Source organism: Cystobacter fuscus DSM 2262 (assembly GCF_000335475.2).
In the GTDB taxonomy this organism is placed as follows: Bacteria; Myxococcota; Myxococcia; order Myxococcales; family Myxococcaceae; genus Cystobacter; species Cystobacter fuscus.
Map to the genome: position 1 here is coordinate 1 of NZ_ANAH02000023.1, position 185,379 is coordinate 185,379.

Below are 185,379 nucleotides of genomic sequence, written 5' to 3' on the forward strand. Positions count from 1 at the left end.
CTGAGAGCGGGGCACGCAGACAAGAGGGTCCTCCAGGAACCTGGGAGGTGCTGACGACTCCACGTCGAAGTGGCCGGAGGGCAACCGGAAGAAAGCCCAGGCCCGAGGGAGATGGGCGCCCGACTCCCGCGGGAGCGAAGGACGGGTGGCGGTGGTAGCGCGCTGGCGAAGGAAACGAAGCCGGGCGTGAAGGTCGTCAGGAAGTCGGAGTGCCTCGTAGTACCGCTGAAGCAGGGGAACGCACCCGGGCGGACCCTGTGGAGGGAAGGGGGCACCGGAACATGGAACCGAGGGAGGGAAAGATGGCGGGGACACCGAGCCCTACAACCGTCTCAACGAAACTCCAACGGATAGCGACGCTGGCGAGCAGCTCATCCAGCGCAGGGTGCGAGAAGGGGTGTCACCGACTCGCAGCGAAACCATGAGCCGAGGAGCCGGATGCGGGAATTCTGCACGTCCGGATCTGTGGGGGGCCGGGGTGGGCAACTGCCCCGGTCTACCCGACAGGGGATGCGGCGCCGAAACGAGTTGTTTGACACCTTTCGCGGCGGGTCAAGCCGTGGGGGACTCCAACTGAGGGACTGACGGCTTTTCGCGCGGCACGATCGCGCCAACCCGGAAGGCGGCGGTGACCGCGGTGAATACCAGGGTGAGCAGCGAGGCCACCACCGCCGATTCATAGACATCGGCCGTGACAAAAGTGCGCCCGGCCACGGTCACGCTCCCCGCGGGCGCGAAGGCGAATTTGATCGGGTATTGGACCGCGCTCACGGCCCAGATGAAGCAAGGCAACAGCCAGTAGCTCGCCCGGGTCACGGCCGCGCGGTTCGGGGGGAATCGGCTCTCGACCAGCGCGAAGAGCTGGAAGAACACCCAACCGGTGAACATCCAGCCCAGGAAGTTCGTCAGAGGCACGCCGAAATAGCCGCTGGGAGAGCGGTAGGAAGCCCCCCCGAGGACGGTCGTGACAATCGGATCGAAGGTAAAGTCGTAGCCGGTGAGGATGAAGCTCGCGACCAGGGGCGTGGTGAAGCGATTGAATCCCCCGGTGTCGCAAGGGTGTTGTCGCACGAGGAGCCGGGCCAGGGTCCAGGCCAACCAGCCGAGAAACGCATAGCTGATCGCCACAAGGGGCGGCACGCCCAGCAACTTGAGACCCGTGGCGTTGTGCACGAAGAAGCCGAACGGGAAGCCCGTGGCGATGCTGCTCGCCTCGAGCACGAAGGCGACGGCCACGGCGAACACCAAGAAGAGTCCGGTCCCCCTCCAGCCGTTGGAAAGGGAGGCGTGGGTCACGACGAACAGCACGGTGCACAGGGCCTGCAGACCGAATGCGACTCCTCCGCCATCCGAGCCCGCCGGAACGGTCGACCCCAGGAAGAACAGGAGCCAGAGCGCCGCGAAAATCCAACACAGTCTCAGTCTAACCAGCGCCGGGTCTCGGCCGCCACCGCTCGTCCGCTGTTGTTCTTGCTCGTCCATCGTTTTCCCCTACCTCGAGGAGACGCCTGGCAAGACCGCTTCCTCGCCAGGGGGTTCTGACTGCATGATTGGCCTTGTAGGGCCGGTGCCGAAGACGGGCGTTGGCCGCGCTACTGCGCGACGATGTCGATTGTCTTCGTTTGGAGGTCCCTGTCGCGCATCACTTTCCTGACGAGCGGGCCCACCACGCGATTGCTCATGAGGCGGATGCCCACCGCGCGAACGACCCGCTGCGCCTCGTTGGCGGGAGTGAAGAGCTGCCTCGACTTCAGCGAGTCGCGCTGCATGTTCTCGACGAACGGGCGCAGCTTCGCCTCCCACTGCGACAGCGCTCGTTCCAGGTCGTCCGGGTGCTTCTCCAGCATGTTGCCCAGCAGCTCTCCCCCGGCCAGACCGGTCGACACGCCCATGCCCGAGTACAGGGTCAAGCACCACGCGGAGTCGCCCACCAGCACGACCCGCCCCTTGTGCCAGCTCGGCATGCGGACATGGTTGGTCGAGTCGAACAGACGCTCGTCCGCGGCCTCGAACTCATTGAGCAGATGGCTCAGCACCGACCCCGGCTTTTCCGGGCCGTACGCCTTGCGCAGCGAGTCGATGGGACGGCCGCGGAACTGCGCGGCCACGTCCTCGACGCGGTAGGAGAAGAGCAGGGTGGGGTTGTGGTTCGCGAAGGGAAACACCCACGCCGACCGTCCCGCCTCGGCCAGGACCAGCCCTTCGTGCGTGGCGTAGCCCTGCACGGGATTGCGTAGGACGCAGGCGGCGATCATGTAGTTGAGCGGGTGGAGGAAGTCCTCGTGCGGACCAAAGACGAGCTGCCGGACGGTCGAGCGCATGCCGTCCGCGCCCACCACGAGGTCGAAGCGTTCGGTCGTGCTCGTCCCGCTCGTCTTGTGGGTCAGCGTGACGTCCACCCCGCGCTCGTCCTGCTCGATGCGGGTGGGGACCGTCGCGAAGCGGACCTCCACCTCCTTGGGCAACGCATCGAACAAGGAATTCTCCACGTCACCGCGCAGCAGCGGGAGCGGCGCGCCGGGCGCGTCCACGAAGGACATGCCCTTGGTCCGATGATTGGCCCGGTCAATCTCGTAGGTCGCCATCATCGGGGAGTTGCGATCGACCAGGGTGTCCAGCACCCCGAGCCGACTGGCCGACGCCTTGCCGGTACCGAACAGGCCAATGAAGTAGCCGCCCTTGCGGCGCTCGGGTGCCCGCTCGATGAGCACGGGCTCCCAGCCGAGCTTGTGAAGCCGGATGGCCGTGGCGATGCCGCTGATGCCGAGTCCAACAACCAGGACGCGACGACGAGGTGTCGTGGAGTTCGTCATGATGTCCAGACAGTAAAGAGCGGCGGCACTCGTCACCAGAGCGCGGCTTGGGGCGGAAATCGGCTTGGATTGGGGTCAGCGGCGGTGCTGCTCTCGCCAGGCCCGGGGGGTCCTGGCGTGGACGCGCCGGAAGGTGCGGATGAAATGGGTGACGTCGGTGTAGCCCACCTGGCCCGCGATGCTCTCGACACTGGCTTCCGTGTCCAGCAGGCGCCGCCGGGCCTCGACCATGCGGTGCTCGCGCAGCCAGTCACCCACCGTCAGCCCCGTCTCCTTGCGGATGACGTTGGCCAGGTGCGAGGGCGTGCACCCCACCGCCGCCGCGACGTCCTGGAGCGAGAGGGGCCGCAAGCAGTGCGCCTCGATGAAGGCGAGCGCATCGTGCACGAGCCCGCCGCTCATGGCCGGCGCGAGAGGCGCGTGCTCCTGCAACTCGCGCAGGAGCTCCGTGACCAGCAGGACGAACCAGGCGTACGTCGCGTTCTCCGCGCCCCACCGGGCTTCTCGCAGCTCGGCCTCCAGCTCGGCCACCCGGTGCACGATTCGCTCCCACCGCGCTTGTCCGGGCCGCAGCCGGAGCAGTCCCCGGACGAAGAGGCTTTGAGCGGGAGTGGGCTTCACCGCTCCACGGTTTCGAGGCGGTTCTGGCAACCACTCCGGTCCGAGCGAGCGGAGCAGCAGCGGTTCGAAGCCCACGAGCCATCCCTCGAGGTTGCCCATCTCGAGGGGCTGGTGCTCCATGCCCGGGGGGACGAGGTGGATGTCCCCCTCATGGACCTCGAGCGGCTCCAGGAGACGGGCTCGCCCCCTTCCCGCCGTCAACACGAAGATCATGAAGAAGGTCGAGACGAGTGGCCCGGGCGGAATCACGGGCCGCTGCCCTGGAATGCGAATGACACGCAAGGGCAGGCCGCCGGCGCCCATCGCGTCCAGGGTGAGGAGATGGGGAGGCGAGTGCTGAGGCGTGCGACGCATCCGCTAGGGGCAGTTCACCGGCTGCACGGTGTAGCGGATGGGGTTGGTCAGTCCCGGCGCGGTGATGGTCACCGCATAGGTATGGCCCGCCTGTGTGGTCCAGCCCTGGGGGTTGAAGCGGATGGCGTAGGCGGAGCCGTAGTTCGCGAGCAACTGCGTCACGGTGACCGGAGCGGGCTGCCCGTTGTCCGTGACGGTGACCTGCGCGCTCGCGAGGTTGGCGCTGGACGCGTAGGTCTGTACGGACCACCCGGTGACATCGACCGAGCTCTTCCCCGGGATGTGGATGGCACCGAGGGGGACGGGGCCCGGCGGTGGCCAGGCGGTCCAGGCGCGGTTGGCACTCCCGCTGCCGCCGATGACCCAGTGGCACGAGCCTCCTGTCGTTCCTCCAATCCCCACCGACCCGAGCTGATTGGAGAGGAACCAGCGGCGATGGCCGAGCGTGGTCGCGTTGCCGGAGTCCGACATGTACAGGTCGATGCAGCCCACGGCCCGGCCCGAGCAGATGTTGCTCTTGCCAGCGGCCTCCGCGCCACCGGAGGTGTAGCAGCTCCAGCTGGAGGGCGGACTGTGATTCAGGCTGTTGTTGGCGTCCATCATGAGCGCGCACTCCTGGGCCTTCTGATTGCGCGTCGCATCGGTGGTCACCGCGGGCAGCTCGGCGAGGAAGCGGTAGAGGTTGATGAGCCGCAGCGAGTTGGCGCGGGCGCTCGCCCCCAGGTCGCCCGCGATGCACCCGTTCACGGCTCCGCTCCAGGTGCCCTCGGAGAGGTCCGCGCGGTCACACTTCCAGCGCAGACACACCTGGGTGGCGCGATCGCCGGTGATGTTCGAGCAGGAGGGGGGGGAGCCCGCATCCGGAATCCCCGCGTCCGGCCCCGCATCCGGAAGCTGTGAGCCCGGCCCCGCATCCTGAAGCTGCGAGCCCGGCTCCGCGTTTCCGGGCGCGTTGACTCCGCTGTCCACCTCGTCTCCTTCTCGGACTTCCCCCACGCAGGCGGAGGACTGCACCGCGGTGGCGGCGACGAGGCACAACATCCGGAACGGGCCCAGGCTTGAGAGGTGGCGCATGGGGTCAGGATATTCGATCTCCGGCTCGGGTCCCGCGTTTCGAATCCTTTGACACCTTCCCGGGGGGGTAGAACATGGGCGCCATGTCTCTCGTTCTGCCCTCGTTGCTGTGGACGCTCCTGGGCGCGGCGCCCACGGCGTCCGATCCGCTGTGCGCCGGACGCGCGCCCTGCCAGGTCGTCGAGACGCTCCATGGAGGCAAGGATGCCCGGGGCCAGCCCCTGCGCGTGGTGCGCCTGGACCTCGGGTGGTTCTCCTCCGACGATGCCCCCGAGGAGAAGGGCCGCAAGTTCGGCGCGGGCCGCCGCGCCAAGGGCAGCCTCGTGGAGGATGACTGCGCGGCCTCCGAGTGGTGGTTGGTCTCGCCGGACACTTCCCAGCTCCTGCTCGCGGTGTGCAACGACGGCTACGGCAGCGCTCAGAAGGGCGAGGACGTGGTGAAGGTGAAGAACGGCCTGTTCTCCCACGTGCAGTCGGGGGGCGACAGTCAGCGCTGGCTCCACACCCGCGTGTGGCGGCTGTCGCCGCTGGAGCGGGTGCGCGAGGGGCACGTGAACTTCCTCATGGGCCAGGACGACGTGGAGGATCGGACCGCGTGGGACTTCAGCACGCTCCAGGGCAGCCGATTCCTCGGGCCCGAGACCTGCCAGGATGGCCCGTTCGCGCCCAACAAGCGCACGCTGCCCTATCTGCCCCGGGTGCCCCTGGATGCGGCCTACGTGGACGAGGGGTGGAAGCGGGTGGGGCTGGGCACCTGCGCGTTGCAGGCGAAGAACGTGACGCTCGGCAAGCTCAAGGGCGCGCGGGACGCTTCGCTCAAGGCGCTGCTGGTGGCGCCGGGCACGTTGATCCTCGAGGTGCGCGACAACCTGTGGGTGGGCACGGGCGGCAAGACGTGGCGCGAGGAGGACCACCTGGAACTGTGGCTGGGCGCGAAATCCCCGGAGGCGCTGACGGGGTGTGGCAAGCCCGAGGCCGATGAGCGGCTGGTGCAATGGGGCATCAGCATCACCACGGGACTGGTGTTCCCGGGGTATGGGCCGCCGCGTGGGGAACTGGGAGTGGAGCGGGTGGAGTTGCGCGGGAAGTCCGGTGAACTCGAGGGCTACCGGCTCAAGCTGACGCTGCCCGGGCGCTTCGCGGGCATCGGCATCGCCTATAACGACAGCGACGAGAGCGGGAAGCCGGAGCGGACGCTGGCCACCAGTCCGTTGAAGTTCTCGCGGCCGGAGACGCTCAACATCGTGCGAGACGTCCCCCGTGCGGAGGGCACCTGCGTGGTGCGGGGCCAGGCGTTGGAGGTGGTCGTCGCGCCCCCTCGGCTCCAGGGGCTGGAGGTCGCCGTGCTACCCTCGGGTCCGTCACCGTCCGTTGCTCATGGGCGATGAAGGAGGGCACATGCCGCGCGTCTCGAGCCACCGCAGGAACCTGGCCAGGTCCTCCACATGGAACGACGCGGAGGCCGCGGCCTGCTTCCGCCCCCGCAGGATTTGTACGGTCGGTATTCCCAGTTTGTTCCCGGCGTCTATCTCCGAATGGGGATTGTCTCCCAGAACGACGACCTCCTCTGGTCTCAATCGACAGGCTTCGAGGAACTCGCGGAAGATCGCCTGCTTCCCTTTGCGCTCGGGCTCACCGAGGGCATCGACGATGATGCGGTCGAAGTAATGAGCAATCCCAAGACATTCTATCTTGCTCTCTTGCAGGCGCCGGAATCCCGTCGTGACGAGGATGCGCAACCCGGGGACCTGTTCGATGATTTGAATGTCAGGATAGGGCATCAGCTCGCAGTTCAAGCGAAATCCCGCGAACAGACCTCCGAGCCTGTCCAGGACTTCCGCCGAGAGACCATGGAGCCTGGCGATCTCGTCGAGAGGACGATCCCATACCTGCTCCATGATGTCGGCGATCCGCGCGGCCTTCAATTCACCGCAACCCTCGAGAACTTCCCGCAGCGCGGTGAGCATCGGTCTGGCCGCTTCTTCGGGAACGCTCCGCGCCGGAAACAGCGTGTCGTCCAGGTCGTAGATGACTGCTTTCAACATGGGGTCGGTTCCGCGGAGAGGGTGTCTGAGGACTCGAGCTTCGACACCCCTCTCGAGCGAGCTGGGCGGAGGCGCGCGCGGGACTACCCGGCCTGCGAGCACCCATTCAAATCCACGTCGCTGTACACGCCCTTGTTGAACATATAGGCTTCGATGAAGTCATGGTGACGGCTCACGAGCCGGTTGATATACAACTCGAGCCCCTCGGACGGCGTCCCCTTGACACCCAGGGCCACGGCTTCGAAGGAGAAGTCACCGGTTTGTGGACTGTTCACCACGGAAACCAGCCCATAGGTGAAGTGACAGCCTCCCACGACGTTCGACCCGGACACGCGCACACGCGAGCCATCCGGGCACTCCGCGGGCAGGTATCCCGCTGCGAGCAAATCCGTCAGATTGACCGCGTAGGCATTGTTCTGCGCCAGGATGGACTGTTGCTTCTCGACCAGCGCTTTCAACTCACGAATGGCTTCGCATTCGAGGCTCCCGGTATTGAACGAGGGGTCCTCTGCTAGTGCGGGAAGCGCCCACGAGAAGGACAAACCGACGGCCACGGAGAACGAGCGCATTGTACGACTTCGCATGGAGTTCCTCCCTTTTTGCTCTTAAGGGTATTACTGCCATCCCCGCGACGCTGCCATCCCCCAATCCCGCGAGGCGGCTCTCCCCCATCCGAGGGAGGAGGTGGAACCCGGACGGTCAGGATCGTGCCAGGCAGGCCTCTTCGTAGTCCCAGCGGTCCTGCTCGCGGCCTGTATTCAACACCCGTTTCAATTCATCCCATGAGACGGAGGGCGGCACATCGATGGCAATCAGACCTCGAAGGTGGCTCTGTTCCGTCAAACAGCCCAGTTGCTTGAATGTTTCACGCACTTCGGGAACTTCGTCGTGATTGTACACGACGACACGGAACGTGCTGTGTCCCGAGGGGTGGACGACCTCCTTGTAGAGAAGCTGCCCCGCCTCCAGCTCCGCCCGGACAACGTCCTCCACGGCAATGCCCGTCGCGAAGAAGGGAATGTTGTCGAGCTTGTAGAGATTTTCATCCATCGTGATGGCCCAGAGCGTTTCCGCACTGACGGGAGGATACCCATCCTCATCCTGCTCGAGACGGAAGAGGATCTTGACGTGTTGAGCGGTTGATGTCCCTGTCATGATGTATGTGGCTCACGGCTCTTTGTCGCTCTTCTTGATATTGCAATCCCTGCAGAGGACCTGGCCGTTATCTGGCGCGCCTTCGCCTCCCTTTGCTATTGCGGCACCGTGTTGACCCCTGCGCAGGGGCCATCTGCGCCTATCAGGGAAGGGCGAGGTTCTCCACGGTGATGGAGCGCGGTCCCTCTTCGCTCAGCGTCAGGGTGAGACCCTCGAGCGGGGCTCCCGCCGCGGCCCTCGCCTCGACGAAGACGGAACCAACCGCTCCGGGGAGAATGGCTTGTGAGGGGCCAAATTGGATGCCTTCCAGCGGCATCCCTTCGTTCGCCACCAACAGCGCTTTCACCACTCTCCACGGTTCCGTCCCGGTGTTCTGGACGGAGAGCCGCACGGCCACGCTGTGGAACGAGCGGAAGAGCACCCCATCCGACATGGACAGGGAGCTCTCCGTGCTCCTGGCCTTGTCAGCACCGAACACCTTCTTGCGGAGTTCGTCGAAACCCAGTTCTCCGTTGAGGAAGAGCCTCAGCAGCCCTCCATGCGCCTTCAATTGTCCGTGAAGGGATTGGTTCTCCTCGTCCAGACGTTGACTCCTCGCTCGTTCCTCCTCGAGTTCCTGCCAGAGCGATGCCCGGGAACGCTGGTCATGGAACACATCGATCTGATGGGTCACCTGTTCCGGGTGGGCGACCAGCATGAAGGTCACGCCTTGCTCGGGAGGGTCCTTCTCGAAGTGCACTCTGAGCCGCAACCGCTCGCCCGGAGCCAGATCCGGTGGAGGAATGAAGCTGATACTGCTTCGTCCCCGAAGCACACTGCCGAAGCGGACTTCCTCTTCCAGGTCGACCGAAGCGGGTTGGTCGAAGACGAAGCCCGTCAGACTGCCGCGGTGGATGCAGATCTCCGGCGTCTGCGCGGCGGACTGTCGTGACAAATCCATGCGCTGCCTGTCCGGACAAGAACGTGGGGGGCTCGATGTCGCCTCGGGAGTCGCGTGTCGCAGCGCCAGCGAGAGAAACAGATACAGGGAGGAGGGGTGCATGGAAGGCGCAACTCCAACATGCCATCAATAGGCGAAGTGACTCACGGTCTCCACATACTGCAAGGCGGTGATGACGGCCTTTCCTGGCCGGCTTCCGGGTTTCATGGGGACCCCCCTCCTGTCGTATTCCGCCGCCAGACGAATGCAGACCGGCAGGCTCTCACCCGTGTGAAGGATGATTCGGGTGAAGTAGCCGTGAACCCGGTCGCCTTCGAAGAACAATTCCCCATAGAGCTTCGTCAGAGGCGGGATTTCCTGCCATTGCGAGGCAATCACCGCGGTGGTGTAGGGTCCTTCCTGAACGGTGATGGTCGTGTCGCCTGTGATGATGCGATCGAGCGGGATCATGGAGATCCGATTCCAGTCACGCCGTTCGAAGCCGAAGCGCTTGAGTGTCTCTTGATGGCCCGGGGGGCACTCGGGGGAGGGGCGGGGTCGGGGGGGCGGCGCGCTCGCGCACCCCGCGCTCACACACGCGGCGGAGACCAGGGTGGATTTGATCAGGGAACGGCCCGGATGGGATTTGCGCATCGGTTCTTCCTCGCGGTGTGTCGCGTTGGCGGGCGCGGGGGGCGGTGACTCCAGAAGTTCCGCGCGTGGACCAACTTCGGCCGTCTTCGAGGTGTCTGCCAATTCCTGGCGGAACCCGGCCTCGTGTGGCGGGAGGGACATGGGCAACCCAGTGCGTGGGGTGATGGCCCGCGCCTCCGAGGGAAGAGGCTGGGGGCCTGGTGGGAGGACCAGCGCCGCGAACAGGCTCAGGAGCAGGGCGCGGCTCCTCCCGGACGTGGCCGGGGGGACGGGCGCCGCCAGGGCGCGGGGCGGCTCGGAAACCGGTCGCACCGGCTCCTCGGCGAAGAGCGGCACCCGCCAGGTGTCGTCGGCCCGGGCGAGGGCCTCGTCCACGGCGCGCGCGAGCGCCTGGGCGTCGGCGTACCGGGCCTCGGGTGCCTTCTCCAGCATGCGCAGGCACAGCTCCCCCAGGGCCTGGGGGACGCGGGGATTGCGCACGTGGGGCGGCTCCGGCGTGTGCTCGAGGATGGTGCGCGTCAGGGGCCCGTGCCGGTCTCCGAAGGGCAGGGTGCGCGTGAGCAGGACATAGAGGGTGACTCCCAGGGCCCACCAATCATCCGCGGGCTGGGCGTCATAGCGCTCTCCTTCCCACTCCCGGGCGAAGCGCACGATCTCCGGGCTGCGGTACTCGGGCGTGCCCGGCGGCAGCCGCATCGTCAGGCGTGGGGCCCCCTCGTAGCGGGCCGAGCCGAAGTCCACCAGCACCGGCCGCCCGTCCTCCCGGCGCATGAGGATGTTGGCCTCCTTCACGTCCCGGTGCACCACCCCCGCAGCATGCACCTGCCCCAGGGCTTCCACCACGGGACGCAGCACCTGCCGCGCCAGTTGCTCCGCGGTACACCGGTTCTCCCTTGCCCAGACATCCAGCGGCGGGCCGTCCACCCACTCCAGGGCGAGCACCAGGAAGCGCGGCTTGTCCTCGGGCCACTGGCCATAGCCCAGCAGCCCCACCACCGAGGTGTGCCGCACCCGGCGCAGCGCATCCACCTCGCGCTCGCCCCATATCCCCATGGGCACCAGCTTGAGGGCGAAGCGTCTCCCTCCGCGCTCGGCCCGATACACGCTGCCCGAGCTGCCCGTGGCCAGACACTCCTGGAGGGTGAACCCCGCCACCTGGGTGCCCGGAGCGGGCTCGTTCCCCCTCCACCCACCCCCATCCTGTTCGCCGCGTTCGACGGACATCCCACCTGACCTCCGAAGGCCGCGGAGGCTACCAGCGAGATGATCACATTCCCTGGACCCATCAGGTAGGCGGTCGCGAGGCCGACCCCATCAGAGCACTCGTCTCCGCCTGGAGGAGGCTACCCGCCGGCCCCGCGCTCCACGGCCTCGAGATGCCCCAGGAGCGCCGCCGCGAGCGCGGGCACGAGGACGCGGGGAAGCGCATGGCCCATGCCCTCGAGGGTCACGAGCGTCGAGTGGGGCAGGTTCGCCGCCAGGTGCCGCGCGTTGGGCGCCGGATTGATGGGATCCTCCGGGGTGGCGATGACGAGCGTGGGCACGGTGACGTGGGCCAGCTCCGCGCCGCGCTCCAGGCCGGTGGTGCTGGCGCGCGCGTGGGCGCCCGGGTTGTCGTGCCGGCCGGCGTGGCGGATGATGCGGCGCTCGAGCGCGCGGTACTCCTCCGCGTCGAAGGGCAGCACCCGCCCGTGGAGCCTCCGCCAGTTCTCCACCCGCCAGTCGAGCTCCGCCTCGAGGTCGCGCGGCTCGAACATGTGGCTCCAGAACTCGAGCAGTCCCTCGTCGATGGGGATGGGCGCCGGGCCGTCCGCGAGCGCTGGCGTGCCACCGAGGGCGGGGATGCCGAAGACGGTCGCGCTGAGCAGCCGCTGGGGATGGTCGAGCAGTAGCAGTTGCACGAGCAGGCCACCCAGCGACATGCCCACGACGTGCGCCCGGGAGATGCCGAGCGCATCGAGCACGGCCACGGCGTCCTCGGCCAGCCGGGTGATGGGATAGGGCTTCGTGTCGAAGGCCCAGGTGGAGGCCCCGGTGTCCCGGTGATCATAGCGGATGACCCGGTGCCGCTTGGAGAGCAGCGCCATGAGCTCGTCCGGCCAGGCCAGGCCCGAGGCATTGGCTCCCATGATGAGCAGGATGGCGGGAGCGTCTTCCGGTCCCCAGGTCTCGACCCAAAGAGAGACCCCGTCGGCGACTTCGACGAAGCGTTGCATGTGGCGCTTCCTCCTGTTTCCGAGACACCAAGGGCCCGCCCCCGTCAGGTGATGACGTGAAGCGGGCCCTCGGGCCGACGCGCTCCGCCCGGAGGGGCGGAGGCAGCTCAATTCCTCACAACTCCTCGAGGAACTCGTCGTTGTAGGTGTAGCGGCTGAGCCGCTTGACGAGCGCCTCCATGGCCTCCACGGGCTTCACCGCGAAGAGCATCTGGCGCATCTTCTTCACCTTCTCGTATTCCTTGTGGCCGAAGAGCTTCTCTTCCTTGCGCGTGCCCGACTGGCCGATGTTGACCGCCGGGAAGATGCGCTTCTCCGCGAGGAACCGGTCCAGGGTGACTTCGGAGTTACCCGTGCCCTTGAACTCCTCGAAGATGACCTCGTCCATGCGGCTGCCGGTGTCGATGAGCGCCGTGCCCACGATGGTGAGGCTGCCCGCCTCCTCGGTGGCGCGCGCCGCGCCGAAGATGCGCTTGGGGCGCTCCAGCGCGCGGCTGTCCACGCCGCCCGACAGCGTGCGTCCCGAGTTGTCCACTTCCTTGTTGTAGGCGCGCGCCAGCCGGGTGATGGAGTCCAGGAGGATCATCACGTCCTTGCCTCCCTCCACCAGGCGCCGCGCCCGCTCCAGCGCCAGCTCGGCGATCTTCAGGTGATCGCCCGTGGGCCGGTCCGAGCTGGACGCCAGCACCTCGGCCTTGATGTTGCGGCGCATGTCCGTCACCTCCTCGGGGCGCTCGTCGATGAGCAGCACCATGAGGTGGATCTCCGGATGGTTGGCCACCACCGCCTGGGCAATGCGCTGCAGCATGATGGTCTTGCCCGTCTTGGGCGGCGCCACGATGAGCGCGCGCTGCCCCTTGCCGATGGGCGAGACCAGGTCCAACACCCGCGTCACCATCTCCCGATGGCCGTTCTCCAGCTTGATGCGCTCGGAGGGGTCCACGGACGTGAGGTCGGCGAAGTGCGGCAGGCGGCTCATCAGGTCCAACGGGCGGCCATCCGCCTGCTCCACGCGCTGGATGATGCCCTTGTTGCCCTTCATCTGGGCGAAGGCATTGAGGTACTGCCCCGGGCGCAAGCGCAGCTTCTGCACCAGGTTCTTGGGAATCTCCGCGTCATCCGGAGAGGGCAACAGGTTGCGCTTGAGCTGGCGCAGGTAGGCGTTGGGCCCCTTGGCCTCGGTGTCGAGCACCCCTTCCACCGGGGCGAGCGAGGGCTGGGCGGACACCGGCGGGGGCCTCTGCTGCCGCTCCCCGTGGTGCTGCTGCGGGGCGTGCTGGGGCGCCTGCTGTCCGTGGTGCTGCTGGCCCTGCTGTTGCTGCTGTGCCAGGCGCTGCTGGTACTGCTGCAACTCCTGCGGTGTGAGGAACACCTGCTGGGGCTGGCCGTCCGGACCGGCCACCATGCGGTAGGCCTGTCCTTCGGGGGTGAAGAGCACCTGGGCTCCCCGACGGCGGCGGCGGCGGCGGCGGCGGCGGCCACCCGGTCCGGGCGGGCCGCCCGCGGGCTGTCCAGGCGAGGCCGAGCCCTCGCCGTCATCGGGTCCCTCGTCGCCCTCGTCATCACCGTCATCCACGTCCTGCGCGTCGGCGCGGGCGGCCATGGGGGAGGGGAGCTCGGAGGGATCGCGGTTATCGGTTTCGCTCATGGTCTACTGGGGTGAGGCGCGTTCCTTGAGGGAGGAGTCCCCGCGGAAGCCCTCGAGGTGCAGCGGGCTGTGGGACAGGAGCCCACCGCGGGATCCCCGGGGACGACCTCGCGCGCCTGGCGCGAACCACCCGATGACCGAACCGCTGGCTCCTGGAGCGTCCCGGTGGCCTGGGCCTACCGGGAAGCGCGAGGTGATACTACCAAAGGACACACCGGAAGCCGGGAGAATTTCGTCTTCCGGTGTCGTCCTGTCGACGTCAGCGCACGCTGAGGGTGTAGGGCTGGACCGCCTTGAGTCCGGGTTCCAGCATCCAGGGGGATTCCAGGCCCGCCTCCCGCAGGAACGCTCGCACGGTGGGCGGGAGGAGGGGCTCGGGGGCCGGTGTCAGCGCGGCGCTCACTCCGGGCTCGCCCCCCAGGGAGGAGAAGAAGCCCCGGGCGTCCCCCATCACCTTGAGGTCCACCTCCTCGTCGGCGGGCACCCCGGCCCGCTTGCGCGCCGCCTCCACCGCCTCCATCAGGCCCCCCAGCTGGTCCACCAGGCCCCGCTCGCGCGCCGCCACGCCCGTCCACACCCGCCCCCGGGCGATGGTGTCCACCCGGGCCTTGTCCAGTTTGCGGGACTGCGACACCTGGGTGATGAAGTCGTCATAGGCCGAGTCCACCCAGGCCTGCATGGCCTTCTGCTCGGGCTCCGTCCAGGGCCTCCACAGGTTCACCAGGTCCGGCATGGGGGCGCGGCCGATGGTCTCCGTGCTCACGCCCAGCTTGTCGCCCAGCAGGCCGCGCAGCGCGGGCTTGAGGAAGAAGACGCCGATGCTGCCCGTCAGCGTGGTGGGCAGGGCCCACACCTCGTCCGCGCCCATGGCCGCGTAGTAGCCCCCCGAGGCCGCCACGTCGCCCATGGAGGCGATGACGGGCTTGTGCTTCCTGGCCTCGAGCACGGCGCGGTACATCAGGTCCGAGGCCAGCACCTCGCCGCCTCCCGAGTCCACGCGCACGACGATGGCCGCCACGGACGGATCGTGCTGGGCGCGCTCCAGGGCGAGCACCACCGTCTCCGCGCCCACGGACAGCTCGCCGCCCAGCGGTGACTGGCGGCTCTTGCCCCCGACGATGGTGCCGAGCACCGGCACCACCGCGATGCGGCGCCTCGGGCTCCAGCGCTCGTCCCGCTCGTCGCGCGGCGAGTAGCGGGCGTCATAGCGGGCACCGGGCACCAGCGCCTCCAGCCGGGTGTCGAACTCCTCGGGCGTCAGCACCCCATCCACCAGCCCCAGCTCCTTGGCCCGGTTGGCGGTGAGGATGCCCTCGCTCCACGCCTCCCGGAGCCGCTCGGGCGTCAGGCGGCGCGCCTTCGTCACCCGCTCCACGTCGTGGGCCGTCTGCGTGTCCAGGTAGGCCTCGAGCGTCTCGCGCTGCGCGGGGCTCAGGTCGCGGCGGGTGAGCTGCTCGGGCGCCGTCTTGTAGTCGCCCACCCGCGCCACGTCCCAGCTCACCCCCAGCTTCTCCATCGTCCCGCCCAGGTACGTCACCTGGGCCGACAGGCCGTTGACGAGCAGCGAGGAGGCGGACAGGGCATACACCTCGTCCGCGGCCGCGCCCACGAAGTAGGCCCGGTCATCCACCTGGTACAGCACCGCCATCACCCGCTTGCCCGCCGCGCGCAGCCGGAGGATGGCCTGGTGCAGCTCGTCCGCCTTGCCCCAGTCCACGCCGGGCAGGCCCGCCACCTTGAGCACCACGCCCCGCAGCCGCTCGTCCCGCGTGGCCCCGTCGAGCCAGCGCATCAGCTCCAGGTAGGGATCGCTCCCCACGCCGCCGAGCAGCGCGCCAAGCCCTCCTCGTGCCACCAGCCGATCATCCAGGTCCAACAGCGCCACCGTGCCTCCGCCGAGCCGCGGCGCCGGGTACTTCTGTCCCGACAGGCGCACCGCCACCACGTGGTCCGCGCCGCCGCTCGTGACGCCGCCGGCCGCGTAGGTGAGGCCCCAGTGTGCGCTGTCCAGGGTGGCCGACAGTTGCAGGGCCAGGGGGCCGGCCGCCGGGCCCAGCCCATGGGACACGCCCGCGCCCAGGCTCACGCCCGGAATCACCGTGGCGCGCGCCGTATAGGAGAGCTGTCCCGTGCCCCAGCGCCCCTCGGTGGCGGCGTAGTCCACGCCCAGCGTCACGCGCTCGCCCAGGGGCCGCACCCCCACGGCGAGGTTGTAGACGCGCGGCAGGAGGAAGTCGCCCTGCCGGGGCGCGTTCACGTCCCGCACCACCGCGCCCACGGACACGTGGCGCGAGGGGCGCAGCGTGAGGCCGAGATCGAAGCCGGACAGCCGGGAGAGCGTGGCGTCCGCCGAGGAGATGTCGTGGTAGCCCACCCCGAGCGACAGCGCCCCCGCGCCGAGCGCCAGGCCGAAGGACGTCTTGCGGTAGTCGGGCAGCCCGCGGCCCCGCATCCACTCGAGGCTGAAGCCCGCCCCCAGGCCCCCGCCGAGCGAGGTGCCCAGGAAGAGCCCATCCGCCACCTGGTCTGACGCGAGGTTGCGCTCGTGCAGCCAGGTGAGCTGTCCGGGCCCCACCAGGCGCAGGCTGGCGGGGTTGAGGGCCAGCGCCGTGGCCTCGTCCACCAGCGCGGCGGACGTGGGCGGCAGCGTCACCCCGCGGGGTGGCACGGCGGGCTGGAGGATGAGCCCCGTCTGGGCGAGCACGAGGCTGGGAAACAGCAGCGACAAGGCGGAGAGGGCTCGCATGGCCCGCGGACTCTAGGAGGCGCGGGGGCCCACACAAGCGCCTTGGCTCACCAATCTTCGGTACCGTTCACTCCGTCCAGCGGATCGCCCCCCTTGGACTTCTTCTCCTGGGCGCGCCGCTTGCCGCCGCGATCCTCGCGGTTCCACTCGTCCATGCCGTGGGAGTTCTCCAGTGGATCCGACGACTTCACCACCTTCTCCGCGCCCCCCTCGGAGTTGTTCATCAGGTGATTGACGATGCGCGACAGCTCCGACTTGAGCTGGCCGAACTCATCGCCCTGCAGCACCACGCGCCGCACCCCGAGCCGCTTGCCGCTGCTCGTCTCGTACAGCCCCAGCACCAGCTCGGTGGCGCCGTTCTCCTTCATGTCGCGCAGCGTGCCCACCAGGGCCCGCTCCAGGCCGAGCGCCTTGCCGAGCGAGGACACCGCCGGGCTGCCGCCCTTGTCCGCGCGCATCACCTCCGTGGCCACCGTGTCCATCCGGGCGTCGAAGGCCTTGTACTCCTCGGTGGGCCGCAGCTCGGTGCTCGTCTCGACGTCGTCCGGGCCCACCTCCAGCACCTGCCCGGCCACGCGGAAGCCCGGGCGCTCCAGGCGCAGCAGGTGCTTGCCCACCGAGAGCGTGGGCACCGTCATCGGCGTATAGCCCTGGAACTCGTTGTCGATGAAGACGCGTGCCCCGGCCGGCCGCGACTTCACCGTCGCCGTGCCGCGCAGCGCCGCGTTGATGCCCGCGGCCACCTGCACCCGCAGCGCGATGAACTCCCGGTTGAAGCGCTTGGCGTTCAGCTCGAAGGTGGGGTGGAGTGACAGCAGGTCCAACAGCGCGAGCTTCGCCTCCTCCACGTCGCCGCGCTGGTGCATCACCGCGGCATAGAGCGCGATGGCGTCGCACAGGGGAGTGCACGAGGCCGTCATCGCCGCGGCGGCCGCCTGCAACTCCTTGAGCGTGGCGCGCAGCTTGCGCTCGGCGTCCTCGTAGTCCTTCTTCTCGAAGGCGGCGAGGCTCTCCTGATAGCCCTGCTGGCCCCGCTTGAGCGAGGCCTCCGCCTCTCCATCCCGCGGCAGGCCCAGGAACTGCTCGGACTTGCTCACGGTGAAGCCCTGGAATTGTCCCAGGGCCTCGTTCATGTAGCTCTCCATCTTCGGTCCACCCGCCTCGGCGACGGAGTCCATCGGCACGAGGATGGAGGTGATGCGCCGGGGCGCGCCGGGGGGGGCCGCCAGGGCGAGGGAGGGAAGCAGCAGGAGCGCCAGGATCTTCATGTGATGTACCTCTGAGAACGGGCGCTACCAGCCCGCGCCGAAATTGCCCAACCGCGCCCCGAGGGGCTTGCTTCCCTGGTTGGCCAGCAAGATGCCGGCGGTGGTGGCCACGGCCACTCCGCCCACCGCCGCCCAGAACCAGGGCTTCTTCACCACCGCCACCACCTCGGGCGGGATCGTCAGCCCATTGGAGAACCGGCCGGTGACGAAGTCATTGACCTGGCGCACCACGCGCTGCTGCTCGGTGGCGGAAGCGGGGTTCCACTTCACGCCGCGCAGGCGGTTCTTGCCCTGCACGTCCCAGGCATCCAGCGTGGCGCTCGGGGCGCCCGGCCCCGTGTGCTCTACCCGGGCGAGCACCACATAGCGCGCGCCAATCTTCTGTCCCAGCGCGATGACCTCCGCGGGCGGCGCCCCGGCCGGAGGGGTGTCGAGCGTCTTGGACGTGGCCACCTGGGTGGCCTGCCCCCGGAACTCGCCCAGGCCGGGCACGGGCGTGAGCGTGGGGCGCACCTCCGCGCGCTGTCCCGAGGCCACCTCCTGGAAGGTGCCGAAGGGCAGGTGGCCGGGGAGGGTGATGACCACCTGGTGCGGGCCCGGCGGCAGCTCCACGTCCTTGAGCGGCGTGGTGCCCAGGGACTCGCCGTGCACCGTCACCTGCGCGCCCTGGGGCACGGAGTCGATGGCGAGCGTGCCCCGGGGCGCGCTGGCCAGGGCCGTCTTCGCGGCGGTGAAGGCGTCGTCCACGTCCTGCCCGAACAGCTCGGACTCGGGCTTGACGTTGGGCTCGGCGAGCAGCGCCCGGGTGAAGAACTTCTGGGCCCCGGCGGTGTCTCCATCGAGCAGGCGCGAGGCACCCAGGAAGATGTAGACGCGCGCCAGGCGCTCCGGCTTCGTGTCCACCGGGAGCCGCTGGTAGTAGGAGGCCAGCGTGGTGAACTTCCTCGCCGCGCCCTCGGGATCCAGGTTGTCGTAGAGCCCCTTGCCCTCGTTGTAGAGGACGTCGCCGCGCTCGAGCGCCAGAGGAGGGGGCGAGGGAAAGCGCTCCACGGGATTCAACAGGAAGACGTTGGCCTGGCCGACGAGCGCCTCGTTCAGCGACGCCTCGAGCCGGGAGGCGTCGAGGGCCTCGGCGGCGGTGGCGGGCACGGCCAGCACCACGGTCCTGCCGGCCCACGGCGTGGCGGGCAGCTCGGGCAGGGCGGGGGGCGCGGGCGGAGGCAGGGGCTGGGGCAGCGGCTCCTCGACGGGCGGAGGAGGCTGGACCGGGGCCGCGGCTGGCTTCTTCTTCTTGGCCGCGGCCACGAGCGTGCCGGGGCCGGGGGAAGCCTGGGGGGCACTGGGGATCGCGCCGAGCAGCAGCGCGAGCGACAGGGAGAGAGGGGTCTTCAATCGCACGGGGCCCGATGCTATCCGAGCCGGGGGGCCGGGCACCATGGCCCCGGCGGGGGCGCCCTTTGGAGGCTCCTTTTGGGGGGCGCCCGGCCGCCCGCGCTAGACGTCCAGCTCCTCGACCTCGTTGGCGCTCTCCATGATGAACTTGAAGCGCGCGCTGACGTCGCGGCCCATCAAGTCATTGATGACCTGATCGGTCAGGAGGGGGTTGTCGATCGTCACCCGCAGGCTCTGGCGGTTCTTCGGATCGAGCGTGGTCTCCTTCAGCTCGTCCGGCGTCATCTCGCCCAGACCCTTGAAGCGCATGACGCTGGGCTTGGCGTTGCCCTTGGTCTTCTCGCGGATGATGCGGTCGCGGTGCTCCTCGTCCAGCGCCCAGTACGTCTCCTTGCCGATGTCCACCCGGAACAGGGGCGGCTGGGCGAGGTAGACGTGGCCGCCCTCGATGAGCGGGCGCAGGTGCCGGTAGAAGAAGGTGAGCAGCAGCGTGGCGATGTGGTGGCCGTCGCTGTCGGCGTCCATGAGCAGGAAGACGCGGCCGTAGCGCAGCTTGGTGATGTCGAAGTCGTTGCCGATGCCGCACCCCAGGGCACTGACGATGTCCGTGAGCTCCCGGTTGCCCACCACCTTGTCGGTGGAGGCCTGCTCGGAGTTGAGCACCTTGCCGCGCAGCGGCAGGACGGCCTGCGTCCTGCGATCCCTCCCCTGCTTGGCGCTCCCACCTGCGGAGTCACCTTCCACGAGGAACAGCTCGCTGCTTCCCGGCTCCGTGGCGGAGCAGTCCGCGAGCTTGCCGGGCAGGTTGAGCCGGTGGCTGACGGCCGTCTTGCGGCTGATGGCCTGTGACGCGGCGCGGCTGGCCTCGCGGGCGCGGGCGGCGAGCACGATGCGCGCCACCACCGCCTCGGCGATGGACTTGTTGTCGTTGAGCCACTTCTCCAGCGCGGGCCGGATGACGCCGTCCACCTGGGCCGAGGTCTCGGGGTTGTTGAGCCGCCCCTTGGTCTGCCCCTGGAACTGCGGCTCCACCACGTAGGTGGACAGGATGCACGTCATGCCCTCGCGGATGTCCTCCGCGGTGAGCGTGACGCCCTTGAAGGTCAGGTCGTGCGTCTCGATGTAGTTGCGCACCGCCTTCACCACCGCGCTGCGCAGCCCCGCCTCGTGCGTGCCGCCCAGGGGCGTGGGGATGCCGTTGACGTACGAGCGGATGTGCTCGTCCGTGGCCTCCGTCCACACCAGCGCCGCCTCCAGGCGCACCCCGTTGTCACGCGAGTGGTAGAAGTACGCCGTGCTGCCCGAGGGCACCACGGGCTTGCCGCGCTCGGCCACCACCTTGGTGAGGTACTCGGCGATGCCACCGTCGTGCTTGAACTCCTCCTTCACATGGGGCGTGGCCGTCTCGTCCTTCCAGACGACCGTCATGCCCTTGTGCAGGTAGCTCTTGGCCTCGAGCCGCTCGCGGATGAGCGCCGCGTCGAACTTGAGCTTCTCGCCGAAGATCTCCGGATCCGGCTCGAACGTCGTGGACGTGCCGGTGCCGCGCACGGCGCCGTCCGCCTTGAGGGGGCTGGTCGGCTTGCCCTTGCTGTACGTCTGCACGTGGCGCTTGCCGTCGCGCTTGATCTCCACCACGAGCTTGCGCGCCAGCGCGTTCACCACCGAGCTGCCCACGCCGTGCAGACCGCCCGAGTGGATGTAGTTGCCCTGCTCGAACTTGCCGCCCGCGTGCAGCGTGGTGAGGATGACCTCCACCGCGGGCTTCTTGTGCTTGGGCATGATGTCGATGGGGATGCCGCGCCCATCGTCCACCACGGTGATCGTCCGGCCATCCTTGTGCAGCACCACCTCCACGGTGGACGCGTAGCCGTTGATGACCTCGTCCACCGAGTTGTCGAGGATCTCCCAGAGCAGGTGGTGATAGCCCGTGGAGTCGGTGCCGCCGATGTACATCGCGGGGCGCTTGCGCACCGGCTCCAGGCCCTCGAGGACCTGGATGTCCGCGCCCGTATAGGTCGTCTTCTTGTTGCTCGTCGCCATGACTCTCCCCGGCTAATCCTTTACTTGGGCTCCGGCAGCGGGACGAACAGAGGCGCACGCTGCACCTCCTTCACCGCGTCCTTGCGCGACATCTCGTGGCCCTTGCCACCGCGGCCCGTCACTTCCGAACGGCCCGGGGTGAGCACGAGCTTGCGGCCCTTCTGCGTCTCGAAGCCAATCCCCGCGTCCTTGTTGCCCGGGGGCGCCACGACGAAGTCCATCACCCGGTCTCCCGACTCCACCTTGATGACACTCACGCCCTTGCCTGGACCCGCCAGCTCGTTGATCTCCGCCACCTTGCACACCAGCACGCTCGTGCGCTCGGTGAGCACGCCCACCAGATCCTTGTCCTCCACCGGCTGCACGCCGACGATCTCGTCGCCCTCGCCCGTCTTGGCGTAGCGGCGGCCGGCGCGCGTGGACACCTCCAGGTGCGGGGCGAGCGGGAAGCGCATGCCCTGGCCGTGCCGCGTGACACCGAGCAGCTTCTCCGGACGCCACAGCCGGCCGTCGAGCGACAGCGCGCCCACCACGCGCTCGCCATCGTCGAACTTGAACAGCTTCTGCACCGGATCCCCGTAGCCCGTGGAGGCGGGCACGTCGTTGAAGCGCGTGACGTAGGCGGTGCCGAAGTTGGTGAACAGCACCAGGTTGGCCTTGAGGCTGCCGGCCAGCACCGCCATCACCGCGTCGCCCTCGCGCAGACGCGTGGCGGAGGGATCCTTCACCTCGCGCATGCGCTTGATCCACCCGTCCCGGGTGAGGACGACGTGCGCGTCCTCGTCCGCGATGAGCGCCTCGGCGTCGAACACCATCTCCTCGGCGCCGCCGCGGCTCACCTTGGTGCGGCGCTTGCCCGAGGCGTACGCGCCCTTCACCTCGGCGAGCTCGTCCTTCACCGTGCTCCACAGCCGCGTGTTGCTCTTGAGCAGCGCCTCCAGGTTCTTGATCTGCGCGCGCTTCTCCTTGAGCTCGTTCTGCACCACGAGGATCTCCAGGCGCGCGAGCTTGTAGAGCTTCATCTCCAGGATGGCGTCGACCTGGACCTCGTCGATCTTGAAGCGCGCCATGAGCTTCTTGGCCGCGTCCTGCTTGCCCTCGGACTGGCGGATGATGCGGATCATCTCGTCCAGGGCGTCGTAGACCTTCTCGAAGCCCTCGAGGATGTGCACGCGCTTCTTCAGCTCGTCGAGCTGGTACTGCAGCCGCCGCTTGACGACCTCGAGGCGGAAGTCGAGGAAGTACTGGAGGATTTCCTTGAGCCCCAGCCGCCGGGGCGTGCCCACGTCCGGGTTCTCCGGGTTGGGCACGAGGCAGGTGAGGTTGACGTTGAAGTTCGTCTGCAGCGGGGTGTTCTTGTAGAGGTAGGCCATCACCAGCTCGTGGCTGGCCTCCTTCTTGAGCTCCAGGACGATGCGCACGTCCTTGGTGGACTCGTCGCGCACGTCCACCACGAGCGGCAGCTTCCGGTCGCGGACGATCTCCCCCATCTTCGCCACGAGCGTGGACTTGTTCACCGCATAGGGGATGGAGGTGATGATGATCTGCTGGCCCCCGCGCTTCATCTCCTCCAGGGCGTACTCGCCGCGCAGGCGCACGCTGCCCTGGCCCGTCTCGTAGATGTCCTGCAGCTCCTTCTGGGAGTTGAGGATTTCGCCGCCGGTGGGGAAGTCCGGCCCCTTGACCCACTTGAGCAGCTGCTTGGTGGTGAGGGTGTTGTCATCCACGAGCGCCATGAGCGCGTCGCACAGCTCGCCCAGGTGGTGGGGCGGGATGTTGGTGGCCATGCCCACGGCGATGCCCGTGGTGCCATTCATGAGCAGGTGCGGCACGCGCGCGGGCAGCACGATGGGCTCGGTGCGGGTGCCGTCGTAGTTGGGACGGAAGTCGACCGTCTTCTGCCCCAGCTCGTTGAGCAGCTCGCCGGAGAGCTTCTCCAGGCGGCACTCGGTGTAGCGGTAGGCCGCGGCGGCGTCGCCGTCGAGCGAGCCGAAGTTGCCGTGGCCGTCGACGAGCGGGTAGCGCAGGGAGAAGTCCTGCGCCATGCGCACGAGCGCCTCGTAGATGGAGGCGTCGCCGTGCGGGTGGTAGGGGCCCATGATGGCGCCGACGACCTGCGCGCACTTCTTGTACTTGGCGTCGTGCGACAGGTTCAGGTCGTTCCACATGCCGTACAGGATGCGGCGCTGCACGGGCTTGAGGCCGTCACGCACGTCCGGCAGGGCGCGCGAGGTGATGACGGACAAGGCGTAGTTGAGGTAGCGGCGACGCGCCTCGTCGGCGAGCGCGGCGGGCATGGAGCCATCGCCCCCACTGCCTCCCGAGCCCGCGGCGGCTCCGTTTCCGCCGCCGCCCGAGGCTCCCTGCTTCTTGCGCGTCTTGTTGTCCGCTGCTGTTGCGAGCGTGCTCATGTGTTCAGGCCAGGACTGGTGGTATCCCTCTAGAACGCGGGGCGCGGCTCACGCACTCCGGGTACCGGGACAGGTGAAGATGAGCCGGCGGGACTACCACGGCCCATCATGAAAAGGAACAAATTCGAGGGGTTGCGAAGCCTCGGGGGTAGGTTTCCTATACGTCCGTTCAGTGTTCGGGGCCACGAAAAGCCACGGGGAACGGCTCACTGGGTCATCTCATGGGACTGGCCTGCCTGGGTAGGGGCCGGGTTTCTCGCCGGACCGGTTCGCCCAGGCAGGGGGCCCTCGAAGGGGAGGGCCGACCTCGATCCGGCGACCATGGGCGGATACTGCACCGGGGGGCTGACATGACCCGTGGAGTTCGCCTGCCCGCCAGCTACCCGGGGGCCACCAGGACGAGGGGCGGCCGTGCTACCTGGGCTCGGCTTGGGGCTCGGGCGAGACGCGCGTGCCTCCCTGGGGCGCCTTGCCCCAGCTTCCGCGGCGGAAGATCATCACCTTGCCCTGGCTCGAGCTACCGGCCATGCCGGCGAGCGAGGCCTGGAGTGCCTTGTTGCCGGGGGGGTGGTAGACGATGCGGGCCTTGCGGCCCGAGGGCAGGTCGCCGCTCGCGTCGATGAGCAGGAAGACCGTGCTGCCCTCGACGTGGATGCGGTCGGGATCCTTGCGGTGATCGATCTCGGCGATGAGCTCTCCCTCGTCCACGGTCTTCGCCTCGTTCGACAACCGCCGGACCTTCACGCGCAGGTAGCTGTCCCCGCTCGCGCCGGAGAGATCTCTCGCGCCCTGGATGATGATGGCCAGGTCCGCGCCGTTCTCGGCCTGCTTGCCCTCGAGCTTCAAGCCCGTGCCGGCCGTGGCATCCGTATCGATCAGCAGGGTGGCGTTGGCGCAGCGCGTGCCGCACTCCGCGCCGAAGGGGGGCTTGTTGAAGGTCAACCGCAGCGCGAAGTCGTTGCCCTGCGGGCCCACGACGGCCTCGGTGATCACGGGGCGCTCATCCCCGGGCAGGGGCGTGTGGCGGAAGGTCACGCGGTCCTTGGCTCCAGCGCTCATGGAGAACAGGGCGAGGGCCAGGGTCGGCAGCATTCGTCTCAAGGGATGACCTCCTCGGGGTCGTCACGGGGGGACACATTCAAATGCGAACGGGTGTTGCGTCTCAAGCGCGACCTCCCGCCTTCGGGTGGGGCATAACCGCGAGCCGGACACCAGGAGGATGCCAATGCACGCGCTGTACACGCGCCAGTTGAAGCTCGGAGCCATGGACAACTTCGTCTACCTCGTGGGGCCGAAGGACTCCGACGAGGTGTTGGTGGTGGACGCGGCCTGGGACGTGCCCGCCATCGAGAAGGCCCTCGAGGAAGACGGCAAGCGCCTGGTGGGCGCCTTCGTGTCGCACTGCCACGGCGACCACACCAACGGCCTGCCGGAGCTGCTCTCGCGCCATGACGTGCCGGTGTACGCCCAGCGCGAGGAGGTGGATTTCTCCGCGGACCTGCGCGGCCTGGTGCCGGGCGCGCTGCGGCCGCTGGAGCCGGGCGCGCAGCTGGTCGTCGGGGGGAGGACCTTCCAGGCGCTGCACACCCCGGGACATACGCCGGGCTCGCACTGCCTGCTCGCCCAGGACGCGCTGGTGTCGGGGGATACCGTCTTCATCAATGGGTGTGGCCGGTGTGACATGCGCGGCGGCGATCCCGAGGCCATGTACCGCTCGCTGTCCCAGGTGCTCTCCAAGGTGCCGGACACCACCCGGCTGCTTCCCGGGCACGACTACGCGAACGTGCCGGTGGCGTCCCTTGGCGAGGTGCGTCAGCACAACCCCTACTTCGCCTTCCCCGACGTGGCCTCCTTCGTGGCCTACCGGATGCGCCCCCGGCGGTGAGCCAGGGGGCCTTTCACGCTCCCCGGGGGCGGGCCGAAACGATCGCCAGCGGGCGGAAGAAGCGATAGGGAAGGAGCCCCATGAAGAAGGCGCTCCTGTTCCTATCGCTCCTGTCCGCTCCGGCCCTGGCTGGAGAGGGCAAGTGGACCCCCCAGCAGGTTCTTCAACTCGACGCGGCCGCGCTCAAGAAGCAGGGCCTCCAGCTCCCGCCCCAGAAGCTGTGGGATCCCAAGCGGGGCACCGGCCTGCTGGCGGGCACGGTGAACGTGGGCGGGTGCTCGGGGGCCTTCATCTCCGAGGCGGGTCTGGTCATCACCAACCACCACTGCGCCTTCTCCATCATCCAGGAGCACAGCACGCCCCAGCGTGATCTGCTCACCCAGGGCTTCCTGGCCCGGACGCGCGAGGAGGAGCTGCCGGGCAAGGGCGCGCGCATCCAGGTGCCCCGGGCCTTCACGGACGTGACGAAGCAGATGCTCGAGGCGGTGCCCGCCGGGGCGGATGATCTCGCGCGGCAGAAGGCGCTGGAGCGCAAGGAGAAGGAGCTGGTCGCCGAGTGCGAGAAGCGCCCCGCCACGCGCTGCAAGGTGGCCCGCTTCGAGGGCGGACTGCAATTCACCCTGCTCGACTCGGTGGAGCTGGCCGACGTGCGCCTGGTGTACGCGCCCCCGCGCTCGGTGGGTGAGTACGGCGGCGAGGAGGACAACTGGATGTGGCCGCGCCACACCGGGGACTTCTCCATCCTGCGCGCCTATGTGGCCCCGGATGGCGCGGCGGCCCCGTTCAGCGCCCAGAACGTGCCCTACAAGGCGGAGTTCTTCTTCCCGCTGGCCCCCGAGGGCGTCAAGCCCGACGACTTCGTGATGGTGCTGGGCTACCCGGGCATCACCTTCCGCGCCATGCTCGCCGACGAGATGGCCGATCGCCAGTCGCGCTACTACCCGCGCGTCATCGACGTGTACGGCGAGCTCATCCGCATCCTCGAGGAGCAGGGCGAGAAGGATCCCTCGGGGAAGATCGCCGTGGCCTCCAACCTCAAGAGCCTCCACAACCGCTACAAGAACGCGGGGGGACAGCTCGCGGGGCTCAAGCGGGGCCACCTCGTGGAGAAGCAGCGCGAGGCCGAGGCGGCGGTGGTGGAGTGGGCGCGCCCGCGCGAGGAGTGGGCCGCGGCGCTCCAGGCGCGCACGGAGCTGCTGGCCCTGCGCGACGAGGACGCGAAGACCTTCGAGCGCAACTTCCTGCTCGACGCCCTCCGGGGCTCGACCAAGGGTCCGGGCCTCGCGGCGACGCTGGTGCGCATGGCGCAGGAGCGGGTGAAGCCGGACCTCGAGCGCGAGCCCGAGTTCATGGAGCGCGAGCTGCCCCGGCAGAAGGACCGGCTGGAGCGCGAGCAGAAGAACTTCTTCCCTCCGGCGGACAAGCGCGTGCTGCTCGCGCTGGTGCGGCGGGCGCAGGCGCTGGGCGCGGGCGAGCGCATCGCGGCGATCGACAAGGCCTTCGGCCGCGCGTTCTCGGAGAAGGACGTGTCCGCGAAGATCGACGCGCTGTACGCGGGCTCGAAGGTGATGGACCTGGCCGAGCGGCAGAAGATGGCGGGCGAGAGCGAGGCCCAGCTCCGGGCGCGCAAGGATCCCCTGCTGGAGCTGGGCTTCGATCTGGCGGCCGAGCTGGTGGCGTTGGATGACCTGCGCGACCGGCGCGAGGGCGCGGGCGTGCGGCTGATGCCCCAGTGGCGCCGGGCGGTGCTGGCCCACGCGGGCAAGCCGGTGGCGCCGGATGCCAATGGCACGCTCCGGGTGACGTTCGCCAAGGTGAAGGGCTATGCGCCGCGCGACGGTGCCTTCTACCTGCCGCAGACCACGCTCGCGGGCGTCCTGGAGAAGAACACCGGCGAGGAGCCCTTCAACGCCCCCACCAAGGTCGTGGCGGCGGCCGAGGCCCGCAAGTACGGCCCGTGGCTGGATCCCCGGCTCAAGGACGTGCCGGTGAACTTCCTGGCGGACGCGGACACCACCGGAGGCAACTCGGGCAGCCCCACCGTCAACGGCAAGGGCCAGCTCGTGGGCGTCAACTTCGACCGCGTGTGGGAGAACGTGTCCAATGACTTCGGCTATAATCCCGACGTGGCGCGCAACGTGAACGTGGACGTGCGCTACGTGCTGTGGCTGTTGGATCAAGTCGAGGACGCGGACGCCCTGTTGCGCGAGCTGGGCGTGCGCAAGGGCCCCAAGGCGCAGGAGCGTCGCTGATATGTCGGATGGCACCGGGAGCGTGCTGCCCCCTCTTCCGGTCTTCGGACCAGGGGAGAAGGTGTGCGGCAACTGCAAGCTGTGGGCGGCGCACTCGGTGGATCACCGCGGCTGGGTGGGCGTGTGCCGGTTGCAGTCCGAGCGTGGGCTGTTTCCGCCCTCGGCGCCCGTGTGCAACAAGTTCCTGCCGCGCGGCGTGGCCACCCAGGCGGCCGTCGCGGAGACGGCCCGGCGCCAGCGCGCGGTGCGCAACGTGGCGCCGGTGGTACGTCGGCGCGAGCACTCGCCGGACGAAGTGGTGGACCTGGAAGGGCTGGAGCTGAACATGACGCGCGCGGAGTTGATGGAGCTGATCCGGGAAGCGGTGGGCGAGGGTGGAGATGCCCCGCTGGCCAACAAGTGGGAGGGCGGTACCCTGCGGCTCGTCCCCGGCAAGGCGGACCTGCAGGGCCGCGACATCCCCATCGACACCTTCTTCCACAAGATCGTCATGGTGCGCGACAAGCTCCGGGTGATGGAGCAGAAGCTCAACTCCCACCCGAAGCTGTCGGACGCCGAGAAGGTGGAGATGCAGGGCCACATCACCCGCATCTACGGCTCGCTCACGAGCTTCAACCTCCTCTTCCGCGACAAGGACGATCAGTTCGTCGGGGCGAAGTCGGAGGACTGAGTCTCCTCCGCCTCCGCTCCCTCGCTTCAGGGCTTCTGGCCGCGCGCTTCCAGCTCGGCCTGGGCCCGCTGGCGGCCCCGGTGCAGGGCGCTCTTCACCGTGCCCTCGGGGATGCGCAGCAGGGTGGCGATCTCCGGGTAGCTGTAGCCGCGCATCTCCCGCAGCCACAGCACCTGACGTTGCTGTTCGCTCACGTGACGCAGCGCCTGCTCGAAGTGGCGCTGCATCTCGGTGCCCACCGCGCTCGCCTCGGGCGAGACGGCTTCCTCGGGCTCGTGCCGCAACCGCTCGCGGCGCCGCCGGGCTCGCAGCCAGTTGATGCTGCTGTTCACCATCACCCGGTGCAACCACGTGCTCGACGACGCGCGGCCATCGAAGCCGCTGGGCCGCTGCGCCAGGCGTATGAAGACATCCTGGACCACGTCTTCCGCGTCATCCGCATCCCCCACGATGCGGCGAGCGATGGCCAGTGCCCGTGTACGGTACTGTCGGTACAACTCGGTGAATGACGGAAAAGGGAGGACCGCTACATCCATGGTGTTGCCTCCTCGGCACCCTCATCGAGTGCCTGGAGGTTGCAACGGATGGGCCGGCAAAAGGATCTAATCGCCTTTTCCGCGACAGCTCAGAATAGAGGCCTCTCCCCTTCAGGGGAAGGAAATCCGTACTAACTGGAACTTTCTACGATTCCGGGTCTTCTTCCTGCCGGGTGAGGCCCCACTCCTTGAGGCGCTTGAAGAGGGTGGAGCGGGCCACTCCGAGTTCACGCGCCACGCGCTCGCGGTTGTTGTTGTAGCGGCGCAGGGCGGCCTCGACGATCTGCCGCTCCAGCTTGAGCAGCATCTGCTCGAGCGTCATGCCGGGAGGCAGCTCGGGCACGGCGACGCCCGTCTCGCGATTCACCTCCTGGTCGAAGGTGATGTCGCTCGGCTCGATGTTGGCGCCCTTGCGCAGCAACAGGCCCCGGTGCACCACGTTGCGCAGCTCGCGGATGTTGCCCGGCCAGGCGTGCTGCTGGAGCCGCTCGATGGTGGCCGGGGTCAGGCGCACCGTCTGTCCCCGGGGCGAGTACATGCGCAGGAAGTGCTCGGCCAGGGCGAGGATGTCGCCTTTCCGGCTGCGCAGGGGCGGCAGGTGCAGGGGCACCACGCACAGGCGGTAGTAGAGATCCTCGCGGAAGCGGCCGTCGCGCGAAGCCGACAGCAGATCCCGGTTGGTGGCGGCCACCACGCGCACGTCCACGTTGACGGGGCGGCTGGCACCCACGCGCTTGATCTCCCCGCTCTCCAGCGCGCGCAGGAGCTTGGCCTGCAGGTCCAGCGGCAGCTCGCCGATCTCGTCCAGGAAGAGGGTGCCACCATCGGCCTCCTCGAAGGCCCCCTTGCGCGCGTTGGTGGCGCCGGTGAACGAGCCCTTCTCGTGGCCGAACAGCTCGCTTTCGATCAGCTCCTTGGAGATGGCCGCGCAGTTGACGGGGATGAAGGCCTTGTCGGCGCGCTGGGAGCAGTCGTGGAGGGCCCGGGCCACCAGCTCCTTGCCGGTACCGGACTCGCCGAGGATGGCCACCGCGGCGGACGAGGGCGCCACCCGCTGGATGAGCTCCACGAGCTGCCGCACGGACGCGTCGTTGCCGATGAGGCCGCGGAAGGCCTGCTCGCGGCGCGCCGGGGTGACGGGCTCGAGGGTCAGCTCCGTCTGCCCGAGGCGCAGCGTGGTGGGCAGACCCACCTGCACCTCGAAGACGCGCACCGGGCCCAACCAGGTGCCATTGGTGGAGTTGGTATCCACCACCTGGAAGTGGCCGTCCCGGCGCACCACCTTGAGGTGGCGGCCGGAGATGAAGGAGTCCTGCACCACCAGGTCACACGAGGGATCCTTGCCCACGGTGAAGCTGTCGCCCTGGAGCTTGTGGACGGTCTCGCTGGCGCCCTGCTTGATGCGCACCTGGGCGGGCTGCCAGCGCGACACGGAGTCCTTGGATTGAATCTCCGTGCGCGAGCCCACCTCGGTGGGCCCCTCGGACTCGCCGCTGCCGTGGAGCCGGAACACGGCACGCCACTGGCCGAGCGAGATGTCCGCCCCATCCGCCAACTCTCCCTGGGTCACCGGGGTGTCACCCACCTGGGTCCCCTTGCCCGACAAGTCCTGCAGGGTGCATCGCGTCCCATCGAAGACGAGCGCCACCTGCTGACGGCTCACCTCCGGATCGGGAATGACGACATCACTCTTGTCGCCACGGCCGAGCACCATGCGCTCGCGTCCCAGTCCAACCCGCAGAACCTCCTCGCCCCGACGAAAGAACACCAACTCCGGCATGGCCGTCCTCGCTGACAAATCGAGCGCTCCTCCTATCCCGTGAAGGAGGGGGCTCGCAACTGGAGAAGACCATTTTTGAGGTAGACCCGAGCAGGCCGACTTCAACAGTCAGTTTCCGGGGCGGAGCGGCCCTCGCTCACGTGGACTCCGCGGCCATGGATGCACGAGGCGCGCCGCGGCCGATGCGCAGAACGAGCAGGGCGGCGGCCATGCAGATGGCGCCGGCGACCACCCAGGCAGGCGTGTACGTCGCCAGGTTCGTGCGAATCACGCCGGCGCTCAGGGCTCCGGCTCCGGCGCCCACCTGATGCGCGGCGACGATCCAGCCAAAAGCGATGGGTCCGTCCGTGGACCCCAGGGTCTGTGTCGTGAGACGGACGGTCGGAGGCACCGTGGCGATCCAATCCAGACCATAGAAGACCGCGAACACGGGAAGCCCCAGCAACGACATCCCGAACGCCGCGGGCAGGTAGAGCAGCGCGAGTCCTCTCAAGCCGTAGTACCAGAAGAGCAGCCACCGGTTGTCATAGCGGTCCGACAGCCATCCGCTCGTGGTCGTGCCCACGAGATCGAAGACGCCCATCACCGCCAGCAGTCCGGCGGCGCGCACCTCGGGAATCCCGTGGTCCATGCACGCGGGCACCAGGTGCGTCCCCACCAGTCCGTTCGTCGTCGCCCCGCAGATGAAGAAGCTCCCCGCGAGCAACCAGAAGTCACGGCTCCTGGAGGCGCGGCCCAGGGTGGCGAGCGCGTTCACCAGGGGATTGGTGGTGGGGGCTACCTGCTCCTCCTCGCCGGGCCGCGCGCCGTAGGGCCGCAGTCCCACATCCGAGGGGCGGTCCCGGACGACGAGCGCGACGAGCGGCACCACCAGCGCGACGACGGCGGCGATGCCGAGCGAGACGCTGCGCCAGCCGTGGCGCTCGACCATGGCCGCGAGGATGGGCAGGAAGATGAGCTGGCCCGTCGCCGTGCTGGCGGTGAGCAGCCCCATGACGAGTCCGCGACGGGCCACGAACCACCGGTGCACCACCGTCGCGCCGAGCACCATGGCGGTCGTCCCCGTCCCCAGCCCCACGAGCACTCCCCAGAACGCGAAGAGCTGCCACGGCGTATTCATGAGGTTCGTCAGCGCCACTCCCACCGCGATGACGACGAGCGAGACGAGCATCGTCCGGCGGATGCCAAAGCGCTGCATGATCGCGGCGGCGAAGGGCCCGACGAGCCCGTAGAGCACGAGGTTGAGGGACACGGCCCCGGAGACGAGCGTCCGGCTCCAGCCGAACTCCCGCTCGAGCGGGACGATGAACACGCTCGGGGTCGCGCGCACTCCGGCCGCGCACAGCAAGACGACGAACACGGCGGCGGCCACCACCCAGGCATGGTGCAACTTGCGCGGATTCATGAGCATTCCTCCTCGAGGCGCGCATCGCGGCGCGTCCTCTCCTTCCACATGAAACGGCTGTCACGAGTGGCTACACTCCGGTGTGGAGCGCCGACATGCCCCCCGACGAAGAGTTCACCCAGACCCCGTGTAACTGCCTGTCGTTGCGGCAGGCGTCTCGCCATGTCACCCAGTTCTACGATCAGGCGCTCGCGCCCAGTGGCGTTCGCACGACGCAGTACTCGATCCTCAACCGCGTGTTCACGCAGGGCCCGAGGACGGTGAAGCAACTCGCGGAACAGCTCTTCATGGATCCCTCGACGCTCACGCACAACCTCCGGCCACTGCTCAAGGAGGGGCTCGTCGAGCTCCAGGTGGGCACGGATCGCCGCATGCGTGTCATTGCCCTGACGCCTCGAGGCAAGTCCGTCCGTGAGCGGGCCCGGGTGCTCTGGCTTCGGGCCCAGGCCCGGTTCGAGCAGGAGTTCGGCGACACGCGGGCCGCCGCCTTGCGCGAGATGATGTCCGCCGTCGTCCGCACGCCGCTGGGAGAAGGGGAGGGCACCGCCGGGAAGGCCGCTGGGAAACGCCTCCGGTAGGCCAGCACCTGGCGGGTGGAGTGCGGTGGTCATTCAGGCGCTGGCTCGACGTACGCCACATACTAACTGCATATGCAGGTATTTCAACGCAATGAACGAGAGCCCCCCCTGACCGGAGCCATGAGGGCTCGGGCGGGAGGCTCGGTGTGATGGACTTTTCGGGGTGGGGTGGGCACCGCGAGGCGTCGAGCACCTCGGCGGTGCACCTCGGCGGCCGCGGGGACGCGGCGAGCGCCGACCGGGAACTTCGTGGACGGCGCGCCTAGCGCTGCACGCGGGCGGGGCCGAAGGTGGGCCGGTTGAGGAAGCCCGACAGGTGCGCCACGCGGAACTTCGGGTTGGTCTTGTCCGCGGGCAGGATGGTCAGGCCCGCGCCGATGAGCCCCAGCCGCTTGACGAACTCCGGCTCGGCGCCGAGCTTGATTTCCATGTCGGGCTGGCTCACGTCCAGCCGCTGGCCGAGCTTCAGTGTCCCCGAGCCCTGGACCTCCAGGTCCTCGCTCTTGGTCTGAAGGGCCTCCACGGTGCCCAGGCCCTTCTCGATGCGGATGCGCGCGTCGAGGTCGCCCAGGGCGATGCGCGGCAGGTCCATGGGCGTGGGCGTGCCGTACATGGGCACGGTGACGTTGCCGCCCTGGATGATGAGCCCGCGCGAGTCCAGCGACAGCTGGCCGTTGGCCTGGCTCAGGTCCGGCTGTCCCCGGGTCTTCGGCAGGGTGAGGTCGAGCGAGCCATTGAGCTTGCCCACCAGATCCACGCCGCTGAAGCCCTTGAGGTTGCCGCCCGAGGGATCCAGGTCCGACAGCTTCACCGCCACCTTCATGTCGCCCAGCCCGCCCACGCTGCCGCTGGCGCTGCCGCCCAGCAGGCTGGCGCGGAAGGCCACCCCGGGCGGAAACAGCGCCGGCCGCACCGCCACCGAGTCGATGGTCAGCGGCTCGCCGAGCTCCTCGGGGCCGGGCAGCATGGCCGAGTTGCTCGCCAGCATGTCCTGCAACTCGGGCGTCATGCCGTGGGGCACCTTGCTCAGGCGCACCTGGGTGGCCGTCAGTCCGAAGAGTCCGGGCCGCAGCGAGCCGATGCGCAGCGCATACCCCGCGTCCGCCGCCGCGCCCACGGCGCGCGCGCGCAAGGTGTCATAGGGGAAGGTGATCAGCAGGCACAGCACGAAGGCCACGAGCGAGAACGCCCCGTAGCCCAGCACCAGCTTCCAGCGTGCGATCTTGGTCTCGGTTGCCATGGTTATTGCGGCTTCAGCTTGTAGGTGGCGACGGTCGTCCACGCCGTCAGGTTTTCATTGGCGTCGTGGGGCTCCAGGCGCAGGTTCTTCACCTTCACCACGCCCGGCCCGCGCTCCACCGCCGTCAGGAAGTCATGCAGCTTCTGGATGTCCACGTCGGTGAACGTCAGCTCCACCGAGCTCTCGACGATCTGCCCGTCGCCCAGCGCCACGTCGTTCTTGGGCGTCATGTTCGGCACGGTCAGTCCCGCCATCGTGGCCCTCTCCTCCACGTAGGTCATCAGGCGCACGTCGCCGCCGGTGAGCTGCTGCTCCATGGCCTGGCGCTCCTGGGCGGCCTCGCGGTAGCTGGCCGCGAGCACCTGCACCTCGCGCAGCTTCTCCATCTTCTGATCCGTGCGCTTGCGGTAGCTGTTGGCCGTGTTGGAGAAGGAGAAGAAGATGAGGAACACCACGAAGGCCGCCACCGCGCCGCCCGTGGCCATCACCATGCGGCGCTCGCGGGTGCTCAGCCGCTCGAACCAGACGCGAGCGTCGTTGAGGAGTGTCTTGAGCTGTTCCATGTCCTAGCCCTCGCTCGCCTGCAGTTGCTCGGCGCACTGCACCTGGATGTCCAGGCGGAAGGAGACCTTGTTGCCCTCGCGGGTCTTCTCCACCTTGCCCTCCTTCACTTCCTTGAAGCAGCGGTGGCCCCGGAGCGCGGCGGCGATGGTGTCGATCTGCTTGGAGCTGTCCGTCACGCCGCGCACGCTGATGCGCTCCAGGTCGATGTCGATGCGGTCGAACGTCACCGCCACGTCCGCCGGCACCCGCTGCGTCAGCTCCGCCAGCAGGTTCACCGCCGACAGCTTCGGCAGCGCCGCGGCGGGGCTCTCCACGCCCTTGAGCCGGTTGAGCGCGATGTCGTAGTTCTTCTCGCACGAGCCGAGGATGCGCTGGGTGACGTCACACAGCACCTTGTCCACCTGTGCCTCGCGCCGCGCGAGCACCGAGTTGCGCACCACGCCGCTGGCGATGAGCAGCAGCAGCAGGGTGACGGCGAACGAGGCCAGAAGGCCCATCTTGTCCTTCAGGTAGTCGTAGTCGCCCTTGAAGGCGAACTCACCCCGGCGCAGGTTGAAGCGCGGGGCCTTGGCGCCCGAGGCCTGGCCCCGCAGCGCGAGCGAGTAGGCCTGCGCCGCCAGTGGCTGAGCCCCGGGAGGCACGGCGGACGCGACCTCCTGGGGCAGCGTCACCACCTTCGCGGGAATGCCCAGATCCCGCGTCAACTGCTCGGCGATACCGGGGATGCGCGCCGTCCCTCCACACACCAGCACCGCCGTCACCTGCCGGCGCGTGCGCGCGGTGAAGGACTTGAAGGACGGACGCAGCTCGCGCAGCACCGGCTGCAGGCCGCGCACGAACGCCGCCGCGGCCCGCTCCCCGTCCGGCCCCTGTGCCTGGGCCGCGCTCGCCAGCGCTCCGTGCGTCTCCTTCCAGTGGTGGGCCTCCTGCAGCGGCGTCTGGAACTCGGCGGCCAGCGCGCGGCTGAGGTTCAACCCGCCTCCGGAGAAGGTGCGCGCGAACTCCACGCCCATCCCGGGCCGGCCAATGGCCAGCGTCGTGCGCTCGTGGCCGATGTCCACGATGGCCACCGTCTCCTCGTCCACGCCCTGCTGCAAGAGCATGTTCTGGTAGGTGATGCCCGGGTGCGTCACCACCCGTGGATCCACCCCCACCTCGTTGAGCAGCCCCATGAGCGTGGCCAGCTCCTCGCGGCGCACCACGCCCACCAGCAGCTCGCTCCCCTTGTCCTTCACCTGGGTGGCGATCTGGTAGTCGTAGATGGCCTCGCCCAGATCGAACGGAATCTGGCTCTCCACCTCGAAGGGGATGGTGGCCTCGATGCGCTTGGGATCGGTGAAGGGCAGGGAGAGCTGGTGGGTGGCCAGGGTGGGGCCGGGTAGCGCCACCACCACCTGGTCGGGGTTGCTCAGCTCCTGGTGCTCGAGCAGCGCGCGCAACGCCTGACGCAGCGTCTCCTGACGGTCGCCCTCCGCGGCGCGGCGCACCTCGACGAAGGCCTTCACGGCCGCGGCGCCCCGTGTGCTCGTATCCAACAGCAGCCCCTTCACCGCGTGGCTGCCCAGGTCCAGACCCAGAATCCGGGCCATGTCTATTCCTCTCTCCAGTAGACGAGCTTGCCCAGCCCGTCGTCGAGCCGGATGACGGCGGTCAGGGTCTTCTGGACCGAACCCGCCTCACCCACGGACTTGATGGTGAACGTCGTCGTCTTGTCACTCAGGAAGCGGTTGCCCGCCACGTTCGCCTTGATGTTCGGATTGACGGCGATGCCCGCGGCCTCGATGGCGGTCACGAAGTCCGCCACGCCCATGCCGAAGAAGCTGAAGGCCCGCGCCGCGCGGATGCGCGAGATGAGCTCCTGCACGAACACCGGATCCTTCAAGCGGGGATCCGGCCGCGCCGGGTCCGCCGCCGACAGGATGGCCATGTGCATCATCAGCGGATCATCCGTGTTGACGTTGGGCTTGGCATTCATGTCCGGGTACACCGTGACCCGATCCCGGAACGCGGCCATGAAGCGGTCGTTCACGCCATGCACCCGGTACAGCTCATCCAGGCTGTCGAAGCGCGAGTTCTTCGGTTCGTAGCGCGGCTCGTAGCGGCTGTAGGGCGAGCCCTCGTCGGAGAAGCCATCGGCGAAGGGGCCCGCGGCCGACACGAGATCCAGCGCGGACTGCGTCTTGTTGTCGTCCATCCAGTCGCGGATGGCGATGACCACGTCCTGCGGATTGACGCGCACGCCGTTGGCGTCCTCGCGCGAGAACAGGAACTCGAAGCGCTTGTCGCTGAGCATGTCCAGCAGGCGCATCGCCGTGGGCAGGGCATCGCCCTGGCCCGCGTTGAGGCGCAAGAGGTTGAGCTTCTCCTCCTCGTCCTGGATGGTGGACAGGAAGCAGCCGCTGAAGCTGCCGAAGGAGCGCCGCGCGCCCGTGACGGCCAGCTCGGCGGCGCCTTCCGCTCCCTCCTCGTCCTCGTGGAGCGTGGGGGCGGGGGCCTCCTCTTCCTCCTCGGCGCCCTCGCCGCCACTGGCCACCATGCCCTTGAGCATGTGGCAGTCCACGCGCGCCAGCTTCCACAGCTGGATGTTGAGTGAGGACGCGGGCTGCTGCCCTCCGGGCGCCGCGGCGCCTCCTCCTCCGGTGAGGTTGCTGAGGATGCTGCCGATGTTGGGGATGGGCGTCTGGTCCACCTGCTTCTGGAAGCGCAGCAGCAGACGCGACAGCGCCACGCCCGAGCGGGCCATGTACAGGGCCTGCACCTCGTCGCGCTGGTTGGTGGCCAGCTGCAGGTCCACGCGCGTGTTGTAGGCGAACTCCGTGGCCACCACGGTGAGCAGGGTGATGGACACCACCGCGATGATGAGCGCCACGCCCCGCTCCCGTCGCTGGGACCGGGCGGAGCGGCGGGCTCCCGTCCGCTCGGCGTTGCTGTTCTGGGGGCTCGTCATCGTCAGAACCTGGGGAGTTCCGTGTTGAGCATCACACGGGTCTGGGTGGAGTAGCGCACTTCCTTGCCGTTCTCGTCGAGCGCCACCAGGGTGATGCGCACGCGCGTGGGGAGGATGGACTTCTTCTCCGTGCGCCGGGTGTCCCACTCGTCCTCCCACTCCTTGCGCTCCGAGTCCCAATATTCGAACTCCACCTTCTTGGCCCCCTCGAAGAGCACGTCCGTGGTTCCGCCGCGATCCATCCGGTCCCCGATGTTGGGGTTCTCCCGCCGCATCAAGTCCATGCGGCCATTGGCCCCGCGCTCCGTGGACGTCTGCAGCGAGTACTCCACCACGGCCTGGTCCGACTCCTTGGCGTCCGTGTACAGCCGCTGGTGCGCGAAGGTGCTGAAGGTCAGCGAGTCCGACTCACCGATGAAGTTGGTGGGCCGGTCGTTCTGGTCCCGGAAGCGCGAGCCGTCGTAGCGGTCGCTCACGTACGCCGAGCCGATCTCCCGCGCCATGCGGTTCATCGCCGCGCGCAGCATGCGGTAGTGGTCCGCTTCCGTCTCCACCACTTCCTTGGCGTTGAAGCCCGTCTGGAAGGCCATGCTCACCATCGCGCCCATCAGCGCGGTGATGGCCACGGCGATCATGATCTCCAGCAGCGTGAAGCCCCGTCGGGAAGCCCTTCTCATCGCGTCCTCCCTTGCAACTGGCCACCCGGCACGATTCCTCCCGCGCCTGGCTGTCCGCCCCGGCCCCCCGAGCGCGAGAGGAAGTCGGTGCGCCGCATCAGCGGCTGGCCGTTGGCCGGGTTGATCATCTGCCCGTTGGGGCCAGGGGTCGGGTTCTGCACGACGAAGCCCGTGGCCGGGTCCACCCACTGCTCGGACATCCCGGGCGGCTGTGTGCCGCTGTTGGGCTGGAAGCCGCCATTGCGGTCCGAGCCCGGCCCCAGCGACACCATGTGCGTGACGAGGTCCAGGCTCTCCACCTGCGTGCCCTCGCGCCAGTACACCGTGAGGTGCAGCTCGCGCACCGTCTGGGTGATCTGCTGCACCATCTGCGTGAACATGGGCTGGGCCATGCCCATCGCCGCGCCCGCCATGGGGTTGGCCGTCGTCTGGGAGCTGCTCGCGCCGTCCTTGCCCGTGCCCCCGCCGCCGAACATGGAGGCCAGACCGCTCAGGTCCCCGCCCTCGCCGATGGGCAGGTTGAAGATGGCGCCGATGAGCTGCTCGGGCGACACCCCTTCCGTCTGCGGGGCGATGATCTTCGCCCGCCACTTGAAGCCCTCCCACCCCTCCGCCGAGAAGTCGCCCGACTCCTCCTGGTCATCGTTGGAGAAGCCCTCGTCGTAGAGCTTCTGCTCCAGGTCCGTCATCTTCGAGCGGGCCAGGAGCGTGGCCACGGTGAGCTTCTTGGCGTAGGCGTGGTTGGCCACCGCTCCGGAGTTGATGTCGAAGATGGCCATGAGCGCGAGCGCCAGGATGGCGAGCGCCACCACCGTCTCCAACAGGGTGAAGCCACGTGTGCGTCTCATGACCGGGGAACCTCCAGCGCCTCGCCCACGATGTTGACCTTGCCCGTCAGCGGCGAGATGGCGAGCGTCCACACGTTCTCTCCCTGGCGCACGTACACCTGGGCCTTCTCCGTGAAGCCCTGGGGAAAGAAGTAGAGGTAGGCCAGGCCCTTGTCCGCGGGCTCGCGCTGGTGGCGCGTCCACACGGACACGCTCACCCCCGCGGGTAACTGCCGGGGAGAAATCTCCTCGCCGGTGAACTCGGAGAAGCGCGCGGCGTTCTCCACCCGGTCCTGCTCCTGGGCCATCAGCTCGTCCAGGCCGGGCTCGTCGTCGTCGCCCCGGGTGAAGTTGCGGCGCGGATCGTTCCGGGGCCGGCCCTTCTTCGCGTCCTCGCGGGCGGTGTCGTCCTCGCGCAGCAGCGTGTCGCGGTCGCGCGCGGTGGTCACGTTGCCCGCGGCGCACTCGGCGCGGTAGCGCGACACGCCTTCCTCGCTCTTCGGATCCGCCAGCTCGAAGACGAGCCGGCACGTCTTGCCGGTGAGCGCGGCGGTGTCGTACAGCGAGCGGATGACCCCGGCCAGCTCGCTCGCGGACGCCTTGGCCTTGGCGCCGGTGATGGCGCCCACGGACACGGTGACGGCGGCGAAGAGCACCGCGGCGATCCCCAGCGCGATGGACATCTCGATGAGCGTCAGCCCGCGCTCGCGGGTCCGGCGCACGGCCCGCGCGCGGTTCATCGTGCTTCCTCCTGCGCGGCCTGCTCTCGCTGCTGCTCGGTGCCCACCATGGCGTTGTCGAGCACCCCGCCGCTGATGAGGTCCGCCGCGTCTCCGCTCCCGCCCGCCACCCCGTCCGCGCCATAGGACATGATGTAGCCGTTGCCCCTGTCGCTCATCCGGTACTGGTACACATTGCCCCAGGGATCCTGGGGCATCTCCTTGATGAGCCCCACCTGCAGGAGCGGATAGAAGTTCTCCGCCTGCGAGGGGAAGCGCCCGGTGATGCGGTGGAAGGACTTGAAGTAGCCCTCCAGCCCGCGGATCTCCGCGCGCGCCTGACGCTGCAGCGGGCTGAGCGTCTTGTCGAAGGTGAGGCTGGCGATGCCGAAGGCCCCCGCCGAGGCCACGACGATGACGCCCGCGACGATGAGCCGCCCCGTGCGCGTCGGGCGTGCGGCGGCCGGCTCGGCGATGCGCGGGGTAGAGGTGGCGTGCTCGGTGGTCATGGGCGTTGGGTCCTCGTGACTTCCTTGCTACTTCTGGGCCGTGGCGTCGCGCGAGGAGATGTCCGCGTCGGACCCCTCTCCGCCCTGGGTGCCGTCGGCGCCGTAGGAGATGAGCACGGGCTTGCCGCCCTCGTTCATGTACACGTACTCGTGGCCCCACGGGTCCAGGGGAATCTTGTCCAGGTTCTGCGTCTCCACGAGGGCGCGCAGGCCGGTGCCCGTGTCCGGGTACTTGCCCTTCTTCGTGTAGTAGAGCTTGAGCGCGCTCTGGATGTTCTTGATGTCCAGCCGGGCCGTGTCCTGCTTGGCCTCCTCGAGCTTGGGAATCACGGACACACCCACCGCGGCCATGATGAGCCCGAGGATGGTGATCACCACCATGATCTCGATGAGGGTCATGCCGCGGCGGCGGCGCTGCTGCTGTCGCTTCGTCTTCGTGTCGCTCATGTCCATCCTCTCGTGACTTTTCGGCAATCCCCCGGGGGGGTTCAACGCCGTGTTCCTGTCAAAATGTCCTGGCTCCGGGCGCCGGCGTCCGGCGGGCCGGCCTTGGAGGGAGCGGCATACAACACGGCTCCCACCGTGAGCAGCGCCGCCGTGAGGGCGAGCAGCGCCGCGAGCGTGACGCGCTGGATCCACCGGTCGAGCGTGTCGTTCATCGCGAGAACCTCCGTCACCGGATGGCCGAGTTCACCTGGAGAATCGGCATCAGGACCGAGAAGGCCACGAATGCAATCATCACGCCCATGAACACCGTGAGCAGGGGCTCGAGCATGGAGGTGAGGGCGCCGATGCGCACGTTGACCTGGTTCTCGTAGTTGTCCGCGACGGACAACAACATGTCCTCGAGCTGGCCGGATTTCTCGCCAATCGCCACCATGTGGTAGACGAGCGGCGGGAACTCGCCCGAGCGCTTGAGGGGCGTGGCGATGCTCTCGCCCTCGCGGATGGCGTCGCGCGCCTTCTCCACCACGTCGGCCAGGATCGAGTTGGTGATGACCGCCTTGGTGATGTCCATGGCGGTGAGCAGGGGCACGCCGCTCTTGAGCAGGGTGGCGAGCGTGCGGGCGAAGCGGGAGATGGCCAGCAGCCGCAACAGCCCTCCGAAGATGGGGGCCTTGAGGGCGTAGCGGTCCCACACCGGCTTGCCCTTGGGGCTGCGGAAGTAGGACGTCAGGCCGAAGATGATGGCGAAGATCGCGGGGAAGATGATGAACCACCAGTCCTGCAGCATGTTGCTCGTCCAGATGAGCAGGCGCGTGGTCCAGGGCAGGGTGGCCTTCATGGTGGTGAAGATCTTGGTCACCTTGGGGATGACCACCACCATGAGCAGGGTGAGGATGCCCACGCCCACCAGCACCATGATGGCCGGGTAGGTCATGGTGCCGACGATCTTCTGCTGCAGCTTGGACTGGCTCTCGGTGAAGTCGGCCAGGCGCAGGAGCACCTTGTCGAGCGCGCCCGAGTGCTCGCCAGCGCGGATCATGTTCACGTAGAGCGAGCCGAACACCTTCTGGTGCACCGCGAGCGCGTCGGCGAGCGAGGAGCCCTCGTTCACCCGGCTCTTCACCTCGGAGAGGATGAGCTTGAACCGCTCCTTCTCCACCTGGTCCACGAGCGCGGTGAGCGCCTCCACCAGGGTGACTCCCGCGCCCAGCAGCGTGGCGAGCTGGCGCGTGGTGATGGCGATGTCGTCGGTGCTGATGCGGCCGCGCGCCATCTTGCCGAAGTTCACCTCACGGTCGGCCTGCGCCGCGTTGGTGCCCTTGCGCACCGCGGCCCGGTTGCCGTCAGCCTGGCCGATGACCTCGGTGAGGAACTTGTTGTCCTTGCGCAGCTGCGAGCGCAGGGTCTTGGGGGAGTCCGCTTCCAACATCCCGCGGATGGATTTTCCGGCCGAATCGAGGGCCTTGTACTCGAAGACTGGCATGGTGGCTCACTCGGTGGGGCCGCGCGCCCCACGGAGGGGGCCGCGGCGCGTCCCTTAGAGATCCTCTTGGGTGATGCTCAACACCTCGGCGATGGTCGTCTCGCCCAGGGCGATCTTGCGCGCGCCGTCATCCAGCAGCGTGTGCATGCCATTGCCCATGGCGGCCTTCTTGATGGTGGAGGAGTCCACGTTCTTCAGGGCGAGCTGGCGCACGGTGTCGTCCACGAAGAGCAGCTCGTAGATGCCCGTGCGGCCGCGGTAGCCGTTCTGGCTGCAGGACGTGCACCCGGCGGCCTTGTAGATCTTCTCCACCCCGTGGCGCTCCTTGAGCGTCGCGCGGTTGAGGCCAATCTCGCGCAGCTCCTCGTCGGTGGGCGTGTACTGCACGCGGCAGTCCGGGCACACGCGGCGCACCAAGCGCTGGGCGAGCACGCCGGTGAGCGAGGAGGCCACGAGGAAGGGCTCCACGCCCATGTCCACCAGACGGGTGATGGCGCTCGCCGCGTCGTTGGTGTGCACCGTGGAGAACACCAGGTGGCCCGTGAGCGACGCCTGGATGGCGATTTCCGCCGTCTCCTTGTCGCGGATCTCGCCCACCATGATGACGTCCGGGTCCTGACGCAGGAAGGAGCGCAGCCCCTGGGCGAACGTCAGGCCGATCTTCGGGCTGATGGCCATCTGGCCGATGCCCTTGAGCTGGTACTCGACCGGGTCCTCGACGGTGAGGATGTTCAGGTCCGGGGTGTTGATGCGCGAGAGCGCGCCATAGAGCGTGGTCGTCTTGCCGCTACCGGTGGGGCCCGTCACCAGGACGATGCCGTGCGGGCGCCGGATGAGGTGCTCCATCTGATCGAGCATGCTCTTGGCCATGCCCAGCTCGGTCAGATCCAACAGCGTGGTGTTCTTGTCGAGCAAGCGCATGACGATGCGCTCGCCATACGTGGTGGGGATGGTGGACAGACGGATGTCGATGTCGCGGCCGGCCATCTTGATGCGGATGCGGCCGTCCTGCGGCAGGCGCTTCTCCGCGATGTTCAGCTGCCCCATGACCTTCACTCGGCTGACGATGGCGCTCTGGTAGCGCTTGGGCGGCTTGATGATCTCCTGCAGCACGCCGTCCACGCGGAAGCGCACCATGAGCTCGCGCTCCATGGGCTCGATGTGGATGTCGCTCGCGCGCTCCTTGGCGGCGCGGAAGAGCACCGAGTTGACGAGCCGGATGACCGGCGCCTCGTCGCCCTCCACGTCGATGAGATCCTTGACCTCGTCGATCTCCTGGGCGATCGAGTCCAGGTCCTGCGCCTCCAGCTCGCCCACGAGCTGCTCGGCCTCGTTGGTGGCGCGGTCATAGACGCTGTTGATGGCGTCCACGATGGTGGAGGCCAGCGCGATGCGCGGCAGCACGTCCTGGCCGAGCAGCATGCGCGCGTGATCCAACACCGTGGTGTCCAGGGGATCCGCCACCGCGAGCGCCACGGCCCCATCCTCCACGGACAGGGGCAGGATGCGCGCCTGCTTGGCGAAGTTGATGGGCACGCGCTTGACGAGCTCCGGATCGATCTCCTCGATGAAGATGCGAGCCAGGTAGGGCAGGTCCAGCTGGAGCCCGAGCGCCTTGGCCACGTCCTCCTCGCTCAGGGCCTTGAGGCCCACGAGGATCTCTCCCAGCCGGCCGCCCTTGTCGACCTGGGCCTGCAGCGCCTCCTGGAGCTTGTCCTCCGTGAGGCCGCTGGTGCGGCGGAGGATCTCCCCGAGGGGCCGGCCGCACAGGGTGGCGGGGCCATGGGCGATGACCTGGGTGGCGTCCTGGGGGACGGCGTGGGGGGCGTCAGCGAGCAGGCTCATGGGTTACTCCTGGTTTCCGGTGTCCGGCTGGAGGCGCAGCCGCTCCGGATCCTCCGGAGGAGGGGCGGACGGAGGCTGGACTTCCGGGGCCTCCGTGGCCGATGGAGTCTGCAAACCCCCGGCGCCCGGCGAGACTTCCCCCGGGGCCACGGAGGACGCGCCGGGAGTGGGCGCGGGAGCGGCGCCGGGCGAGGGGGCGGGCGTGCCGCTGGCGGGCCGCAGGATGCGCTCGCCAGCCATGCCGGGGCCGCCGTTCTCCGCCTTCTGCTCCTCGGTGAGCACCGTGCGGCGCATGCGGCCCAGGGGTCCGCTCTTGCGGGTGAAGTCCACGGGCACGTCGTAGCCGGCCACCTGGCCGTAGAACTGTTCCACGAACTGCTGCCGCTCGGCCATCTTGCGCTCGAAGATGCGCCGGAAGTCCGACTGCTCGCGGATGATGTAGGGCGTGAGGAAGAGCAGCAGGTTCGTCTTGGTCTTGCTCTTGTTGGTGGAGCGGAACAGGTGGCCCAGCAGGGGCACGTCCCCGAGGATGGGCACCTTGGCGACGGTCTCGATGGTGCGCTCCTGCATGATGCCGCCGATGACCACCGTCTCCTGATCCTTGGCCACCACCGTCGTCTTCGCGCTGCGCTTGGACGTCGTGGGGCCGAGCACCGCGTCCGTCGAGGCGATCTCCTCCGTCTGCTCGGTGATGGCCATGCGGATGAAGTCGCTCTCGTTGATCTGCGGCTTGATGGTGAGCTTGAGCTCCACGTTCTGGCGGGTGATGGGGGCGTAGAGGCTGCTCAGACCGCCGAGCGAGCCGAGCAGGGAGTTGACGCCGCCGGTGGTGCCCGGGGTGCCGGTGGTGCCCAGCGACTGGGGCGAGAAGCCGGACTGGAAGGGCACGTTCTGGCCCACGGTGATCTCCGCCTCCTCGTTGTCGCTGGTGAGCAGGTGGGGCGTGGAGAGCACGTTGACGTCCGAGCTCTGCTGGAAGGCGTGCAGCACGATGCCGAAGGCGGGGATGTCGAGGCCCAGCGCCTTGAGCTCGGGGATGACGGGGCCCTGGAGGCCCGCGAGGAAGCCACCGAAGCCGGCCAGGTTGGCGAGCGAGAAGGAGGGAGGCAGGCCGGTGGTGCTGTACTTGGTGCCGACGAGGCCCGTGCCGGTGCCCAGGTTGCCGGGCATGGGCAGCTGGTAGCCGCTGTGCACGTTCAACCCGAAGTCCTGCTTGCGGTCCAGGTTGACCTCCATGATGACCGCCTCGACGAACACCTGGCGCCGGGGCTTGTCCAGCTCGCGGATGACGCGCACGAGGCTGCGGTAGTCGCTCTGGCTGGCGATGATGACGAGCGAGTTGGTGCCCTTGTCCGCGGAGATCTTCACCTCGCCGGAGAAGAGCTCGGCGGCGCCGCCCGAGCCCGGCTGACGGGGCATGCCCGGCGCGCCCGGCACGGGAACGGGCGAGCGCGGCCGGTTGCCGGTGCCCTGGGAGAGCGTCTGCAGGGTGCTGGCGAGCTCCTCCGCGTTGGCGTTCTCCAGCGGGTAGACGTTGATGCGCTCGGTGCCGGCGGTGGGGATGTCCAGCTCGCGCACCAGGCTCTGGATGCGCTCGAAGGCCGCGGGGCTGGCCACGACGATGAGCTTGTTGGTGCGCTCATCCGGAATCATCTGCGAGAACGTCACCGGGCCACTGGCCGAGTCGCCGCCCGCGCCGCTCGGGGGCATCGTCTCGCCCATGGAGCCTCCCGGCGGGGTCATCACCGCGGGGGCGCCGCGCGGGGTGCGGCCCTGGGGCATGCCCGGGTTGGGGTTGCCGCCCTTCTGCTCGAAGAGCTTCTGCACCGTGGCGGCCACGTCCTGGGCGGTGGCGTACTGCACCTGGATGATGCGCACCTCGTCGCTGGCCGAGCGCGTGTCGAGCTGATCGATGATGCGCTCGAGGCGACGCACGTTGGAGCCCACGTCGTTGATGATGACGATGTCCGGAGGGTACGGGATGGTGTCGCCGTCCTTGGACACCAGCTGCTGGAGCACGCCGCGCAGGGGCTCCACTTCCACGTTCTTGATGCGGAACAGCTTGGTGATCATCTGCTCGTTGCCCGTGTACCCGCCCTCGTCGTCCATGAGGGTGGGGATGGGGTTCTGCTTGGCGGCGCGCTTGTCCACGATCTTCAGGAAGCGCCCGTGCTGGTAGACGGACAGGCCGTTGGCGTCGAGCGCCGCGAGGAACGCCGCGTAGAACTGGTCCGCGTCCACCTCCACGCGCCCGTTCTCCGGGCCGATGATGGAGATCTTCCCGCGCACGTTCTCCGGGAGGATGAACGTGCGGCACGTCGCGTCCGACACCGTCTGGACCAGCTTCTCGATGTCCACCTTGTCGAAGTAGATGTTGTAGCGGGCGCGGCGGCGCACCTCCTCGCACGTGGGCGTGGGCCGCACGGTCGTGCCATTTCCCTCGGGGTTGGTGCCCTGCGGGGTGATCTGCCGATCGGCGGGAGTAGTGGGGCGCTGGGCCAGGGCGGGTGAGGCCGTCGCCAGGGACAGCAGGAGCAACCAGGACGGAAGCGTCTTCATGGAAGGGCGGGGTACGGCGGGGGTTAGCGAATGGTGTAGTTCTTGCGGACGCTCGAGCCGTTGCGCTCCAGCTCGATTTCGATCCGCGAGGCTTCCTTCAGCTTGGTGTAGACCTCGAGGGCCTTCTCCGGGCTGTTGAGCTCGAAGCCGTTGATGCGCTTGATGACGTCGCCGTTCTGGACGCCAATCTTCGAGTAGATGGAGTCGGGGCGGATGGAGAAGAGCTTGAAGCCCTGCGCCTGACCGTCCTTGAAGGCCGGCACGATGCGCGCCTGCATGGCCACGTCGTTGAGGTTGGCCAGCGTGCGATCGATCTCCGTGCGGGGAATCTCGTAGTCGTTCTCGCCGGTGGCGCGGATGCCGTTGCCGAGGCCGGCGTTGGGCGTCTGCACGGGCGTGTTGGTGGGCAGGGGCGGCGGGGTGTACGCGGCCACGGCGGCGCCATCTCCCGGCTGGTTGTCGATGTACTCCTTGCGCCCGTTGTTGAGGACGATGACGCGCAGCCGCTCGATGTCGATGACCTCGGCGGTGCTGCCCTCGATGGTGTCGCCCACCATATAGGTGTAGGACCGCTGGTTGTTCATGTCCTGGATGGACGACACGCTCCACAGCTTGTCGCTGGCCACCAGCGTGCCCAGCAGCTTCACCCGCAGGCTGCTCTTGACGGGCGCGGCGTTGGGATCCGCCATGGGCTGGGTGGGCTCGGTCACCACGGCGGGGGGCTCGGGAATCTTCACGCCCGTCAGCTCCGACATGCGCCGGATGTCCAGCGAGGCCAGCGTCTCGGTGGGCCGGGCCTTCTGCCGGGCCGCCACCTCACCCGAGGGCAGGGGCATCAGGGCCGACTCGACGAACAGGTTCACCGTCTTCGCCGCCAGCAGCGCGACGAGCAGGATGAACACCAGGTTCACCGTCCAGAAGTACTTGCGGAAGAGGAGTTCCATCTCACGTCCAGGAAAGGCCTGCCCGGGATTGAGCAAGTGGGGTGCCATCCACATTGGGGAGCGGGCAACCCGAGCCTTACAGCCAAGGTCTTGAAATCATTCCGGAATAACTCGTCCGGCTGACACGGCCAGTCCTGGCTTCCGGGGCGCGAGACAAAATGTCAACGCGGCGGGAGGCGGCCTGACGCCCTGTCACTCGTCCGGGAGCGGGCCGGAAGCGTCGCCAGTGGAGGGGCCGCCGGAGGCCTCGCGCTCCAGCTTGCGGTAGATGGTGCGCGCGGCGATGCCCAGCAGGCGGGCGGCGAGGGTCTTGTCGCCCTTGGTGTGCCGCAGGGTCTCGTGGATGACCCGGCGCTCGATCTCCTCCATGGGGGTGCCGATGGGGATGACGAGTTGTCCGGCGGAGCCCACGGGCCCCTTGCGCACCGTCTCCGGCAAGTCGCCCACCTCGAGGATGTCGCCGCGGGCGAGCACCACGGCGCGCTCCACCGCGTGCTCCAGCTCGCGCACGTTGCCCGGCCAGGCGTAGTTCTCCAGGGCCGAGAGGGCGTCGGGGGAGAAGCCCTTGAGGACCTTGCCGTTCTTGCTCGCGAAGCGGCGCAGGAAGGCGTCGGCGAGCAGGGGGATGTCCTCGCGGCGCGAGGCGAGCGCCGGCACGCGCACCTCCACCACGTGCAGGCGGTAATAGAGGTCCTCGCGGAAGCGCCCCTCGGCCACCTCGCGCACCAGATCCTTGTTGGTGGCGGCGACAATCCGCACGTCCACCCGCACGGTCTGCGTGCCGCCCAGGCGCTCGAGTTCCCCTTCCTGGAGCACGCGCAAGAGCTTCACCTGGGCGCTCAAGGGCATCTCCCCCACCTCGTCGAGGAAGAGGGTGCCTCCGTGGGCGCGCTCGAAGCGGCCCTCGCGGCGGCTCACCGCGCCGGTGAAGGCGCCGCGCTCCACGCCGAAGAGTTCCGCCTCGAGGATGCTCTCGGGCAGGGCGCCGCAGTTGATGGCGACGAAGGGGCCCTTGGCGCGCTGGGACTGCTCGTGCAGCGCCCGCGCCGCCAGCTCCTTGCCGGTGCCGGACTCGCCCAAGAGGAGCACGGTGGCGGTGGAGGGGGCCGCCTGGCGCAGGGTGTCCATCATCGCCCGGAAGGCGGGGGACTGGCCCACCATGGCGCGTCCGCCCGGGCCGCCCATCTCCGCGAGCTTCGCCTTGAGGACGCGGTTCTCCGCCGCCAGGTCGTGCTTCTCCAGCGCCTTCTGCACCGCCTTCACCAGGGCATGGCGCTTGAGCGGCTTGGTGATGAAGTCGTAGGCGCCGTCCTTCATGGCGGCCACCGCCGTCTCCACCGTGCCGTAGGCCGTCATCAACACCACCTCCACGTCCGGGCGGATGGTGCGCGCGGCCTTGAGCAGCTCCTGCCCGTCCATGCCGGGCATCATCAAGTCCGTCACCATGACGCTCACCTCGGGCCGCCGCAGCCGCTCGAGCGCCTCGGCACCCTGGCTGGCGGTGAGGGTCTCCAGGCCCTCGCGCTGGAAGATGCGCGCGACGGAGTCCAGGTTGGCCCGGTCGTCATCGACGATCAGAACGGTGGGGGCGGCGGGAGTCGTCATGGTGGGCGCGGTCCTGCAAGGCTCATTCCGTTTCCTCGCTCCCCAGCAGGGGTCCGCTCATGCGGCCGAGGTCCTCGCGGTTGACCTTGTCCAGGTTGAACTTGCGGGCGCTGGAGAGCATCCGGGTGAGGGTGGGCTCGAACTCGACGGGGCCCTCCTTCTTGAAGCGCAGGAAGTTGATGCGCGCCACGACGAAGTTCTTGAGGTAGGGGCTCTGCAGGCCGCGCGCCTTGAGGGCGTCCACCACGCCGGCCACGGTGTCGTCCAGCTCCAGCAGCCGGTCCGCGCGGGCCTCGCGCACCGCGAGCGCCTCGGGCATGGGCAGGGGGAGGAAGGCCTCGGCGCGCTTGACGAAGGGGTGGTAGGCGCCGCCGGAGAAGCGCGGTCGTTTCTCGTACGCGGCCCCGAGCGTGAGGAAGGCGGGCTCCTCGAAGAGGTGGGCGAAGTCCGTCTCGCGCCCGGCGCGCGCGCCGGTCAGGCCCCGGTGCATGCGGATGACCTCCAGGGAGCGCTCCTTGAGGTTGTGCGCCTTCTCCGTGTTGAGGGCGAGGATCTGATAGGCCACGTCCTCCTCGGGCAGCACCAGCGCCATGATGGCCTTGCCCCCCAGCAGCTTCGAGGCCTGGAGCCGGTGGTTGCCGTTGGGCGTCCAGTACCGGCCCTCCTTGCGGATGGCGATGATGGGATCCAGGAACCTGTCCAACCGCTCCATCGCCGAGGCGAGCCGCTTGACGTGGGGCTCGGACACGTCGCGCTGGTAGGGGGTGGGCTCCACCTTGTCGATCGGCAGGGCGGCGAGCACCACGGTGTGCGCCCCGAGCGGATCCCGGTAGAGGCCGACCACCTGGCCGCCGTCGGCGAGGATGCCCTGCACCAGCTCCGTCTCGGGGGCGTGCGCCTCGCTCACCACCTCGGCGGGGGTGAGGCCCTTGGAGGCGGGCTCGGCCTTCTTGCGGCGGGGCCGGCGCGTCGTGGTGGACGCACTGACTGCCTTCTTGCGCGGCGACTTGGCGGCCATGGGATGCCCCTCGAGCGGAAAACCCGCGGCATGCTTCCGCATCACGCGCGGGGAGTCATTGCCTGGTTTGTCCACTCGGGCGTCCCGGTGCCATGACGTGGTGCGTCAAGCGGGGAGGGTGGGGGTCTTCTCCACGCTGGGGGGGCGGGCACGGGGCGAGTAAGATGCGCGCCGCCATGCCTCCCAACCGTCGCGACCCCTCTCGCCATCCATCCACCACCTCCGCCCGGGCCCGGCCTCCCGTCGAGGAGAGCGAGGAGGACGTGGCGCCAGAGGAGCAGGAGGGGGACGCGCCGCCCTCCGACGGCGAGGGCTCCTTCGACGAGGAGCAGTCCTTCCAGGAGGAGGACGACAATCCGGACGCCACGCGGGCCGGGCCGCCCCTGACGCTGGAGATCATCGAGGGGCCGGATCGGGGCCGGCGCAAGCGCTTCCAGGGCGTGCGCATGGTGATCGGCCGGGGCGTGGACTGCGAGCTGACGCTCGGGGACCAGTCCGTGTCGCGCCGCCACGTGGAGCTGGTGTACGGCGGCGAGACGGGGGTGATGTTGCGCGACCTGGTCAGCGGCAACGGCACCCGGGTGAATGACGAGCGCGTGGAGGAGGTGCGCCTCAACCACGACGACGTCATCACCATTGGCCGCACCAGCATCCGCTTCGTCGACGAACTGGAGCGCATCCGGCGCAAGCGGCAGGAGGAGGAGGAGGCCGAGCGCAAGGAGAAGGAGGAGGCCGAGCGCCTCGCGCTCGAGGAGGAGGAGGCCCGGAAGAAGGCCGAGGAGGAGGAGGAAGCGGCGAAGAAGAAGGCCGAGGAAGAGGAGGAAGCGGCGAAGAAGAAGGCCGAGGAGGAGGCGGCCAAGGCGCTCCCCCCGAAGCCGCCCCCGCGCGACCCCTTGCGGCTGATGGTCGCGGGCGTGCTCGTGCTGGTGCTCGCGCTCATTGGCGGCGGGGTGCTCTTCCTCAAGCACGACTCCTCGGAGCCCGCCCCCCTCACGCAGAAGCAGATTCGCGCCCAGACCCTGTTGCAGGAGGCGCGCAACTCCTTCCGGCGCGGCGACTACGCGGAAGCGGTGGACCTGGCCGAGCAGGCCGACGGGCTCGCTCCGGGCATGGACGCGGAGAACTTCCTGGCGGCCGCTCGCAAGGAGCTGTCCATCGTGAAGGCCTTCGACGAGGTGCGCGCGCTCATGGGCGCCTTCGAGTTCGCCAAGGCGCGCGAGCTGCTCACGTCGACGCCTCCTGGCACCGCGGCGAAGACCGCGGAGGCGCGGGTGAAGCTCGAGGCCGAGCTGGCCAAGGCCGAGCTCGACTACCAGGTGAAGCAGGTGGAGGCCGCGCTGGAGGCCCGGGACGTGACCACGGCGCACATGCTCATCTCCCGGCTGCCCGCTGATCGCCAGCCGCCCTACCTGGCCCGGGTGGCGGAGCTGGAGTCGGTGCTCGCCCAGGAAGCCGTGGACGCGGAGCTCCAGGAGAACAACCGCCGGGCCGCCGCCGCCCGTCAGGCCCAGGCCCAGCGCGAGGCGTTCGTCCTCGCCGCCTTCAGCCCCGTGCAGCAGCGCTTCGACGCGGGGGACTACGCGCGCGCGGTGCTCGAGTGTGACCGGGTCATCGAGCAGCACGCGGCCGACAAGGAGATCCGCGAGCGCGCCCGGCTGCTCAAGAAGCTCATCCCCCAGTTCGCCCGCTTCTACGAGGATGCCCAGCGCAAGGTGAGCTCCAACGCGCTGGAGTCCGCGGCGCGCCCCCTGCGCTCGGCGGCGGACCTCTACCGGCAGATCGGCTTCAAGGGCGCCGTGGGGGACACGATCCGCGGTCAGCTCGTGCAGTCCTCCGTGGTCGCGGGCAAGGCGGCCCTGGCGCGCAAGGATCTGCCCGGCGCGGCCGGTTTCTTCCAGGAGGCCGTGCGCCTCAACCCGGAGGATCCCCGGGCCCGGGAGGGACAGGCGGCCCTGCAGTCGCGGCTGGAGGACGTCTACCGGCAGGCCTACATGCAGCGGGATCGGGATCCCGAGCGCTCCCTGGAGACGTTCCGGATGATCTCCGAGCTGGCCGCCGAGGGCTCGGTACTGAAGATCCAGGCCGAGGAGCAACTTCGGGCGACGACCCCGTAGTCAGGTGCGCTAGGGTCGCGCGCCAGCGCGGGAGGAGCCAGATGAACGAGTCATCGTTGCGGGAACTGGGGTGGGATCTGCTGGAGGATCGGCAGTTCGAGCGGGCACTGGCGGTGTTCGCCGAGTCGGTGCGCCGGGTGCCCGCGGACCACCGCTCGCGGATGATGGCGGCGCGCTGCCTGTCGGAGCTGGGCGAGCGCGAGCGGGCCGTCACCGTGTACCACGCGTGCGCCGAGGGCCTGTTGCGGCGCGACTACCTGCTGTCCGCCATGGCGGCGTGCAAGCTGGGACTGGAGCTGGCGCCCCAGGAGCGGCGGCTGCGCGACACGCTGGTGCGGCTGCATGCGCGCGCCTCGCGCAGCGCGGCCGGGCGCGCCTCGGTGCCGCCGCCGCTGCCGCCCGAGACGCTCTATGACGGCAAGGTGGAGACGGACCTGATGGGCATGGTGGGCGAGGAGCTGAGCGACCGCGCCATCGAGGTGCTCGCCGCGCCGGACCCCGGCGGCAGCGCCAACCCGGGAGACCGGCCCCCCCTGCCGCTCTTCGCCGAGCTGGAGCTGGAGGCCTTCATCGACCTGGTCACGCGCATGGGCTACCGCTCCATCAAGGCCGACGAGGTGGTGAGCGCCGAGAACGACAGCCCCGACCGGCTGTACGTCCTCGTCGCCGGCAAGGCGGAGGTGACGCGGCAGGTGGGCGAGGAGGCCCGGACGCTGGGCTTCCTCGGGGGCGGCTCCATCTTCGGCGAGCTGTCGCTGCTCACCGGCGCGCCCTCCACGGCCACCGTGACGGCCGTGGTGGACCTGGAGGTCTTCGAGGTGCGCCGCGAGCACCTCAACGCGGTGGCCAAGAGCCACCCCTCGGTGCCGCAGGTGCTGGCGCAGTTCGCGCACAAGCGCATGGAGCGCAACCTCATCGCCACCTCGCCCCTGTTCCAGCCCATGCCCGAGTCCGAGCGCGCCGCGCTCCTGCAGCGCTTCGACTTCCGCGCCCTGCCGCCCGGCGAGAAGGTGCTGGTGGAGGGCGAGCACTCCCCGGGCCTCTTCCTCGTGCTGGCCGGCGAGCTGGTGGTGCAGAAGGAGGACCCCGCGGGTGGCACCGTGCGCCTGGGCGTGCTGCGCGAGGGCGAGGTGGCCGGGGAGATCTCCCTGCTCACGGGCCTGCGCGCCACGGCCACCGTGGTGGCCGCGCGCAAGACGGCCGCCGCCTTCCTCGCGCGCGCGGCCTTCCATGAGCTGGTGAAGCAGTACCCCCACATCCAGAAGTACCTCGAGCAGCTGTCCGACCGCCGGCTCAAGCAGATCGGCGAGGCGCTGCGGCCCGCGGAGATCCTCGACGCGGACGAGCTGCTGGAAGTGGATGCGCCGGAGACCGGGAGCGTGGGATGACGTTGTCCCGAGGTCAGGTGTTGGGGGTGGTGCTGGCGCTGCTCGCCGCGGGTGCGGTGCTCGCCCTCTGGCCCCAGCAGGAGCCGGGGGTGAAGGACGCCATCACCCGGCGGGTGCTCCAGATGAGCGACGCCGCCGAGCGCAAGGACATGGCGGACCTGATGGACGGCGTGGCCGAGTCCTTCCGCTCGGAGCAGGGCTGGGACAAGCAGCAGCTCAAGGGCGTGTTGTTGGGGCAGGTGCTGCGCGGCCAGTGGGTGCGCGTCTTCGTGAAGGACCTGCATGTGACGGAGGTGTCTCCGAGCCAGGGCGACGTGCAGGTGAAGCTCATCTTCGGCCGCTCGGAGGCGGACACGCTGGAGAATCTGGCGCGCGACAGCGTGCTGAGCGCCTACCTCATCGAGGCCCGCTTCGATAAGCAGGCGGATGGGGTGTGGCGTGTGGTGAGCGCGAAGAACCGGAACCTGAGTCCCGGCGAGCTGTTCTAGAGCCCGCCCACCTGGCGCAGCAGCGCGTCCGTCTCGGTCTTCCAGGATCGGGCCATGGCGGCCTGGCCCGAGTCCGTCAGGCGCTTCTCCACGTCCGCCGCCTTGCGCTGGAGCGCCTCGGGGGAGGTGCCCTGCTGGTGCGCGCGGCTCAGGCCCACGTAGTAGTGCTGGCAGCCCTGGGCGAACTCGCCCTCGGAGAAGAGCAGGCGGCCCATGGCCTCGTAGGCCTCGGGCAGCGCGCCCATTCCATTGTCCGGCGTCAACTCCGCGAGCAGGGGCCGGGCGCTGGCCGCGTCCCCGCGCGACAGCAGCAGCGCCGCCTTGGCGTACTGGGCGCGCGCCCGGCCCACGCCCTTCACCGCCAGGGCCCGATCGTACGCCTCCAGCGCGGCGTCCCCGCGGGCTAGCGCCTCCATCACCTCGCCCCGCGCGAGCCAGTAGCGCTCGTCCCGCTCCAGCGCGCCCACCTGCTGGCCCTCGCCGGCGGGCACCCGCACGTCGCGGAAGACGGCCGCGTAGGCATCCAGCAGCTTCAGCGCGCCCTCTCCGTCGCGCGCCTCGCGGAGCACCCGGGCCCCCTCGAGGTAGAGCAGGGGCGCGGTTCTCCGCCGCTCCACCGCCGCGAGGAAGGCCTCGCGAGCGCCCGCGTCCCCCCGCCGCGCCAGCGCCCGGGCGCGCAGGAAGAGGGCCTGGTACTCGTCCGGTGACGCGGCGAGTGCCTCCGCCGCGGCCTTGAGGGCCTCGTCGGGCCGCTCCTCCGCCAGCGCCAGCGCCGCGCGCACGCTCAGGGCCCGCGCCTTCAGGGGAGGGGAGAGCTCCTCCTCGCGCGAGAGCACGTCCGCCACCGTCTTCCGGGCCTCTTCCTGGCCCGTGCCCTGGTAGAGCCGGGCGAGCGCCAGCGACAGGCGCGCGCGCAGGTGCCAGGGGGAGGCGACCGTGGCCTTCTTGAAGGCCTCGGCGGCCTGGGCGGCCAGTCCCTCGTCGAGCAGGGCCTCCCCGTGGGCCTGGGCATAGCGCGGCTCCCTCCACGCCGCCTCGCTCGCCCGGGCGAAGGACTGCCGCGCCTCGGCGAGCCGGCCCCGGGTGAGCAGTACCTGCGCCTCGGCCAGGGCCAGCTTCGGGTTCTTCGCGCCCTGGGCCTGGAGCTCCTCCAGGTACTTCCCGGCCTCTTCCGTCTTCCCCTCGGCGAGCAGCAGCCGCGCGTGGGTGCCATAGCGCTCGCCCGAGCGCGAGTCCAACGCCTCGGCGCGGGCCTGGTGCTCGCGCGCCCGGGCCTGGGCCTCCGGCTGCTGGTGCTCCAGCCACAGTCGCGTGTTCACGTCGGCCGCCAGCGCCTGGGCATCCTTCTCCTGGTCGTCCAGGAGGAACAGGGCGTCCAGCTCCACCAGGGCCTGGCGCAGGTCCGCCGGGTTGTCGCGCACGGACAGGACGCGTGCCGTCTTCAGCCGTGTGTTCACATCCCGGCGCACCGAGCCCTGGTGCACGAGGTACGCCACCGCCCCCGCGAACAGCAGCGCCACCAGTCCCACCTGCAGGAGGGCGATCCGGAAGCTCTGCCGTCCCCGCCCTCCCCTCGGTCCACCAGGGGTTGCATTCGACGTGGCCATGGGCTCGCCTCCGAGGTTTTGAATGGTTTCAGATGGTGGGGGGTGTCACGATGGGTCGCTCGGAGATAGGCACGCTCCCTCGTGGCGGCAACGGGGGGGCGGCGAGAGGACATCCATGGCGCTCTATACCCAACTCGACGCGGTGGCCCTCCAGCGGCTGGTGGATGCCTATGCGCTGGGCACCGTGCGGGAGCTGACGGGCATTCCCCAGGGCTCCATCAACAGCAACTTCCGCCTGGTGACGAGCTCGGGCCGTTACTTCGTGCGCCACACCACGGTGCGCTCCGCGGATGACCTGAACTTCGAGGCGGGACTGCTCGCGCTGCTCAACGCGTCACACTTCCCCTCGCCCCGGCTCGTCTCCACCCGCGACGGCTCGCCCTTCCTGGAACTGCAGGGCGGGCGCGTGGTCGTCTTCGCGTGGCTCGAGGGCGAGGAGCTCACGCGCGAGCGGCTCACCTCCGAGCACCTGGAGGCGTTGGGCGTGGAGCTGGGCAAGCTGCACCGCGTCGGGGCGTCCTACCTGGGCGTGCGCGCCAATCCCTACGGCCCGGAGGTGGTGCGCGGCTGGTTGAAGGGGCTCGAGCAGCACCCCGACGCGGAGCTGTCCGCCATCGCCCGGGAGCTGCACGGCCACCTCGCCCGCGCCGAGTCCCTGCGCGGGGGACAGGAGCCGCGCGGCGTCATCCACGCCGACATCTTCCTCGACAACGTGAAGTGGCTGGGGGAGCGGGTGAGCGCCCTCTTCGACTTCGAGATGGCATGCCAGGACGCGCTGACGCTGGACGTGGCCATCACCCTCAACGCGTGGTGCTTCGACTCGGGCCGCTACCGCCCGGAGCTGTGCCAGGGCCTCCTGCGCGGCTACCAGGTGCAGCGCACGCTCCTGCCCGCCGAGCGCGAGAGCCTCTATGGCCACGCGCTCTTCGGCGCGGTGCGCTACACCGCCAGTCGCATCCGCGACTTCCACCTGTCCGGCCTGCCGCCTGACAAATTGGCACCCAAGGACTTCCGCACCTACCTGGCCCGGGCGCGCGCCCTGCACCAGATGGGGCCCGAGGGGCTGCGCGCGCTCGTGGGTGTGTGAGCGCGCGCGCCTGTCCGGCTCAGATTCCGGTGACGATGCGCCACTCGCCGTCCTCGCGCTGGAGCACCATCTGCTCGAGCTCCGAGTCGCGCTGGGGCCTGTCCATGAGCCCCGGGGCGCGCCAGCTCGCGTTCCAGTAGTAGATGACCGTGGCCCACCCGTCGCGCTTCACGTCCACCCGGCGCACGTCCATCTCCAGCCGGGGCGCGTCCACCCGGCTGAGCAGCGCCGGCAGCGCCTGGGCCAGGTTCTCGGACGTCAGATCATCCACGGGATCCTCCGTGCCGGCGTTGTCCCGGAAGTTCGGTGAGACGAGCGCCTGGATGGCCTTGGCGTCGCGCGCCTCGACGGCCGCGCGATAGCGCTCCATCACCTTGAGAATGGCTCGGGTGTCCTGGGTGTCGTTGATCTGCGTGCCGGGGATGTAGCGGGGGCCACAGGCCGAGAGCACCAGCAGAACAGTGACGAACAACGGGCGGACGTTCATGGGGATAGGGTCTCCGTGAAGGGGCACAACCGCGCACGAGAAGGTGCATTCCCCGTGCCGCGACGGGGGGCGTCTAGCGGAAAGCATCGCGGGGCACCAGGGGGCCGCCGTAGAGGCGCTCCTCGAAGTCACAGCGCTCGGCCCACTCGGTGACGAGGGCGCGCAGGGCGGGGCCCTCGTCGGGCAGCGTGCCCACGGCGTGGCGCACGGCGCCGCAGTCCCCGGCGAGGTAGGCCGCCTGGACCTGGAGCCGGCGGGCCTCGCGGCGGATGGCGGCGGGGGCCTCGCCCTCGACGGTGCGCGACAGGTGGGGCAGGGCGGCGACGGGGGCGCCCGCCTGGAGCAGGCGCCGGCCCAACAGATAGTGGACATAGATGTCCTGGGGGGCCACCTGCAGGGCGGTGGACAGCCGCAACAGGCGCAGCTCCTCGGCCTCGTCCCGGAAGTAGGCCTGGAGGGTGGAGCGCACGGGCGAGTCCAGCGCGGCGAGCTTCACCTGGGCCGTGCGCGTCACCTCCGGGCTGGGGGTGAGCGTGAGGACGTGCTCGAGGAAGGTCCGCGCGGGCTCGAGCTGGCCGCGCCGCGACTCCACGTCGGCCTGGGCGAGCGCCACCTCGGCCTTCAGGGCGGGCTGCTCCTTCACCTGCTCGGCCACCTGGGCGAGCACCTGGGCGGCCTCGTCGGGGCGCTCGAGGCGATCCAGGGCGAGGGCCTGGCCCAGGCGGAAGGAGGGCTCCTGGGGCTGGAGCAGGGCGGCGCGCTCGTAGGCGGCGAGCGCGCGGGGAGGATCGGCCGCGAGCAGCTCGCGCGCCTCGTCCTGCAGGCGCGCCACCTCGCGGGCGCACGAGCGCGTGAAGAGGCTGCCGGTGCGAAAGCGCTGGAAGGCGCGGTTCACCGTGGCCTCGTCGAGCGGCAGCGCGTCCAGGTGCCGCTCCCACTCGGTGGCGAGCGCGTCGAGCGGACGGCCGTAGGTGGCGTCGAAGTCGGCGTGGGCGTAGAGCAGGCGCAGCTTGTCCGGGCCGTGGGTGTCGGCGAGGTAGCGCAGGAAGGAGCCCACCAGGGTGTACGCGCGCGCGGGGGCGGATTGGTAGAAGCCCTCGGGGCCCACGAGCTTGCGGATGTCCGGGGCCAGTTTCTGCCGGCGCATGCCCGCGGCCCACTCGTCGAGCGTGAGATCTCCCTGCACGGGGTTGTCCGCGGCCACCGCCATGCCCTCGATGACGCCCATGAGGGGCCAGACGCCCAGCCGGGTGGTGACGCGGAAGGGCCCGCTGCCCGAGGGCGCCGCCATGACGTGCGCCAGCTCGTGCTTGAGCGTGGGGTGGGGGTAGTCCCGGCCGTTGATGTGCAGCTCCTGGCGCCAGGGCTTGGCGAACTGGGTGCGGCCGGCGCCCACCAGCCGCTGCTTCTCGTCGTCGGTGGAGTAGAGCCACACGCGGATGCGGCCCTCGGGCACGCGGCCGAGGAAGCGCGCGAGCTGGGCGTGGCGGAACTCCAAGTCCCTCGCGCGCCGGTCCACGTCCTCGCGGCGCAGGGCGCGCGGGTAGATGAACTCGAAGTGCTCCGTTTCGCGCACGCCCCCCAGCCGCTCGCGCAGCGTGGCGTCCGACATGCGCAGGCCGAGGTCCGTCGCGTGCGCCTCGATGAGCAGCACCGGGCCGAGCGTCAGGCCGAGCAGCAAGAGGGGCCCGACGCGGGGGCGGGGGCGGCCGAGCCGCGCCTGGACGGGGTCCAACAGCAGCTCGGTGAGGGCGTGGACGGCGAAGATGAGCAGCAGCGTCTCCGCGCGGAACCACAGCAGGGCGGAGGACAGGGTGAGCGTCTCGTCATAGAGCGGCCCCGGCAGGTGGCCCAGGAAGGCGTTGAAGGCGTAGACCTGGGGCCCGAGGACGATGGGCCAGACGGTGACGCACAGCGACACGAGGAGGATGCCGACGTAGAGCCACCCGGCCCGGCCCGCGCGCCGGGTGGCGAAGCCGCAGAAGACGCCCACGACGGAGGCGAGCCCCGCGGAGGGCAGGGTGAGCAAGGGGTAGAAGCCCACCAGGGCGAAGGGGTCACACCGGGTGCCGAGCCACGCGTAGAGGGTGGAGGCGAGGAAGGGCGGCACGAGGACGGCCAGGTTGACGAGCAGTGCGGGTGCGAGCGCTCTCCAGGCGAGCCGCATGGACGCCCCCGGGCGCGGCGGCACTCCCGCGTCGGGGCTGGCTGCCTGTGCGGCGAGCAGGCGACGCTCCTGGTGGACGGAGGCGATGCCGAGGCCACCGCCGAGCAGCCCCACGCCAATGGACAGGGCGAGGCCCAGCTCGAGGCCGGGCACCCCGAAGAGGGGAAGCAGCACGAGGGCCGAGCCGCCGAGCGCGAGAATCCCGGCGGGGACCAGGCCCGAGGGGCGCCGCATGAGGTTCGTGGCACGGATGAGGACTTGGCGCATGACCTTCTCCTATACTCCGCCGAGCATGGCCGAACAGAAGACAGGTGCCGAAAGCCGCCAATTCGCTCGCGCGCCCATCGAGCTGAAGGTGGACTACAAGAAGCTCAACTCGTTCTTCGCCGACTACACGAAGAACATCTCCAAGGGAGGCACCTTCATCAAGACGAAGAAGCCGCTGCCCATCGGCACGCGCTTCCTGTTCAAGCTGACCGTGCCCCAGCGCGACGGGCCCTTCGAGCTGCTCGGCGAGGTGGTCTGGAGCCAGGGCGAGGCGGAGGAGCCCGGCATGGGCATCCGCTTCATCTACAACGACGAGCGCCAGCGCTCCGAGTTCGAGGGCGTGGTGGAGCGGTTGATGGCAGACAGCCTCGGCACGCAGCTCACCGAGAAGCTGCTCAACAAGCAGCTGCACATGGAATGAGCCGGGGATGAACCGGCGCCATGGGGCGTGGGGGTTCTGGGTCGTGGTGGGGCTGACGTGCTGTCGGCCCGCCGAGGCCCGGGACCAGGTGGAGCGCCAGAAGATGGCGCCCCCCACGGCCCGGAAGGTGAAGCACCAGAAGGTGAAGCACCAGGATGGGGAGGATGACGTGGGGCCCACGTTGCCGCGGGCGCGGGTGTTGCTCGAGGATGTGTCTGGAGGCGTGCACGCGGTGGACGTGGAGGTGGCGGCGACTCCCGACACGCGCTCGCGCGGCCTGATGTGGCGCAAGGAACTGCCCGAGGGGCAGGGCATGCTCTTCATCTTCCCGGACGAGGAGGTGCAGCGCTTCTGGATGCGCAACACGCTCATCGCCCTGGACATGATCTTCATCAACTCCGCGGGGCGCGTGGTGGGCATCGTCGAGAACGCCGCGCCGCGCTCGCTCGTCCAGCGCTTCGTGAGCGAGCCGGGCCGCTACGTGCTGGAGGTGCCCGGAGGGTGGAGCCGCAAGGCGGGCCTGGCGCGCGGGGCCCACGTGCGCTTCGAGGGCGTGGAGCACATCCCCGTCATTCCCTGAGCCTTCGTGTGGCGGGCATGACACACGCATGTCGCGAGAGCGCCACATGCCATTTGTAGCGTCCGTCCCCCTCGGAGCCGCCCCTCGGGCTGGTGCTCCGAAGCGAGGACACGATGCGATTTGGGCAATCGAAGTGGGAGCGCCGCGCCGGGCGCTGGGTATGTGCATCGGTGACCGTGCTCGCGCTCTCCGCGTGCAGCGGTGGCACGGGGCCGCAGGGTCCCCAGGGCGAACCGGGAGCACCGGGAGCACCGGGAACGCCGGGCGACAAGGGGGAGCCGGGAAACGGCAAGTCGCTCACCTTCGCGCCGATCAACGCCGCGAGCACGGAGGCCGAGAAGCGCGCCGTCTACGCCAGCTCGAAGGCGAGCGTGAATGGCCGGGAGATTCCCATCGGCTACGAGACGGTGTTGCGCAGCGGCCAGGACCTGGGCGGCCAGCTCTTCGGACGCATGGTCCAGAAGGACGGCAAGCCGGTGAAGAACACGGACGGCTCGGACTTCATCTCTCCGTCCAATGACTTCTCGTCGCTCTTGCAGGCGGGCAACCGCATCTTCGAGGTCACCCACTTCGAGACCACGCCCGCGGCGATGTACCTCTCCGAGCTGCGCCAGTCGCCGGACGGCAAGCTCACGGCGCAGAGCACGCGGCCCATCGACTTCTCGGGAGTGGATGGCCTGTGGACGCCCTGCGCGGGCAGCGTGTCGCCGTGGGGCACGCACCTGGGCAGCGAGGAGTATCCGCCGGACGCGCGCGCCACCGAGAAGGCGGAAGCGGCGGGAACGGTGAGCGGCCTCAGCTCGTCCGAGCGCTCGATGCTGCGCTACTGGGGGCTGGATGCCTCCACGGCCACCGTGGATCAGGTCAAGGCCGTCTATTCGCCCTACCGCTATGGCTACGTGGTCGAGGTCGCGGTGGACGGCTCGGGGACGACGAAGGTCACCAAGCACTACGCGGCGGGCCGGCGCGCGCTCGAGCTCGCCTATGTGATGCCGGACCGCAAGACGGTGTACCTGACCGACGACGGCACCAACGACGCCCTCTACATGTTCGTGGCGACGCGGGCGGGGGACCTGTCCGAGGGCAAGCTCTACGCGGCGCGGTGGTTCCAGACGAGCGCCGCGGGCCAGGGCGCGGGCCGGGCGGATCTCTACTGGCTGCCCCTGGGCCCCAGCGCGACGAACGCGCAGGTCAAGGCGCTGATCGACGGAGGCATCCACTTCTCCGACATCTTCGAGGTCGAGACCCAGGCGGCCGATGGGACGTGCCCCAGCGCGAGCCAGGGGTTCCGCGCCGTCAACACCGAGACGGGCCGCGAGTGCCTGCGGCTCAAGCCGGACCAGGAGGTGGCGGCCTCGCGCCTGGAGAGCCGCCGGTACGCGGCCTACGTCGGGGGCACCACCGAGTTCCGCAAGACCGAGGGGCTCGCGTACAACCCCGCCACCCACCGGCTCTACGTGGCCTTCAGCGAGGTGAACAACGGGATGACCCATTCGCATGCGTCGCGCGACCTGGGCGGTCCCAACCACGTGCAGCTCGCCCAGAACGACTGCGGCGCGGTCTACGAGCTGGTCGTCTCGCCCAACTCGGAGGTGGGCAGTGACTATGTCGCCGAGTCCGCCTCGGCGCTGGTGGAGGGGGCGTGGTTGAAGGCGCCGGGCGCCAGCCCCTATCCGAGCAACAGCCCTTATCATGCTCCCGACTTCACGCTGCCGGACGGCAACGGCGTCGCGAAGCCGGCGACCGGGAACGTGTGTGGCATCAACGGCATCGCCAACCCGGACAACCTGAGCTTCGTCAACGGGTATGACACGCTGCTCATCGGCGAGGACGCGACCGAGGGCCACCAGAACGACGTGGTGTGGGCCTACAACGTCGTCACCCGCCAGCTCACGCGCATCTTCTCCACGCCCTACGGCTCGGAGACGACGGGCGTCTACTTCTACCCGGACATCAACGGCCACGCGTACATCAAAGCCCAGGTTCAGCACCCCTATGGCGAGTCCGACACGGACAAGCTGGGCGCGGATGCGAGCGCGGCGAAGTCGTACACCGGGTACATCGGTCCGTTCCCGGCGATGAACTGAAGCTCGAGTCATGACACCGCCGCGGGGCCGGATCCGGGAGTGAGTCCGGGCGGGCCCCGCGGCGTTCGCAGGTGAAGGCAGGACATGGATCGCCGAAGAGTGACGAGCGTGGTGTGGGTGCTGGGATTGTTCGCCGCGGGAGGCGTCGCCGCGTGGCGCTCGACGTCGTTGCCTCCGCCCGCGCCAGACCCCCTGCGCCAGGTGAGTGAGTCCCTCGCGGCGGCCATGCCGGCGACGCCTGATCGGACCGCGCCCCGGCTCTCGAACCCCTCGGCGTATCTGCCCGCGCAGTGCTACGCGGACACCCGGAGCACGGAGGGGGGACGGACGCGCAACGGCTGCTTCGCGTGCCATCAGACGCCGCGGGCGCCGAACTATGTCGAGGACGCGGAACTCCAGACGGTGCTCACCGTGTCCCGGTACGCGGAGGACAACCGCTGGACGAACGTGCTCCAGCCGCCGCCGCCCGTCGAGTGGTCCGAGGCCGAGGTGCTGGCCTGGGTGCGCACGAGCAACTACGTGGACGCGAGCGGTGGGCTGCGGCTGGCGTCAGCGCTGGCGAAGCCTCCGGCCGCGTGGGACGCCAATGGAGATGGCCGGTGGGAGGGCTACACGCCGGACTGCTGGTTCCAGACGGACGGGGAGGGGTTCGATCATTCGCCGGACGGGGTGATGACGGGGTGGAGGGCGTTCGCCTATGCGCCGTTTCCGGGCATGTTCTGGCCCACCAACGGCAGCGCGGGGGACGTGTTCGTCCGGCTGCCCGAGGCGTTCCGTCGCGACGCGGCGGGGCGGGAGAGCAAGGCCGTCTATCGCACCAACCTCGCCATCCTGGAGGCGTTCATCCGGCGGGAGGACGTGCCGGTGCCGGCCACGGACGAGCGGGAGTTGGGCTCGGATCTCGATGGGGATGGGGTGTTGGGCACGGCGAAGCGCGTGGCCTTCGTGTGGCCGCCGAGGCCGGGGCGTACGTTCGGGTACGTGGGGCAGGCGGCGGGGCTGGACGCGGCGAGAGAGGGTTGGCCCGCGGCGGGGCTCTACCCGCGAGGCACCGAGTTCCTCCACAGCCTGCGCTACCTCGATGTGGAGGGAGGCCGGGTGCGCATGGCCGCGCGGATGAAGGAGCTGCGCTACATGCGCAAGACGCGCTGGCGCACGTACAGCGAGCTGCAACTGGCGGCCGAGGCCGAGGCTCGCGAGAAGATGAAGCACCCGGACGTGCTCAAGAAGGTGCACGCGGACGTGGAGCGCGGGGTGGGCACGGGCACGGGCTGGGTGATGCAGGGCTTCATCGAGGCGGCGGACGGCGAGCTGCGGCCCCAGAACGTCGAGGAGACCACGGCCTGCATCGGGTGTCATGGCGGGGTGGGGGCGACGACGGACAGCACGTTCAGCTTCGCGCGCAAGTACGCGCCGGGCCTGGCCGTGCAGGAGGGCTGGTACCACTGGGGCACGCGGGGGCTGAAGGGCCTGCCGGAGCCGCGGCGAGCCGATGGCCGGGGTGAATACGCGCACTGGCTGGAGCAGGTGGGCGGAGGCGACGACTACGGGAGCAACGACGAGGTGCAGGCGCGCTTCTTCCGGGGGGACGGGACGCTCCGGCCCGACGCGGTGAAGGCGCTGACGCGGGACATCTCGACGCTGCTCGTGCCCTCGTCCGCGCGGGCGTTGCGGTTGGATCGGGCGTACCTGGGGCTGGTGAAGGCGCAGCGCTTCGAGGGCGGCCGGGACGTGGTGGTGGGCACGGCGCCCCACGTGAGGAAGCGGCTGGAGCAGGACGGGGAGACGGGCCTCGAGGAGGCCGTTCTTCCGGGGTGGGTGCCGCCGGAGCGGACCGCCTCGCGCTGAGGGCCACCGGGAGCGGGGCGGGGCCCTACGTCTTGTCGCGCGAGATGGGCCCGACCTTGCCCTTGGTGACCCGGAGGTAGTCCGCGGGCGCGAGGAGTATCTGCGTGCCGCGAATGCCCGCGGAGATGGAGATGGTGTCGAACAGCTCGATCGTCTCGTCCACGAACACCGGGTAGTCCTTCTTGGCGCCGATGGCCGTGCATCCGCCGCGCACGTAGCCCGTGAGCGGCTGGAGCTCCTTGAGCGGCACGGTGTCCACCTTCCGGTCGCCGCTCAGCCGCGCGAGCGCCTTGAGATCCAACTCCCCGTTGCCCGGCACCACGGCCATGAGGACGCCGGTGCGGTCACCCCGGGCCACGAGCGTCTTGAAGAGCTGCTCCGGCGGCATCCCCACCTTGGCGGCCACGGACTCGGCGGACAGGTCCTCCAGGTCGACCTCGTAGTCGCGCAGCGTGTAGGCGATGCCGAGCGAGTCGAGGATGCGGGCCGCGTTGGTCTTCATGTGCTCCTCTCAGGCCCCCATAGCCTGGCGGGCGGCCTGGATGCGGGCGAGCGCCTCCTCGGGGGTGGCGCCCACGGCGGACAGGTGGCCCATCTTGCGGCCCGCGCGCGCCTCGCGCTTGCCATACAGGTGCAGCCGCACGCCGGGCATGGCGAGCACGGCCTCGAAGCGGGGCCCGCCCTCGCGCAACCACAAGTCCCCGAGCAGGTTGACGATGGCCGCGGGGCGCACCACCTCCACCGAGCCCAGGGGCAGGTTGCACACCGCGCGCACCGCCTGCTCGAACTGGCTGGTGAGGCACGCCACCTCGGTGGCGTGGAAGCTGTTGTGGGGGCGCGGCGCCAGCTCGTTCACCAGGAGCCGACCGTCCTTGAGCAGGAAGAGCTCCACCACCAACAACCCCTCGACCGCGAGCGCCGTGGCCATGGCGCGTCCCAGCTCCACCGCCTGGGTGCTCACCTCGGGGGGAATCTGTCCCGGCAGCAGGGACCAGTCGAGGATGCGATCCTCGTGGTGGTTGTAGGCGGGCGGGTACACGACCACCTCGCCCCGGGGCGAGCGCGCCACCAGCACGGACAGCTCCGCCTCCAGCTCCAGCGCGGCCTCCACCACCACGGGGCGCTGGCCCAGCTCCCGCCAGGCCTGGGGTGCCTCGGCGCTGGACTTCACCGGGTACTGACCGCGCCCGTCATAGCCGCCCTCGCACGCCTTCACGAAGCAGCGGCCGCCCAGGGCCTCCACCGTCGAGGTCAGCTCGGCCTCGCTGTTCGCCTGCCGCCAGGGGCCCTGGGGAAACCCGCCCTGGGCGAGCCACGCGCGCTGCCGGCCCCGGTTCTGCACCACCTCCAGGACGTGGGCACCCGGACGCATGGGCGTGTGCTGGGCCACGGCGTTGAGGGTGGCGAGGGGAATCTTCTCGATCTCCAGGGTCACCACGTCACACGAGCGCGCGAGCCGCCGGGCCTCGTCGACGCTGCCGAAGTCGGCGGTGTAGCACTGGTCCACCACGAAGCGCGCCGAGCACGCGGGATCCGGATCCAGCGACTGCACCTGATAGCCGAGCGTGCGCGCGGACAGCGCCATCATCCGGCCGAGCTGCCCACCGCCGAGGATGCCGATCGTGCCGCCGGGAAGAACGGTGCGCGCGCTCATGCGAGCTCCCGGTCCTGGAGCACTTCGTGGGTGCGGGCCTGGCGCCAGGCGGCGAGCCGCGGGCGCAGCTCGGGATACTTGAGCGACAGGATGGCGGCGGCGTACAGGGCGGCGTTGACGGCGCCCGGCTTGCCGATGGCCATGGTGCCCACCGGCACGCCCTTGGGCATCTGCACGATGGACATGAGCGCGTCGAAGCCGTTGAGCACGGTGGCGGGGATGGGGATGCCCAGCACGGGCAGCAGCGTCTTGCTGGCCACCATGCCGGGCAGGTGCGCCGCGCCTCCGGCCGCCGCGATGATGACCGACAGGCCCCGCGACTCGGCCGTCTCGGCGTACTGCATCATCCAATCCGGCGTGCGGTGGGCGGACACCACCCGGACCTCATGCGGAATGGCCAGCTCCTTGAGGACGTCGATTCCCGGGCGCAGATGCTCCAGGTCGCTCTTGCCGCCCATGATGACGCCTACCCACGGTGTGTCCGCGCTCAAGCGATTGCCTCCTGTGCGCCCTCCGGGTGAGTCCCGCGAGGGGGGAAGCACTCGGAGATAGGGTGGGGGGCTGGCGCCGGTCAACACGGAAAATCGAGCACGGGCGCTCCGGGGCCCGGCCGGAGTCCAGCCTGGATCCCGGGGTGTTCAGTAGGTGGAGCCCAGGCGCCCGAAGCTCTTCAGGCTCTTGCTCTTCGAGCGCTTGACGGCCGTGTCCACGGCCGAGGAGTCCTCGGCCTGCTCGTAGTCCTGGAGCAGCTCCCGCTGTTCGGCCAGGTCCGCCGCCACCGCCGAGGGGGTGGCCACCTCACCCGCCTGTTCGAAGAGCTTCTGGTTGCGCGCCACGTAGCCCTTCGCTTCCTCCTTGCGCCCCTCGCGCAGGGCCTCGGCGGCCAGCGTCAGGTTCTTCGCGCTCAGGGCCCGGGTGGCGTACACGGTGGCCTCCTTGTCCCGCCGCGCGTGGACCTCCTCCAGCCGTGGCGTCACCCGCGCGCCCAGGTCCACCCCGTGGATCACCGGCCCGTTGTCGGGCAGGTTCCGGAAGGACAGGGCCACCTCGGTCACGTGGACGGGGCGGCCCTCGCGTGCGTCCTCTACGGTGAGTCGCGCCACCACCCGCTCCCTCTGTCCCGAGGAGAAGTCGGGCAGCCGCACCGTCACGCGGCGTCCTTCCTGCTGGACGCGGTAGCCCAGCACCTCTTCCAGCCGCACCCCCTGGGGCAGGGTGAAGGACAGCGCCACGTCGCGCGCCACGCTGGTGGAGGCCTGCTGCAAATCCTTCTGGAAGAGGGGGCCGAGCTGGGCCGCGTCCTCGAGGAAGCCGTAGGCGCCCGCGCCCAGCTCGGCGAAGCCCTGCATCAAGTCCTCGTTGAAGTCCGTGCCCACGCCGATGGCGCTCACGGTGATGCCCCCGGTGCGGATGTCCCGGACGAGCGCCGACAGATCCGCGTCCTCGGTGAGGCCCTCGGTGGGCTGGCCGTCACTCAGCAGGATGATGCGCTTGACACAGCCCGTGCACTCGGAGGCGCGCACCTGCGCGCGGCCCTCCTGGAGTCCCGCGGAGATGTTGGTGCCGCCATCGTCCCAGATGCCCTCGATGTACTGGAGCATCCGCTCGCGGTTATCGGGGGTGGCGGGCAGTCCGCCCAGGCCGCGCACGTCCGAGCCGTAGTGGACGATGGCCAGCCAGTCGTCCTCGCGCAGCTGTCCCACGAGGTGGCGCGCCGCCTGCCGGGCCTGTTGCAGCTTGTAGCCGCGCATGGACGTGGAGCGGTCGATGACCAGCGCCAGGTTCACCGGCAGCCGACGGGCGCCCGGCACCTCCATGCCGATGACATCCACCGTGGCGAACAGCTCCGCGGGGCCTGGGGGAATGTAGGGATGGGACAGCCGGGCCGTCATCTTCAACGCGCCCGAGGTCTCCGCCCGGGACTGGAGGTTGAGCGGCCCGTGGTGGCCCACCGCACTGGCGCCATGGGAGTCCTCCGGAGGCGCCGAGAAGGGGGAGGGGGGCAGGCCCAGCACCAGGGCGGTGAGGGCGAGCACACCGGCCAGGGAGACGAAGACGGCCGTCTTGTTCATGAGGAGGGGCTCCAGCGGGAGGACGAGAGGCCCGGCTGCTCACGCACGGCGCGGCGAAAAGGTCTGGAGACCCTCTCGCGCGCCGTGAAGTCGTCAGCTTCCCGCCGTGCCCACGCCCTTGGAGGCGCAGAAGTTCGGCGACTCGTTCCGGCCGAAGAGCCTCTCGAACTCCGCGGGATTGGTCCTCTTCAGGGTGTCCAACGCCACCTGATCGAGCAGCAGCGGACGGCATCCCAGGGTCGCCTTGACGTCCTCGGCCGTGTCCGGATGGGTCACCGCGCAGGCCGTGGTGCTCTCCAGGTTGCACGCCTTGCTGCAGTAGCCCATCACCTGGATGGCTTCGTTCTCGCCCGACGTCTGGAGCTCGGTGCCCGCGGTACGCACGCACACCAGTTCCTCGCAATCCACCGCGCCGAAGGAGATGAAGTCCTGGTTGAACCGGATGTCACTCGGGGTGACGGGGATGGACCCCAGTCCCGTTGGATCGTTCGGATCCTTCTTCACCAGCCCGCAGCGCTTCCCAGTGTCGGCAGGGACCTCGCACCCGCCGCACAGCAGGGCGGCACCCATCAGAAGAAGAGCCAGACGCGCAGACATCGACGTGCACCTCACCAGAATCAAAGGAGTTGAAACGTGAAGGGCCACCGTAGCACAGCGCCCCGGACTGCCAACCGTGTCGCATGCGCGGGGGGAATCGCCGCCTGCCCGCCCTGGACATTGACCTTGCAAGAATACCGAGGGGGCAGACATGGGCCGGGGAAACCATTTTGATCGGTTGATGGCCTACGAGGGTGGCGCATAGGATGCGGACTCGTAGCCGCCTCCGATGTTGGATCCATATCGGTCGGCGGGAAGATGCCCCAATGACACGGAGCTCCCGGAAGTGAATCGCCTCCAGGCCGTCCTGCTCGCGTTGTTCCTCGCGCCCGCAGCACCGGCACTCGCACAGAACCAGGAAGAGGGGCTCGGACTCGATCTGAGCGGTGATCCCCAGAAGCCCCAGCAGGAAGAGACGGAAGCCGCCGCGGAGCCGCCTGCGGAGGAGCCTCCATTGCCCTCGTCTGTCGCCGAGGCCCCACCGGCCGAGCCACTCACGCCGGCCGAGCGCGACGTCACGCTCGACGACCGCGTGAAGAGCGTGCAGCGCAAGGTGTACCTGAAGAAGAACCGCTTCGAGCTGGCGCCCTTCGTCACCCTGTCGGTGAACGACCCGTACTACACCAAGCTGGGCACGGCGGTGCGCGGGGCCTACTACCTGGCGGACACGCTGGCGATCGCCGGGCGCTTCTCGATCATGCAGGTGCTGCCCGAGGATGACGTACGCATCGCCAAGTCCACCTTCCAGAGCCGCATCTTCTACTCGGTGCCCCAGTGGTCCGCCATGGGCGACGTGGAGTGGAGCCCGCTCTACGGCAAGGTGGCCTTCCTCAACGACATCCTCCACTTCGACGCCTACCTCCTGGGCGGCCTGGGCGTGGTGAACACCGAAGCGGCGACGGACTACAAGGTCGGCCCGCTGCCCGCCGCCGATCTCGGCATCGGCATGCGCTTCGTGGCCCGCGACTTCTTCGCGGTGAACGTGGCGCTCATCAACACGACCTACGTGGACAGGCCCAACTTCACCAGCAAGGGCGCCACCCAGAACCTCATGACCCTCAACGCCGGCATCTCCATCTTCTTCCCCCTCAAGTCGACTGGACGGGACGCCGAATGAAGACCGCCCACCGTCTGCTGATCGCCCTGGCCCTCGTGCCCGGGCTCGCGCTGGCCCAGGCTCCCGCCGCGCCGGCGACTCCCGCCGCGCCCGCCCCGGCTCCCGCCGCCAAGCCCGCTCCCGCCAAACCGGCCACCCCGGCCAACAGCCCCGCCGTGACCGGCTCGGCCGAGCAGGAAGCCGGTGACGTGTCGGAAGTGGACAAGGATCGGCTCGGGCCCCTGCGCGAGCGCGTGGTGCCCGTCTCCGGCCACCTCTTCCTCAAGAAGGGCCGCCTGGAGCTGAGCCCCTCGGCGACCTTCTCCATCAAGGACGCCTTCTATTCGAAGTACATCTTCGGCGGCGTGCTCACCTACCACTTCACGGAGACGCTGGGCCTGAGCCTGCGCGCCGGCTACTCCCTGCCCACGGTGGCCGCGGCCGCGCAGATCTGCACCTTCGAGACGACGGGTGGCACCACCACTCGCGGCTGCCGCCAGCCCACCTTCCAGGACCTGGACGACAAGGCGCCGGGGAAGATCCTGCTGACGGGCGGGCTCGACGTGCAGTGGGCGCCCATCTACGGGAAGATGTCGCTCTTGTCCGAGCAGTTCCTGCACTTCGACCTGTACGGCATCGCGGGTGCCTCCGCGATTCAGTACCGCGCGCCCGGCGCGACGGCGCTGACCGCGGGCGGCAACGTCGGCGTGGGCATGCGCTTCTTCGTCAACCGCTGGATGACGGTGCGCACCGAGTTCCGTGACCTCATCTATGTGGAGAAGGCCCGCAACCCGGCCACCACGCTGCGCAACCAGCTGCTGTTCGAGCTGGGTGTGTCCTTCTTCTTCCCCAACGCCCCCCCTGAATCATGAAACGTCTGCTCAAGCCCTTCTGCCTCTCCCTCCTCGGGCTCACGCTGACGTGGGCCCAGCCCTCGCCCGCGCAGAGCTTCGAGGGCCTGGACATCTCCCAGCCCAAGAAGAAGAAGAAGTCCTCGCGCAAGCCCCGCGGCAAGAAGCCCGGCGCCACCCAGGCTCCGGCCTCCGACGAGTCGGACTCGGATGACGCGGCGGACTCGTCGGCGGCCACGGACTCCTCGGCGGCGCCGGCGACTCCCGCGGCCCCTCCGGCCGAGGGCACCCCCGCCCAGCCTCCCTCCATGGGGTTGGATCTCACGGCGGACACGCCGCCTCCCACCCAGACCGCGCCCACCATGTCCTTCGACGCGGTGGACGTGTCCGGCAAGAGCGGAGACCGTCAGCGCCTGGACGTCGCCGTGTCGCTCTTCAAGAACGACGAGTACGACAAGGCGGCGATGAGCGCCTTCGAGATGATCCAGGATCCGAAGCTCGCCGGCCTCCACATGGAGGCGCGCTACGTGCTGGCCAAGGCCCTCTACCGCATGGGCCTGTACCACTCGTCGCTCGGTGAGTTCTCGAAGATCCTCGCGGTGGGTCCGGAGACGAAGTTCTTCCGCACCAGCCTCGAGTGGCTCTTCTTCATCAGCCGCAAGACGAAGAACGAGGCCGTCATCCTGGATGAGCTCGCGCGCCACGCCAACCAGGAGTTCCCCGAGCGCTTCCGCAGCGAGTTCCACTACCTCCTGGCCCGCTACCACTTCGTGCGTGGCAAGGCGCTCGACGAGGTGGGCCGCAAGGAGGACGCGGACAAGAGCTTCAACGAGGTCAAGCGCCTCGTGCTGCTCGTCCCCAAGACGGACGTCTTCTACCCGCGCGCCAAGTACCTCGAGGGCCTGGCCTTCTTCCGCTTCGGCAACAAGGCCGCCACCGCGTCCGCGCGCCGCACGGACATCAACACCCTGGGCGCCATCGACTCCATGAAGGAAGTGGTGCGCGTCACGCGCAACACCGCCGGCCTGGACGCGGAGCAGGTGTCGGCGAACCAGAAGCTGCGCGAGCTGGCGTTCATGCAGCTGGGCCGCACGCACTACGGCATGCAGCAGAACCGCTACGCCCTGTTCTATTTCAACAAGGTGGAGCGCGGCACCACGCAGTGGCTCGAGTCCATGTTCGAGTCCAGCTGGGCCAACTACCGCGTGGGTCAGTACGAGCAGGCGCTCGGCAACCTCATCACGCTCTCCTCGCCCTTCTTCCGCGAGGAGTACTTCCCGGAAGCGATGATCCTCAAGGCGGTCATCTATTACGAGAACTGCCGCTACCGCGAGTCGAGCCTCATCCTCCAGGACTTCGAGCGCACCTACCTGCCCGTGCATGATCAGCTGGAGCTCATCACCAAGAAGCAGCTGGACGCGAGCGAGTCCTACGGCGTGCTCGCCGACGTGCAGAAGAAGAACAAGGACGGCCAGGAGAAGGGCGAGACGGACGTCATCCTCGAGCGCATCCTGCGCCTGGCCCTCACCGACCAGGATCTCAAGAAGACGAACGACTCCATCCTCGAGCTGGAGGGGGAGATGGACCTCTTCTCCGAGAAGGGCGACACCTTCCGCTACTCCGAGCTGACCAAGCAGCTGCTCGAGGGCCTCAAGGTGCAGCGCACCGCGCTCATCGAGAAGGCCGGCATCATGGCCAAGGGCAAGCTGGAGACGGAACTCTCGGCGCTCAAGCAGCTGCTCGCCAACGGTCTGCGCATCAAGTTCGAGACCGTCACCAAGGAGAAGGAGTTCCTGGAGGAGCAGCTCAAGGCGGGCGGCCAGGTCTCCATCGTCAAGAAGTACAGGTACTCGGTGGCCGTGGCGGATGATCAGCTCTACTGGCCGTATGAGGGCGAGTACTGGCGCGACGAGCTGGGCACCTATCAGTACACGATGACCAAGGGCTGCGTGCAGCGCGAGACGGCCAACCGGAACGTCCAGCAGGCCAGCGGCAGCAACTGAGTCCATTTCCCCGGACGGGGGGCCTCCCTCCGGGGGGCTTCTCGTCGGGTGAGACTCGCTTCCGGGGGGTTGGATCCAGGTGGATCCAACCCCCCATCGTTTTTCCCAAACCAGTAGGATGGGGCTCGCATGGCCATCAAGCCCGTCACCATTGCCTTCGACGTGATGGGGAGCGACCACGGTCCGGCCGAAGTCATCCGGGGTGCCGCGCAGCTCTCGCTGGAGTCCCCTCACATCCACGCGCTGCTGGTGGGAGACCGAGCCGTCATCGATGACGTGCTGGCGACCACCCGGCACAGCGGCGAGCGCATCTCCGTGCAGCACGCCTCGGGGTTCATCGCCATGGACGAGAAGCCGGGCGAGGCCCTGGCGCGCAAGACGGACGCCTCGGTGTCGGTGGCGGCGCGGCTGGTGGCCGAGGGCGAGGCGGATGCGCTGGTGTCCGCGGGCAACACGGGCGCGTGCGTGCTCGCGTGCGCGCGCCACTTCCAGCTCCTGCCGGGGGTGCGGCGCGCGGCGCTCGCGGCGGTGTACCCCACGCGCATGCGCCACGGCGGCAAGGAGGATCCCTTCTCGCTCATCCTCGACGTGGGCGCCACGGTGGAGGCCACCGCGGATGACCTGGTGACGTTCGCGGTGATGGGGGCGGCCTACGCGCGCATCATCTCGCGCAACGAGCTGCCCAAGGTGGCGCTCTTGTCCAATGGCACCGAGTCCACCAAGGGGCCGCGCCACGTGGTGGAGGCGCACGCGAAGATTTCCGGGCTGCCGGGCATGCAGTTCCTCGGCAACGTGGAGGGCGTGGACATCCCCAAGGGCACCGCGGACGTGGTGGTGACGGACGGCTTCGTGGGCAACGTGTGCCTGAAGATGCTCGAGGGCGTGCACGAGACGGTGTTCGAGCTGGCCCAGTACGCGCACAAGGAGAGCCTGCGCTGGCGCGCGGGCCTGGCGATGCTGGCCGGCGGCATCCAGCGCATCAAGGACATCACCGACTGGGAACAGTACGGAGGGGCGCCGGTGCTCGGCTTCGATCGCATCTTCATCAAGGCCCATGGCCGCTCGCACGCGCGCGCCATCGCCAACGCGGGGAAGATCGCCGCCAAGGCGGCCGCCAACGAGCTGGGCAAGTCCATCCAGCAGGGTCTGGCGCGGTGAGCCTCCCGGACCGCATCGATCCCCGGCCCCCGCGGCGCATCTACCGCTGGGATCTGGACAAGACCTACCTGCAGACGGAGTTCGACTCCTTCCGGGACATCCTGCGCACGGCCTTCCAGAAGGCCCACGAGAAGCAGGCCGTGCCGGGCGCGTCCGCGCTCATCCGCGAACTGTCGGCCAATGGCGACTCGCGCCTGTGCATCGTCTCGGGCAGCCCCCGGCAGATGCGCTCGGTGCTCGAGGAGAAGCTCAAGCTGGACGGGGTGGTGTGGGACGAGTTCGTCCTCAAGGACAACGTGGGCAACCTGATGCGCGGGCGCTTCCGGGCGCTGCGCGGGCAGGTGGGCTACAAGCTGCCCGCCATCCTCGAGAGCCGCGCGCTCGCGCCCCTGGAGGCCGAGGAGGTGCTCTTCGGGGATGACGCCGAGGCGGATGCCTTCATCTACTCGCTCTACGCGGACATGGTCGCCGGGCGCGTGGACGAGCGGGTGCTCTCGCAGATCCTCTCCCAGGCGGCGGTGTACCCGGACGAGGTGGAGCGGGTGCACGCGGCGTGGAAGAAGATTTCCGTGGCGGATCCCGTGCGGCGCATCTTCATCCACCTGGATCGGCTCACGCCGCCCGCGCACTTCGCGGACTACGGCCCGCGCGTGGTGCCCATCTTCAACTACTTCCAGGCCGCGCTGGTGCTCCTGGCGGATGGCCACCTCACCGCCCCCCAGGTCATCAAGGTCGCCGTGGAGATGGTGCAGACGGCGGGGCACAACATCATCACCCTGTCCAACTCGTTCCAGGACTTGCTGCGCCGGGGCCTGCCCCTGCAGCAGGCGGCGGCGGCGCTGGTGCAGGCGCTCGAGGGGCCCAACGCGCTGCTCCAGGCGCTGCGGCCCATGCCGGACATCATCTCGGCCTTCACCAAGCGGCTCGCCGCGCTGGGCACCGAGCCCGCGCCGCCCCCCGCGCGCGCGGTGGACTACCTGGCCATGCTCCACCACGCCCTGCCGCGCACCCACAAGGCGCGCAAGCCTCCACCGGCATGAAGGCGCTCGTCACGGGCGCCCACGGCACTGTGGGCTCGCGGCTGTGTGACTTCCTGCGACGCCAGGGCGTGGAGGTGGTGGGCTGGGAGCGCTCCCGCGTCCCGGTGGACGACTACTGGGCCATGGAGCACTTCGTGCGCTCGGAGGCGCCCGACGTGCTCTTCCACCTGGCGGCGGCCTCGAGTCCCTCCCAGCGTCCGGACGACTCCTGGCGCGTCAACTACGAGTGGACGAGCGAGCTGGCGTGGATCTGCCGGCAGGTGGGCGTGCGCTTCGTCTTCACCAGCTCGGTGAGGGTGTTCTCGGATGGGGCGCGCGGGCCCTTCACGGTGGACTCGGTGCCCGATGCGACCGAGGGCTACGGCAACGAGAAGCGGCTCGCCGAGGCGCGCGTCTTCCACCAGTACCCCGAGGCGCGCGTGGCGCGGCTGGGCTGGCAGATGGATTTCGGTTTCTCGGGCAACCAGATGGGGGCGTGGCTGGAGACGCGCGCGCGCGAGCAGGGGCGGGTGGAAGCGAGCACCCGCTGGTATCCGGCGTGTTCCTTCCTGGACGACACCGTGCGGGCGTTGCTGGCGCTCGCGTGGGTGGAGCCGGGGCTCTACCTGTTGGATGCGAACGAGCGCTGGTCCTTCCATGAGATCGCCTCCGCCCTGAGTGCCTGGCATTCGGGCCGGTGGCGGGTGGAACCCAGTGAACATTTCGTGTTCGATCAGCGGATGATCGACGACCGGATCCGCCTGCCCTCGCTCAAGACGAGGCTGCCGGCTCTGCCTTGAAGGCAACTCGGTGGCCGGAGGCGGTCCGCCGGTGAGCACAAGCGCCGGGGGACGGTATCCAAGCGGGTTGACGCTCCCTACCTTGCCTCGTGGAGGGTGTTTCCGCCCCGAGTCCTCCATCCGGGGTCGCACGTTCGGGGTGGGCCCTCCCGTGCACACGAGGAGTGAGCCCATGCCTGGCGTGAAGTCCACCGTTCCCCCACTGCTTCCCTTGTTCCTGCTGGCCTGTGGGGGCAATCCCCCGGCCGCGGAGAAGTCCCCCGCCACCCAGGCCGCCGCGCTGGACTCGGCCGTGACCCAGGGCTGTCTCTTCCACGTCTCGTCCCGGCTGAAGCCGGGCCGCATGCCGCCCCAGAAGCAGATCGTCGTCACCCGGGAGGACGGAGGGGGATGCGCTTGGGGCGAGGGCAGCGTGGTGCTCGGCACCACATACGATGACTCCTCGCTGTCACTCGCCGCCAATGACCTGGGGGTCGCGGTCGGCTTCACCTCCAAGTCCTCGCCGAGCGGCTCCGCCGCGGTCTCCGTCCAGCTCCGCCACCTGGATCCCCAGTCGCTCGGGGTGCTGCGCGGGACGAGCCTCGGCGCGCTGAGCCCGACCCAGGCCGGCAATGTCAATGACGTGGAGCTCTCCCTCGGCCGGGATGGCACCACCCTGGAGGTGCGCGGCTCCAAGACGGGCGCCATTCCGGGGGAGGTGGGCTCGGGCAGCAACTACGTCGCCCTCTTCCCGGACTTCTTCACGAGCACCCAGGCGCCCACCATCACCGCTGGGGAGGGGTGAGGGGGGCCGACAGGTTCAGCCTCGGGAGGGGGGTGGGGCGTAGAACTCCGGATGCAGGAAGGGAATCAGCGCGCACGCCACGGGGCCCCGCCACATCTCGGTGCGGGTGAAGAGGCCGTTGGTGAGGATGCCCACCGCGCCGAGGCCCCGCTTGCTGCCGGTGCGCCCGGACACCTCGTCCATCACCGGGCCCAGCTCCTCGCCCCGCAGCGCGCGGGCGGCGATGGCCGGGGGGAGGGGGAAGCGCACGCCCCAGGTGAAGTTCTCCCGGCCGTCCGCTGCCACCACGGCCACGCCATTGATGAGGCTGTGGTCGGGATCCACGCCCCCCTCGAGTCCCAGGCCGAGCTGCGCGCCGGGCACGGCACCGAGGGCCGCCCGGGCGCGGTTGCGCGCGCCCTCCGCGGTCTCCGCGGTGCCGATGGGCTGCTCGCGCACGCCGCTGGGCACGTCCACCCCGACCACGGTGCAGCCGGGGAACGCCTGTTCACACACGGCCCTCACGGCCTCGGTCTTGGCGGGATTCGTCGAGCCGACCGCGATGCGCATGGACATGAGTCAGTTCCTCCCCGAGGGCTCGCGCCGACGGTCGCTGGAATTCATTCCCGTCTGGGGGGCGCCATGGCGCTCCCTGGCCGCCCGCCTGGATGGCCCCTCCGCCCACAGGACCCGTGCGGTGACCAGAAGATTCTTCGGGGTCCGGGTGTTATGGAGGGCATCCTGGCCGTCCTCCGGCTCCCGGACGAGGCGTGGAGGTGTAGCTCCCCGCCGCCTCGGCGAGAGGTGGACGGGGGTGGTGCCCACCCGGCTTGTTGCCCCCGTCAACAATGTCTCCATGAGCTACTCCCTCCCGGGGAGGATGCGGTATAGGTCGTCCCCTTAGATTCGCCCCCCTTGGGGCGTCAACCGCGAGATGACGCGAGACTTCACTGACACACCGCCCGCCGCCGGTGACCCGATGCTCCAGCCCGTGCCCGATGACGCGCGCGAGGCTGTGGCCTTCGAGGCCGGGTCCCCGGACCCCCTCGAGGAGCTACCGGTCCCCGAGCCCGAGGAGGTTTCACTCCCCATGCCCGCCTACACGGCGCCGTCCGCCGAGGACACGCTGCCGGATACGGATTTCCTCCCCCCGCCCAAGCCCTCCGGCAAGCCCCCGGAGATCGACCCGGACAAGCTCGATCCGGATGCCCTCAAGGTCATCCATCGCCTGCACTCCCACGACCATGAGGCCTACCTCGTGGGGGGGTGCGTGCGCGACCTGTCGCTGGGCCGCACGCCCAAGGACTTCGACATCGCCACGAGCGCCCACCCGGGTGAGGTGCGCGCCATCTTCCGCAACTGCCGGCTCATCGGCCGCCGCTTCCGGCTCGCCCACATCTACTTCAAGGGCGGGAAGATCATCGAGGTCTCCACCTTCCGCGCCAACCCCACCGAGCTCGTCGACTCTCCGGCCGACAACGGCAACGGCGAGGAGGAGGGGAGCGAGGTCGAGGAGTCGCAGAACCCGGATCTGCTCATCACCCACGACAACGTCTTCGGCACCGCCGAGCAGGACGCGCGCCGCCGCGACTTCACCATCAACGGCCTCTTCTACGACGTCGTCGAGGGACGCATCATCGACTACGTGCGCGGCCGGCGGGATCTGGACGAGCACTACATCCGCACCATCGGCGACCCGGAGATCCGCATGCGCGAGGATCCGGTGCGCATCCTGCGCGCCGTGCGCTTCGCCTCCAAGCTGGGCCTGGACATCGAGTCGCGCACCTACGCCGCCATGGAAGGGGCCGTCGAGGATCTCCCCCGCTGCGCCCCGGCGCGCCTGCTCGAGGAGACCTTCCGCCTCATCCGCGGCGGCGTGGCGGCGCCCAGTCTGCGCCTGCTCGATGCGCTGGATGCGCTGAAGATCCTCCTGCCGCCCGTGGCCGCCTACTTCAAGGAGCAGGGCCGCCGCGGTCAGGAGACCTTCTACTCCTTCGCCGAGGCGCTCGACCGACGCGTCGCCTCCGGGGAGCTGCTGGACGACGCCATCCTGCTCGCCGCGCTGCTGGTGCCCATCGCCCAGGCCTCGCCCGTCGTGGAGAGCCTGGACGCCGCGGGCCGCCCCTCGGTGTCCCAGGCCATCGAGGACTTGCTGGCCGAGTTCGTCCAGACGGCGCGGCTGCCCCGCCGCATCGCCGAGCGCTGCCGCCTGCTGCTCATCGCCCAGCGCACGCTGTCGGGGGAGCGGCGCAAGAAGACGGGAGCGTTCCGCCGCCATCCGCTCTTCGCCGACGCGCTCATCGTCTTCGAGATCTCCGTCGAGGCCACGGGCCGTCACCGCGACGCGCTCGAGGCGTGGAAGCGCGGGGATGTGCCCGCCGCCCGCCCCTCCACCGAGGGCTCCGCCGCCGCCGAGGGGGACGCGCCCCGCAAGCGCCGCCGCCGTCGCCGCCGGGGGGGTGCTCGCAGCAAGCCCGGGACGACGGAGGGGGCCTCCACCGCTCCGGCGGCCGCGGGCGCTTCCGAGTCCACGGCCATGGAGGCCTCGGACGAGTCCCTGGACGACGCCTCGGGCGACGAGGAGTCGGACGACACGTTCGACGCCGGTGACTCGGACGACGACTCCGGCGAGGACGCGGAGGGCGCCTCCGACGAGGGGTGAGCCGTCGCGGACGTGTCAGTTGGGACGCTTGGGCTTCTTGGGGCGCTCGGGATCGGCCTCGGCGCTCCCGGCGACGTCCGCGGTCGTCACCGCCTTGGAGCCGAAGCGCTCGGCGATGCGATCCAACGCCGCGTTGAGCTTGTCGCTGCGCTTGGGGGCCTCGGGCTCGGAGAACAGCCCGAGCTGCCGCGGCTCGGCGCCGCCGCCCAGCTCCTGCATGGAGACGCCGGTCAGCCGCACCGGCTTGTCCTCGTGGGCCTTGTCCAGCAGCTCCCGGGCCACGCGGTAGAGCGTCTGTCCATCATCCGTGGGGGAGGCCAGGGTGGTCCTCCGGGTGATGAGGGTGAAGTCCGAGAACTTCACCTTGAGCTGCACCACCCGGCCCTTCACTCCCGCGCGCCGCATGCGGCGGCCCACCCGGAGCGCCTGCGAGTGGATGTAGGGACTCAGGGCGTCCAGGCCCGTCACGTCCTCGTCGAAGGTGTCCTCGGCGCCCACGCTCTTGGCCTCGCGATCGGGCACCACCTCGCGCGCGTCGATGCCCTGCGCGAGCTCCCACAGGTGACGTCCGGCCGAGCCGAACCGGGCCTCCATCCACGCCACGTCCCGCCGGGCCACGTCGCCAATGGTTTCCAGCCCCGCGCGCTTGAGGCCCTCCTCCGTCTTGGGCCCCACGCCCCACAACCGGCCCACGGGCAGCGCCGCGAGGAACGCCACCGTCTCCTCCGCGCGCACCTCGCGCTGGCCGTTGGGCTTGGCCACGTCCGAGGCGATCTTCGCCACGAACTTCACCGCGGCGATCCCCGCCGAGGAGGGCAGGCCCGTCTCCGCGGCGATCTCCTTGCGGATGCGCCGCGCGATGTCCGCCGGCGAGCCGAACAGCCCCACCGACGCCGTCACGTCCAGGAAGGCCTCGTCCAGGGACAAGGGCTCGATGAGGGGCGTGTAGCGCTCGAAGATGGAGAACACCTGCTCGCTCGCCTCGCTGTACGCATGGAAGCGGGGCTTCACCACGATGGCGTGGGGCGCCATCTTCATGGCACGCGCCATGGGCAGGGCGCTGCGCACGCCGTACTTGCGCACCTCGTAGGAGGCGGCCACCACCACGCCTCGCCGTGCGTCGCCCCCGACGATGAGGGGCTTGCCGCGCAGCTCGGGACGATCCCGCTGCTCCACCGACGCATAGAAGGCGTCCATGTCCACGTGGATGATGGCTCGCATGGGTGGGCTCACTCTACGGGCTCCCTCCGACACGCGCGGCTCACGCTCCGGGTGGCACGGCCAGGGCGTGCTTCTCCAGCACCGAGCGCAGCTCCGGGGGCAGGGGACTCGTGACGCGCACGGGCTCGCGCGTCACCGGGTGCGTGAACTCGAGCGCGCGGGCGTGCAGGAAGAAGCGGCCGAGCCCCGGCTCCTCTCGTCCCTCGTACAGCGCGTCGCCCACGATGGGGGCGCCCACCGCGGCCAGATGGGCACGCACCTGGTGCAGCACGCCCGTGGAGATGCGCACCTCCACGAAGCTGTACTCCCCCTCGCGTGCCAGCACGCGGAACTCCGAGTGCGCCTCGCGCGCGCCCTCGCCGCCCTCCACCGCGGGCTCCACCCGGTCCGGGTGCCGCGGATGGTGGCGCAGGGGCAGCTCGATTTCTCCCTCGTCCGCCAGGGGTCCCGTCACCAGTGCCCAGTAGCGCTTGTCCACCGCGCGCCCGCCGAACGCCTCGCGCACCGCCGCCCACGCCTCGCGCGTGCGCGCCGCCACCATCACCCCGGACGTCTCGATGTCCAGCCGGTGGCACAGCCCGCCCTCGCGCTCGTCCTCCGAGGCCCCGGCGCACTCGGGGTGGCGCGCCAGCAGGGCGTTGGCCAGCGTGCCCGTCTCGCCCGGTTGCAAGGGGTGGGACGGGGTGCCCGCGGGCTTGTCCAGGAAGACGAGCGCCTCGTCCTCGTGCAGCACCACCAGCGGCGCTCCCGGCTCCGGCACCACCTCGCGCCGCTCCTCGGGCACCACCACGCCGATGCGCTGGCCCGCCGTGACGATGAGCCCCTTCTTCGCCGTGCGGCCGTCCACCTTCACCGCGCCCGCGTCGAAGAGCTTCTTGAGCCTCGCGCGCGACAGCCCCAGGGCCTCGCCGATGAAGAGGTCCACCCGCTGCCCGGCCTTGTCCGCCTCCACCACCAGCGTGTGCGTCGTCGCGCTCGCGTTCACTCGGAGAGTGCCTCGTAGACTTCCTCCGCCGTCTGGAACCGGTCATCCGGTTCCTTGCGGAGCAGTCGATGCGCCACCCGCGCCAGTTGGGGATCCGCCCGGGGGTTGAGGGCCAAGAGGGGAGGGGGCTCGGTTTCCAGCACCTTGTGCCACAAGTCCACCGGGGACTTCGCATCAAAAGGAGGCCGGCCCGTCAGCAGCTCGTAGAGCACGACGCCCAGGCTGTAGAGGTCCGTGCGCCCGTCGAGCGGCTCGTCCAATATCTGCTCCGGCGCCATGTAGCGCAGGGTGCCCACCATGCGGCCGTCCAGCGTCATCCCCGCGTCATCCGCGAGGAACTTCGCCAGGCCGAAGTCCATCAACCGCACCTGCCGATCCTCGTCCACCATGATGTTGGAGGGCTTCAGGTCGCGGTGCACCAGCCCGTGCGCGTGGATGTACGCGAGCGCCTCGCACACCTGGAGCAGCGAGTCCTTGAGCCGGCCCATCCGCTCCGGCCGGTTGAGCTCCTCCAGCCGCAGCACCGACTCGCGCGTCTCCGGAGGGGCATGGGGCCTCGTCCGGTCCTCCGGCGGCTCGAAGTCCAGCGGATCCAGGTCGTCCGAGTCCGAGTCCAACCAGGGTTCCACCGGCGCGCGTGACATCCGCCCCGGTGCTTCCGTGGAGCCCGAGCGCATGACGCCGCACTCCTCGCTGGGAGACTCCTCGGCGAAGGCCGACAGATCGAACTTCAGCACTCCGGACGGCTCGGACCCGTCTTCCCCGGACTCGTCCTCGGAGCGCTCCAGGCTCGCCTTCGCACGCACGGGCGAGACACGGGAGGCCTCCGACTTCAAGGCGAGGTAGTCGCGCAGGGTGAGCCCCTCGATGAGCTCCATCACGAGGTAGGGCGAGCTCTGGAACATGCCCGTGTCGTAGACCTTCACCACGTTGGGGTGGGAGAGGTCCGTGAGGGTCTCGAACTCGCGCAGCAGGCGACGTGCCGCGCGGGAGTCCCGGGTGGGAGCTCCCGACAGCACCTTGAGGGCGACCGGCTCGCTGGTCTGTCCATCGAGGGCCCGGTAGACGGTTCCGACTCCCCCACTGCCGAGTGTCTCGAGGACACGGTACCCGCCGATGACCTTGGGAAGCATCAGGCGGAAGATCCTAGAGACTCCGTCGCGCCGGGGTCAAACCACCTCGGGTTCACTCGGCTCCTCGCGGGTGCCCGTTGCTCTCCCGGGGCCCCGTTGGAATACAAAAGAGGGACTTCCGGGATCACGGCCCGCTTCCGGGCCGTGTGCCGGAGCCGACGGCTCAGCGGTTGAGCTGGTAGACTTCCATCACGCCGCGCCCGGGCTGGTTGGCGTCCGGCCGGAGCCAGCCCACTACCGGAGTTCCCGACTTCTCCACCTGCAACTGGAGGGGCCAGGGGGAGGACGTCTCGCCGGAGACGGGTTGATTCAGTTCCCCCACGCGCATCCACGCCGAGCCATTCCAGCGCCACACCTCGGCCTTGCCGGGCATGCTCCAGGCGAGCACGGGCTGCTCGGTGTTGTCCAGGGCGAGCACGGGCACCACCGAGGTGACGTCCACCGTGGAGGGAATGGGAATGGGCGTGCCCACGGCCGTCCAGGTGTTGCCTTTCAGGCGGCGCACCTGGATGGCACCCGGCTCGTTCCAGGCCACGATGGGCTCGCCGTTGGACTGCAGCACCAGGGAGGGGTTGCCGGGCAGGGCGTCACGCGCCTGCATCGGCCACTCACTCCATTCATAGGAGTAATCCTGGCGGCGGATGACCATGAGTCGGTAGCCGTTGTCCACGCGCTCGCTCCACGCCAGCGCGAGGGAGTCCAGGGTCGTGTTCGTCTCCATCGCCAGGTGGCGTCCCAGGAGGGCCGTGCCTTGCGAGTAGGTATTGAAGAACGAGGTGTCCTCGGTCGGCCCCCGCCAGTAGATCATCAGGCCCCCGAAGCCGGGAGCCGTCTTCGACCCCGCGAGCCAGGCGAGCCTCGCGGTTCCGTTTTTCGACAGGCGGAGCGCCGCCCGGTCGATCAAGGGGAAGGGACCCTCGGGATTGGGTCCGACGGTGAACTGCCTCGCCCAGTCATCCCCCTGGTGGCTCCACACGGAGATCGACGAGCTGTTCGCGTCCCGGCTGATCCAGCCGACGGTGGGAATGCCGGACTCGTCCAACGCGATGTCCGCCCCGACGTCGCGCAGATCGCTTGCGGGGAAGGGCTTGGAGGGGATCGACTTCCAGCCCTGCCCATCCCAGTTCCGGACGACCACGGAGGAGGAGGACGCACGCCAGGAGACGAGCGGGCGGCCCTCGCTGTTCAGGCTCAAGGTGGGTCCCTGGGCCGAGAGGAGGGGGGGCTCATCCGTGGGCAGCAGGCTTCCCATCACCTCGCCCAGCGGGATGAAGACGGGCACCTGCCAGGCCCAGGCCGAATCGACGTTCCCCGAGAGGAAGGAGTTACCCGCGGGATCCTCGGCCCGGCCCATCAGCGTGGCGGCGATGGTCTGGGGCGGCGTGATGTTCATCGAGTGGGCCGGGAAGAAGAGCGTCTTGCGGTCCTCGGACAGCCCCGAGGGGGAGAGCAGTTGTGTTCCCCCGCCGCTCGCGTTCAGGCGCAGGGTCAGGGTGCCGAGCGCCGAGGTGGTCAGTGGCTCGGAGAACTTGAGCGCGATGGGCGCCGCCTTCACCGGCACCTGGGGTTCGCCACGCGAGGGGAAGGTGGTGAGGAGCAGTGGCGCCGTGCGGTCCACGCGCACCTTGCGAGGCTCGCTCTTGTAGACCTGCTCGCCGATCCACGCCCGGGCCTCCAGCGTGTACTCACCCTCGGGCCAGCCGGTCGTGTCCCAGCGGTAGCTGGCGTCCCCGATCGTGGCCAGCCAGCCGTCATTCACGTAGAGGTCCACCCGGTCCGGAGCGCCCCCTGTCACGGTCAGGGCAATGCCCAGATCGCCCCGGGTCTCGGTCCGTTCGGCGGGTGAGAGGAATTCCACCTCCAATTCGTCTCCGCCACAGCCCTGGACCAGCGCGGCCGCGAGACCTACTCCCAGCATCCACCGTCTCGGTTGACCCAGCATGTTTGTTTTCTCCTGATGTTCGGCGAAACGTCGGGTTCCTTCACCCTGGGTCTGACGGTTCCGCCCCGCGGCCGCGCGCGTTCCCTCGCTACGTCGGCACAAGGCATGCCCCGTGTGAAGCCAGGCGGTACTTCTCTACCTCAAGATCAGGAGCGTTTGAAATTTGATTCGTGACACACGGATCGTGTGTCTTTCATGCAAATCCAGACATCATGGCGGGTAAATCCAGGGAGCCCCGTGGACGATTGCGTCCACCGTGGCGGCCGCGGAATGTGAGTCGAAAGACCCGTGGCGGGTCAAAGAGAGACGGAATCCAGAGGGCCCGGGAGTTTCCCGAGATGGCCGTGGACGATTCCGTCCACGCCCCGGTTCATCACCCTCTATGCGCTTTTCTTCTCCGCGCGAGCCTTGCGCGTCTGGCGGAGCTCCTCCTGCGTCTGGTGCGGCCACTTCTCCGGGTACTTGAACGCGTAGAACAGGAAGTCATCCGGCCTCTTCTCCTCCGGGGCGGTCTTGAAGAGCTGGTTGTTGATGCAGACCAGGGTCTTGTCACCGCCTTGCGAGACGAAAGCAGGGGTGGAGCGGCCTTTGTCGCTCTGGGCCTTCGGACTGTAGAAGTAGACCACGTCGCCCATGTTTCCCGCCTGTCGCATGAAGATGGGCGTCACCACGTCGATGATGGCCTTCACCTTGTCGCGATCCTTCATCTGTGAATGGGCGGGTGCTCTGATGCACTGAATGGCCTCCTGATAGATCTTCTTCTGGTAGGCCTCGAACCCCGTGTTCTGGATGATCTCGGCCGCCGAGAGGCATCGCTCCCAGATTTCGTATTTGCGTCCCACCCGGTTCATGATCGTGTGGGCGACACCCGCCCAGGACGTCGGGCTCTGCCCGATGGCCTCACCGCAGATCGTGGCGACGAAGATCTCGAACTCCTCCCGCCGATCCGCGGGGACGACGGGCATGGGCGAGTAGAGCGCCTCGATGTGGCCCGAGGGGGTGACGGAGTTGGAGCTGCAGACCCCCGAGGCGAAGACGCGTGAGACGAACGCGCCGGAATCGAAGGGAGCGAAGCCGACGGAGGCGTTGTGGCCCTCGCGCGCCGCGTAGTCCGCGATGGCCCAGACGGGCACGTTCTTGTCCGCCCCGTGAGGCAGGGGCGTCAGGACCACGAACACCTCCAGGCCCTTGACCTTCTTGAGCGCCTGCACGTCCTCGCGCGGCAGGCTCTTCAAGTTGAAGAACGTGTGCTGGAACCTGTTCTGGCGGCTCGTGACCGACAGGTTCTCCAGTGGAGCCAGCCGCGTCTGGATGTCATCCGGTGAGCACGTCGCCAGGAAGAAGAAGTCCTCGTTCCGGGGCGCGCGGGAGTGGTCGCCCGCGTTGGACAGGCGCTCGGAGAGCAACTCCAGGAGGAAGCCCTCCAGGTAGTCGCCCAGCTCCTCGAGCCGCTGGGTGTCCCCCTCCGTGTACAGAACGTAGGGCGTGAGCTGCAGATCCAGCGCCACGTTCTCGTGGAAGCCCTCGAACGCGCCCTGGATGGCCAGTTCGCCGTTGTTCAGCGACACCGTGAAGTCCGTCAACCGGGGCCTGTCCACCGTGAGCGCGGGCCGGGGAAGCGGCCGGAGCTGTTCCAGCGGCGCGGCCGGTTTCTGGGCGCTCTTCTCCTTCTTCTCCGGAGCGGGAGGCGGCGGGCGCGTGAGCGTGAGCTGATACTGGAAGGCCAGCTTTGGCGTCGACTCGACCCCGCCCGTCGCGAGGAGATGGTCCTCGTTCCACTCCCCCTCCTCATCGCCCGGTGTGGAAGCGAACCCCACCTTCCACCGCAAGCGCCCGGTCGTCGCCGAATCCCCGACCACCCACTCCATCCGGACCCTCGCCTGCTCATCGGGCTCCAGACCCTCGGGCGGCGTGGGATGGATGTCCACCGTCGCCTGGAGCCCCTTGAAGAGTTCGCAGAAGTCCGGCTCGAGCTGGATGCCGGACCCGACGTGCATCCCGAGCAGGCCGATCGCCTTCTGGAACTTCTCCTCGAAGGCGGGGGCGAGGGGGCTGAAGCGGATGTCCGCCTTCAACGCGTAGGCGATGCTCTTGGGGTCCGTGGGGAGGACCTCGACGGCCTCATTGCCGAAGAGGGACGGCTCGATCCGGTAGCCCATGCGCCCCGTGCCGATGAGGCCGAGTTCCAGGATGGAGACACGCAGTGGCCGGTGCCCCGTGGCATCTTTCTCCAGGACCTGGAAGACCTTCCCCTTGGGAACGAGCCAGGTCTCGCGTGGGTGGGAGGCCCGCTTGTCGGCGAGGCTGTCCCCCTGGATGATCCATTCGAGCCTGCACGGTATCGGCTCGATCACGTTCCTGCATTCTCCGCCTATCTGGACGGGCCAGTCGTTCAGGTCGCGCGGCGCGGGCTGATCCTTGCGCTCGGGCGTGAGGTTGATGCGAGGCGCCGCCCGGATCCGCAGGACCCCGTCATAGCCCAGCGGAAGGTGGCAGGTCGTGGACGGCGCTTCGCTCCCAGGTGCGTTCTCGGTCGGTGCCATGTGGGTGTCCTTTCCTGGGAGCGGATCAGCTCTCGAGTTTGAATGGGGCACTGCACGGCATCATGTCGCTCTGGCGCACGGGCCTCGGCTTCTTGCTCTTGGCGTCGAGCGGGCGCCGGACCGAGAACTGGTACTGGATGCCGGGAACCAGTGCCTGGACCTCGATGGTCGCGACGAAGTCGCCATTCGGATCACAACCCCCGCGTGGACTCTTCGGGTGCGGCGTGGCGTACCGGACGTCCTCCGGTTTCGGCTTCGGGGTGCTGCTCTCGGGAGCTTTGCCCTTCGAATCGAAGTCGATGACGAGCTCGAACTCGCGGGCGACCGCCCAGGCGGCGGCATCCTTCGTGCCGGGCACCGGCACCTCGACGCCCTCGGCATGGCAGCGGACCTCCACCACCTCGCCCTTGCGCTCCACCTTCAGGTCCCCCTCCCACCGAGGCGTGAAGTCATACTTGCCCTCCGCCTGCAGGCTCTTGAGGTCGGCGCTCGGATCGGTCGAGACGAGCTCCAGCTTGAATTGATGGACTCCCTCGAGGCTCGCGGCCTTGCTTCCGGCGGGGTAGGGCACACGTGCCGAGACGAGCCAGTCCGCGACGCCCTCTCCGCTCCGGACGGCGAGCTTCTTGGGTTTCAACGCGGCGAAGTTCTTGAGGACCTCCCACTTCTGGCTTCCCGGGAGCAGGCGGGAGAAGCGGGCGGTGAACTTGTTGAGATCCTCGGGCGTTCCGGACACGCACGCGGAAATCTCCAGCTCGCACACTCCCATCTTGGGAACGGGCTTGAAGGCGAGCACGGCGCGCGTCTGGGGATCCATCGGGCGAAAGCCCACCTTCCGGTACAGACCCGGCCGGGGGTGGGAGATGCGCAGGCTGTCGGACGCCTCCGCCTTCAACTCCTCGAAGCGCGCCCGCGTGATGGAACCATCGCCCTCGCCCGTGGTCTCGCCGCCGAAGGGGTACAGCAGGGGGAGCCCGCTCAGGGCGGTGAAGTCGAACCAATAGAAGCGCTCGGCGCCGGGCGGGAGGTCTCCCCGGGCGAGCAGGTCGAAGAGCCGGCCGGGTGGAAGGAGACGGACAACCAGTTCCTACGTCCGGGGTGCGCGGTGAGCCGCAGGAGCCGCTTGTCCGCGGGGTCCGCCACATCCACGTCGAAGGTGCCCGCCTCCGCGGCGGCCACGCGCACCCGGTCCGCCACGCCCTTGCCCTCGACGTTGAGGACGCACGAGAGGCCCCCGGTTTCAATGCGCACGAGCGGCGGCAGTTTCTTGTTCTGGGCGGCGACCTGGCCGAGCGCCGCCACGAGCATCACGTGCAGGCGTGGGGACTGGCCCGCGCGGCAGGCGCTCTCGTAATTCGGGTAGGGGAGGGCGCCGAGCTTGGATTTGGCCGTCGTGGGCTTGTTCTTGAGGACGAACTCGCACGTTTCGTCGAAGAGCCACAGGGCCTGCTGCCGTGGATCCTCACAGCGGGCGGACGTGAAGCAGACGTCGAAGAACGTCTTCTTGTCCTTCTTGACCAGCTCCACCTTCGCGTTCTCCCCCTCGAGGGCGGCTTGGAGCTTGTCCGGCTTTCCGTCGAACTTGAGGGAGCAGGACAGACCGTCCTCTTTGATGGTCAGCAACTCGAAGGGGACCTTCTTCGCCTTGAGCACGGCGAGCCCCTTCACGAGCCCCCAGCCCACGCGGATGTCCATGGCCGCCAGACAGTCGTTGAAGGAGACGCGGTCCTTGATGAGGAAGAGCGTCTTCTTTCCTTTCGAGAAGACCTTCTCTCCCTCCGCCGTCAGGCCAACGATGAAGTCCTTGTTGGCCTCAGCCCGCTTGAACATCTTGTCATCGAGCTGGGGCCCCTCGCTGGGCGGCACGGGACGCGCGGTGAAGGGGATCATCGCCTCGGTTTGGGGCGTACCGGGGCCCTGGGGCGTCTCGCTGAGCCGCAACGAGATGAAGCCCGGGAGTTCGAGCGGTGCGGGCTCCTCGAAGGGGAAGAACCAGCGCCAGCTTCCATCCGCCAACCGGATGGGCTGCTCGATGACGATGGGATCCTCGCCGTCCAGCTCGCCCACGAGCTTCGGGCGGGGAATGGAGAACTTCGTCTGGAGGAGCTCGGACGAGTGCCTGGGCGACAGGGTCTTGGGGGGCGTCGAGGTATCGGTGAGCTCCAGGGTCCAATCGCCCCAGAAGGACAGTGGGAGGGGTTGCACGATGTTCCCTCCGGGGGCGAACTGCCGGCCCGAGGCGATCGGGAGGGTCTTCGCCCCCTGCCGGGCGAGGAGCGTGACCCGGTTCTCCTTGTCGTAGCCGTAGTCCTCGTCGATGACGGTCACGAGGAGGGATTCACCGAGGCGCCGCTCGCCCGCCTTCTTCACGCCACCGAAGTAGAGCGGGCTCGGGTCTTCCTTGCGGAAGCCCGGTACGGGCCAGTTGTCGCGCACGACGGCCTGCTTCTGCTTGTCGAGCACGTTGAGCAGCCAGACGGACGTGACCGGGTGGAGGTTCTCGAGCAGGTGGCCCGGCGCGAGCGGGCCCGAGTCGGAGAAGAGGGGCGTGCTGGCCTTCTCCTCGCCCTCGATGATCCGGGGGATGTGGGCTTCCTTTTCCGGATCACACCACGCGACCTGCGACACATCCTCTTCCTTCGGATGCTGCTGGCCCTGCTCCTCGAGCGCGGCGATCAACTTCTTGAGGACCGTCCTGGCGTTCTCGGGGACCCACTCGTTCTTCTGGATGAGACGGACGTTGCGCCAGCGCCGGGTGATGCCCTCGACGAACATCCGGCCATCGGCGCCCGGCAGGGACATGGTCTGGTCGATGACGAAGCCGCTCGCCGCCTTGAGGCGCATCCGCTCGGCGAGCGCGGGCACCATCAACGAGAACGAGAGCAGTCCGTTCTTGGCCTCACCGAGCTTCTTCGCGTCGATTTTGAGGCTCGCGGGTTTGCAACCGGCGCTGCTCCCCGCGAAGGGGCCGCACTCACAGCCCTTGAGGGGGCGCGGCATGGGCTTCCACTCGTCCCCGTGCGCCCGCTCGAAGAGCAACTCGAGTTCGTAGCTGCCACCGGAGACCATGCTGTTCTGGGCTGGAGGGGGCAGGTAGACGGTTTCGATCTCGAGCGTCAGCGGGTAGTTGAAGCGGTGGCAGGACTCCCAGTCGGGGGCCTTGGCCTGGGGCGCGAAGGAGGTGTTCTGGTCGAGGAAGTTCGCGACGGCGGGGCCGTAGCCGAAACCGTCGTCATCGGACTGGCTGGACTGGGCGAAGTACTGGTGGGTCGCCTTGTTGAAGTCCGCTTGATCCTCCGGGGGGAGGGTCGTCGTGAGATGGTTCTTGATCTCATCGAGCTCCAGGAAGTTGTCCTGGGTGTCCTCCTTGAGTTCGACGAACCGGGGCTTGCCGCCGTCCTTGGTGTCGATCTTCTCCGCCAGCTCGACGAGCAGCTTGATGCCATTGTCGGGGGCGTCTTCTGGGCTGAACACCTGGAAGTGCATGAACCCCGCGTCGAGCTTCATCTCCTTGCTCTTGCGGGCGGACTCCGGGGCATTGCGCTCGTCCTCGAAGTCCTTGAGATGTCCGTGGAGGATCGCGCTGTGGCCTGGGAGCGGCCGCAAGAAGCCGAGGATTTCTCCAGCTTCCACGGGGAAGAAGGGCTCCGCGAAGGTGATGACCTGGCCCTTCTCGAGCGCGATCAGCGCGGCCTTGAGATTGGCCGGTGGCGCCTTGTAGAGCCAATGGACCTGCCCCTCGCTGTCACAGACGGTGATGTCTTCGAGCGAGAGATTGTCGGCGAGCACCTTGCAGACCCGCTTCGGGCCGCCGGGCTTGGGGGGCTCCTGGTCGGAGGGGGGAACCGGCTCCTGGGCCCAGCGCAGCGTGCCGGGCTCGGCTCCCTGGCCGGAGATGTTGACCCAGGCCCCGAAGCGCCGCTTGTACAGCTCGCGGAACCAGGGGACCTGGCTGAAGTAGTTGTCCAGCATCGTGGGCTTCTGGCTCGGCTTGTCCGCGACACCCGGCGGAAAGACGGGGGAGCTCAGATGCATGTAGAGCGAGTAGAACGTGCCCCGGCGGGGCCTGGCCTGTGAATCGGAGGGCATCTCCTCGAGCTCGTGGCGGACGAGGACGAACCCCGGCCAGTTGCCAAAGGCCTCGAGGACGCCGTCCTGGAGGCACGGGGCCTTGTCCCCGGGAAGGCGGGCGGCCACGACGTAGCCGGGGGCGGCGGCATTGACGGGAGCGAGCTTCTGCTCCGCGGGCGGGAAGAAATGGACACCGCCGTGGAGGTTGCGCTGGAGGCCGAGCACGTAATAGCCACCGATGCCGGTGTCGAGCGACTCGTTGTTGTGGTAGCCCTGCCAGGGGCTGGTGGAGACGGTGTTCCCGCGCAAGGGAAAGCTGTACCTGGGCCGGTTGAAGCTGCTGTCGACCACCTCGGGAGGAGCGTCGGTCTTCACCTCCCGGTAGATGTAGCGTCCACAAGGGCTCTGAGAATGATCCAGGAACAGGTCGTAACTGGAACCAACAGTCTCCGGGTTTTTTTCGAAGAAGACTTTCGCTCGCACCAGATTGAAAGACGCGAACCCTTCTGGGAAGGAACTCTGGGGGCTGATGCCAGAGCGCATTCTGAAGAGCATGTGCGCTGGACCAATCCTGGCGCCCAAATCCACGAAGCCCCTGGGGTTTGGCGTGGACATCCGTCCTCTTTGAACGAGATTGTATTTAGACGATGGATCGGCGGTGACCAACCAGAGTTGCTCCTCCGCTCCAACTTGGATGATACAATAGCCAACAATGGCAATGATATGAAGAGGGTTGCCGAGTCGCTTGCTCCGCATCCCAAAGCCCGTATAGATGACCACCGGGTTGTTGGCTCGCAGGCACTCCATGATGTGGGAAAATCTTTCCCGGATCCGAGCTTCGCTGCCCTTTATCTCGCCGACGGCGTGACGCAGGGGATCGGGAAGCAGGTTGCCAGTGAATTCGTCTTTTGAGTTCGGCGCTCGATAGCGAAGAATACCCCCAAGCCCAATCGGACGGGCTCCCGTTGAAGGGAAGATGCGATTGAGAGGAAGTGGAATCTCTCCATTCGGTTCAAGGCATTCGCCCCCTACTTCGTAATTCGCCTTCGGGTAGGTTGTCCATCCATTCTTCTTGATGGATTTGTCAGCGGGGATTCCGAAAAAGGCGCGCTCACCCGTTGGATATCGGAGATCGAGCACGCATTCTGGGTCCCCGGCTCTCGAGTGCGTAATATATTTTTGCCGTTGGTTCCCACCCCGTATGAGTTGGAAGTAATTATAAAGCATGGACGCCGATGTGCGTCCGCACCAGTCTGACTCTTCAGTTGCCAGCACTTTCTGGCCAAGCAGTGGAACCTTGAGTACGTGCCATTCCTTGGCTTGCCTCTTGATCTCCTCTGGGAATTCGTATTGATCGACAGGGAAGACGCGGAGAAGCGTTCCAGACTTGCTGTCTACCTCCACGATGTTGGTGTCAGCCAGTAGGCCTTGTGCGCTTTCGCTCAAGAAGAATTCTTGCTGGATTCCCATTTCATCCCCCCTGTGGCCACGTCACTCCGTGACGTGGTGGCAATCTCTGTGTTTAATCCTGTTAGGCGCACCCTTGGATGTGGAATAGAAACCATCAGAAGGGGCCGGGGGGGCGGTTTTCCACCGGGAAATGTCTGGTTCGATTGTTGGCCAGGTAATTGTTAGCAACGTCTGGCATTTTTGGGTGATGCATAGTTGTAGGTTGTAGGCAGAGTCGTCTTTCGAGATGTCCTTGATTCTTGCGACCCTTCGCGGGAATTCTCCTTCGGGCAGTTCGCTGGTTTGTATGCTTGCGCGCCGATGGATGTCCACCCGAAGCACATTCCCATTGACGACCCCGCAGTTCATCAGGATGAATTTCTCCCCTGATTGCTCTTGCAGGTTGTACCAAATAGAAGGAAGTGAACGGAATAGTTTGTAGGACTCTGGAGATAGCGTCGGCATCTCCGCCGACTCGTCATCGATGAGCGAGTACTTGGTTTCGCTTGGATCCAAGGTGCGCGCTTCCTTCTGCAAGGAAGCCTTGAGCGCGTCCGAGACCGTCGAGCTGCTTCGCGATTCAACGATGACGTTGAACTCATCATCTTCCGGATCGAATCGGCCCTTCGCTCTTGATTTCATGTGCCCGGTGTAGACGACCAGATTTCCCTCCCGGAACATGGCACTGACGAAGCGGTTGTCCCTGATGCGGAGTTGATGCCAGTCGTACTCGATTTTTTCCAATTCCCGAGTCAGGCACTCCTCATGCGTGAAATTCGACCGCATGATGCTCTGGTTGCACACGACGAGGAAGGACTCGTGGAGGCCGCCCTTGGCCTTGTCCTTGGCGAGTTGCTCGAAGTTGACGTCGAAGAAGAGCTGGGTGAGCAGTTGTGACGCCTGCTCGTTCTGGGGATCCAAGGTGGCCGCGCGCGCCGCGGCGTCCAGTCTCTCCTTGGTGCTCTTCGCCGCGTCCTGGGCCTGCGCCAGCAGCGCCTCCAGGTTGGGCTTGTCCGCCCCCACGAGCTTCTCCAGCGTGAAGCCCTCCGCCTCGCCGCACTTCAGGCGCACCCACCCCTTCTTCTGCGCGCCCTCCAGCTTCTGGCACTCCGTGCCGATGAGGACCTTCTTCACCACCTCCCCATCCGTGCTCGCGCTGCCACGCAGGTTCACCTCCGAGCCCTGGATGTAGACGGGCCCGGCCTCCTGCGCCCGGCTCGGCGCTCCTCCCAGCACCCCCAGGCACAGCGCCCAGGTCCACAGGTGAAACCCACTGCTCTTCTTCCTCATGAATCCTTCCCTCGATAATGTAGGGCGGGGTGGGCCCATGTCAGCGGCACTCGATGCGGCACCGTTGCGTCCGCCATGCCGACGTTCCTCACGAGGAGGAAGCCTGCTCGAAGCGCTGGATGGCGGTCAAGGACGGCTCCGGCCGCGCCACATTCATAGGTTCGGGTTGTTGGGTGCAACTGGGGCCCTCGCTCTGATGAATGGGAGAAAGAGACTCGGGGCGAATCGGCGAATGGTTACGGTTCCATTATTGGATGCCTTCATAGCAATGGTGATAACGAACTTCGTTGGGAGCACCCTTGTTCGTGGAAAAATACTCATTCAGTACGTGGGCTTTTCCATCTGAGCCTTGGAGTTGCTCGGTCTTCCATCGAGCAATACCCGGTTCGTCCGTTGGCCAGGTCAGGGTTTGAGAAGTCTGGCATCCACGGTAATTACATAATTCAAAATGGTGGACGGAGTCGTTCTTTGAAATGTCCTTGATTCTATCGGTTTGTGGAACGTCTTCTACTCGGGGGAGATCACTTCTTTGTATGCTTGCCCTGTGGTGGACATCCACATGAAGTACTCTTCCAACAATGCTCCCGCAGTTCACCAGGATGTATCTTTCTCCGGACCATTCTGTCAGGTTGTACCAAACGGAGGGGAGCGAACGGAATATCCGATAGGCAGCCGGAGACAGCACTGGCATCCCCGCGTATTCGCCCTCGAAGTTTGAGTACCTGTTTGCATCCGGGTCCGCGCTGCGTGCTCCTTTTTGCAAGGAGGCCTTGAGGGCGTCCGCGATCGGTGACCTGCTTCTCGACTCGATGACGATGTTGAATTCATCATCCTCGGGGTCGAACCGGCCCTTCGCTCTCGACTTCATGTGCCCGGTGTAGACGACGAGATTGCCTTCCCGGAACATTGCGCTGACGAAGCGGTCATCCCTGATGCTGAGTTGGTGCCAGTCGTACTCGATTTTTTCGAGTTCATCGGTCAGGCATTGCTCGTGTGTCCTTGGGTTTTGCATACCGCGAGGATTGCACACGACGAGGAAGGACTCGTGGAGGCCGCCCTTTCTCTTGTCCTTGGCGAGCTGCTCGAAGTTGACGTCGAAGAAGAGCTGGGTGAGCAGTTGTGAGGCCTGCTCGTTCTGGGGCTCCAATGTGGCCGCGCGCGCCGCGGCATCCAGGCGCTCCTTGGCGCTCTTCGCTGCGTCCTGGGCCTGTGCCAGCAGCGTCTCCAGATTGGGCTTGTCCGCTCCCACGAGCTTCTCCAGCGTGAAGCCCTCCGCCTCGCCGCACTTCAGGCGCACCCACCCCTTCTTCTGCGCGCCCTCCAGCTTCTGGCACTCCGTGCCGATGAGGACCTTCTTCACCACCTCCCCATCCGTGCTCGCGCCGCCGCGCAGATTCACCTCCGAGCCCTGGATGTAGACGCTCCCGGCCTCCTGCGCCCGGCCCGGCGTCCCCCAAATCACTCCCAGGCACAGCGCCCAGCTCCGCAGGTGAAACCCGCTGGTCCTCTTCCGCATGAATCCTTCCCTCGGGAATGTAGGGTGGGGTGGGCCCGTGTCCGCACCATCCGGTGTGGCACCGTTTCGTCCACCCTTCCGACGTTCCTCACGAGGGGGAAAGCCTGCTTGAAGCGCCGGATTGGGGTCAAGGACGGCTCCGGCCGCGCCACATTCATGCGCTGGCCGCTCCTGCTCCCGCTGCTACGCCGCGACGCGCGGGGGCGCCTCCTTGCCGTCTCCCCGCACCGCCTCCGGCTTCAGCAGGACGAACCGCGTGGCCTCCCGGGCCTCCACCTGGAGCGGCCGCCGGGCCTCCAGGAGCGTGGAGCCGCGCTGGGACACCCTCAGTCCCTCGTGCTCGAAATCCACCGCGCCCGACAACACGAACAGCTGGGAGCCCTCCTCGAGCGCCTGCACCTCTCCTGGCGCCAGCTCGCGGTGCTCGCCGTGCTGGAACAGGCCGAGCCGGTCCTTGCGTCCGAGGAAGCCGTACCGCTCGAACCCGCGCACCAGGTCATCGAAGCGCCGCTCGGCGAACATCTTCCACATCCCCTCGCGCAGACGCCCATCCGCCTCCAGCAGGGGCAGCAGCGCAGAGCGGGGAATGCGCACCACCGTCGAAGTGGTCGCCGTGCGGATGGAGGCCGAGCGGCGCTCGCCCGTGAGCAGGGCGCTCTCCCCGAACACGGTGCCGCCGCCGAGCTCGTCCACGAGCACCTCGCCCTGGGCCGTGGGGGCCAGCACGTAGACCGCGCCGCGCTCGAGCAGGTACAGCTCGTCGCTGGCGTTGCCCGCCTGGAAGACGTACTGGCCCGCGGGCAGCACATGACGCTCCGCGCGCGCGGCGATGCGGCGCAGGGTGGTTTCGTCGAGGTGGGCGAGGAACGGCACGCGGCGCAACGATTGAACCATCTGGGCGGAGCGCACGCGGGCCCCGAGCCAGGTGCGCTGCACCCGGGCCGCGAGTTTCTCCAGGGGCTGGCGCAGCCGCTGTTCCAGCCGCGACAGGGCGACGCTCAGCAGGTTGCTCGGGGTGATGGGCACCACCGTCACCAGTCCGTGCCCCTGGCCGTATCCCGGGTTGGCCTCGAGGAAGTAGCGCGCCGCGGGTTTGTCACAGTGCTTCCAGTACTCCCGCTCCATCTCCGACTCGCGCGTGCGCCAGCCGACGCGGCGGATCAGCGGCCGGGTGGAATCCACCATTTCCTGGCCGAACTCCGAGGCCAGTGAGGACATGAGGGAGAGGAACTCCGGTGGCGTCTCCTGCTCGCGCCGCGGCCACACCTCGCCGAAGTACTTGGTGAGCAGCGAGTAGCTGGACGGGTGCACCAACGAGCCCAGGTAGAACACGCGCCGGCCCGGATGCTCCAGCATGTAGCGTCCCAGCCGCGCCAGGATGAAGCGCGCGTTGACGTTGCCTCCCCGGTAGGCGCGCAGCGAGCCCGCCTCCGCGCGGAACACGGCCAGGGACTCTCCGCCGAGCTGCTTCTCGAAGAGGTGCATGGCGAAGTAGCCGACGATGGCGCCCGCCTCGTTCTTGTGAACGAGGATCCACGTGTGCTCGGCCTTGGACTCGACGACGTAGCGGGCGAAGGCCTCCCGGTCCACGCCGTCGAAGATCTCCTGGTGGACGGCGTAGAGGTCGTCGGTGAGCTGGCGGCGCTCCTCGGCGGACAGGGTGTGGGGGCGGATGACGTCGGTGCTCGTGATGCGGGACATGGTGGCCTCGAACGGGGATGTCGTGTCGTGGGGAGTGGCTTGCCCTGACACGAAGCACTCTGCTCCGAGGGCGGCGGGGAGGCTGTGACGGGGCCAACATCCGGCGAGTGAGCACCGTCACAGGGCGCGAGGGCTGCTAGGGTGCCCGGTCCGACCCAAAGAGAGGTTGCCATGGCCCCCCCCGCGCTTCGTTCCCTCTACCCGCCCCTCGAGCCCTACAACACCGGCCGCCTGCGCGTGTCCACCCTCCATGAGATCTACTTCGAGGAGAGCGGCAACCCGAAGGGCAAGCCGGTCATCTTCGTCCACGGCGGGCCGGGCGGAGGCTCGGATCCCAAGCAGCGGCGCTTCTTCGATCCCTCGGCGTACCGCATCGTCCTCTTCGACCAGCGCGGCTGCGGCAGGAGCACGCCCCACGCGAGCGTGGAGGAGAACACCACCTGGCACCTCGTGGAGGACATGGAGGCGCTGCGACGCCACCTGGGCATCGAGCGGTGGCTCGTCTTCGGGGGCTCGTGGGGCAGCACGCTCGCGCTGGCCTACTCCCAGAAGCACCCGGAGCGCGTCACGGAGCTGGTGCTGCGCGGCATCTTCCTCTTGCGCGAGCAGGAGATCCGCTGGTTCTACCAGCACGGCGCGCACACCTTCTTCCCGGATGCGTGGGAGGACTTCCTCGCGCCCATTCCTCCCGAGGAGCGCGGCGACCTGGTCCAGGCCTACCACCGGCGCCTGATGGGGGAGGATGCCCGGGTGCGGCAGGAGGCGGCGCGGGCCTGGAGTGTCTGGGAGGCTCGGACGAGCAACCTCGTGCCCAATCCGGATCTCGTCGCGCTCTTCGGCCAGGACGCGTACTCGCTCGCCTTCGCGCGCATCGAGTGCCACTACTTCGTCCACCGCGCCTTCCTGCGCAATGACACCCAGCTGCTGGACGACGTGCCGCGCATCCGCCACATCCCGGCCGTCATCGTCCAGGGCCGCTACGACATCCCCTGTCCCATCGAGAGCGCCTGGGCCTTGCACAGGGCCTGGCCCGAGGCGGAGCTGAAGATCATCCCGGACGCGGGGCACTCGGCGTACGAGCCGGGCACCACCGACGCACTCGTCGAGGCCACGGACCGGTTCCGCTCGTAGCTTCCCGCTCAGCCCATGACGGGCAGCACGAGGGCGGAGGGGTGCGCGGGGTCGTGGAAGACGCTCTGGTCGGCGGCCACGAGCGTCTTCGCGGTGGCGAGCGGCTCGCCGCTGCCGGTGTTCCGGGCGTAGCGCGGGTGGGCCCCGCTGGACACCTGGAGCCGGAGGCGGTGGCCCGCGAGGAAGCGGTGGGCGGTGGGCCATAGCTCGAGGGTGACGCGCAGGGTGCCATCCGGCTCGGGGGCGGGCCTGCCGGGAACCAGGCGCAGCAGTCCATCGCAGATGTTGATGGATTTGCCCGAGCCGTCGACGTCGCACAGGCGGGCGAAGAAGTCGGTATGGGCGAGGCTGGAGCGGACGAAGAGCTCGGCCCGGACGGGGCCGATGACCTCGAGATCCTTGTCCAGGGGGGTGCTCGTATACGTGAGGATGTCGGGCCGCGACTCCAATTCGTGGTTGTCTCGGGGGCCCGCCTCGCGCGTCAGGAGCGCGCCGCCCACGGTGGGGGTCGGGTCGGCCGGGTCATAGCGGTAGCGGTCGGGCTCCGAGGCCTCGGGCGTGGCGGGAGACAGGCCCCGGCCGGCTTGCAGGTGCCAGCGCTGAGGACGCGCGCCCGGCGGGGGCCACTCCGAGAAGTCGCGCCAGGTGTTCGCGCCCATGACGAAGACGCGCACGGGCGCCTCTCGCAACAGATGGCGCTCTCCCTTGAGGTGGGCCTTGAGCCACACCAGGGACTCGCGCGCGGCGACCGCCATCCCCGCGGGAGCGACGTGGGTCCAGGGGCCGATGGTCAGGTAGGGGGTGCGTCCGGCCTGGCGGAGCGCGGCGTAGTCGTTCACCTGCCAGGGCAGGAAGATGTCGTACCAGCCGCCAATCAGGTGGACGGGGGCGGTGACCTCGGAGACCGAGCCGCTGAAGTCCGCGGGGTTCCACCACGGGTCGCCCTCCGCGTCGTGCTCGAGCCAGTCCTGGTAGAAGGCAACGCGCTCGCCGACCGCGAGGGTATCCACCTCGTTCAACGGCAGGTGCCGCAAGAGGGGCTTGAGCTTGCGGGCCGCGCCGAGCCGCGCGAGCACTCCGCCCAGCCCGGCCTTCTCCTGGGTGCGCACGAGGTGGACCCAGGACAGCACGGTATCGAGCGAGAAGGCCCCGCCCGCGTACGTCTGGCCCCGGAACTGGGACGCGGTCTCGTGTACCGCCATCGCCTTCAAGGTGGGTCCCGCGTCACGCGCGAGCGCCCATTGCACGAGGCCCAGGTAGCTGGGGCCCAGGGTGGCGAACTCCCCGGAGAACCAGTCCTGCCGCTTCATCCACTCGAGCGTCGCCAGCCCATCGGCCCGCTCGTCGCGGAACGGATCGAACCGGCCCCCCGAGCCGAAGGTGCCGCGGACACTCTGGATGAGCACCTGGAAGCCGCGCTCGGCGAAGAGCCTGCCGAACTGGAGCCCGAAGAAGCTCCCCCTGCCATAGGGCGAGCGCACCAGGAGGGTCGGAAGTCTGTCGCCCCCGCGAGGGACGTACCGGTCCGCCAGCAGCTTGACCCCATCGGGCATCGGTACTTCGAGATCCCGCTCGACGATGACGTCATGGGTGTCCGCGGGGGGCAGTTCCAGGAGACGCGAGAGGACGCGGCTGGCGACGGTCATGGCCGCCAGCCTTAACACCTAGCCCTGCATCTGTCCCTGGGGCGGGAAGCCGTGCTGCTCCCGGCCCTCGTTGCCTTCGTAGACCATGGTCGACTTGAACAGCTCGTAGCGGCCGTCGGCGGCCAGTGGCGCCACGCGCTCGCGCAGGGCGGCCATCTCCTGCTTCGTCATCGGCTTGAAGCCGCGCGCGATGGCCAGGTTCTGCTGGAGGACCTCGAGCGAGTCCATGCCGCTGATGGTGACGGCCACCGGCAGGCTCATCGCGTAGCGCAGGGCTTCCTGCACCGTCACCACGCCCTTCTTCACGGGCTCGGCGTTGCCCGACAGGCTCTTCATGCCCAGGGGCGCCATCTTGCGCCGGAGGACCTCGGGGAGCACCCGCTGCTCGAAACTGCGGAAGGAGCCGTCGAAGACGTTGAGCGGCATCTGCACCGCGTCGAACGGGTAGCCGTGCTTGAGCATCTCCAGGTGCAGGTCCGGGTGCTTGTGCCCGGTGAAGCCCACGAAGCGCACCTTGCCCTGCTTCTTGGCCAGCGTGAGTGCCTCCACCACGCCGTCCTTCTTGAAGTGCAGCTCGGGATCGTTCGGGTAGACGACCTCGTGGATCTGCCAGAGGTCCAGGTGGTCCGTCCGCAGCCGCCGCAGCGAGTCCTCCAATTGCTTCATGGCCACGTCCTTGCCGCGGCCGTGCGTGCACACCTTGGTCATCAGGAACGCCTTGTCCCGGCGGTCCTCGAGGGCCTTGCCCATGATCTCCTCGGAGCGGCCCTTGTGGTAGTCCCAGGCGTTGTCCATGAAGTTGATGCCCGCGTCGAGCGCCTCCTGGATGATGCGGATGCCAACCTTCTCGTCCTCGGGCTTGCCGATGTGGAAGCCGCCCACGCCAATGGCCGAGACCTTCACGCCGGTCTTGCCGAACGGCCTCATGGGAATGGCCTCCGGGCTGGTGGCCGCGCTGCCCTGGGCGCTCGGGCCCTCGGCGGCCTCGGCCTCCGGCCTCGTCCCCAGGCTCGCCGTAACGGCGGCCATTCCGGCCAGATGCAAGAACTTCCTGCGTGACGAGTCCATGCGCTCCTCTCGGTGGTGAACGAGGAAAGCTCGCATGCCGTGGCCCCGCCGCGGCGGCTCCCGGGCCCCCGGTGTCCAGATGTCGACCCCGCGCGTCCATCCCACCCGTTTCACCCACCGTGCTCCTCGCCGTTGGCCTGGATTCCGGCTGGGTGGAAAAGAGGGGTGCCTCGGGAACCCGCCTGGGGAGGAGGGGACCGTTCCCGTTGACGGGACGACCGCTCGGGGGGGCTGGACGACCACTCCCGCACGCGCCCGTGGACGCGGCCCGGTGGGATCTCTATCTTGCGCACCCTCATGGAACGCCCTGCCTCACCCCCTTCTCTGACAGCCCTCGAGCGACTCGTGCAGGAGCGCCCCCTGCCGCGCCATGTGGGTATCATCATGGATGGCAACGGCCGGTGGGCGGAGATGCGTGGCCTGCCGCGAATGGAGGGGCACCGCGAGGGCTCCACCAGCGTGCGCGAGGTGACCCGCTGCGCCCGCCGCGTGGGGCTCAAGGCCCTCACCCTCTACGCCTTCTCCTCCCAGAACTGGGCCCGCCCGGCCGAGGAGGTGGCCGCGCTGATGGACTTGCTGCGCGAGTACCTCGAGAGCGAGCGGGAGGAGATCCTCCAGAACGGCATCCGCCTCAACGCCATTGGCGAGGTGGACAAGCTGCCGCGCTTCGTGAAGGAGCCGTTGGACAGGCTGCGCGCGGAGTCGGCGAAGAACACGGGCATGGTGCTCACCCTGGCGCTCTCCTATGGAGGGCGCGAGGAGCTCCTGCAGGCGGCTCGCCGGGTGGCCGAGGCCGCCAGCCGGGGCGAATTGGTGCCCGAGAACCTGGACAGCGAGACCTTCGAGTCCTATCTCTGGACGCACGATCTGCCCGCGGTGGATCTCGTGGTGCGCACCAGTGGCGAGCAGCGCATGTCCAACTTCCTCCTCTGGCAGATGGCGTACGCGGAGCTGTGTTTCAGCGACGTGCTCTGGCCGGACTTCCGGACCGAGGCCTTCCTGCGGTGTCTGGCGCAGTTCCAGCAGCGCGAACGGCGCTTCGGTCTCACCTCCGCGCAAGTCAAGCGAGAGGACTCCCAGCGGGCCAAGGCGTGAACGAGAAGAACAAGAATCTCGTCGTCCGGGCGGTGTCGGCGTTTTCGTTGCTGCCGGTCGTCGTCTTCCTGCTCTACATGGGTGGCCTGTACACCGCGCTGCTGTTGGGCGTGGCCTCGGCCATCTGTGTCAGCGAGTACTACCTCATTACCCAGAAGGAGCTGTCGCCCGCGGCCTGGGTGGGCATCCTGCTCGCCGGCGCGCTGCCCCTGCTGGCCCTGCGCCATCCCGAGCGCACGGGCGAGGGGGCCTTCTGGGTCACGGCCTTCTTCCTCATCTTCGCCTTCACCTTCCACCTCATCCGGGGCCCCCTGCAGGAGGCGCCCACGCGGGTGGCCCACCTGGTGATGGGGTTCCTGTACGGCTCGGTGGGGCTGACGGCCATGTGCGCCCTGCGCCAGATGCCCGAAGGCCTGATGTGGGTCATCGCCGCGCTCGTCATCACCTGGGCCAATGATACCGCCGCCTACTTCGCCGGGCGGTTCCTGGGCCGGCACAAGCTCTACCCGGCGGTGAGCCCCAACAAGACCTGGGAGGGCTTCGCCGGAGGGCTGGTGGGCTCGGTGGTCGGCATGTTCATCGCCCGGGCCGGCTTCTTCCCCCTGCTCACGGTGACGGACTGTGTGTTCCTGGGCATTTGCGGCGGCATCCTCGGGCCCATTGGCGACTTGTGCGAGTCCATGCTCAAGCGCGCCTATGGGGTGAAGGACTCGGGCCGGGCCATGCCGGGGCATGGCGGCATCCTGGACCGTATCGACGCCCTCGTCTTCAACGCGCCCCTGGTCTTCGTGTACGTCACCTTCCTGCGCGGAGTTCTGCCGTAGCATCGAATGTCCGCTTGCCTGGACGCCGGGCCTCGAAGCGGATTGTCGCGCCGGAGGCCCACGGTTACTGTTGGGCCCATGTTTCAAGACACCGCCCTGTTCATCCTGCTGCTCGGCGTGCTCGTCACCGTCCACGAGCTGGGCCACTTCCTGGTGGCCAAGGCCTGTGGGGTGAAGGTCATCCGCTTCTCCATCGGCTTCGGGCCCAAGCTGTTCGCCTTCACCAAGGGGGAGACGGAGTACCAGGTGGCGCTGCTGCCCCTGGGCGGCTACGTGAAGATGGCCGGCGACGCGCCCCACGAGGAGCTGGCGCCCGAGGACGCCGACCGGGGCTTCCTCAACGCCGCGCCGTGGAAGCGCGCGCTCATCGTGGTGGCCGGGCCGGTCTTCAACCTCGTCTTCCCCATCCTCATCTACTTCTTCGTGTTCGTGGGCGCCCACGAGGCCACCTCCACCCGCGTGGGCTTCGTGGATCCGGCCATGCCCGCGGCCGTCGCCGGCATCCGCCCGGGTGACCGCATCACCTCGGTGGAGGGCGAGCCGGTACGCACCTTCGAGGATCTGCGCGAGGCCTTCGTCGGCCGCTTCGATCGCCCCGTGCCCGTTACCATCGAGCGCGACGGCCAGTCGACGACGCTCAACGTGACGCCGCGCAAGATCGTCGAGTCCAGCGCCGTCGACTCGGTGGAGCGGGGCCAGATTGGCATCCAGCCCATCCGCAAGCCGGCGGTGCTGGGCGTGCCCGCGGGTTCGGTCGCCGCCCAGGCGGGGTTCAAGAGCTTCGACCGCGTCCTGTCCGTCAACGGGGTGAACATCCCGGACGAGGCGGCGCTCCATGAGCAGTTGGCGAAGCTGCAGGGGCCGCTCGAGGTCACCGTGCAGCGCTCGCAGCCGGTGGAGGTGGGCGCGACGACGGGCGGCGTGCCCACCCTCGCCACGGTGAAGCTGGAGCGGCAGCCGGGGGGAGATGGCTTCTCCGCCCTGGGCGCCGAGCCCTCGGACATGTACGTGTCGTCCGTGTTTCCCGGCAGCGTGGCGCAGAAGGCCGGCCTGCGCGCGGGAGACCGGCTGGTGAGCTTCAACGGCGAGCCGCTGCGCTCCTTCAACGTCCTGGCCGGAGAGCTGAGCACCCTCAAGGACAAGCCCTTCACGCTCTCCTGGCGCTCGTCCACGGACGGGCAGGAGCACACGCAGCAGCTCGCCCAGACGATGCGCACCAGCACGGACGAGATGGGTCAGGAGACCTCGCGGCTGGAGCTGGGTGTGCGGCCCTGGCTGCCCTCCTCGGCGGAGCTCTTGCCGGTGGACACGGTGGTGGTGACGCTCGGAGTCGGCGAGGCGCTGCGCGAGGCCGTCGTCGTGGTGCCGAAGATCGTCGGTCAGATGGTGAAGGTCATCGGCGGGCTCGTCAGCGGCCAGGTGTCGACGAAGACGCTCGGCGGCCCGGTGATGATGTACCAGCTGGCCTCCAAGAGCGCGGAGCAGGGCTGGGACAGCTTCCTGCACCTCATGGCCATCATCTCCATCAACCTCGGGGTGATGAACCTGCTGCCCATTCCCATCCTCGACGGCTTCCACCTGCTGTCGGCGTTCTGGGAGGCCATCCGCCGCCGCCCCATTCCGGTGCGCGTGCGCGAGATGGCCAACGTGGTCGGCCTCATCCTGCTCGTGGCGCTCATGGGCATGGCCTTCTTCAACGACATCACCCGATAGGAGGTGGGAATGCGGCGGTTGCTCGTGGGAGTGAGCGTGGGGTTGGGGCTGCTGTCGGGTTGTGCCGCGCGGGCCACCCGGGGCGACGAGGACACGGCGGAGCGCGCTTCCGCCACGCGGGGCTACCTGGAGGAGGGACTCGCCTCCTACTACGCCGATCGCTACAACGGCCGGGCCACCGCCAGCGGTGAGAAGCTGGATCCGAAGAAGTACACCGCCGCCCACCCGAAGCTGCCCTTCGGCACGTGCCTCAAGGTGGTGAACATGGAGAACAACCGCTCGGTGGAGGTGCGCGTCAACGACCGGGGCCCCTACGTGAAGGGCCGGGTGGTGGACGTGTCGCACGTCGCGGCGAAGAAGCTGGATCTGCTGGACAAGGGGCTCGCCCGGGTGCGGCTCTACCGCTGCGCGACCCGCACCTCGCAGCTCGACGTGCAGCTCGACGTGCCCAACGAGTCGCGGGCGGGGTAGAAGCCCTCCCCATGTTCCTCGCGCTCGACTCTTCCACGCTCACGTTGTCCCTGGCCCTGGTGGAGCGGGAGGGCGAGGGGCTGCGCGTCCTCGAGCACCTGGTGGTGGCGCCGCCGCGCAAGCAGAGCGAGGCGCTGCCCGGTGTCGTGGGGGAAGTGCTCGCCCGTCACGGGGTGACGCTCGGCGCGCTGGAGGGGCTGGTGATTGGCCTCGGGCCGGGCTCCTTCACGGGGCTGCGCATCGGCCTGTCGTGCGTGAAGGGGCTCGCGTACGCGGCGCGGCTCAAGGTGGCCGGGGCCTCGTCGCTCGCGGCCGTGGCGCTGGAGGGGCCCGAGGGGCCGCCGCTCTTCGCCCTCGCGGTGGCGCGCAAGGACGACCTCTACCTGGGGCGCTACCGGCGCACGGGCCTGGGTGTGGAGGCCCTGGGCCCCGAGGAGGCCATGAGTCCCGAGGAGGTCGCCCAGCGCATGGCCGCCGAGCCCGAGGCGCTCGCCCTGGGCCCCGCGCTGCCCGAGTACCGCGCGGCCCTGGAGCGCCTGGGCGTGGCCCCGTCGCGGCTGCTCGATGCCCCCACGTTCCCCTCGGCGGTGGCGCTCGCGCACCTGGCGCGGCTGCCCGAGACGCAGTCGCTGGAGGCGCTCTTCGCGCTGGAGCCGCACTACGTGCGTGCCTCCGCGCCCGAGCTCAACCCCAAGTTTCCTCCGCTGCCCGGACCCGCGCCCACCGCGCGTCTCAAGGAAGACTGACTCAGGGGCCGGCGACCCCGAAGGCATCGTCGGGCATGAAGCTCAGGGTGATGCGCGCGCCGCCTCCGCCGATGGCTTGCGTGGCGTCCGGCCCGAAGTCGTAGGCGCGCAGGGACAGGGGCAGCTCCAGCCCCAGCGCCAGGTGCTGGGACAGCCGGACGCGCCCGTCGAGGGTGACGTAGGTGATGGACTCGAAGCCGTCCCGGGGCTCGGCGTACACGCCCGTCACCCACCAGTGCCGGGCGCGCATCCGCAACATCCCCAGGCCCCGGCGCACGAGCTTCGCCTCCAGGATGCCCTCCGCGCCCGGGCCGACGTGGTAGTCGCGCACCAGCAGCGACTCGAGGCCGAGACTTCCCGCCGCGGCGAACCCCAGGCCTCCCAGGATGGCGCTGCCCTGCAGGAACACCTCCTGGCCGAGTCTCGCCTGCACCGTCGTCCCCAGGCCCAGGCCCACGGACGACACCCGGACGATGTTGTTGGCGCCGAAGTCATAGAGGCCGAACAGGCCCCACAGCCCCTTCACCGGGCTCGTCAGGCCCCCGTACTGCCCGCCCAGCAGCAGTCCCCGGATGTAGAGGTTGCCCATGATGACGCCGGGAAAGGTCAGCCCCGCGCTCGCGTCGAAGTAGGAGAAGGGGTGGCGGTAGCGCCAGGTCGGATCCCCCAGGGCCCCGTAGGTGAGCTCCGCCGCCAGCGACACCTGCGGCCCCGCCTCGAGCAGGAGCCTGGGCGTGGTGGCCGTGCGGTCCTCCAGCCGCGTCATCAGGCTCACGCCCGGGGTGAGGACGAAGGAGAGCGGCGGCGCCGAGTCGATGTCGCCCGAGGAGGACTCTCCGCCGAGCAGCCAGTCGTTCAGCGTCGCGCCCGGACTGAGGAGCAGTCCCGTGAGCCGCCGCAGCGGACTCACCCGGCCGCCCCCCTCGGGAATCACGGCGCGGTAGGTGCGGTAGAGCACCTCGCCCAGGAACATGCCGCCGAGCGTGGTGGTGATTTGATCATTGATGGCCGGGGCCTCGTTCTCCGCGAAGTACTCCCAGCCCAGGCTGGCCGCGAAGTTGTAGAGGCCCGCGCGCCAGAAGGGCATCCCGGAGGAGCGCGCGAAGTTGTAGATGAGCGAGCCGTGGTAGGGGTGGCCGAACTGGTTGGTGATGAACTGGTCCACGTCGAAGGTCCACCCGTGGGAGCCATCGAAGTGTCCGCGTGTCGTCTCCCAGGAGATGAAGGCGAAGGGCTCGCGGGTGATGAGGTTGTGGAAGGAGAACAGGCCGATGTTGAACGCCGCGGCCTCGAACGCCGGGACGAGGTAGCTGCGGCGCAGCGGCGCGTCCGCGGGAGGCTGCTCCCTGGGGGCCTGCGCCTTCTCGGTCTCGGGCAGGGCGGCCGGGGGGACCTCGGCGGCGTGCCCGAGCGACCCCCACGTCAACAGCAGGGCCGCCATCAGCGCGCCCCCTCTCACGGCCACGTCCCTCCCAGGGCCACGCCGCCTCCGCCCGGGAGCAGCAGGGGCGCCGCGGAGAGCGCGCGCGGGGGCGGAGGGCCCCAGTTCCACATCGCCGCCGCGATCCCCACGGTGCACACCCCGACGAGCGCCAGGCCGATGCCGCCCAATTGGGTCTGCTGGCGCTTCCAGCGCTCCACCTGGACTTCCGCGGGGCTCACGGGCAGCGAGGCCACGCTGCCCTCCTGGACGTTGGCGACCAGCCAGACGAGCGTGCCGGTGAAGGTCAGGCCCGCGCCGATGCCGGCCACCAAGGGGGCCCGGGAGAGCACGGGCGCGCGCGGCGGGGAGTCGGTGGCGGGGGGATCGGCCGGAGCGGAGGGGGTGGCTCCCAGGAGGGTCGCGCTCAACAGGAGGGAAAGCATGCTCGGGTCGCCAGGGGGAGAAGGAACGGCGCGGCCCTCGTACCACCCCCGGTGGGGGACCGCTCGCGGAAGGGTCGCTCGCATCCATGAGTCGACGTTTGCCGGGAGGCCTCGGCGCCCGAGGAGGGGGCGGGGTGACATCCGGCGGGGTGGGAGGCGAGAAGCGGGACCCACCTGGCCGGGGCTTGGGGTAAAGGGGGCGCCATGAACGAGAACCTGCGAATCGCCGTGGTGGGCGCCACGGGCGTGGTGGGACGCGAAGTGGTCTCCACGCTCTTCGACCGGGAGGTGACGGCCGAGCAGCTCACCCTGCTGGCCTCGGAGCGCTCCGCGGGCGAGGAGCTGGACTACGGCGAGGAGACGCTGGAGGTGGAGAAGGTCTCGGCCGAGTCCTTCCGGGGCATGGGGCTGGTGCTGCTGGCCACGCCGGCGGAGGCGTCGCGCTCGCTCGCGCACCTGGCGCAGTCGGCGGGGGCGTGGGTGGTGGACGTGAGCTCCGCCTTCCGGGCCGAGGGCGCCGTGCCGCTGGTGCTCCCCGGCTTCAACTCCGAGCTGCTGGAGGCGAACTTCAAGGGCCGCCTGGTGGCGCTGCCCTCGGCGGTGACGACCGCGCTGGCGTGCATCCTCGAGCCGCTGCGCCAGGCGTTCGGCGTGGCCCAGGTGCAGGTGACGGCGATGATGGGGGTGTCCTCGGCGGGCAACGCGGGCGTGCGCGAGCTGGAGCAGCAGACGGCGGCGCTGCTGTCCGGGCGCGACCCCGAGGCGCACACCTTCCCCCAGCGCGTGGGCTTCAACCTGGTGCCCCAGGTGCTCCCCTTCCTCGCCAACTCGCCGTGGACGGAGGAGGAGGCGGGCTGGACGCTGGAGTGCGCGCGCCTCTTCGCGCCCCGGGGCGAGGTGCCCGTGGTGGCCGGCACCGCCGTGCAGGTGCCCACCTTCCACGGCCATGGCCTCAGCCTCCATGTGCGCCTGAAGAAGCCCGCGCCGGTGGACCAGGCCCGCGCCGCGCTCAAGGGCTCGCCCGCCCTCAAGGTGCTCGACTCTCCCGGGGAGAAGGTCTACCCCATGCCCAGCCTCGTCACCGCGGACCCCACCGTCCATGTGGGCCGCCTGCGCTCCTTCCCCCAGTCCCCCGAGTGGCTCACCCTCTTCGCCACCGTGGACAACGCCGGCCGGGGCGCCGCCCTCAACCTCGTGGAGGCCGGTCTGCGGCTCGCCGCGCGTCCCTCCTGACCCTTTGGCCTGACAATTTGGCAATGTCCTTTCGGCCGTCCCTGCCCATTTGACGGCGGGTGGGGAGGCCCCCTCCGGGTGCCGGAGGGGGCGGGGGCCGGATTCCTCCTGGCCCCTGGCTTGCTAACCTCTTCCGCACCCATGCGTACCTTCCTCCTCACGACCGCGTTGCTTCTGTCCACCGCGGCTTCGGCTCAGGTGAAGTTCACGTTCGGCACCGCCAACAGAGAGACGCTGCGCTTTGGCAAGGCCGACTGCCCGAATCCCGTGACCGTCACCTGGACGCGGACCATTCAGCCCTGCGACAGGCTCACTCTCTGGATTTCGACGACGGGCGCATGTCAGGCCGCGGTCGACACCTCGAAGGGGGATGTCCCGCTGGACGAGGTCTCCCTGGCGACCTTCCAGGGCTCGAACACGGGCACCTTCAACCTCGCGCTCTCGAGGCTGCCCTTCGGTGCGTCGGATGCCGGGCCGGGCGGCTGTGGCGGCACCACCGAGGAGAGGACGTTCACGCTGTGCGGCGCCACCAAACAGGGTGATTATCTCGGCTCTTGCAACACGGCGGTGAGTGCCACGGCGGCCAGGGTCATCTACGACGGCATGCCGCCCGCCACACCCTCGGTCTCCGCATCGAGCGGGTTTGACCAGGCCGCGAGCATCACCGTGAACGCGCCGAGCGATGCCATCAATGGGCGGGTGAGGGTGTACCGCGACAATGTGGAGGTCCGGGCGGTGGACTGGTCGGTGGGCAAGGGGGCCATCCTGGTGGATGGGCTGGAGAATGACGTCACCTACGAGGTCGATGCCTACGTCACCGACGAAGCGGGTAACCAGAGCGAGCCGAGTGCGCGCGTGCAGGTCACTCCCACCAAGACGTATGGCTTCATGGAGCACTACGCCGGGGCGAATGGGCAGGAGATGGGCGGCTGTGGGGCGGTGGGCGGTGGGGTCGCGGGCGGCGCGGTGCTGGCCGTCCTGGGTTTCTGGTTGTTCTCAAGGAGAAATCGTTCATGGCTCGAGCAGTAGCCCTCGGTGTCGCGGTGCTTCTCGCCGCGCTCCCCGGCCAGGCCCAGGAGTATTCTGACGCGCCCACCCAGTCGCCCCGGAGCGGGTCCGTGGAGTTGCGGCTCGGTAGCTACCGGCCGCAAGTCGACGCGGAGGAAGGGCTGAACGGCTCTCCCTTCTCGGATGTCTTTGGGTCGGGCGGCTGGTTGCTCTTCGAACTGGAGGTTCAACGCTTCTTCTACCAGGGCATCGGCTCGGCGGGGCTGAGCGTGTCGGCGGGCTACGCGGAGAAGTACGGCTACGCCCTGCGCGAGGATGGCAGCCCGAGCGCGGAGCGTCAGAGCTTCCACGTGGTTCCCCTGCACCTTCGGGCGGTCTACCGGTTCGACTACCCGGCGTTCCAATGGGGCTTCCCGCTGATTCCCTACGTCAAGCCAGGGCTCGTCTTCGTCCCGTGGTGGACGAACAAGGGCGGCAAGCTCGATTCGGCGCCCGGGAGGGACGCGGTGGAGGGGAGCCCGGCGGTGCCCGCGCGCAAGGGCACCGGCGTCAGGTACGGCTGGGAAGTGGCCGTCGGTCTGTCCTTCATGCTCGACGTGCTGGAGCCTCGCTTCGCGCGCGACTTCGACTCGGACATGGGCATCAACCACAGCTATGTCTTCGCCGAATACACGTACTCGAAAGTGAACAGCTTTGGCCGGCCGGGTTTCAACTTGTCGGACTCCTACTGGATGTTCGGTCTGGCGCTGGATTACTAGGCCCTACATGACACTCCCTCCGTGCTCCTCCGTGCGGGCCCTGATGGCGGTTCTCGTGGTGGCCGTGGTGCTGTCGGCTCCTGGTTGCCACCGGGCGGTGAAGCCCGAGGCCGGGGGGGATCGCACGGTGGAGGCCGGAGTGCCGGTGGACTTCGGCGCCGAGGGCCGGGACGCCCCCGTGGTGTCCTGGGACTTCGGTGACGGCTCGCCGGCCCAATCCGGCGCGCGGGTGGCCCACGCCTTCGAGCGTCCGGGCACCTACGCGGTGCGGGCGCTGGACAAGGGCGCGGTGCTGGCGAGCGCCACGCTGACGGTGGTGTCCCGGCCCGTGCTGCGCGCCATCCCGGACGACGCGGAGGTGGCCCTCTTCTTTCCCCAACTGCGCGGCAACGTGGACCCGTTGATGGGCTTCATGTCGCAACTGGTGGGCGAGTCCCAGGTGCTGCAGACGCTGGACGCGGTTCCCCTGCTGGCGCTGGTGCTGCGTGATGTGACGGGAGGACAGGCGCGCATCGTGGATCCGGACGAGGGCCTGGGCTTCTTCTCCCTGCCGCGTTTCGAGGGCTCCGTGGTGCTGCTGGGCGTGGCGGACACCCAGGCCGCGGTGGACGCGGTGGTGAAGGAGGTGCAGTCGCGGGGCGCCCGGGTGGTGCGGCGCGAGCCCCAGGGCACCGTCTTCCTGCGGCGGGACAATGGCATGTCGATGGTCGTCTTCCCGGATCGCGGCTACCTGTACGTCGTGGTGCCGGACGCGCCGGAGTCGGAGTCCGAGCAGGAGGAGGGCACGCCGCAGCAGGTGCTGGCGGAGGTGGGCGATGACGGCCTCGCGGCGGTGGAGGAGGTGCGCGCGCGCATCCAGGGCGCGAGCGGCTCGGGGCTGTCCGAGCAGCCGCTGCTCACGTCGATGCGCGCGAAGGTGGGCGCGGGCCACGTGCACGTCTTCGCCCGCCCCGAGGGCAATGACGCCTCCGCGAGCATCCAGGGCTTGTGGGCGGCGCTGACGTTCCAGGACACCCGGGCGGACCTGGAGGGCTGGGTGGTGTCGGACAGGTCGCTCTTCCAGGGAGGCACGGCGCCGGGCTCGGAGCTGCTGGCCCGGGCGCCCCTGGGGCCCATCGCCGCGCTGACGGTGTCCCTGCCTCCCGAGACGCTGGCGAAGCTCGTCTTCGGCTCGCCCGGCTCGGAGCGCCGCGCGCAGACGGAGCAGCGCATGGCGCGACAGGGGCTCGACGCGGCCGGCGTGCAGGGGATGCTGGGCGCGTTGCGCGGAGACCTGTCGTTGCTGGCCTACCTGGACGCGCCGGCCTTCTACCGCAACCTGCTCAAGGGCGAGCGGGGTCCGGAGCCGCGCGGCAGCGTGTTGTTCCAGGCGGGGCTCGTGCGCTCCGAGCCGGTGCTGGAGTGGCTCACCGGGGTGCTGAAGTCGCGCGGGCAGCCCTTCGAGGTGCTCAAGGACAAGGGCGCCACGCGCCTGCGCACGCGCGTGTTCGAGCAGCCGGTGGACGTCACCCTCACGGCGGACCGGCTGACGCTGCGCGGGGGCGAGTCGCTGGAGGCGCGGGCGCAGGGCGGGGTGGGGGAGGAGCTGCGCCAGCGCTTCGGGGCCCAGGGCTTCGAGCCGGGCCACCTGTCGGCCATGGTGGACATGGGCCGGGTGCGCTCCGAATTGGATTCACCTCGGGAGGTGCCCGGCGTGCCGCCGCAGCAGCTTCCCGTGGCGCGTGCCCTGGTGGGCACGTTGATCGATCAGCTGCCGCCCGTCGAGAGTCTCTTCCTCGACTTCGCGCCCGAGCAGGGGGGCGGCCGTTTCCGCATGAGCACCGTGTTGCGCTCGCGCTGAGGTTGCCGCCGTGTCCAGCTCACTCACCATTCTCTATTTCGCCGCGGCGCGGGAGCGCGCGGGACTCGCGCGCGAGTCGCTGGAGGTGCCCGCGGGCGCGCGGGTGGGGGAGGTGTTGAGCCTGCTGGCCTCGCGCCACCCCGGGCTCGCGCCGCTGCTGCCCCACCTGCGGGTGGCGGTGAACCAGGAGTTCTCCACGTCCGAGACCGAGGTACCCCCGGGCGCCGAGGTGGCGTTGATTCCCCCGGTGGCGGGGGGCTCCGGTGGGCTGTTCCGGGTGGTGGACCGGCCGCTGCGCCTGGAGGAAGTGGTGGAGGCGGTGGCCAGCGAGGCGCTGGGCGGGCTCGTCACCTTCTCGGGCGCGGTGCGCAACCAGACGAAGGGCCGGCGCGTGGTGAGGCTGGAGTACGAGGCCTATCCGCCGATGGCGGAGAAGAAGCTGGCGGAGATTGGCGCCGAGGTGGCCGAGCGGTTCAACGGCACGCGGCTGGCCATCGTGCACCGGGTGGGAACGCTGCACCCGGGCGAGCTGGCGGTGGTGATCGCCGCCGCGGCGCCGCACCGCAAGGAGGCGTTCCTCGGGTGCGAGCACGCGATTGAACGGCTCAAGCAGGACGTGCCCATCTGGAAGAAGGAATTCTTCGAGGATGGCGAGGTGTGGGTGGGCCTGGGGCCCTGACGAGGGCGTCGTTTGAGCCTTGGTCCCCAGCGAGAAACCGTGAGTATCTTCCGCGCCGGAGGCCACATGGGGTTCGAACTCGAGGTCGACAACTATCGTGCCCTGCGCCGGGTTCGCTGGAAGGCGGATGGTGTGTGTGCACTCGTAGGGCCCAACGGCAGCGGCAAGACGACGCTGCTGAGTGTGCTGGCCTTTCTGCGGTCCGCAGCGGTGGATGGCTTCGGAAAGGCGCTTAACGCGCATGGTGGCGCCGCCCTGTTTCGTCACAGGCAAGCTGCCGCCAGCGAGCCCGTTCGGTTTGCACTCACCGTCGGAGATGTGAGGTGGGAGGCCAAACCATCCACAGGTGGGCTCGGTGTCGTCGTCCCTGTTCCCGAACTTCTCATCATCGAGCAGGAAGTCGTGGCGGAACAGCGAGCCGGTGAGGCGAATTTCAGGGTTCTTGAGAAGAGCAAGAATGCCAGCGATCAAGGCTTCCTGGATGCTGTGGCGGAGGCGAGCCCAGACCTGAGGACCGCGATGGATTCGCTGGTGGCCACCCTGTCGACCTCGGTTCTCTACAGCTTTGATGCCTTCTGGCAACTGAAGAGGGAAGGGTCGCGAGAGGGTACGGACGTCTGGCTCAATCCAGACGGGCGCAATGCTTTCACCGTGTTGCGCAACTGGATCGCGGGGAAAAGAGAGTACCGGCCTCGTTGGGAATGGGTGCGAAGCGGCCTGCGAGAGTGCTTTCCCGATCTATTCGATGACCTCGACTTTGCGGTCGCCGGCCAGACTGTTGCCGCTCAGTTTTATGGGCCTGGAGGTGGGGATCCGACACCAATGCATCTCGCCCCGAATGGTCTCCTCATGGCGCTTCTCATACTCTGCGCGATCGCATCAGGGCGCGACCGGGGCGTCATTTGCATCGACGAACCAGAGAATGGTCTTCATCCGTATGCGATCCAGCGGCTCATCTCGCTCATGAGAGAACGCGCCGAGACACATGGGCTGACCATTCTGCTCGCCACGCACTCACCGACGTTGCTGAACGAGTTCAATGATCAACTGGACCATGTCTTCATCATGGAGCCGTGGCAGGAGACCCTCCCCGTGCGGCTCGACCAGCACCAGAATCCGGAGTGGCTCCGGAACTTCGCGCTCGGCGACCTCTACATGAATCAGACGATCGCACCCCAGGTGCAGCCGAAGACATGAGCCGGGTGCAACTCGTCGTGACCGGGGATATGGAACGGGTCGCGCTGGCGGCATCGCTGCGCCATGCCTTCCCAGCGCATGAGTTGAACTTCCTTCTGACGCAGAAGGTGCAGGACTTCACGTCGAGCAGGTTGGGAACTCACCCGGGACGGGTACCGGGGCTGAAGACTCGCGCCCAGGACATGGCACAGGCGATTGTGTCGGCACTTGAGCCAGGTAGGTATCCTGATGCTATTCCAGATATGGTGCTGGCCGTCGACGATCTTGAATTGGTCAACGTGGACCAACCGCACGTCGTGACTGAGTACCTTGCGCGTGAAATCGAACTGACGATCAAAGATCGAAAACTCTCTCTGGCCAGCGAAACGCGCGTGCGCGAGCGCCTTCGCAGCCGCGCCTCGTTCCACCTCTTCGTGCCCATGCCCGAGGCCTACTTCTACGCGGAGCCCGCCGCACTCAAGCGCGCTGGAGCAAAGGCGGCGAGCCGATTCGACGTGGCCCAGCGCGATACGGAGGCCTTCGAGGTGGACGACCCCGCCTATCGTCAATGGCTCGAAAAGCGAGCACCCAACGCAGTCGAGCCCCACCGGCGGCACCCCAAGCAATACCTCCGTTACCTGTGCGATCCGAACGCGAGCATCGAGCGGGCCTACCGTGAGACCAAGGAAGGGGCGCTGGCCCTGGAGAAGCTTGCCTGGTCGGAGGTGACGGCTCGGGAGGCCCGTGAGAACTACGCCCGGGCTCTGCTCGAGGACTTCGCCGAGGGCATCGGCGCGAACTGGCAGTCTCCTGGTCCCGTTGCACCACTCACCGCGCGGCGGAGCGGAGGGCTCCTCAGAAACCTCGCGCCGGCAGTGCCGCCGACGGCGGCCGCACCCGGCCACTCGCCCTGAACGAGCGGGCCTCCTATCCGTCTCCGAGGGACGCGGCGTCGTGACGGACGACGCGGAAGCCCTCCGCCTCCGTGGGCGGCACGTAGTACCTCGCCGCCTCGTGGTGGAGCGCCTCGCTCACCTCGAACCAGAACAGACCCTCGGGCCGCTCGGCATTGCGCCGGCGCAGCCGCTCGAGGCACAGCGCCTCCGGCACATCCATCACGTGGAGCACGTGGTCGGCCCCCAGGGGCTCGAAGATGCCGCGCACCCAGGCGCGGTCGCGCGGCGTGTTCGCGGCGAAGTCGAGCACCAGGGAGGTGCCCACGCGCAGCAGCTCACGCAGGTGTGGCCCCATCAGTCCGCGGCAGCGCGTGGAGTGGCGCACGTAGTCGCGCAGCGTCTTCACCTCACCCCCTAACAGGGCGATCCACTGGTCCTCGCAGATGTGCGCCGCGGGCAGCTCGAGCGCGAGCCCGCGCGCGAGCGTCGTCTTGCCCGAGCCCACCTTTCCCGCGATGAAGTGCAGCACGGGACGCCCGACGCTCATCTCAGTGGATGCCGAAGCTGCCAGGCAGCGTCCGCACGCCGGCGTCGGGCAGGGTGTCCGGGGAGAGGGGACGTGCCGGGGTGTCCACCCCGAGCCGCTTGCGCTCGGCCTGCTCCTTCTCGCGCGCGGCGGCGAGGGCGCGGGCGTTGGACTCCGCCATGTGCTCGGGCGAGTGCCCCGCGAGGAGCAACCCCACCGGGATGCTGAGCAGGAGGGCGAGCAGCATCGCGAGCAGACCCAGGTCGCGTGCACCCAGTCCACCCGCGCGCTTGCCCGCCACCGAGGGGGCGAGCAGCAGGGACAGGTCTCCCTGGGACAGGCGCACCCGGTCCTCCGCGGTGAGCTCCACCCAGGCACTGGCCCCGGAGCGGCGCAGCTCCGTGTCGGGCACCGGCTGGAAGCTCTCGCCTCGCCGGCTGCGCTCGACGCGCGAGGCGGGTGGCACGAAGACGCGGTAGCCCTCCGGGGTGCGCTCGGCGATGAGGAAGGGCTCCTCCGGCAGGGTGAAGCCGTAGAGGGGCAGGGGCACCGTTTCATCCGGCGCGGCGAGCACGCGCGTCTGCTCGGGGCCGAAGTTCCAGGCCTCATTCCGGGTGGTCCCCCAATACAGCTCGCAGAACAGGCCGTCGTGGCTCGCCTTGGTCTTCATGGGCGTGGGGAGCATAGACGGCCCTTGTCTCCGTGGCTCCATTCTATCGGTGTGACCCCGCCCCGCGAGGCCCCTCCTGGTTGCTCGGAGGACGAGCCCCGTACGCCGTGGGCTGACTCTGTCCAGGCGGGCGAGCCCGCTCGTCGTCACGGGGCGTGAACCCGTTCAAGGAGGCCATGGACTTTCACTCTCATGTCTCATCCGGGAGGAATTCCTTGGAGGATGGGAATCAGGTGGGTTGGCTCTGGGAGACGAGGGGGCCGTGTGTCTTTTCGTCTTTCTCCCATTTACTCGTATTCCATGATGTGCTTGTTTGCCTGGCCTGCGCCCGGGAGGGGGGCCGCCTGTTTCAATCCACCAGGATGAGGAGTTGCCAGATGGCAGCGAGTGTCGCGTTCCATTTCAATGACAAGCAGATGGTCGCGAGGGTTCCGCCGAACCTGGGGGTCATCCGTCGCGATCCCCGGTACGCGCGCATCGACGCGCTCATCCAGACGCTGTCGGAAAGGAACGAGGCCGTCTTCGACATCCAGGTGGATGGCACGCGGCACCGGATCGCCTGGCCCATCGACTTCTCCAACTATCGAGTCATCGCGAGCACGTATCCCGTGTCCCTGGACTTGAGCAGGCGCGGGCATTTTCCGGCGCTGGAGAAGCTCCGCGCGCACCTGCTCCAAGGGGACTTCGATCTGCTCACCTATTACACGTGCAGCACGGTCTCCCCGTCCTACCTCCAGAACAGTCAGGATCGGATGGACTGGTTCTTCGCCCTGGACTACTTCGTCGATGGGTCCTCGGTGCCGCCGGAGCTGCGCGAGGCGGTGGTGCGCGACCTGTCGGCCTGGCTCGAGGACCGGCGCCACGTCAGCCGACTGCCGTGGGTGAACATGATCAGCGCCCTGCTGCGCATCGTCCTGGAGGACATCGAGCGCGAGGGGCTCGACACCTCGCGCATCGTGCGGGAGATCCGCGGCTACTACGAGGGCTTCCTGCTGGAGTTCGACAAGCAGGTGCCGCTCTCGCGCTACCTGGAGAACCGGAGCATGACGATCGGCATGCGGCCGGAGCTCGAGTTCTGCTTCGCCTACCTGGGCAGACCTCTGCCCGCGCGCCATCGGGACGCGGCCGAGCGGATGAAGCACGCCGCGGCTGACCTCGTCGCGTTGCAGAACGACGTGCTGTCCCTGCGCAAGGAGGAGGAGCAGGAGCAGGAGCACCTGCGTCTGAAGTCCTATTTCCCCCTCGGCCACGAGTACGTGTCGTTCGCGAAGGACTTCTACGCGGCCCGGTTCGGCGATTTCCTGGCGATGCGTCCACGCGCCCCCGGTCCCCTGGAGGCGCTCTGGAAGGTGTGCGACCAGTGGATCTCCGGCAGCCTGCTGTGGCACCTCACCAGCCCGCGCTACGATCTGGGGCAGTTCCAGCTCCTAGCGTGAGTGCTGTTCCCGCTCGCCCGGCAGGGGCCGCTCCACGCGCTCGCGCAGGGAGCCGGCCTCGAAGGGCTTGTCGATGCTCTCCACCGAGGACTCCGCGAGGAAGGCCCGCGCCCGGTCGGTGAAGGCTCCTCCCGTCATGAAGATGACGCGCGGCAGGTACTCGGGCCGCCGCCGCGCGAGCGCCGCGTGCAGATCCATGCCCGTCATGTCCCCCATCATCAGGTCGCAGAACACCCGGTCGTAGCCTGACTCCCCACACAACAGCTCGAGCGCCTCGCGCCCGCTGTGCACCACCTTCACCTCGTGGTGGCGCCCGAGCACGCGCACCATCATCGCGCCGATGGCGGGCTCGTCGTCGACGATGAGCACGCGCCGGCGCGGCGGCGCCTGGCGCTTCACCACCGGAGGGGCCAGTTCCGGGGCCGTGGCCTCGTCGAGGACGGGCAGCACGAGCTGGAAGGAACTCCCGCGTCCGGGCTCGCTCTGGACCTTCATCTCGCCGCCCATGCCCCGGATGATGTCCAGGCTGATGGGCAGTCCCAGGCCGGTGCCCTCGCCGGGGAGCTTGGTGGTGAAGAAGGGCTCGAAGATGCGCGCGAGGACCTCCGCGCTCATTCCCTTGCCGGTATCGCGCACCTCGATCACCACCTGGGCGCCCTCTCTCCGGGTCCCCACGGTGATGGCGTGGCGGGTCGCGTCTCCCTCGGGAATGGCCTGGGCGGCGTTGATCAACAGGTTGAGGAGCACTTGGCCCAGCTTGGACTCGTTGCCCGGCACGCGCGGCACGGGCACGACGTGGCGCACCACCTGGGCCCGATGGCGGATGTGAGGCATGGCCATGGACAGGCTGAGCTCCAGGGCAGCGCCCACGTCCACTGGCTCCGTGCGGGTGTCGCTCACGCGCGCCAGGGTCCGTAGCTCCTTCACGATGGCGCGGATGCGCTCGGCGCCCTTGCGCGCGTCGTCCAGGGCCCGGGTCGTCTCGCGCAGCCGCTCGGCGGCGGAGGGGGGCAGCTCACGCGCCAGCGCGCCGAGCTGCTCCAGGGCCACGTGCAGGTTGCCGGTGACGAAGGCCAGCGGGTTGTTGATTTCGTGCCCCACGCCCGTGGCGAGCTGGCCCGCCACCATGAGCCCGCCGGAGCGCACCAGCTTCTCCTGGGCCACCAGCAGCTGCCCGGCCTGCTCTCGCGCCAGGATCTCCGCTTCGCGCCGGCCCGACTGTTCCCGCTCGAGTCGCGCCTCGCGCTCCCGCGCGTCCCGCTCGAGCGCGGTGACGTCCTGCAAGCGCACGAGGACGCCGTCCAGCAAGGGGGTGACCGTGCCGCGCAACCAGCAGCCCGCCTCGTGCGGCTCGCTCCGCGCGGCCCGCCGCGTCTCCACCACCTGGCGCAAGAGGGCGAACTGGCTGCTCAGCGCCTCGGGTGCGGCCTCGCTCAGCCTGCGCCCGACGACGAGCCCCGGACAGATGCGCTTCATGACGTCGGCGTCGTTGGAGAAGATGAACTCGAAGTCGATGATGGCCTGGGTCCCATCCCGCACGGCGCACAGGGCCACGCAGCCCTCCGGGTTGGCCTGCTCCAGCTCCACCAGGGCGCGCAACAGCGTCTCTCTTCCCAGCGCCAGTTGCCCGTCGTCGCCCCCTCGCCTCAAGGCCGACATCCCCTCTCCATCCCTACTCCCTCCCAACCCTGGACCCCGGAGTCCATCAAACCACTCCCTGGGTATTCGCATCCGGTACCAATTCCATGACTTCGTGATTTTTCACGAAAAGGAAGACGAGTGCGAGAGCCGGTGAGTGGATGGCCACGCGGGGAAGGCGGCCGGCCTGGAGCGAGGACTCAGGGAGGAGCGCCCCCCGCCTCGGTCTTGGTGCAAGCGGCCTTCGGGGAGCCAGCGGCGGTGGTTCCGGAAGGATCCGGTGGCCGGGCGGGGCAGTCGTCCACGGCGGAGGTGGTGCCGGGCCTGGTGCCACTTCCGGTCTTCTCCCAGAGGAAGAGGGGGCTGTCACCCGGCTCGCGCGCGTCGAGCCCCTGCTGGGCACGGCCCACGCGCTGGCGGAGATCCGCGAGCGACACCGTCAGCACCAGGCCCAACAGGGCGACGAAGCCCACCGCGTGCACCAGCGTCTCCACCCGCGCGGGCACCTTGCGGCCGCTGATCGACTCGATGAGCACGAACACGATGCGTCCCCCGTCCAGCGAGGGCAGGGGGAGCAGGTGGAAGAAGGCGAGGGCCATGGACAGGTTGACCATCACCCGCAGGAAGGCGCCCAGGCCGCTGCCCGCCGCCCCCGAGGACTGCTTCACCACGCCCAGTGGGTTGGCCAGGGCGATGCCCTGGGTGCCGCGCAGCAATCGCTCCACCATCCGCGCGCCCTCGAGCACGAGGTTGCCCGTGTGCGCCAGTGCCTGCAGCAGCGCCTGACCGGGCGCGTGCGCGCGGTACACGTACTGCTGGCTCACGCCAATGCGCCCCACGCCCCGCTCGTCCAGCCGGGGCCGCACCACCACCTCGCGCTCCTCGCCCTGTCGCTCGACGCCCAGGCGCAGCTCGCGTCCGGGCCGCCGCGCGATGAGCTCCACGAAGCCACTCCAGCTCTCCAGCGGCTCGCCATCCACGCTCACCAGCCGGTCGCCGGGCAGCAGTTGGGCGCGCGCCGCCTCGGAGCCGGGGGTGATGGTGCCCACCGTGAGCGGCACCACGACGTGCGTGCCGGTGGTGTAGAGCGCGAAGAGGACCCCGAGCGCGAAGAGCGCGTTGGCCAGCGGCCCCCCGAGCAGCACCAGCAGTCGCTTCCAGGGGCGCTGCGCCGGAAAGCTCGTGGAGTCCGTGGGCTCCAGGCCCGGCGCGTGGGGGTTCATCCCGTGGATGCGCACGGAGCCGCCCAGCGGCACCGCGCCCAGTGCGTACTCCGTGCCCCGCCACCGCCAGGAGAGCACGGGCGGACCGAAGCCGAGCGTGTACCGCTCCACCCGCAGGCCCAACAGCCGGGCGGCCACGAGGTGACCCAGTTCATGCAGCGCCACGAGCAGGCCGAGCGCGAGGAGCAGGGGAAGGTAGTGCATCCGGGGGGCTCAGAGCTTGCGGCGCTGGCCGGTGCGCTTGTAGGTCAGGTAGTCGGCGAGGATGGTGCCATGGTCGAAGCACAGCTCGCGGGGCAGGGCGTCCACCGGGAAGGCCCGCGCCTCGGCGGCGTCATCCGCGCCCCGGGGCTCGCCCTGGGCCCGGCCGATGAAGACGGTGGACAGGGTGTGGCGGCGGGGATCCCGGCTCGGGTCCGAGTAGGTGAAGAACTGCTCCACCAGCTCCACGTCCAGGCCCGTCTCCTCCTTCACCTCGCGCACCGCCGCCACGTCCAGGCGCTCGCCCTCGTCCACGAAGCCACCGGGCAGGGCCCAGCCCAGGGGCGGGTTCTGGCGGCGGATGAGCACGACGCGCTCGCCGGACAACTCGATGATGCAGTCCACGGTGGGCACGGGGTTCTTGTACGAGGCCATGGGGCGACATTCTAGCCGCCGGCCTCCCCATTGCACCGCGCATGTGGGCCCGTGCTGCGTTAGCCTGCTCGCCGTGGCCGCGCTCCCCCTGCTCCGTTGGTTCCTTCCGTGCACCCTGGCCCTCGGGCTGGGGGCTGGCTGTACCCGCGCCAACCTCCAGAACGAGGATCGCTACGAATTCACCACCGAGGAACTCATCCGGGATGACTGTGGCCTGCTCTCCTCGGAGGAGTCGCTCTGGGACGGCAAGCTGAAGATCGACGGCGATGTCGTGCACATGACCTCGGACTGGCGGGGCCTGCAACTCATCGGCTTCGTGCTTCCCCGCGGCGAGTTCAGCGATGACGCCTTCGTGCTCGATGGCAGCGAGTCCAGCGCGGCCATCACCCTGCGGGGCAAGCAGTGCCTCGTGGAGCAGGTGTGGATGCACCTGGAAGGCACGACGCAGTGCGCCACGCGTTTCGACGGCGTGCTGAGCGTGCGCATCGAGCCGCGGGTGGAGCAGCCCGAGTGCGCCTGCCAGCTCTGGGTGAAGTACAGGGCCGTCCAGGGAGCTGGGTGCCAGTAGGAAAGCTCTGCTTGAGACTCCGGACGCGAGCCCTCTAGAAAGGGGGTATTCCGATACGTCACACCGGAGGATCTCATGGCTGAAACACCGCGTCCGAACCCGCAGGCATTGGAATCCGTCCTCGTGGAGAACCGGCTCTTTCCCCCTCCGGAGGACTTCTCGCGCCGCGCGCACATCGGCAGCATGGAGGACTACCGTCGGCTGTGGGACGAGGCGGAGAAGAACCCCGAGGCATACTGGGGCGCGCGGGCGCGCGAGGAGCTGCACTGGAAGGAGCCCTTCCAGACGGTGCTCGAGTGGAAGCCGCCGCATGCGCGCTGGTTCGTCGAGGGGCGCACCAACCTCGCGTACAACTGCCTGGACCGTCACCTGCCGGCGCTCGCGGACAAGACGGCCATCCTCTTCGAGGGGGAGCCGGGAGATCGGCGCAAGGTGACGTATGGGGAGCTGTCGCGCCAGGTGAACCAGCTCGCCAACGGCCTGCGCGCGCTGGGCGTGAAGAAGGGGGACCGGGTGGGCATCTACCTGCCCATGGTGCCCGAGGCGGCGGTGGCGATGCTCGCGTGCGCGCGCGTGGGCGCGGTGCACTCGGTGGTGTTCGGCGGCTTCTCGGCCGAGGCGCTGCTCGAGCGCATGAACGACGCGGGGGCGCGGGTGCTGCTCACCGCGGATGGCGGCTGGCGCAAGGGCGCCGTGGTGCCGCTGCTGGACAACGTGCGCAAGGCGCTGCCGCAGATGAAGCACCTGGAGCACGTGGTGGTGCTCCAGCGCACCACGCAGGGCGCGCTGCGCCTGGAGGGCAAGGAGCAGTCCTGGAGCGAGCTGACGCAGAAGCAGTCGGACGTCTGCGAGCCGGAGTGGGTGGAGAGCGAGCACCCGCTGTTCATCCTCTACACCTCGGGCAGCACGGGCAAGCCCAAGGGCGTGCTGCACACGACGGGCGGCTACGCGGTGTTCGCCTCGCTGTCCTCTCGCTGGGTGTTCGACTTCAAGAAGGAGGACGTCTACTGGTGCACCGCCGACATCGGCTGGGTGACGGGCCACAGCTACGTCGTCTACGGCCCGCTGATGAATGGCGTCACCTCGGTCATCTACGAGGGTGCGCTCACGCACCCGGGCGCGGACCGCACGTGGGAGCTCATCGCCCGCGAGAAGATCTCCATCCTCTACACGGCGCCCACGGCCATCCGCGCCTTCATGCGCCTGGGGGATGACATCCCGCGCAAGCACGACATGTCCTCGCTGCGGCTGCTCGGATCGGTGGGCGAGCCCATCAACCCGGAAGCGTGGATGTGGTACCGCGACGTGATCGGCGGCGGGCGCTGCCCGGTGGTGGACACGTGGTGGCAGACGGAGACGGGCGGCATCATGCTCTCGCCGCTGCCGGGCGCGACGCCCACCAAGCCGGGAAGCGCCACGCTGCCCTTGCCCGGCATCCACACGGAGGTGCTCGACAAGCAGGGCAAGCCGGTGGGGGCCAACCAGGGTGGCCAGCTCTTCATCACCCGGCCGTGGCCGTCGATGCTGCGCACGGTGTACGGCGACCCCCAGCGCTACGTGAACACGTACTTCAGCGAGCTGCCCGGCATGTACTTCACCGGAGACGGCGCGCGGCGGGACAACGACGGCTACTTCTGGCTGATGGGCCGCGTGGATGACGTGGTGAACGTGGCGGGCCACCGCCTGGGCACCGCCGAGGTGGAGAGCGCGCTCGTCGCCCACAAGTCCGTGGCCGAGGCGGCGGTGGTGGGCCGTCCGGACGACTTGAAGGGCACGGCGCTGGTGGCCTTCATCACGCTCAAGAAGGGCGTGGGCCACTCGCCGGAGCTCAAGAAGGAGCTGGCCTCGCACGTGGGCAAGGAGATTGGCGCCATCGCCCGGCCGGACGAGATCCGCTTCGCGGAGGGGCTGCCCAAGACGCGCTCGGGGAAGATCATGCGCCGACTGTTGCGTGACGTGGCCAGCGGCAAGCAGACCACGGGCGACACCACGACGCTCGAGGACCTCAACGTCCTCGCGACGCTGCGCAGCGACGAGGAGTAGCGCCTCCCTCGCCTCCGGGCTCCTCGTGGCCACGTCCGGTGTGACGTGGCCACGAGTGACGCCGAGGTCATGCAACCTGGCCGCCTGCCTCCGAGCGCCGCTCGCCCATCGAATGAAGATCGCGGTGGTATCATCGCCGCTTGATCGATGAGAGCAGGGTCCGATGAATTCAATCCCGGGATACGCAGTCAGGGAAACGCTGTTCACCAGCTCGAAATCGCTCATCTACCGGGCGACCCGAACCGCCGACGCGCGGCCCGTGATCCTGAAGGTCCTGAACGCGGAGTTTCCCAGCATCGAGCAGGTTGCCCGGCTTCACCGCGAATACCGGCTGACGCGCGAACTCGCGATGGAGGGCATCATCGAGGTTCTCGCCCTGGAGCGGTTCGGCACGAGTGTGGCGATCATTCTCGAGGACTTCGGCGCGGAGTCCCTGGCTCGCCTCCTGACGGGCCGTCCGGTGGAACTCCCGCGATTCCTGGACCTGGCGCTTCGGCTCGCGGAGATCCTGGGACGCGTCCATCGGCGTGACGTGATCCACAAGGACATCAACCCTTCCAACATCGTCTGGAACCCGAGCACCGATGTGCTCAAGCTCATCGACTTCGGCATCGCGACGGAGCTGTCTCACGAGACTCCGGCTGTCTTCGGCTCGAAGGGACTCGAGGGGTCGCTCCCCTACGTGTCGCCCGAAGCGACGGGCCGCATGAACCGGTCCATCGATTACCGCACCGACTTCTACTCGCTCGGGGTGTCATTCTATGAGCTCCTCACCGGGCAGCTTCCCTTCACGTCGGCCGATCCCATGGAACTCGTGCACTGTCACATCGCGCGTGTGCCGGTGCCCCCGTGCGAACTCGTGCCAGGAATTCCGGCCGTTGTTTCCGACATCGTGCTCCGCCTGATGTCGAAACGGGCAGAGGACCGCTACCAGAGCGCCTTCGCGCTCGTGAGCGACCTCCGGCGATGTCTCGATGAACTGCGCGCGACGGGCACCATCCCCTCCTTCGAACTCGGACGCGGAGATGTCTCCGAGCGTCTGCGGCTTCCGCAGAAACTCTACGGGCGCCAGCGGGAGGCAGAGGCGCTCCTCGCTATCTTCGAGCGCGTGGCCACGGGCAGGGCGGAACTCGTCCTCGTGGCCGGCTACTCGGGCATCGGGAAGAGCGCGCTTGTCCACGAAGTGCACAGGCCGATCGTCAGACGTCGCGGATACTTCATCTCCGGCAAGTTCGATCAGCTCAGCCGGAACATCCCCTATGCCTCCCTCATCCAGGCCATCCAGGAGCTCGTCAGGCAGCTCCTCTCCGAGCCCGCGGAGCGGCTCGCGCACTGGCGGGAGAAGCTCCTGGCCGCGCTGGGCCTGAATACCTCGGTGATTATCGATGTGATCTCCGAGGTGGAACTCATCGTCGGGCCGCAGCCGAGGGCTCCCGAGTTGCCACCCCTCGAAGCGCAGAAACGTTTCAAGCGTGTATTTGAAAGGTTTTTCCGTACCTTCGCGGGGCCGGAGCACCCGCTCGTGGTGTTCCTCGATGATCTCCAGTGGGCCGATCTGCCGTCGCTTACCCTGATCGAGCAGCTCCTGACCGACTCGGACATGAAGCACCTGCTCCTGATGGGTGCCTATCGCGACAACGAAATCGACGCGGCGCATCCGCTCCTCGCGATCCTCGCCGGACTTGGCCGTGCCGGCGCGACCATGAGCACCATCTCCCTGGGTCCGCTCGAACGAGAGCACTGCATCGAGTTCCTGGCCGACACGCTGAACCGCGCTCCCGTGGACGTCGAGCCGCTCGCGGACATCTGCCTGCGCAAGACGGCTGGCAACCCCTTCTTCATGGGTCAGTTCCTGCTCTCCCTCTACAACGAGGGGATGATCCGCTTCGACGTCCAGGCGGGTATCTGGACGTGGGACATGGATCGGATCTCCCACACGCCGATGACCGACAACGTCGTCGCGCTGATGGAGTCGAAGATCCAGAAGCTTCCGGAGGATACTCAGCGCGTCCTCAAGCTGGCGGCTTGTATGGGTAATACCTTCGAGCTGAAGACCCTCGCCCTCGTGGAGGAGAGAGCCCCCCAGCTGTTGGCGGACTCGCTCTGGCCAGCGCTGCGCGAGGGGCTCCTCCAGCCGCTGGGCGACGCCTACAAGTTCATCGAGGCGCACTCCGCCGCCGCGGACTTCGTCACCGAGCACGGGAACACGGGCGCTCGGGCCGGCGGGTGGACCAGGGTCGCCTACCGGTTCCTGCACGATCGTGTGCAGGACGCGGCCCGAGCGCTGCTCCCCGATGAGGAGCGGTGCTCGGTCCATCTGCGGATTGGCCGCCTGATGCGCTCGGCGCTCCCCCCCGCGGAGCAGGACGAGGCCCTCTTCACCATCGTGGGCCACCTCAACCTCGGCTCGGAGCTGATCAGCCAGCAGCAGGAGCGGGACGAGCTCGCGGCGCTCAACCTCTCCGCGGGACGTAAGGGGCAGTCCTCGGCCGCGCATGCCGTCGCGCTGGGCTGCTTCGAAGCGGGGCTCGCGCTCCTTGGGGATGAACGTTGGACGCGCCGCTACGAGCTCGCACTCCAACTCCACACCCAGGCCGCGGAAGCGAGCTTCTTGAGCCGGGACTTCCAGCGGATGGAGCACCATGCCAACGAGGTGCTCGCGCACGCCCGTGGACTGCTCGACCCGTGCAAGGTCTATGAGGTGAGGAGTCATGCCCTCATCATCCAGAACCGGCTCGAGGACGCGGTCCATACCCTCCGCCACGGCCTGGCGCTGCTCGGTATCGAATTTCCGGCACGGCCGACTCCAGAGGATGTGGGCGCCGCGCTCGCGGAGGCCAGGGCCGCCCTCGGGGACCGTCCCATCGCGGAGCTCATCGAGCTGCCTCCGATGAAGGACCCCGTGATGCTGGCGGTGATGCGGCTGCTGTCGATCCTCTCCGCGCTCGCGTACGTCGCCGCACCGCCGCTCTTTCCGCTCATCGTGCTCCGCCAGACCGTGCTCGCGGCGAAGTACGGTAACACCGGGTCGATGGCGTACGGCTATGCCATGTATGGCATCATCCTCATCGGGGCCGTGGGGGACATCGACTCCGCCTACGCGCTCGCGGCGCTGGCCCTGCGCGTCCTCGAGCGCTACGAGGCTCGCGAGTACACGGTGCGCGCGCTGTTCATGTGGAACATGATCAGCGGCCAGTGGAAGGCGCACCTCCGCGAGAGCCTCCGTGGCCTCGAGGAGGTCCACCGGTCGGGGCTGGAGGAGGGCGATCCCACGTTCGCCGGCTGGGGGACGAACTGGCTTGTCATCCATTCCTTCTTCCTGGGACAGGAACTCTCCGGACTCGACCAGCGCGCGAGTGCCTGGGTCCAGGCGCTCGTCCAAAGCAAACAGGAGACCACCTGGCATTACACGCAGATCGTGCACCAGGCGGTGCAGAATCTGAGGGGGCTCTCCGAGGAGCCGTGCCGCCTGGTGGGGGCCGTGTACGACGAAGAGAAGATGCTGCCGATCCATCTCGCGGCGAACGATGCGTTGGGCGTGGCCTCGCTCTTTCTCTACAAGCTCCAGCTCTGTGTCTTGTTCGGGCGTCATGCCGAGGCGCTCGACCACGCCGCGGTCGTCGATCGCCATGTGGGAGCCGTGACGGGCACCCTCCATCTGCCGCTCTTCATCTTCTTCGATGTGCTCGCGCGCCTGTCGCTCTACGCCAGCATGAGTACCGAGGAGCGTGAGCGCATGCTGAGGCGCGTGGATGAGGGCATTGCGAAGATGCATCACTGGGCCGGGCATGCACCGGCGAATCATGGGGCGAAGCATGCGCTGCTCCTGGCGGAGCGTCACCGGGTGTTCGGCGCAACGGAACAGGCTCGGGTGGAGTACTACCGGGCCATTGCCCTGGCCCGAGAACACGAGTTCCGCAACGATGAGGCCCTAGCGACGGAGCGCTTCGCCTTGTTCCTGCGCGAGCGCGGGGAGCAGGATGTCTCGTGGCTCTTCATGACCCGGGCGCGTCACCTCTACCACCACTGGGGGGCCGAGGCGAAGGTGCGGGAGCTCGAGCGCACCTTCCCGGAGCTGCGCGCGATGGCCTCCCGTGGGGGAGAGGCGCTCCGCTCGCCCATCTCCACGGAGCGCACGACCACCGAGGATTCCCGCTCCTCGCAGGCGCTCGATCTGGTGAGCGTGCTCAAGGCCTCGCAGGCCATTTCGGGTGAGGTGGTGCTCACCGAACTCCTCGAGAAGCTGGTGCGGATCGTCGTCGAGAACGCCGGGGCTCGCTGGGGCCTGCTCATGCTCCAGGGGGAGCGGCCACTCGTCGCGCTCGCGCGGAGTTCACCCGGGGCCGAGGTGGGCACCGTCTCGCTTCACGAGACCATCGAGCAGGTCCCGGTCGAGTTTTCGCACGCGATCGTCCGCTACGTGGAGCGGATGCAAGAGGTGGTGGTGCTCGGCGATGCGTCCAAGGAGGGGGCCTTCCAGTCGGAGGCCTATGTGTTGGCACGCCAGCCGAAGTCGGTGCTGTGCATGCCCATCCTCCACCAGAAGAAGCGCGTGGGTATTCTCTACCTGGAGAACGAGTTGCTGGCGAACGCCTTCACACCCGAGCGTTGCGAAGTGCTCGAGCTCCTCGCCGCGCAGGCCGCCATCTCGCTGGAGAACGCCAAGCTCTACGACACGCTCGATGCACGGGTGAAGGAACGGACGCGGGAACTCTCCGATGCACTCCAACGCCTGCGGGAGACCCAGAAACAGCTCGTCCTCCAGGAGAAGCTCGCGGCACTCGGCAGCCTGACTTCGGGGATCGCACACGAAATCAAGAACCCGCTCAACTTCGTGAACAACTTCGCTGAGTCCACGATGACACTGGTGTCCGAACTCCAAGAGGAAATCCATCTCCAACGGGCCAGGCCAACGACGGAAGGGGCCGAGGCGGTGGAGCAACTCCTCGGTGAGTTGTCGACGGCCGCGAAGAAGATTTCCGAGCACAGCGGGCGTGCGGACCGGATCATCCGTGCGATGCTCGAGCATGCGCGGAGCGGTACCGGGGTGGCGCGGAAGGTGGACATCAACGCGCTGGTCCAGGAGCACGTGAATCTCGCGATGGTCGGCCATGGTGCGCGCAAGGGGGCCCTCGTGCTCGCGGCCACGCTTCTCGCGGACTACGACAAGGCGCTCGGGAGCGAGGTCGTCACTCCAGAGGAGATCGGACGTGTCATGCTGAACCTCCTCAACAACTCCCTCTACGCACTCGAGCTCAAGAAGAGGAGGCTGGGAGAGGGGTTCACCCCGGTTCTCGAGGTGAAGACCCGGAACCTGGAGGATCGATTCGAGCTGCGCATCCGGGACAATGGAGAAGGAATCCAGGCGGCGCATCAGGACAAGATCTTCACCCCCTTCTTCACCACCAAGCCCCCAGGGGAGGGAACCGGACTCGGCTTGTCGATCAGTCACGACATCGTCGTGCAGGGCCACGGTGGTTCCCTGGTCTTCACGTCCGAGGTGGGCGAATCGACGGAATTCGTGGTGACACTGCCGAAGCGCGCGAGCTGATCTGGGCGCGGCTCGGGTGGGAGGATGGACACGGATGATGAGCGAGTCACCGGACGTGTTGGCGGTGGAGGTGTCGCGGCGCTGCCGTGAGAAGGGCGTGCGCCTGGTGTTGGTGGAGGCGTGTACGGGCGGCCTCGTGTGTGCACGGCTGACGGAGGTGCCGGGCGCGTCGTCGGTGGTGGAGCGCGGGTTCATTCCATACTCGAACGAATCCAAGGTGGAGCAGTTGGGTGTGCCGCTGGAGTTGCTCCAGGTGCATGGCTCGGTGAGTGCGGAGGCGGTGGAGGCGCTGGCTCACGCCGCGCTGGAGCATTCTCGCGCGGACTGGGCGGTGGCGGAGACGGGCATCGCGGGGCCGACGGGAGGCACGCCGCTCAAGCCGGTGGGGCTGGCGTTCCTCGCGGTGGTGCGCCGGGGAGAGCGGGCCGCGGTGGAGCGTCACGTCTTCACGGGAGACCGGAGCGACGTGCGCCGTGCCATCGCGGACCGCGCCATGGCTCTGCTGCTCGCGCGGCTGGAGTCCGAATCGTGAGCGTGTGAGGTGAGGGACGGAGGAGGGAAGCGAGGATGAGGAGGGGGGCCGACAAGGAGTGAACGAGACGGACAATCAGGAATGTAGTCCCGTTCGCATTCGGCCTCCCCCCTCCGCCATGGGCCGGCAAGGGGTGAGTGAGACGGACAATTTGGAATGTAGTCACACTCGCATCCGGTCCTCGGCGTTCCTCAAAGCTCGGTGCTCTCGATGGACTTCACCCACCGGCGGGCATCCAACCCGTTCCGGGTGAAGTCCGACATCAGTTCGAACACCACATCCGAAAAACCTCCCACGTTGATGATGTCCTCGCGCTCCGGAGCCTGGGTCGTCCGGTACGGCTGGAGATCAATGCACACCAACCGCGCGTTCGGGTTGCGGCGCCGGAAGAGCTCCCACTGTCGCAGCGTCTCCGTCCCCACTCCCGCCCGCGCGTCCACCCAGGACTCGTTGTCCGACACGAAGACGACCAGCTCCCCCTTCGCCTGACGCGCGTTCAGCCACGCCAGCGGTGCGCTGCAATTCGTCCCGCCACCGCCCACCGCCGCCAGCCGTTGGGCGTTGGTCATGACGCTGTCACGCGCCTGGAGGGCCAGCGGCACCACGTCATGCTCGAAGGGCACCACCTGCGTGCCCGGGTTGCGGCGCAGCATGGCCGCCGCCATCAGCGCGGCCACGTCCACGCAGCGCACCGCCGTCGTCGCCCCCTCGCGATGACCCGTCACCGGCGACTGCATGGAGCCCGAGACGTCCACGCAGACATAGGCCCGGCCCTCCACGCGCGGCACGTTCTCGATGGCCACCTCCATGGCCTCCTCCACGGCATCGCGCACCCGGGCAGGCACCGCGCGCCCCACCGCGCGCCACGTCGCCAGGAGCTGGTAGGGGAACACCCGCGCCCGCCGCACCTCCGCCGGATCCGCCAGTCGCCGGGCGATCATCTTCTCCATGCCCTGCTGCTTGAAGACACCATGCCGGGCGAAGGTGTTGAGGTTCATCCGCGTCATCTGCCAGGAGGCCCCCTGGGCGATGCGCACCCACGCCTCCGTCTTCAGGGGCAGGGAGGTGAGCAGTTGAAAGGGCACCTCCGGCACCTCGCGCGAGGTGGGGCGGGCCTTGAAGTCCTCGTAGTGGGCCACCAGCGCCGGCAGCGCCTCGCGCGCGTGGGGCCGGCCCAGCAGATAGCCATAGAAGGCCTCGCGCTGGGCCGTCTTCGGCTTGGGGTGCACCATGCGGATGATGTCCGCCAGCGAGGGGGACTGACCCACCGAGTCACGAAAGAGCGTGTTCTCGTCGCGGGCCTCCAGCCACTCGCGCACCAGGCGCTTGGGAAGGCTACCCAGCGAGCGGCGGGCCACGAGCCCCGAGCGCATGATCTGCACGAAGGTGCGTAGCATGCGGCCGTTGTCGATGACGCGCGGGAAGACGCGGGGCAGCAGCTCGGGCCCGAGCACCGAGAGCACCGCGCACAGCAGCGCCGGGGTGTCCTTCATGTACCCACGGTGGCGGCAGTAGAGGGCCGTGCGCGCCACGAACTCCGGCTCCACCTGGCCGCTCAGCGCGAGCAACTGGTCGAGCTGAACCTCGGCCGCGGCGTAGAAGGTGCCGTTGAGGCAGCCGGTGGCCGCGTACTGGGCCAGCGCGTGCCGGGGCGTGAAGGCAAAGGCGGGAGCGCCCTCCTCGTTGAGGGCATCGGGCCGGGGCATCGCCGGGCCACGAGGGGTCTGGAAGAGGGACAGGTTCGCCATGCCCTTGCCTTGAGCATCAGGCGTGCCAGGCCGTCTTTCAGGGGGCCCGTCCACGTAAACCCGCGTCCCGCCAGGGACTTTCCTGGCCGGGACCGGGGCCCACCCGGGAAGTGCTTATCCCATGGGATAAGAGTCTATCCTCTGGGATAGGCAGGTGAAAAGCACCTGCTTCCGCCGGATGCTCACCCGTCAAGGCTTGACGGGGTGGCTGAAATACAGTTCCGAGGCGATGGTCTGAATCTGGATCTTGCCATTTTCGACCACGAAGGTGTCGCTGCCGAAGAACGCGTTTTCATTCTTCGGCGTATAGCGCCAGGTGAGGTAGATGATGCGGCCATTGATGGTGGGTTGATCCAACTGGTTCTGGCCGGTGCTGAAGATCTGGAACAACTGACGGAATGCCTGAGCGATGCCTGCTTTGCCGCGGATGACCTGATTGTTGAGAATCAGGATGGAGCTGTCGGTGTAGTCCGACGTGATGGCGGCGACGTCCTGGTCAGCCCAGGCCTTGATATGGTGTTGCCAGACTTCTTGGGTGCTCGGGGCGGCGGCCAGAGCCGGAGCACTCAGGGTCAATGCGGCGAGGAAGCTGAAAAGAGTGGTTTTGAAGGACGTGGCCATCGTGTTTCTCCAGGAGCGGGTTCGGGGAACGAGGCAGGATTTAACACGTGACCCTCGCGTCCATGGGATGGCTTGCCTTCAAGACTCTTTTGAGTCCGATTCAAAAGTGCTCCAGCGGGGTGTCAGTGCCCGCGCCCCGAGGGCTTTTTCGTCTCCAGGGGATCGACGGTGGTCCCCAACTGGCCGCGAAGCAGGCGCATGAAGCTCGCGATCTTCCGCTGGGTCTCTTTTTCGTCCGTGTCCAGGTTCTGCTCGAGGGTGAGGCCCGAGAAGAACGTCAGCACCAGGTCGGCCAGCTCCTGGGCATCGCCCGAGGGCCGCGCGGCCTCGAGGTTGCGCGCCAGGGCCGAGTGGAGGTGGCGCCGATTCTCGCGAATCAGTGTCTCGACAGTGGGAGGCAGCACCGCCACCTCGCGCAGCGAGTTGACCAACAGGCAGCCTGGCGAACCGTAAGCGCAGCGCAACCCGAGGGCGAGGAAGCGTTCGACGTTGTCCAGGCCCAGGGGTTGGGCGGAGAGGAGCTCCTCCGTGTGGGCCTGCTCGAGGTAGAACTTCAAGCTCTCGGTGTACAGGTCGTCCTTGCCCCGGAACTCGGAGTAGAGCCCCGACTTGTTGACGCCCGTGGCGCGCTCGAGGTCCTGAAGGCTCGTGTCGGCGTAGCCCTTCTTCCAGAACACGCCAATGGCTTTTCGCAGGACGCCTTCCCGGTTGAACCCCTTGGGTCGAGACATGTTCCACTCACTTTCGTTGGGCGAGGACGGCCCGTCCGACCTTCAGCTCCCTGGCGACGTTCGTCACGCGCTGCCCGAGGAACTCGGCGGTCCTCAAGTCGGCGGGCGGTGGCGCGACGTCCGAGGATTGATCGAGGTTGGATTGGGCCGCCACGCCCAGAGTGTACGCATCCCGGTTGAGCACGTCCTCGTTGGTGAAGGAACGGTTGTTGCCGTACGGCAGGCCCAGGTTCACCCAGTGCATGTGGTGCTGCGCCGCGAACGTCATGAGTTGAATCAGGGAGTTCTGCTTGTCGCCACCCCGGGAGCCGCCATTGGTGAAGCCCGCGGCTACCTTGTTGGCCCAGCGCTTCTGCGCGTACTGCAGGTGGGAGGTCGCATCCATGAAGCCCTTGAACTGCGCCGACAGGCTGCCCATGTACGTGGGCGCGCCCATGATGATGGCATCGGCGGAATCCAGCACGTCCCAGTGCTTCGGCGCATCCTCGGCCCAGAGGAGCTGGACCTCCGTGTTGGGCTCCTTCGCGGCACCGGCCGCGACCGCCTCGGCGACCTTCGTCGTGTGGCCACCACGACCGCTGTGATAGACGACCACCACTCGAACAGTCTCGGATGTATCGGACATGGGAGTTCCTCTTCTTTCGATGTGCGCCGTGGCGCTCGCTGATCGCGTGCCCGACTCGGGCTCGTCATTTGAACCGATCGGTTCAATACGCCGGGGCCTTTTCCTTTTCAAGCGCATTCGTGCGTGAAGAAGAGGGCTCATTCGAGGGGAGGAGCAGGGTCGCGGTGGTGCCGCGACCTGGACCCTCGCTGTCCAGGGCGAGCCGTCCACCCATGAGCCGTGCGGCGAGTGCACTGGAGTGCAGGCCAATCCCATGACCGTGGGGGCGGGTGGTGAAACCCTGGGTGAAGAGGTGCGGGCGGATGTCCGGAGCGAGGCCCACTCCGGTGTCCATCACCTGCAGCCGCACCCAGCCGTCCTCCTGGGTCAGGCGGAGGGTGAGGCGCGGGGCGGGTTGGGGGAGGGCTTCCAGGGCCTGGCGGGCATTGTTCAGCAGGTTGAGCAGGATGGTGAGCACCTTGTGCTTGTCTATCTTCACCGGGGGAAGGGCTTGGACTTCCCGGGAGACGGTGACCTGGGCCTGAAGCAGGGCGCCGTGTTGAAGACGCAGGGCCTCCTCCATCAACTCGCCCAGGTCGCACTCTTCCCACAGCAGGGTGGAGGTGGCATGGGCTTGTTGACCCTCCACGATGGAGCGTACCCGTGACACCTGCGAGTCCATGGTGTCCAGACTCGTGGCGAGAGACGCCTGTTCCTGTTCCAGCTCCCCGGTCAGTTGGAGGAAGTAGTCCACCAGGTGGTGGCCGCGCGCGTCCCGCGTGAGGAAGTCGGCCAGGTGGGTGCGGTTGTCGTCCAGAAGGGTGGCGGCCTGCCGGAGGCGACCCACGCGGGAGGTGGCGAGCGTGTCGCGCATCAGCGCGGTGTCCACGACGATGCTGGTGAGGGCGTTGCCCACGTCATGGATCACATTGGAGGCGATTTCCGCCATGCCCGTCCGGCGGGCGGTTTCCACCAACTGGGCCTGGGCCCGCTTCAACTCGTGGGTGCGCTGCTGGACGCGCGCCTCCAGCTCATCATTGGCCTGGCGCAGGGCGGCTTCGGCCTTCTGCACGTCCGAGTAGAGCCGGGCATTCTCGATGGAGATGGAGGCCTGGGAGGCGAGGTGCTCCAGGAGCGAGAGCCGGGCGGGGGAGAAGGCCTCCTGGGTCAGGGAGTTCTCCAGGTAGAGCAGGCCGAAGAAGGCTTCCTTGCGGCGCAAGGGGAGACAAAGGATGGAGCGGGCGGACGACGAGGAGAAGTAGGTGTCGGAGGAGAAGGGGTGGGGGTGGGAGGTGTCGTTGAGCAGGACGTGCTCACGGGTGCGGCGCACGTAGGAGAGCAGGGACAGGGGCAGTGCGTCGGTGGACAGGCTCCCGCTGTCGGAGGGGGAGGCGGACTGGCGCGCGACCAGTTGGAGCGAGTCGTCCTGGAGAAGGAAGAGGGCGGCGCGCTGGGCACCGGCGCTCTCCAGGGTGACACGCAGGAGGGTGGCCACCAGGGGCTCGAGGAGGATTTCGCTGGAGATGGCCTGTTGGGCCTTGATGACGGCGAGTGAATCGACGTGCTGGGGGCCCGTCCCCTGGTCCGTGGTGGTGTCCTGGGCGGAGGCCGGCGCGGAGAGGAGTTGCGGCCACAGCTCCTCCAACTGGCGGACTTTTCCGTGGGCGCCCCATTGGAAGTACGCCTCGCGGGCCTGGCGGATGTAGCTGGTCGCCAGCGAGGGCAAGCCCAGGCCCTTGCAAAAACGGGCGGCCAGCTCATTGGCGAGACCCACATGGTGGGGAGCGCCGTGTTCGCGAGCGGCGAGCAGGGCGGCCTCGTAGGCACGCAGGGCCTCTTCGGTGTTGCCGGAGAGCCGGGCCAGCTCGGCGGCCACCATCCTCTCGGCGGCGAGGAAGTTCGCCGGGCACCCGCTGGCCCAGGCCGCGAGCTGTTGACGGTGCTTGTCGATCTCGACGAGGAACTCCCGCTGTTCGTCGGGGGCCGCGGTCCGGTGGCAGGCGGCCAGTGTCAGCGCCCCATACAAGTGATAGTTGAACCGCATGGGATCGCCCGGCGTTCTGGAGGCCGTTCGCGCGACCTGGGTGCGGGCCTGGCGGGCCTGCTCGTAGTCACCACACATGAAGCGCGACTGCATCTTGATGTGGAGGAACAGACCGTGGAATTGAGGCGAGCCACTCCCCAGCAGCTGTGCCTCGACGCTCGCCTCATCGAACCCATCCCCATCGATCTCGGAGAAGGAGGGCGTGAGCCCGCGCAGTTGCTGCACGAGACGCAGGTTGTAGCGCGCCAGGTGGGCGAACATGGGATGGCTGGATTTGCGGACGAACTCCTCGAAGGCCTTCGACTCCTGGTGGATCTCGGAAAGCTCACGACCCTCGAGCAGGAGGTTTCGGATGAGGGAGAAGCAACACGCGCAGGCCCCCGGATCGTCTCCCCTCATGACTGATTCTCGAAGGGCGGCGAGGATGGTCTCCCGGACCTGGGAGAAGGGGACGGACAGACTCTGGATGGTCGCGGAGTAGTTCAGCACCCGGATCTTGTGAGGAGACAGTGGGTAGCGCTCACTCAGGCGGAGGGCGAGTTCGCCCAGGGCGCGTGCTTCACCGTATTTCTGGCGATTGGAGCCATACCAGGAGGAGCAGAGGACATAACTGTTCGCGGACGCCTCCGTGTTGCCGTGGCGGATGCTCAAGACCGCCGACTGGAGGGCGGCCAGGGCGGACAGCCTGACATTGGCGAACAGGGCCGAGGCGCTCAAGGCCGACAAGACATCGAGGGTGGCCGTCAGGTCGGCATCCGTCGGGGCGGGCAGGGACAGGATCTCCTCGACGGAATGCCGTTCCAGCAACAGTTCCAGTTCCTCCTCGGCCCGGTGGAGCTCTTCCTCGGATGGGGTGGGCGTCAGGCCCCATCCAAACTTCCGCAGGCATTCCAGGAGGGTGCTGACAGCACCCTGGGTACTCCCGACGAGCCCGTGGAGGCGGCCCCGGAGAATGTGGGCAGCGGCCATGTCGGAGCGCGTACGGGCCTGGCGCAACAACTCCTCCGCCAGGAGGACGGCCTTGTCGGAATGGCCGCTCATCGAGTCACTGGTGACCTGGGCCGAGCGCAATTTGAACGTCAGGGCATGGTCGGATTCCCAGGGGTCGCCGGGCAGCAGGGAGATGGCCAGGGTGAAATAGCCCGCGGCCGAATGGTGGGCCGAGGCGGCCCTGGCCCGGAAACCCGCTCGTGCGTTGAGGTGCGCCAGATGCGTGCGCTCCGCCTCATCCTGCATCAGTTCCACTCCCGCGTTGAGCTGGCCCACGACATCGAAGAGGCGCTCGTCGAGTTCTTCCGGAGACAAGTCGCTCAGCCATTGGCGACCGATGCGCAGGTGCAAGCGCTTGCGCTCCTCGGCCGGGAGGAGCTCATGGGCGGCTTGTTGGATGTGGTCGTGGAGGAAGCGCGGGTGATGGGGACCCGTCCATTCCACCAGTCCCTCCCGCAGGGCTGGCTCCAGGCCGTCCTCCACCTGGGAGACGTCCCTCCGGGTCAGGTGGGCCAGGAGGGAGAGCGGAAAGGTGCTCCCCACACAGGCGGCCAGCTGGAGCAGGTGTTGTGTGTCCTCGGGCAGATGGCGCAGCCTGCCCACCATGAAGTCCACCACGTTGTCCGAGTAGCCACGCGCCTTCACGCCCGCTTCATCCCAGCGCCAGCCCCCCTCGGGCGCACGCGTCACCAACTCCTCCTGGTGGAGTGTCTGCAACAGTTGCAACAGGAAGAAGGGATTGCCCGCGGTCTTTTCCCAGACCAGGGCGCGCAGTGGCTCCACGACGTCTGGACTGGCACCCGGGAGGGCCTCCGCCACCAGTTGGCGCGTCTGCTCGAGCGACAAGGCTCCCAGGTGGATGTCCCCGAGCCGTGCCCCCGCCTCGCGCGCCCGGGCGAACGTCGACAGGAGGGGGTGAGAGGGGCCCACCTCGTTGTCCCGGTAGGCGCCCACCAACAGCAGGGGCGGCGTGTCCGGATGGGACGCGAGGTATTGCAACAGCTCGAGGCTGGCGAGGTCCGCCCACTGCAAGTCATCCAGGAAGAGCACCAGCGGGCGCTCGCTCGTGGCGAAGACGCTCAGCAGGCGTTGGAAGAGACGATGGACGCGGTGGGGCGCGGCCTCGGGTGGCAGTTCCGCCACGGCGGGCTGTTTGCCCAGGACGAGTTCCCATTGCGGCACCAGGCCCACCAGCACCTGTCCTTGCCCTTCCAGGGCTTGCAACAGGCGGTGGCGCCAGGTGGCGAGCTCCTCGTCGCTGCCGGCCAGCAGGTGCTGGAGGAGGCCGCGGAGAGCCTGGACCAGGGGGGTGTAGGGCACGTCCCGCTGGAACTGGTCGAACTTGCCGTGAAGGAAGAAGCCACGGCGCCGCAACACGGGCTCGTGCAACTCATGCACGACGGCGGACTTGCCTATGCCCGAGTAGCCGCGGACCGACACCCACTCCAGCCGGCCCTCCCGTGCCACGCGCTCGAAGGCCTCGAGCAGGGTCTCCACCTCGGTCTGCCGGCCATACAACCGCTGGGGCAGCAGGAAGCGCGCGGGCACGTCCCGCTCCCCCAGGCGGAAGTCTTCCTCTCCTCGCTGGAGGCGCTCCAGATCGAATCGCAAGCCCTCCGCTGCCTGGTAGCGCTCCTCGGCCCGCTTGGACAAGAGCTTCATCACCAGGGCGGAGAGGAGGGGCGGCACCCCGGGCACCACCTGGTGCGGGGACGGGGGCGTCTGGGCCAGGTGGGCGTGAAACCACTCCAACAAGTCCCTGCCCTCGAAGGGCAGACGTCCCGTGAGCATCTGGTAGAAGGTGACGCCCAGGGAGTAGAGGTCGGTGCGGTAGTCCAGCGTCCGGTTCATCCGTCCTGTCTGCTCCGGAGACATGTACGCCGGAGTTCCCTGCACGAGGGGCGCGGGAGCCGCCTCCACGTGCTCCATGCGCTGGAGGGTGGAAATGCCGAAGTCGATGAGCCAGGGCTGGCCGGAGTCGGACAGGAGGATGTTGGCCGGTTTGATGTCCTTGTGGATGACGCCCCGACGGTGGACCTCGGCCAGGGTGGAGCACAGGCCGAGGGCGATGGGGAGGAAGCGCTCGGGAGCAAGGGGCTGACCCAGATGCTCGGAGAGCGGGGTGCCGCCCTCGTGGGCGAGGATGAGGACCGGACGCTCCTGGTGCATCTCACAGGCGTGGACCTGGATGATCCCGGGGGTCCCGCGCAGCCGTTGGAGGAGCGTGTGCTCGTGTTGGAGGAGCGCTCGTTCCCGGGCACCCGGAAAGTCGGAGCGGGGGGTCTTGAGGATGACGGCCTGGCGGTCCACCTCTCTCAGTGCACGGTAGAGGAGATGGGAGGACGTGGATTGCAGGAGTCCGAGGAGGGTATAGCCAGGGCAATGCAACATGTGGGTGCACCAGGAATGGCCCATGCCGTGCTTGAACCAGCGCGTGGCCTCAGTGGCTTCCCATAACCCGCCAGCGGGAGGTTTCCCCCTTGATGCGTCAATCGGGCATTGACCGCGCTCCTCGGGGTGTGACCGTGGCGCATTTGTTCGACGTACCTCGAACCGGAGCGTGAGCGCTCGGAGGGACTGCGAGCCGTGCCTTGCGGCCCGTTCATCGAAACCACCGGAGTGCTCGCCCAGGAGCCCATGCCGGGCACGTCCGCCATCAGCCTGGTGAACGGGGCGCTCGAGAGCTTCACCCGTGCGGCGGCGCTCGAGATGCCCCGGGGCATTCGTATCAACGTGGTGAGCCCGCCGTGGGTGGATGAGACCTTGAAGGCCTTCAACATGAAGGGCATTGCCGGCATGCCCGCGGCTCAGGTCGCCCGGGCCTACGTGCGGAGCATCGAGGGGAGTGACACCAGCCAGGTGCTCGACGCGCGGAAGTTCGCCGCACAGGAGGGCTGACGGCCCACCGCTCGGGGCATATCCGTGTCCGCCCCGGAAGGGTGTCGACCGGAAATGTTGTCAAAGGACCTGTTTCGACACCTCTCGCTCTTTCTTACTTCTATTTAGGCCTGCGAAAACGAAAGAATTGGCGTCACCATGCCTTATATTCCAGATTTTGATACGGATGCAGTCCTCCACATTCTCAACTCAATCATCCAGAAGCACCCAGAGGGATCACCGGAGAGAGACGCAATCGAGCTTGCGCAGATTGCATTGATCTACCCCCGCCACATCCGGAAAGAGGATGACTTCCGCAGGTTCTACAGGGACATTTATGACCCCTCATTCAAGCTAAAAGTCTCCCATGAGTTTGCAACACGGTAAGAGGCAGACAAATGGCTGGCCAGCGGGAAGGCAGAGGACGCAGAGCGCGTCAGAATCGCTGGCAAGGGTTTCATGGTTGTCCGATTGCCTGGGCGGTTTACGTTCATGAGCGCACCCCTTGAAGGGGAAGGGGAGGAAACAGACGAGTCAGGAGATGACTCCGAGTAGGTGATAGCTGGTGAGGCGGATGCCGGAGCCGCCAGCGGTGAGCGTCTCGGCCTTGTCCAAGCAGGTGAACGTATCGCGGCCTACGCTCTCGCAGTGGCTGAGGGCCGCTCGCGATGATGCGCCGACAGCAGGTTAGGGCTGGACGGAGGTAGGCGGAGGGTCCGGCTTCTTGACCGCCACGTAGCACTTCCCCTGGTACTCAGCTGTTCCCCGCGGGCAGGGAGCATCACTCCGATGGGGCATCCAGCAACCGCCCCGGATCTCCACTTCCAGTTCCGGCATGCAGGGCGGCCTTGCCTGTTCCTTCAAGGGTTTCTCTGGCATCGGATAGGCGATGGCTGGCGAAGAGAGGCCCGGTCGATTCATGAGGGCGGGAGTCTCGTCGGGTGAGTCGCGCAGCTCTGGAGGCGTGGACATGCGCGGCCAAAGCAGGAGAACAAGTCCTACCGCCACGGCTACTCCCGTACCCGCGAGTCCCCAGCGCGTCGCCCGGTTTCTGGAACGGGTGGGCCGGGGCTCGCGCATGAGGTGAGCCCGCACATCCTCCCGCTCATCGAGTTGCGCCAGCGAGCCCGCCAGGCGGATGTAGCCCAAGGTCAGCTCGTGGAACCTCGGCTGCTTCGTCCCGACCATGCGCTTGGGGTGAATCACCAGGGCTTCCGGGCTGGCGAAGTAGGTGGTCTCCGCGCTCCAAGGCGTGGATGTGCGCCAATCGTCGCCGACGCCCGGCACCAAGACCAGCGCGGGCTCGCCCGTTTCCACATGGTGCGCTGCATGGAGTCGGCCCTCATCCTCAGGGATGTTCGGGAACCGCTCTCCGACCAGATACGGGCCCAAACGACGTCCCTTCCAATCTGGCGTGTCGCTCATGTTCGTGCCTCCTGTGCTCTCCCCTTCCTACTCGCGATGTAGGGGCGCTGTATAGACTCAAGGAGTCATGGCCGGTCCTTCAGTCTCCGGCGGAAGGCTCCGTGTCGAACCACGGATAGACGGTGGGCAGCACCAGCAGCGTGAGCAGCGTGGCGCTGAGCAGTCCGCCAATGACGACCGTGGCCAGCGGCTTCTGCAACTCGGCGCCCGCGCCGGTCGCGAACGCCATGGGCAAGAAGCCCAGCGAAGCCACCAGCGCCGTGGTGAGCACTGGCCTTAGCCGCACCCGGGCCGCTTCCTGGATCGCCTCGAGCGGCGGCAGGCCCTCCTCGCGCGACCGCCGGATGGCCGCCACGAGCACGAGCCCGTTGAGCACCGCCACGCCGAACAGCGCGATGAAGCCCACCGCCGCCGAGATGGACAGCGGCATGCCACGCACCCCCAGCGCCAGCAGCCCGCCCGTGACGGCGAAGGGGATGTTGAGCGAGATGAGCAGCGCCGGGCGCACCGCGTTGAACGTCGTGTACAGCAGCGTGAAGACGAGCAGCAGGGTGAGTGGCACCACGAGCACGAGCCGGCTCGTCGCGGACTCCAGGTTCTTGAACTGTCCTCCCCACTCCAGCCAGTACCCGGGCGGCAGCTTCACCTCGCGGCCCACCACCTCCTGGGCCTCGTTCATGAAGCTTCCCAGATCCCTCCCTCGCACGTTGGCCTCGATGGAGATCCGCCGCTGCATGTTCTCCCGGCTCACCTGCGCGGGGCCTTCCTCCACCACCACTCGCGCCAACTGCGACAGGGGAATGAGCTGCCCGGAGTCACCCGCCACCGGGAGGCTCTCCAGTTGCTCCACGTGCTGGCGGGCCGAGGCGGCGAAGCGCACCTGCAAGGCATACCTCCGCTGACCCTCCAGCACCGTGCCCACCTCCTTGCCCCCGAGTGTCTCGATGGTGTCGAGCACCTGGCGGACGTTGATGCCGTGACGCGCGAGCGCCTGCCGGTCGATTTGAACCCGCGCCACCGGCAGGCCCGCCACCTGCTCGGCCTTCACGTCGGCGGCACCCGGCACCCGGGACAGCGCGTGCGCGAGCCGATTTCCCGTCCGCTCCAGCTCCTCCATGTCCTCGCCGTACAGCTTGAGCACCACGTCCGAGCGGGCCCCGGACAGCAGCTCGCTCACGCGCAGCTCGATGGGCTGTGAATAGGAGAAGACATTGCCGGGCACCTCCCTGCCCAGTGCCCGCTGCATCGCGGCGATGAGGCCCTCGCGCGTGTCCGCCGTCGTCCACTCCTCGTGGGGCTTGAGCATCACGTAGATGTCGCTGATCTCCACCCCCATCGGATCCGTGGCGATCTCCGCGCGCCCCGTGCGTGAGACGACGGTGGTGACCTCGGGGAAGCGCTTGAGCACCGTCTCGATGATGCCCGTCTGCCGCTCGGACTCCTCCAGCGACACCGAGGGCACGCGCCACGCCTGGAGCGCCAGCGCTCCCTCGTCCAGCCGGGGAATGAACTCCGTGCCCAGCAGCGGCACCAGCGCGAGGCTCAACGCCAGCACGCCCGCGGCGATCGCCACCACCTTCTGGCGTCGTACCAGGCACCAGGCCAGTGCCGGTTCGTACACGCGCCGCGCCGCGCGCACGATCGCGCTCTCCCGCTCCTCCATGTCGCGTTGCAGGAAGACGGAGGCGAGCGCGGGCACCAGCGTGAGCGACAGCACGAAGGCCCCCGCCAGGGCGCACAGCACGGTGATGGCCATGGGCCGGAACATCTTCCCCTCCACTCCGCTCAGCGTGAGGATGGGCAGGTACACCACGCCGATGATCACCTCGCCGAAGGCCGCCGCGCCGCGGATCTCCACCGTCGAGCGATGCACCACCTCGTCCCGCTCCTCCCGGGTGAGGGGCCGGCCCAGCTCCCGGTGGCGTTGCGCCAGGTGCCGCACGGCGTTCTCGGTGATGATGAGCGCTCCATCCACGATGAGCCCGAAGTCGATGGCCCCCAGGCTCATCAGGTTGCCCGAGATGCCGAGCTGTCGCATGCCGATGAACGCGCACAGCATGCACAGCGGAATGGCGCTCGCGACGATGAGGCCCGCGCGCAGGTTCCTCAACATGAGGAAGAGCACCACGATGACGAGCAGCCCTCCCTCGATGAGGTTGCGCGCCACCGTGTGGATCGTCTTGCGCACCAGATCCGTGCGGTCATAGAAGGTGTCGATCTCGATGCCCGGCGGCAGGGTGGGGCGGATGGCCTCCACGGCTTGCTTCACGCGGTCCACCACCTCGCGCGAGTTCTCCCCCAGCCGCATCATCACGATGCCGGTGACGGCCTCTCCCCGCCCGTCCCGGGTGACGGCTCCCTGCCGCACCTGGGGGGCGAAGCGCACCTCGGCCACGTCCCTCACGAGCACCGGCGTCCCCTGGGGAGACGTGGTGAGCACGATGTCCCCGATGTCCTCGAGCGACTCGATGAGTCCCTCGCCCCGGATGAGCACCTGCTCGGCTCCCCGCGCGATGGATGCGCCTCCGGCGTTGGCGTTGTTCTCCTCCAGCGCCTGGAAGACGCGCTGCAAGGACAGGCCATACGCCACGAGCTTCGCCGGCTCGAGCTGCACCTCGTACGTCTTGAGTTCTCCGCCAAAGGCATTGACCTCGACGACGCCCGGCACCGAGCGCAGCCGGGGGGAGACTTGCCACTCCAGGATGGAGCGCAGCTCCATGGAGTCGACCCCCTCGCCCCTCACCTCGAACTGGTAGATCTCCCCCAGTCCCGAGGAGAGCGGCCCCAGCTCCGGCGTGCCGTAGCCGTGGGGGATGTTCTCTCGCGCGGACACGAGCCGCTCCTGGACGAGCTGGCGCGCGAAGTAGATGTCCACGCCGTCCTGGAAGACGACGGTGACGACGGACAGGCCGAAGCGCGAGAGCGAGCGCACCTCCAGCGTGTCGGGCAGTCCGCCCATGGCGGCCTCGACGGGCAGGGTGATGAACGTCTCCACCTCCACCGGCCCCAGGCCCGGCGACGAGGTGAGGATCTGCACCTGCACGTTGGTGACATCCGGTACGGCGTCGATGGGGAGCCGGCGCAGTGCGTCCAGCCCGAAGCCGATGAGCAGCACCGCCAGCAGGAAGACGAGGAAGCGGTTGCGCAGGGAAAAGGAGATGAGCGAATCGAACATGGTGCGCTCGCCTCCCTAGTGGGAATGGCCCTCGCCCATGCTCTCGCGCGAGAGCTCGGACTTGAGGATGAAGGCGCCCTGGGTGACGACGGGCGTGCCCGGCTCGACGCCGGAGACGAGCTCCACCTCCGTTCCGGAGCCGAGGCCCGTGCGCACCTCCACCGGCCTGAAGGCTCCGGGCCCCTCCGGGACGAAGACGACCTGCCGGGTCCCCAGCTTCTGCACCGCCTCGCGCGGCACGACGAGCCGCGGGGGCGCGGTGGGATCTCCCGGGTCCGTGGCGATCTCCGCCTGGGCGAACATGCCGGGCTTGAGCGCTCCGTCCTGGTTGTCCACCCCCACACGCACCGGCACCGTGCGCGTCTTCTCGTGGATGATGTCCCCCACGTACTCCACCCGTCCCTGGAAGCGCCGGCCCGGCAGCGCCGCGACCGTGATGTCCACGCGCTGCCCCGTCTTCACCTCCGACACCCGCACCTCGGTCACGTCCAGCAGCACCCACAACGTGGAGAGATCCCCCACGGTGAAGAGCGTCGTGGTGGCCTCCACCGCCTGGCCCACGGTGCCGGTGATCTCCACCACCGTGCCGTCCAGCGGGCTGGGGGCCGCCAGGCGCGTGCTGTAGTGCTCGTTGCCGCGCAGGGCGGCGATCTCCCCGTCGGACAGGCCCAGCGCATGCAGCCGTCCATCCACCGCGTTGCGCTCGGCCTGCGCCGTCACGAACGTGCTCTCCGCCTCGCGCATCTCCCGCTCGCTGGTGATGCCCTTGTCGAGCAACTCCTTCTCGCGGCGGTAGTTGTCCTCGGCCACCCGGGCCTTCGTCGCCGCCGACAGGTAGTCCGCCCGCGCCCGCCCCAGCTCCGGGCTCTCCAGGTACGCCAGCACCTGGCCCTTCTTCACCCGCTGCCCCAGGTTCACCTCGATGCTCGACAGCCGCCCCGGCACCCGCGCGGCCACCTGTGCCACGCCCCGCTGCGTGAAGGACACCCGCGCCGGCGCGGTGAGCCCCACCGACAACGGCTTGCTCTGGACCTCTCGCGTTTGAATCCGCGCCGAGCGCATCGCCTCGGGCGTGAGCCGCACCACCTGCTCGCCGTGCTCCTCCCCGGCGGAGTGCTCCTCTCCGGCGTGCGCCGCGCCCTCCTCGGGCGGGTGGCCTCCCGAGGGCTTCGAGCAGCCCGTCCCGAGCCACACCAGGAGCACGCCCATCAGTGTGCGCGCCTTCATGGCTGGCCTCCGAGCGCGCTCTGGAGCTGGGCCTCGGCGATGAGCAGCTCCGCGAGCGCATCGATGGAGCCGCGCCGGGCGTCGAGCGCGTCCCGGCGGATGACGAGCAGTTGGAAGAAGTCCACCTTGCCCGCCCGGTACGCCTCGTTGACGAGCGCGAGGTTCTGCTGGAGCGCCTCCAGCACGTCCGCGCCATACACGGCCATCGCGGCGCGCGCGTTCTGGTAGCGCTCCAGGGCCAGGGCTACCTCCGAGCGCACCATCCGCTCCGTGGCCTCGAGCGTGGCCTGGGCCTGGTGCTGTCGCGCGGCGCCAAGGCCCAGGGCTGCCTGGTTGCGGTTGAAGAGCGGCAGCTCGATGCCCAGCGTCCCCTGGACGATGTGGGCGTCTTCCTCGCGCGAGTAGCTGGCGCCCAGGCGCGGGACGGGTAGCGCCTCGCGCGAGGCGAGCGTCACCTCGGCGCGCGCCGCGTCCAGCTCGGCGCGCGCGGTCTTCACCTCGGCCCGTTGCGCCAGCGCCCGCTCCATCAGGGCCTCGAGCGGGGGGGGCTCGGCGTCATCGGGCTTCCAGTCTTCCGACAGTCGAGGGGTCTCGGTGGGCTCCAGCCCCAGCAGCAGGCGCAGCTCCGCGAGCGCCAGGCTCCGGCGCCTCGCCGACAGCACGCGCTCGTGCGCGGCCCGGCCCATCTCCACCCGCGCGGTATTCACCTCGATGCGCGAGGCGGCTCCCGCCGTCAGCCGCTCCTCGGCGGCCCTCAGCGCTTGTTCCGCGAGCAGCCGTCCCTCGTCATCCAGGCGCAGCTCCTGCTCGGCCGCCAGCAGCCGGGCGAAGGCGCCGCGCACCTCGGCGGCCACGGTGACGCGGAGTGCCTGGAGCCGTGCCTCGCTCGCGGCGAGCTGGGCCGCCGCCGCATCCCGACGGGCGCCCCGCTGGCCGAGCAGCTCGAGCCGCTGGCTCACGCCCAGGGAGACATCAAGGCTCGGGGCGGGGCTCTCCCCGGCTTGTCTCCACCGGGGCCCCACGGCGCCCTGCAGTTGGGGATTCTCCTGGGCGAGCAGCGAGGCGCCTTCCAGACGGGCCTGGGCACTGGCCGCCTCGGCCCGGGCGGAGATGAGGCGGGGACTGTGTTCGAGCGCGATTGCCACCGACTCCTCCACGGTCAACGGGTGGGGCGCGGGAGCGGACTGGAGGAACAGGCAAAACGTCAGGGACAAGGGGGAGAGCACGGTGGCACCAGCGAGGCCAGGAGAGGGAAACCCAACGGCGGGAAACCTCCACGGGAAGACGGGGGCGCGCGGACCAGGGGTCCGGCACCTCTTCCCGGGGAGGACGGTTCCTCCGGGGCCTCGGTTCGCCTCGACGTGCGGTTCAGCTCAACGGACGAGTGACTCGAAGCCCGGGGCTCACGCGCGGATGGGGGGCCTCAAGAGCCGCACACCGGGCCGCTCGGCCACGGCCTCGTGCACGAAGGGCGTGCGGGGCGATTCCCGGACGTCGAGCAACACCAGGCCGAGCATCGCCGTGGGCAGCAGGGACTGGCTCGCACAGCACCGGCAGTGGTGCTCGGTGGGGCCGCATCCGTGCTCGTCGCCCGACTGCTGATCCGCCTGGAACGGCTCCAGGTGCGCCACATGGCCGGACACCGCGTAGTCGGCGACCAGCTCCAGCGCCTCGCCAAAGGCGGGCACCAGGCCGTTGATCAGCGCGAGCACGAGGAGCAGACGCAGCACACCGGGGGACGTAGCGCATGTGACGCTGCGTCGCAACCGCCTCGCCGTCCTCCCGCCCCCGACTGTGTCCGGCCCGTCAATGGGGACGGACACGCGGGGGCGAGGGCGCTCGCGTGTGTTCAGCGCTGCTTCAGGTGGGTGATGCCCGCGTCGAGCAGCGCGGCCACGCCCCGCCGCACGACGTGAACCACCTTGTGCCGATGGGGTGTGCCCGGCTGGGTGTAGTGGGTGCTCACCTTGTGGTGCAGCTCCGTGGCGCCCCAGATGAGCACCAGGTCCGCCCATTCCAGATCGCTCTGGGCCTGGGTGCCCGTGCGCCGCTCGGTGCCATCCACCACGCGCAGCTCCAACTGGCCACCGAGCTTGTCCTTCAGCTCCTCGCGCACCGCGGGCGAGCCGCCCACCACCACCACCCGGCGCACCGCGTGCTGGTGGCACGTCTGGAGGAAGGCCACCTCGGCCCGGTGGTTGTTCGAGCCGCCACAGTGCTCGCAGTGGCTTCGGGGTTCCACTGGCAGGGGCTCCCGGCCGCTGGCCCGTGCCGACTGCTGGCACTCCGCGGCGGTGCACACGCGGTAGAAGCGCTCGAGGAGGAGCTGCTCGGCCCGGGGCAGCTTGGGTTCACTCAGGCGCGTCTTGCCTGGGCGGGTGAGGCCCGCCTCCTCCAGAATCGCCCGGGCCCGGCTCCGGGACGTCGCCGAGGTGATGCCCCGCTCGGCGAACCAACCGTCGATGTCTCGGTCCGCGCTCATCTTGGATCTGGTCCTGGGAAGAGTTCGCCTTGAGGGGAAGGAGGCACGGGCAGGCCGAGGGCCTCCCGCACGGGCGCGAAGCTGCGGCGGTGGATGGGCAGCACGCCCCGCTCGTGGATGGCCTGGACGTGCGAGGCCGTGGGATAGCCCTTGTGCTCGGCGAGCCCATAGCCTGGATAGAGCGTGTCCAGCTCCCGCATCGTCCGGTCGCGCGTCGTCTTCGCCAGCACCGACGCCGCCGCGATGCTCAGCGACAGGGCATCGCCCTTGATGATGCCGCGTTGGGGCAGCGTGCACTCGGGGATGGTGAAGGCGTCCAGCAGGACGAACGAGGGCTGGATGCCCAGGCCCTGGAGCGCCCGGTGCATCGCGAGCAGGCTCGCCCGGCGGATGTTGAGCCGATCGATCTCCTCGGGCTCCGCCTGTCCCACGGCCCACGCCACCGCGCCCTGCTTGATGGCCTCCGCCATCTCATCCCGGCGTGACTCGTCGGCGATCTTCTTCGAGTCGTCCAGCCCCTCGAGCTTCCAGCCCCGCGGGAGGATGGCCGCCGCGGCGACCACGGGTCCGGCGAGCGGGCCCCGGCCGGCCTCGTCCACGCCCGCCACGTGCAGATGGCCCTGCTCCCACAGCTCCGTCTCGAAGCGCAGCAGGTGGCGCAGGCGCTGGCCTTCCGAGCGGTTCCTCCCCTGCTGCTGGCGCAGACGGCGGGCGAGCGCGCGGGCGCCCTGTCGGGTGTCCGCCTCCAGGGCCTCCAGCAGTCCTTGGGGAATGGAACGGGACTGGGTGACGAACCGCTCGGTCAACTCCGCCACGGAACAACACAGGAGATCTTGGATGCTCGACATGACATCCGAACCTAGCGAGTCACGCGGTCCGGAACAAATGCCGTTGAAGGAACCGGCCCCCCGAGGGCTCAGGGGCGCAGGTGCAACTGGACCGAGCTGGGCTCGGGGTGGCAGTGGCACTCATCGCACGTCCACACCACCTCGGCCGAGTCGCTGGGCCGGGTTCCGGCGAGGGCCGTCAGCCGCACCCGGCCCGGGCCGATGTCCTCGTTCACCGCCGTGGTGACGCCCCGCTCACTCGTGGTGCTGGTGACGGAGTGGCCCGTGTCCGTGTGGGTGGCCGTGACGACGGCGCCGCCCACCAGGCCCCCCTGGGCGTCCACCACCTCCACGCGCAGCGTGACGAGCTCCTCGGTACAGGGGTCTCTCTCGGGGTTGGGCACTCGCAGCCCCCCGTCGCAGGCGGAGAGGTGCGCGAGGCCCAAAACCATCCACATGGCACGTGCTCGGTGCATGGACAGGGAGTGCGCACGCACGGGGCCGGGCGCAAGCGGACCTGTCAGGAGGTGGGCGGAAGTCGGACCCGGGCGAAGCGCGAGGCGTCCGTGTCCGGGTAGCGCTCGACAATGTAGCGGTAGACCTCCTGGGCCCGCCCCGGCTCCTGCATGCGCTCGCCGAGCACGCGCGCCAGGAGCACCAGGGCGCGGGGGGCGAGCGGATCCTCCGGGGCGGAGTCCGCGGCGGCCTCCAGCGCGCGCACCGCGAGGGCATGCTCCTGCTGGCTCGCCGCCGCCTGTCCGACGAAGAGGTGCACCGCGGGGGGGAGTGCGGCGCGGGGCAGGAAGTGCAACTCGGCGTAAAGCGCGAGGGCGCGGGGGATGTCGCGGGTGCTGACGGCCTGGGTCAGCTCCTGGATGCGCAGCTCGAGGGGAGGGGCACTCTCCGCCGCGGGCAGGCTCGGGGCCTCCACGCGCAGGGTGGTGCTCGGGGCCGCGCCGGGCAGCACGGGGGTGAAGTACTCGGCGGGCGTCCCGTACCCGAGGGCATCTCCCCGGGTGTAGAGCAGCAGCCCGAGCACGTGCGCCATCAACAGGGGGACGGGCAGCTCGATGAGCTCGGCGAGCCAGCGCGTCAGCAGCCCCAGGTCCAGGGCGCGCACGCTCGCGCCGAGGGCGTACGTCACCAGCCCCGCGAGCCCCAGGACGAACAGGACGCCCAGCGTGGTGATGTAGTCGCCCCCGAGGCGCAGCATGGCGCGCACGCCTCGTACGGGGTTGAGCATCTCCAGGAAGGGGGCGCCGATGGCCCCCTGGATGAGGCCCATGGGCAGGTAGACGAGGCCGGCCAGTCCCAGCACCCACACGATGGCGTCCTCGCGCAATTGCTCCCAGGGCAGGGCGTGGAAGGTGCCCGTCGCGTAGAACATGGGATCGTCGGACAGGCGCACGATGTACGCGTGCGCATCCCAGCCGCTGAAGGAGACGAGGTAGACGCCGAAGGGGAGCCACACGGCGCTGGTGGCGACGAGGCCGCGCAGCGAGGGCAGGAGCCAGTCGGAGAGGAGATCGTTGTACTCGGGCAGGGGGAGGTCGGTCTCGCCCCGGGCGCTTGCCCGGAGGACGGCGAAGAAGCAGCCCCAGAAGACGCCGGACAGCATCACCGCCGGGGCCAGCCGCGCGAGGATGAACGATGCCCGGGTGAGGAAGGTCAGCAGCGTGAGGATCGTCCCGACGGCCAGGAGCATGGCCAGGGTGTGGCGGTTGAGCAGGTAGCGCACCGAGGTGCGCATCCGCTCCGCGAGCGGCTGTTGCCGCGAGCGATGGACGAGCAGCGTCTCGGCCCGTTCTCCGCAGGCGCGGCAGGCGATCAGGTCCACGGTGGAGACGCGCCGGGCCTCGACGCACTCCGGACAGAGGAAGGAGGCACATCCCACGCAGCGCCAGCCGGCGGTGGCGGTGGGGTGGCGTTCGCAGCGGGCGGGCGGTGGGCTCCGCGGGCTCAAGGGTTGCCCCCCGCGGCGGGCGCGGGTGTCGTCGTCTGGGATGCCTCCAGCACGCCCAGTTGGAATTGCTCGCCTGGCTGCAGTGAGAAGGTGCGACTGGCGAGTATCTGGAAGCGCTCGGCCGAACCGCTGATGACCAGGAGCCGGTTGGGTCCGGAGGGAAGCCGTTGCACGACGAAGCGCCCCTGCGCGTCGGTGCGCGGACCGTCGCGGCTGATCAACGCGAGCACGTTGTCGAAGGTACTCACCCCGGACTCGGATTTGACGAGGACGTCATAGCCCCGCAGTGGCTGGTGCGTCGTCGCATCGAGCACCGTGCCCGATACGGAGCCCCACGGCACCAGCTCGAGTTCCACCGGTGCGGAGCCGACTCCCACCTCCACGGTGCGCAGCGCGCTTCCCTCGTCCGATGTCACTCCAATCGAGTACCGGCCAGGCACGACCCCGGGGATGCTGAACTCGCCGGACCCATCCTTGCCCTGGACCTGGTACTGCGAGGGCCCCTGGGCGGTGAGGACGAACTGGCGCACGGGACTCCCCGCCCGCCGGACGCTCCCGCGCAGCTTCAGTCCCGGAACCAGCCGGACCTCGAGCCGCTCCTGACGGCCCTGCCGGAGCTCGCTTCGCACTCGGCCCTGTTCTCCTGTCTCGGGAGCGAAGCCCGCGATCTCGTAGGCGCCGCAGCGCAGCTGGTCGATCTGGAAGGAGCCGTCGGGGCCGCTGAGCGTCACGCGCGCCGGCTCTGGCGCGGGGCGCCCGGCGGCGGCTGATGGACTCACGCTGACCCAGGCGTCCGGTTGGGCGCCTCCGGAAGAGGCCTGAATCCTTCCGAGCACTCCACAGCCGCGGCTCTCGACGACGACGGTCAGTCCGGTGAGCTGTTGCCCGGCGGCCAGGAGGAGGCGGCCACCCGCGGCGGGAGCGCGCACTTCCAGCGCTCCGGTGGAGTCCTCCGCCTCGAGGTGGTAGGTGGCCGCCGCCAGGCCCGCCAACTTGAAGTGGCCGTCCTCCTCCGCCATGCCTCCGGTAATGCCCGCGGGCAGCCGGCCCTCGAAACCCTGGCCACGGGACTCCGCGACGGCGCGGATCGCCACGTTGCGGACCGCGCGCCCCTGCTCGTCCACCACCCGGCCCTCGATACGTCCTCCTGGCGAGAGCTGGATGCGGGTGTGCTCGGGATCTCCACTTCCGACGTCCACCGGTGCGCTGCCCCGTTCTCCCTCGAGCGTGGTGGCCACCAGGGTGAACGCGCCTGGCGGAACGCCGCTCAGCTCGAACGCGCCTTCCCTCGTGGAGCGGGTCCGCAGGTTGAAGACGGTCATCGCCGTGAGGATGGCGCCCTGAGCGGCCTCGCGGCGTGGCTCGATGGTGATCCACGCTTCCGCCGCCGGCTCCACGTGTCCGCGCACCGTGGCTCCGGTGTCCACCTCGACGCGCACGTCCGTGACGGAGGTGTCCTTGACCGTGACCATCGGACTGAGGAGCCGTGGCACGAAGTTTCCACCCGTGGTGATGAGCCGGTAGCGCCCGGTCCCCGGAACCAGGAGCTGGAACGAGCCCTGCTCGTCCGAGGGAGTGGACTCCCGGGCCGACTCCTGGGTCTCCGTGTGCAGGGCGGACACGTGGGCGCCGGCCACGGGGGTGCCAGTGCCTTTCTGGACCACCTGCCCGGAGATGCTCAGGGCGCGGTCGACGAGCAGCACGATGTCCCGCACCTGCGCGGCGATGCCCAGGTCGACCGAGACCGGCTCGGACATGAAGCCGGTGCTGGTGGCGCGCAAACGCACCCTTCCCGAGGGCAGTTGCCGGAGGACGAAGCCGCCGGAGGCGTCGGTGAGGACCGCCGGAGGCAGGTCCGCATCCAGGGAGAAGCTGCCCTGGGGGTTGTCGCTCGCCAGCGACCAGCTCACTCTCGCCCCGGCGACGGGATAAGCCCCCTCGCGGGTGAGGACCCTGCCCTGGATGGACGCCGCGGGCGTGAGCAGGAAGTCCTGTTGGCGGGGGACGCTCTCCATCCGGATCGTCGCGGCTCCGTCCGTGTAGTCCGGATGGGACGCCGTGAGGCCATAGACGCCCGCGTCGAGCCAGAGCTGGTATTGCCCGTTCGCGTCCGTCCATGCCGCGGGCCGGGGGCCCGTGCGGCCGAACTCGGGCGCGGGTACCTGCTCGACGGCGACGACTCGCGCGCCGGCGACGGGCCCTCCGCCGACATCCAGCACCTTGCCCCGGAGCTCGACTCCGCCTGTCTGCAACTGGAAGTCCACCGTCTGGGGAGACTCGAGTGGAGAGACGTCGAGGAGCCGCTGCGTCGGCCGGTGGCCAGGAGCGGTGGCCGACAGGGCATATCTCCCCCCGGGCAGTTGACACAGTGCCCAGCGGCCCTGTTCATCCGCCCGGGCCAGCGAGGGCTCTCCCGTGGCCTGTTGGGGGGTGGCGCTGACCGTGGCGCCCACGAGCGCCTGGCCAGACGTCGTGCCCACCCGTCCAGACACCGCGCAGCCCCCTGTCGTCGAGGGGCGTGCGGCGGCCTGGCTGGGCTCGGTCCGTGGCCTTTCCTTCCCCCGTGCGCGCTCGGCGGTGGGTCGCTCCGGCGCGGCGGGTTCGTGCTGGAAGGCCATCCACAGGGCAAGCCCGGCCAGGAGCATCACTCCGAGCGCCACCAAGAGGGGTCGTCCGCGTGCCATGCTGTTCTTCGTCAGACGTGATCCGCGGGGGTTGGACCCACGACCGGAGCGGTGACCTGTTCGCCCTCGCGGCGCAGCAGCCCCCGTGTCAGCAGGATGTCGAGCACCTCGATGCCCTGCTTCAAGGAGATGTCTCCCCACTGCTCCACCTCGGCCACGGTGAAGCGCTGGCGGGCCGCGATGCCGCGCACGAGTGACAACGCATCACCGGGCAGGAGCACCTCGGTATTGCAGCCATAGACATACACGAACTGAGTCCCGTCCGGTCCGGGCCGCCTCACATAGGGGAGGGGGTAGGGTTCGGTGCGCACCAGCACATCCTCCGGTTTCAGGGGCGAGGTGGGTGCCTGGCCGTCCAGCGAGACGTAGGGACTGCTGGTGACCGCGCGCCGCCAGATGCGCTCCAGCTCGACCCCGCGGGAGGACAGCTTGCCGAGCATGTCACGCAGCTCGCCCAGGCGCGCGGTGATGAACTGCTCCACCTCCAGGGGGACTTCACCGGGCCGCGTCTGCTCCAGGGGAGTGGCGGGCAGGATGGCGCGCCACTCCAGCTTCTCGCTGAGCATGCGCTCGAGTTCCGGGAAGAGCACCTGCAGCATGCCGATCGTCTCGAAGGCCATGTTGAGCGCGAGCGACTCCCCGCTGGCCTTCGCGTTGTGCCACGTGCCGGGCGGCAGGTAGAGCAGATCTCCGGGCTCGAGCAGCACCTCTTCGAACTGGCTCTCGTCCGGGGTGGGCACGTCCAGCTTCTGCCGTCTGTTGTTGTGCTCACCGTGCCGGATCTGACCGTCCTTCTGGACGAGCGCATTGGCGAGCGGGTAGTTCGTCGCGGGAAGCCGCGAGTACAGCCAACGCTTGCTGCCGGAGATCTGGATGATCGTCGCATGGCGCGCGTCGTAGTGGGTGTCCAGACCCTCTCCATCCGGGGAGAGGTAGCAGTTGAAGCGCACCGGCGTGGCCAGGTTCATCTGGCGCTTGATGTGCGCGGCGAACTCCGCGAGCGCCGCGTCTCCCGCGGTGATGTCATTGACGCAGACGGTGGTCCGGGAGGCGAGCGCCTCGCGGACCTGGGTCGGTTCGATCTCGATGCCCGCCTGGAGGTCGTGGCGGTTGCGCCACAGCGCTCGGAGCGAGAAGGGCCCGGGCTTCCGCTTGTCGAAGCCCACGCGCAAGATGGCCCGGTCGAACCGCTCCCGATCGAAGAGCCGGGCGAACTTGGTGGGCGTTCCTCGGACGTAGAGGGGCTTCTTCTCCCAGTACTCGGAAAGGAACTCCTTCGGGCTGACCGGGTACAGGAACTCCGCGAGTTCCTTGCCCGAAGCGTTGCTCATGCTCATGAAACCACCTCATGCGTGAAAGAGGATCGACGCAGTGGAGTTTCCCCTCGAGGGGGAGGCGAGCCAGCCTAGCATCAACCCAGGGTGCGCAGCATGGGCTCCGCGGGGGTCTCCCGCGGTTCGAGGTCGTCGACATAGGGGGAGGCCTGCAGCCGGAACAGCCGGGCATAGGTGCCCTCCGCCCGCAGGAGCGATTCGTGATCGCCCTGCTCGACGATTCTTCCCTTGTCGAGCACCACGATGCGATCCGCCACGCGTGTCGATGACAGCCGGTGGGTGATGAAGACGACGGCGCGGCCACGCCCCAATTCCCGGAGCCGGTGGAACAGGTCGTGCTCCTGGCGCGCGTCCAGGGCGGAGGAGGGCTCGTCGAGGATGAGCAGTGGCGCCGCTCGGACGAAGGCGCGCGCCACGGCGATCCGCTGCCACTGGCCGGAGGAGAGTTGAACGCCGTCCTCGAACGCGCGACCGAGCATCGTGTTCACGCCATGGGGCAGTCCCGCCACCACGTCGTCCAGGCCCGCGGCGTGCAGGGCCGCCTCGAGCTGGTCGGCGCGGGCCTCGTTGCCCAACAGGACGTTGTCTCTCAGGGTGAGCTCGAAGCGCGCGAAGTCCTGCCACACCACGCTCACGAGCGAGCGGTATTCGTCGGGATCGAACTGGCGCAGATCCGTGCCGTTGAGGGTCATCACCCCTTCGGAGGGATCGTAGAGCCGGGCCAGCAGCTTCACGAGTGTCGTCTTGCCGGAGCCATTTTCTCCCACGATGGAGACCACCTCGCCGGGTCGCAGGCGCAGGTTGATGTCGTGCAGCGTGGGTTGCTCGGCTCCCGGGTAGCGGAAGCCCACCTGGCGCAGTTCCACCTCGTGGTGGATGTCCCGGGGGAGGGGGACACGGGGGGCCCGGTCCTGCAGCGTGGGCTGGAGCCGCAGGAACTCGAAATAGCGGCTCAGGAACAGGTTGTGCTCGAACGCGCTCGACAAGGACATCAGCACCGAGGACAGGTGGATCTGGAGCGTCTGGAGGGCCGCCACCCCCATGGTCAGCGTGCCCAGGGACATCCGTCCGCCGAGTGCTTCCAGCGCCAGCGCCCCATAGGCGCCGTAATAGGCGACCCGGGACAGGACACGCCCTCCGAGTCCCAGGCGCGCGTTCTGCGAGGCGAGCGCGCGGTCTTCCGTGAGGAATGTCTTCAACCGCTCCCGCATGTGCTCCAGCAGCCAGGGCGCCACGCCGAACACACGCATCTCCTTGGCGAGCGTGCCGTCGGTGAGAATGCCCTGGTAGTAGGCGAGGCGGCGGCCCGATGGACTGCGCATGTCCATCAACCCGAACTTGCGCGCGACCCCGCGGAATTGGAACCGCATCTCGGGAATGCACGCCAGCAGCACGATCGCCAGGGCCGCCGGGAAGAGGCCCACCACGAGCACCCCCTGGGCCACCAGGGTCGCCAGGGACTGCATCCCCCGGAGCGTCTCCCGGTACAGCACCATGGGGCGGAAGCCCACCTCGCGCGTCGCCTTCTCGAGCTGGTCGTAGAAATGAGGGGTGTCGAAGTGCGCCAGGTCGAGCGATGCCGCCTTCGCGAGCACCGAGAGCGTGGCCTGGGCCTCGACCTTGCGCCCCAGTCCATCGTTCACGTACTCCGCGAGCGCCTGGAACAGCTCACGGGAGATCGCGAGCAGGGCCATCAGCCCGATCCACCCCAGCACGCGGTACAGGTTCTCCTCCGAGGGCCGGGCGATGCCCGCCGCCACTCCGTCCACCACGCCCTTGGATGCCCACAAGAGGCCCGTGGGAATGCAGGCTCCCACCACGAGGAGCACGGCGGCCAGGAGCGTCCCGGGTGGATCCGTGTTCCACACCAGCCGCAACACGCGCCAGACGAACGCGAGCGTGAGCGGTGCCTGCGTGCGCGGTCTTCCGGTCGATGCCAAGAACGAACCCTTTCCGGGCGGCTTCCGCCCAGCCTGTCAGCCCATCCCGCCGCGCACCAGCATGGCGGCGAGGGCATCGGAGATGGGCAGCTCCGTGGCATCCTCGATCCAGGCGTACATTCCGGTGGGGTTCATCTCCAGGAAGACATACTCGCCCTCGGGCGTGAAGATCATGTCGATGGCCGAGTAGGCCAGCCCGAACTCCCGCGTCATCGCCAGGCAGGCCTCGGCGACCTTGGGGGGCAGCGCGTGGACGCGGTGAGAGATCTTCACGGCTTCGTTCCACGTTCGCCGGTAGTCGGTGGACGTCGCTTCGTGGTGCTGTGAATGGAGCTCCGCCGCGAAGACCTCGTTGCCGACGATGGTGATGCGCACCTCGAACTTCTTGGGCACATAGGCCTGGAGGATGGCCGGACAGAACTGGAGCTGGTCGAGCTCGGCGATGTCCTTCTCGCTCAGGATGTTGGTGTAGATCATCCGCGGAGGTGTCGCGGCATCACCGTGCTTCTCGAACAACACCGGCAGGCCGATGGCCTTGTAGGCGACCTTGGCATGCCGCGCGCAGAAGGCCTTGGCGTCCTCGGGAGAATTGGTGACCAGCGTGGGCGGCACCTGGAGGCCGAACCGTGGCGCGAGCGCGAGCTGGCGAGGCTTGTCATTCGCGGCATGGTTGCGGTCGTTCACGTTGACCATGAACGCGCGCTCCTGCAGGACGCGATAGGCGCTGTGCATCACCGTCTGGCACTGATGATGGATGAACTTCGACTCCGGCGCGGAGATGCCCTCGGGCAGATCATACTCCCCGTACTTCCACAACCACGCCGAGCGCACGCTGGACAAGTCAATCCGCTTGCCCGAGCCATTCACGAAGAACGCGGTCGTTCGATCCGAGCCCAGCGCGACCCGTGCCTTCCGGGGATAGTCGTTCGTGTTGAAGCGGGCCCAGGGCTGCCCCATCTTGCTGAGTCGCCGGATGACCCGGTCGGCCGTGGGCTCCCAGGCATTCGTGGTGATGAGAATCATAGGGTGGGGTTCAACTGCTGATCTGTGCGTTCACCGGGCTCGGTCCACCCGGCGCATACCGTGGGGCCCCACGTCTCGCGACGGGCCGGCCACTGGGGGTGAACCGCCTGGCGGCTAGGGAACGAAGTCGGCGTCGAGGTACAACTTGCCGTTGATGTAATCCGCCGTGCTGGTGCCCCCGATCGGTGGTTCGATCTCATCGGCGGAGGAGGCGCTGTGTTGCAGGACGAAGCCGTCGACTTCTGGCGCGTACTCCGCCGCCACCTGGCTTGCCTTCATGCACTCCTCGAAGCGTTTGAAGAACAGGGCTGGGACCGCGGCGCTCGTGGTGCTGGCATCAGTTCGCATGGCCGCTCCTTGGAGGAGAATCATGTCAAGAGTCGACCAGCCCACGTGCTCGCCGGAACGGCGCGAACACGATCGGCTGGTCTCCTCGTCAGGCGATTCGTCGGTGACTAGAAGTCCGCGTCGGCGTCGGCATCCCACTTGCCGCCACTGCCGTAGGTGCCGCTGGCGCTGCCGCTGCCGCCGTCGCCCGGCTGCTCGACCTCATCCTGGATCGCGGTGAGACGGAAGACGAGGCCGTCGACTTCCGGAGAGTACTCGTAGGAGCCGATGTTCTGGCGCATGGGCTCCTCGAAGCGCTTGAAGAAGAGGGCAGGGGACACGGCGGGGGTGGTGCTGATCTCAGTCTGCATGAATCCTCCGGGGGACTTCACTCAGCTGCTCTGTTCATAAGGCGACATTATGGTACGCCAATAAAAAGAATGGAGCAAGCCTGTTTGTGCATTTTCTCCGTACTCCTGGAATCGCGGGGAAGAGCGGAGAGCGACGGATGAGCGGGCGCCCTTCCCGCTCAGGTCGGTTCATGCAACGCCACGACCCCGGTCCTTCGGCGCGACCGTCTGGGTGAGCGAGCAGGACATGGCGGTGGGTCAATACACATAGGGGGCGCGTTTGGCCCAGTCCGTCTTCCCATAGCGCTGGTGCAGGAGGCGGAAGGCGGCCTTGGCCTCCTTCGTGTTCTGCCCCTCGCAACCCCGCTTGCTCGCGCGGACCACGCGGTAGAGCGCCACGGGCGAGCGTGGATCCTCCGGATGCGCCCGGGCCCACTCCACGGCCACCCGGCCGAACCAGCTCACCGAGTGGCCGGCCTCCACCAGTTGCTTCCACTCGGCGAGCGCTGCCTGGCGCTCCTCCTCGGGGACGAAGGCGAGCGGGGAGGACGCCTCCTTCGGCATCACCGGCGCGCACCACCAGTTGCGCTCGTAGGACACGTCCTCCGTCAGGTTGAGTTTCGGGTCCGTCGACCAGTCGCGATCATCGCCCGGCTCGAGGAAGGGCGACAGCACGGGCAGGCCCATCACGAGCACCTGGGCGTCGAAGCGCCGGTCCTCGGGCGTGGGCCGGCCCACGATGCGCAGCAACTCCTCCCGGGCGGTGGGCTCCGTCTCCGCCAGGGCCCGGGCGGACGCCTGCAATGTCTCGTCGTCGCCCACCACCGTGGCCTTGATGAATGCCGCCCACCCCACCTGCCGCCGCAGGCCCGGGGGCAGCGCGTCGCCTCGTGCCAGCTCCAGCATTCGCCGCGCGGTGAGCACCGGGCCCAGCACGGAGTGGGCGTCGGTGTCGAAGTAGATCGGCCGCTTGTCGGGAGGCTCGGGGGTGGCGTCGCTGTATCCGATGTCATAGCCACTCAGGCCCGCCGTCCGCCGGGCCACGTTGCGGAAGGCCTCGTCCCAGCTCGTCGCGAGCATCAGCCGCTCCCGCCGCAGGAGGTTGTCCACGGTCACCTGGTCCGCCGTCATCTCCGGCGTCACCTGGGCGAGCCGCTGGCGTGCCTCGTCCGCGCGGCCCAGCTCCCGCAGCAGGTGTCCGGAGTAGTAGGCCACCGTCACGCCCGCGGGCGAACTGGCGGGCACCTTGCCCGCGTCCTCCAGGAGTTCCACCAGTCCGGGGGCGCCGGGCCGGGCCTTCATCAACGCGGTGACGAGCCAGGGCAGGCGCGACGTCTTCCTCCACCGCGCGAGCGCGGCCTCGTAGTCGTTCTTGTCCGGGCCCTTCTCCGCAGGGGCGTACCCGTATTCCTCCCAGGTCGTCCGCAGCCACGCCTCCAGGTCGGCGGCGTCACCCTTGAGCCCCGGGCAGGTCTTCTCGCGCGAGAAGAGAAACGTGAAGTCGATCAACTCCGCCTCGAGCGCCGTGCCCGTGCCCTTCTCCAGGACGCGCGAGTACAGCTCGCACCGCCGCTGCTCGGGAGCGAGCCGGAAGCGGATGAAGCCGAGCAGCCGGCGCGCGGGCGCGTGGGTCCCGCGCAGCTTGGGATGGGCCAGCACCGTGCCGAGCAGCTTCTCCGCCTCGAGGAGCGGCGCCTGGACGGAGGGCTCGAGCGCGGGCTGGGGGCTGTCTCCACTGTCCTTCCTCGCGAGCATGGCCTGGCGCACGAGGGCGCGGGCGGCGAGGTAGAGGCCCATGTCCCGGTGGGGAGAGTCCGGCGAGGCGGCGATGGCCTGGAAGGACAGGGAGGCGGTGGGAAAGTCCCCGCAGTAGAACAGGCGCGCGGCTTCCTGGTACGCGCGCTCGGCGGCCCGGCGGGAGCGCTCCGCTGGAGTCAGTCCCTCGTCCAGTGCTTCCTCCCTGGCTGGCAGGGAGGCGCAGGCGCCGAAGACGACGTCCTGGACGCGGAGCCACTCGCCCAGCAGCGCCGGGCGCTTCTTCCACAGCCGCGCGAGGGTCCGGGCCGTCCCCGCGGCGTGCCGCAAGGCATCCTCGTTGATGCGCACGTACGAGGCGTAGTTCCGCTCTTCCTCCACCTGGACATCCGGTGTCGAGGGCACCTGCTGGGGAAGCTCCGCGCGGGCCTGTCGCCACGCCCGCAGCGCCGGGCTCTCGGGGTTCTCGGCCTCTCTCCAGGCCTCCCTGTCACCCTGTTCGCGGGACCAGCCCTCCAGCAGGGCCTGTTGCTCTCGTGGGGTGGTGGGCACGCCGATCATCGTCCGGTACGCGTAGACCAGGTACATGGCGCGGTACGTCGGCTGGAGGATGCCGAGGCGTCCCTCCGCATAGGTGGAGAAGGGCCGGTCGGGGTGGGTGGAGTGGACGAAGAGGGGATCGGTGTACCAGGGGCCACAGGCGTCCGCGCGACCGGGCGTGATGAACAGCGCGACCCCGAGCAGGAGGGGAAGGAAGGTCTTCATGGGTGGAGTTTCGAGTGGGCCTCCGTGAACGCGGCGGCGGTCCACGGTCGCGGGTTGAAGAGGTAGACGGTGGAGGCGCTCGCGGGAGGCGCCCGCCACTCGTCGAGCGCCAGCCCCACGCTGTGCGCGCAGGGAGGCGCGAAGCCGCGCCGTGCCCGCGCGTAATGCCGGACGTCGTCGGGGCCCATGCGGAAGAGTTGGGGCACCACCTCGTCCACGGGCGCGCGGGCGAGCCAGCTTCCGGGGCCGCACCAGGAGGCGAGGGCGGTGATGGACAACGGCAGTCCCGGGGGGAGCCGGCCGCGCAACTCCCCGAGCAGGGTGAGGTAGGCCTCGGTCTCGGACTCGCGCGCGTCGAAGTCGAGCTGCAGCGCCGCCGCCCTCGCCGTCTGGGCGATGGTGATGAGCCGCTCGATGAGCCGCTGACGGAGCTCCGGTGCCACGTGGGCGAGTGAGCCGCCCTGGCGCATCTCGATGCGCACCGTGGCCCGGGGGCGCAGGCCCGGGGGCAGGTAGAGCGGCTGGCGGCGAGGGCGGACGGAGAACCCTTCTTCCGTGAGATCCACCGTCGCCGCGAGGAAGGAGACCTCGGCCTGTGGGGGGTTGAGGAAGCGGAGGTCCTCCGGACGCTCCCAGGCCCAGAGGATGACGCGGGGGCCTTCAGCGGAGGCCACCGGAGTGGCGAGCGCGCCGAGCAGACTCACGAGCACCGGCCATTGTCCCCACCGTGGCTGCCTGCCCTCGTGCCGTGTCCGCCGTGTCATGCCCGCCCTGCCATCCGTGTCCCCGCGACCACGGTCTCGGGGAGGGGAGGGGGTTCTCGCCGTGGCGGCACCACGGATAGCAAGTTCCAGACCGGGCGACGTCCGAGTTACCGCTCCCAGAGCGTGGCGAGCTTCAACGGGAGCACCGTGAAGGGCTCGGCGTGCACGGTGGCGCCTCCGCTCCAGAGTCCTCGTGGGCTCCAGCGCCGATGCTCCAGCCGGTAGACCTCCAGGGAACATTGGAGGGGATCCAGCAGCCACAGATGGCTCACGCCCTCGCGGCCATAGGCCTTCATCTTCTTCTCCCGGTCCAGCACCGCCGTGGAGGGCGAGAGCACCTCGCAGACCCAGTCGGGGGCCAGGGTGAAGGCCGCCGTGTGGGGCATCTCCGGCATGCGCTCCCGGCGCCAACCCGCGAGGTCCGGCACCAGGGCATCGTTCCCCAGGTGCAGTTCGGGCTTGAGGATGATGACCCAGCCTCCGGGGCCTTCCTCGCCCAGGTCGAAGGGCCTTCCCAACAGCATCCCGAGCCGGGTGGCCGCTCTTGCTTGGAGCGGGGCTGAGCGGGGGCTCTCGTACAACTCTCCGTCGACGATCTCCCCCACACGGTTGGGAGGGACGGCCTCCAGGTCCGCGAAGGTGGCCCCGCGCTTCGACCCGCTCATGGCGGCCACCCATGGCCGTTGCTTGAGTCATGACCCATGAAGTCATCATAAGGATGACCTCATGGGTGAGCAATCCGAACCCAACACTCCAAGTCACCCGCTGGAGGCCCGTGAACGTGGCCCGTTACCCCGGCTCCTCCCACAGCGTGCCGAGCCACGCCTGGTAGGCGGCCTTCTGCGCGTCCGTGGGCTTGTCCATGCGCGCGAGCCACACGGCATCCGCGGGCTTCTGGCCGAGCACCACGGGCACCTCCACCAGCTTGTCCCGGCGGAACACCGTGACGCGCACCGTGTCCCCGGGGGACTTGTCCTCGCAGCGCGTGAGCAGCGCGCCCGTGTCCACGCGCCAGCCGTCGAGCGCCACCAGCTCGTCGTCCACGTACAGCCCCGCCTCCTGCGCGGGCGAGCCCTCCAGCACCGCGGAGAAGGTGGCGCCTCCCTTGGGCACCACTCCCAGCCACCCCTTGGGCCGGCCCTCTCCCTTGGTGCGCGGCGGTGGGGTGCCGCCCCGGTCGTTGGTGGACTCGCGCGGGCGCAGCCTCACCTCCAGGCCCACGTGGGCGAAGGGCGACAAGTCCAGCTCCTCGGTGCTGCGCAGCGCCCGGTCGAAGAAGGCCGACAGCTCCTGCCCCGCCACCTCCGCGGCCGCCGCCTCCACGCCGTCCTCCGGCACGCCGGAGCCGTCTCCGTAGCGCTTCCACAACAGCCGCATCAGATCATCCAGGCCCCGCGCGTTGCCCGTGAGGCGGCGCAGCTCCAGATCCAACAACACCGCCACCACCTCGCCCTTGAGGTAGTAGGAGATGGCGCTGTTGGGGGAGTGCTCGTCCGGGCGGTAGTGCTTCACCCAGCACACGAGCGAGGACTCGGCCAGGGTCTGCACCTTGCGGCCCGGCGTGGACTGGAGCGCCGAGAGCGTCTCGCCCAGGCGCGTGAGGTAGCGGCTCGCGCTCATCAGCCCCGCGCGCAGCACGAAGAGGTTGTCGTAGTACGAGGTGACGCCCTCGAAGGCCCACAAGAGCGAGGTGTAGTTCTCCTGCGAGTAGTCGAAGGGCACGAGCGCCCGGGGCTTCACCCGCTTGACGTTCCACAGGTGGAAGTACTCGTGCGCCGCGAGCGTGAGGAAGTCCTCCCACCCCCGCGCGCTCTGCAGGCCCACGCGCGGAAAGAGCAGCGCCGTGGACGCGCCGTGCTCCAGGCCCCCCCGCCCCTTGTCGGTGAGGTAGACGAGGAACAGGTAGCGCCGGTGGGGCAGCCCGCCGTACAGCCGCGCCTGGGCCTCGCACACGCGCTGGAGATCCGAGCACATGCGCGAGGCATCCGGCACCACGTCCCCCCACACCACCACCTCGTGCGGCACGCCCGCGGCGGTGAAGGTGAGCGGCGTGTGGGGCCCCACCTCGAAGGGGCTGTCCACCAGCTCGTCGTAGTCGCTCGCGACGAAGACGTCGCCCCGGCGCTCCAGCGCGGTGAAGGCCCGCCAGCCCTCGGGGGCCTCCACGGTGACGTGGTGCTCCAGGCCGCGCGTGGCCTCGGTGTAGAGGAAGAGCGAGGCCCCGTTGAAGTAGCCGTGGCTGCCGTCCAGGTGGCTGGTGCGCACCGTCAGCTCGTGGGCGTAGACGCGGTAGCGCAGCGTCACCGCCCGGCCCCCCGACTCCACGCGCCAGGTGCGCTTGTCCATGCGCCGCACCGCGAGCGGCTCGCCCCCGGGGCCCGTGGCGCTCACGTCCTGGAGCTGGCGCGAGAACTCCCGCACCAGGTAGCTGCCGGGCGTCCACACCGGCAGTACCGCGGCGAGCGACTCCGGCGCCGCGGGGAAGGTGGCCTCCACCTCGAAGAGGTGCGAGTGCGGGCGGAGCATCGAGACGCGATAGTGGACCGCTTCCGGCATTCCGTTCTCTCCAGGGACTGCGCCCGGAAGAGGTTACTTCGCGCGCACGAGGATGGCCCCGAAGAATCCATCCGTGCCGTGCAGGTGCGGGGCGAGCCGCAGGTAGGGGCCCCTGCTCACCTTGGCCCCCAGCTCCGCTCCCAGTTCCTCGGCCACCGGACGCACCGTGTAGTCCGGGTGCCGTGAGAGGAAGTCCTCCACCACGGCCTCGTTCTCCTCGGGCAGCACGCTGCACGTGCCGTAGATGAGCCGTCCGCCGGGCTTCACCAGCTGGGAGAAGCGCTCGAGCAGCCGCTTCTGCCGCGCCACGTGCTCGGCCAGCATCTCGGGGGTGAGGCGGTAGCGCGCGTCCGGCTTGCGGCGCAGGGTGCCCGTGCCGCTGCACGGCGCGTCCACCAGCACCCGGTCCGCCTTGCCCATCAGGGGCGCGAGCGCCGTGTCCACCTCGGGGCCGTCCACGGGGATGAGCTGGGTGCGCACGTTGTGCACGCCCGCCCGGCGCGTGCGCTTGCGCAGGTCCTCCATGCGCCCCTCCTCGACGTCCAACGCGTACAGGTCGCCCCGGTTCTTCATCTGCACGGCGAGCTGCAGCGTCTTGCCGCCCGCGCCCGCGCACGCGTCCACCACCTTGGTGGGCGGCGCGTCCACGAGCATGCCCAGCAACTGGCTGCCCTCGTCCTGCAGCTCGAAGGCCCCATCGCGGAACGTCTCGAGCGAGAAGGCATTGGTGCGCGTGTCGAGGATGAGCCCGAGCGGTGACAGCGGGGTGGGCTGGGTGCTCACGCCCTCCTTGCCGAGCAGCTCGCGCACCCGCTCGCGGTCCCCCTTCAGGCCGTTGACGCGAGCGGTGAGCGGCGCGCGCTCGTTCATCGCCTCGGCGGCGCGCTCGGCGTCCGGGCCGAACGCCTCGCGGAAGCGCGCCGCGAGGAAGTCCGGCAGCGAGGCGGCGATGGGGAAGCGCTTGTCGGGGGGCAGTGCCTCCAGGGTCCGGGCGGCCTTCGCGAGTCCGGACAGCGCGCCCGCGCCCAGGCCGGACTGCACCGCCGAGCGCTCCACCTCTTCGAGGGACTCGCCATGCAGCACGCGCGAGGCGGCCAGGCGCAGCACGTCCTGCCGCGTGCGGTCCAGGCGGGCGAAGCCCGGGTAGGCCTGCTCGAGGAGGAAGTCCACGGTGCGCTGGCGGCGAAGCAGGGCGTACACCCGCTCGGCCACGGCGCGGCGCTCGTTGGAGTAGAGGTTCTTCTTGTGGCGCAGGGTGTAGTCCAGGGCCCGGTCCGCCATGCGGCCCTCGTGGCGGGTGAAGCCATAGGCTTCCAGGCACGCCTGGAGGACGAGATCCTCGCGCACGGGGCGGATCCCGCGAACGCCCTCGGAGGTGGCGGACGGCTCACGGCGGGACTGGGAGGCCCGGGGGGACGGGCGGGGGTTCTTCTTCATGAAAGGCTCCGGAGGCCCGGGGTGGGCGGGCCCGCGCTGTCGGCACGCAGGCGCATCGCATCCCGGGCGCTCGATGACAAGGGCGGAGACAGGGGCGGAGGCTTTCCGGGGGGCTTCCCGGGCGCCGAGGGGGGCCGCCCCGCCTTCCCGGTCAGCGCCGCCGGCGGCGGTGCAGGGCGCTGGCGAGCACCCACATCCCGGCGGGCAGCAGCGTCATCGCCGGGGTGGCCGAGCAGCCCGGGACGGTGTCGGCCGGGTCGTTCGGGTCTCCCAGGTCCGGCACCACCCCCGGGGGGGACTGGGTGCTTCCCCCGATGGGCGGCTGGCCCGGCGAGGGCGTCGTGCCCGGGGTGGACGGTGTGCCCGGGGTGGGCTGGGGTCCCGGGGCGGGCGGCGTGGGCTCGGGCGGGAGGTCCTTGGTGAGGGTGAAGCTGTCCATCACCTTGCCCGAGGGGGTGAGCATCTGGGCGGTGAGTGTCCCGCCCTCGACCCGCACGTCCAGGTAGCCGTGGTCCGAGTTGTTGCGCAGCACGGACCAGGACGGCTTGCTCGCGATGCTGAGCTCACGCAGCTTCGCGCCGCCGCTGCCCACCACCAGGTAGACGGGGTCCGTGGCGCCCGAGGGGGCCACCTCGTTGCCGCGCATGGGGTGGGTGCGCTCGTAGTTGTGATCATGCCCGGTGAGCACCAGGTCCACCCCGTACTTCTCGAAGAGGGGGGAGAACTCCCGGCGCATCTTCAACTGCGAGCCGTGATCCCCGCTGCTCCAGGGCGGGTGGTGGAAGAAGACGATCTTCCAGGGGGCGGTGCTGGCGGCCAGATCCTCCTCCACCCACTGCTGCTGCGCCTCGAAGGTGCAGCGGTCGGCCGAGGACAGGCCGATGGCGCAGTTGGAGTCGATCGCCACGAAGTGCACGAAGCCCCAGTCGAAGGAGTAGTAGTACTCGCCGCCGCGCTGACTGGTGGGCAGGTAGAGGTTGTCGAAGTAGGGCTGGCCCTGGTTGGTCTCGTACTCGTGGTTGCCCGGGACGGCGAAGAAGGGCACCTGCGCGAGCAGGGGGGCCATGGGCTCGAAGAGGTTGTGCTGGAACTCGGCCTCGGTGCCCATCTCGTAGGCGTTGTCCCCGAGCGCCAGGAAGAGCTGCGGCTTGCGGCCGAGCATGGCCCGGGACACGTCGCGCTGATCCTGGTTGTTCGAGCCGAAGTCACCCACGGTGGTGAAGTGCACGCTGCGGGTGCCGGGCACGGGCGCGGTGGAGAACGTCACCGGGCTGGTGCGCGAGCCGCAGGCGTCCACGACATAGGTGTACTCGGTGCCGGGCTCCAGGCCGCTCAGCTCCAAGGCCTGCCGCGTCTGGGCGGTGGGCGCGGTGACGGTCTGGTCCGTGCTCCCGTGCGTGCCATAGCGCACCGTGGGGGCACACGCCGTGTCCAGCCGGAAGGCCACCGTGGCGGTGTCCGGTCCCACCCGCTGCAGGTAGGGCTCGCGCGTCAGTTTCGCGGCGCTCGCACCGCTCGCGGTGAGGGTGAGTGCCACGGTCATCGCGCCGAGCGCGAGGGAGTACAGTCGGTGCATGAGGCCTCCTGTCCGGGCCATCCGGACTCGGAGGTGAACCGTTCACCGTCACACATCCATCCAGGAGCAAGCCCCTCACCCCCCCAGCGCCCGCCCGCTGGGGGGCCCACTGGGGAGCGCTCGGTGGGACGCCCGCCCTGCTTCCCTGTTGGTGGCTCAGCTCACGCTCTCGGCGCTGTAGCGGGCGATGCGGCCCGAGCGCAGCGCCTCCTGGTAGATGAGGAGGAAGAAGACACAGGCGAGCAGAAGGCAGAGCAGCGCGAGCCCCACGCCGACCAGCAGCGCCGTGCCGGAGAAGGGGCCGCCGGTGGCGATCGCCCGCATGCCCTCGAAGACGTAGGAGGGCGGGAAGAGCAGCGAGAGGAACTGCATCCACTCCGGCAGCGTGGCGCGGGGGTAGAAGACGCACGCGAAGGGCGACACCATGGCGGGGATGGGCCAGATGAGCCACTCGGCGGCGGGCCCGAGCCGCAGCACCACGGCGCTGCCGAAGACGCCCAGCGCGATGCCGTACAGGAAGAGCACGAGCAGGAAGGGCAGCAGCAGCACGCCGTAGGTGAACAGCGACAGGCCGAACGCCGCGCCCGCCACGGCCACCATGACGACCAGGCCGATGCTGCTCGTCGCGATGCTCGAGAGCACGAGGCCACTGATGTACTCGGACGTCGACAGCGGGGTGGCGAAGAGGTTGAGGAAGTTGCGCGACCAGACGTCCTCGAAGAACGCCATCGTCACGCCCTGCATGGCGCGGGTGAGGAAGTTCCAGAGCAGCACCGTGCCCAGCAGCGAGGCGACGAAGTCCAGGCCGGAGGCGGTGACGGTGTTGAGGTAGCGCGTGATGAAGCCCCACAGGACGACGTCGATGGCCACCCAGATGAAGAGCGGGAGGATGCGCGCGGGGCTGCCCCTCAAGAGGTAGAACTGGCGCAGCACGATGGCGGTGACACGGGAGGGATTCATGACGGCTCCCCTCGCGCCACGGTGATGAACAGCTCCTCGAGCGTGGCCTTTCCATACTGGGCGGGCAGGGCCCGGGGGTCTCCCTGGAGGACGATCCTCCCGCGCGAGACGATGAGCACCCGGTCGCACACCTCCTCGACCTCGTACATGTTGTGGGACGTCCACAGCACGCCGCCCTGGCCCTGGGTGGCGAAGTCCCGGATGCGGGCGCGGATGTCTCGCGCCGTCATGGGATCCAACGACGCGGTCGGCTCGTCGAGCAGCAGCAGGGCGGGGCGGTTGATGAGGGCCTTGGCCAGCGTCACCCGCGTCTGCTCTCCCGAGGAGAGCACCCCGCAGCGCACGTCACGGAAGCGCGTGAGCTCCAAATGGGTGAGGAGCTGCTCGATACGCTCGGACAGATGCTTCACGCCATAGAGCAGGCCGAAGGTGCGCAGGTTCTGCTGGACGGTGAGGTTGCCGGGCAGGGGCGCGTAGATGGCGGCGAAGTTCGTGTGCGCGAGCGCCCGGGTGCGGTGCCGCGCGAGATCCACTCCTTCTATGTGGATGGAGCCCGAGCTCGGCTCGAGCAGTCCGAGCACCATGTTGATGGTGGTCGTCTTGCCCGCGCCGTTGCTGCCGAGCAGCCCGACGATCTCATGGCGGTCCACGTCGAAGGAGAGCCCATCGACGGCGACGGTGGCTCCGTATTGCTTGCGCAGCTCCACGACGGACAGGACCTTCGCGGGGGGAGCGGACTGCGGAGGAGGGGACGTCTTCACGCGGTCTGCTCTACGCCCGAACGTGCCCCGGGGATAGCGGGGATGTTCAACGCACGACCCTCCCCTTCCCGAGATAGGGGAAGGGGAGGGCCGGAACGACTCAGTTCACCCGGCGGCGGCGCGCCAGGGCGAGCAGCCCCAGGCCGAGCAGGCCCAGGGGGGCCTCGGCGCCGGTGGAGCAGCCACACTTCGGCGGCTCGGGCTGAGGCTGGGGCTCGGGGTCCGGGTTGGGCTGGGGCTCGGGGTTGGTCACCGGCTTGGGAGTGACGGTGACGGAGACGAAGGCGGGCTCACTGTCGAGCGAGCCATCCTTGACCACGAGGCTGAAGCGCAGCGTGGTCTGGGCGTCCACGTCCGGAGCGATGAAGGACGGGGTGGCGGTGTCCGCGCCGGTGAGCGTCACGGGCGAGCCCTCCACCTGGGTCCAGGTGTAGCTCAGCGTGTCGCCGTCGGGGTCCGCGCTGGCGGTGCCATTGAGTTTCGCCTGGGCACCCTCCTCGACGGTGAGTGCGTCACCGGCGTGGGCGGTGGGGGCGCGGTTGACGTTCTTCACCGTGACGTCCACGGAGGCGCGGGTCGTCGTCTGGCCGTCGCTCACCAGCAACAGGAAGGTGAGCGTCTCGTCGAGGGTGACTTCGGGCGCGGTGAAGGTGGCCTGGGGCGTGAGGGCGTTGGACAGGGCCACCGGCGTGCCGGACTGCTGCACCCAGTAGTAGGTGAGCTTGTCACCGTCCTCGTCGCTCGCCGAGCCCATGAGCGTGTAGCTGGAGCGCTCGTCCACGATGCCGGCCAGGCCCGCGTTGACGGTGGGCGCGCGGTTCACGTTCGTCACCGTCACCGTCACCGTGTCGGTGACCGTGCTGCTCTTGTTGGTGACGGACAGCCGGAGCACCAGGTTGGTGCTGGCGGTCACCTCGGGGGCGACGAAGGACGGCGTGAGCGTGTTCGCGCCGGTGAGCGTCACCGTGGGGCCGGACACCTGCGTCCACGTGTAGGTGAGCGAGCCGCCGTTGGGGTCCTTCGCGCTGCCCTGGAGCGTCAGCTTCGCGCGCTCCCCCACCTGCAGGTCCGGGCCGGCCGAGATGACGGGAGCCTGGGGGCTCACGCACACATTGTCATCCTCGAGCACCTTGGTGAAGGGGGTGTTGGTGATGCCGCTGAACTCCAGATCGTCCACCAGCCAGCCGTCCGCCCCGGTGTTGATGTCCGAGCCGACGCGGAAGCGCAGCCGCACCGTCTTGCCCGCGTACGCCGTGCCGAGATCCAGCGTGGCGGGGATGAGGGCGGGGAAGCCCGGGCTCTTGCCGGAGATGGCTTTACGGCCATCGAGCGGATTGAGGTTGTCCTCCGCGCTCTCGAGCGTCGCGGTGTACAGGGACTGGCCGACGTCCACCCACGTCTGTCCATCATCCTCGCTCAGTTCGATGACGGCGCCGTCGTAGTAGATGTCCTTGGGGTTGGTGCTGGAGGCAGGGGTCCACTCGAAGCTCCAGGCCTGCTTGAACTTGAGGACGAAGGGCTCGGTGGCGCTCACCAGGAGAGGCGGGGTGGTGAGGCGCATGTCGCTCGGCCCGTCCTCGTTCACCGCGTAGAAGAGGTTGTTGGTGACCGTGGGGTACTGGAAGACTTCCCAGTCCACGTTGTCCAGGCGGTCATCATGCGTGAAGGTCCAGGGCGGGTTGCTGGACTGCACGTCCTCGAGCCGCTGGGACTCGGGCTCCTCGTCGTAGTTGGCCATCACGGTCAGGGTGCCCGTGCGGTCGCCCGGCCGCTTGAGCTGTCCCTGGTGCGTGGTGACGACGAAGTTCAGCCACTGGCGCATCGTCGCGCCCTGGAGCGACACCGGGACGGTCACCTCCGCCTCCTGCTGCACGTCCAAGGCCGGCACCTGGACCTGGCCGCCGTTGCCCAGCGTCACGCCGAAGGTGGGCGAGGTGACGGTGGCGGTCGTTCCCTCGGTCCGGGTGGGACCCAGGTTGCGCACCTTGATGCGCAGCTGGCCCATCTCGCCGTTGTCGAGGATGGCGTCCCCGTCGCACGCCTGGGTGGGGGCATCCACGGAGATGGAGACGACCGCGACGTCCGCGGTCGTGTCGTAGCTCTCCACGACGCCCACGTGGGTGGTGGACAGGCGGTCCGGCGCCTTGGCTCCCACGCCCGCGCCACGCCGGGCGAAGGCGCTCCAGAAGCGCTGTCCATCCGCGGGATCCAAGGCGTAGGCCGCCGCGATGAGCGCGTCACGCGCCTCGAGGAAGGTGGGCATCGCGGGCGTGAGCTTGTAGCCGTTGACCAGGTACTGCTTCATGCGCTGTTGGGCCTCCTGGAAGGGATGGGCGCGCAGCAGCGCCACGTAGCAGTCCCACAGCAGGGTGGCCCAGATCTCACCCGAGTTGTGGTACTCCGCGTTGGTGGAGAAGGGCGAGATGGGCGCCGAGGTGGGCAGGGTCTCCGCGTTGGAGATGTGCTTGAAGGTGAGCGCGTTCTTGCTCATGTCCGCCGAGTAGGTCACGCGCCGGATGCCGAAGAAGGTGCTGTCGTCGGACATGCCGCCGCGCGTGGCGTACTCGGCCGCGGCATAGGCTCCGTTCCAGTTGGCGTTGGAGGGGACGTTGATGTCCTCCGGGCGCGTCATCATCAGCAGGGCGGTGAAGTCCGCCCAGCCCTCGCCCATGGACCTGCCCTGGTTGTTGGTCAGGCCGGACCCGTTCCAGATGAGGCGGTTGCTGATGTAGTGGCCCCACTCGTGCGCCACGATGCCGTTGTCGATCGTTCCGTCCGGATCGAGGAACCGTACGCTGTAGAGCCGCGCGGTGAGCCCGGGGAGCGCGGCCTTGATCTCCTGGCCCGTGGTGCGCGTGACGATCTGGGTGGGAATGGTGATGCTCGCGTCCTTGCTGCCGGACGACTGGACGACGTCCACGGTGTTCACCCAGAGGACGCCGATGGCGCCGGCGTTCTGCGCGTTCTTGATCTGCTGGGGGATGGTGCAGGAGGTGCTGGTGCTGCGGTCGACGAGGGCGATCTTCCCGGCCACCTCGGCGGCGTTGGTCAGGGGAGCGCAGGCCTTGGTGTCGGACGGAGTGCCGCTGGCCGTGAGCACGACCTCCGCGCTCAGGTTGTACTCCAGCGGGCCGGCGGCGACGGTGCCCACCGGGTACTTGCGCGTGGTGCCGCCGGAGACGCTCGTCTCCAGGTGCGTGTCGAGGTTGTCGAAGATGTACATCTGCATGCGCGGGGACGCACCGTCCGCCGGCGTCGACATGTTCGCGTTGTTGCGCCCGCTGTAGTCCTGCGCCTGGGCTTGGATGGCGTCACCGCCCAGGCCACCGCGGCCGAAGTTGTCCTTCTGCGCGTTGCCCGAGGCCTCGTCGAAGCCCACGTCGTAGAACCAGTCGTGCAGCCAGTTGTTCACGTAGAACAGCTGCGTGGTGGCCGCCTGGATCTGCTCCGGGTTGGCATAGGGCTGGATGCTCAGGTCCATGGTCCGGTCGAACACGCCCGGAGCCGTCACCGTGGCACGCAGGTCACCCTGGCTGAAGCCGTCCGGCGCGACGAGGTCCGCGTAGGCGTCCACGTTGTTGCCCTGGGTCTGCGTGGCGCCGTCCGCCAGCCAGGGATCGTTCTTGCTGAAGGGCGCGTTCTGGAGGGTGACGAGCGAGGGGGCCACGAACGCCGGCGGGGCGAAGGTGAAAGGCTTGCCCGTGGGGTGGGGCGTGGCGACGCCGCCCGCGGGCCCATCCAGCGGGAGATAGGGCGGCGTGGTCTCCGCCCAGACGCGGTAGGTGAAGTCCGCGTGCGCGGTGAGGTTGTTGCGCATGAGCAGCCGACCATCGGCGGCGGACACCACGTAGGCGTAGTAGTCCGACTCGGAGCTCTCCGCCGGGGCCGTGTTGAGCTCCAGGTAGTAGGCGGGCACGAGCCCCTTGGCCATGGGGAAGAAGACGCGCCTGGCGCGCGCGGGGATGACGAGGCCCTCGGCCAGGGGACGCGCGTAGGGGGCGAGCTGGTAGTGGGTGTAGGCGTCGTTGTCGTCCGCGCGGACGCTCGCCCGCGTGAGCAGGCTGCCATCCAGGGAGGCGCCGGTCAGATCCTGGTAGGCCAGGGCGATGGCCTGGGGGGCCGTCAACTGGTGGCGCAGGCTCGAGACCCGGGCGGCGGACGTGGTCGCGGACGCGTACGGGGACAGGTTGCCGCTGAGGGCGACGACCTCGTTGTTCGCGTCGAGGATGACCTTGAGCCCCTGGCGGAACACCTCCACGCCGTCCACCTTCTGGGCGAAGGTGACGACCGACACGCCGCGCGCGTCACGGCTGACGGAGGCCACGCTCGCACCGGCCTCGGTGAGCGACTTGTGGCCGTACAGCGACAGGTACTCCGCGAGCTGCTCGCCAGCGGCCTGATCGGGCTTCATGCCCGCCAGTGGCGTGCGCAGCGACCGGGCCTCGGACTTCCTTCCATTCGCCCAGACGAAGGTGGGCAGGTCGCGCTGCTCGTCCCGGTGGGTAACACGTGCGCCCAGCGTCTTTCCCAGCCGCGGGCTCGTGCCCGGTGAGGGCGCGGCTCGCAGCGAGGAGGGGGGGGCGTCTTGCAGCACTTCGTAGTTCGGCAGGTCCCGCGCCGTGGCGCCCGTGCTCGCGAGCGCCAGTGCCAGACTCGACCACTTGAAAACCAACCTTGTCACTTCGGGGGCTCCTTCCCATAGGCGACGCACCGTGGCCACCGTTCCACCACGTCCCCGGGAGGCACCCGCTCCAGACCTCGAAGCGACGACGGTTCTCCTCCCAGCGGTAAAGTGTCGACAGGTTGAAGCTTAGAGCCAATCCCCTTGCATCGTCTAATGCATGGGGTCGGGTCGCTTACACCGAGCAATTCCTGTCAAAAGAGAAGAGACGGAAGGGACCGGGAAGCGAGCAGTTCGGAGCTGCTCAGTTCACCCGGCGGCGGCGCGCCAGGGCGAGCAGTGCCAGGCCCATCATCCCCAGGGGGGCCTCGGCGCCGCTGGAGCAGCCACAGCGCGGCGGCTCCGGGTTTGGGGTGGGCGCGCGGTTCACGTCCGTCACGGTCACGGTGACCGTGTCAATGGCCGTGGCGCCGCCGTTGGAGATGGACAGCTGGAAGAGCAGGGCGGTGTTGGCGCTCACCTCGGGGGCGACGAAGGAGGGCGTGAGCGTGTCGGCCTCCGAGAGCGTCACCTCCGGGCCGGACAGCTGCGTCCACGCATGGGTGAGAGGGCTGTCGTCCGCGTCCGTGGCGCGGCCGTGGAGCGTCAGGCGCGTGCGCTCCTCCACTGTCACGTCTTCTCCTGCCGTGATGACGAGAGGCGGCACGCACACGTGATCCTCCTCCTTGATGGCGGTGAAGGGCGTGTTGCCGAGGCCACTGAACTCCAGGTCATCCAGCAGCCAGCCATTGGCCCCGGTGTTCTGGTTCGAGCCGACGCGCAAGCGCAGCCGCACCGTCTTGCCCGCGTAGGCCGTCCCGAGGTCCAGTCTCGAGGTGATGAAGGCGGGGAAGTTCGTGCTCTGGCCCACGAAGGCCCCGCGGCCCTCGAGCGGGTTGAGGTTGCCCTCGTAGCTGGCGAGTGTGCCGTTGTAGAGGGACTCGCCCACGTCCTTCCACGTCCGTCCATCATCCTCGCTCAGCTCGATGACGGCGCCGTCGTAGTTCATGCCGACGCCCACTTCGAAGTCCCAGGCCTGCTTGAACTCGAGGACGAGGGGCTCGGTGGTGCTCACCTGGAGGGGTGGGGAGGTGAGGCGCATGTCGCTCGGCCCGTTCACGTCCCTCGCGTGGAAGACGTGGTTGCCGGTGGCCGTGGGGTACTCCAGGGGGGTCCAGTTCACGTTGACGCCGTGGTCGTCATTCGTGGCGGTCCAGGGCGGGTTGCTCGACTCCACGTCCTCGGTGGTCGTGGTGGCGGGCTGCTCGTCGTAGTTGGCCCCCACGCGCCAGGTGACCTCGCGGTTGCCCGGACGGGACGGGTCTTCCTGGCGCGTGGTGACGGTGAAGCTCAGCTGCTGGCGCCCCGTCGCGCCCTGGAGCGACACGGGGAGGGTGACCTCCGTCTCCTCCAACCTGTCCAGGGCTGGCACCTGCACCTGGCCACCATTGCCCAGCGTCACGCCCGGGCTGGAGGAGGTGACGGTGGCGACGGTCTGCTCGGTGCGGAGGGCATCCAGGTTGCGCAGCTTGATGCGCAGCAGGCCCGTCTCGCCGTTGTCGAGGATGTTGTCCCGGTCACACGTCTTGGCCACGGCCTCCACGGAGAGGGAGACGACCGTTACGTCCGCCGTGACGTCGTAGCTCTCCACGACGCCGACATGGTCCCAGGAGGTGCGGTCCGGCGCCACCGCGCCCACGCCCGCGCCCCGCCGGGCGAAGGCCTCCCAGAAGCGGCGTCCATCCTCGGCGGAGGAGGCGGAGGCCGCCGCGATGAGCGCGTCTCGTGCTTCCAGGAAGGTGGGCGTGGCGGGCGTCAGCTTGTAGCCGTTGACCAGGTACTGCTTCATGCGCTGTTGGGCCTCCTCGAAGGGGTAGGCACGCAGCAGCGACACGTAGCAGTCCCACAGCTGGGTGGCCCAGATCTCACCCGAGTTGTGGACCTCCGCGTTGGTGGAGAAGGGCGTGGTGGATGCCGAGGCGGGCAGTGGCTCTCCGTTGGCGATATGCCGGAAGGTGAGCGCGTTCCTGGCCATGTCCGCCGAGTAGGTCACGCGCCGCATGCCGAAGAAGGTGCTGTCCTCGGACATGCCGCCGCGCGTGGCGTACCCGGCCACGGCGTAGGCGCCGTTCCAGTGGGAGTTGGCGGGGACGTGGATGTCCTCCGGGCGCGTCATCATCAGCAGGGCGGTGAAGTCCGCCCAGCCCTCGCCCAGGGACTTGCCCTGGTTGTTGGTCAGGCCGGAGGCGTTCCAGACGAGGCGGTTGCTGATGTAGTGGCCCCACTCGTGCGCCGCGATGCTGTTGTCGAGCGTGCCATCCAGGTCGGGGACCAGGACGCGGTGGAGCTTCGTGGTGAGGTCGGGGAGCGTGGCCCGGAGCCTGTTGCCATCCGCCTGCGTGATGTACAGCGAGGGGAGGGTGATGTCCGGAGCGATATCCGCGGCTTCGAGGGCGCCGGACGTGTTGTTCGCGATGATGACACCCACGGCTCCGGCGCTCTGCGCGTTGCGGATCTTCTGCACGAAGGTGCAGCCGCCGCGGTCGATGAAGGCGATCTTCCCGGCCACCTCCGCGGCGTTGGTCAGCGCTTCGCAAGCCGTGGTGGTCGAGTCGCCGCTGACCGCGAGCACGACCTGGCCGCTCAGGTCGAACGACTGCGGGCCGAAGTTGGCGTTGCCCACCGCGTATTTACCCGCGACGCTCGCGGGCGCGGTCACCTCCAGGTACTGGTCATCCAATGTCTCCTCGGGACCGTCGAAGATGAACATCTGCATGATCGGGGACGCACCGTCCGCCGGCGTCGACATGTTCCCGTTGTTGCGGCCGTCGTAGTCCTGCGCCTCGGCATGGATGGGGTCATTTTGCAGGCCGCCGCGGTCGAAGTTGTCCTGCTGGGCGTTGCCCGCGGCCTCGTCGAAGCCCACGTCGTAGAACCAGTCGTGCAGCCAGTTGTTCACGTAGAACAGCTGCGTGGTGGCCGCCTGGCTCTGCCCCGCGTTGGCGGAGGGCTGGAGGCTGAAATCCGTGCTCCGGTCGAACATGCCCGGGGCCGTCACCGTGGCGCGGTAGTCCCCCGTGCCGAAGCCATCCGGATAGACGAGGTCCGCGTAGGCGTCCACGTTGTTGCCCACGGTCTGCGTGGCGCCCTCCGGCAGCCAGGGATCGTTGCGGCTGAAGGGCGCGTTCCGCAGGGTGACGAGCGAGGGGGCCACGTATGGCGGCGCGGCGAAGGTCTTGGGCTTGCCCGTGGGGTGCGGCGTGGCGATCCCACCCGCGGGTCCATCCAGTGGGAGATAGGGCGGCGTGGTCTCCGCCCAGACGCGGTAGCTGAAGTCCGCGTGCGCGGTGAGGTTGTTGCGCATGAGCAGCCGGCCATCGGCCGCGGACACCACGTAGGCGTAGTAGTCCGACTCCCGGCTGTCGGCCGGGGCCGTGTTGAGCTCCAGGTAGTAGGCGGGCACGAGCCCCCTGGCCATCGGGAAGAACACGGGCCTGGCGCGCGCGGGGATGACCAGGCCCTCGGCCAGGGGACGCGCGTAGGGGGCGAGCTGGTAGTGGGTGTAGGCGTCGTTGTCGTCCGCGCGGATGCTCGCCCGCGTGAGCAGGCTGCCCTCCAGGGGGGAGTCGGTCAGATCCTGATAGGCCAGGGAGATGGCCTGGGGGGCCGTCAACTGGTGGCGCAGGCTCGGGGCCCGGGCGGCGGACGTGGTCGCGGAGACATGGGGGGACAGGTTGCCGCTGAGGGCCACGACCTCGTTGTTCGTGTCGAGCAGGACCTTGAGTCCCTGGCGGAACACCTCCACGCCGTCCACCTGCTGGGCGAAGGTGACGACCGACACGCCGCGCGCGTCACGGCTGACGGAGGTGACGTTCGCGCCCGCCTCGGTGAGCGACTCGTGGCCATACAGGGACACGTACTCGCCGAGCTGCTCGCGCGCGGCCTGCTCGGGCTTCATGTTCGCCAGCCGCGCGCGCAACGACGGGGCCTCGGACTTCTTGTTCGCCCAGACGAAGGTGGGCAGGTCGCGCTGCACGTCCCGGTGGGCGACGCGTGCGTCCGTTGCCTCCGGTCGCAGTGGCTTGTTCGCGCGCGGTGAGGGCGGCGGGTCCTGCGGCACTTCGTAGTTCGGCAGGTCTCGCGCCGTGGCACCCGTGCTCGCGAGTGCGAGTGCCAGCCTCGACCACTTGAAAACCAACCCTGTCACTTCGGGGGCTCCTTCCCACGGGCGCGCACCGCCTGGAGCCAACCCGCCTGTGCGTGAGCCTACCCCCCTGTTGGTTTCACCCGCAAAATGGCGGGGACGCCTCCCCGGAAGGAGGGCGTCCCGAGGAGCCGGAGTGGCTCAGGGCTTCTGGATGTCGAAGGAGACGAGCTCCTCGAGCCGCTCGCCGTCCTCCTTGACCTTGCCGATACCGGGCACGAGCCAGTAGGTGCGGTCATCGTCCGGCTTCACCTTGTCCCCGCGCTTGCGCTCCAGGCGGATGGCGTTGGTGAAGGTGCCGGCGGGGGTGGTGACGGTCTCGTTCACGCCCGCCACGCGCCAGACGTAGGTCTTGTCCTTGTCCTCCAGGGTGCCGTCGTCGGCGCGCGTCAGCTCGCGGATGTCCGAGGTGTAGCTCCAGTCCAGGGCCTGCGGCTTGGAGAGCGCCTTGACGGTGGCGGGATTCCAGGTCGTCACCTGCGACACCTTGCCCTGCTTGCGGTCCTCCTCGCGCAGGCGCACCACCGTGCCGTCCAGCTCGAGCTGCCAGGACATCTCCTCCTTGTTGGGCTGGGTGCTGAGCACGGCGATGGCCTTCATGGTCGTCTCGGGCACCACCTGCTCGCCCAGCACCTCCACGCGCTTCTCGAAGGTGCCCTTGGAGGGATCCTTGATGCGGTACGTCCAGGAGGAGCCCCGGGTGAGGGGCCACAGGGTGGTGAGGGCTGGCTGCCCGTCCTCGCCCCCGGTGCCCGCCGGGATGTCCGGCAGCGTCACCGTTCCATCCGGATTCGTCACGGCGGGCTTGTCGCCCTGCCCGGGGAGACTTCCGCCCTCGCCGCAGCCCACCCAGCATCCCGCCGCCACCAGTACCGCCCAACCCCAGCGCTTCATGCCCGATCCTCCTGGCCGCCCTTGCGGGCGGGCAACTCCATCCACCTGAGTCCACGAACGGGGCCGCCCGCGGCGCCACTCAGCGTGGCCGCGAGCGCTCCCGGCTCCTTCTCCTCGACTTCCAATTCCAACCGGCGTCCGTCGAAGTCCAGGGCGCAGGCGCGCACCAGCACGTTGCGCCCGTGCAACGTCTTGCGCAGGAACTCCTCGGCGCGCACCAGGTCATCCGCCTGCGCCGACACGAGCATCCGCTGCTTGGGGGCGTCAGCCTCCTTCTTCTCGAAGAACTCCAGCACCCACAGCAGCAGGCCGACGAACACGGTGCCCACCCCGGCGAGCCCCAGGCTGCCGTGGCCGCACGCCATGCCCAGGCCGATCACCAGGAACAGGATGGCGGCATCGCGCGGATCCTTCAGCCCCGAGCGGAAGCGCACGAAGCCGCCCAGGCCCACCAGTCCGAAGGCCTTGGCCATGCTGTTGCCGATGACGGCGGTGATGACGGCCGCCGCCGTGCACAGGAGGATCTGCGCCTGCACCATGTCCGCCTTGGGCAGGGCGCGGCCGGAGAGCAGTCTCCACGGCCGCAGGGACAACACCGTGCCCAGGAGCACCGCCGCCACCAGGCGTGGCACCATCATGCCCGCGTCCTTGAGGGAGATGCTGGACGCCACGTCCTGGGTGATATCCGTGAGGAACGGCTCCATGGTGGTGCTTTCTCCGCTCTAGAGCGTGGGCTGCGTGTGGTCGACGTCGTGAGCGCGCGGTGTGGCGCGCTCCTGCGGCGGGGTGGCCGTGTGGGCGGCGGCGACGAGGGCATAGGCCTTGTGCAGCACCGGCAGCCGGGCCCCGGTCTGCTCCAGGGCCTGGAGGATGAGGGCCTCGGCGCGCTCCGTCAGGGGCAGGCCCTGCAGCGAGGAGAGCACCGTGGCCGGCCAGCGCTTCACGTGCTCCTCGCGCAAGCGCCAGGCGCGCGCGTCGTCCATTCCGTCCACCGAGTCCAGGGCCTCCTTGGTGAGGGGCGCGCCCTTCTCGCGCAGGGCCCACGCCTCGGGCGTGTCGAGTCCGGTGAGCGAGCGCAGCACGACCTTGCGGGCCTTGTCCTGGAGCGCCTCGCGCAGCTCGCGCGCGAAGGGCGTGTCCAGGCCCGTGGTGCTGCGCAGCACCGCCAGGCGGCTGTGGCCGAGCAGGCTCTCGCGCAGGGCGTCCGCCCGGGCCGAGGCGAGCCCCGCGAGGCTGCGCGCCACGTCGCCGTACAAGCCCCGCTTCACGCCCAGCTCCCGCACTCCCCAGGCCGTCTCGTCGTCCAGCCCGGCCAGGCCGCACAGCACGTCCGCCAGGAGGCCCTCGCCCAGGGCGCGCTCGCGCAGGGACCAGGCCGCGGGCGAGTCGTCGCGCTTGAGGCCGGAGAGCACTTCCGCGGGCGCCTGCTCATAGAGGCGCTCGCGCAGTGCCCTGGCCTGGGGCGATGGGGTGGTGCCGATGCTCGCGGCCACGTCGCGCGGCACCACCTCCGCCAGCAGCTCGCGCAGCGCCCACGCCGGCTCGTCGTCCAGGCCGTTGAGGCTGCGCACCGTGAGGCCCGGGAAGCGCTCCACGAAGCCCAGGCGCCGCTGGTGCGCGCTGAAGCCGGGCAGGCCTCCCAGCAGCCACACCGCGAGCTGCGGCTCGCGCACCTCCAGCCCATCCATCACCCGGAAGAAGTGCTCCTCCACCTCGTCGAGCGAGCGCGGCACCGGTGCCGGCGCGGGGGGCTCGGGGGCCGGCGCCGGGCGGGGGGACGGACTGTCCCGGCCCTCCAGGCGCGCCACCACCGCGTCCACCAGACGCTGCTCCAGCACGTGCAGGGGCAGGTCGTTGTTCTCGATGACGAGCCAGCGCGAGGGCTCCTGGCGCGCCATCTCCCGGAAGGCCTCGCGCATGCTCACGGCGAGGCCCGCGCCGGCCAGGCCCTTGCGGCTGTCGTTGTCCAGGGCGCGCTCACCCTTGCTCTTGCCCAGGCGCTTGCGCAGCCTCGCCAGCTCCGGCTCCACGTCCACGAGGATGACGAGGTCCGGCCACAGGCCTTGCGAGGCCAGCTCGCACGGGGCCCGGAGCGACTCGAGTTCGAGGCCACGTCCGCCGCCGGTGAGCGCCAGCTGCGAGTAGAGGTAGCGGTCGCTGATGCACACCTCGCCGCGCGCGAGCGCCGGGGCGATGACCTCCTCGAGCTGCTGCGCGTCGCGGGCGAGGTTGAGGAAGAACTCGGTGCGCGGCGACATCTCCAGCAGGGAGGCGTCGCGCGTGAGCTCCCGGATGCGGCGGGCCACGGGCGAGCGCAACTCACCGCCCTCCCGCGCGTGCGCCACCTTGTAGCCCAGGCGGCTCAGCCTCGCCGCGAGGAGATTGGACAGGGTCGTCTTTCCGCTGCCGTCGATGCCTTCGAAGTCGATGAACACGGTTGCTCAGCCCTCCGCGATGCCGTCCGCGACGAATTCGTGGACCCTCGCCATTCCCTCGGCGAACTTGCTGTACGCCGGTTTGCACCCGGGGTTGAGCGCCGCCAGCCACTCGGGCAGCTCCGCTCCCAGGTGCTTCACCTCCACCACCACGCGTCCGTCCATCGCGAGCGGCGCTCCCAGCCGCTCCGCGCTCAACGACGTCTGGCCGAGCGCAAGTTGTGTCGTCACCCGGTGAAAGCCAATCTCCCTGTCCACCGTCACACGCCAGGACTGGGAGAACTGGTACACGTGGCGCTGGTAGGTCACCGCGAGCACCGGCATCAGGCTGCCTCCGGCGATGAGCGGCAGCAGGCCCGCCCCGCCGCGCATCACCTGCCCGAAGCGCGCGCGTGGCACCCACACCCGGCGCTTCTGGGTGACGCCGTTGCGCTCGCGCTTGACCTCGAGCACCACGCGCTCCTCGCCCGAGGCCCCCAGGTCCGGCGCGTACTCCTTGGTGCGCACCTTGAGACAGTCCATGGGGGTGTGCAGCGAGCGCAGCGTGAGCGGATAGCCCGGCTTGTCGAAGTAGACGGAGGTGATGCGCGTGGGCTCGGGTGGTGGCGCGTCCAGCATGCCCGACAGACGCGCGCACAGGGCGGGCGCGTCCTCGCGGTGCAGGATGAGCTTGAACTCCCGGCGCAGTTTGGTGACTTCTCCTTCAGCGAACTGGATCATGATGCGCCCTCGCGTGCCGTCAGAAGCGGGTGGCCAGCTGGAGTGAGTATTCGATGCCCGCGAGCTCATCCCCGGGACGCAGCGCGTGCTCGGCCTGGAACTGGGCCTTGAAGTGCCGCGAGTAGAGGAGGTTGAGGCCGCCCACGAGCGCGTAGCCGCGCGCCTTCAACGGACCGGTGAGCTGCAGCAGCTCCGCGCCCGCCACCGGCTGCAGCGCCCAGCCGTCCAGGCCCAGGGGCAGCATGAAGCTGGCCAGTCCCATCTGCCCCATGAAGGGCCCCACGGCGAGCCGTCCGGTGACGTACTCGCCCGTCAGCTCCAGTCCGCCCAGCCGCAGCGACGCGTCCGCCGCCACGGCGTGGTGGCGCGTGCCGTCGAAGACCTCGGTCAGGTAGGTGCTCGTGCCCAGCGTGAGCGCCTTGAAGGGGCGCACGCTCACGCGCAGCGACGCGTCCTCGCCCAGGCGCGTGCCCGAGGCGTCCTTGGCGCCCTCGAAGACGCCGCCCGATATCCGCAGCTTCCACGCCTCCTTGAGGTTCACCTCGCCCATGAGCCCCATGCGCCGGCCGCCCAGCTTGTGGGTGTCCTCGAGGTAGTCGGCCACGAGGCCCCGGTTCATCACCGGCAGGCTCCAGCGCGACTCCAGCTCGCGCGCGAGGAAGGGCGCCTTGAACTGGCCGCCGTACAGCCGCAGTTGCTTGGAGCCGTCGGCCACGCGCACGAAGGCGTCCTTGAGCATCGACTTGGAGGAGAGGTCCGCGGTCACCTCGGCCTCCACGTACGGCAGCGAGGCCGCCAGTCCCACGCGCGCGGACTGCAGGGACAGCGAGCGCGTGTACTGCTCACGCTCGTCCGCGCTCATCCTCGCGAACACCCGCCCGAAGGGCCGCACCTGGAAGCCCCCGTCGTCTTCCTTGCGCAGGCCCTCGCCGCCCTCGGACACCGGCTGCCGCGCGGGCACCTCGGGGGTGGTGGGGGGCTCGAGCGGTTCGAGCTTCTCGATGGGCTCCTGCGCCCAACCCCGTGCTCCCATCAGCAGGAGCGTGGCCATGAGTGCCCGACGCCCCCCCGTGCTCCATTTCCCCCTGCCCATGTCCGCGCCTCCCCAACCCGATCCCGCACGGGCAGGTGCAACAGGGGTGCCTGCCAGTGAAGTCGTCCGGGGGACGACACTCGCCTCGTTCCGCCGTCCAAAAGCCGTCGGGACAAGGGGGAGAGAGGCCGTGAGGGCGTCGCGGGTGCCCACTTTCGAGGGAGGGGCGTCTGTCGAAATTACGGCCCGGTTGTCGAAATTACGGGTCGTTGTTCGGCGCGGGCGGCTCGGGCGCCGCATGGATCTGCGGCGGGGGCGCCTGCCCAGCATCGGTCCCGGGGGAGGGGGGCGCTGGAGGCTCGGCCCGCTCCGTCCGCAGCATGCCCCGCACCGTGTACCCCAGCAGCGCCAGCAGCCCCACGCCCAGCAGCCCCCAGCCCACCATGCGCGACACGGGCGAGTCGCTCACCTCCAGGGGGGCATGGAGCGCCTTGGTGCGTGTCGTCCGGAAACCCACATCGAGCACATGGGGCCCGGTGGACTCGGGGACGAAGGTGGCTTCCCAGTGGCGCGCGCCGCGCTTGACGGTGACGCTCTGGCCGTGGGTGGCGCCGGCCTGGCGCAGGGTGAGGATGAGGGGCCCGGTGAAGGGGGCGCCCTCGAAGCTGCCCACGTCGAGGCTGACGTGGAGCGGCTGGCCCTCGCGGGGAGGCACGGGGCGGAGGCTGCCTTGGAGCCGCTCCTCGGTGTCCGACCAGGAGAGCTCCCAGGCCTCCCCATGGGGGGAGACCTCGATGGCGTCCCGGCGCTCCCGGCTGTCGTCGCTGGGGTGGGCCAGGGCGGAGGAGGCGAGCCACAGGCTCGTCATGAGAGGGAACAGGCGGTTTCCAACGGGTCGTCTTTGCCTCGTCCCATGGGGTCGCCTAAGATGAACCGCCCTGAACTCTCTCACTTCGCGCTTGCTCCCCCCGGCGAGCTACCCGGGATGAACCCTCAACTCTTTGGGAAATACCAGCTCATCAAGAAGCTCGCCACTGGCGGCATGGCCGAGGTGTGGCTCGCGCGCCAGCGGGGCATCGAGGGGTTCGCCAAGAACGTGGTGGTCAAGCGCATCCTGCCGCACCTGGCGGAGGACGCGGAATTCGTCGAGATGTTCCGCAACGAAGCGCTCATCGCCGCCAAGTTCAACCACCCCAACATCGCCCAGGTGTACGAGTTCGGGGAGGCCAACGGCACCTACTTCATCGCCATGGAGTACATCCACGGCGAGGACCTGGGGCGGGTGCTGCGCAAGGCGTACAACGCGGGCGGGTGGATCGCCCAGCCGCTGGCCATCCGCATCGTGGCCGCGGCGTGCGAGGGCCTGTACTACGCGCACACGCGCACGGACGACTCGGGCCGGCCGCTGAAGGTGGTGCACCGCGACATCTCGCCGCAGAACATCCTCATCAGCTTCGACGGCTCGGTGAAGCTGGTGGACTTCGGCATCGCCAAGGCGGCGGACCAGGCGTCCATGACGAAGTCGGGCGCCATCAAGGGCAAGTTCGCGTACATGGCGCCCGAGCAGGCCGCGGGCAAGCCGCTGGACAGCCGCGCGGACATCTTCGCCATCGGGCTGGTGCTCTACGAGATGCTCACCAGCAACCGCCCCCTCAAGCGCGACATGGAGCTGGCCACGCTCCAGGCGGCGCTCGAGTGCAACATCCTGCCACCCTCCCAGGTGGCGGACGTGCCGGCGGAGCTGGACGGAGTGGTGATGCGGGCGCTGGCCAAGGCCGCGGATGATCGCTACCGCGACGCGCGCCAGCTCCAGCTCGCCCTGGAGGAGTTCCTCGTCAGCCAGCGCTGGGTGGCCGGCTCGGTGCAGATCTCCGAGCTGATGGAGGCCCTGTTCGCGGACCGGCTGGAAGAGGAGCGGCGCAGCGGCAACCCGGAGCCGCGCGGCGAGGAGTCCGCGACGGCGGCGCCCGCGGCGCCCGAGTTCCCGGAGTCTTCCGCTCCGCCCCCGCGCAGCACGTCCCGCTCGATGCCGCGGGCCTCCGCCTCGGCGCCTCCTCCCGCGCCCGAGATGGACTGGGAGGCCCCTCCGGGCGAGATGCAGCCGCCGGCGCGGCGCACCTCCATGCGCACGCCCGCGAGCAAGCGCCCGGAGTCGAACATGCTCCCGGTGTCGGGCGAGCCGGAGGCCGAGGAGTGGGAGGCCCCGCCCTCCACGGAGGTGGCGTCGCGCCGCCGCCCCTCGGAGTCCATCCGCCGCTCCGTGCCGAGCTCCGCGTCCATGGCGCGCGCCTCCGGCCGCCAGGAAGCCCCCCGCGGCACGCCCGCGGAGATGCCGAGCGCGCGGCGTCCCAACTCCGAAGTCGCCGGTCCCCGGCGCTCGGGCAGCCGTCCCGGGGAGTCGCCCGTGGAGCCGGAGGTCCGGCGCTCCTCGCCCGCGGCCCTGGCCATCCCCCCGCGTGTGCGCACGCCCGCCGAGGAGGAGGATCCCGAGCGCACGGTCCTTCCGCCTCCCGAGCCGGAGCCGGTGCGGCGTCGCACGGGCTCGCAGCCCGCGGCCGTGGCCCCGGCCGAGCCCGCGGTCCGCCGGCGCACGGGCAC

143 protein-coding genes and 1 pseudogene are annotated in these 185,379 nt (G+C 69.0%); 43 read left to right on the forward strand and 101 right to left on the reverse strand.

Annotated features, from left to right (window positions below):
* Nucleotides 1-552 precede the first annotated feature (552 nt).
* The 4 genes from D187_RS31460 to D187_RS31475 all read right to left on the reverse strand — a co-directional run bounded on the left by D187_RS31460 (nucleotide 553) and on the right by D187_RS31475 (nucleotide 4,862).
* Nucleotides 553-1,482 (reverse strand): carotenoid biosynthesis protein, encoded by a 930-nt coding sequence (locus D187_RS31460; protein ID WP_002624505.1) that lies wholly within the window; start codon nucleotides 1,480-1,482, stop codon nucleotides 553-555.
* A 110-nt stretch (nucleotides 1,483-1,592) separates the two neighbouring features.
* Complete coding sequence (locus D187_RS31465) at nucleotides 1,593-2,813, reverse strand: FAD-dependent monooxygenase (RefSeq protein WP_043432361.1); 1,221 nt, start codon at nucleotides 2,811-2,813, stop codon at nucleotides 1,593-1,595.
* Nucleotides 2,814-2,888: 75 nt separating this feature from the next.
* Nucleotides 2,889-3,788, reverse strand: a complete 900-nt coding sequence (locus D187_RS31470) for an AraC family transcriptional regulator (RefSeq protein ID WP_002624508.1) — start codon at nucleotides 3,786-3,788, stop codon at nucleotides 2,889-2,891.
* 3 nt (nucleotides 3,789-3,791) lie between these two features.
* On the reverse strand, nucleotides 3,792-4,862 hold the full coding sequence (locus D187_RS31475; RefSeq protein WP_002624509.1) for a CAP domain-containing protein: 1,071 nt from the start codon (nucleotides 4,860-4,862) through the stop codon (nucleotides 3,792-3,794).
* Between the two features lie 83 nt (nucleotides 4,863-4,945).
* Between D187_RS31475 and D187_RS31480 the strand changes: the two genes are divergently transcribed.
* Nucleotides 4,946-6,250: a hypothetical protein gene (locus D187_RS31480; protein ID WP_020918412.1), complete on the forward strand. Its 1,305-nt coding sequence runs from the start codon at nucleotides 4,946-4,948 to the stop codon at nucleotides 6,248-6,250.
* On the opposite strand, the gene D187_RS50660 is transcribed toward D187_RS31480, so the two are convergent.
* The 14 genes from D187_RS50660 to D187_RS31545 form a co-directional block, all read right to left on the reverse strand.
* Nucleotides 6,224-6,907, reverse strand: coding sequence for an HAD family hydrolase (locus tag D187_RS50660; protein WP_002624511.1), 684 nt, complete (start codon nucleotides 6,905-6,907; stop codon nucleotides 6,224-6,226). The genes D187_RS31480 and D187_RS50660 overlap by 27 nt on opposite strands.
* A gap of 83 nt (nucleotides 6,908-6,990) precedes the next feature.
* Nucleotides 6,991-7,476, reverse strand: a complete 486-nt coding sequence (locus D187_RS31490; protein ID WP_002624512.1) for a hypothetical protein — start codon at nucleotides 7,474-7,476, stop codon at nucleotides 6,991-6,993.
* Nucleotides 7,477-7,606: 130 nt separating this feature from the next.
* Entirely contained in the window at nucleotides 7,607-8,062 is a 456-nt protein-coding gene (locus D187_RS31495; RefSeq protein WP_002624513.1) for a DUF4265 domain-containing protein, read from the reverse strand.
* Between the two features lie 12 nt (nucleotides 8,063-8,074).
* Nucleotides 8,075-8,188 (reverse strand): HNH endonuclease, encoded by a 114-nt coding sequence (locus tag D187_RS59325; RefSeq protein ID WP_368665060.1) that lies wholly within the window; start codon nucleotides 8,186-8,188, stop codon nucleotides 8,075-8,077.
* Between the two features lie 16 nt (nucleotides 8,189-8,204).
* On the reverse strand, nucleotides 8,205-9,104 hold the full coding sequence (locus D187_RS31500) for a DUF2381 family protein (RefSeq protein ID WP_076606263.1): 900 nt from the start codon (nucleotides 9,102-9,104) through the stop codon (nucleotides 8,205-8,207).
* Between the two features lie 24 nt (nucleotides 9,105-9,128).
* The gene (locus D187_RS31505) at nucleotides 9,129-10,859 is read right to left on the reverse strand and encodes a serine/threonine protein kinase (protein ID WP_002624515.1); all 1,731 of its coding nucleotides are present in this window, start codon (nucleotides 10,857-10,859) and stop codon (nucleotides 9,129-9,131) included.
* Nucleotides 10,860-10,978: 119 nt separating this feature from the next.
* Nucleotides 10,979-11,851, reverse strand: a complete 873-nt coding sequence (locus tag D187_RS31510; protein ID WP_002624516.1) for an alpha/beta fold hydrolase — start codon at nucleotides 11,849-11,851, stop codon at nucleotides 10,979-10,981.
* Between the two features lie 115 nt (nucleotides 11,852-11,966).
* Nucleotides 11,967-13,499: a transcription termination factor Rho gene (gene rho / locus D187_RS31515; protein ID WP_081713938.1), complete on the reverse strand. Its 1,533-nt coding sequence runs from the start codon at nucleotides 13,497-13,499 to the stop codon at nucleotides 11,967-11,969.
* Between the two features lie 259 nt (nucleotides 13,500-13,758).
* On the reverse strand, nucleotides 13,759-16,245 hold the full coding sequence (gene sppA / locus D187_RS31520) for a signal peptide peptidase SppA (RefSeq protein ID WP_002624518.1): 2,487 nt from the start codon (nucleotides 16,243-16,245) through the stop codon (nucleotides 13,759-13,761).
* A 47-nt stretch (nucleotides 16,246-16,292) separates the two neighbouring features.
* On the reverse strand, nucleotides 16,293-17,513 hold the full coding sequence (locus D187_RS31525; protein WP_002624519.1) for a PEGA domain-containing protein: 1,221 nt from the start codon (nucleotides 17,511-17,513) through the stop codon (nucleotides 16,293-16,295).
* Between the two features lie 24 nt (nucleotides 17,514-17,537).
* Nucleotides 17,538-18,911: a PEGA domain-containing protein gene (locus tag D187_RS31530; RefSeq protein ID WP_002624520.1), complete on the reverse strand. Its 1,374-nt coding sequence runs from the start codon at nucleotides 18,909-18,911 to the stop codon at nucleotides 17,538-17,540.
* A 96-nt stretch (nucleotides 18,912-19,007) separates the two neighbouring features.
* Nucleotides 19,008-20,948, reverse strand: a complete 1,941-nt coding sequence (locus D187_RS31535; RefSeq protein WP_002624521.1) for a DNA gyrase/topoisomerase IV subunit B — start codon at nucleotides 20,946-20,948, stop codon at nucleotides 19,008-19,010.
* A gap of 20 nt (nucleotides 20,949-20,968) precedes the next feature.
* Nucleotides 20,969-23,359: a DNA gyrase/topoisomerase IV subunit A gene (locus D187_RS31540; RefSeq protein WP_002624522.1), complete on the reverse strand. Its 2,391-nt coding sequence runs from the start codon at nucleotides 23,357-23,359 to the stop codon at nucleotides 20,969-20,971.
* Nucleotides 23,360-23,773: 414 nt separating this feature from the next.
* On the reverse strand, nucleotides 23,774-24,451 hold the full coding sequence (locus D187_RS31545) for a hypothetical protein (protein ID WP_002624523.1): 678 nt from the start codon (nucleotides 24,449-24,451) through the stop codon (nucleotides 23,774-23,776).
* Nucleotides 24,452-24,584: 133 nt separating this feature from the next.
* Between D187_RS31545 and D187_RS31550 the strand changes: the two genes are divergently transcribed.
* From D187_RS31550 to D187_RS31560, 3 genes are all read left to right on the forward strand, one after another.
* Nucleotides 24,585-25,244: an MBL fold metallo-hydrolase gene (locus D187_RS31550; RefSeq protein WP_002624524.1), complete on the forward strand. Its 660-nt coding sequence runs from the start codon at nucleotides 24,585-24,587 to the stop codon at nucleotides 25,242-25,244.
* Between the two features lie 80 nt (nucleotides 25,245-25,324).
* Nucleotides 25,325-27,496, forward strand: a complete 2,172-nt coding sequence (locus D187_RS31555) for a S46 family peptidase (RefSeq protein ID WP_002624525.1) — start codon at nucleotides 25,325-25,327, stop codon at nucleotides 27,494-27,496.
* 1 nt (nucleotide 27,497) lies between these two features.
* A complete protein-coding gene (locus D187_RS31560; RefSeq protein ID WP_002624526.1) occupies nucleotides 27,498-28,166 on the forward strand; it encodes a DUF8685 domain-containing protein in 669 nt (222 codons plus the stop codon).
* A gap of 26 nt (nucleotides 28,167-28,192) precedes the next feature.
* On the opposite strand, the gene D187_RS31565 is transcribed toward D187_RS31560, so the two are convergent.
* From D187_RS31565 to D187_RS31575, 3 genes are all read right to left on the reverse strand, one after another.
* Nucleotides 28,193-28,702 carry an RNA polymerase sigma factor gene (locus tag D187_RS31565; protein ID WP_002624527.1) on the reverse strand — a complete coding sequence of 170 codons (510 nt, stop codon included), beginning with the start codon at nucleotides 28,700-28,702 and terminating at the stop codon, nucleotides 28,193-28,195.
* A 145-nt stretch (nucleotides 28,703-28,847) separates the two neighbouring features.
* Nucleotides 28,848-30,482 carry a sigma-54-dependent Fis family transcriptional regulator gene (locus D187_RS31570; protein ID WP_002624528.1) on the reverse strand — a complete coding sequence of 545 codons (1,635 nt, stop codon included), beginning with the start codon at nucleotides 30,480-30,482 and terminating at the stop codon, nucleotides 28,848-28,850.
* Between the two features lie 136 nt (nucleotides 30,483-30,618).
* Nucleotides 30,619-31,887, reverse strand: coding sequence for an MFS transporter (locus tag D187_RS31575; protein WP_002624529.1), 1,269 nt, complete (start codon nucleotides 31,885-31,887; stop codon nucleotides 30,619-30,621).
* Nucleotides 31,888-31,982: 95 nt separating this feature from the next.
* On the opposite strand from D187_RS31575, the gene D187_RS31580 reads away from it, so the two are divergent.
* Complete coding sequence (locus D187_RS31580; RefSeq protein ID WP_002624530.1) at nucleotides 31,983-32,465, forward strand: MarR family winged helix-turn-helix transcriptional regulator; 483 nt, start codon at nucleotides 31,983-31,985, stop codon at nucleotides 32,463-32,465.
* A gap of 262 nt (nucleotides 32,466-32,727) precedes the next feature.
* On the opposite strand, the gene gspN is transcribed toward D187_RS31580, so the two are convergent.
* From gspN to D187_RS31655, 16 genes are all read right to left on the reverse strand, one after another.
* On the reverse strand, nucleotides 32,728-33,705 hold the full coding sequence (gspN, locus tag D187_RS31585) for a type II secretion system protein GspN (protein WP_002624532.1): 978 nt from the start codon (nucleotides 33,703-33,705) through the stop codon (nucleotides 32,728-32,730).
* Between the two features lie 2 nt (nucleotides 33,706-33,707).
* Nucleotides 33,708-34,268, reverse strand: coding sequence for a type II secretion system protein M (locus D187_RS31590; protein ID WP_002624533.1), 561 nt, complete (start codon nucleotides 34,266-34,268; stop codon nucleotides 33,708-33,710).
* Between the two features lie 3 nt (nucleotides 34,269-34,271).
* Nucleotides 34,272-35,858 (reverse strand): pilus assembly protein PilM, encoded by a 1,587-nt coding sequence (gene pilM, locus D187_RS31595; RefSeq protein WP_002624534.1) that lies wholly within the window; start codon nucleotides 35,856-35,858, stop codon nucleotides 34,272-34,274.
* A gap of 2 nt (nucleotides 35,859-35,860) precedes the next feature.
* Nucleotides 35,861-37,216 (reverse strand): type II secretion system minor pseudopilin, encoded by a 1,356-nt coding sequence (locus tag D187_RS31600; RefSeq protein ID WP_002624535.1) that lies wholly within the window; start codon nucleotides 37,214-37,216, stop codon nucleotides 35,861-35,863.
* Between the two features lie 2 nt (nucleotides 37,217-37,218).
* Entirely contained in the window at nucleotides 37,219-37,893 is a 675-nt protein-coding gene (locus D187_RS31605; protein WP_002624536.1) for a PulJ/GspJ family protein, read from the reverse strand.
* Nucleotides 37,890-38,741, reverse strand: a complete 852-nt coding sequence (locus D187_RS31610; RefSeq protein WP_002624537.1) for a prepilin-type N-terminal cleavage/methylation domain-containing protein — start codon at nucleotides 38,739-38,741, stop codon at nucleotides 37,890-37,892. Before D187_RS31610 ends, D187_RS31605 begins: the two co-directional genes overlap by 4 nt.
* Complete coding sequence (locus D187_RS31615) at nucleotides 38,738-39,460, reverse strand: pilus assembly FimT family protein (RefSeq protein ID WP_002624538.1); 723 nt, start codon at nucleotides 39,458-39,460, stop codon at nucleotides 38,738-38,740. Before D187_RS31615 ends, D187_RS31610 begins: the two co-directional genes overlap by 4 nt.
* Complete coding sequence (locus tag D187_RS31620; protein WP_002624539.1) at nucleotides 39,457-39,948, reverse strand: type II secretion system protein GspG; 492 nt, start codon at nucleotides 39,946-39,948, stop codon at nucleotides 39,457-39,459. Before D187_RS31620 ends, D187_RS31615 begins: the two co-directional genes overlap by 4 nt.
* Nucleotides 39,949-39,975: 27 nt before the next feature.
* Nucleotides 39,976-40,395, reverse strand: a complete 420-nt coding sequence (gspG, locus tag D187_RS31625; protein ID WP_002624540.1) for a type II secretion system major pseudopilin GspG — start codon at nucleotides 40,393-40,395, stop codon at nucleotides 39,976-39,978.
* A gap of 41 nt (nucleotides 40,396-40,436) precedes the next feature.
* Nucleotides 40,437-40,607 (reverse strand): hypothetical protein, encoded by a 171-nt coding sequence (locus D187_RS56830; protein ID WP_002624541.1) that lies wholly within the window; start codon nucleotides 40,605-40,607, stop codon nucleotides 40,437-40,439.
* Between the two features lie 14 nt (nucleotides 40,608-40,621).
* Nucleotides 40,622-41,878: a type II secretion system inner membrane protein GspF gene (gspF, locus tag D187_RS31630; protein ID WP_002624542.1), complete on the reverse strand. Its 1,257-nt coding sequence runs from the start codon at nucleotides 41,876-41,878 to the stop codon at nucleotides 40,622-40,624.
* A 54-nt stretch (nucleotides 41,879-41,932) separates the two neighbouring features.
* Complete coding sequence (gene gspE, locus D187_RS31635; protein WP_002624543.1) at nucleotides 41,933-43,723, reverse strand: type II secretion system ATPase GspE; 1,791 nt, start codon at nucleotides 43,721-43,723, stop codon at nucleotides 41,933-41,935.
* A gap of 3 nt (nucleotides 43,724-43,726) precedes the next feature.
* Nucleotides 43,727-46,282: a type II secretion system secretin GspD gene (gene gspD / locus D187_RS31640; protein ID WP_002624544.1), complete on the reverse strand. Its 2,556-nt coding sequence runs from the start codon at nucleotides 46,280-46,282 to the stop codon at nucleotides 43,727-43,729.
* A 23-nt stretch (nucleotides 46,283-46,305) separates the two neighbouring features.
* Entirely contained in the window at nucleotides 46,306-47,226 is a 921-nt protein-coding gene (gene gspC / locus D187_RS31645; protein ID WP_002624545.1) for a type II secretion system protein GspC, read from the reverse strand.
* 192 nt (nucleotides 47,227-47,418) lie between these two features.
* Complete coding sequence (locus D187_RS31650; RefSeq protein ID WP_002624546.1) at nucleotides 47,419-48,831, reverse strand: sigma-54-dependent transcriptional regulator; 1,413 nt, start codon at nucleotides 48,829-48,831, stop codon at nucleotides 47,419-47,421.
* 22 nt (nucleotides 48,832-48,853) lie between these two features.
* Nucleotides 48,854-49,849, reverse strand: a complete 996-nt coding sequence (locus D187_RS31655) for a ParB/RepB/Spo0J family partition protein (RefSeq protein ID WP_043432431.1) — start codon at nucleotides 49,847-49,849, stop codon at nucleotides 48,854-48,856.
* Nucleotides 49,850-50,025: 176 nt separating this feature from the next.
* On the opposite strand from D187_RS31655, the gene D187_RS31660 reads away from it, so the two are divergent.
* The 3 genes from D187_RS31660 to D187_RS31670 are packed head-to-tail and all read left to right on the forward strand — an operon-like array spanning nucleotide 50,026 to nucleotide 53,839.
* Complete coding sequence (locus tag D187_RS31660; protein WP_162159721.1) at nucleotides 50,026-51,963, forward strand: FHA domain-containing protein; 1,938 nt, start codon at nucleotides 50,026-50,028, stop codon at nucleotides 51,961-51,963.
* Nucleotides 51,964-52,004: 41 nt separating this feature from the next.
* Nucleotides 52,005-53,351 (forward strand): cyclic nucleotide-binding domain-containing protein, encoded by a 1,347-nt coding sequence (locus tag D187_RS31665; protein WP_002624552.1) that lies wholly within the window; start codon nucleotides 52,005-52,007, stop codon nucleotides 53,349-53,351.
* Complete coding sequence (locus tag D187_RS31670) at nucleotides 53,348-53,839, forward strand: hypothetical protein (RefSeq protein ID WP_002624554.1); 492 nt, start codon at nucleotides 53,348-53,350, stop codon at nucleotides 53,837-53,839. Before D187_RS31665 ends, D187_RS31670 begins: the two co-directional genes overlap by 4 nt.
* On the opposite strand, the gene D187_RS31675 is transcribed toward D187_RS31670, so the two are convergent.
* Nucleotides 53,836-55,446: a tetratricopeptide repeat protein gene (locus D187_RS31675; protein ID WP_002624555.1), complete on the reverse strand. Its 1,611-nt coding sequence runs from the start codon at nucleotides 55,444-55,446 to the stop codon at nucleotides 53,836-53,838. The genes D187_RS31670 and D187_RS31675 overlap by 4 nt on opposite strands.
* Before the next feature lie 115 nt (nucleotides 55,447-55,561).
* Here D187_RS31675 and D187_RS31680 point away from each other — a divergent pair, with 115 nt between their 5' ends.
* Nucleotides 55,562-56,533 (forward strand): homoserine kinase, encoded by a 972-nt coding sequence (locus D187_RS31680; protein ID WP_002624556.1) that lies wholly within the window; start codon nucleotides 55,562-55,564, stop codon nucleotides 56,531-56,533.
* Nucleotides 56,534-56,552: 19 nt separating this feature from the next.
* Here D187_RS31680 and D187_RS31685 read toward each other — a convergent pair whose 3' ends face one another.
* Together D187_RS31685 and D187_RS31690 are read right to left on the reverse strand one after the other, a co-directional pair.
* Nucleotides 56,553-57,020 (reverse strand): YybH family protein, encoded by a 468-nt coding sequence (locus tag D187_RS31685; protein ID WP_002624557.1) that lies wholly within the window; start codon nucleotides 57,018-57,020, stop codon nucleotides 56,553-56,555.
* A 73-nt stretch (nucleotides 57,021-57,093) separates the two neighbouring features.
* Nucleotides 57,094-59,454 (reverse strand): hypothetical protein, encoded by a 2,361-nt coding sequence (locus tag D187_RS31690; protein ID WP_002624558.1) that lies wholly within the window; start codon nucleotides 59,452-59,454, stop codon nucleotides 57,094-57,096.
* On the opposite strand from D187_RS31690, the gene D187_RS31695 reads away from it, so the two are divergent.
* The 4 genes from D187_RS31695 to D187_RS31710 all read left to right on the forward strand — a co-directional run bounded on the left by D187_RS31695 (nucleotide 59,453) and on the right by D187_RS31710 (nucleotide 64,390).
* Nucleotides 59,453-59,875 carry a TIGR02266 family protein gene (locus D187_RS31695; RefSeq protein ID WP_002624559.1) on the forward strand — a complete coding sequence of 141 codons (423 nt, stop codon included), beginning with the start codon at nucleotides 59,453-59,455 and terminating at the stop codon, nucleotides 59,873-59,875. The two genes, D187_RS31690 and D187_RS31695, sit on opposite strands and share 2 nt — an antisense overlap.
* A 7-nt stretch (nucleotides 59,876-59,882) precedes the next feature.
* On the forward strand, nucleotides 59,883-60,455 hold the full coding sequence (locus D187_RS31700) for a DUF192 domain-containing protein (protein WP_002624560.1): 573 nt from the start codon (nucleotides 59,883-59,885) through the stop codon (nucleotides 60,453-60,455).
* A gap of 113 nt (nucleotides 60,456-60,568) precedes the next feature.
* Nucleotides 60,569-62,542: a PhoX family protein gene (locus D187_RS31705; RefSeq protein WP_051256636.1), complete on the forward strand. Its 1,974-nt coding sequence runs from the start codon at nucleotides 60,569-60,571 to the stop codon at nucleotides 62,540-62,542.
* Nucleotides 62,543-62,626: 84 nt separating this feature from the next.
* A complete protein-coding gene (locus D187_RS31710) occupies nucleotides 62,627-64,390 on the forward strand; it encodes an Aq_1262 family (lipo)protein (protein WP_002624562.1) in 1,764 nt (587 codons plus the stop codon).
* A 25-nt stretch (nucleotides 64,391-64,415) separates the two neighbouring features.
* Here the strand turns inward: D187_RS31710 and ybaK are convergent, their stop codons facing one another.
* From ybaK to cglC, 5 genes are all read right to left on the reverse strand, one after another.
* The gene (gene ybaK / locus D187_RS31715; RefSeq protein ID WP_002624563.1) at nucleotides 64,416-64,892 is read right to left on the reverse strand and encodes a Cys-tRNA(Pro) deacylase; all 477 of its coding nucleotides are present in this window, start codon (nucleotides 64,890-64,892) and stop codon (nucleotides 64,416-64,418) included.
* Between the two features lie 9 nt (nucleotides 64,893-64,901).
* Nucleotides 64,902-66,044: a 5-(carboxyamino)imidazole ribonucleotide synthase gene (purK, locus tag D187_RS31720; RefSeq protein WP_002624564.1), complete on the reverse strand. Its 1,143-nt coding sequence runs from the start codon at nucleotides 66,042-66,044 to the stop codon at nucleotides 64,902-64,904.
* Nucleotides 66,041-66,502, reverse strand: coding sequence for a 5-(carboxyamino)imidazole ribonucleotide mutase (purE, locus tag D187_RS31725; protein ID WP_043432443.1), 462 nt, complete (start codon nucleotides 66,500-66,502; stop codon nucleotides 66,041-66,043). The genes purK and purE overlap by 4 nt, the downstream gene beginning before the upstream one ends.
* Before the next feature lie 180 nt (nucleotides 66,503-66,682).
* Nucleotides 66,683-68,116: a vWA domain-containing protein gene (locus tag D187_RS31730; protein ID WP_002624566.1), complete on the reverse strand. Its 1,434-nt coding sequence runs from the start codon at nucleotides 68,114-68,116 to the stop codon at nucleotides 66,683-66,685.
* Between the two features lie 93 nt (nucleotides 68,117-68,209).
* The gene (cglC, locus tag D187_RS55625) at nucleotides 68,210-68,713 is read right to left on the reverse strand and encodes an adventurous gliding motility lipoprotein CglC (RefSeq protein WP_043432368.1); all 504 of its coding nucleotides are present in this window, start codon (nucleotides 68,711-68,713) and stop codon (nucleotides 68,210-68,212) included.
* Nucleotides 68,714-68,999: 286 nt separating this feature from the next.
* On the opposite strand from cglC, the gene D187_RS31740 reads away from it, so the two are divergent.
* The 7 genes from D187_RS31740 to D187_RS31770 all read left to right on the forward strand — a co-directional run bounded on the left by D187_RS31740 (nucleotide 69,000) and on the right by D187_RS31770 (nucleotide 76,424).
* A complete protein-coding gene (locus tag D187_RS31740) occupies nucleotides 69,000-69,830 on the forward strand; it encodes an outer membrane beta-barrel domain-containing protein (RefSeq protein WP_002624568.1) in 831 nt (276 codons plus the stop codon).
* Nucleotides 69,827-70,681 (forward strand): outer membrane beta-barrel domain-containing protein, encoded by an 855-nt coding sequence (locus D187_RS31745; RefSeq protein ID WP_002624569.1) that lies wholly within the window; start codon nucleotides 69,827-69,829, stop codon nucleotides 70,679-70,681. Before D187_RS31740 ends, D187_RS31745 begins: the two co-directional genes overlap by 4 nt.
* Nucleotides 70,678-72,663, forward strand: a complete 1,986-nt coding sequence (gene gltC, locus D187_RS31750; protein ID WP_002624570.1) for an adventurous gliding motility protein GltC — start codon at nucleotides 70,678-70,680, stop codon at nucleotides 72,661-72,663. The genes D187_RS31745 and gltC overlap by 4 nt, the downstream gene beginning before the upstream one ends.
* 129 nt (nucleotides 72,664-72,792) lie before the next feature.
* Nucleotides 72,793-73,821, forward strand: coding sequence for a phosphate acyltransferase PlsX (gene plsX, locus D187_RS31755; RefSeq protein WP_002624571.1), 1,029 nt, complete (start codon nucleotides 72,793-72,795; stop codon nucleotides 73,819-73,821).
* Nucleotides 73,818-74,861: a phosphatase domain-containing protein gene (locus D187_RS31760; protein WP_002624572.1), complete on the forward strand. Its 1,044-nt coding sequence runs from the start codon at nucleotides 73,818-73,820 to the stop codon at nucleotides 74,859-74,861. Before plsX ends, D187_RS31760 begins: the two co-directional genes overlap by 4 nt.
* The gene (locus D187_RS31765) at nucleotides 74,858-75,640 is read left to right on the forward strand and encodes a sugar nucleotide-binding protein (RefSeq protein WP_002624573.1); all 783 of its coding nucleotides are present in this window, start codon (nucleotides 74,858-74,860) and stop codon (nucleotides 75,638-75,640) included. Before D187_RS31760 ends, D187_RS31765 begins: the two co-directional genes overlap by 4 nt.
* A 172-nt stretch (nucleotides 75,641-75,812) precedes the next feature.
* On the forward strand, nucleotides 75,813-76,424 hold the full coding sequence (locus D187_RS31770) for a hypothetical protein (protein WP_002624574.1): 612 nt from the start codon (nucleotides 75,813-75,815) through the stop codon (nucleotides 76,422-76,424).
* Nucleotides 76,425-76,439: 15 nt separating this feature from the next.
* Here D187_RS31770 and yjjX read toward each other — a convergent pair whose 3' ends face one another.
* The gene (yjjX, locus tag D187_RS31775; protein ID WP_002624575.1) at nucleotides 76,440-76,979 is read right to left on the reverse strand and encodes an inosine/xanthosine triphosphatase; all 540 of its coding nucleotides are present in this window, start codon (nucleotides 76,977-76,979) and stop codon (nucleotides 76,440-76,442) included.
* Nucleotides 76,980-77,382: 403 nt separating this feature from the next.
* Between yjjX and pcnB the strand changes: the two genes are divergently transcribed.
* Nucleotides 77,383-79,065, forward strand: a complete 1,683-nt coding sequence (pcnB, locus tag D187_RS31780) for a polynucleotide adenylyltransferase PcnB (protein ID WP_002624576.1) — start codon at nucleotides 77,383-77,385, stop codon at nucleotides 79,063-79,065.
* 15 nt (nucleotides 79,066-79,080) lie between these two features.
* Here pcnB and D187_RS31785 read toward each other — a convergent pair.
* The 7 genes and pseudogenes from D187_RS31785 to D187_RS31815 form a co-directional block, all read right to left on the reverse strand.
* Nucleotides 79,081-80,322: pseudogene (locus D187_RS31785) on the reverse strand (DNA polymerase IV); the annotation flags it as partial.
* Between the two features lie 4 nt (nucleotides 80,323-80,326).
* A complete protein-coding gene (locus tag D187_RS31790) occupies nucleotides 80,327-81,271 on the reverse strand; it encodes an RluA family pseudouridine synthase (protein WP_002624578.1) in 945 nt (314 codons plus the stop codon).
* Entirely contained in the window at nucleotides 81,268-82,404 is a 1,137-nt protein-coding gene (locus D187_RS31795) for a serine/threonine-protein kinase (protein WP_002624579.1), read from the reverse strand. The genes D187_RS31790 and D187_RS31795 overlap by 4 nt, the downstream gene beginning before the upstream one ends.
* Before the next feature lie 163 nt (nucleotides 82,405-82,567).
* Complete coding sequence (locus D187_RS31800) at nucleotides 82,568-84,346, reverse strand: Ig-like domain-containing protein (RefSeq protein WP_002624580.1); 1,779 nt, start codon at nucleotides 84,344-84,346, stop codon at nucleotides 82,568-82,570.
* A 380-nt stretch (nucleotides 84,347-84,726) separates the two neighbouring features.
* Complete coding sequence (locus D187_RS31805) at nucleotides 84,727-86,889, reverse strand: hypothetical protein (protein ID WP_002624581.1); 2,163 nt, start codon at nucleotides 86,887-86,889, stop codon at nucleotides 84,727-84,729.
* Between the two features lie 25 nt (nucleotides 86,890-86,914).
* Entirely contained in the window at nucleotides 86,915-87,784 is an 870-nt protein-coding gene (locus D187_RS31810) for a hypothetical protein (RefSeq protein WP_002624582.1), read from the reverse strand.
* An 83-nt stretch (nucleotides 87,785-87,867) separates the two neighbouring features.
* A complete protein-coding gene (locus D187_RS31815; protein WP_043432374.1) occupies nucleotides 87,868-91,335 on the reverse strand; it encodes a M23 family metallopeptidase in 3,468 nt (1,155 codons plus the stop codon).
* Nucleotides 91,336-91,371: 36 nt separating this feature from the next.
* On the opposite strand from D187_RS31815, the gene D187_RS55630 reads away from it, so the two are divergent.
* Nucleotides 91,372-91,872 (forward strand): hypothetical protein, encoded by a 501-nt coding sequence (locus D187_RS55630; RefSeq protein ID WP_155893730.1) that lies wholly within the window; start codon nucleotides 91,372-91,374, stop codon nucleotides 91,870-91,872.
* Nucleotides 91,873-92,451: 579 nt separating this feature from the next.
* Here D187_RS55630 and D187_RS31820 read toward each other — a convergent pair.
* From D187_RS31820 to D187_RS31830, 3 genes are all read right to left on the reverse strand, one after another.
* Nucleotides 92,452-93,699 carry a hypothetical protein gene (locus tag D187_RS31820; protein WP_002624584.1) on the reverse strand — a complete coding sequence of 416 codons (1,248 nt, stop codon included), beginning with the start codon at nucleotides 93,697-93,699 and terminating at the stop codon, nucleotides 92,452-92,454.
* A gap of 247 nt (nucleotides 93,700-93,946) precedes the next feature.
* Nucleotides 93,947-95,215, reverse strand: coding sequence for an SH3 domain-containing protein (locus tag D187_RS50665; protein ID WP_002624585.1), 1,269 nt, complete (start codon nucleotides 95,213-95,215; stop codon nucleotides 93,947-93,949).
* Nucleotides 95,216-95,398: 183 nt separating this feature from the next.
* Nucleotides 95,399-96,916: a Crp/Fnr family transcriptional regulator gene (locus D187_RS31830; protein WP_002624586.1), complete on the reverse strand. Its 1,518-nt coding sequence runs from the start codon at nucleotides 96,914-96,916 to the stop codon at nucleotides 95,399-95,401.
* A gap of 171 nt (nucleotides 96,917-97,087) precedes the next feature.
* Here D187_RS31830 and pip point away from each other — a divergent pair, with 171 nt between their 5' ends.
* Nucleotides 97,088-98,047: a prolyl aminopeptidase gene (pip, locus tag D187_RS31835; RefSeq protein ID WP_002624587.1), complete on the forward strand. Its 960-nt coding sequence runs from the start codon at nucleotides 97,088-97,090 to the stop codon at nucleotides 98,045-98,047.
* 8 nt (nucleotides 98,048-98,055) lie between these two features.
* Here pip and D187_RS31840 read toward each other — a convergent pair whose 3' ends face one another.
* Both D187_RS31840 and D187_RS31845 read right to left on the reverse strand, forming a co-directional pair.
* Nucleotides 98,056-99,693: a CocE/NonD family hydrolase gene (locus D187_RS31840; RefSeq protein WP_002624588.1), complete on the reverse strand. Its 1,638-nt coding sequence runs from the start codon at nucleotides 99,691-99,693 to the stop codon at nucleotides 98,056-98,058.
* An 18-nt stretch (nucleotides 99,694-99,711) separates the two neighbouring features.
* Entirely contained in the window at nucleotides 99,712-100,761 is a 1,050-nt protein-coding gene (locus D187_RS31845; protein WP_043432376.1) for an aldo/keto reductase, read from the reverse strand.
* A 297-nt stretch (nucleotides 100,762-101,058) separates the two neighbouring features.
* Between D187_RS31845 and uppS the strand changes: the two genes are divergently transcribed.
* The 5 genes from uppS to tsaB all read left to right on the forward strand — a co-directional run bounded on the left by uppS (nucleotide 101,059) and on the right by tsaB (nucleotide 105,610).
* Nucleotides 101,059-101,856, forward strand: a complete 798-nt coding sequence (gene uppS, locus D187_RS31850; protein WP_043432378.1) for an undecaprenyl pyrophosphate synthase — start codon at nucleotides 101,059-101,061, stop codon at nucleotides 101,854-101,856.
* On the forward strand, nucleotides 101,853-102,680 hold the full coding sequence (locus D187_RS31855) for a phosphatidate cytidylyltransferase (RefSeq protein WP_002624591.1): 828 nt from the start codon (nucleotides 101,853-101,855) through the stop codon (nucleotides 102,678-102,680). The genes uppS and D187_RS31855 overlap by 4 nt, the downstream gene beginning before the upstream one ends.
* Nucleotides 102,681-102,758: 78 nt before the next feature.
* On the forward strand, nucleotides 102,759-104,393 hold the full coding sequence (gene rseP, locus D187_RS31860) for an RIP metalloprotease RseP (protein WP_002624592.1): 1,635 nt from the start codon (nucleotides 102,759-102,761) through the stop codon (nucleotides 104,391-104,393).
* Between the two features lie 9 nt (nucleotides 104,394-104,402).
* Entirely contained in the window at nucleotides 104,403-104,864 is a 462-nt protein-coding gene (locus tag D187_RS31865) for a septal ring lytic transglycosylase RlpA family protein (protein ID WP_002624593.1), read from the forward strand.
* Between the two features lie 11 nt (nucleotides 104,865-104,875).
* Nucleotides 104,876-105,610: a tRNA (adenosine(37)-N6)-threonylcarbamoyltransferase complex dimerization subunit type 1 TsaB gene (gene tsaB / locus D187_RS31870; RefSeq protein WP_002624594.1), complete on the forward strand. Its 735-nt coding sequence runs from the start codon at nucleotides 104,876-104,878 to the stop codon at nucleotides 105,608-105,610.
* A gap of 1 nt (nucleotide 105,611) precedes the next feature.
* Here tsaB and D187_RS31875 read toward each other — a convergent pair whose 3' ends face one another.
* Both D187_RS31875 and D187_RS56465 read right to left on the reverse strand, forming a co-directional pair.
* Nucleotides 105,612-107,075: a DUF3943 domain-containing protein gene (locus tag D187_RS31875; protein WP_043432379.1), complete on the reverse strand. Its 1,464-nt coding sequence runs from the start codon at nucleotides 107,073-107,075 to the stop codon at nucleotides 105,612-105,614.
* Nucleotides 107,066-107,476: a hypothetical protein gene (locus D187_RS56465; RefSeq protein ID WP_002624596.1), complete on the reverse strand. Its 411-nt coding sequence runs from the start codon at nucleotides 107,474-107,476 to the stop codon at nucleotides 107,066-107,068. The genes D187_RS31875 and D187_RS56465 overlap by 10 nt, the downstream gene beginning before the upstream one ends.
* Nucleotides 107,477-107,680: 204 nt before the next feature.
* On the opposite strand from D187_RS56465, the gene D187_RS31885 reads away from it, so the two are divergent.
* The 7 genes from D187_RS31885 (at nucleotide 107,681) to D187_RS31915 (ending at nucleotide 115,084) form a co-directional block, all read left to right on the forward strand.
* Nucleotides 107,681-108,709, forward strand: coding sequence for an aspartate-semialdehyde dehydrogenase (locus tag D187_RS31885; RefSeq protein WP_002624598.1), 1,029 nt, complete (start codon nucleotides 107,681-107,683; stop codon nucleotides 108,707-108,709).
* A 141-nt stretch (nucleotides 108,710-108,850) separates the two neighbouring features.
* Nucleotides 108,851-109,738, forward strand: a complete 888-nt coding sequence (locus D187_RS31890; RefSeq protein ID WP_002624599.1) for an MXAN_2561 family MXYO-CTERM-anchored protein — start codon at nucleotides 108,851-108,853, stop codon at nucleotides 109,736-109,738.
* The gene (locus tag D187_RS31895; protein WP_002624600.1) at nucleotides 109,723-110,475 is read left to right on the forward strand and encodes an MXAN_2562 family outer membrane beta-barrel protein; all 753 of its coding nucleotides are present in this window, start codon (nucleotides 109,723-109,725) and stop codon (nucleotides 110,473-110,475) included. The genes D187_RS31890 and D187_RS31895 overlap by 16 nt, the downstream gene beginning before the upstream one ends.
* A 7-nt stretch (nucleotides 110,476-110,482) precedes the next feature.
* Complete coding sequence (locus D187_RS31900) at nucleotides 110,483-112,315, forward strand: PKD domain-containing protein (RefSeq protein WP_002624602.1); 1,833 nt, start codon at nucleotides 110,483-110,485, stop codon at nucleotides 112,313-112,315.
* A 10-nt stretch (nucleotides 112,316-112,325) separates the two neighbouring features.
* Nucleotides 112,326-112,994 carry a molybdopterin converting factor subunit 1 gene (gene moaD, locus D187_RS31905; protein WP_002624604.1) on the forward strand — a complete coding sequence of 223 codons (669 nt, stop codon included), beginning with the start codon at nucleotides 112,326-112,328 and terminating at the stop codon, nucleotides 112,992-112,994.
* Nucleotides 112,995-113,060: 66 nt separating this feature from the next.
* Nucleotides 113,061-114,191, forward strand: a complete 1,131-nt coding sequence (locus D187_RS31910) for an AAA family ATPase (RefSeq protein ID WP_002624606.1) — start codon at nucleotides 113,061-113,063, stop codon at nucleotides 114,189-114,191.
* Complete coding sequence (locus D187_RS31915; protein ID WP_002624608.1) at nucleotides 114,188-115,084, forward strand: hypothetical protein; 897 nt, start codon at nucleotides 114,188-114,190, stop codon at nucleotides 115,082-115,084. Before D187_RS31910 ends, D187_RS31915 begins: the two co-directional genes overlap by 4 nt.
* A gap of 13 nt (nucleotides 115,085-115,097) precedes the next feature.
* Here the strand turns inward: D187_RS31915 and D187_RS31920 are convergent, their stop codons facing one another.
* Nucleotides 115,098-115,613, reverse strand: coding sequence for a P-loop nucleotide/nucleoside kinase family protein (locus D187_RS31920; RefSeq protein ID WP_043432382.1), 516 nt, complete (start codon nucleotides 115,611-115,613; stop codon nucleotides 115,098-115,100).
* 1 nt (nucleotide 115,614) lies between these two features.
* Nucleotides 115,615-116,277, reverse strand: coding sequence for a hypothetical protein (locus D187_RS31925; protein ID WP_002624613.1), 663 nt, complete (start codon nucleotides 116,275-116,277; stop codon nucleotides 115,615-115,617).
* A 362-nt stretch (nucleotides 116,278-116,639) separates the two neighbouring features.
* Here D187_RS31925 and D187_RS31930 point away from each other — a divergent pair, with 362 nt between their 5' ends.
* Entirely contained in the window at nucleotides 116,640-117,698 is a 1,059-nt protein-coding gene (locus D187_RS31930) for a terpene synthase family protein (protein ID WP_002624614.1), read from the forward strand.
* Here D187_RS31930 and D187_RS31935 read toward each other — a convergent pair.
* The 3 genes from D187_RS31935 to D187_RS31945 all read right to left on the reverse strand — a co-directional run bounded on the left by D187_RS31935 (nucleotide 117,690) and on the right by D187_RS31945 (nucleotide 121,195).
* A complete protein-coding gene (locus D187_RS31935) occupies nucleotides 117,690-119,357 on the reverse strand; it encodes an ATP-binding protein (RefSeq protein ID WP_002624615.1) in 1,668 nt (555 codons plus the stop codon). The genes D187_RS31930 and D187_RS31935 overlap by 9 nt on opposite strands.
* Before the next feature lie 179 nt (nucleotides 119,358-119,536).
* The gene (locus D187_RS31940) at nucleotides 119,537-120,763 is read right to left on the reverse strand and encodes a M50 family metallopeptidase (RefSeq protein WP_002624616.1); all 1,227 of its coding nucleotides are present in this window, start codon (nucleotides 120,761-120,763) and stop codon (nucleotides 119,537-119,539) included.
* A gap of 9 nt (nucleotides 120,764-120,772) precedes the next feature.
* Entirely contained in the window at nucleotides 120,773-121,195 is a 423-nt protein-coding gene (locus tag D187_RS31945; protein WP_002624617.1) for an NUDIX domain-containing protein, read from the reverse strand.
* A 73-nt stretch (nucleotides 121,196-121,268) separates the two neighbouring features.
* Between D187_RS31945 and D187_RS31950 the strand changes: the two genes are divergently transcribed.
* The 4 genes from D187_RS31950 (at nucleotide 121,269) to D187_RS31965 (ending at nucleotide 129,889) form a co-directional block, all read left to right on the forward strand.
* Entirely contained in the window at nucleotides 121,269-121,763 is a 495-nt protein-coding gene (locus D187_RS31950; protein ID WP_002624618.1) for a hypothetical protein, read from the forward strand.
* Between the two features lie 75 nt (nucleotides 121,764-121,838).
* Nucleotides 121,839-123,806, forward strand: coding sequence for an acetate--CoA ligase (gene acs, locus D187_RS31955; protein ID WP_002624619.1), 1,968 nt, complete (start codon nucleotides 121,839-121,841; stop codon nucleotides 123,804-123,806).
* Nucleotides 123,807-123,969: 163 nt separating this feature from the next.
* Entirely contained in the window at nucleotides 123,970-129,357 is a 5,388-nt protein-coding gene (locus tag D187_RS31960; protein WP_043432384.1) for a trifunctional serine/threonine-protein kinase/ATP-binding protein/sensor histidine kinase, read from the forward strand.
* Between the two features lie 34 nt (nucleotides 129,358-129,391).
* On the forward strand, nucleotides 129,392-129,889 hold the full coding sequence (locus tag D187_RS31965; RefSeq protein WP_002624621.1) for a CinA family protein: 498 nt from the start codon (nucleotides 129,392-129,394) through the stop codon (nucleotides 129,887-129,889).
* Between the two features lie 191 nt (nucleotides 129,890-130,080).
* Here the strand turns inward: D187_RS31965 and D187_RS31970 are convergent, their stop codons facing one another.
* From D187_RS31970 to D187_RS31990, 5 genes are all read right to left on the reverse strand, one after another.
* Nucleotides 130,081-131,637, reverse strand: coding sequence for a TROVE domain-containing protein (locus D187_RS31970; RefSeq protein WP_002624622.1), 1,557 nt, complete (start codon nucleotides 131,635-131,637; stop codon nucleotides 130,081-130,083).
* Nucleotides 131,638-131,826: 189 nt separating this feature from the next.
* A complete protein-coding gene (locus tag D187_RS31975) occupies nucleotides 131,827-132,258 on the reverse strand; it encodes a nuclear transport factor 2 family protein (protein WP_002624623.1) in 432 nt (143 codons plus the stop codon).
* A 122-nt stretch (nucleotides 132,259-132,380) separates the two neighbouring features.
* Entirely contained in the window at nucleotides 132,381-132,989 is a 609-nt protein-coding gene (locus D187_RS31980; protein ID WP_002624624.1) for a TetR/AcrR family transcriptional regulator, read from the reverse strand.
* A 7-nt stretch (nucleotides 132,990-132,996) separates the two neighbouring features.
* A complete protein-coding gene (locus D187_RS31985; protein WP_043432386.1) occupies nucleotides 132,997-133,614 on the reverse strand; it encodes a flavodoxin family protein in 618 nt (205 codons plus the stop codon).
* An 82-nt stretch (nucleotides 133,615-133,696) separates the two neighbouring features.
* Entirely contained in the window at nucleotides 133,697-139,018 is a 5,322-nt protein-coding gene (locus D187_RS31990; RefSeq protein WP_043432468.1) for a trifunctional serine/threonine-protein kinase/ATP-binding protein/sensor histidine kinase, read from the reverse strand.
* 195 nt (nucleotides 139,019-139,213) lie between these two features.
* Between D187_RS31990 and D187_RS31995 the strand changes: the two genes are divergently transcribed.
* Nucleotides 139,214-139,525 (forward strand): SDR family oxidoreductase, encoded by a 312-nt coding sequence (locus tag D187_RS31995; protein ID WP_020918417.1) that lies wholly within the window; start codon nucleotides 139,214-139,216, stop codon nucleotides 139,523-139,525.
* Nucleotides 139,526-139,663: 138 nt separating this feature from the next.
* Nucleotides 139,664-139,891 (forward strand): hypothetical protein, encoded by a 228-nt coding sequence (locus D187_RS58265; protein ID WP_245591873.1) that lies wholly within the window; start codon nucleotides 139,664-139,666, stop codon nucleotides 139,889-139,891.
* Nucleotides 139,892-140,191: 300 nt separating this feature from the next.
* On the opposite strand, the gene D187_RS50670 is transcribed toward D187_RS58265, so the two are convergent.
* The 31 genes from D187_RS50670 to D187_RS32150 form a co-directional block, all read right to left on the reverse strand.
* Complete coding sequence (locus D187_RS50670; protein WP_076606264.1) at nucleotides 140,192-140,929, reverse strand: hypothetical protein; 738 nt, start codon at nucleotides 140,927-140,929, stop codon at nucleotides 140,192-140,194.
* Between the two features lie 79 nt (nucleotides 140,930-141,008).
* Nucleotides 141,009-144,104, reverse strand: coding sequence for an efflux RND transporter permease subunit (locus tag D187_RS32005; RefSeq protein WP_002624629.1), 3,096 nt, complete (start codon nucleotides 144,102-144,104; stop codon nucleotides 141,009-141,011).
* A gap of 15 nt (nucleotides 144,105-144,119) precedes the next feature.
* Nucleotides 144,120-145,331: an efflux RND transporter periplasmic adaptor subunit gene (locus D187_RS32010; RefSeq protein WP_002624630.1), complete on the reverse strand. Its 1,212-nt coding sequence runs from the start codon at nucleotides 145,329-145,331 to the stop codon at nucleotides 144,120-144,122.
* Nucleotides 145,328-146,545, reverse strand: a complete 1,218-nt coding sequence (locus D187_RS32015; RefSeq protein WP_245591874.1) for a TolC family protein — start codon at nucleotides 146,543-146,545, stop codon at nucleotides 145,328-145,330. Before D187_RS32015 ends, D187_RS32010 begins: the two co-directional genes overlap by 4 nt.
* A gap of 189 nt (nucleotides 146,546-146,734) precedes the next feature.
* Nucleotides 146,735-147,061: a hypothetical protein gene (locus D187_RS32020; RefSeq protein ID WP_002624632.1), complete on the reverse strand. Its 327-nt coding sequence runs from the start codon at nucleotides 147,059-147,061 to the stop codon at nucleotides 146,735-146,737.
* A gap of 119 nt (nucleotides 147,062-147,180) precedes the next feature.
* Nucleotides 147,181-147,813, reverse strand: coding sequence for a hypothetical protein (locus D187_RS32025; RefSeq protein ID WP_002624633.1), 633 nt, complete (start codon nucleotides 147,811-147,813; stop codon nucleotides 147,181-147,183).
* The gene (gene rnhB / locus D187_RS32030) at nucleotides 147,810-148,661 is read right to left on the reverse strand and encodes a ribonuclease HII (RefSeq protein ID WP_020918418.1); all 852 of its coding nucleotides are present in this window, start codon (nucleotides 148,659-148,661) and stop codon (nucleotides 147,810-147,812) included. Before rnhB ends, D187_RS32025 begins: the two co-directional genes overlap by 4 nt.
* Nucleotides 148,662-148,729: 68 nt before the next feature.
* Complete coding sequence (locus tag D187_RS32035; RefSeq protein WP_002624635.1) at nucleotides 148,730-149,098, reverse strand: carboxypeptidase-like regulatory domain-containing protein; 369 nt, start codon at nucleotides 149,096-149,098, stop codon at nucleotides 148,730-148,732.
* Between the two features lie 62 nt (nucleotides 149,099-149,160).
* Nucleotides 149,161-150,603 carry a hypothetical protein gene (locus tag D187_RS32040; RefSeq protein ID WP_043432389.1) on the reverse strand — a complete coding sequence of 481 codons (1,443 nt, stop codon included), beginning with the start codon at nucleotides 150,601-150,603 and terminating at the stop codon, nucleotides 149,161-149,163.
* Nucleotides 150,600-153,287 (reverse strand): carboxypeptidase regulatory-like domain-containing protein, encoded by a 2,688-nt coding sequence (locus tag D187_RS32045; RefSeq protein ID WP_076606265.1) that lies wholly within the window; start codon nucleotides 153,285-153,287, stop codon nucleotides 150,600-150,602. Before D187_RS32045 ends, D187_RS32040 begins: the two co-directional genes overlap by 4 nt.
* An 11-nt stretch (nucleotides 153,288-153,298) precedes the next feature.
* Nucleotides 153,299-154,624, reverse strand: a complete 1,326-nt coding sequence (locus tag D187_RS50675; protein WP_002624639.1) for a JmjC domain-containing protein — start codon at nucleotides 154,622-154,624, stop codon at nucleotides 153,299-153,301.
* A 74-nt stretch (nucleotides 154,625-154,698) separates the two neighbouring features.
* Nucleotides 154,699-156,561 (reverse strand): ABC transporter ATP-binding protein, encoded by a 1,863-nt coding sequence (locus tag D187_RS32055; protein WP_002624640.1) that lies wholly within the window; start codon nucleotides 156,559-156,561, stop codon nucleotides 154,699-154,701.
* A 36-nt stretch (nucleotides 156,562-156,597) separates the two neighbouring features.
* Nucleotides 156,598-157,584 (reverse strand): MvdC/MvdD family ATP grasp protein, encoded by a 987-nt coding sequence (locus D187_RS32060; RefSeq protein ID WP_002624641.1) that lies wholly within the window; start codon nucleotides 157,582-157,584, stop codon nucleotides 156,598-156,600.
* 114 nt (nucleotides 157,585-157,698) lie between these two features.
* On the reverse strand, nucleotides 157,699-157,932 hold the full coding sequence (locus D187_RS32065; RefSeq protein ID WP_002624642.1) for a hypothetical protein: 234 nt from the start codon (nucleotides 157,930-157,932) through the stop codon (nucleotides 157,699-157,701).
* A gap of 107 nt (nucleotides 157,933-158,039) precedes the next feature.
* Nucleotides 158,040-158,282 carry a hypothetical protein gene (locus tag D187_RS32070; protein ID WP_043432394.1) on the reverse strand — a complete coding sequence of 81 codons (243 nt, stop codon included), beginning with the start codon at nucleotides 158,280-158,282 and terminating at the stop codon, nucleotides 158,040-158,042.
* Nucleotides 158,283-158,519: 237 nt separating this feature from the next.
* Nucleotides 158,520-160,781: a Rossmann-fold NAD(P)-binding domain-containing protein gene (locus D187_RS32075; protein WP_002624644.1), complete on the reverse strand. Its 2,262-nt coding sequence runs from the start codon at nucleotides 160,779-160,781 to the stop codon at nucleotides 158,520-158,522.
* On the reverse strand, nucleotides 160,778-161,545 hold the full coding sequence (locus D187_RS32080; protein ID WP_043432396.1) for a DUF3142 domain-containing protein: 768 nt from the start codon (nucleotides 161,543-161,545) through the stop codon (nucleotides 160,778-160,780). Before D187_RS32080 ends, D187_RS32075 begins: the two co-directional genes overlap by 4 nt.
* A 107-nt stretch (nucleotides 161,546-161,652) precedes the next feature.
* Complete coding sequence (locus tag D187_RS32085) at nucleotides 161,653-162,210, reverse strand: Uma2 family endonuclease (RefSeq protein ID WP_002624646.1); 558 nt, start codon at nucleotides 162,208-162,210, stop codon at nucleotides 161,653-161,655.
* Nucleotides 162,211-162,334: 124 nt separating this feature from the next.
* Nucleotides 162,335-164,101: a M61 family metallopeptidase gene (locus D187_RS32090; RefSeq protein WP_002624647.1), complete on the reverse strand. Its 1,767-nt coding sequence runs from the start codon at nucleotides 164,099-164,101 to the stop codon at nucleotides 162,335-162,337.
* Nucleotides 164,102-164,134: 33 nt separating this feature from the next.
* The gene (locus D187_RS32095) at nucleotides 164,135-165,538 is read right to left on the reverse strand and encodes an RsmB/NOP family class I SAM-dependent RNA methyltransferase (RefSeq protein ID WP_002624648.1); all 1,404 of its coding nucleotides are present in this window, start codon (nucleotides 165,536-165,538) and stop codon (nucleotides 164,135-164,137) included.
* A gap of 151 nt (nucleotides 165,539-165,689) precedes the next feature.
* Nucleotides 165,690-167,114: a purple acid phosphatase family protein gene (locus D187_RS32100; protein WP_002624649.1), complete on the reverse strand. Its 1,425-nt coding sequence runs from the start codon at nucleotides 167,112-167,114 to the stop codon at nucleotides 165,690-165,692.
* Between the two features lie 156 nt (nucleotides 167,115-167,270).
* Nucleotides 167,271-168,074, reverse strand: a complete 804-nt coding sequence (locus D187_RS32105; RefSeq protein ID WP_002624650.1) for an ABC transporter permease — start codon at nucleotides 168,072-168,074, stop codon at nucleotides 167,271-167,273.
* Complete coding sequence (locus D187_RS32110; protein ID WP_002624651.1) at nucleotides 168,071-168,835, reverse strand: ABC transporter ATP-binding protein; 765 nt, start codon at nucleotides 168,833-168,835, stop codon at nucleotides 168,071-168,073. The genes D187_RS32105 and D187_RS32110 overlap by 4 nt, the downstream gene beginning before the upstream one ends.
* Nucleotides 168,836-168,935: 100 nt before the next feature.
* A complete protein-coding gene (locus D187_RS32115; protein ID WP_002624652.1) occupies nucleotides 168,936-173,516 on the reverse strand; it encodes a myxosortase-dependent M36 family metallopeptidase in 4,581 nt (1,526 codons plus the stop codon).
* A gap of 244 nt (nucleotides 173,517-173,760) precedes the next feature.
* Nucleotides 173,761-177,702 carry a myxosortase-dependent M36 family metallopeptidase gene (locus D187_RS32120; RefSeq protein WP_002624653.1) on the reverse strand — a complete coding sequence of 1,314 codons (3,942 nt, stop codon included), beginning with the start codon at nucleotides 177,700-177,702 and terminating at the stop codon, nucleotides 173,761-173,763.
* Nucleotides 177,703-177,840: 138 nt separating this feature from the next.
* Nucleotides 177,841-178,593 (reverse strand): hypothetical protein, encoded by a 753-nt coding sequence (locus D187_RS32125; protein WP_002624654.1) that lies wholly within the window; start codon nucleotides 178,591-178,593, stop codon nucleotides 177,841-177,843.
* On the reverse strand, nucleotides 178,590-179,297 hold the full coding sequence (locus tag D187_RS32130; protein WP_002624655.1) for a DUF4956 domain-containing protein: 708 nt from the start codon (nucleotides 179,295-179,297) through the stop codon (nucleotides 178,590-178,592). The genes D187_RS32125 and D187_RS32130 overlap by 4 nt, the downstream gene beginning before the upstream one ends.
* A gap of 18 nt (nucleotides 179,298-179,315) precedes the next feature.
* Complete coding sequence (tmk, locus tag D187_RS32135) at nucleotides 179,316-181,028, reverse strand: dTMP kinase (RefSeq protein ID WP_002624656.1); 1,713 nt, start codon at nucleotides 181,026-181,028, stop codon at nucleotides 179,316-179,318.
* Between the two features lie 6 nt (nucleotides 181,029-181,034).
* A complete protein-coding gene (locus D187_RS32140) occupies nucleotides 181,035-181,748 on the reverse strand; it encodes a VTC domain-containing protein (RefSeq protein WP_002624657.1) in 714 nt (237 codons plus the stop codon).
* A 19-nt stretch (nucleotides 181,749-181,767) separates the two neighbouring features.
* Nucleotides 181,768-182,799, reverse strand: coding sequence for a putative porin (locus tag D187_RS32145; RefSeq protein ID WP_155893733.1), 1,032 nt, complete (start codon nucleotides 182,797-182,799; stop codon nucleotides 181,768-181,770).
* Between the two features lie 241 nt (nucleotides 182,800-183,040).
* Nucleotides 183,041-183,649, reverse strand: a complete 609-nt coding sequence (locus D187_RS32150) for a hypothetical protein (RefSeq protein WP_002624659.1) — start codon at nucleotides 183,647-183,649, stop codon at nucleotides 183,041-183,043.
* Nucleotides 183,650-183,766: 117 nt separating this feature from the next.
* On the opposite strand from D187_RS32150, the gene D187_RS32155 reads away from it, so the two are divergent.
* Nucleotides 183,767-185,379 (forward strand): serine/threonine-protein kinase (locus tag D187_RS32155; protein WP_043432398.1); only part of this gene is annotated, 1,613 nt, incomplete at its 3' end.

Coding starts and splice junctions, on each gene's coding strand:
- D187_RS31460 (WP_002624505.1), bottom strand. CDS start 1,482: ATGGACGAGCAAGAACAACAGCGGACGAGCGGTGGCGGCCGAGACCCG.
- D187_RS31465 (WP_043432361.1), bottom strand. CDS start 2,813: ATGACGAACTCCACGACACCTCGTCGTCGCGTCCTGGTTGTTGGACTC.
- D187_RS31470 (WP_002624508.1), bottom strand. CDS start 3,788: ATGCGTCGCACGCCTCAGCACTCGCCTCCCCATCTCCTCACCCTGGAC.
- D187_RS31475 (WP_002624509.1), bottom strand. CDS start 4,862: ATGCGCCACCTCTCAAGCCTGGGCCCGTTCCGGATGTTGTGCCTCGTC.
- D187_RS31480 (WP_020918412.1), top strand. CDS start 4,946: ATGTCTCTCGTTCTGCCCTCGTTGCTGTGGACGCTCCTGGGCGCGGCG.
- D187_RS50660 (WP_002624511.1), bottom strand. CDS start 6,907: ATGTTGAAAGCAGTCATCTACGACCTGGACGACACGCTGTTTCCGGCG.
- D187_RS31490 (WP_002624512.1), bottom strand. CDS start 7,476: ATGCGCTCGTTCTCCGTGGCCGTCGGTTTGTCCTTCTCGTGGGCGCTT.
- D187_RS31495 (WP_002624513.1), bottom strand. CDS start 8,062: ATGACAGGGACATCAACCGCTCAACACGTCAAGATCCTCTTCCGTCTC.
- D187_RS31500 (WP_076606263.1), bottom strand. CDS start 9,104: ATGCACCCCTCCTCCCTGTATCTGTTTCTCTCGCTGGCGCTGCGACAC.
- D187_RS31505 (WP_002624515.1), bottom strand. CDS start 10,859: ATGTCCGTCGAACGCGGCGAACAGGATGGGGGTGGGTGGAGGGGGAAC.
- D187_RS31510 (WP_002624516.1), bottom strand. CDS start 11,851: ATGCAACGCTTCGTCGAAGTCGCCGACGGGGTCTCTCTTTGGGTCGAG.
- rho (WP_081713938.1), bottom strand. CDS start 13,499: ATGAGCGAAACCGATAACCGCGATCCCTCCGAGCTCCCCTCCCCCATG.
- sppA (WP_002624518.1), bottom strand. CDS start 16,245: ATGCGAGCCCTCTCCGCCTTGTCGCTGCTGTTTCCCAGCCTCGTGCTC.
- D187_RS31525 (WP_002624519.1), bottom strand. CDS start 17,513: ATGAAGATCCTGGCGCTCCTGCTGCTTCCCTCCCTCGCCCTGGCGGCC.
- D187_RS31535 (WP_002624521.1), bottom strand. CDS start 20,948: ATGGCGACGAGCAACAAGAAGACGACCTATACGGGCGCGGACATCCAG.
- D187_RS31540 (WP_002624522.1), bottom strand. CDS start 23,359: ATGAGCACGCTCGCAACAGCAGCGGACAACAAGACGCGCAAGAAGCAG.
- D187_RS31545 (WP_002624523.1), bottom strand. CDS start 24,451: ATGCTGCCGACCCTGGCCCTCGCCCTGTTCTCCATGAGCGCTGGAGCC.
- D187_RS31550 (WP_002624524.1), top strand. CDS start 24,585: ATGCACGCGCTGTACACGCGCCAGTTGAAGCTCGGAGCCATGGACAAC.
- D187_RS31555 (WP_002624525.1), top strand. CDS start 25,325: ATGAAGAAGGCGCTCCTGTTCCTATCGCTCCTGTCCGCTCCGGCCCTG.
- D187_RS31560 (WP_002624526.1), top strand. CDS start 27,498: ATGTCGGATGGCACCGGGAGCGTGCTGCCCCCTCTTCCGGTCTTCGGA.
- D187_RS31565 (WP_002624527.1), bottom strand. CDS start 28,702: ATGGATGTAGCGGTCCTCCCTTTTCCGTCATTCACCGAGTTGTACCGA.
- D187_RS31570 (WP_002624528.1), bottom strand. CDS start 30,482: ATGCCGGAGTTGGTGTTCTTTCGTCGGGGCGAGGAGGTTCTGCGGGTT.
- D187_RS31575 (WP_002624529.1), bottom strand. CDS start 31,887: ATGAATCCGCGCAAGTTGCACCATGCCTGGGTGGTGGCCGCCGCCGTG.
- D187_RS31580 (WP_002624530.1), top strand. CDS start 31,983: ATGCCCCCCGACGAAGAGTTCACCCAGACCCCGTGTAACTGCCTGTCG.
- gspN (WP_002624532.1), bottom strand. CDS start 33,705: ATGGCAACCGAGACCAAGATCGCACGCTGGAAGCTGGTGCTGGGCTAC.
- D187_RS31590 (WP_002624533.1), bottom strand. CDS start 34,268: ATGGAACAGCTCAAGACACTCCTCAACGACGCTCGCGTCTGGTTCGAG.
- pilM (WP_002624534.1), bottom strand. CDS start 35,858: ATGGCCCGGATTCTGGGTCTGGACCTGGGCAGCCACGCGGTGAAGGGG.
- D187_RS31600 (WP_002624535.1), bottom strand. CDS start 37,216: ATGACGAGCCCCCAGAACAGCAACGCCGAGCGGACGGGAGCCCGCCGC.
- D187_RS31605 (WP_002624536.1), bottom strand. CDS start 37,893: ATGAGAAGGGCTTCCCGACGGGGCTTCACGCTGCTGGAGATCATGATC.
- D187_RS31610 (WP_002624537.1), bottom strand. CDS start 38,741: ATGAGACGCACACGTGGCTTCACCCTGTTGGAGACGGTGGTGGCGCTC.
- D187_RS31615 (WP_002624538.1), bottom strand. CDS start 39,460: ATGAACCGCGCGCGGGCCGTGCGCCGGACCCGCGAGCGCGGGCTGACG.
- D187_RS31620 (WP_002624539.1), bottom strand. CDS start 39,948: ATGACCACCGAGCACGCCACCTCTACCCCGCGCATCGCCGAGCCGGCC.
- gspG (WP_002624540.1), bottom strand. CDS start 40,395: ATGAGCGACACGAAGACGAAGCGACAGCAGCAGCGCCGCCGCCGCGGC.
- D187_RS56830 (WP_002624541.1), bottom strand. CDS start 40,607: ATGAACGACACGCTCGACCGGTGGATCCAGCGCGTCACGCTCGCGGCG.
- gspF (WP_002624542.1), bottom strand. CDS start 41,878: ATGCCAGTCTTCGAGTACAAGGCCCTCGATTCGGCCGGAAAATCCATC.
- gspE (WP_002624543.1), bottom strand. CDS start 43,723: ATGAGCCTGCTCGCTGACGCCCCCCACGCCGTCCCCCAGGACGCCACC.
- gspD (WP_002624544.1), bottom strand. CDS start 46,282: ATGAAGACGCTTCCGTCCTGGTTGCTCCTGCTGTCCCTGGCGACGGCC.
- gspC (WP_002624545.1), bottom strand. CDS start 47,226: ATGGAACTCCTCTTCCGCAAGTACTTCTGGACGGTGAACCTGGTGTTC.
- D187_RS31650 (WP_002624546.1), bottom strand. CDS start 48,831: ATGACGACTCCCGCCGCCCCCACCGTTCTGATCGTCGATGACGACCGG.
- D187_RS31655 (WP_043432431.1), bottom strand. CDS start 49,849: ATGGCCGCCAAGTCGCCGCGCAAGAAGGCAGTCAGTGCGTCCACCACG.
- D187_RS31660 (WP_162159721.1), top strand. CDS start 50,026: ATGCCTCCCAACCGTCGCGACCCCTCTCGCCATCCATCCACCACCTCC.
- D187_RS31665 (WP_002624552.1), top strand. CDS start 52,005: ATGAACGAGTCATCGTTGCGGGAACTGGGGTGGGATCTGCTGGAGGAT.
- D187_RS31670 (WP_002624554.1), top strand. CDS start 53,348: ATGACGTTGTCCCGAGGTCAGGTGTTGGGGGTGGTGCTGGCGCTGCTC.
- D187_RS31675 (WP_002624555.1), bottom strand. CDS start 55,446: ATGGCCACGTCGAATGCAACCCCTGGTGGACCGAGGGGAGGGCGGGGA.
- D187_RS31680 (WP_002624556.1), top strand. CDS start 55,562: ATGGCGCTCTATACCCAACTCGACGCGGTGGCCCTCCAGCGGCTGGTG.
- D187_RS31685 (WP_002624557.1), bottom strand. CDS start 57,020: ATGAACGTCCGCCCGTTGTTCGTCACTGTTCTGCTGGTGCTCTCGGCC.
- D187_RS31695 (WP_002624559.1), top strand. CDS start 59,453: ATGACCTTCTCCTATACTCCGCCGAGCATGGCCGAACAGAAGACAGGT.
- D187_RS31690 (WP_002624558.1), bottom strand. CDS start 59,454: ATGCGCCAAGTCCTCATCCGTGCCACGAACCTCATGCGGCGCCCCTCG.
- D187_RS31700 (WP_002624560.1), top strand. CDS start 59,883: ATGAACCGGCGCCATGGGGCGTGGGGGTTCTGGGTCGTGGTGGGGCTG.
- D187_RS31705 (WP_051256636.1), top strand. CDS start 60,569: ATGCGATTTGGGCAATCGAAGTGGGAGCGCCGCGCCGGGCGCTGGGTA.
- D187_RS31710 (WP_002624562.1), top strand. CDS start 62,627: ATGGATCGCCGAAGAGTGACGAGCGTGGTGTGGGTGCTGGGATTGTTC.
- ybaK (WP_002624563.1), bottom strand. CDS start 64,892: ATGAAGACCAACGCGGCCCGCATCCTCGACTCGCTCGGCATCGCCTAC.
- purK (WP_002624564.1), bottom strand. CDS start 66,044: ATGAGCGCGCGCACCGTTCTTCCCGGCGGCACGATCGGCATCCTCGGC.
- purE (WP_043432443.1), bottom strand. CDS start 66,502: ATGGGCGGCAAGAGCGACCTGGAGCATCTGCGCCCGGGAATCGACGTC.
- D187_RS31730 (WP_002624566.1), bottom strand. CDS start 68,116: ATGAACAAGACGGCCGTCTTCGTCTCCCTGGCCGGTGTGCTCGCCCTC.
- cglC (WP_043432368.1), bottom strand. CDS start 68,713: ATGTCTGCGCGTCTGGCTCTTCTTCTGATGGGTGCCGCCCTGCTGTGC.
- D187_RS31745 (WP_002624569.1), top strand. CDS start 69,827: ATGAAGACCGCCCACCGTCTGCTGATCGCCCTGGCCCTCGTGCCCGGG.
- gltC (WP_002624570.1), top strand. CDS start 70,678: ATGAAACGTCTGCTCAAGCCCTTCTGCCTCTCCCTCCTCGGGCTCACG.
- plsX (WP_002624571.1), top strand. CDS start 72,793: ATGGCCATCAAGCCCGTCACCATTGCCTTCGACGTGATGGGGAGCGAC.
- D187_RS31765 (WP_002624573.1), top strand. CDS start 74,858: ATGAAGGCGCTCGTCACGGGCGCCCACGGCACTGTGGGCTCGCGGCTG.
- D187_RS31770 (WP_002624574.1), top strand. CDS start 75,813: ATGCCTGGCGTGAAGTCCACCGTTCCCCCACTGCTTCCCTTGTTCCTG.
- yjjX (WP_002624575.1), bottom strand. CDS start 76,979: ATGTCCATGCGCATCGCGGTCGGCTCGACGAATCCCGCCAAGACCGAG.
- pcnB (WP_002624576.1), top strand. CDS start 77,383: ATGCTCCAGCCCGTGCCCGATGACGCGCGCGAGGCTGTGGCCTTCGAG.
- D187_RS31795 (WP_002624579.1), bottom strand. CDS start 82,404: ATGCTTCCCAAGGTCATCGGCGGGTACCGTGTCCTCGAGACACTCGGC.
- D187_RS31800 (WP_002624580.1), bottom strand. CDS start 84,346: ATGCTGGGTCAACCGAGACGGTGGATGCTGGGAGTAGGTCTCGCGGCC.
- D187_RS31805 (WP_002624581.1), bottom strand. CDS start 86,889: ATGGCACCGACCGAGAACGCACCTGGGAGCGAAGCGCCGTCCACGACC.
- D187_RS55630 (WP_155893730.1), top strand. CDS start 91,372: ATGATCCAGGAACAGGTCGTAACTGGAACCAACAGTCTCCGGGTTTTT.
- D187_RS31820 (WP_002624584.1), bottom strand. CDS start 93,699: ATGAGGAAGAAGAGCAGTGGGTTTCACCTGTGGACCTGGGCGCTGTGC.
- D187_RS50665 (WP_002624585.1), bottom strand. CDS start 95,215: ATGCGGAAGAGGACCAGCGGGTTTCACCTGCGGAGCTGGGCGCTGTGC.
- D187_RS31830 (WP_002624586.1), bottom strand. CDS start 96,916: ATGTCCCGCATCACGAGCACCGACGTCATCCGCCCCCACACCCTGTCC.
- pip (WP_002624587.1), top strand. CDS start 97,088: ATGGCCCCCCCCGCGCTTCGTTCCCTCTACCCGCCCCTCGAGCCCTAC.
- D187_RS31840 (WP_002624588.1), bottom strand. CDS start 99,693: ATGACCGTCGCCAGCCGCGTCCTCTCGCGTCTCCTGGAACTGCCCCCC.
- D187_RS31845 (WP_043432376.1), bottom strand. CDS start 100,761: ATGGACTCGTCACGCAGGAAGTTCTTGCATCTGGCCGGAATGGCCGCC.
- uppS (WP_043432378.1), top strand. CDS start 101,059: ATGGAACGCCCTGCCTCACCCCCTTCTCTGACAGCCCTCGAGCGACTC.
- rseP (WP_002624592.1), top strand. CDS start 102,759: ATGTTTCAAGACACCGCCCTGTTCATCCTGCTGCTCGGCGTGCTCGTC.
- D187_RS31865 (WP_002624593.1), top strand. CDS start 104,403: ATGCGGCGGTTGCTCGTGGGAGTGAGCGTGGGGTTGGGGCTGCTGTCG.
- tsaB (WP_002624594.1), top strand. CDS start 104,876: ATGTTCCTCGCGCTCGACTCTTCCACGCTCACGTTGTCCCTGGCCCTG.
- D187_RS56465 (WP_002624596.1), bottom strand. CDS start 107,476: ATGCTTTCCCTCCTGTTGAGCGCGACCCTCCTGGGAGCCACCCCCTCC.
- D187_RS31885 (WP_002624598.1), top strand. CDS start 107,681: ATGAACGAGAACCTGCGAATCGCCGTGGTGGGCGCCACGGGCGTGGTG.
- D187_RS31890 (WP_002624599.1), top strand. CDS start 108,851: ATGCGTACCTTCCTCCTCACGACCGCGTTGCTTCTGTCCACCGCGGCT.
- D187_RS31895 (WP_002624600.1), top strand. CDS start 109,723: ATGGCTCGAGCAGTAGCCCTCGGTGTCGCGGTGCTTCTCGCCGCGCTC.
- D187_RS31900 (WP_002624602.1), top strand. CDS start 110,483: ATGACACTCCCTCCGTGCTCCTCCGTGCGGGCCCTGATGGCGGTTCTC.
- D187_RS31910 (WP_002624606.1), top strand. CDS start 113,061: ATGGGGTTCGAACTCGAGGTCGACAACTATCGTGCCCTGCGCCGGGTT.
- D187_RS31915 (WP_002624608.1), top strand. CDS start 114,188: ATGAGCCGGGTGCAACTCGTCGTGACCGGGGATATGGAACGGGTCGCG.
- D187_RS31920 (WP_043432382.1), bottom strand. CDS start 115,613: ATGAGCGTCGGGCGTCCCGTGCTGCACTTCATCGCGGGAAAGGTGGGC.
- D187_RS31925 (WP_002624613.1), bottom strand. CDS start 116,277: ATGCTCCCCACGCCCATGAAGACCAAGGCGAGCCACGACGGCCTGTTC.
- D187_RS31930 (WP_002624614.1), top strand. CDS start 116,640: ATGGCAGCGAGTGTCGCGTTCCATTTCAATGACAAGCAGATGGTCGCG.
- D187_RS31935 (WP_002624615.1), bottom strand. CDS start 119,357: ATGTCGGCCTTGAGGCGAGGGGGCGACGACGGGCAACTGGCGCTGGGA.
- D187_RS31940 (WP_002624616.1), bottom strand. CDS start 120,763: ATGCACTACCTTCCCCTGCTCCTCGCGCTCGGCCTGCTCGTGGCGCTG.
- D187_RS31945 (WP_002624617.1), bottom strand. CDS start 121,195: ATGGCCTCGTACAAGAACCCCGTGCCCACCGTGGACTGCATCATCGAG.
- acs (WP_002624619.1), top strand. CDS start 121,839: ATGGCTGAAACACCGCGTCCGAACCCGCAGGCATTGGAATCCGTCCTC.
- D187_RS31960 (WP_043432384.1), top strand. CDS start 123,970: ATGAATTCAATCCCGGGATACGCAGTCAGGGAAACGCTGTTCACCAGC.
- D187_RS31965 (WP_002624621.1), top strand. CDS start 129,392: ATGATGAGCGAGTCACCGGACGTGTTGGCGGTGGAGGTGTCGCGGCGC.
- D187_RS31970 (WP_002624622.1), bottom strand. CDS start 131,637: ATGGCGAACCTGTCCCTCTTCCAGACCCCTCGTGGCCCGGCGATGCCC.
- D187_RS31975 (WP_002624623.1), bottom strand. CDS start 132,258: ATGGCCACGTCCTTCAAAACCACTCTTTTCAGCTTCCTCGCCGCATTG.
- D187_RS31980 (WP_002624624.1), bottom strand. CDS start 132,989: ATGTCTCGACCCAAGGGGTTCAACCGGGAAGGCGTCCTGCGAAAAGCC.
- D187_RS31985 (WP_043432386.1), bottom strand. CDS start 133,614: ATGTCCGATACATCCGAGACTGTTCGAGTGGTGGTCGTCTATCACAGC.
- D187_RS31990 (WP_043432468.1), bottom strand. CDS start 139,018: ATGTTGCATTGCCCTGGCTATACCCTCCTCGGACTCCTGCAATCCACG.
- D187_RS58265 (WP_245591873.1), top strand. CDS start 139,664: ATGCCTTATATTCCAGATTTTGATACGGATGCAGTCCTCCACATTCTC.
- D187_RS50670 (WP_076606264.1), bottom strand. CDS start 140,929: ATGAGCGACACGCCAGATTGGAAGGGACGTCGTTTGGGCCCGTATCTG.
- D187_RS32005 (WP_002624629.1), bottom strand. CDS start 144,104: ATGTTCGATTCGCTCATCTCCTTTTCCCTGCGCAACCGCTTCCTCGTC.
- D187_RS32010 (WP_002624630.1), bottom strand. CDS start 145,331: ATGAAGGCGCGCACACTGATGGGCGTGCTCCTGGTGTGGCTCGGGACG.
- D187_RS32025 (WP_002624633.1), bottom strand. CDS start 147,813: ATGAGCGCGGACCGAGACATCGACGGTTGGTTCGCCGAGCGGGGCATC.
- rnhB (WP_020918418.1), bottom strand. CDS start 148,661: ATGTCGAGCATCCAAGATCTCCTGTGTTGTTCCGTGGCGGAGTTGACC.
- D187_RS32035 (WP_002624635.1), bottom strand. CDS start 149,098: ATGTGGATGGTTTTGGGCCTCGCGCACCTCTCCGCCTGCGACGGGGGG.
- D187_RS32045 (WP_076606265.1), bottom strand. CDS start 153,287: ATGGCACGCGGACGACCCCTCTTGGTGGCGCTCGGAGTGATGCTCCTG.
- D187_RS50675 (WP_002624639.1), bottom strand. CDS start 154,624: ATGAGCATGAGCAACGCTTCGGGCAAGGAACTCGCGGAGTTCCTGTAC.
- D187_RS32060 (WP_002624641.1), bottom strand. CDS start 157,584: ATGATTCTCATCACCACGAATGCCTGGGAGCCCACGGCCGACCGGGTC.
- D187_RS32065 (WP_002624642.1), bottom strand. CDS start 157,932: ATGCGAACTGATGCCAGCACCACGAGCGCCGCGGTCCCAGCCCTGTTC.
- D187_RS32070 (WP_043432394.1), bottom strand. CDS start 158,282: ATGCAGACTGAGATCAGCACCACCCCCGCCGTGTCCCCTGCCCTCTTC.
- D187_RS32075 (WP_002624644.1), bottom strand. CDS start 160,781: ATGAAGACCTTCCTTCCCCTCCTGCTCGGGGTCGCGCTGTTCATCACG.
- D187_RS32080 (WP_043432396.1), bottom strand. CDS start 161,545: ATGACACGGCGGACACGGCACGAGGGCAGGCAGCCACGGTGGGGACAA.
- D187_RS32085 (WP_002624646.1), bottom strand. CDS start 162,210: ATGAGCGGGTCGAAGCGCGGGGCCACCTTCGCGGACCTGGAGGCCGTC.
- D187_RS32090 (WP_002624647.1), bottom strand. CDS start 164,101: ATGCCGGAAGCGGTCCACTATCGCGTCTCGATGCTCCGCCCGCACTCG.
- D187_RS32095 (WP_002624648.1), bottom strand. CDS start 165,538: ATGAAGAAGAACCCCCGCCCGTCCCCCCGGGCCTCCCAGTCCCGCCGT.
- D187_RS32100 (WP_002624649.1), bottom strand. CDS start 167,114: ATGCACCGACTGTACTCCCTCGCGCTCGGCGCGATGACCGTGGCACTC.
- D187_RS32105 (WP_002624650.1), bottom strand. CDS start 168,074: ATGAATCCCTCCCGTGTCACCGCCATCGTGCTGCGCCAGTTCTACCTC.
- D187_RS32125 (WP_002624654.1), bottom strand. CDS start 178,593: ATGAAGCGCTGGGGTTGGGCGGTACTGGTGGCGGCGGGATGCTGGGTG.
- D187_RS32130 (WP_002624655.1), bottom strand. CDS start 179,297: ATGGAGCCGTTCCTCACGGATATCACCCAGGACGTGGCGTCCAGCATC.
- D187_RS32140 (WP_002624657.1), bottom strand. CDS start 181,748: ATGATCCAGTTCGCTGAAGGAGAAGTCACCAAACTGCGCCGGGAGTTC.
- D187_RS32145 (WP_155893733.1), bottom strand. CDS start 182,799: ATGGCCACGCTCCTGCTGATGGGAGCACGGGGTTGGGCGCAGGAGCCC.
- D187_RS32150 (WP_002624659.1), bottom strand. CDS start 183,649: ATGACGAGCCTGTGGCTCGCCTCCTCCGCCCTGGCCCACCCCAGCGAC.